The sequence below is a fragment of the Ensifer sp. VA4 genome (assembly GCF_055710065.1).
In genome coordinates this window covers 160956-385676 of sequence record NZ_JBVQPO010000005.1, presented here as the reverse complement: position 1 = coordinate 385676, position 224721 = coordinate 160956, and the positions used below count along the sequence as shown (strand labels likewise).

The following is a 224721-nucleotide window of genomic DNA, read 5'->3' as shown; positions in this document are numbered from 1 at the left end:
CCGGACGGTGCGTTCCGCGCCGACGACCAGTACGACACGGGCGGAGACGTCCCGGTCTATCGCGAAAGCATGGACAACGGCGTATCCTACGACACGCTCGACCAGTTCCCGGACTCGCGCGGCGACAATACCCGCGAATTCATCGTGCCCGAAGGCCACTACTTCATGATGGGCGACAACCGCGACAACTCGGCCGACAGCCGCTTCGACGTCGGCTTCGTGCCGGCCGAGAACCTGGTTGGCCGCGCCAGCATGATCTTCTTCTCGCTCGGCAACGACACCTCGTTCCGCGAAATCTGGAAGTGGCCGGCGAACCTGCGTTACGATCGTCTGTTCAAGGCGGTCGAATAATGAAGTCGCGGTCGCTGAGCGCGGAGGACCGGGCAAAGCTCGAGACCGTGATTGGCTATCAGTTCGCGGAGAAGGAGCGCCTGGACCGGGCGCTCACCCATTCCAGCGCCCGTAGCGCCAAGGGCTCCAACTATCAGCGCCTGGAGTTCCTGGGAGACCGGGTGCTGGGGCTCTGCGTTGCCGAGCTTCTGTTCCAGACGTTTCGCGACGCAAACGAAGGCGAGCTCTCGGTACGGCTGAACCAGCTCGTCAGCGCCGAAAGCTGCGCCAAGGTTGCCGACGATATGGAACTGCACCAGTTCATTCGCACCGGCTCCGACGTCAAGAAGATTACCGGCAAGGCGATGATGAATGTGCGGGCCGATGTGGTAGAGTCGCTCATCGCCGCCATCTATCTCGATGGCGGCCTTGAAGCTGCCCGCGGCTTCGTGCTGCGCCATTGGAAAGACAGGGCAGTCCGCGCCGACGGTGCCCGCCGCGATGCGAAGACCGAATTGCAGGAATGGGCGCATGCCAAGTTCGGCATCGCGCCGACTTACAGGACGGACGATCGTTCCGGCCCGGACCACGATCCCCGCTTCACGGTAACCGTGGAGATTTCGGGGATCGCGCCGGAGACCGGGATCGATAGGTCCAAGCGCGGCGCCGAGCAGGTGGCCGCGATGAAATTGCTGGAACGCGAAGGCGTGTGGCGGAAAAACCCCGCCGGAAATTGACGGAAAAAATGACGGATATGGATAAAGATACGGCCGCCGAGGGCGCGCCGACCCGCTCGGGTTTCGTGGCGCTGATCGGCGCGACCAACGCAGGCAAGTCGACTCTGGTCAACCGCCTCGTCGGTGCCAAGGTGTCGATCGTCAGCCACAAGGTCCAGACGACGCGCGCCATCGTGCGCGGCATCGCCATCCACGACAACGCCCAGATCGTCTTCATGGACACGCCCGGCATCTTCAAGCCGCGCCGCCGGCTCGACCGTGCCATGGTGACCACCGCCTGGGGCGGCGCCAAGGATGCGGACGTGATCATGTTCCTGATCGATAGCGAACGCGGCTTGAAGGGCGATGCGGAAACGATCCTCGAGGGGCTCAAGGAAGTGCACCAGCCGAAGATCCTCGTGCTGAACAAGATCGACCAGGTGCGCCCCGAAGACCTCTTGAAGCTGGCGGCCGCCGCCAACGAGACGATCAAGTTCGACCGCACCTTCATGATCTCGGCGCTCAACGGTTCCGGCTGCGACGACATGATGGACTATCTCGCGGCCGCTCTGCCCGAGGGCCCCTGGTATTATCCGGAAGATCAGATTTCCGATCTGCCGATGCGCCAGCTTGCAGCCGAAATCACCCGAGAAAAGCTGTTCCTGCGGCTGCACCAGGAGCTTCCCTATTCCTCGCATGTCGAAACCGAGAAGTGGGAAGAGCGCAAGGATGGCTCGGTGCGCATCGAACAGGTGATCTATGTCGAGCGCGAAAGCCAGAAGAAGATCGCGCTCGGCAAGGGTGGCGACGCGATCAAGGCGATCTCGACGGCATCGCGCAAGGAGATCTCCGAGATCCTCGAGCAGCCGGTGCACCTCTTCCTGTTCGTCAAGGTGCGCGAGAACTGGGGCGACGACCCCGAGCGCTTCCGCGAAATGGGCCTCGAATTTCCGCGATAGGCCTGGCCGCACTGGCCCGCTGCAATACGACGTTGGCGCCTGCACAGGACGGGCGCCGCATTGTGGCGGCATACGCCTGTCGAGATGCACGCAGGCTGCCGCGACAGTTCAGATCGGCGGCATAAGTCCTTAAATCGATTCCGAAGCAAGGCCTTGTACAGTGGCCGCCGAAAGCGAGATCACGCGCCTGAAATCCGCTTTCCCTCTGCATCGAGAACCGGCTCCCCGTCCTCCTTCGAGAACGGACCCTTGTGCGTATCAGGCAGAATGTCGAGCACCAGTTCGGACGGGCGGCAAAGCCGCGTGCCGATCGGCGTCACCACGAAGGGACGGTTGATGAGGATCGGATGCTCCATCATCGCGTCGAGCAGGCGATCGTCGCTGAGTGCGGGGTCGGCGAGCCCGAGTTCCCCATAAGGCGTGCCTTTCTCGCGGATCACGTCACGAACCGTCAGGCCGGCATCGGCGATCATCTTTTCGAGTTCCTGCCGCGATGGCGGCGCCTGCAGATACTCGACCACGGTCGGTTCTATGCCGGCGTTGCGGATTATCGCCATCGTATTGCGCGAGGTGCCACAGGCGGGATTGTGGTAGATCGTGACGTCCATGAGCTTGCCTCCTGCGAAGTCGAGACGGGCCGGCCGTTGCTGACGGGTCCGGACGATTGTTTTCGAAGTCATAGGATCGATGCCGGCGAGCGGCAAGCGGCGCGCTGGATAGTGCGACAGTTCTTTCAGCGGCCGGCGATCCGGCGCTTTCCCAGTGCCGGTCCAATCACCTCGATCCGGTTGGTCCAGATGTAGCCGGAAAACCCCGGCGGGACCAATTCCAGATCCTGCATCGTATCGATCCCGGCGGTGAAGTCGCCGCCGTGATAGGGGCCGAGCAGGATGATCTCGCTTCCGGCCGCTTTCATGCGTTCGGAGAAGCGATCGGGCCAACCCCACAGGAAGTGCGCATAGTTGCCGGGTACGACGACGAGAGTGTTCTTGCAGGCCTCCGGCATGAGACCCATCCAGCCGTAACCGAGATACCGGGTGAGGCACGCCATCGTCGACGTCCGGTCATAGCCGCGCGTGCCGTCCAGTTGCTTCAGCGTCTCACGCGTCGGCTCCTCGCCGCCATAGACTCCGAACACAGCCTCTCGCCATTGCGGCTGCGCTTCGATCAGCGTTGCAAGTGCCGCGCCTTCTTCGGCGCGCCGGCTCTTGAAGTTGATGAGGAACTTGCGGTCGGGCAGGGAAGTCAAGACCTCGTCCAGCGTCGGCATCTGGCCGACACCCTTGCCGCGGAAGGGGAACGTCTTGCCGCCATCGGCCGTATAGCCGTAGCCGATATCGAGACCCTTCAGCGTCGTCATCGGCGTCTCTTCGGTCACGCCCTTGGCTTCGGTCCGGCAATCGAGCGTCCAGTCGTGGAATACGGCGAATTGCTTGTCCGGCGTCAGATGCACGTCGAGTTCGACGACGTCAGCCCCGGCGTCGAAGGCCGCCTGCATCGAGGTGATCGTGTTTTCAAGATAGGGATGCCGCGGCGTGTCGATGATCGTTGCCGTGCAGGTGTCGTTGCCGACATTCGTTTTTGGATAGGTCTGATGGACGCCTCGGTGTGCGAGCAGGTTCGCCGCGCCCGGCGGCGGCGTGACAAACAGCGACGTGTTCATCAGCCAGACAATGGCGGCAAACAGCGCAATAGCGGCAAGGGCCTTCTTCATCCCGATTCTCCTCTTGAAGTCGGGATTACTCGATAATGTGGCGCAACGATGATCGTGCACGTATCGCGTGCGTGTCGCGGATTGCGAACAATGTGTCACCCGCGCGCGCGATTGACCCTTAGCCAGGCCCTGTGAGACGTAGCTATCGCTGATTTTTTGCGATCCGGAGAGAAGAAATGCCGCAGCTTGTCGAGGGGAAATGGGTCAAGGGCGACGTTGCGGCGAGCGAGATGAAGGGCGGCGCATTTCACCGGGAACCGACGCGCTTTCACCGCTGGATCACGCCAGACGGAAGCCCGGGCCCGAATGGCCAGCCGGCTCTGCCGGCCGAGGCTGGGCGCTACCGCCTGTTCGTTTCCTATCTCTGCCCCTGGGCCTCGCGCACGATCGCTTTCAGAAACCTCAAGGGATTGCAGCAGATCATCGGGCTTACGGTGGCCAACCCGGTTCTCGGCGAGGATGGCTGGACCTATGACGAGCCCGTCGATGCCGGCGAGCGCGTCGGCAAGATCCGCTTTCATCATGAACTCTATGTGGCGAGCGACCCGACCTATACCGGCAAGGTCTCTGTTCCGGTTCTCTGGGATATGCAGGAGGGGCGGATCGTCAACAACGAGTCCGCAGACATCATCCGTATCCTGAACGCAGCCTTCGATCACCTGACCGGCAACCGGCTCGATTTCTATCCGGAGGCGCTGCGCAGCGAGATCGATCGCTGGAACGGCCCGATCTACGAACGGGTCAACAACGGCGTCTACCGGTGCGGCTTTGCGAAGACGCAGGAAGCCTATGATGAGGCGGTGGCGAGCCTGTTCGGCATGCTCGACGGGCTTGATGCGCACCTTGCGGCCAACCGGTACCTCGCCGGCGAGTACCTGACCGAGGCCGACATCCGCCTGTTCGTCACCCTGGTGCGCTTCGATGCGGCCTATCACGGCGCCTTCAAATGCAACATCCGTCGGATCGAAGACTACCCGGCGTTGTCGAACTACTTGCGCGAAATCTATCAATGGCCGGGCATCCGCGAGAGCGTGCGCTTCGATCACATCAAGCGCGGTTACTACGGCATTGCCCACATCAATCCGACCCGTATTGTTGCCGCTGGCCCAATCCTGGACTTCGATCGCCCGCATGACCGTGCTCGCCTGGGGGGCCGAGGGATCATTGGTGGCTAGGCTGTTCCTCAGCAATTGCTAAGGAACCAAATCTATGAGGGGCCACAAAGAGCCCATTGCCAATCGATTGAAGCTTCCTAGATTAATGGAAGTTCTGATGGATAGGAGCCCGATGGCGGCTGGCCTGACGAATATCCGGCGACGCAAGCACGAGGAGCCTGACGCGCCCGCTGGATGCCGTGAGGCCACGCCCGAGCCGGTTCTCGCCGCTTCGGGACGCGCCGCGTCTGTTCCCAATGCGCGCCGGCGCATCTCCTCGAAGCCCCGAACGAGCCGACCCTTCGCATCTCTCATGCACCAGGACACGTCTGTAGGTCTGGTAGGGGTGGGATATGAATGCAGCATTGTTGACTTTGCTTCGTCGCCTAGTGCGCAACGGCAACCTGACGGTGACTTTTTCTTCCGGCGAACAGGTCATTCTGGGTGACGGCACCGGAAAACCGGCATCGATCCGCATCGTCGATGCAGAGGCGGAGAAAGCGATCGTCCGGGACCCGGGCCTTCGCTTCGGTGAGATGTACATGGACGGGCGCGTCGTCATCGAAAGAGGTGACATCTTCGACGTGCTTTCGATCGTCAAGGACAATGGGCTGGAGAATGCGGCAACCTTTGCGAACACGCTGACGGCCCTGCAGCATGTCTTGCGCCAGCAGGTGCGCAGCCGCATGCCTGTCAACCGCAACCGGCACAATGTTGCGCATCATTACGATCTCGACCGCAAGCTCTTCAACCTGTTCCTCGATGAGGATTGGCAATATTCCTGCGCCTATTTCCAGCCGCGGGGCATCTCGCTCGATGCGGCCCAGCTTGCCAAGAAACGGCATATCGCCGCGAAGCTTCTGCTGGAGCCGGGGCAGAAAGTGCTGGAAGTCGGTTCTGGCTGGGGCGGAATGGCCATGTACCTGGCCGAATCCTCCGGGGTGGAGGTCACCGGCATCACGCTCAGCGAGGAGCAGCTCAAGGTGTCCCGTGATCGCGCCGCCCGGCGCGGGCTTTCCGATCGCGTCCGCTTCGAACTGCAGGACTACCGCACCATGCAGGACCGGCAGTTCGATCGCATCGTCTCCGTTGGTATGTTCGAGCATGTCGGCATCGGCAATTACGGAAATTTCTTCAGCAAGATGAAGGAGTTGCTGAAGCCTGAAGGTGTCATGCTGCTGCATTCGATCGGCCAGGTCTACAAGCCCTGGGCAACCAATCCATGGATCGAGAAATACATCTTCCCCGGCGGTTACATTCCCGCTCTTTCCGAGGTTCTGCCATCGGTCGAGCGGATGCGGCTCCTGGTGAAGGATATCGAGATCCTGCCGATGCACTATGCCTGGACCTTGCGCGCCTGGCGGGAGCGGTTTGTCGCCCGCCGCGAAGAGGCGGTGCGGCTCTATGACGAACGCTTCTTCCGCATGTGGGAATTCTATCTGGCGGCTTCCGAAACGGCCTTCCTCTACGACAAGCACTTCGTCTTCCAGCTCCAGCTTTCGCCTTCTCTCGATGCCGTGCCGGTCTCCCGCGGTTACATCGAGGAGCGGGAGCGGCAATTGATCGAGTTCGAGAAACGCCGGCCGCCACTCGAACCGGTCAACAATTGGGATGAAGCGCCGCCGGAAGAACATATCGAGCCGGCTGCAATCGCGGTCTGATCCAAGGCCATCTCCGCGGCCCCACAGGGGGCCAGGGGTTCCGATCTTCTGTGGAGTTCCGGATTTCCTCCGAAGGCCTTCACTTGGCCTGGAAGCTCTGCGCCTTTATGGTCGCGAACCAAACGAACTGCCTGTTTCCCTGGATCGGCTGCGATCCAGGGACAAAACGTGCAGCGCTTCGAAGCGCTGCAGGAAAGACGGAACTCCCCATGGCCAGCCCCGCAAAACCTATCGCCGCCATCATCGCCAGCGAAATCAAGGCAACAGCTTCTCAGGTTACCGCCGCTGTCGAGTTGCTGGACGAGGGGGCAACGGTGCCGTTCATCGCGCGTTACCGCAAGGAAGTGACCGGCGGGCTCGACGATACGCAACTGCGTGTGCTGTCGGAGCGGCTGACCTACTTGCGCGAACTCGAGGCACGCCGGGCGTCGATCCTCGAATCGATCCGCGGGCAGGGCAAGCTGACCGACGAACTCGAAGCCAAGATCGCCGCCGTCGAAACCAAAGCCGAGCTCGAAGACATCTATCTGCCCTATAAGCCGAAGCGCCGCACCAAGGCGGAGATCGCCCGCGAGCGTGGCCTCGGACCGCTGGCCGAAGCGATCCTTGCCGATCGCTCCATGGCGCCGGCCGATCGCGCAACCGCCTTCCTGTCCGCCGAGGTCGTCGATGTGAAGGCGGCGCTCGATGGTGCCCGCGACATCATTGCCGAAGGCATGACCGAAAACGCCGACTTGCTTGGCCGCCTGCGCAACCACATGAAGGGCGCCGCCTTCCTGCGCGCAAAGGTGGTCGAGGGCAAACAGGAAGCCGGCGCCAAGTTCTCGGACTACTTCGACCACTCCGAGCGTTGGGCGACGACGCCCAGCCACCGGGCGCTGGCGATGCTGCGCGGTTGGAACGAGGAGGTGCTTTCCGTCGACATCGTCGTCGATCAGGACGATACCTCGCCGGTCAAGCCGGTCGAGCGCATGATCGCCGCCGCCTACAATGTCGGCGCTCATCTGCCGGGTGACAAATGGCTGGCCGAGATGATCGGCTGGACCTGGCGCGTGAAGCTCTCCATGTCGCTGTCGCTCGACCTGATGCGCGAACTGCGCGAGCGCGCCGAGGAGGAGGCGATCCACGTCTTTGCCCGCAACCTCAAGGACCTGCTGCTTGCCGCACCCGCGGGATCGCGGGCGACGATGGGGCTTGATCCGGGCATCCGCACCGGCGTCAAGGTCGCCGTGGTCGACGGCACCGGCAAACTCCTCGAAACGACGACCGTCTACCCGTTCCCGCCGAAAAACGACATTCGCGGAACGCAGGCCGAGCTCGCCTCGCTGATCCGCAAGCACAAGGTGGAACTGATCGCGATCGGCAACGGCACGGGTAGCCGCGAGACCGAAAAGCTGGTTGCCGACATGCTGCAGCAACTGCCTGCGCCGAAGCCGACCAAGGTCATCGTCTCCGAGGCCGGAGCATCGGTTTACTCGGCCTCCGAAACCGCCGCCCTGGAGTTCCCCGGCCTCGACGTTTCTCTGCGCGGTGCCGTTTCAATCGCCCGTCGCCTGCAGGATCCGCTGGCCGAACTCGTGAAGATCGAGCCGAAATCGATCGGCGTCGGCCAATACCAGCACGATGTCGACCAGTCGAAGCTCAGCCGCTCGCTCGATGCGGTGGTGGAAGATGCGGTGAATGCCGTCGGCGTCGACGTCAACACGGCGTCTGCCCCACTGCTCGCCCGTGTTTCCGGTCTCGGCAAGTCCTCGGCCGAGGCGATCGTGGCGCATCGCGACGCGACCGGGCCGTTTGAAAGCCGCAAGGAGCTGTTGAAGGTGCCGCGGCTCGGCGCGCGCACCTTCGAACAGTGCGCGGGCTTCCTGCGTATCCCGAACGGCAAGGAGCCGCTCGACGCCTCCTCGGTGCATCCGGAAGCCTATGGCGTTGCCAAGAAGATCGTTGCAGCCTGCGGCCGCGACGTGCGCGCGCTGATGGGCGACAGCGCTGCATTGAAGAAGCTCGATCCGAGGACCTTCGTGGACGAACGGTTCGGCCTGCCGACCGTCAAGGACATCCTGGCCGAACTTGAAAAGCCGGGCCGTGACCCGCGCCCGAGCTTTAAGACGGCGACCTTCGCCGAGGGTGTCGACGACATCAAGGACCTGAAGGTCGGCATGCAGCTCGAGGGCACCGTTACCAACGTTGCGGCCTTTGGCGCCTTCATCGATATCGGCGTGCACCAGGACGGGCTTGTTCACGTGTCGCAACTGGCGGACCGCTTCATCAAGGATCCGCACGAAGTGGTGAAAGCCGGAGACGTCGTGACCGTCCGCGTCACCGAGGTGGACGTTGCCCGCAAGCGCATCGGCTTGACGATGCGAAAGGACGGCGGCGCCGAGTCTGGCCGTGAGGCGCGTGGAAGTGCACCGAACGGCGGCAACCGCGGCGCGCCCGTGCGTCAGCAGAAGCCGCAAGCGCCATCGCAAGGCGCCTTTGGGGCGGCCTTGATGGAAGCGATGAAGCGCAAATAGCAGCGCCTCTATCGGGGCGCTCCGGCGCCCCGAGGGACAGTCTATAATTTAGATAATTGTAATAATATCGGCTTTCCGCCATACTCTCTTCATCGTGGCACGTGCATTTTGTGAGCAATGTGCCGATCGAGCAGCCGGATCGACGGCGGAAAAGGTCAGCGGAAACTCCTCCTCCGCCGGGCATCCGGTGAAAGGAGTTGCGTGATGGTACGCAAGGTGATCCGCGGCTTCGCGCTGGCCGCTCTTCTGGCGGCAGGTGTGACGGCGCGCCCGGTTCCGGCAGTTTCGCAAGCGCCCATAAATTGCGCTAACCGATCCGAGGTGATCGAGTTTCTGGCGCGACAATATCGAGAGAAACCAGCCGCGACGGCGCTCATCAATCCTCAGGCGATCATGGAAGTCTACGCAGCCGACAACGGCAGCTGGACACTGATCGTCACCGACGTCAACGGCCGCAGCTGCGTCATCCTTGCGGGCAAGAGTTGGGAAGCTCTGCCGCCGCTGCCGGTTCCAAAAGCATAGCCGGCCGCGCCGTACCGTGCGCGGCCTCTCGCCGGTTGGGACCCCTCAGAGGGGCCGGCCGATACTGGAATAGGCAAAGCCGTGCTTGGCGACCTCGTCCTGGCGGTAGATGTTCCTGAGGTCGACGAGCACAGGCTTCTTCATCGCCGCTTTCAGGCGGCGGAAGTCCAGCGCCCGAAACTCGTTCCATTCCGTAACGATCACCAGCGCATCGGCCTCGTTGGCCGCCTCGTAGGGATCGCCGGCGTAATCGATACCGTCGATGATCTTCTTGGCGTTCTCCATGCCTTCCGGGTCGTAGCCGACAATGTGGGCGCCGGCATCCTGCAGCGTCTGCACGATGGCGATCGCCGGGCTGTCGCGCATGTCGTCGGTGTTCGGCTTGAAGGTGAGGCCGAGGATCGCGATCTTGTGGCCGCGCACGTCGCCGCCGGCCGCCGCGATCACCTTGCGCCCCATCGCCCGCTTGCGGTTGTCGTTGATCGCAACCGTGGTCTCGACGAGGCGCACGGGCGCGTCATGGTCCTGGGCGGTCTTGACCAGGGCCAGCGTGTCCTTCGGGAAGCACGAGCCGCCGTAGCCGGGGCCGGCATGCAGGAACTTCGAGCCGATGCGGCCGTCGAGGCCGATGCCGCGGGCGACGTCCTGGACATTGGCGCCGACCTTTTCGCAGAGATCGGCCATCTCGTTGATGAAGGTGATCTTCATCGCCAGGAAGGCATTGCCGGCATACTTGATCAGCTCGGAGGTGCGGCGCGACGTGAAGACGAGCGGCGACTGGTTGAGATAGAGCGGCCGGTAAACCTCGGTCATGACGTCGCGCGCCCGCTCGTCATCGCCGGCAACGCCGATGACGATGCGGTCAGGCCGCTTGAAGTCCTCGATCGCCGCCCCCTCGCGCAGGAATTCCGGATTGGAGACGACGGCGAAATCGGCGCCGGGATTGGTCTCGCGAATGATGCGCTCGACCTCGTCGCCCGTGCCGACCGGAACGGTGGACTTGGTGACGATGACGGTGAAGCCCTGGAGATTGGCGGCGATCTCGCGGGCCGCCGCATACACATAGGACAGGTCCGCATGACCGTCGCCGCGGCGGGAAGGGGTGCCGACCGCGATGAAAATCACGTCGCTGTCGGCGACGGCGGCAACGAGATCGGTGGTGAACGACAGCCGGCCCGAGGCGACGTTGCTGGCGACCAGCTGGTCGAGGCCGGGTTCGAAGATCGGGATTCGCCCCTGCATCAGCGCGTCGATCTTGCTCTCATCCTTGTCGAGGCAAACGACGTCATGACCGAAATCCGCAAAACACACACCGGAAACGAGGCCCACATAGCCGGCGCCGATCATCGTGATTTTCATAGGCTCTTTCCTTCGTTGTCTGGCGAGCTCTTGTCGGTGAACGCGCAAACCCTGCCGGTTCGCACGTGCTTATGCCTGCGAGGCCGAGGATCCGGCTTTGCCGTCGACATTGTAGTATTCCTCATACCAGGCGGCAAAGCGCGCCACGCCTTCTTCCACCGGGATCGAGGGTTTGAAATCGGTCAATGCCTCGAGCAGATCGGGAGAGGCATAGGTGCGCGGCACGTCGCCCTGCTGCATCGGCAGCATGTTGCGCAGCGCCGGTTTGCCGACCGCCTTCTCGACCGTCTCGACGAAGGTCATCAGCTCGACCGGCTGGCCGCCGCCGACATTGACGACCCGGAACGGCCCCTGGCGCGACAGCGTGTCCTCGGCCCTCTCGGACGGCACGCGGTTTTCTTCCGCCGGCGCCACTTGCGAGAGCCGGAGAATGCCTTCGACGAGGTCGTCGATGTAGGTGAAGTCGCGGCTCATGCGGCCTTCGCCGTAGATGTCGATCGGCTGTCCCTTGTGAATGGCGTCGACGAACTTGAACAGCGCCATGTCGGGCCGGCCCCAGGGACCATAGACGGTGAAGAAGCGGAAGGCCGTGGTCGGAACCTTGTAGAGATGGGCATAGCTGTGCGCCATCAGCTCCATCGATTTCTTCGTGGCGGCATAGAGCGTCATCGGCTCATCGGCGCGATCGGTTTCCGCAAACGGGATCTTCTCGTTGGCGCCGTAGATCGACGACGTCGAGGCGAGCATCAGGTGCTTCGGGCCGAGTTCGCGCGCCAGTTCCAGGATGTTCCACGAACCGAAGAGGTTGGAATCGACATAGGCCTTGGGATTTTCGAGGCTGTAGCGCACGCCGGCCTGGGCCGCGAGGTGGATGATGACCTCGGGCTCGGCAATCTCCGCCGCATGGTTCAGCGCCGCGCGGTCTTCGAGCATGCCGACGACGGCCTTGAAGCCGTTCGATCGGGACAGGATTGCATGCCGGCGCTGCTTCAGCGTGACATCGTAATAGGGCGTCATGCCGTCGAAGCCGACCACGAAATGTCCTTCGTCGATCAATCGCTTGGCGAGATGAAAACCGATGAAGCCCGCGGTGCCGGTGATGAGGTAGCGCACGACCATGTCCCCAGATTGTGTTGTCAGGGCGTTCTTACGAAGAAAGCCGCGCAATGGAAAGTCGAAACCATCACTCCGATGGTCGGTCCAGCCCCTGTTGCAGCGCGGAGAGGACCGACATCGCGTGTCCCGCATATTGGCTGATCCGGCGCTCGTGGATGGCTTGGATCGGCAAGGCGTTCTATCAATAGGCCGGGGGCAGGCCGCCATTGGCAGCGCTCGCCATGGGCACGCCGGCGGCCGGCTCCGTCATCGGCGGTTCGGCCTGCAGTACCACGACACGCGAGTCGAGCGGCACGCGGCTGTAGAGATCGATGATATCGGGGTTGAAGAGACGGATGCAGCCGCTCGACACGGCCTTGCCGATCGACCAGGCCTCGGTCGTGCCGTGGATGCGGAACAGCGTGTCGCGGTTGCCCTGGAAGAGATAAAGCGCGCGCGGTCCAAGCGGGTTGCGCACACCCGGCTCCATCCCGCCGGCAAGCGGGCCGTAGCGCTCGGGCTCGCGCGCCACCATGTCCTGCGTCGGCGTCCAGCGCGGCCATTCGGCCTTGCGCGCAATGCGCGCCTCGCCCGCGAATTCCAGGCCGGCCTTGCCGACACCGATGCCGTAGCGCATCGCCATGCCGCCATCCTGGACGAGGTAGAGGAAGCGGTTCTGCGTATCGATCACGATCGTGCCCGGCGGCTCATGCGTCTGATAGGCGACCTGCTGGCGCAGATATCGCTTGTCGACCATGCTGATATCGATCGCGTCCAGCGGGAACTTTTCGTTGGGCAGCGGCCCGTACATCGCCACATAGTGTGGATCCGGTCCCTTCGGCTTGGCCGGCCCCGACGTGGTGACGCAACTGGCGAGCGTCGAGGTGGCGAGAAGAAGGGCGAAGAGCTGCGCCAGGCGGCCGGCGCTGTTCCGGGACACACACATAATGAAAATTTTGATCCTGCTGATTGTCATTTTGGGCGGGAGGCACGGCTTTTGCCGCTCTTCCGTTCTAATGTCAAAGACGGCGTCCGGGCGGCGACAGCATGTCGCAAATGAGGCAACCAATGAGTGTGACCGAAAGGCGACACTCGGCCGCGTCGCGCTTGTCCTCGCAACATAGCTTGATCCGCTTTCGACCGCGGGTGTATGCCATATCCATGCAATGGAGCGATCAGGCCATTATTCTCGGGATACGGCGGCACGGCGAAAGCTCGGCCATCGTGGAGGTTATGAGCGCCGCCCACGGCCGGCATCTCGGCATGGTGCGCTCCGGCCGCTCGCGCATCATGCAGCCGGTGCTGCAGCCGGGCAATTCGGTGGAAGTGACCTGGCGCGCCCGGCTTGACGAGCACATGGGCGAATTCCGCATCGAACCGGTGGAACTGCGTGCCGCCCGGCTGATGGAGACGGCGACCTCGGTCTATGGCATCCAGGCTCTCGGTGCGCTGCTGCGGCTCCTCCCGGAGCGTGACCCGCATCCGCATCTCTACGAGGCGCTGACCGTCATCGTCGATCATCTCGCCGATCCGGCCGATGCCGGAGAATTGTTCGTGCGCTTCGAGCTTGCGGTTCTCAACGACCTCGGATTCGGGCTCGATCTGACGGAATGTGTCGCGACCGGTGCGCGCACCGAACTGGTCTATGTCTCGCCGAAATCGGGCAGGGCGGTCTGCCGGGCGGCGGGGGAACGCTATGCCGACCGGATGTTGGCGCTGCCGGAGTTCCTTTCCGCGCAAACGCGCCGGGCGGCGGATCACGACAGCCTTGCCGCCGCCTTCCGCCTGACCGCCTTCTTCCTCAACCGCCATGTCTATGAGCCGCGCGGTCTCGACGTATCTTCCGCGCGCGACGGCTTCGTCCATGCGGCGCTCAAGGCGCTGAAATCCCATCCTTCGGCCGCCTGACTGAGCAGCCTGACCCAGGAGTATTAGATGTTCCAGGAGCTTTACCCCGGCATGCCCGTATCTGGAATCGGCGTGCTGCCCCTCGATCGTGTTGCCCGCGACGGGGGCCTCAAGGCGATGCAGGACCTCTTGAGCGGCGATCTGCCGGCTCCGCCGATGTCGGCGACGCTGAAGTTCGGCCTGACCGAGGTCGAGGAGGGCCGGGTGGTCTTCAAGGGATTGCCGACCGAGGAACATCTCAACCCGCTCGGCACGGTTCATGGCGGTTGGACGGCGACGATCATGGACTCCGCGCTCGGCTGCGCTGTCTTCACCACGGTTAAACCGGGTGAAGCCTATACGACCGTCGAGTTCAAGGTGAACCTCGTCCGGCCGTTGCTCCCCGGAATGGGGGAGGTCTTCTGCGAGGGGCGCATCGTGCATCGCGGCCGGACGATCGCGACATCGGAAGCCTGGCTTCGCGACGGCAACGGCAAGCTGCTGGCCCATGGTACTGAAACCTGCGCGATCTTCCCGATCGACAATCTGCGGCGTTAAAAGCAATTCCAGGAAAAGTGCGAAGCGGTTTTCCGTCCGGAATTGCGTCGCCAAAAACAACTCCGGAAACAAGAACGCCGCGCAGAGCTGCGCGGCGTTCGTTTGCGATCCGCAGTCCTGATCAGCCGATGCGGCCGCCACCCTGCTTGGTCACGGCGACGACTGCCGGGCGAACCGGCATGTCATCCTTAAAGTCGGGCCAGCGGGTTGCCGGCGTCTCGTAGGTGGCAAGGCCGGCGTCGCCCGGATGCTGGACCGAGAGGAAGAAGCTATCCGACGTCGGGTTGAAGCAGGGACCACACATTTCGGCACCAACCGGCACGCGGAAGAAGAGCTTCGACGTGCCGCGGGCGGCGCCGTCCGTGTCGATCGCCCAGATGCCGTCGGTGCGGCCGGTTTCCTTCTGGTTGTTGCCGTCGGTCGCCACCCAGAGGCGGCCGTCGGCGTCGATGGCGCAATTGTCGGGCATGCCGAACCAGCCGTTCTTGGTGGTGGCGGTCGAGAACGAAGCGCCGACCTCGGCAACACTTGGATCGCCGCACTTCAGCAGCACGTCCCAGCGGCTCTTCAGCGAAGCGAAGTCGCCGTCGGTCTCGGTGATCTCGACGATATGGCCGAAAGCGTTCTTGGCGCGCGGGTTGGCGGCGTCGACTTCTTCGGCCTTGCGCTTGGTATTGTTGGTCAGCATCACGTAGACCTTGCCCGTCTTCGGGTTCGGCTGCACGTCTTCCGGACGGTCCATCTTGGTGGCGCCGAGTGCATCGGAGGCAAGACGGGTGTTGATCAGCACGTCGGCCTGGGAGGCGAAGCCGTTGGCTTCGGTCAGCGGGCCCTCGCCGTGGACCAGCGGCATCCAGGTGACGGTGCCGTCTTCATCGAACTTGGCGACATAGAGCGTGCCTTCGTCGAAGAGATCCATGTTGGCGGCACGATCATCAGGGTTGAACGTGCCCTTGGTCACGAACTTGTAGACATAGTCGAAACGCTCGTCGTCGCCGGAATAGAGCACGACGCGGCCATCCTTGTTGACGATCGATTCGCAGCCTTCATGCTTGAAGCGGCCGAGTGCGGTGCGCTTCTTCGGCACCGAAGTCGGGTCCAGCGCGTCGACCTCGACGATCCAGCCGAAACGATTGGCTTCGTTCGGCTCCTTGGAGACGTCGAACCGGTCATAGAAGGAGGCCCATTCATACTGGCCGCCCGGGGCGCCCAGGCGCTTGAGTTGCTTGTATTCGGGATGATCCTCGGCAATCTCGCCGCCGAAATAGCCGTTGAAGTTTTCTTCGGCCATCATGTAGGTGCCCCAGGCGGTGACGCCGCCGGCGCAGTTGTTGATCGTGCCGAAGACTTGTCTGCCCGTCGGATCGGACTGCGTCTTCAGGCGGTCATGACCGGCGGCGGGGCCGGTGATCTGCATCTCGGTGTTGACGGTGATGCGGCGGTTGTGCTTGCCGTCGAGAACCGGCTGCCATTTGCCGTCGACCTTGCGGATCTCGATGATCGTGCCGCCATGGGCGGCCATCTCGATGTCGACCAGTTCCTTGGTATATTCGCCGAGAATGACCTTCTCTTCCTCGACTTCCTTGCCGTCCTTCGTCACCTTTTCCTTCACGACGCTGGCGAACGCCGGGAACATCAACTCGGCATTGGTGTACTCGTGGTTGACGACCAGGAGACCGTGGTCGGCGCTGCCGTCGAGCGGGATGAAGCCGACATAGTCGTTGTTGTAGCCGAACAGTTTTTCCTGGGCGGCGGCCGTCTGGTTCTTCGGGTCGAACTCCGGGCTGTCGGCGAAGATCTTGTCGCCCCAGCGCAGCAGGATATCGGCATCGTAGCCTTTGGCGACATGGTGCTTTTCATCAACGCCGGCTTCGATCTCGGTGAAGTCGAAACGCGAACCTTCTTCGGCGCGCGCTTCTTCGGCGGTCAGGAGAGCGAGCGGGCTGACGGTCGTCGAAATCGCGGCAACGGCAAGCGAGCCGCCGATAAACGAGCGGCGCGAGAAGCGGCGATGGATGATGTCGCCCATCGTCGGATTGGTGGAACAGTTGTGGCCGATGTCTTCCAGCTCTTCCCTGCGTTCCGTCAGCGTCTTGAATTCGGTCTCTTCCGTCTGGCCGAGATGCTTGTCCATGATCGGGTCTCCTGGTTGAACGATGGAAACCACCGCGTGCGACGGCGGTGCTCATCCGCCTGTATCAGTTGCTCGATGACAGTTCTGCGACATTTCCGTGAAGAGATTACAGCACTCGCCCCGTCTACGGCATGTTTCCTTAAACCGTCTTCGATTTAAGGAAACATGCGGCAATTCAGGTGCTACAGCGATCTTTGCGCGTCGGGCGGGACGCGCGGCGCTGTAGACATTTGGCGAGCGCGCAAAAGTTTGTATGGTTGCGCGCGGTTTGCATGTGCGACTGTCAGGGGAAACCATGTTCGAACTCTTTGATCTTTTTGCCGTTATCCTGGCGCTTGCTGCTTTGGTCGGCGGTCGCAGGACGGCCGAGCGGCTGGAGCGTGAACTCGCCACCTTGAGGGCGGAGGTCGCAAGCCTGAAGGCCTCGTCGCGCGATGGCGTTGAAGCCGAAGGCACGAGCGAAGAGTTTGCCGCTGCGCCCGAATTGCCGACGGAAACGGAGACGGTTGCCGCCGTCGGCCTGCCGGCAAGTGTGCACGAGGGTGAGCGGATCCTTGGCGACGCCGAGAAAGCGGCGGAAGGCATCGAGGGCGACGGGACGATCGCCGCCGGCACGGAAGCGCCGCAGCCGGTCATGGCCGCGCCCCGTAAAGCCGAAAGCCTGGAAAGCCGTCTCGGTGCGCGTTGGGCCGTCTGGGTCGGCGGCATCGCGCTGGCGCTCGGCGGCGTCTTCATGGTCAAATATTCGATCGATGCCGGCCTCCTGAGCCCGGCGGTTCGCCTCACGCTTGCCGCCCTGTTCGGCCTCCTGCTGGTGGCCGCGGGGGAGGTCATTCGCAGGCGCGCCGTGCCTGTCATCGCCAATGAGTTCCAGAACGCGATGATCCCCGGCATCCTGACGGCTGCCGGTGCCGTCACCCTCTTCGGCGTCGCCTATGCCGCCTACGACATCTACGGCTATATCGGCGCGGGCTCAGCATTCGTTCTCTTGGCCGCGATCTCGCTGGCGACCGTCGGTCTGTCGCTGCTGCATGGACAGGCGCTCGCCGGCCTCGGTCTGCTTGCCTCGCTCGCAACGCCGGCACTCGTCTCCAGCGACGAGCCGCGCCCCTGGGTGCTCTTCGGTTTCCTGTCAGTCGTCTGGGTGGCGACCCTCTTAGCCTCGCGGCTGCGGACCTGGACCGTAGTGCCAACTTTGGCCAATGCGGGCATCGGGCTTTGGGGGCTCGCCTATATCAGTGCGGTTTCGCCATTCGAACCGCTGCCGGTCGCTTTTGCGCTGCTGGTGATGATCGCGGGCACCTGTCTTATCTGGCCGGGGGCCACGGAAGCAGCGCCTGCGGCCGAGGTGCCTGACGGAGTGGCGCGACGCGGCGCCGTTGCCGGACCGTGGGAGCGGCTGTTTATCCCGCCGCATGCGGCAATTTCCATTTCCGCGGCCATCGCCGCCACGGTTCTGGCGCTCCTTCTCATCAGCCCGGCGGTGACCGCGGTCAAATATCCTGTGACGGAATTTGCCGTGGTCATTGCTGCGCTGGCAGCGCTCGGAGCGTGGCGGACGACGGCGGTCTATCCCGCCGTGCTTTCTGCGGTCGGCGCAGTCGCCGGCGTCTGGAGCCTGACGGCGCTGAGCGGCGTGCTCGCCTATCTCGATCCCTCGCTGGCCGATGCTCTCCCGACGGTCGTGCTGCCCGGGCGGACCGCCATGATCACCGCGATGCTGCTTGCGGCGCTGTTCGTGGTGCTCGGTGGCTTCGTGCTGTCGCGCCGCCTCGTCACGCATCCGCAATATTCGACCCTCTGGGCCGGCATTGCCGCGGGCGTTCCGATCGCGCTGACGGTCATGTCATTCCTGATGACCGGTAACTATGCCTTCGACCTGCCGCACGGCCTGTTCTCGCTCGTCCTCGGCGCCGTGCTGCTCGCGCTGGCGGACTGGCTTTACCGACATGACGGCGGGACCGAGGCACGCGACACGGCGGCTGGCCTGCTGGTCGCCGGTTCGTTCGCATTCTTCGTTCTTGCGCTTCATGCCTGGACGGACGGATTGGTCACGACGCTTGCGATTGCCGTGCTCGGTACGGCCTATGCGCTCGCGACGCGCATCCGCACCTGGCCGATGCTGCCCTGGATGACCGGCGCGGCGGCCGTCGTCGTTCTCGGACGCATCGCCTGGGAGCCGACGATCGTCGGTGCTGGCAATCTCGGCACCACGCCCGTCTTCAATGCGCTGTTGCCCGGCTACGGCATTCCCGCCGCGCTCCTCGCCGGTTCGGCCTACTTCCTCAGGTCCTGGCCGGATACGCGCGTGCGCAACCTCCTGCAGGCGCTGGCGAGCCTCTTCGTGCTGCTGACGCTCGCGATCCTGGTGCGCCATGCGATGAACGGCGGCGTGCTCGACAGCTCGGTACCGACGCTCGGCGAGCAGTCGATCTACACGCTGCTGGCGATCGGAGCGTCCGCCATCTTCATGAGCCTCGACATGAAGTCGCCGAGTCCCGTCTTCCGTTACTGCGGCATGGGCCTCGGCGTACTCTCGATGTTGTCGGTGCTGTCGGCGCATCTCCTCGGCCTCAATCCTTACTTCAGCGGCGAGCTCCTGGGCCGTATCCCGTTCTTCGACCTGCTGCTGATCGGCTATCTGTTGCCGGGGCTCGGCTATGCCGGGCTCGCCTGGTACGCGCGCGACAAGCGGCCTTTGCCCTATGTCATGGCGCTCGCGGTCAGCGGCGCGGTCCTTGCCTTCGCTTGGGCCAGCCTTACCGTGCGCCGCGCGTGGCAGGGGGAAAACATCGCGGATTGGAAGGATTTCCTGCAGGGAGAAACCTACACCTATTCTGTCGTCTGGCTGCTGCTCGGCGTGCTGCTGCTCGTGCTCGGTTCGCGCTTCCATGCCAAGAGCATCCGCATCGCTTCGGCCGTTCTCGTCTTCGTCGCCGTGTTGAAAGTGTTCCTGATCGACATGTCCAACCTCGAAGGTTTCCTGCGGGCACTGTCCTTCATCGGCCTTGGCGGGGTATTGATCGGCATCGGGCTTTTCTACCAGAAGATCCTGTCCGGTGTCGGCGCCGCATCGACGGCGCCGACGAACCCGACCGAACAGCAATAGGATGTCATGACACGCATTTCGAAACTCGCGGCCGCCTTCACGCCGCATGAGGAGCTCGCAGCGGTGCTGTTGCCGCATGCCTTTGCCGCCGATGACGGGTCGCATGATGCCGCCCATCTGATCCGCGTCTGGAAGAACGCCGCACGCATCCATGCGGAGGAGGGCGGGGATGCCCGGCCGCTTGCCGCAGCGGTGCTGCTGCATGATTGCGTTTCGGTCGAGAAGAACTCGCCGTTGCGCACTGAGGCATCGCGGCTGGCGGCGGAGAAGGCGACAGGCATCCTGCAAGGTCTCGGATGGGACGCGGCGGACACGGCCGCGGTGGCGCATGCCATTTTGACTCACAGCTTCTCCGCCAACATTCCGCCGGAGACGCTGGAGGCGAAGATCCTACAGGATGCCGACCGGCTGGATGCGATCGGCATGGTCGGTGCCGCCCGGTGTTTCTACATCGCCGGGCGCATGGGCAGCGGCCTCTATGATCCGCTCGATCCGCTGGCGGAGGCAAGGCCGCTCGATGACAAGGCCTTCGCCATCGACCATTTCGAAACCAAGCTTTTCCGGCTGGCCGATGGCTTCAAGACCGAAGCTGGCCGCCGATTGGCCATGGAGCGCGAGCAACGGCTGCGCGACGTGCTTGCCATGATGCTCGATGAAATTTAGAGCAAATCCAGGAAAAGTGTGAAACGGTTTTCCGTTCGGATTTGCGACTTTTCAGAAACTGGATCATTTCCCCGTTTCCTCGAAACAGAAAAATGATCTAGCCGTTTCAACGGATTATCGCGACCTGGTGAATCGGATCGTCAGGCGCTTGAATCAATTTTTGAAGATGAAGGAATTGCCCATGAAGGTGACCGGCCTCAACATTCATCCGCTGAAGAGCGGCCGCGCGATCGCCCGCGAGATGGTTACCGTCAATCTCGACGGTGTCGAGGGCGACCGGCGTTTCATGCTGATCGAGCCGGATGGGCGCTTCATTACGCAGCGCGAATTGCAGGCGCTGGCGAAGGTCGAAGCCAGCCACATCGATGGCGGCGTGCACCTGAAGATGGGTGGCAGCGAGATTGCGGTACGCTTTGATCCGGATCGCCGGCTCAACGTCCGGGTCTGGGGCAGCGAAGTCGATGCTGCCGTGTCGGACGATGCGACGGACGCGGTTCTGTCCGCATGGTTCGCCCGCCCGGTCAAGCTTGCCCACATGGACGCCTCGGCCGAGCGCCTGGTCGGTGCCGAATGGGCGGGTACGGCGGCACCGGTGGGCTTTGCCGATGGCTTCCCGATCCTGATCACGACGACAGGCTCGCTCGCTGATCTCAACCGGACGCTCACTGAAAAGGGTCAGGAACCCGTCGGCATGGATCGTTTCCGCACCAATATCCTCGTCGATTGCGACGAAGCCTGGGAGGAAGATTTCTGGGAAAGCGTCGAGATCGGCGGTATCCGGTTCGATCTCGTCAAGCCTTGCTCCCGTTGCATCATGACGACACAGGACCAACTCACCGGCGAGCGCATCGGCGGCAACCCGATCCAGGGGCTGGCCGAAAAGCGCATGTCGGCCGACCGGCGCGTGGCCGGCGTCCTCTTCGGCTGGAATGCGGTCCCGCGCAGCGAAGGCACCGTGAGGCTCGGCGACGAGGTCAAGGTCATCGGCCGGCGCAGCGAGCGCTGGCCGATGAAGGTGCGTGTTTCGGCATAGAGCGGGATGAGGAAAAATGCATGCGGTTTCCGGCCGCATTCCGCTCCAACTTTTCAGAGCCCCTCACGCCCAGGGCGTGATACCGAGTAGCTTGGCGCCGAGATCCGAGAGGCTGGCGGGGGGAGGCGTTGTGCTTCTCCCATTCACGCGGATTCCCGGGGATGGCTCGACCGGGTGATCGATCTGTTCCGCAGCCGTTTCCGCAGCGCCGGGTGAGGCGGGCATCAATTCCGGTGATCGCGGCGTCAATTTAATTGGCTTTTCTCTATTTTGACCGCCGCATAGGATGCCGCTCCTTCAATCGGAGATATTCCATGTCCGCTGTTTCCGGAGCATGTGCGCCGTCCAGTGCCAGCCGGGAGATGCCCTGGCTGATCATTGCGGCCGGCTCGATCGTTGCAATGCTCACCTTCGGCCCACGCTCGGCGATGGGCTTCTTCCAGTTGCCGATGCTCGCCGATACCGGCTGGGACCGGACGACCTTCGGCCTTGCCATGGCCGTGCAAAACCTCTGCTGGGGACTGGGGCAGCCGTTCTTCGGCGCGATTGCCGACCGCTTCGGCACCTGGCGGGTGCTGGCCATGTCGGGGCTTCTCTATGCTGCGGGCCTGTTCATCATGGCCTTCGCCAACGCGCCGATCTGGCTGCATATTGGCGGCGGTATCCTGGTAGGGCTGGGTATCGCTTCGGGTTCCTTCGGCATCGTCCTCTCCGCCTTCGCACGCAACGTTTCGCCCGACCAGCGGTCGCTCGCCTTCGGCATTGGCACGGCGGCGGGCTCGGCCGGCATGTTCCTGTTCGCGCCTTTGAGCCAGGGGCTGATCTCCGCCTATGGCTGGTCGGACAGTCTGGTCTATCTCGGCGTCCTCATGCTGCTGGTGCCGTTCTTCGCGCTTCCGCTGCGCGGCAATGCGTCCTCCGGTCGCCAGAGCGAGGCGCACTACAAGCAATCGATCGGCGAGGCGCTGAAGGAGGCGCTCGGCCACAGGAGCTACCTGCTCTTGGTTTCGGGCTTCTTCGTCTGTGGCTACCAGGTTGCCTTCATCACCGCGCATTTCCCGGCCTATATCGGCGATATCGGCATTGACGCGCGCTATGCGGTGATTGCCCTGGCGCTGATCGGCTTCTTCAATATCATCGGTTCGCTGTCTGCGGGTTTCATCGCCCAGCGCTACTCGAAGCCCTATTTCCTGGCGCTGATCTATCTCGCCCGCTCGGTGGCGGTGACTGCCTTCCTGCTGCTGCCGCAGACGCCGGTCTCCGTCATCGTCTTCGCGATCGTCATGGGCCTGCTCTGGCTGTCGACCGTGCCGCCGACCAACGCGCTCGTCGCCATCATGTTCGGCACCCGCCACCTCGGCCTGCTCGGCGGCATCGTCTTTCTCTCGCACCAGGTCGGCTCATTCCTGGGCGTGTGGATGGGCGGCTATCTCTACGACCGCTTCGGTTCCTATGATCCGGTGTGGTGGCTCGGCGTGGCGCTCGGCGTCTTCGCGGCGATCGTCCATTGGCCGATCGAGGAAAGGGGCGTGGCACGGCCGGCCACCGCCTGATCGCCTATCAAAATCGGGGGCGCTGCGAAAAGCAGCGCTCCATTCTTGAATTCTGTCACAAAACTTTCTAAATCAACCCATGCGGCTTTGCCGCTTTTGTTTTGGTTCAATTATGCTCAGTTTGAGCATAATTGAAAAGCCCGCCCGAAAAAAGGGGCGGAGAGGAGATCTCGATGACGCGCCTTGCACCCCGCACTGAGGTGGTAGCGAACCCGGTTCCTGTCAGCGCCGCGGAGCGTTTCGGTATCATCGAAAGACCCGAGCTTGCCTTCACGCCGGCAGTCGCGCGCGAGACCGAGCATCTCTACGACAAGGTGAAGGATTTCATCCCGGCGATCGAGTGGCCGGTCTATGCGCCCTACGTTCACGCCATCAACCGGCTGAAAAAGGAGCGCAATGCGGTCATTCTCGCACACAACTATCAGACGCCCGACATCTTCCACTGCGTCGCCGATATCGTCGGCGATTCGCTGCAGCTTGCGCGCGACGCCACAAAGGTCGATGCCGAGATCATCATTCAGTGCGGCGTGCACTTCATGGCGGAAACCTCGAAGTTGCTGAACCCGGAAAAGACGGTTCTGATCCCCGACGCCAAGGCCGGCTGTTCGCTGTCGGAATCGATCACCGGTGCCGACGTGCGCCTCTTGAAGCAGCGCTATCCGGGCGTTCCGGTCGTGACCTACGTCAACACATCGGCCGACGTGAAGGCCGAGACCGACATCTGCTGCACCTCGTCGAACGTGCTCGATGTCGTCGAGAGCCTGGAATCCGACACGGTGCTCTGCATCCCGGACGAATATCTGGCGATGAACGTCGCGCGCCAGACCAACAAGAAGATCCTGACCTGGAAGGGTCACTGCGAGGTGCATGAGCGCTTCACCGCCGCCGAACTGCTTGCCTACAAGGAAGCCAACCCGGGCATCGAGATCATCGGTCATCCGGAATGCCACCCGGATGTGATTGCCGTCTGCGACTTCGCCGGTTCGACGTCGGGCATGATCAACTATGTCAAGGACAACCGCCCGTCGAAGGTGCTGCTCGTCACCGAATGCTCGATGGCGTCGAACATCCAGGCCGAGGTCGAGGGCGTCGAATTCGTCAAGCCCTGCAACCTCTGTCCGCACATGAAGCGCATCACGCTGCCGAAGATCCTCGACAGCCTGCTCACCATGACGGAGGAGGTTCTCGTCGACCCCGTGATCGCCGATCGCGCCCGCCTGGCGGTCGAACGCATGGTGAATCTCAAGCAGTAACAATTTCTGCCGGGTGATGTTCATCCGGATGCAGGCATGCGCATTGGAGGAGAACGAACCATGCTGACCGACCATTTTCGCCCGCAATCCTTCAACGGGATTGACGATATCGTCATCGTCGGCGGCGGCTTGGCCGGGCTGTTCTGTGCGCTGAAGCTGAGCCCGAGGCCGGTAACGATCCTTGCTGCCGCACCGATCGGCCATGGCGCTTCCTCGGCCTGGGCGCAGGGCGGTATCGCCGCGGCCATGAGCCCCGGCGACACCTTCGAGAAGCATGTCGCCGACACGCTCACCGCCGGTGCCGGCATCGTCGACGAGAAGATGACGCGGATGATGGTGGCCGAAGGTCCGGCGCGCATTCACGATCTCCTGGAATATGGCGTGCCGTTCGATCGCGACCTCGAAGGCAAGTTGCTGCTCTCGCGCGAGGCGGCGCATTCCGAACGTCGCATCGTCCGGGTCAAAGGCGACATGGCCGGCAAGGCGATCATGGAGGCGTTGATTGCCGCGGTGCGCAAGACGCCTTCAATCCGTGTAATCGAGGGTTACGTCGTGGAGGAATTGGTTCGCGAGGGCCGGTTCATCTCGGGTGTCATCGCGCGACCGGACGCGGGACAGTCGAAGAAGCGCGTATCGTTCCCGGCGCGTGCCGTCGTGCTTTGCTCCGGCGGCGTCGGCCATCTCTATGCGGTAACGACCAATCCGTGGGAGGCCTGCGGACAGGGGGTCGGGATGGCGGCGCGTGCCGGCGCGATCATCGCCGATCCGGAATTCGTGCAGTTCCACCCGACTGCGATCAACATCGGCAAGGATCCGGCGCCGCTTGCGACCGAGGCGCTTCGTGGCGACGGCGCCCATCTCTTGAATGCGGCCGGCCATCGCTTCATGCTCGATATCCACCCGGACGGCGAGCTTGCGCCGCGCGACATCGTTTCGCGCGGGGTCTTCGCCGAGGTCCAGGCAGGACGCGGCGCCTTCCTCGATTGCACCAAGGCCGTGGGCAAACACTTCCCCGAGATGTTCCCGACGGTCTATGCCTCGTGCATGGCGGCTGGTATCGATCCGGTGACGCAGCCGATCCCGGTCGTGCCGGCGGTTCACTATCATATGGGTGGTGTTCTGACGGATGCCGAAGGCCGCACCTCGATCGACGGCCTCTGGGCCGCTGGCGAGGTGACCTCGACCGGGGTGCACGGCGCCAACCGCCTCGCCTCGAACTCTCTGCTCGAGGCCGTCGTCTTCGCCGCCCGCATTGCCGAGAACATCAAGGGCACGCTGCCAGCGCCGAAGCTCACCGAATGGGGTGACAATGCCGGCGAAAACGACGACCCGGTGACCGTCGAGGACAGCCCGCAACTCAAGGTCTTGCGCCAGCTCATGAGCGACTGCGTCGGCGTGATCCGCACCCGCGCGAGCCTGCTGAAGGCAATCCGGGAGATCGCGGTGCTCGAGCGCGAGAATACCCGCATGCGCTTCACCAACATCATCACGACCGCCAAGTTGATCACCGTCGGCGCGCTTCGTCGCACCGAAAGCCGTGGCGGCCACTTCCGCGCCGATTGCCCGTCGGAGCGGCCGGAATGGCGCCGCCGCACTTATTTGACGCTCGCCGACGCCAACCGCCTGACCCAGGAACTGGCGGAAACGGAAGCGGCGTGATCTGCAGCGCCTGCGCGTCCCTCTGACGCGCACAGGTCGCCGTAGCGCTTTGAATTGCTGCATGTCGCCTTGAACCGGCTAGGGTTAAAGGCAACCTGCAGCAGGCCGGCATCTGCCGGCCGCCCATTCGATTGAACATCAGGACCCGTGACAATGACCGCAGCCCTCCGCCCCGAACTGCCCGCACTGATGATCGAGGACCAGGTGCGCGCGGCGCTGACAGAGGATCTCGGCCGTGCCGGCGACATCACCACGCTGTCGACGATCGGGCCGGAACTGACGGCAACGGCCGGCATGAACGCCCGCGATCCGGGCGTCGTTGCCGGGCTGGATCTCGCCCGGGCGGCCTTCCGCCTGGTCGACCCGTCGATCTGCTTCGAAGCGCTGGTGGCGGACGGAGACCGAGTGGCGGCTGGAACAGCCATCGCCCGCATTTCCGGTCGTGCCCGCGGTCTGCTTTCAGCCGAGCGCGTCGGGCTGAACTTCCTCATGCATCTCTCGGGCATTGCCACTTACACGGCGAAGTTCGCTGACGAAATCGCCCATACCCGCGCGAAGATCTGTTGCACCCGCAAGACCATCCCGGGGCTGCGCGCGCTTGAAAAATATGCCGTGCGCCTCGGCGGCGGTTCCAACCATCGCTATGGTCTCGATGACGCGGTGCTGATCAAGGACAACCACATCGCCGTTTCCGGCGGCGTTGCCAGCGCCATTCACGCGGCGCGGACCTATTGCGGCCATCTCGTCAAGATCGAGATCGAGGTCGATGGTCTGGACCAGATGCGTGAGGCGCTGACCGCAGCTCCCGACGTGATCCTGCTCGACAATATGGGCCCGGAACTGCTGCGCGAAGCCGTCGCCGTCAACCGGGCGCACTGGCAACTTTCCGCCGACGCCTATGCGCTCGACCCCCGCCGCACCCGGCTCGAAGCCTCCGGCAACGTCAAGATCGATACGGTGCGCGCGATCGCCGAGAGCGGCGTCGATTATATCTCGACGTCAAAGATCACCATGGCTGCCCCGACGCTGGATGTTGGTCTCGACGTGGGGATTGAGCGGTAGTCCACCACCGTCGGTGGGGTCAGCGCTGCATGATGAACGGGCAGACGAAACGTTGGCCGACGGTGATCTGCGTGCCGCAATCATAGCGGCAGGTTCGGAACTGTCCGTTCGAATCCTGGCTGCTGAGGTTGCAGATCGTTGTCTGCGGCTGCGAGCCGCCGAGCTGATTCTTGAAATAGTCGGGCATCTTCGGCTTCTCGTCGATCCCCGATTGCGGCGGGCTGCCGAGCAGCGACGTCAGCAGGGTCAGTGCGAGTAGCATGGGCTTACCTCAGTCGAAAATTTCGCGTCGTTCTGGCGTGAGCGCGGGCGACGAGTTTTTCGCCTCCACCCACCGCACCAACCATATCACGATCCAGCAAATGTAGGTCGCATCTCGGGATGTTTTTAAGCGCAGCGCCGCTTTTCAGCGATTGATGGCCGGCATCAGCGCCCGCCAACCTTGAGGCCTGGGGCAGGGCGCTCGTCGAGGATCTGGCGACGGAAGCGGAAGAGCGCGGCCGGCCGGCCGCCGGTGGACGAAAGCGTCATGCCCGTCGGCTCCACCAGTTCTGCACCTTCGACCAGGCGGCGGAAGTTCTGCTTGTGCAGGTGGCGGCCGGAGATCGCCTCTACAGTCGCTTGCAGGTCGGTCAGCGTGAACTCCGGCGGCATCAGCTCGAAGACGACCGGTCGGTACTTGATCTTGCCGCGCAGTCTCGCGATCGCGGTTGCCACGATGCGCCTGTGGTCATGGCGCATCGCCTGTCCGGCGGTCAGAACCTCGTGGCCGTTGCCGTGGCCGTCGATGACAGCCTCGGGCACCAGCCCGGCCTCATAAAGCAGCTCGTAGCGCTCCAGCACACGCTCTTCATCCCAGGGGAAATCGTCGAGGCCGAAGGCGAGGCGGATGCGTGCCCGGCGTTGCGCAATCGGCCCCGCCCGCTCGTCGCCGGTGGCGCCGCTCTCCCAGCGGGCAAGCCCCGGCAGGATCGCTTGATCGAGGATTGGCGGGCGGCCCTGACGCCAATCTTCCCACGGCAGGTAGCCGTACCAGTCACGCCAGTGCGCGCCGGCTTCGGCTAGCCGCTCGGTGTTTTCGGCATCGGTCCTGGTCAGCGCCAGATAGCCGACCGAGACCATGTGTTTGCCTTCTTCGCCCGGTAGCCGCTGCCGGCCGCGGTCGCCGAAGGTGTAGAGCTGCTCGATGTAGCCGAGCTTCAGCGCTGTTCGCTTTTCGACGCGATCGCGCAGGCTCGTCTCGAATGTCCGGTGGAGCGCAGGGTCGAAAGGGCCGAAGGGCAGGCTGTCGCGCGCGTCGCCGTCCGCTTCGCTGACGGCGAGGATGCGCGGGCTGCGCTGGACGACGGCGACAATCGCCGCATTGAGGCCGATTTCAACGGTCGTCGGCTGCGTCTCAGTCGGCAACGGTTGCTCCCTCGACAAGAAGCGGCAGGACAAAGGGCGCGTTACCGTCCGCATCCGCACCGCGGCCGATCATGCGAACGGCGGCGATCAGCCGTCCGTTGCGCTCGAGCACCGCATCGCCGATTTCGATGAGCCGGCTGTTCGGGGTCGCGAAGGGCGAGGCTTGCCGCAGGCGCTGCACCAACTCTGCGTCGTCCTGGTCCGGTTCTGCTGCAAGCGCCGCGATGAGAGCGGCTGCGGGCGAGCGGGAAACGCCCATCCAGCAATGGACGAGCAGCGGGCGCGCGCGGTCCCATTCCTGGGCGAAGGTAATGATTTGCCGGACATGGTCTTCCTGCGGTGCCACCAGATCACCGGTGCCGGCGAAAGTGATGTCGTTCATGCCCAGTGTCAGGTGCCGCGCCTTGGTGATGATGCCCGGGCGATGAAAATCCTGGCCCTTGGCGACCAGGCTGATCATCTCCGTACAGCCGTGGCGGACGGCCATTTCGGCAATACGGGCGAGTGGGGAAACGACGATACTTGGCATGTCAGATGTCCGCTCGGGCCGGCAGGCGCTGCGCTTCCAGGACCTGGAACCGCTCCGTGAACAGCCGCTGCGCCTCGACTGCCGGCAAGGGATCGATCAGCAGCGTTTCACGGGTGATACCGCGCGGCTGGCCGAAGAACTTGCGCGCCTCCTCCACGGAAAAGCCGGCGAGCACCGTCGCTTCGAAATAGGCGGCGACATGATCTGCTTTCTTGATGCGATCCTTCAGCTCCTTGGAGCAGTGAGGCGGCAGGCCGAATCTGAGATGGATGGCACTTTCCAGGCGTTTCTCCACCGACTTATAGCCGCCGCCGACCACCGCCTTGAACGGCGAGATCATGTCGCCGATCACATATTCCGGCGCGTCGTGCAGAAGGGCCAGCAGGCAGTCGTCGGCGCTGCATTTGTAGCTGCGGCGAAAGATGTCCTCGACCATCAGGCTGTGCTGCGCCACCGAGAAGGCATGGTCGCCGGCGGTCTGGCCGTTCCAGCGCGCAACGCGCGCCAGCCCATGGGCGATATCGCTGATCTCGACGTCGAGCGGTGACGGATCGAGAAGGTCCAGCCGGCGGCCGGAGAGCATGCGTTGCCAGGCGCGGGTCGTCGTCACGCGCTTGCCTCGTCGGCGCTCGTCGGGAAGGTGAGCCCGGTCCATTCGGGCAGAACCATGGTCACTGCGACGTCGCCGGCAAGCAGCGGGATCCCATTCGCCATGGCCTCGCCGGCCTTGTCGATGCGCACGATCGCAAGCGCGGACCTGCCCTGGACGGTGCCCAATGCGCCGATCACCTTGTCATTCGCGGTGATCGTCGTTCCGGTCGGGGGGAGCGCCGTTTCCGCAGAAACGATCACGACCCGGCGGCGCGGCGTGCCGCGGTGCTGCATCCGCGACACCACTTCCTGGCCGACATAGCAGCCCTTCTTGAAGGATAGGCCGCCGTTCCTGTCCAGGAGAACGTCATGCGGAAAAGCATCCTGTGGGACATAGTCGGCGCCGGAGACCACAATGCCTGACGCAATGCGAAGCCGCTCGAGTTCTTCGACACTGGCGGTGTCGCCGGCTGCGTCCCCATAGCTGCGGAAAAGCGTTATCCCGGCCTTCTCGAACCGGTGATCCCGGTAGGCACCATCAGGTGCGGCTTCGTCAAATATCACAGTGACGGCGTCGGAAGTATTGATCGACAGCTCCACCGCCGAGCGAAGCTTGTACATCGTCAAACGCTTCAGCAGCGCCTCCGCCTGGTCGCGCGCGGTTTCCAGCCGAAGGCCGTCGCCATCGCGCGAAATCATGAAGTCGAACAGGATCTTGCCCTGTGGTGTCAAAAGCGCGCCGGGACGCGCTTCGTCGGGTGCCAGCGCGTCGAGGTCGGTGGTGATCAGTCCCTGGAGAAGATCTTCTGCGTCCTTGCCGGAGACGGCGACAATCGCGCGGTCGTCGAGGCGAACTCTGGGCATCGTTCGAATCCTGCTCGGTGGGGTGGGAACCCCGCTCTAACCTACTGCATGTTTCCTTTAATCGTAGCCGATTGAAGGACAAAAACATGCAGCACTTCAAAGTGCTACAGCGACCTTTGCGCGTCAGACAAGACGCGCGGCGCTGTAGAGCATTTCCGGCAAAAATGCGTAGCAGTTTTGCGTTCGGAAATGCGTAACAACAAAGACCGATCACGACAGCAATCCCGGTCGACTCGACCTGGTACCTTCGTGATCTCTTGGCGAAGAGGTAGGATGTTCGAAGAGGATCGGCAAGCGCGGTCGCCGGCGGTCAGTCGCCGGCGATGAAGAATTTCCACTTTCCGTCCGGCATGATGCCGACGCGGTAGAAGTTGTAGCTGCCGAACTCTTCCATGTCGGCAAAGTCCCCTGCGGTGACCAGGCGGAACAGGTCGACCTTTTCCGGTGCCGTCAGCGAGGAAAGCTTCTTTTCCGCGAAATAGGGCCAGACATAGGCCTCCTGCGGCGTGCCCTTGTCGACCAGCACGAAGCCGGTCGACAGCACGTCGAGCAGGATCGCCAGAATCTCGACGCCTTCCTGGTCGCCCGAGAGGCTCTTCAGGATCGCAACCGGGTCTTCGTCGCCGGTGACACCGGTGACCTGGGTCTGGTTCGGGCCCTTGCCGAGCAGCGGGCGCAGGCGCTCGATATCGCCGGAGGCAGCCGCCTCGACGATCAGTTCGCGCATCCGCGCTACCGGCGCAGGTATCTTGGAAACGTCGGTCAGGACCTCGACGGGCCCGGCGGTCTCGGGCTCCTCGGCCGTCGGGGCCTCGTCCTTTGTGACCGTCGCTGACTTGTTGATCAGCGGATCGGGCATCGGTATTTCGAGCGGAAGCTTTTCTTCCTCTTCCGGCCCTTCCGCGATGGGTTCGGCCACGGGCGGCGTCGCCTTCTGGTCGCCGGCAGCGGGCTGCTCGGTGGGAACGGGTTGCGGCGCGCCCTGCAATTCGCTGAGAGCAAAGGCGGGAGAGAACGCTGCCTGGGTGCTCAAGGCGACACCGGCCAAAAGCAGCGTAGCGAGGCGAACCGGAAGGGTCCGGTTTGCAAGATTCCGACTCATCGGGCAGTCCTGATATTACTGAAGCGTGCGCTGGGGCGAGAATTCACCGGCGAGCACGCGCTCGCGAAGCGAATTGAGCATCGCTTCGGCACCATCTTCGCCATGGAGCCGAACGGTTTCCCGCATGGCGAGCGCAATGGCCGCATCGGCGATGATTTCCGGCTCGATACCATCCGCCATGCCGTCCGCCCAGGCCTCGCTCTGGTGTTCCAGCGCAGCCTGCATTTTCTCGTGGACGATCATGTCATCGATGTCGGTCAGGCTTGGTTCCATCATTCGTTCCATGCGACTTCCATTGTGCAAGCGGTTCATTCTTTGGCCGTCCGGCTGAACTCCAACTGAACGACCGTGACGGACTCGCCACTTCTTACCACTCTCTTAACGAACTTAGCAGCCTTTTCCCGAAACGACACGGGGTCGTGAGAAAAGAGGTTAATTTATTGCTAATTTCCAAAGCGGGCGACGATTTCTGACGCAAGTGTTGCGCCTTCGGCACGGTATCGCTGCTCGGCGACGATCGCCGGTCCGGTGCAGGTGGTATAAACGGAGGCGAAGGTGCGATACCCACGGTTGAATGCGGCGGTCATCCTTTCGCGCCGCTTGACCTCGTCGGCCGTTTCCTTGTCGATCAATTCCTGCATCGAGCGGCGCCAGACGTCCTCGGGCTCCTTGACGCAAAGGTTCCTGAGATAATGGACGGAGCCAAGAATTTCGGAAAGTCGAATCAACCTCTGGTCGTAGGGCGTGGGTTTCTCTTCCACGACGACGGGAGCCGGGGTGGCGGCCTCGGTCGTTGCCGGTTCGTTCGACGTTGTTTTTTGCGCCGCCGCACCGGTGGCGGCTGTCAGCGCGAAACCGGCCAGGGCGAGCCGCGCAAGGATCGGGGCAGTGATCATGGCTTCATCAAGCCCGAATTGACGGCGGTTTCAAGGCCGCGGCCGGATTCCGTGCCGATGTTCGCGAGCCTTTCCACGCATTCGCGCACGCTGTCCGGGATCGGCAGGGCAAAGATTTCGGCGGGCGTGAACCAGCCAAGCCCGGCGGCATCGTCACTGGCAACGGCAACCGCATCGGCGCTCGCCTCCGCTCTGAAGACCGAAAGCAGGAAATGGCGCCCTTCCGATTCCTCGCCGGGGAGGTCGTAGGTTTCAAAGAGCACGGGATTGCGCGCTTTGATGCCGGTCTCTTCCCAAAGCTCGCGCAGTGCTGTTTCAGCCGGCGTCTCGCCGGGTTCCGCCCGTCCGCCGGGAAAGGCGTACATGTCGGCCGACGGCGGGTTGGCCCGCCTTACGAGCAGGTAACGGCCGCCGCGTTCGAGAATGACGGAGGAGGCGAGTTCGGGCTTGGTCGACATTGGGGAATCAAATTGCCTCAGTAACGTTGACCCATCCTACGTGAAGTGCCACATCCGTGTCATGTGCGGACGTTTTGCGCTGACGGCGACGCCGGAAGAACTCATGGAATTGTTCGGCCTGCTGGAAAGCGAGGACTTTCCGGCGCGATTCAACATAGCGCCTACACAGCCGATCATGGTCGTCGTCGCAGGCGAGCGCGCTGAGCCCGGCAGTAACCTTCCCGAGCGCAAGGCCGTTCTCGTGCGCTGGGGTTTCATGCCGGGCTGGGTCAAGGACCCGCGTGATTTTCCGTTGCTCATCAATGCCCGCGCCGAATCGGCGATCGAAAAGGCGTCGTTTCGCGCCGCCATGCGACACCGTCGCATCCTCGTTCCGGCCTCGGGTTTCTACGAATGGCGCAGGCCGCCAAAGGGCAGCCGCGAGCCGTCGCAGGCCTATTGGGTGCGGCCGCGAAAGGGCGGCATTGTCGCCTTCGCCGGCCTGATGGAAACCTGGTCGTCAGCCGACGGTTCCGAGGTCGACACTGCTGCGATCCTCACGACGGCAGCCAATGCCTCCATCCGCCAGATCCACGACCGCATGCCCGTCGTCATCCAGCCCGAGGATTTTGCCCGTTGGCTGGATTGCAAGACGCAGGAGCCGCGCGACGTCGCCGATCTCTTCGGGCCGGTAGCGGAGGATTATTTCGAGGCAATCCCTGTCTCCGACAAGGTCAACAAGGTCGCCAATACCGGCCCGGACATCCAGGACGCGGTGACACCCAGGACGATACTGGATGTCCAGCCTAAGGGCAAAAGCAAACCGGACATGCCCGACAGCGGGCAGATGTCGCTGTTTTGAACGAACAACCCAGGGGTTAGGCGGGCCGCTTGGTCAATTTGGTCGCCGACTTTCCCTTCGCTTGCAGTGCAGCGGCGAGCACGGCCTTCAAGCCGAGCGGACGGTACTGTTCGACGAGATTGGTTGGCTTGGCGATTTCTTTGGTCTTTGCGGCTTTCACTTGCACTCACTCCTTAGATCACGATGAATTTGGGTCGGATCGACCCAAATTCATAAACGTCATCGTTTCTAATAAGTTAGAGCGGGCTGCGGGCGGAAAACCGCACGCACTTTTCCTCATCCCGCTCTGCTTTCCCGAACCGGATACATTCCGTTTTCGTCTTTCGGCGCGAAAACGATGCTCCTCCCTGTTCTCCGGAGACAGGAACCCGTGGTGCAGAACCAACTACACCGCGAATCTGTTTTCCGCATGGCGCTCCCAGATAAGCCTAATCATGACAAATCCGTGGCCGCCGATTCCGTTTCGATAGCCGACTGTGCTTGCATGCGGCTGACCTCTTGACCGAAAACGGGTGACGCGCGATAAGTGAGCGCATGAAAACGGTTATCTGCATTATCTGCCGGAAGATTATTCGCTAGCGTCCCGCTGGCCTGGCCGTTTTCGTCTCCTAAAATCCAAGATGACAAACGCGCGGGCCTCCCGGGCGCGGTATTTCGACGGTTGTAAGCGTATTGGAGAATGGGAATGGGCGGAGCGCCGACATTGAAGCTGTACAACACGCTGACGCGGGAAAAGGTCGACTTCCGGCCGATCGATCCCGACAACGTCCGCATGTATGTCTGCGGCCCGACGGTCTATGACTATGCCCATATCGGCAATGCCCGGCCCGTGATCGTCTTCGACGTCTTGTTCCGGCTCCTGCGCCATGTCCATGGCGCCGAGCACGTCACCTATGTCCGCAACATCACCGACGTCGACGACAAGATCAATGCGCGTGCCCTGCGGGACTATCCGACGCTGCCGCTGAACGAAGCGATCCGACGCGTGACGGAGAAGACCGAAACCCAGTTCCTTGCGGATGCCAAGGCGCTCGGCTGCCTCGATCCGAACGTGCAGCCGCGGGCGACCGACAACATCGCGCAGATGATCGAGATCATCGAGAAGCTGATCGCCAAGGGGCACGCCTATCAGGCCGGCGGCGAGGTGCTGTTCGATACGAAGTCGATGGCCGACTATGGACAGCTTTCGAAGCGCAACCTCGACGAACAGCAGGCCGGCGCTCGCATCGCCGTGGAAGCGCACAAGAAGAACCCGGGCGACTTCGTGTTGTGGAAGCTTTCGACCGATAACGAGCCGGGCTGGGAAAGTCCTTGGGGCAGGGGCCGCCCGGGCTGGCATATCGAGTGCTCGGCCATGAGCGGACGCTATCTCGGCGAGGTCTTCGACATTCACGGCGGCGGGCTCGACCTGATCTTCCCGCACCATGAGAACGAAATCGCCCAGTCGCGTTGCGCCCACGGCACCGAGGTGATGGCGAATGTCTGGATGCACAACGGCTTCCTGCAGGTCGAAGGCCGCAAGATGTCGAAGTCGGAAGGCAACTTCGTCACCATCTACGAATTGCTGCACACCGAAAAGTTCGCCGGCCGCCAGTGGCCGGGCGAAGTGCTGAGGCTGGCCATGCTGATGACGCATTATCGCGAGCCGATCGATTTCTCGGTGAAGCGGCTGGAGGAAGCCGAACATCTGCTTTCCAAGTGGCCGGTGCCGGGCGATGCAACGGGGGAGGCTGATCCGGCGGTGGTTGCCGCACTTGCGGACGATCTCAACACCGTCGCTGCCGTTCAGGCGCTCCATGCTCTCGCCCAGAAGGCGGCGGCCGACCCCAAGCTGCTCGGCACCTTCGCCGCCAGCGCGGCCCTCATCGGCGTCGTGCCCGAGGCGGTCGAACTGGACGAAGCCGTGGTGCACGACATCGACAGCCGTGTCCGTGCGCGTCTGGAACTGCTGAAGGCGAAGAACTTCGCCGAGGCAGACAAGATCCGCGACGATCTCGTGGCGCAGGGAATCCAGCTCAAGGATGGCAAGGATCCGGCAACCGGCGAGCGTGTGACGACCTGGGATATCAAGCGGTGATCGCGAGCCCGGCGGCGCGTCGTGCCCGGTCGCATTGATCGGGATCGGACAGAGCTGTCCGGGGACGGCGGAAACGCGGAGAGCATGCATGAAAGAGGAGTTCGTGCGATGATCGACCATACGGGCATTCCGGTCGCGGATTTCGACCGGGCGCGGTCGTTCTACGACAAGGCCTTCGCTCCGCTCGGCGCCTCGCTGCTGATGATGGTGCCGGTGGAACATACCGGCGGCGTCAGGGTCGGCGGCTATGGCCGCGAACGGCCGGTCTTCTGGTTGCATGAGGTGGCTGCGACTGGCCCGGGCCGGCACTATGCGTTTTCGGCGCGGAGCCGCGCGGAAGTCGATGCCTTCTACGAAGCGGCGATGGCGGCCGGCGGGCGCGACAATGGCAAGCCGGGACTGAGGCCGCACTACCACCCCGACTACTACGGGGCCTTCGTGCTCGACCCCGACGGCAACAACATCGAAGCCGTCTGCCACGCGCCGAGCTGAGGAGGAGTTGCGATGAGTCTCGACAACAGGCCCTATTATACTGGCGGCTGCCAGTGCGGCGCGGTCCGTTTCCGTGTCGAGGGCAGGCTCGGCGACGCCTCCGTCTGCCATTGCCGCATGTGCCAGAAAGCGAGCGGCAACTTCTATATGCCGCTGGTTTCGGTTCGCGGTGCGCACGTCACCTGGACTCGCGGCGAGCCCAAGCGCTTTCAATCCTCCAACGCGGTACGGCGCGGTTTCTGCGGCGATTGCGGTACGCCGCTGACCTATGAGGCGCCGGACGGCATGGCCCTGGCGATTGCCGACTTCGACGAACCGCAGGGCATCGTGCCGACCATCCAATGGGGCATCGAGCACAAGTTGCCCTATGTCGATCACATATCGGAATTGCCCGGTGTTGCTACGATGGAAGATCCGGACGCGGTCGAATTCCTGACCGATCTCGTTTCCTACCAGCATCCCGACCACGACACTGAAACCTGGCCCCCGGAGGAAAGACGATGAGCGAAAACGTTCGAACAGGCGGCTGCCAGTGCGGCGCAGTCCGTTTCCGTATCCGCGGGCAACTCGGCCGTCCGTCGATCTGCCATTGCCGCATGTGCCAGAAGCAATTCGGCTCGTTCTTCTCCGCGCTGGTGACGGCGCCGAAAGATGGCGTCGAATGGGTGCGGGAAGAGCCGAGCTACTTCCAGTCCTCGGTCAACATCGATCGCGGCTTCTGTCCGAAATGCGGTACGCCGATGACCTACCGGCATCCCGGCGGCCTCGAGATCGCGATCGGCACCTTTGACGATCGCACCGATCTCGCGCCGAAAATCCAGGTCAACTACGCCTCGCGCCTTCCCTGGGTCGAGACGATCTTCGAGCAGCCGGTCCTGGAGGATCCGGACTTCTACGCGCGGCAGGAAAGCATCATCTCCTTCCAGCACCCGGACCATGAAACCGATCAATGGCATCCATCGGGAGCGTTCCGGTGACCATCTCCCGCATCTATACCGGTGGATGCCAGTGTGGCGCCGTCCGCTACCGCGCCGAGGGCACGCTCGCGGATCCGCATATCTGCCATTGCCGAATGTGTCAGAAGGCGGCCGGGAACTACTTCATGCCGCTGGCGAACGTCGCGCGTGACAGTTTCGACATCACCCGCGGCCAGCCGTCCTGGTTCCGCTCGTCGCATCTGGTCCGTCGCGGCTTCTGCAGCCACTGCGGCACGCCGTTGTTTTACGACATGCCGGATGCGGGTTTCATCAATATCACGCTCGGCTCGCTCGACGATCCGGATGATGTGTTGCCCGTCTATCAGGCCGGCGTCGAGTCCCGAGTCCTCTGGTTCTCGCGGCTCGCCGGGCTGCCGGAAAAAGAGACGGACGATGGCAGCGAGGTGTCCGCCACCCGCCATCTGATCATACTGGAAACGAATCGCCAGCACCCGGACTACGACACCGTGCATTGGCCGCTGACGAAAGACTGAAGATGACGACTGTGCTGCGTACGCTCTATCCGGAAATCGAACCCTATGCCTCGGGCCACCTCGATGTCGGCGACGGTCACGTGATCTATTGGGAAAAGGTCGGCACGCCAGGCGCCAAGCCCGCCGTCTTCTTGCATGGCGGCCCCGGCGGCACGATTTCTGCCAACCATCGCCGTCTGTTCGATCCGGCACTCTATGATGTGACCCTGTTCGACCAGCGCGGCTGCGGCAGGTCGACACCGCATGCGAAGATCGAGGCCAACACCACATGGCATCTCGTTGCCGACATCGAGCGGCTGCGCGCACAGGCCGGGGTCGACAAGTGGCTGGTCTTCGGCGGATCCTGGGGATCGACGCTTGCACTCGCCTATGCCGAGAAGCATCCGGAGCACGTTTCGGAACTCGTGCTGCGCGGCATCTATACGCTGACGAAAGCCGAACTCGACTGGTACTATCAATTCGGCGTCTCGGAAATGTTCCCGGACAAGTGGGAGCGGTTCGTCGCGCCCATCCCGCAAGCAGAGCGGCACGAGATGATGCACGCCTATCACCGTCGCCTGATGAGCGACGACAAGGCAACGCGCCTTGCGGCGGCAAAGGCCTGGAGCATCTGGGAGGGCGAGACGATTACGCTGCTGCCGGAACTATCGACCAGCGCTCCGTTCGAGGACGACGAGTATGCCGACGCCTTCGCGCGCATCGAAAACCACTTCTTCGTCAATGCCGGCTGGATGGAGGATGGCCAATTGTTGCGGGATGTTCACCGGCTTCACGGCATTCCCGGGGTTATCATCCATGGGCGCTACGACATGCCGTGCCCGGCGAAATATGCCTGGCAGTTGCATAGGGCCTGGCCCGGATCCGAATTGCATCTGATCGAGGGGGCAGGGCACGCCTATTCCGAGCCGGGCATTCTCGACCGGCTGATCCGCGCCACGGACAGATACGCATGCAAGACCGAGTAAGACCAAGCAAGAACCGAGCAGTTGGACGATTAGCCATGACCAGGGAACGCATCTACCTCTTCGACACGACGCTACGGGACGGGCAGCAGACGCCCGGCATCGACTTTTCGGTCGAGGACAAGATTGCGATTGCGAGCCTGCTCGACGGCTTCGGCATGGATTACATCGAGGGCGGCTATCCCGGTGCGAACCCGACCGACACCGAGTTCTTCACGAGCAAGCGCACGCAGAAGGCATCCTTCGTCGCCTTCGGCATGACCAAGCGCGCCGGCGTTTCGGCGTCCAATGATCCGGGCCTCGCGGCACTGCTTGCCGCCAAGAGCGACGCGATCTGTCTGGTCGCCAAGAGCTGGGACTACCATGTCGAGGTCGCACTCGGCTGTACGAACGAGGAAAACCTCGACAACATCCGCGCTTCTGTCGAGGCCGTGGTCGCCTCCGGCCGTGAGGCGATGGTCGACTGCGAGCATTTCTTCGATGGCTACAAGGCCAATCCGGCTTACGCGCTCGCCTGCGCGAAGACGGCTTTTGAAGCCGGCGCCCGCTGGGTCGTGCTCTGCGACACCAATGGCGGCACTCAGCCGCCGGAGGTGCGCGAGATCGTCACCGCGGTGATCGCGGCCGGCGTGCCCGGCGCCAATCTCGGCATCCACGCCCATAACGATACCGGCCAGGCGGTCGCCAATTCGCTGGCCGCGGTCGAGGCTGGCGTGCGCCAGATCCAGGGAACGCTGAACGGCATCGGCGAGCGCTGTGGCAACGCCAATCTCGTCACGCTGATCCCGACGCTTGCTCTCAAGGAGACCTATTCCAGCCGCTTCAAAACGGCGATCGATGCCGATCGCTTGCAGGAACTGACGAAGCTCGCCCATTCGTTCGACGAGCTATTGAACCGTTCGCCGGATCAGCAAGCCCCTTACGTGGGCGCATCCGCATTCGCCACCAAGGCCGGCATCCATGCCTCGGCGCTGCTCAAGGATCCGCGCACCTATGAGCATGTCGCGCCCGAGAGCATCGGCAACCTGCGCAAGGTCATGGTCTCGGACCAGGGCGGCAAGGCCAATTTCATCAATGCGTTGAAGCGCCGCGGCATCGTTGTGAGCAAGGACGACCCGAAGCTCGACAAGTTGATCGCCGTCGTCAAGGAGCGGGAGGCGACCGGCTACGCCTATGAGGGGGCGGACGCGAGTTTCGCGCTGCTCGCGAGCCGTATCCTCGGCACGGTGCCGGACTTCTTCCACGTCGAAAGCTTCCGTGTCATGGTCGAGCGCCGCTTCGATGCGAACGGCAATCTGAAGACCGTGTCGGAAGCGGTGGTAAAGGTGGTGGTCGATGGCGAGACGATGATGTCGGTCGCCGAAGGGCACGGGCCCGTCAACGCACTCGACCTCGCGCTGCGCAAGGACCTCGGCAAGTACCAGTCGGAGATCGCCGATCTCGAGCTCGCGGACTATAAGGTCCGTATCCTCAACGGCGGCACCGAGGCGATCACGCGCGTGCTGATCGAATCGACCGATGGAACCGGCGCGCGCTGGTGGACGGTGGGCGTCTCCGACAACATCATCGACGCATCCTTCCAGGCACTGATGGACAGCATCATCTTCAAGCTCCTGAAGAACCGGGACCATGTGGGCCTGATCGCTGCCGAATGACGTTGGCGGCGAGGTAGACCGGGTCCGCTCCCGGCGGGGTGATGAGTAAAACTCACCATCCCTTCAAGGAAATGAATTGGTGCATAACCGGACATTGGGGTAGGACCCATTCACGGGAGCTTGCGCCGGCTGGTAAGCCGCGCCTTCCCTACAGCGCCGCGCGTCCCGTCAGACAGGTCGCTGTCGCACTTTGTATTGCTGCATGTTTTGCCCTTAAGTCGGAGGCGATTTAGGGAGACGGGCAGCAGAGATCGGAGAGCGGCTCGTTCCACCAAGGCTCGCCGGCAAACGCACCAGGAAAAGATGTTATGGCCGAGCCGAACGCGAAAGTACCCGCCGAAAACACCGATTCCGCGAAAGGCTTTGCCTTCGCGCTGGCCGCCTATCTCCTTTGGGGCTTTCTGCCCTTCTTCATGAAGGCCGTCGCTCACATTCCGGCGCCGGAAGTGGTGGCACACCGGATCGTATGGTCGGTACCGCTTGCGGGCCTGGTTCTGCTCTGGCTCGGGCGCACGGATGACATCAAGGTGGCGCTGCGCTCGCCGCGCATGCTGCGCATGGCGGCGCTGACCGCCGTGCTGATCACCATCAACTGGGGCATCTATGTCTGGGCGATCGGTGCTGGCCGGGCGATTGAGACGGCGCTCGGCTACTACATCAACCCGCTGTTTTCGATCTTCCTCGGCGCGGTGCTGCTGAAGGAAAGGCCGAACCCGGCGCAGATGGTTGCGATTGCGCTCGCGGCCTCCGCGGTCGCCGTCCTTGCTTTCGATGCCGGTGGCCTGCCGTGGGTGTCGATCGGCCTATGCCTGTCCTGGGGCTTCTATGCCTTCTTCCGCAAGACGCTGCCTGTCGGTCCGAACCAGGGCTTCTTCCTGGAAGTCCTGCTGCTCAGCGTTCCGGCGCTCGGCTATATAATCTGGCTCGAGGCGACCGGGCAGGGCCATTTCGGAGATACCGGCACGGCCGATATTCTCTGGCTGATGTCCTGCGGTGTCGTTACCGCCATTCCATTGATGATCTATGCCAACGGTGCCAAGTTGCTGCGCCTGTCGACGATCGGCATCATGCAGTATATCGCCCCGACGATGATCTTCCTGATTGCCGTTTTCGTCTTCCATGAGCCCTTTGGCACGGCAAAGCTCATTGCCTTCGGCCTGATCTGGGCGGCGCTGGTGATCTATTCGGGCGCAATGCTGGCGGAAAGCCGGGCGCGCCGGGTGCTACAGGCAAGTCCCGCGGAGTAAGCTCGCAGTCGCTACAAATCAAAAGGCGCGTTGGTGGACCGCGCCTTTTTCGTTGTCGGTGCTTGCTGCCATCAAAGACGGGAGATGATCTCCGCCTCGCCCTCGCGGCCCTTGCCACCATTGGCAGCCGCCAGGATGGCCGGCACGATGTTAGCGGCATCGTCGACGACCAGTGGCTGCACGAGATGCGCCGTGTGCACGAAGCCTTCGTCACGCATGTGCTGCAGCAGGTCGAGCATCGGCCGCCAGAAATTGTTGATGTTGCCGAACACCATCGGCTTGCGGTGACGGCCGAGCTGCGCCCAGGTCATGATCTCGACGATCTCTTCCAGCGTGCCGATACCGCCCGGCAGCGCGACGAAAGCGTCGGCCCGCTCGAACATCGTATGCTTGCGCTCGTGCATGTCGGCGGTGACGATCAGCTCGTTGAGCTGGCCGAGCGAATGGCGAGTCGCTTCCTTGTCCATCAGGAATTCAGGGATGATCCCGGTGACTTCGCCGCCGCTCGAAAGGACGCCGCTGGCGACGGCTCCCATGATGCCGCGCGTGCCGCCACCATAAACGAGGCGGAGACCGTGATCGGCAATCGAGCGGCCAAGTGCGCGGCCGGCTTCCATATAGGCATTGTCGCGTCCGGGCTGTGAACCGCAATAGACGCAGATGGATCGAATCGTGGTGCTTTCGGTGCTCATGCCTCCAAAAGACATTGCACCGCAGAAAGGGTCAAGAAAAATGAGGGGAAAGCCGGTTTTCCGCCGTTTGCCGGGTGGCCGGCAGCTTGTATGGCGAATCAGGAATCGCTAGCAATTTCAGGGATTGATTGAAGAAATCGGACGGTTGCTTGCTGTTGCGCTATAATGCATGGCGTTAGCCCGCACCGCAGGCCGATGAGAGGGCATGCGCGGAGTTCCGCTCCGCTCCGTGTGGAGAGTGGCATGATAAAAAATAGGGCCGGCTGGGTGGCCATTACTGTCCTCGTGGCAGCAACAGCGTTGATGGTATTCGTGGTGCAGCCGAACCTGCGTGGTGACGCCAAGAAGACGGCGGAAGAGCCGTCGGTAGGCAATGCGACACAGTCGACCGAAACCGCTTCTGGCCCGCAAGCGACCGAAGGTACGGCGAAGCCGCTGGACAGCAAGGCCGGTGAGGCCGCCGACGCGACGGCAAACGCTGCGGCGACGAACGCAGCCGCCGAAAACTCTGCCGTCCCCGGGTTCGACGTGTTGCGTGTGGAGCCTGATGGATCGACCGTGATCGCTGGGCATGCGCAGCCTGGTTCGAAGCTTGAGATCCTGAGCGGCGACGCCGTTGTCGGCACCGCCGATGTCGGCGCGACGGGCGACTTCGCAGCGGTGTTCGACAAGCCGCTGCCGGCCGGCGACTATCAGTTGACGCTGCGCAGCACCGGTGAAGACGGCGCCGTGAAGACCTCCGAGGAAGTCGCGACCGTTTCGGTTCCCAAGGACCCTTCGGGGCAGCTTCTCGCCATGGTGTCCAAGCCGGGTGAGGCAAGCCGCCTGATCACGACGCCGGAAGCGGCCAAGGGTGAAACCGCGCAGACAACCGACGGCAAGTCGGCGGAAGTCGCATCGCAGACGCCGCTGGCAACCGGCGACGCGTCCTCGGCACCGGCAAAGGCGGTTGGCGTTCCCGGCCTGCAGGTGACTGCGGTCGAGATCGAAGGAAGCAAGATGTTCGTCGCGGGCAGCGCCAAGCCGCATGCTCTGGTGCGTGTCTATGCGGATGAAAAGCTGATCGGCGAAATCAAGGCCGACGACAAGGGCAATTTCGTTGTCGACGGCGAGGTCGAGTTGACCGTGGGCAGCCACATCATCCGCGCCGACATGCTGAACGAGGATGGCACCAAGGTCGCCATGCGCGCATCGGTTCCCTTTGATCGCCCCGCCGGCTCCCAGGTTGCCGCAGTCGCGCCGTCGGGCACGCCTTCGGCGACGGCCGGCCTTGATGGCGTGCGCGCCGAGGCCGGTAAGGCGCTGGCCCTCTTGAAGGGACTTTATGCCAACGGCAAGGTGCCGAGCGGCGAGCAGCTTGCCGCAGCGCGTTCCGCGACGGAAATTGCACTGAAGTCGCTGGCGGATTTCCGGCTTGCCGACAGTTCCGATCAGGCGCTGGCGGCAGCCGCGTCGCGGGCTTCCAAGGCGGCAGCCGACGCGCTGGCAGCCTTGAAGGCGGCGCCGCAGGATGCGCCAAGCGTTGCCTCGGCGCTTGCGAAGGTCGATGCGACCGTCGGACCGGTTCTGGCCGAGCGCGGCAGCGCGACGCCGGCCTCGGGCGGGCAAGCCCAGCTGAAGGACGCCCCTGCGCCGGGTGAGCTGGCGAAGGTCATGGGCGCAGGCAGCGCGGTGGCAGGCGACGCCTCGACGACGCCGGCGCAAGGGACGGAAGCCGCAGCCGCTGCCCCCCAGCAGGAAGGGCCGCAGACCGTCCAGCAGGAGCCGCTCAAGGAGAGCAAGTCCTCGGTGATCATCCGTCGCGGCGATACGCTGTGGCAGATTTCGCGGCGCGTCTATGGCGCGGGCTTGCGCTACACCACGATCTACCTTGCCAACCAGGACCAGATTGAAGACCCGGACCGCATTCGCCCGGGGCAGGTTTTCGGCGTGCCGGATAAGGCGTTGCCCGATGACGAATCCCGCGAGATTCATAGAAAGCACATGAAACACGAGCAATAGGCTGCCGATCGTCCGCCTGCACATTGCGGCGGCGGCGATGGATGCCTATCTCTCGATCCAGGGCGGCGCCTTCAACGAGGCGCCGCTTTTCATTGAACGGTGATGACGGCGTTGTTTGTCTCAGGCTATTGCCTCAATCGACCTCGATTTGAGGGCGAAGACGCGCAGCAAGTCAAAGTGCTACAGCGACCTTTGCGCGTCTGATAAGACGCGTGGCGTTGTAGAGGGAAAGTACGCTGCGGCAAGGCTCGTGAGGCTGTCGCGGCCGTCAAGCAGCGCGAAACGTAAGAGCGGATCAGAACGTGGCACCCCAGAAGAAAACTGTTTCGGCCGATACGAGCAATCCGCTGCAGACGATTGCCAATCTCTGGCCCTATATGTGGCCGAAGGACAGGGCCGACCTCAAGCTCCGGGTCATCTGGGCAACGGTCATTCTGATCATCGCCAAGGTCGTTCTGATCCTCGTTCCCTATTCCTTCAAATGGGCGACGGACGCGCTGAATGGCAAGCCGGACGTTATGGGCTTCCTGCCTGAAGTACTGACCGGCGCCGTCATGCTGGTGCTTGCCTACAATCTGGCACGCTTGCTGCAGGCAGGACTGAATCAGCTCCGCGACGCGCTGTTTGCAAGCGTCGGCCAGCACGCCGTCCGCCAGCTCGCCTACAAGACCTTCGTGCATATGCACCAGCTCTCCCTGCGCTTCCATCTGGAACGGCGCACCGGCGGGCTTTCGCGCATCATCGAGCGCGGCACGAAGGGCATCGAGACGATCGTCCGTTTCACCATCCTGAACACCTTGCCAACCCTTATCGAGTTCTTGCTGACGGCCGTGATCTTCTGGTGGGGCTACGGCTTCGGCTATCTCTTCGTCACCGCAGTCACCGTCTGGCTCTATATCTGGTTCACAGTCAAGGCGAGCGATTGGCGCATCGCCATTCGCCGCTCGATGAACGACAGCGATACCGACGCCAATACGAAGGCGATCGACTCGCTCCTGAACTTCGAAACGGTCAAGTATTTCGGCAACGAGGACATGGAGGCCCGGCGCTTCGACAAGTCGATGGAGCGCTATGAAAAGGCGGCAACGCAGGTCTGGACCTCGCTCGGCTGGCTCAATTTCGGCCAGGCGCTGATCTTCGGTGCCGGCACGGCGGTCATGATGATCATGTCGGCGCTTGCCGTTCAGCGCGGCGACCAGACGCTCGGCGATTTCGTCTTCGTCAACGCCATGCTGATCCAGCTCGCGATCCCGCTCAATTTCATCGGCTTCGTCTATCGCGAAATCCGCCAGGGCCTGACGGATATCGAGCATATGTTCGACCTGCTCGACGTGCAGGCGGAAGTGGTGGATCGCCCCGATGCCGCCGAGCTCGTCATCGGCAAGGGCGCCATCGCCTTCAAGGACGTGCACTTCGCCTATGATCCGGCGCGACCGATCCTCAAGGGCATCACCTTCGAGGTGCCCGCCGGCAAAACCGTTGCCGTCGTCGGCCCGTCGGGTGCCGGCAAGTCGACGCTCTCCCGGCTGCTTTATCGCTTCTACGACGTGCAGCAGGGGGCGATCACCGTCGACGGCCAGGATGTGCGGACGGTGACGCAGAAGAGCCTGCGCTCGGTCATCGGCATGGTGCCGCAGGATACCGTGCTCTTCAACGACACGATTGCCTATAACATCCGCTACGGCCGGGTTTCGGCCAGCGAGGCCGAGGTCGAAGCGGCGGCCGAGGCCGCCCAGATCGCCGGCTTCATCCGCACGCTGCCGGAAGGCTTCCATGCCATGGTGGGCGAGCGCGGCCTCAAGCTCTCCGGCGGCGAGAAGCAGCGCGTCGCGATTGCCCGCACAATCCTCAAGGCGCCGCCGATCCTGATCCTCGATGAGGCAACCTCGGCGCTGGACACCCGGACCGAGCAGGAAATTCAGTCGGCGCTCGATGTGGTCTCGCGCAATCGCACGACGCTGGTCATCGCGCACCGTCTTTCGACGGTGATCAACGCCGACGAGATCATCGTGCTGAAGGACGGCGTCATTGCCGAGCGCGGCACTCATGGCGAGTTGATCGGCCGCGATGGCCTCTATGCCTCGATGTGGAGCCGCCAGCGCGAAGCAACGCAGGCGGAAGAGCAGCTGAAGCGGGTGCGCGAAAGCGACGATCTCGGCATCGTCACGCGCGGCGAGCCGGCGGTCTGAGGATGTTTGCTGGTCGCGACGCATTTTGTCGCTCTGGGGCGGGTGGCGTTGCCCGCTGGGGCATTTCGCGGTAGTTCACGTTCCACGGAAAATCTGGAGTAGAGTTCATGAGCCTGGTCAATACGATCCGCAACACGCTCGTCCCGGTGCACAAGGAAGGCTATCGCTTCGTTGCGATCTTCTTCGTCGTGTCGCTGGTGCTTGGCTTCCTGTGGGAGCCATTGATGTGGATCGGCTTCGTGCTGACCGCCTGGTGTGCCTATTTCTTCCGGGATCCGGAGCGCATGACGCCGATCGACGACGATCTGGTGATCAGCCCGGCCGACGGCCGCGTTTCGTCGATCGCAACGGTCATGCCGCCGGAAGAGCTGAACCTCGGCTCGGAACCGATGCTCCGCATCTCGGTCTTCATGAATGTGTTCAATTGCCATGTGAACCGTGCACCGATGGCCGGCACGATCACCCGCGTCGCCTACCGCGCCGGCAAGTTCGTCAATGCCGAACTCGACAAGGCCAGCCACGAGAACGAGCGCAACGGCCTCGTAATCGACACGAAGCACGGCGCGATCGGCGTCGTCCAGATCGCCGGCCTCGTTGCCCGCCGCATCCTCTGCTGGAAATATGAAAACGGCTCGCTGGACGCCGGCGAACGCTTTGGCCTGATCCGCTTCGGCTCGCGCCTCGACGTCTTCCTGCCCGCGGGAGCCGAGCCGCGCGTCAGCGTCGGGCAGACTGCCGTAGCGGGTGAAACCGTGCTTGCCGAATTCGGTTCGGCCAAGGGCCCGGTCGTCAGCCGTCGCGCATAAGGAGTGCATATGGAAGGCCCTGAACAGGAAAAACCGGCCGAACCGCTGAAAGTCGGCGGTGACGCGAGCGGTTCAAATGACACCGGTCGCGGCCCTCGGCTGCGCGAGATACCGCTGCGCCTGATGATCCCGAACCTGATCACGGTACTGGCGATCTGTGCCGGTCTCTCGGGCATTCGGCTTGCCTTCGAAAACCGCATCGAGCTTGCCGTTGCCATGGTGTTGCTTGCGGCCTTTCTCGACGGCATCGACGGCCGCGTCGCGCGCCTCCTGAAGGCAACGTCGAACTTCGGCGGCCAGATGGACTCGCTCGCCGATATCATCAATTTCGGCGTTGCACCGGCGCTCGTGCTCTATGTCTTCATCCTGGATCAGGCCCGCTCGATCGGCTGGATCGCGGCGCTGGTTTACGCGATCGCCTGTGGCCTCAGGCTTGCGCGCTTCAACGTCATGGCCGAGCGCCAGTCCAAGGCGCCGTGGCAGTCGGAATATTTCGTCGGCGTGCCGGCGCCGGCCGGCGCCATGCTGGTCCTGCTTCCGGTTTATCTCGGCCTCCTGGGCCTGGCGCCGGAGCGCATCTTCGCGCTGATTGCATCGGGTTACACCGTGTTGATCGCCTTCCTGCTGGTCAGCCGCCTGCCGGTCTGGTCCGGCAAGTCGGAAAACAGCCGCGTGCGCCGCGATCTCGTCCTGCCGGCCATTCTCGGTGTCGTCTTCTATGTCGCGACGCTGATGACCTACACGTGGGAGACGATGGCGGTGACGGCGCTTGGCTACCTGATCACGCTGCCTTTCGGCGCGCGCTCCTGGCAGCGAAAATATGGCGGCGATTGGCCTGCCCACCCATCGACGGGCGGCGATGGCCTGCCCGGTGACAAGGACTGACTGAGGTTCAGCTCAGCTACAAAGGAAAAGGCCACCGTGGCGACACGGTGGCCTTTTCCGTTTGGGTAAATCCTCGAGGATTACTCCGGCATCCGGTAGTCGACGATCTTGTCTTCGCGGACGATGTAGAGCTTGCCGGTCTCGGTCTGCTGCGGACCGACGAGCGGCAGAAGCTTGGCGGCGACTTCCGAAGGATGCGGCACGGTCTCCGGATCCTCGCCGGGCATCGCCTGCGCGCGCATCGCCGTGCGGGTGGCGCCGGGATCGACGGAGAGGATGCGCAGCGGCAGGCGCTGCGTCTCGCCGGCCCAGGTGCGGGCAAGAGCCTCGACGGCCGCCTTCGACGCGGAGTAGGGGCCCCAGAAAGGTTTGCACTTGTGCGCGGCGCTGGACGACAGGATCAGCGCGCGGCCGGCATCCGACTTGATCAGCAGCGGCTCCAGTGAGCGGATCAGCCGCCAGGTGGCGGTAACGTTGATGTTCATAACCTTCTCGAACACCTTCGCCTCGACGTGGCCGATCGGCGAGATCGTGCCGAGGACGCCGGCATTGGCGACCATGATGTCAAGCTTGCCCCAGCGCTCGTTGATCGCGCCGCCGAGCTTGTCGATAGCTGCCATGTCGGCGAGGTCGAACGGAACCAGTGTCGCCGAGCCGCCCGCGGCCTTGATCGCGTCGTCGAGTTCTTCGAGCCCGCCGACGGTGCGCGCACAGGCGACGACGTGGGCACCGGCCTTGGCCAGTTCGAGAGCGGTGAAATAACCGATACCGCGCGATGCGCCGGTGACCACGGCCACCCGGCCTTTGAGATCGATCGTCATTTTATTGTCTGATTATCCGTTGCTGGCGAGAACCGAGAGTTTGCGGACATTGCTGGCGCCTTCCTGGTCGAGAAGGCGGGTCGGATAGTCCCCGGTGAAGTAGTGGTCGGTGAACTGTGGCGCCTTGGGATCGCGCTTTTCGCCGCCGACCGCCTCATAGAGGCCGTCGATCGACAGGAACTCGAGCGAGTCCGCGCCGATGTAGCGGCACATGGAGGCAAGGTCGGCATGCTGGTTGGCGAGAAGCTTGTCACGATCCGGCGTGTCGATGCCGTAGAAGTCCGGATGGAAGATCATGGGGCTCGCGACGCGGATATGCACTTCGCGCGCACCGGCGTCCCGCATCATCTGCACGATCTTCACCGACGTCGTGCCGCGCACGATCGAATCGTCGACCAGAACGACGCGCTTGCCGGCGATCATTGCGCGGTTGGCGGAGTGCTTGAGCTTGACGCCGAAGGCGCGGATCTGCTGCGTCGGCTCGATGAACGTTCGGCCGACATAGTGGTTGCGGATGATGCCGTATTCGAACGGAATGCCGCTCTGCTGGGCATAGCCGAGGGCAGCCGGCGTGCCGCCGTCCGGCACCGGAACGACCACGTCGGCCTCAATCGGCGATTCTTTCGCGAGGTTGATGCCCATGTTCTTGCGCGACACGTAGATGCTGCGGCCGCCGACGACCGAATCCGGCCGCGCGAAATAGACATATTCGAACAGGCAGAGCCGCTCGGGCTGCGTTATCTCGGGCTTGCGCGCATCGATGGTGATCGAGCCGTCAGGCTGGATCTCGCAGATGATCACTTCGCCATTCTCGACGTCGCGAACGTAAGTTGCGCCGATGATGTCGAGCGCGCAGGTCTCGGAGCAGAAGATCGGCTTGCCATCGAGCTCGCCCATGACGAGCGGGCGGATGCCGATCGGGTCGCGTGCTGCGATCAGCTTGGTGCGCGTCATCGCCAACATCGAATAGCCGCCTTCCATCTGGCGGATGGCGTCGATGAAGCGGTCGGAGGAGGAGGCCTGCTTGGAGCGGGCGATCAGATGCAGGACGACTTCGGTGTCGGAGGTCGACTGACAGATAGCGCCGTCGGCGATCAGTTGCCGGCGGAGGGTGAGGCCATTGGTGAAGTTGCCGTTATGGGCAATTGCGATGCCGCCGACTTCGAGCTCGGCAAAAAGCGGCTGGACGTTGCGCAGCGCCACTTCGCCTGTCGTCGAGTAGCGCGTGTGGCCGATCGATATGAAGCCCGGCAGCTTCGCCAGCGTCGCCGGATCGGTATAGTGGTCGCCGACGAGGCCCATACGCTTTTCGGTGTAGAACTGCTTGCCGTCGAAGGTGACGATGCCGGCCGCTTCCTGGCCGCGATGCTGGAGCGCATGCAGGCCGAGCGCCGTCAGCGCCGCCGCGTCCGAATGCCCCAATATGCCGAAGACGCCGCACTCTTCGTGTAGCGTATCGCCTTCGAGTTCATCGTGGATTTCCATGGATCTCAGATCGGTCATCACAGTCGCCTTTGCTCCGTACCGGTGCGCATATCGTGATCAGGCCCGCCGTCTTCAAGCGATCTTAGCTGAAAACGGCTGCAAGCGTTATTCCCCAAAAGGACAAAGCCCGCGGGGCGGGCTTTGTCGGCAAATCGTTCCTGTCTCAGCCGTTGGTGGCCGGTGCGTCGTCGGCAGGCGCCTGCTCGGGCGTCGTCGACGGCGCCTGGCCGGGGTTGGCCGCCGGCGCTTCGCCTTCACCTTCGCCGGTCGTGTCCTTGCCGCGCAGACGGTCGAGAATGGTGGCGTCGGCTTCTTCAGGCAGCAGCGCGATCAGCTTGTTGCCGAGATTGTCGAGCAGCGGCTTCGATTTCGCCTGGGTGACCCAGGTCGGCTGCTGCTGCGGAGCCACGAGCCAGTTGAAGAACAGCATGGCGACGACCACCAGAAGGATGCCGCGGGCGGCACCGAACAGGAAGCCAAGGGTGCGGTCGAGCGCGCCGATGCGGCTGTCGATGATGAAATCGGCAATCCGCATGGTGATGAAGGAAATGATGATCAGCGCGACCAGGAAGATCACCGCCGCCGATCCGATCAATGCGACGGTATCGCTGTTGGTGTACTGCTTGGCGTAGGGCAGAAGCTGCGGGTAGAGGAAATAGGCGGCTGCGGCCGCACCCACCCAGCTCGCGACCGAGAGCACTTCGCGCGAGAAGCCTCGAACCATGGCCAGGATTGCGGAAAACAGGGCGACGCCGAGAACGATACCGTCGAGAATTGTAATGGGCATTTTGTCCTTACTCCGGACCCGGTTCGTCCGGGTCTCCTCAAGCCTATCCGCCATCGGCCCTGCCTGATGTTACAGCGCCGCGCGTCTCATTAGACGCGCAAAGGTCGCTGTACCACTTTGATGTGCTGCATGTTTTTGTCCTTTGATCGGCTACGATCAAAGAACACATGCAGTAGGGCATTTGCAGCCTTTTCGCGGCCCCTACAGCGCCGCGCGTCCTTTCGGGCGCGCAAAGGTCGCTGTAGCACATAGACCTGCTGCCTAGTTTTGCCCCTAAATCGATTCCGATTTAGGGAACCATGCAGTAGGGGCGGTCTGCGGCATCCGCTTCCTCAGTCTGCCTCTTCCACCGGCCTCAGCGCGTTTCGCGATCCCGCGATGCGCGCCACCAGATCCGGCAAACTCTCCATTTCGCTCCATCGGCCATTGCCGTTTTTCGGCAATTCGGTGGAAGCGAATGGCAGCACCGCCTGCGAGAACCCGAGTTTCTCGGCTTCTTTAAGGCGTTGTGCGGTATGCGCAACCGGCCGGATGGCTCCCGACAAGCTGACTTCGCCGAAATAGACGCAATCTGCTGGAAGGGCAAGCCCGGCAAGCGACGAAACCAGTGCGGAAGCCACAGCTAGATCGGCGGCCGGCTCCGAAATGCGGTAACCGCCGGCGATATTGAGATAGACATCGTGCTGGCCGAGCCGAACGCCGCAATGGGCCTCGAGTACGGCGAGGATCATCGACAGCCGGGCGGAGTCCCAGCCGACGACGGCGCGCCGCGGCGTGCCGAGCGAAGTCGGCGCGACGAGGGCCTGGACTTCGACGAGAACAGGGCGCGTGCCTTCCATGCCGGCAAAGACAGCCGCGCCCGGCGATTTCTCGTTTCGCTCGCCGAGAAACAGCTCGGACGGATTGGCCACTTCGCGCAGGCCCTTGTCGGACATCTCGAAGACGCCGATCTCGTCGGTCGGGCCGAAGCGGTTCTTGACGGTGCGTAGAATGCGATAGTGGTGACCGCGGTCGCCTTCGAAATAGAGCACCGCATCGACCATGTGCTCGACGACGCGCGGGCCGGCGATCTGCCCCTCCTTGGTGACATGGCCGACGAGAACGACGGCGGTTCCCGTCTGCTTGGCAAAGCGGATCATCGCCTGCACGCCGGTCCGAACCTGGGTCACCGTGCCGGGCGCCGAATCGACGATGTCGCTCCAGAGCGTCTGGATCGAGTCGATGATGACGAGGTCCGGACGTTTGCCCTCGGCGAGCGTCGCGAGGATGTCCTCGACATTGGTCTCCGCGGCAAGCAGCACGTCGCTGTCAGCCGCACCCAGGCGCTGCGCACGCAGCCGCACCTGCGCCACCGCCTCTTCGCCGGAGACATAGATGACGCGGTGCTTGCGGCGCGATAGTGCTGCGGCCGCCTGCATCAGCACCGTCGATTTGCCGATCCCGGGATCGCCGCCGACGAGCAATGCCGAGCCGCGCACGAAACCGCCGCCGGTCACCCGGTCCAATTCCGAAATTCCGGTCTGGACGCGGGGTGCATCTTCGATATCGCCCGAAAGCGTGGTGAGCGCCACCGGGCGTCCCTTCTTCGGCGCGCGCGACGGACCGCCGCCGATGCCGGCCGTCGGATCCTCCTCGACGATAGTGTTCCACTCGCCGCAGCCTTCGCATTTGCCCGCCCAGCGGGTGTGGACGGTGCCACAGTTCTGGCAGATGAATTGTGTGCGGGCTTTCGCCATCGGCATCGACTTTCGAAATCTGGAGGGCCACCGGCGGCCGCGCGGGGCGATGCCGTCAGTGACAGGAGATTCACCTTTGTCGTCACATAATGCCGCGAAACGCGGAACAAAAGGTGAATTTTAGCGAAGGCCGCAAGGAATTTGCGGCAAAGCCGTGTCATACGGCGCCGACATAGTTCCTGATGTAGCGATGTCCGAGGCTGGTCAGCAGTTCGTAACCGATCGTACCGCCGGCGCGCGCAACGTCGTCAATGGCGATGTTGCGGCCGAAGAGCTCGATGTAATCGCCCGGGCGTGCTGCGCCCGCCGGAAGGTCGGTGACGTCGAACAGGCTGAGGTCCATGGTGACGCGACCCACATGCGGCACGCGCTTGCCGTGCAGGAAGCCGAATGCCCCTGATGGTGTTGCCTGCCGCAGAGTCACGCCGCCGCCGGAAACCGAGCGATGGTAGCCATCGGCGTAGCCGACCGCGACGGTGGCGATGCGGCTGTCCCTGTCGAAGCGGGCGGAGGCGCCGTAACTGGCCGTGCCTCCGGCGGCAACTTCGCGAATCTGGATGATCCTGGCTTCGGCGGTCACGACAGGCGTCATCGGGTTGACGGCATCGTTGACCGCCTCGCCGCCATAGACGGCAATGCCCGGTCGGGTGAGCTCGAAGTGATAGTCGGCGCCCAGGAAGACGCCGCCGGAGTTTGCAAGGCTGGCATCGACACCCTCGTACGCAGCGGTTGCCTCGCGGAAACGCGCGAGCTGGTAGGCGTTCAACGGATGCTGCGGTTCGTCGGCGCAGGCGAGGTGGCTCATGACCAAGACGGGCGAGAAGCTTGCGGGCCGCGCCGGGTCGTTGGCAAGCGCCACGGCGGCCTCGACCGAGAGGCCCAACCGGTTCATGCCGGTATCGACATGCAGGACACAGGGGTGATCACCGCGTTCGGAAAGCGCGGCCATGAACACCGCAAGCTGTTCCTCGGAATTGATGATGGGCACGAGATCATTGTCGAAAAAGAGCTCTTCGTTTCCCGGCCACATGCCGGCGAGAATGTAGATGCGGCCCTCCGGAACGAGTGGCCGCAGCTCGGCACCTTCCTCGGCATTGGCAACGAAAAAGTCGCGCGCGCCGGCCGCATAGAGGGTGGGGGCGGCGTGTTCGATGCCGAGCCCGTAGGCGTTCGCCTTCAAGACCGCTGCCGCCCGCGCCTTGCCGGAGAGGGCATTCATCGCCCGCCAATTGTCGGCAAGCGCACCGAGATCGATGGTGAGGCGGTTGGAGGCGGAAAGGAATTCGGGAGGAAGCATGCCGGACACTCTGCGTGGACGATACGAAGAGCAATACAGCCAACGGCCCATGGTCGCAAATGCTCGCCTGTCGCACGTCCACGCGGGCTGTGTCGGGAACCAAGCACTTTTGTGCAAGACGGGGTCGCCTCGGACCACTATGTTTCCCGCATGCAGACGATTTCGCAGCAACAGGCCATCGATGACACGCCGATTGAGGGCGCCGAACGCACGCGCTTCTGGCGGGATGCTCGTTTCATGGGGATGGAATGCCTGACGGCGACCTTCATCACCCACGAATTCGCGCCGCATGCGCACGAGACCTTCAGCATCGGTGCGATCGAGGCGGGTTCGCAGATCAGCAAGATCAAGGGCGAGCGCTCGGAAGCAGGACCTGGGTTCTTCTACCTGATCAATCCCGACGAGATCCACGACGGTCATCCCGGCGGCAGCGGCTATCGCTACCGCATGGTCTATCCGAGCGCCGAGCTTTTGGTGAACATCATCGAGGACGTGACCGGCCGCTCCTTCAAGGGAACGCCGTCCTTCTCGAAACGTGTGCTGCAGGATCCGGACCTCGCCTTGTCCTTTCATCACGCGCACCGAACGCTCGAGCTGGCGGGCGGTCAACTCGAGGCCGAAGAGAGAATGTTCGGCGTGCTTGCGGCGATGTTCGAGAGGCACGGCAGTACGATCATCACCCCGATCGAGACGCGCGAGCAGTCCGCCGTGCATCGGGTGCGAGACTATTTGGTCGAGAATTACGTTGAAGACGTCGGGCTCGAGGAGCTGGCCAAGGTCGCAGGGCTCAGCCGCGCGCACCTGATCCGTGCCTTCCGCAAGGAGTTTCACATCACTCCGCATGCCTTTTTGACCGACAAGCGCGTGCGTGCTGCCAAGACCTTGCTCAGGCATGGCTGGTCGGCGGTGGATGCGGCCTATCAGTGCGGCTTTGCCGATCAGGCGCATTTCAGTCGCCACTTCAAGGCGCGCACCGGGGTGACTCCGGGCGCCTTTCGCGCCGGCTAAAGCGGGATGAGGAAAGGTGCGTGCGGTTTTTCCGCCCGCATCCCGCTGTTACTCATGGGAGCAATCACTTTCGTTCAATACGGGAGCCGCTCCAGCCTTTAGACGTTCTCCGTTTCGCGCAAATGGAGCCAGCGACGTTGCAGGTAAGAAGTGCATTTCAAGAATTTCGCGCCGCGGCGATCGCGATGACGCCGCTGATCGTCGCCGTCATGCCGATCGGCTTGGTGTTCGGTGCAGTGGCGGCGGCCAAGGGGCTGACGCCGGCGGAGGTGACGCTGATGAGCGCGCTGGTCTTTGCCGGCGGGTCGCAATTCGTCGCCATGGATATCTGGACGCATCCGGCCTCCTGGGCTGCACTCGGTTTCTCGGCCCTGCTGGTCAACATCCGCCATGTGCTGATGAGCGCCTCGATCGGCAGCAAGCTCGACAGTTTCTCCGGGCCGGCGCGCTATGCCTCCATGCTGCTTCTCGCCGATGAAATCTGGGCCATGGCCGAGATGCGCGCGAGCAATGGCAAGCTGACGCCCGCCTGGTATGCCGGCCTGGCCGTGCCCTTCTACTGCGCCTGGGTGCTGACGAGCCTGACGGGCGCGATGCTTGGCGCCCTGCTCGGCGATCCGAAACTCATCGGTCTCGACTTCGCCTTCCCGGCCGTTTTCATCATATTGGTCATGGGCTTTTGGAAGGGGCGCGAAACGGGCGCCGTGCTGGCCGCAAGCGCTTGTGCGGCGGTGGTCACGCATCAGTTGCTGCCGGGGGTGTGGTATATCGCGGCCGGCGCCGCCGCCGGCGTCGTCGTGGCCGTGCTATCCGGCGGACGCAAGGAGGCCCACGCATGACCGTCGATCTCGACGCACTGCTTGCGATCCTGGCCATGGCAGTCGCGACTATCGCGACCCGCATCGGCGGCCTTATTCTGATCCGCTACGTGACGATCGGAGAAAACCAGAAGCGCGCCCTCGAAGCCATTCCGCCAGCGGTTCTGATGGCGGTCATCGCTCCGACGGCACTGGTCACCGGCCCCTCCGAAACGATTGCTGCTGCCGCGACGGCCGTTGCCGCAACCAGGTTGCCGCTCTTGGCATCCGTTGCCATCGGGGTGATTTTGGTGGCACTGTTGCGTCAGGTTCTGGGTGGTGCCTGGTAAAAGGTTGGACCGTCGCGCCTGGGCGGCTCACTATGAAGTGAGAGCGGGATGGGAAACCGCAAACATTTTTCCCATCCCGCTCCGGCCGCCCCCACGGAACTTTAGTGTTCTTCGTACTGGCTGAAGGAAGGATCGGCGAGGTCGGCGAAACGCGTGTATTCCGACTGGAATGCGAGCTTCACGGTACCGGTCGGTCCGTGGCGCTGCTTGGCGATGATCACATCGGCCGTGCCCTTCACCTGCTCCATCTTCATCTTCCACTCTTCGTACTTCGGGTCGAACTCGTCGCGCGGCTCCAGGTTCTTCACGTAGTATTCCTCACGGAACACGAAGAGCACCACGTCGGCGTCCTGCTCGATCGAGCCCGATTCACGAAGGTCGGAGAGCTGCGGGCGCTTGTCTTCGCGGCTTTCCACCTGACGGGAGAGCTGTGACAGCGCGATGATCGGAACGTTCAGTTCCTTGCCGAGCGCCTTGAGGCCCGTGGTGATCTGGGTGATTTCCTGCACGCGGTTGTCGCTGGATTTGCCCGATCCGGTCATGAGTTGGATATAGTCCACCACCAGGCAGTCGAGGCCACGCTGGCGCTTCAGGCGTCGAGCGCGGGCGGAAAGCTGGGCGATCGAGATACCACCGGTCTGGTCGATATAGAGCGGCACCTTCTGCATCATCTGCGAGCAGGCGACGAGCTTTTCGAAATCGGCCTCGGAAATGTCACCGCGGCGGATCTTCGACGAGGAGACCTCGGTCTGCTCGGAGATGATACGGGTGGCGAGCTGTTCGGACGACATTTCGAGCGAATAGAAGCCGACGACGCCGCCGTTCTTCGCCTTGAACGAACCATCCGCCTGGACTTCGGGCTCATAGGCGGCGGCGATGTTGTAGGCGATGTTGGTGGCAAGCGAGGTCTTGCCCATGCCCGGACGTCCGGCGAGCACGATCAAGTCCGAGCGCTGCAGGCCGCCCATGCGGGCATCGAGCGAATGGATGCCGGTGGAGATGCCGGAGAGGCTGCCGTCGCGTTCGAAGGCGGCACCGGCCATGTCGATCGCGAGCGCCACGGCGTCGTTGAACGACTGGAAGCCGCCGTCGTAGCGGCCAGTTTCGGCCAGTTCGAACAGGCGGCGCTCGGCGTCCTCGATCTGGCCCTGGGGCGGCATGTCGAGCGGCGCGTCATAGGCGATGTTGACCATGTCCTCGCCGATCGTGATCAGCGAACGGCGGAGCGCCAGGTCGTAGATCGCCCGGCCATAGTCTTCCGCATTGATGATCGACACGGCTTCGGCGGCAAGGCGTGCGAGGTACTGGGCAACCGTCAGGTCGCCCACCTTCTCGTCGGCCTTCAGGAAGGTCTTGATGGTGACCGGGTTCGCGGTCTTGCCCATGCGGATGATGTCGCCGGCGACCTCGAAGATCTTGCGGTGCAGCGGCTCGTAGAGATGCACCGGTTTCAGGAAGTCCGAGACGCGGTAAAAGGCGTCGTTGTTGACGAGGATCGCGCCGAGCAGAGCCTGTTCGGCCTCGAGGTTGTTCGGCGCCTCGCGATAGTGCTGGTCCACCTGATCGTTGCTGATAGGGGATAGCTTTCGCGCCGCGTCGTTCATGTCGTTTTATCTCTGCCTCTGTCTGGTGTGGAACCGGTTTGCGATCTGCCGCGAGCCGGGTCAAGTGCAGGCGGGACACACTCGCAAAGCGTCTCATCGCGGCCTGGCGCTTTTCCCGTTGTTCGACTGATCCACAGGCCGGGTTCACAAAAGCGTAGATTCTCGCCTTCCCACAAAGTTGGACGTTGACGAACGAATCACCCAACCGGGCTTCCGGAAGTGTAGCTCTCTCCCTGATCCGCACAATTCTCCATCTTGACCAGCGCGAGCTGCCGGTGAGCGAGACGCCGACGCTGGTGCGCCCGCTCGACGGCATGGAGAAGCAGGGTTTCATCGAGCGGCGGGAAGTTCCACGCTCAACACGGGCTGCGCCGCTTTGCTGAAATCAGCATCGTCGGCTTCGTCATCGTCTCCTTGATGAATATCTTCGTTTCCGACCTGCATTCGGCCATCGTCGTCCGCTTCATCAGCGGCATCGCCGCCGCACCGATGTCGACGCTCGGCTTCTCGGCGGTCGTGCGCGTCGACAAGGATGCGCCGGCCCCGGCGACTGGCCATGCCGTGCCTGTCGCTGCGCCGGGGTAGGCTGCCGTCTTACGTGAAGAGGCTTAGAAAGAAGGGCCCAGAAAAAAGCCCGGATCGATGACCCGGGCTTTCGCATGTCGAATGGCCGTTAGGCTTATTCTTCTTCGCCTTCGAATTCGGCTTCCGGGTTAAAGAAGTCTTCGGGCTTCAGAGCGTCTTCGTCGACGCCGTAGATGGCGTCGGCCGAGGTCAGGCTTTCGCCCTTGGCCTGGCGCTCGGCTTCTTCAGCCGAACGGGCAACGTTGACTTCAACCGAGATCTCGACTTCCGAGTGCAGGTGCAGCGTGACCTTGTGCAGGCCGATCGACTTGATCGGGTGGTTGAGGTCAACCTGGTTGCGGCCGACGTTGAAGCCTTCGGCAGCGAGCACTTCGATGATGTCGCGAGCGGCAACCGAACCGTAGAGCTGGCCGGTTTCGCCAGCGGAGCGGACGATGATGAAGGACTTGCCGTCGAGCTTTTCGGCAACCGCCTGGGCTTCCGACTTGCGCTCGAGGTTACGGGCTTCGAGCGTCGAACGCTCGGCTTCGAAACGGGCCTTGTTGGCAGCGTTGGCGCGCAGCGCCTTGCCGAGCGGCAGGAGGTAGTTGCGGGCAAAGCCGTCGCGAACCTTTACGGTGTCGCCCATCTGGCCGAGCTTGGCGATACGTTCGAGAAGAATGACTTCCATGTTGGTTTCCTTTCAGAGTTTCAGTTCGTTGGTCAGTTTTTTCCCACCGGCGTGACTGCGATGGTGCGTCGCGTATCGATCAGGCCGGACAGGAGGAAGAAGAATGCCGGGATCGTGAACACGAGCACCGACAGGTATGCGATCCACAGCACGGGTAGCCGCCAGGACTTGCCGCGCGTGCGGAAATGGAAGGAGGCGAAGCCGGCGAGCAGAAAGCCTGCGCCGAAGGTTCCGCAGATCAGCGCGCCGATCGTCGCGGGCGCGCCGCCGAGGAAGGTCATGACCAGGCCGCCGAGGAAGATGAAGATCGCGTTGCGGTGCATGCGCAGCGTCGAAGGGATATCCTCGCGCGGGCGCAACGACCGGCCCGACATCTGCACGATGCGGGTTGCGACGTAATAGGCGGTAAAGAGCATCAATACCCAGATCGCGCCCTGGACGAGCGGCAGGGCCAGCGTGAAGAGCGACTTGATCTGGGCCACGGCAGCGACGTCCGGATTGTAGCCCGGATCCTGCGCCTTCACCGCCTCAATGACGATATCGACCATGCGGTCGGAAATGTCGGAGCCATAGCCGACGATGAAGCCGACGATGATCATGCCGATGGTCACGAGGCCGGCGAGGTGGCTGAGGATATCGGACAGCGGATACCAGGCAAGTGCCTCGTCCGGGCCGCCGAGTTCGGAAGCCGGGCGGGCGAGATTGGCGAGGTGGCTGAGCCAGCCGGCGGGGATCAACGTGACGACGAGAATCAGCAGTGCGAAATGGGGCGAGACGAGCGCGGCGGCGGTGGCGCCGGCGCTGGCGATCGCAGCAATCGCCGCGGCATTGCCCCAGCCGAGGCCGGCAATCAGGATCGGGAGTGCGGAAGCGGCATAAAGGACGACGGCAAGAGACGGCTGCGTGTTCGCGCCCATCGACAAGAGGGCGGCGGTAAAGCCGGCGAGAATGCCGGTCAGCAGCGATGTCCTGTTCACATTCGTCACGTTCGCTGTCCTGCTTCGTGCAGTTAGGGGATGGCAAAGGCCCGGCCCCAGCATGGGATTTTGGCGCTTTCGCACCGGTTCCGATCCGCGCCCACCGCGGAAGGGAGGGATAAGGCGCTCACCTCGGGGGAGCGCCTTATCCCGGAGTCGGTTTCCGTCGAGTCAGGTGACCGACGGAGAGTCAGCCGTTCTTAGGAAACGACGTAGGGCAGCAGGCCGAGGAAGCGTGCACGCTTGATCGCCTGGGCGAGTTCGCGCTGCTTCTTCTGGGAAACGGCCGTGATGCGGGAAGGAACGATCTTGCCGCGCTCGGAAATGTAGCGCTGCAGCAGACGGATGTCCTTGTAGTCGATCCGCGGAGCGTTTGCGCCCGAGAAGGGGCAGGTCTTGCGGCGGCGGTGGAACGGGCGACGAACCGGAGCGGAAGAAACTTCAGCCATTGTCTTTATCTCCTAAAGCTTCTTGATTACGCGCGGTCTTCGCGCGGACGACGCGGACGGTCTTCACGGTCGCCACGGTCCGGACGCGGACCACGGTCGCCGAAGCCACGCTCCGGACGGTCGCCATCGCGGCGCGGACGGTCGTCGCGGTCGCGCTTCTGCATCATGGCAGACGGGCCTTCCTCGTGCTTCTCGACGGCGATCGTCATGTAGCGCAGGATGTCTTCGTTGATGCGCATCTGACGCTCGACTTCGTGAACGGCCGGTGCCGGAGCATCGATGTCCATGAGAACGTAGTGAGCCTTGCGGTTCTTCTTGATGCGGTAGGTGAGGGACTTCAGGCCCCAGTTCTCGACGCGACCGACCTTGCCGCCGTTCGCTTCGAGCACGCCCTTGTACTGCTCGACGAGAGCGTCGACCTGCTGCGGCGTGATGTCCTGGCGGGCCAGGAATACGTGTTCATAAAGAGCCATTGTGGCTTGCCTTTCTTGCGTTAATCAGCCCGGACCTCGGCGGCTAAGCCTCAACGACTGTTCTTATAGGCTCGCAAGAGCCGGCAAGAAAGTGTTGTATCGAGACGGTCGAGAGCGGAGACACGGGAGGCCGGAAAGACTTGCTATCCTAACGGCTCCCCTCGCGGGAAACCGGCCCTCCGTTCAGCCACCAGCCAGAAGACCAGGCATTTCGAACAGCGCGCTTATACGCATTTTTCCGCAGAAGGCAAGGCTCGCCGGATATTTTCACTCCAATCTGTTCTCTGCAGGACCGATGCCGATCAGATCGGCATCGGGTAGAGACGGTGCAGCCGCCGGATGCCGTTCATGACGTCCTGCGACAGAGTGAGATTGGCGGCACCGAGGTTGGTCTTCAACTGATCCATCGAGGTCGCGCCGATGATGACGGACGCCATGAACGGCCGCGTCAGGCAGAAGGCGATTGCCATCTGAGCGGGATCGATACCGTGCTCGCGTGCAAGCTGCACATAGCCGGCGACGGCCGGTTCCTGGTGCGGCGTGAAGCGGCCGCCGAGGTCGCCGTTGATCGAGAGGCGGGAGCCCGTCGGCCTGGCGCCGTCCAAATACTTGCCGCTGAGCAGTCCGGCTGCGAGCGGCGAATAGGCGAGCAGACCCACGTCCTCGTGATGCGACAGCTCGGAAAGATCGAGATCATAGGCGCGGTAGAGCAGATTGTATTCGTTCTGGACCGAGGCGACCCGTGGCAGGCCGTGGCGTTCGGCCATGTCGATGAACTTCATCGTGCCCCAGGCCGTTTCGTTGGAGAGGCCGATGGCGCGGACCTTGCCGGCCTTCACGAGATCGCCGAGCTTGTCGAGGATCGCCCTGAGATCGCTGGCAACATGCGCCTTGTCCTGCTTGGCCGGGTCGTAGGACCAGGCATTGCGGAAATGGTAGTGACCGCGGTTCGGCCAGTGGATCTGGTAAAGGTCGACATAGTCGGTCTTCAAACGTCGAAGGCTGGCGTCGATTGCCAGTTCGATGCCTTCCGGGGTCGTGGGGTCGCCATTGCGGATATAGGGGCGACCGGGGCCGGCGACCTTGGTCGCGAGCACGACGTCGTCGCGGCGGCCGCGCTTCGCCAGCCATTCGCCGATGAAACGCTCCGTATTGCCGTAGGTCTCGGGCGAGAGCGGAGTCGTTGGGTAGAGTTCAGCTGTATCGATGAAGTTGACGCCCTTGTCGAAGGCGTGATCCAGTTGCTCGTGCGCCTCGGCGATGGAGTTCTGCGAGCCCCAGGTCATGGTGCCCAGGCAGATTTCCGAGACCTTGATGCCGGTGCGGCCAAGCGTGTTGTAGCGCATCTAGATAAGTATCCTTGTGAAGGGCGGGCGCCGACCTGGGGAGGAAAGGGGCGCGCGCGCCGGGAATGGAGTGGCCGCCTTTGCCCTTGCGTCGGTTGCAGGGCAGAACGACATCGGGCGGCAAACTTACGCCTTGATTGTTGAAGATCAAGGGCAAAAGGCCCCGTCGGCCTCGTCCGTATGGGCCTCCAAGCTTGACTCGCCGTTCAGGAATGTGAATGGAGAGAAAGTCGGAGCGGGCTTGGGGAAAAGTATTTGCGATTTTCGCCCGCGCCCGCTCCAACTCATAAGAACCGATCACTATGATTTCGTGTCGAGCCGACCCGAAATCATAGCGATCTAGGGAAGGGACTATCCCATGAGCATTGCATTCACGTTTCCCGGCCAGGGCAGCCAGGCTGTCGGCATGGGCAAGGACCTGGCGGACGCCTTTCCGGAAGCTGCGGCCGTTTTTGCCGAAGTCGACGAGGCACTCGGCGAGAAGCTGTCCGAGATCATGTGGAACGGTCCCGAGGAAACGCTGACGCTGACCGCGAACGCGCAGCCCGCATTGATGGCCGTATCGATGGCCGTCATCCGGGTGCTCGAAGCCAAGGGCCTCGACATCAAGTCCAAGGTCTCCTTCGTCGCCGGTCATTCGCTGGGCGAATATTCGGCGCTCTGCGCCGCGGGCACGTTCTCGATCGCCGACACGGCGCGTCTCCTTCGCATCCGCGGCAACGCGATGCAGGCGGCCGTACCGGTCGGCAAGGGCGCGATGGCCGCGATCATCGGACTGGAACATGCCGATGTCGACGCCGTCTGCCGCGAAGCCTCTGCCCTTGGGGCCTGCCAGATCGCCAACGACAACGGCGGCGGCCAGCTGGTGATCTCCGGCGAGAAGGCTGCCGTCGAGAAGGCTGCGGCCCTGGCCTCCGAGAGGGGCGCAAGGCGCGCTTTGATGCTGCCGGTCTCCGCACCCTTCCATTCGAGCCTGATGGCGCCGGCCGCCGACGCGATGCGCGAGGCGCTGGCCAAGGTCGAGAAGCGCAATCCCGTCGTGCCGGTGATCGCCAACGTGCTGGCCGCACCTGTCAGCGATGCCGGCGAGATCGCCCGGCTGCTGGTGGAGCAGGTCACGGGCCAGGTCCGTTGGCGCGAGACGGTCGAGTGGTTTGCCGCCAACAATGTCACGACGCTTTATGAACTTGGTTCCGGCAAGGTCCTGACCGGGCTTGCCCGCCGGATCGACAAGACCGTCAACGGTATTGCCGTCAATACGCCTGCCGATATCGACACCGCACTTGCCGCCTTGCTCGCCTGAGCGATCGCGTAAGCGCTCCAGTTACAAGGAATCAATCAGATGTTCGATCTTTCCGGCCGCAAGGCTCTCGTTACCGGCGCATCCGGTGGTATCGGTGAAGAAATCGCCCGCATGCTGCACGCCCAGGGCGCAACCGTCGGCCTGCACGGCACGCGCGTCGAAAAGCTGGAAGCGCTTGCCAACGAACTCGGCGATCGCGTGCAGCTCTTCCCAGCGAACCTTTCCGACCGTGCCGAAGTCAAGGCGCTCGGCGAAAAGGCCGAGGCCGAACTCGGCGGCGTCGATATTCTCGTCAACAATGCCGGCATCACCAAGGACGGCCTCTTCGTGCGCATGAGCGATGAAGACTGGGACAGCGTTCTCGAAGTCAACCTGACCGCCGTCTTCCGCCTGACGCGCGAGCTCACCCATCCGATGATGCGGCGCCGCTTCGGCCGCATCGTCAACATCACCTCGATCGTCGGTGTCACCGGCAATCCGGGCCAGGCCAATTACTGTGCCTCCAAGGCCGGCATGATCGGCTTCTCGAAGTCCCTGGCGCAGGAGATCGCGACGCGCAACGTCACCGTCAACTGCGTCGCGCCCGGTTTCATCGAGAGCGCGATGACCGGCAAGCTGAACGACAAGCAGAAAGATGCGATCATGGGCGCGATCCCGATGAAGCGCATGGGCACCGGCGCGGAGATTGCGTCGGCCGTCGTCTACCTCGCGTCGAACGAGGCTGGCTACGTCACTGGCCAGACGATTCACGTCAATGGCGGCATGGCCATGATCTGATCCGGTTTCCGGGATGCGTCGCCCGTCGAGATTGTGCGACGGGCGATATTCAACGTCCCGGGATGCGCCTGCCAAATGCCTGAAATTCAATGTTGACCAAGCGAATGTCAGGCATTTTCGGACTTTGCGACAGACTTAAACCGTGTTAATCGGGCCATGACTGTTAGCAGTCGACCGGTCCCGCCAGGTGTCCGGCAGCCTTGGCTGCCCTGGGTTTGCCGCAGTTCCGGTTGGATGGATTGCCGGGTAGCCCGTCTTGGTCTATCAGGCTTGAATAAGAGTACCGGTGCCGGAACAGGCGCCCACAGAAACGAAGGTCGAGGAACTCCGACATGAGCGATATCGCAGAACGCGTAAAGAAAATTGTTATTGATCATCTTGGCGTCGACGCCGAAAAGGTCAGCGAAGGCGCAAGCTTCATCGATGACCTCGGCGCGGACTCGCTCGACACCGTCGAACTGGTCATGGCTTTCGAAGAAGAATTCGGCGTAGAAATCCCGGACGATGCCGCTGACTCGATCCTGACCGTCGGCGACGCCGTCAAGTTCATCGAAAAGGCCCAGGCCTAATATCCAAGCGGCTACGGCCGTAGACGGGCCGCCTAAAGCGGCCCGTTTCAGCCCAGGGAAGTGGGCTGTCCCGCCAGCGCGGGTTTCGATCAGCAAGCGTTTTCCCGCATTTTCCTCTGATCGTGAATAAGAACCTTAAAATGGATGCCCGGATCGGGTTCGTCACACGTGGTCCGATCCGGCTCTGAAATTGAAAAGTCAGGGTGGGTCGCGGACTATGAGACGTGTCGTTATCACCGGTACCGGCATGGTATCTCCCTTGGGTTGCGGAACTGAGGCGACGTGGGCGCGCCTTCTTGCCGGGCAGAATGCTGCGCGCAAGGTGACCGAATTCGAGGTCGAGGATCTTCCTGCCAAGATCGCCTGCCGCATTCCTTTCGGTGACGGTACCGACGCAACCTTCAACGCCGACGACTGGATGGAGCCGAAGGAGCAGCGCAAGGTTGATCCGTTCATCGTTTATGCGATGGCGGCCGCCGACATGGCGCTTGCCGACGCCGGCTGGAAGCCGGAGAGCAACGAGGACCAGATCGCGACCGGCGTCCTGATCGGTTCGGGTATCGGCGGTCTCGAAGGCATCGTCGAAGGCGGCTATACGTTGCGCGACAAGGGCCCCCGCCGCATTTCGCCGTTCTTCATTCCCGGCCGCCTCATCAACCTCGCCTCGGGCCAGGTGTCGATCCGCCACAAGCTGCGTGGCCCGAACCACTCGGTCGTCACCGCGTGCTCGACCGGCGCGCACGCCATCGGCGACGCGAGCCGTCTGATTGCACTCGGCGATGCCGACGTCATGGTTGCCGGCGGTGCGGAATCGCCGATCTGCCGGATCTCGCTCGCGGGCTTCGCCGCCTGCAAGGCCCTGTCGACCCAGCACAACGACAACCCTGAGAAGGCATCGCGTCCCTACGATGTCGATCGAGACGGCTTCGTCATGGGCGAGGGTGCCGGCGTCGTCATCCTCGAAGAGCTCGAGCACGCCAAGGCCCGCGGCGCGAAGATCTATGCGGAAGTCGTCGGTTACGGCCTTTCCGGCGACGCCTTCCACATCACTGCTCCGTCGGAAGACGGCGACGGCGCCTATCGCTGCATGCAGATGGCGCTGAAGCGCGCCGGCCTGACGGCCGCCGACGTCGACTATATCAACGCCCACGGCACTTCGACCATGGCGGACACGATCGAGCTCGCTGCCGTCGAGCGCCTGGTCGGCGAGCATGCGTCGAAGATCTCCATGTCCTCGACCAAGTCGGCGATCGGCCATCTGCTCGGCGCTGCCGGCGCTGTCGAAGCGATCTTCTCGGCACTCGCGATTCGCGACAATATCGCGCCGCCGACGCTCAACCTCGACAATCCGTCGGTGGAAACCAAGATCGACCTCGTGCCGCACGTCGCGCGCAAGCGCGAGATCAACGTGGCGCTGTCGAACTCCTTCGGCTTCGGCGGCACCAACGCGTCGCTGGTCCTGCGCCGCTATACGGGCGCCTGATCGGGCCCTGCCAATCATCGGATCGACCCAACAAGTCGGTCCGATGATCCTGCTTTTGCCGCATTGCTCGCTACAAGCATGATTTGGGAGGATGCAACGCCATCGCGGCGGTGCTTGCCGACCGCTATGTTCGCGCAAGGCATATCTGTCAGATTGCCATTTAACTATTGCCGGGAACAGGCCGCCCGCCCAGGGGTATCGGGAGCGCCACGTTCCGAACGGCTGCCAGTCTCCTTGAATCCATCCGATTTAAGGAGAAAACAGGCAGCTATTTAGAGTGTTACAGCGACCTGAACGCGTCCTGTAAGGCGTACGGTTCTGTAAAGTGTCGGCCGTCCATCGTCTTCTCTTGAATAGGCGGTGAACCGATACATTTCTGTGGTTCCTGGTGCCAAGGCACTGCGCCGCAGGTCTATTGTAATGAAGACTGCGGAACGCCGCCCGCCAGGTCGGCGCCGTTTATGAAATTGACTTAAGCCTGCCATGGTCCAGTCCGAAATTCGCACCGGGGCAGGAAGAGAATGAGGCTGCGAATTTCGGGTTCGGGATAATCGTGAGCGACTCAAACGATAACGGCGCGGCGCAATTCGGCCGCAATGAAAACGCGAGCAACGGGCCGATCATTCCGAAATCGGCCAACGAGGCGTTGCGCCCGGAAAAGGTGCCGCAGCCTCCGAAGCGGTCGCGCAAGGCGCGCAGCCAGGTGGTGATCTTCCTGAACTTCGTGATGACCATCATCGTCTTCGCGGCGCTTGCCGCGGCCGGCACGGTCTACTACGCCATGCATCAGTACGAGAAGCCGGGTCCGCTGCAGGCAAATCAGAACTTCATCGTCAGGAGCGGTGCCGGCATGAGCGAGATCGCCAGCGGTCTCGAGCGCAGCAACATCATTACCGACGCGCGCGTCTTCCGCTTTGTCTCGGAAGCCTATCTCGATAATGAGACGCTGAAGGCCGGCGAGTATGAAATCAAGGCCGGCTCGTCGATGCAGGACGTGATGCAGCTTCTGAAGTCGGGCAAATCGATCCTCTATTCCGTTTCTCTGCCCGAAGGTCTGACCGTCAAGCAGATGTTCCACAAGCTTTCCGACGATCCGGTTCTGGTTGGCGATCTGCCGAAGGAGCTTCCGCCGGAAGGCTCGCTGATGCCGGACACCTACAAGTTCACACGCGGCACCAAGCGCGGCGAGATCGTCCAGCAGATGGTTGCCGCCCAGAAGGCGCTGGTCGACCAGATCTGGGAGAAGCGTGATCCGAACCTGCCGGTGTCGACGGTCGAGGAACTCGTCACGCTTGCTTCGATCGTGGAAAAGGAAACCGGTCGCGCCGACGAACGGCCGCGGGTCGCCTCCGTTTTCATCAACCGGCTCGACAAGGGCATGCGCCTGCAGTCCGACCCGACGATCATCTACGGCATTTTCGGCGGCGACGGAAAGCCGGCGGACCGTCCGATCCTGAAGTCCGACATAGACAAGCAGACGCCCTACAACACCTATATCATAAAGGGCTTGCCGCCGACGCCGATCGCCAATCCGGGCCGTGCGGCGCTGGAGGCAGTCGCCAATCCGTCGCGTACACCGGAACTCTACTTCGTCGCGGACGGTTCGGGCGGCCATGTTTTCGCCGAGACTTTGGATGAGCACAACGCGAACGTAAGGCGTTGGCGCAAGGCGGAAGCCGAGAAGGCAGCGGAAGCCGCGAAGGCTGCCACGGATGCTGCAGTGGCTGAACCGGCAGCAGCGCAGCCGCAATAAACGCTGCATTGTGGACGGATAGATCACGGCGCGGATATCCCTTGCGGGATGCCGCGCCGTAGCCGTATTGCTTCTGCTGAAACACAACGGAGGTGACGATGCCGCTCCAATCGATGACCGGCTTTGCCCGAAGGGAAGGCAGCAGTGGCCGCCGCCGTTGGGCCTGGGAACTGCGCTCCGTCAATGGCAAGGGCCTTGATCTCAGGTTGCGCCTGCCGCAAGGGCTCGAGCGCTTCGAACCCGAAGTGCGCAAACTCGCGACAGATTATTTCTCACGTGGCAATCTCCAGATCGGGCTTTCCGTCAGTGGCGCGGAAGCAACCGTCGAGGCGGTGGTCAATCAGGGCGCGCTGACGGCGGTCTTGAACTTGCGCGAACAACTCGGCGATCTCGTCGATCCGGCGCCCTTGAAATTTGACACGCTTCTCTCAATCCGCGGGATTGTCGATTTTCGCGAACCGGAAGAAAGCGAAGAGGAGCGTGCCGCCCTCGATACGGACATCCTCGAAGGCCTGAGGCTCGCGCTTTCCGACCTCCGCGCCATGCGTGAGGAGGAGGGGACAGCGCTATGTCAGATCCTGCTGGCGCAGGTCGAAGGCATCGAGGCACTTACGGCGACCGTGGAGGCCGATCCGTCGCGCAGCGCCGCGGCGATCGCCGACCGGCTTGCCCAGCAGGTGGCTTTGGTGATGGACAACGGCTCCTCGCTCGACCGGGAACGCCTTTACGCCGAAGTGGCGCTGCTCGCCACCAAGGCTGACCTTCGGGAAGAGATCGACCGGCTTGGCTCCCACATCGCAGCGGCGCGGGAGCTGCTGGCGAAGGGTGGCCCCGTCGGCCGCAAGCTTGATTTCCTGGCACAGGAATTTAACCGAGAATCGAATACGATCTGTTCCAAGTCGAATGCGGCCGCCGTTTCGGCCGCCGGCATCGAACTCAAGGTCGTCATCGACCAGTTCCGTGAACAGGTCCAGAATCTGGAGTAAAGCATGACCCCGGCGACCCCTTCGCCCATCAAGATTGCCCGTCGTGGGCTGATGCTCGTCATCTCCTCGCCCTCGGGCGCCGGCAAGTCGACGATCGCGCGCAACCTCCTAGAAGCCGACCCGGAGATGAGCATCTCCGTCAGCGTGACGACGCGCCAGCGCCGTCCGAGCGAAATCGATGGCCGGCATTATCACTTCAAGTCGATCCGGGAATTCGAAGCGTTGCGGGCGACCGACTCGCTGCTCGAATGGGCGGAGGTGCACGGCAATTTCTATGGCACGCCACGCGATGCCGTCGAAGCGGCGATGGCCGCCGGCCGCGACATGCTCTTCGATATCGATTGGCAGGGCGCCCAGCAACTCCAGGAAAAGATGGCCGGCGACGTCGTGTCGATCTTCATCCTGCCGCCGTCGATGACCGAGCTGCAGTCACGCCTGCACCGTCGGGCCGAAGACAGCGAAGAGGTGATTGCGACACGGCTTGCCAACTCGCGCGCCGAGATCGAGCACTGGCGCGAGTACGATTACATCGTGCTCAACGACGACCTCGATCGCGCTTTCGCCTCCGTACGGGCGATCGTCGAGGCCGAACGGCTTCGTCGCGACCGACGCCCGGGCCTGTTCGATTTCGTCAATGGGCTTCTGACGGAAAATCCGTTCTAAGTCGATGGGATTGGCCGGTCCTGCCGGCCACAGTGCTCAGAGGCAGTTTGCCAGGCGGCAGAATTCTTCCACCGAAAGCGTCTCGGCCCGCCGCTGCGGGTCGATATCGGCCTTTGCCAGCAGGGTTTCGCCGCCAAGCGGCTTGAGGCTTTGCCGCAGCATTTTGCGGCGCTGGCCGAAGGCGGCATGCGTCACCTTCTCGAGTGCCGAAACGGAGCAGGGGATCGGGTTCTCCACGGGCTCCAGATGGACCACCGATGACGTCACCTTGGGCGGCGGCGTGAAAGCCTGTGGCGGCACGTCGAAAGCCATCCGCGCCCTGGTGCGCCAGCCGCAGAGCACCCCGAGGCGTCCGTAGTGATCGTCATCCGCTTCGGCGACGATCCTGAGGCCAACTTCCCGCTGGAACATCAGCGTCAACGATTGCCAGAATGGCGGCCAGCGTTCGGGCAATAGCCAGTTTACGAGCAATTGCGTGCCGACATTGTAGGGCAGGTTGGCGATGATCTTGACCGGCCCATCATCGGCAAGCGTCTCGAACGGTGTTTTCAGGGCGTCGCCTTCGATCACCTGCAACCGGTCCGGATAGTGCGCGCCGATTTCCGCAAGCGCCGGCACGCAGCGGGAGTCGCGCTCGATCGCGATGACTTTCTTGGCTCCGAGGGCCAGGATGGCGCGCGTCAGGCCGCCGGGACCGGGGCCGACTTCGATGACCGTCACGCCTTCGAGCGAACCGGCGGTCCGGGCAACCTTCTGCGTCAGGTTGAGGTCGAGCAGGAAGTTCTGGCCCAACGCCTTCCTGGCGTCGAGGCCGTGGCGCTGGATCACGTCGCGCAGCGGAGGAAGACCGTCGAGCGCGGCCATCAGCGGATATCTCCCGGGCTATTGTTCGCGAGCATCGCGGCAAGATCAAGTGCCGCCCTGAGGCTGTCGTCGCGGGCGACGCCCTTGCCGGCAAGGCTGAAGGCTGTGCCGTGGTCAGGCGACGTGCGGATGAAGGGAAGGCCGAGCGTGACATTGACGCTGTCGTCGAAGCCGAGCGCCTTGGCCGGGATCAGCGCCTGATCGTGATACATGCAGATTGCAACGTCGTAGGTCGCGCGCGCCCGATCATGGAACATCGTATCCGCCGGCAGGGGACCCACGGCATCGATCCCCTCGGCCCGCAGACGGTCGATCACGGGGCGGATGACGGCGTTATCCTCAAGGCCGAGCGCACCGTTTTCGCCGGCGTGAGGGTTGAGCCCAGCGATCGCGAGGCGCGGTCGCTCGAGCCCGAAACGGTTGCGCAGATCAGCCGCCGTAATCGCACAGGTGCGATAGATGAGATCCGGCGTTAACTGGCCCGGTACGTCTTTCAGGGGGATATGGATCGTGACCGGAACCGCACGCAGCTTCGGTCCGGCCAGCATCATGACCGGCAGAACGGCTTGTCCCGTCGCCTTCTCCGCGAGATCCGCCAGGTATTCGGTGTGGCCGGGAAAACGGAAACCGGCGTCGTAGAGAACCGCCTTGGCGATCGGGTTGGTCACGACAGCCGAAGCTTCGCCGGCGGTGACGATCCGCACCGCCGTATCGATCGCCTTGATGACGGCGCTGGCATTGGCCGTGTCGGGATCGCCCGCCGTAACCGGGGCTGGGCAGGTGACCGGCAGAATCGGCAGCGCCGCATCGAATACGGCAACGGCGCCGGCACAATCTGTTTCCCGCACGGGAACCGAATAGCCGAGCATCGCCGCTCGCGCGGCAAGCACCGAAGGATCGCCGATGAAAAGGAAAGGTGCCGTCGCGTGCTCGCGGCGGCCAAGCCAGGCGGAAAGGCTGATATCCGGCCCGATACCGGCCGGATCACCCATGGTCAGGGCGAGTGGCCCGCCGGTTGGTTCGCGCATGTTACCGCTGTGCTTACTTGTTGACGATCTGCGCTTTCTTGCGCAGTTCCTCAAGATACTTTTCGCTGTTCGGGTCTTCTCCGCCCGTTTTCTTCTTGCCGATATCCTCGGCGCGGAAGACGATTTCTGCGGCCGTGTCGTCGTTGACCTCACGCTTCTTGCAGATCGCCAGGTATTCGACGCCCTTTTCGGTTACGCGAGTTCCGGTCGTGCCGTTTTCGCCGGCCTTTTCGACCAGGGGCTTCCATTCGTCCGGCAATTGCTGGGCGAGCATACGACCGAGATTGCGGATCGAAACGTCGCGATAGTTGGCGGCAAACACCTTGGAGGTCTCGCAGCCCGGGAACTGCGACCGCGAGGCATTTGCCTCAGCCTGCCGCTTCGCCGTGATGGCGCCGCGCTTCTTTTCGGGAATGACGAAGATCACCTGCTGCAGGAAGTATTCGGTCGTCACCGGCTTGTTGCCGCCGCCTTCCATCATCCGCTTGACGAGATCGGCGCCCTGCAGCCGGCTCGAATTGCCGTAGCGGAAGTTGACCGCACGCGGCCAGCTCATCTGGACGGCGATATACTGCTTGAAATGCTCGACGCCGACGCCCGCCTGGTCGAGGATCTTGCCGAGCTGTTCTGGTGAAAGCTTGTTGCCTCCGGCAAAGCGGGCAAAGGCGGCATCGACCTCCTGCGTGCTCACCGATTGCCCGAGCCGGGCAATCTCGGCGCGCTTCAGCACTTCGTCGACAAGCTGCTTCTTGGCTTCGTCTGCTCCGCCCTTTTGACGCTGCAGGCGGATGAATGCGACACGTTTGGCAATATCGCCCGAGGTGATCACGGTGTTGTTGACCGTTACCTTGACCTGACTTGCAGCCTGCGCACCGGCACATGCCGCGATGCTCAGGGCCCCGGCCACAGCCAATACCGAAAGCGTCCTCGAGATCGACATTTTCCCGCCCATTACCTTTTCCTGTTTGCCGGACGATCACTGTCGTCGGGTCTTGTCCGCCTACCGGCGTTGCGCCGTTGCCTTATCTTGTCGGAGGAAATGCATAATACATGCGGCCAAACGATGACAAGACCGTTTGAGCAGCCCAAAATTGCGAGAGGGGGCGAACTTCGCGTTTCGCCCCCTCGTTCCAATGATCTTAATAGTAATCCAGCTCTTCGAACTTGGTGTCGCCGACATTGACGTCGCCGAGGGTACGGAAGCTGATCCTGGCACCGATCGACCAATCGTTCGCCAGCGTGCTGCTGGTATCGCGTTCCTGCTTGTAGACGATCGAGAACAGGGTGTCCTGATCGTCGTAGGTAATGCCGAAGCCGTTGCGCGAGATGACGTCCCGGTTGATGTCGTAGGTGATGGCACCAAAGACTGACCAATAGTCGTGGAACTTATAGGCGGCGGCCGTCTGGATTTCGTCCTGATCCACCTGCGAGCCATAAAGCGGCTGCGCTTCGATGCGCGTATAGGTCATCGCCGCCTGCCACGTCGTGCCGAGGTACCCGACGGTCGCATCGGCACGGCGCAGTGCCAGATCCTTTTCGTCGAGACGACCCGAGAGGCTCGCCATCAGGCCGGACGGCGCGTCGATGCCGAACATCGCGACATAGTCCGAGCGCTTCGTTTCCAGGCCGGATTCCGCGCCGACCTTCACCAGGTCGTCGGTTGCAAAGGAGTTCAGGCCTCCGAGATGGAAGGATTGGCCGACGATGCCGCGCAGGCCGTAGCCACTGTCGAAGGTACCGGTATAGCGGAAGCCGACATTGGCGCGCGTGCCACCTTCCACCCGGTCGAAGCCGGAGAACTTGTCGCGGTCGAAAAGGTTGGTCGCGTCGAACACGAAGCTCTGAGCGTCTTCGTTCGGCAGACCGCCAGCGTCCTGTTCGTCAGGGCGCGCGTAGAGCTGAGCGATCGGCTCGAGCACATGGCTGCTGTCCTCGCCGACGAAGAGGATCGGGTAGCGGGCTTCGAGACCGGCGGTCAACATGCGCCGCGTCGTGGCGTCGCTGGTGTTGTAGTCGCCGGTATAGAGCGGGCCAGGCGCGTCCATGTTCAGCCCGAGTGCATCGCCGCGTGCCGCCAGCAGCGGTGTGACGACGAGACCGCCGGGGGCGATGAACGTGCGTTTCCATTCAAGCTCGCCCGTCAGGCGATGGGTTGTGCCTTCCAGACCGCGGAAGCGATCGACGACGCCTGGGACGGCCTCGAAGTCCAGCCGATTGCGCTTGATGTTGGTGAGGTTGACGGTCGCCGAAAGTTCGCCGCCCAATATGGGCTGCGGCGCCTTGTAGGAGTAATCGAGCACCTGCGCCGCAGGCTGCTGGTTTTCCTTGATGCTGTTCGGATCCGCGTCCTGAATGTCGAAGTAGAAGGCGCGCAGGTCGAAGTAGTTTCGCTTGCCGAGTCCGGTCAGATAGGCCTGGTTGACATAGGTCGTTCCGTCGAAGTTCGACAGTTCGTAGGTCTTGGCGAAGTTGGCGTCCGACTGGACGAGGACGTTCCAGCCGAACGTCCAGCGTGGATTGATCTCGAACTCGGCCTTCGACGCGATCATGCCGCGATTGGTCTTCTCCGCGTCGACCGTGCCGGGCGTGAACTTGCTCTTGTCGAGCTGGCTGATGCCGGCAACGTTCAGCGTATGGAAGCCGTTGTGGAACCGCTGGCGGAACTCGCCCTCCAGCAGGAAGCCCTGTCGGGTCAGGCCCGTGACGGTTGCCGTCGCGTCCATATAGGGCGAGATCGCCCAGTAGTAGGGGACGCCGACGCCGACGCCGAGCTTCTGCGCCGAGCGGAACGTCGGGAACAGGAAGCCGCTCTTGCGCTTGACCGTATGGTCGGGCAGTTCCATCACCGGAATATAGGCGATCGGCTTGCCGAAGAGCTCGAAGCGGGCGTTCTCCAGGCGAATCGTCCGCGTGCGGCCGTTCTGAATGACGCGCTGCGCCTTGATATGCCACAGCGAGCGATGTTCCGGCTTGGTCGCGCAGGGTGTGCAGGCCGTGTAGACGGCCTCGTTCAGGATGAATTCCTCGCCGTTCCGGCGCTCGCCGCTCGTTGCGGCAAGCCGGGTCAGGTCGGTGGTTTCGATGCGCATCTGCTCAAGGAAACCGTTGCCGAAATCGTCGGTGACGTCCATCTTGTCAGCGTAGACGACATTGCCGCCCGGCTCGACGAACTGGATGTCCCCGGATGCATAGATGCGGCCATTCTTCTGGTCGTACTCGACCTGACGGGCCACCATCTTGTAGCCGCCGTAGTCGATCTGCACGTTGCCGCGCACGATCACCTTCTCGGCGTCCTTGTTGTAGACGAGCTCATTGGCGGACAGAAGCAGCTTGGCATCTTCCGGCATCTTCGGCCGCAGCGAATCGAGGCGGTCCGAAGCCTGCTGCGCCAGCGCAGGCGCACTCATTCCCATGGCAAGTGTCTGCAGCGCCACGCCTGCGAGCAGGGTAGCGTTGATCAGCGTCATGCGTTTGCGGTTCACTACCGCCACTAGCCATCCTCCTGATTTAAAAGAATCGTCGAGCCCAGCGCCATCGCTACAACAACTGGCAACCAGGCTGCAACGAAAGGAGGCACAATGCCGCTGCTCCCGAATGCTTTGACAAGCACGGTGACGACATAAAGCACGAAGCCTGAAAGGATGCCACCGAGAATTACGGAGCGAGATTGGTTGAACCGGCTAAATTTGAGCGACACGCAGGCGGCGATCAGCGTCATGGCGACGAGAAGCAGCGGCAGCGAGAGCATCGAGTGGAATTGGGTTTCCATGGCATTGGTTGAAAAACCGAAGGAGCGGGCCACTTCGATCTTGCCGGGCAGGTCAAAAAACTGAATGGAATCAGCCTTTGCAAGACGTTCCTGAACAAACTCAGCCTTCAGATTGGTGCTGAGTTGTGCTGTTTTTAGACGACGCGGCAGTTGTCCATTGCGCGTTTCCGTTACCTCGTTAAGAAGCCAGTAACCATCTTCGAGTTTCGCCGAAGCCGCATCCTGTCTCAGAATGATCGAGCCCTGTGGATCGAAGTGGATGACGGTGACGTTGAGGAGCGTCGTACCGTTGTCCTGAACCGAGCGCGCGCCGATGATCGTATCGGTCCCGTTGTGGATCTGTCGCAGCCACGGAATCGACCCCGCGTCGGAGGAACGCGAGGCACCCCATTCCGCCAGCAGTGCCTCCCCACGTTTCGTTCCCCACGCCGCCAGCGGGTTGAGCGCGATCACGGCGAGCATGCCGAAGAGGAAGGCGCCCAGCACGAACGGGCGCAGGAACTGCCAGACGGAGATACCTGCGGCGCGGGTCACGACCAGTTCATAGCGCCGGTTGAGGGAGATCAGCGCCGCCATCGCCGAAAACAGCGCCACAAACGGAATCGTCTGCTGCAGGATCAGCGGGATGCGAAGGGCGGTCATCAGCAGGGCGCCGGTGATCGAATAATGCGGCAGGTTCGCTAGGCGGCTTGCCTGCTCGCTGAAGTCGATGATGAAGATCAACGAGAAGATGCCGACGAGAAACCAGAAAGTGGTGACGACGTAGCGGATGAAGAAGTAGCGTCCGAGCGTGCCCATCATGATGGCTGCCCTCCCTCGGCGTCACGCCGCACCAGGCGCAGGCGTACCAGGAGATCCTGCAGCTTTTCCTGCCAGGTCATCGGGATGTCGAGGCGCTTGTTGCTCACGAGCTGGTGAATGCAGAGCGCGCCGGCTGCAAGTGGCACGATGTACATCAGCGGCACGAACCAGATGGAATCCTCGGCGCTGTTGCCGGCATAGAAGGTCATCCAGCGGATGAGCAGCGCCGTTCCGAGCGCGCTCACCATGGGATGGAGGCGCGCTTCCCGGTGGGAGCGCGCATCGCTGCTGAACACCAGTGCGATCAGGCCGAACAGCAGTGGGAAGGTCCACTCCGTCAGGCGGCGGTTGATCTCGGCGGTAAAGGCAAGCGGCTTGTTCTTGTAGACCTGATCGTTCGGATCGGGATTGAGCAGTCCGGCGAGGTCCCGGTCTTTCGCCCGGATCGTCGCCTCGCGCGTCGTCTTGGTCATGTCGGCAAGGTCGAAGGCATAGGAATCGAACTTGATGATCGAGACACTGCCGTCAGGCAATTTGCGTTGTACCTCGCCGTCCTTCATCACCAGCGCGGAGCTTTTTTCGTCGACCGCGCCTTCGCGGGCGTAATAGACGAGTTCGAAGGCGGGATTGCGCGAATCGGCAACGAAGATGCCCTGCAACACGCCGCCGCTTCGCCGCGCGCCGACCTGGACATAGAGTCCGTCGGCAACCTTGCGGAACGAGTTTTCCTGAACGACGGACGACAGCAGGTCGGCATTGGCGGTCGCCAGCATCTTGCGTACCGAAACGCGCGAATACGGCTCGACGAAATTGTCGACTGCGAAAGAAAGGACGCTCAGGCCCACTGCCAGGTAGATGACTGGCCGGATGATGGCCATGCGCGAGCTGCCGGCGGCGTTGAGCACCGTCAGTTCCGAATCGGTGTTCATCGTGGTGAGCGTCTGGGTGACGCCGATGACCAGTGCGAAGGGCAGGATGATCGGGATGACCGAAGGCAGGATGAGCGTTGCCAGCTTGGCGAAGGCCAGAACCGACTGGCCGCTGTCGGTGACCAGATTGACGTTGGCAAGCGCCTGCGTCGTCCACACGATGCCGAGCAATGGCAGGAGTGTCGCGAGGAACATGATCAAGGCACGCCGGAATATGTAGCGTTCGATCAGCTTCATGCCCGTGTCCGGTCCAAAATCCTGCTCATGTTTCTGTTCCGGCGGCGGCGTCAAGCCGGGTTTTGCCCGGTCCTAGCCGAAGCCTGGTTCTTGCCTGCTATTCGCGTCGCTCAAATTGTGAAGCAACAGGGATAATTTAAGGCGAAGAACCTCGGTTAACCGCATGTAAACATCCGGGGGCATCTTGCCAAGCGGTTGAAAAGCGAGAAGGGTGCCGGCCACAGCTTTGACGGTGGCGAATGTTGCGAATATTTTCCACTGTAACCGCCCGGTAACAGGGCGGATCGCCACAAGCCTCGCCGTGTCATCCCAACGCGTCGCGGCCACAATCACCTTGCCCTGACACCGGCTCTCGGAAGCTTCTTTCGATGCTCCGGATGCGTGCAGAGACAAGAAAGTAGCCGGAGTTTTTCAATGCCGATGAAGTTCGAGTTCACCTTTGCCAAGTCCCACCGGCCGACGGGCGGCGTCGCCGTGCTCCTCAAGACGTCGAGCGGCGGAGCTGCAGCCGGTGCCGATGTCGCCGATCCGCAAGACGTGGTGACAAAGGCGGCGAAGGTGAAGAAGTTCACTGCAAAGGCGTTCTCCAGTCTCGATATCGTTGCGCCGCATGGCTCGCCCGCAGACCGAATCATCGTGCTCGGGCTTGGAGAGGCGGAAGCGCTTACGGAACACGATTGGCTGAAGGCCGGCGGTGCCGTCGCCGCGAAGCTCGGTTCAGCCGACAAGATGACCGTCTTCATCGACGCGCCCGGGATCGACGTGACCGGCAAGGCGGCCGCCGATTTCGCGCTCGGCATGGAGATGAACGCCTACAGATTCGATGGCTACAAGACCAAGAAAGCCGACGACGAGGCCAAATTCTCCGGCAAGCCGGCCAAGGTGACGATCGTCACCGGCACCGTCATCGCCGCGAAGAAGGCCTTCGCCACCGCACAGGCGGTTGCCGAAGGCGTCTTCCTGGCGCGCGACCTGGTGAACGAGCCGGCGAACGTGCTGGGCCCGGTCGAGTTTGCCGCCAAGGCAAAGGACCTGGAGAAGCTCGGCGTCGAGGTGGAGATTCTCACCGAAAAGGAAATGAAGAAACTCGGCATGGGCGCGCTGCTGGGTGTGGCGCAGGGGTCTACCCGCCCGCCGCGGCTCGTCGTCATGCAGTGGAAGGGCGGCAAGTCCAAGGACCGCCCGCTCGCCTTCGTCGGCAAGGGCGTCGTCTTCGACAGCGGTGGCATCTCGATCAAGCCGGCCGCCGGCATGGAGGAGATGAAGGGTGACATGGGCGGCGCCGCCGCCGTCATCGGCCTCATGCATGTGCTTGCCGCACGCGAAGCGAAGGTCAATGCCATCGGCATCATCGGCCTTGTGGAAAACATGCCCGACGGCAGCGCGCAGCGCCCTGGCGACATCGTGACCTCGATGTCCGGCCAGACGATCGAGGTGATCAACACCGATGCCGAAGGCCGCCTCGTGCTGTGCGATGCGCTTTGGTACTGCAACGACCGCTTCAAGCCGCAGGCGATCATCGATCTCGCGACCTTGACCGGCGCCATCATGGTTGCGCTCGCAACGCACCACGCCGGCCTATTCTCGAACGATGACCGCCTGGCCGGCCAGTTGCTCGCCGCCGGCATCGCGACGCAGGAACGCCTGTGGCGCATGCCGCTCGGCAAGGAATACGACAAGATGATCGACAGCAAGTTCGCCGATATGAAGAACACCGGCGGCCGCCACGGCGGTGCGGTAACGGCGGCGCAGTTCCTGCAGCGTTTCGTCAAGGATACGCCCTGGGCGCATCTCGATATCGCCGGCACCGCCATGGGCACGCCGACGGACGAGGTCAACCAGTCCTGGGGCTCGGGTTTCGGCGTCCGGCTGCTCGATGAATTGGTGCGGGCGAGCTACGAATCCTGACTGGCCGCGACGGACGTGACGAAAGGCGGGAAGCAATCGGTATGACCGAAATCCTGTTCTATCACCTGACGGAATCGAAGCTCGAAGACGCGTTGCCGCCATTGCTCGACAAGAGCGTCGAGCGCGGCTGGCGGGTGGCCGTGCAGACGATCGACGCCGAGCGGCGCGACGCGCTCGACACGCATCTGTGGGTTTATCGCGACGAAAGCTTCCTGCCGCATGGCACGGATGCCGGCGACTTCGCTGCAGACCAGCCGATCCTGCTGGTGGCCGACGAAGGCAACGCGAATGCCGCGACGGTCCGCTTCGTCATTGACGGCGCCAGCCCGCCTGATGTTTCGACCTACGAGCGCGTCGTCTTCGTGTTCGATGGCTACGACCAGGATCAGCTCGAGGGCGCGCGCGCCCATTGGAAGCGGTTGAAGGGGGAGGGGCACAACCTCACCTATTGGCAACAGAACCGCGACGGCCGCTGGGAAAAGAAGGCTTGAGTTTACGACCCGTTGCGACGAAGAAGCCCGCAGCCGATGCCGCGGGCTTCGTGCTTCTGACGTGCTCAGAATATCAATCGTGGAACGCTTCGACGAACTTGCGCTTGCCGAGCATGAAGGCGTCGGCGACGTGGCGCAGCGGCGCCAGATCGACGTCCGACTTCCCGGCTCTGACGATCTCGGCGAAGCGCCGATAGAGCATCGGGTATTCCTGTTCCGGCTCGTGATGGACAAGCTTGCCATCGATGGCGAGCTTGGCGCCGCCTTCGGACAGCACCATCTCGCCTGCCGCCGTCCGGGCGACGATGTCCCAGCTCTGCTTGCCGGTCTGGCGCCAGTCGAACTCGGCGGAAACCGGCAATTTCTTCCCATCCGTGAAGGTGATGTTGGCAGCAATCGGCGCGTCCCGATTCTCGGGGAATTCGAGCACGGCCGAGGTCACGAACAGCGGAAGCGGCAGGATGTGGGTAATGATCGAAAGTGCGTTGATGCCCGGGTCGAAGACGCCGAGACCGCCCGCGGCCCAGATCCATTCCTGATTCGGGTGCCAGTGGCGCACGTCTTCCTTCCAGATGATCTGGACATCATTGATCGTCGTTGTCGCCAGAAAGGATTTTGCCGCTTCCACGGCGGGGGCGTAGCGGGAATGCCAGCTGGCAAACAGCGACAGCCCCTTCGATGCCGCCAGCGCTTCGAGGTCCGCGACTTCGCTGAGCGTGGCGCCCGGCGGCTTTTCCAGGAACACGTGCTTGCCCGCATCGAGCGCCGTGCGGGCCGCCTCGTAGCGATACTGCGGCGGCATGCAGAGCGACACGGCCTCGATCGCAGGCACGGCTTCGAGCATCGCCTCGATCGATTTGAAATTGTCGATGCCGTCGACCGTGCCATGCCGGCTGGCCGCAGCGATCAGGTGATAGTCGCCGTTTCTGGCGATCGCCGGCAGATGTTGGTCGCGAACGATCTTGCCGACGCCGACAAGAGCAATTTTGATGGGGGCCATTGGTGTTCCGCTCGATTTGTATGACTTATTGTCGGCTCTTGTAGCAGATTGCGCAAAGGGGGCAAGCGCCGCCGGTCCGCCGCCAGCATGTGCCATCAATGTCGTGGAAATCGACAGACTATCATTCCCTCTGAACGCCATCGCTCTAGCTCTACCAACGGACACGCCGTGTCGTCTCGCCAGCGGGGGCGGGTCAACAGGGTGATCTGACCGCCGCAAGAGGAGTGAACATGCAGTTGCAAATCCGTCGTGCAAGCCGTGTCGAACTCGACGTCATGATCGAATGGGCAGCGGGGGAAGGGTGGAATCCCGGTCTCGGCGACGCAGGCCCATTCTGGACGGCCGACCCGGACGGTTACTGGATCGCGAGTGGAGAGGAGGGGCCCATCGGAGCCATTTCACTGGTGCGATACAACCAAAGCTATGGCTTCCTCGGCTTCTTCATCACGCGACCGGACTTTCGTGGCCAGGGGATCGGCCGGCAATTGTGGCAGCAGGCGATGTCGTCCGCCGATGGGCGCATCGTCGGCCTCGACGGCGTGATCGCCCAGCAGGAGAATTATCGCCGGTCCGGCTTCGCTTACGCCCATGCGAACATCCGCTACGGCGGTGTGATCGACGTCGTCGAGCCGCCGGGTGCCGATCTCCTGGAGGTCGCGCCGATTCATATGTCGCTCCTCACCGAATATGACCGCCGTTTCGTCCCGGCCCGTCGTGAGGCCTTCCTTCGCGAATGGCTGAAGTCGAGCGATGGACGGCGCAGCGTCTTGCTGCTGCGCGATGGCGCGGTTGCGGCCTATGGGACGATTCGCGCCTGCCGTAACGGGTTCAAGATCGGGCCGCTCTTTTCCGATACGGAGACCGGCGCCGATCTGGTTTTTCGCAAGCTCGCCTCCGGCGTCAACGGCAGCGAGGTCTATCTCGACATCCCCGACCCGAATGCCTCGGCCAAGGCGCTTTGCGATCGCTACAATCTGCGGCCGGTGTTCGAAACGGCGCGCATGTATCGCGGGCCGGACCCAGGCCTGCCGCTTGCCCGGATCTATGGCATCACCACGTTTGAGCTCGGATGAACGACCGGCCGGCCCCATGTCAGCCGGCCATCGCCTCTTCGTATTCGGCGGAAAGCTCGAGCCATTGCTCTTCGGCGTGAACGAGTTTCGTTGCCGCGTCGGCGCGTTCCTTGGCCTTCTGTGCAGCTTTCGCAGGCGACTTTTCGTAGAGCGCCGGATCGGCCAGTTCCACATCAAGTGCCTGAATCAGTTTCTCCAGTTTCCCGGTCAAGGATTCGATTTCATTGATCTTCTTGCGAAGCGGTGCAAGCGAGGCGCGCTTGTCGGCATTGGCCTTGCGCTGGTCCGCCTTCGAAACGCTGTCTTCGGCGCTCGAAGGCTTGACCCCCTCGTCCTTCGCCTTGGTGCCGCCGACGATCAGGCTGCGATAATCCTCGAGGTCGCCGTCATAGCTCGCCACCGTTCCATCGCGCACCAGCCACAGCCGGTCGGCGGTCGCCTCGATCAGGTGTCGATCATGCGAGATCAGGATCACGGCACCGGAATAGTCGTTGAGTGCGGTGATCAGCGCGTTGCGGCTGTCGATGTCGAGGTGGTTGGTAGGCTCGTCGAGGATCAGGAGGTTCGGCGCATCGAAGGCGGCAAGGCCCATCAGCAGCCGCGCCTTTTCGCCGCCGGAGAGATCCTTGGCGGGTGTTTCCATCTTTTCCGTCGCAAGCCCCATCTGCGCCACGCGCGAGCGCACCTTGGCTTCCGGCGCATCCGGCATGCGCCGACGCACATGCTCGACCGCGCTCTGGGTCGGGATGAGGTCGTCCAACTGGTGCTGGGCGAAGAAGCCGACCTTGAGGTTCGGCGCGATCTTCAATTCACCTGCTTCGGGCGCGAGGCGGCCAGAGATGAACTTGGCGAAGGTGGACTTGCCGTTGCCGTTGGAGCCAAGCAGCGCGATGCGGTCGTCGGTGTCGATCCTGAGGTTCAGCCGCTTGAGGATCGGCTTGCCGGGCTCGTAGCCGACGGCGCCGCCGGTGACGGCGATGATCGGCGATGCTGCTTCCTTCTCTGGATCCGGGAAGGAGAAACCCTGGACATGGTCCTCGATGACGGCAGCCACGGTTCCCATGCGCTCCAGCGCCTTGATGCGGCTCTGCGCCTGGCGGGCCTTCGTCGCCTTGGCCCGGAACCGGTCGATGAAGCTCTGCAGATGCTTGCGGGCGGCGTCGTTTTTCGCCTTCGCCTTCATCTGCAATTCGTCGGCCTCGGCCTTCTGCCGCTCGAACTGATCGTAGGAGCCGCGATAGAAGGTGAGTTTCTTCTGGTCGAGGTGCACGATGGCGTTGACTGCGGTGTTCAGGAGATCGCGGTCGTGGCTGATGATGATGACCGTATGCGGATAGCGGCGGACATAGTCCTCCAGCCAGAGCGTGCCCTCGAGGTCGAGGTAGTTGGTCGGCTCGTCGAGCAGCAGCAGGTCGGGCTCGGAGAAAAGCACCGCGGCCAATGCCACGCGCATCCGCCAGCCGCCAGAGAAGGACGAGGCCGGCCGCTGCTGCGCCTCGTGGTCGAAGCCGAGGCCAGCGAGGATGCTGGCCGCCCGGGACTCGGCCGAGTGGGCGCCGATATCGGCAAGCCGCGTCTGGATCTCGGCGATGCGGTGCGGGTCCGTCGCGGTTTCCGCTTCGGCGATCAGTGCCGAGCGCTCCTTGTCAGCCTTGAGCACGATCTCGATCAGCGGTTCCTCGGTGCCGGGCGCTTCCTGCGCGACCTGGCCGATACGGGCATTCCTGGGCAGCGAGATGCTGCCGGCTTCGGAGGCAAAGTCGCCGGTGATGATGCGAAACAGCGTCGACTTGCCGGCACCGTTTCGGCCCACGAGCCCCGCCTTCGTGCCCGCCGGAAGCGTCACGGATGCATTTTCGATGAGGAGACGTCCCGCGATGCGGGCGGAAAGGCCGGAAATCTGGATCATTGCGGCCTTTTGCCCGGACTTGGCCGGGAAGGCAAGAGGCGCGGGTATGCAGCGTTTTCCTGCGGTGTCGGTCCGGGATTTCAAGAGGTCATTGTTATCGATTTTTGAACAACGCGTTCCGACAATCGATACTACACATCCTCATCGTGAGGGACCATCTCAATAGCGGAAGGGCGGGGAACGCTCTTCTGACCGCCTCGATCGACTGAACGCCATTGGCAAGGGCCCCGCGTTCCGAGGGACGACCGATCCGGCCACGGACATTTTAGATGAAACCTCGTTCGACCGAACGAGCCTCCCAGGAGTGAAGATCATGAAAACTGCAATCCAGACCGCTCTTTCCGCCGCTCTCGTTGCAACCGCCATCCTAGGTGGCGCCTCCGCTGCCTTGGCCGGCGGCAGCTACTACGAAGGCGTCAGCCCGACGCCACTCTATACCGAGCGCACGCCTGCCGTTACCGGCAAGTCGTCCTTTACCATCGGCAACTCTGAAGCCGGTTATGTCGACAGCACCAACACCGGTTCGGTGGTGAGCTACGGCGTCGCGCCGAAGAGCGTGCAGGGTGGCGAAGGCGAATATTATCAGGGCATCTCGCGCTGACCACGATGAAGAGGGGGGTGCGGGTTTCTGCCCGCACCCCTTTTCGAGGGATTTGATTGATCACCGCCGTGATCTTATGAAGCGTCCTCCCAAGCGCCCGGACGGGGTCAGCCCCGACTGCCCATCTCCACCAGGGAACAGATTGATGAAGAAGTCCATTGTCGCGATCCTCGTTGCGGCCGCCATGCTTGGTGGCGCCTCGGCCGCTGTGGCCGGCGGCAGCTACTATGAGGGCGTGAGCTCTACGCCGCTCTTTACCGGCCGTGCCCAGGCTTCCGCCGGCACCGGCGTCTCTGCGAGCACGACCAGCCGCGGCGACTACTACGCAGGTATCGAAGACCGATCCGTCGATGCGACGGCAACCGGTGCGATCGCCAGCAGCGACGCCAAGGCTTTTGGCCGGACCAACGAAAACAAGCAGTAAGTCACGCCAAACGGTTGACCGAACAGCCCGGTCCCGCCACGCGGGGCCGGGCTGTTGCGTTTTGGCGTTGCCAAATGAGGTACATTGCCATGACAGAAAAAGTCGAGGTCGTCGAGCGGCTCTTCGATCTCTATCACTGCGTTCATCGCCTGGTGAACGCGTCGATGTCGGAGGAAGGCGTTTCGCTCGCGCGCAGCAAGTTCCTGTTCTATCTCAACACGCTCGGACCCCGTCGCTGTGCGGATATCGCCGCGGCGCTCGGCTTTGCAGCGAGAACCGTCACCGAAGCGATCGACGGACTGGAACGAGACGGCATGGTCGTCCGTGAAGCGGATCCGGAGGATCGCCGTGCGAAGATCATATCGATTACCGATCGCGGCCGGCTGGCACTGGAAGCGGCGCTCCAGCCACGTCACCGCACGATCGACGAGTTGTTCTCGGCGCTCGATGACTGCGAGCGCGGCGAGCTCTTCCGCCTGCTCGGCTGTCTCCGGGAGAAGGCGACGGAGATCGACGAAAACCGCCAGCCGGTCGCCGCTTGACGTGTGGGCACCTAAGCGGCGTTCTGACAGTAGATCTTGCCGCGGTCGCGGCCGAGTGCCGCCGAATAACGCAGGATGCCGGCGCCATCCTGCGCTGCGGACAATGCCAGTTCCGCTTGGATCAGAAGATCGGCGCTGTTCGATGCCGGCTGCGCGACGGTGATGCCCGCCGCAAGCGAGAGCGTCTCGACGGTGTGCACGCGCCCGGGGAGGGTGACCTTCATTGCCTTTACGGATTGCAGGAGGCGCCGCGCAATGGCCTCGGCGTTCTCGGCGCTGACGTCCCGGCAGACAAAGGCGAAGTCCTGCTGGCCCACGCGGGCGACGAAGTCGTTTTTCTTGATCGACTTGCGAAACAGCGCCGACAGCCTGGCAAGCGCTTTGGCCGCGACCGTGCCGCCATGGTGCTCGGCCATCGCACGAAGCCCTTCCACGGAGACGAGAAGCAGAGCGACCGGCTGGTCGATCCGCTCCGTTTCGAGAATGGAGTCGAGCTTCGCTGAAAGTGCAAGCCGGTTCGGCAGGCCGGTGGCGGGGTCGCGGGTGAGCGACCGACCGCTTTCGGCCAGATCACCCTCCAGTTCGACGAAGCGTCGCGCGCCGTTTTCCAGAAGGTATTGCAGAGCGCTCTCTTCGTTCATCAATCGGCCAGCCGCTTCCCGCAGCCGTGCGGCTTCGTCGGCGACCCCCGTTAGGCCGGCGACGGGATCTGCTTCAAGCCGGCCGGCGAAGTGATCGAGTTCGGCCTTGAACGCTTGTTTCTGCACCAGCGCAAGCTTGAGCTTGCTGGCCATGTCGGCGAGGGCTTCCTGCGCTTCGGCCCTCGCCCGGTCCGCGGCGAGGGAAGCGTGGGAGACGAGGTGATGCTTGAGGCCCAGCGCGTCCAGCGAGTCCTGTAGCGGGTTGTGCCCGAGCGCGCCAAGCTCCCGGGAAAGCTGAGGCAGGCGACCGGACAGTGCTTCGTAGAAAAGCTCGTAATTGCGGGGCAGGGCAGCAACCCCATGCGCGGACATTGCGTGCGCCACCTTCAGAATGATTGCTGCTTGTCTCGCCTGCGATCGGCTGGCCTCCGCTGGAACTTGCCTGGTCATTCTGTCGGTCCTCAATGTCAGTAGGATGTGATGTCCGGATCGAGGGACACTATGAGAGACTGCATTTAAGGGAGTCTGAAGATTTCGCATTCCGCTCGTTCCCGCCCGGTATGGTTGCTGAATTCCATCTGCTCGCGGCGGGGCGCAACCGAGACTCGCATGCCAACTGACAGCTGTCAGCTTGGCAAAGTTTATACTTGACGCCTTTAGTCACCAATTATATTCGGCGCTGCTAAATCGGGCATCGAAGCCCGCGGACAAACAGCGACGGTCAAGGATGTCCCTCTCGTTCATTGCGGATCTGGCGAAATGGGGTGACCGTGCGGCGCTGGTCTTTTCCGGGCAACGGATCGTCACCTATCGGGAACTCGGCGAACGGGTCGCCCGCCAGGCGCTCGCCTTCGGCGGTTCACGCGGACTGGTGGTGATCGAGGCCGAGCTTTCCGAACATGCGATCATCGCTTACCTGGCGGCGCTGAGTGCGGGACATGCCGTGGCCCTGCAGGCTCCGAAGACCGGGGTGGCCCAATCCTGGGTCGATGCCTTCGAGCCCGATTACGGCTTTCGCCGCATCGATGGCCGCTGGCGCACGGAGTATCTGCGGCAAGATGGCAAGGCGCCGCATCCCGAGTTGGCGGTGATGCTCTCCACCTCCGGCACCACCGGTTGCGGCAAGGCCGTCCGCTTGTCCGGGGAAAACATCACGGCAAATGCCGCCTCCATTGCAGAATATCTCGGCCTGACGGCGGATGATCGCGGCTGCCTCATCCTGCCGCTTCACTACTCCTACGGTCTGTCGGTTCTGAACTCCCACCTGGCGGTTGGAGCAAGCCTCTATATTCCCGGTGGATCGGTCCTCGATGCCGGCTTTCTCGATGGTCTCGCCGCAAGCGGCAGCACAAACTTTGCAGGCGTGCCCTATTCCTACGAGTTGCTGGAGAAGGTGGGTTTCCGCGAACGGCGGTTCCCGCATTTGCGCTTCATGACCGTTGCCGGCGGTCGGTTGAGCCCGGAGATCATCCGTCTCTATGACGACCACCTTCGTGCCCAAGGCGCGTCCTTCTTTGCGATGTACGGCCAGACGGAGGCCACCGCGCGCATAGCCTTTGTGCCGCCGGCGGCACTTGCCGGCAACGAGGAGAGGATCGGCATAGCCATCCCCGGCGGGCACCTCTCGATCGAGAACGAGAACGGAGCGCCGATCGAAGGCGACGGTGTCGCCGGCGAACTCGTCTATCGCGGCCCGAACGTGATGATGGGCTACGCCACATCGCGCAAAGATCTCTGCCGTGGCGCCGAGCTTACCGAACTGCGCACCGGTGACCTCGCGATGCGCCATGCCGACGGCCTGTTCCAGATCGTCGGCCGCATGAAGCGGATTTCCAAGATTGCCGGCCTCAGGATCGCCCACGATGGGCTGGAAGCGGCGCTCGAAAGGCGTGGCATCGTGGCAGCCGTCGTCGGTGACGATGCCGGCCTTCATGCTTTCTACGCCGGCAGTCGTGATGCCGAGGAGATCAGACGGTTCCTCGCGCAAGCGAGCGGGCTGACGCTCGCGCATCTCAAGGCCACGCAGCTTGCCGAAATGCCGCGGCTTTCCAGCGGCAAGGTCGACTATAACGCACTCAAAATGACGGCCCGCCAGGCGGCAGCGACCGTCGACGACGACAACGGCGGCATCGAAGAGCTTTTTGCGCAGGTCTTCTATCCGAAGAGGGTGAAGCGCTCCGACAGTTTTGTGTCGCTGGGCGGCGATTCCTTGCGTTTCGTTCAGCTCTCGATCGGTCTGGAAAAGGCGCTGGGGCAAGTTCCCGACGCCTGGGAGACCTTGTCGATCGCCGAATTGTCGGCGCAGGAGCGCCGTGAGACCGCCACGCGACGGATCGGGATGGACCTGCTGATCCGCGCACTGGCGATTCTGCTCGTCGTCCTGCACCACGAGTTGCTTTGGCCCATCCCCGGCGGATCGGCAGCCATGGTCGTCCTCGCAGGCTTCAGCCTCGCCCGCTTCCAGATGGGGCCACTTCTGGCCGGAGATGGCCCGGCCATCCTGCGCCCGCTCGCCCAGGTGCTGGTGCCTTACTATCTGATCGTCGCTGCCTATGCGGTCACCTGGGGCGAGGTGCCCTGGGCCTCGGTCTTCCTCGTCGGCAATTTCGGTGTGGCCCTGCCGGAGGAACACGGCATGGTGCCGTATCTCTACTGGTTCATCGAAGCCTATTGCCAGATGATGCTCGTCTTTGTCGGGCTCTTCGCGATCCCGCAGTTCCGGCGCTTTGTCTCTGCAAGGCCCTTCGGTGCCGGCATGGCCCTGCTGTTTGCCGCTCTTGTCGCCAGGTTGACCCTGCCGCTCCTGTGGCCGATCGGCAATCGCCAGATCTTCACCCTGCCATGGATTTTCTATCTCGCCGTCATCGGCTGGTGCGCCGCGGTCGCCGAAACCGGCAAGCAGCGCCTGCTGCTGATGTTGTCCGGCGCCGGGGCGTTCCTGTTCTTCGGCCTATACGAGGGGGTCTGGATCGGGACGAAGATCAAATACCTGCTGCAAATCGCCGTCCTGGCAGCGCTGCTTTATCTTACGCGCGTCAGCGTGCCGCGCTGGGCGGCGCAGCTCGTCCTGCCTCTGTCGGCGGCGGGCTTCCACATCTACATCCTGCACCGCTTCGTTCCCGAGCTGCTGATGCTGCCGCTGCAACCGGCGTTGCCGCCGGTGGCGTTTTCGATCCTGTCGATCGTTGGCGGCATCGCGCTCGGCCTGGCCGCGTGGCTCGGCCAGCGTCAGCTTCTAAAGAAGCTTGCTGAGTGGCGGGAGCGCGAGCTCCGGCCGCTGCGATCGCTCGGCTTTGGGGCGCTGCGCTTTCCGCTACGCCCACTGTGACCCGTCAGTCCTGAGGAAGTGGGCCAGGTCCAGCGTCACGGACGGCTGGCCGAGTGCGGTCAGCGTCGCATGCGCCTGCCCACGGTGATGAGTCTGATGGTTGAAGAAGTGCCCGAGCGTCGGCGCCAGCTTCTGCGTGATAACCGTCGGGTTGGTGAGTGGCGTATAGGTGAGATCGGCGCTGAGGCGTTCCTCGCTCAAGCTGTCGATCCACGCAATGATGCGTTCGTCCTCGGCGTTGCGAGCGGTGGTGAGCGCCGGCAGATCGCCATGCAGGATCGTATCGAGCGCAGTGGGGGCATCACCCTCGCGCGTAAAGCGCTTCATCCACACCCGATCGGCGACAAGGATATGATTGAGGGTCGCCAGCAGCGAGCCGAAGAAGGCGCCGCGGTTTTCCCGCAGTTCGGCATCGGTCAATTCTGCCGCAGCGGCATAGATCAGGCGGTTCGCCCAGCGGTTATAGTCGGCGAACATGCGAAAGTGATCGAGCATTGGTATCTCCTTGAAGGGGCGGCGACGCTAACGCGAAACTGCATTTCTGTGGCTGATATCACTCATGAAATTTACTGATTTGATGACGCCGCCGATTTGTCGTTCAACGGGACGCCAACCGACCGGGAGTCTATATGTCGAGAAAACTCTATTCGCTTTGTGGGGCCGACAGGACGCGTCCCTTCTCGCCGCATGTGTGGAAGACGAAGATGTCGCTCGCGCACAAGGGGCTCGATTTTGACGTCGTGCCGATCGGCTTCACCGAAATCCCCGGCATCGAGAATGGAGCTACCACGCTGGTGCCGCTGTTGCGTGACGGGGAACGGCTGGTGAAGGACAGCTTCGACATCGCCCTCTACCTCGAAGAGACCTATCCGGACCGCCCGCCGCTTTTCGTCGGTGAGGGTGCGAAGGCCACCGCCCGTTTCGTGGAGGGTTGGTCGCAGACGACGCTGCATCCAGCCATCGCCCGGATCATTATCAAGGATATTCATGATAGCCTTGATCCCGTCGATCAGGCCTATTTCCGGCAAAGCCGCGAAAAGCGCTTCGGCACGTCGCTGGAAGCGGTCGCCGAAGGTGGCCCGGCTGCCCTTGCCACGTTCGCCGAAAAGCTCGAGCCGCTTCGCCACATGCTGAAGTTTCAGGATTTCCTGGGTGGCGCAGAACCGCTTTTCGCTGATTATATCGTCTTCGGGGCATTTCAGTGGGCGCGCATCGTCTCGCCGCAAAGCCTGCTTCAGCCAGGCGATCCCGTCACCGGCTGGTTCGAACGCTGCCTCGACCTGCATGGCGGCCTCGGACGGACTGTGACGGCTGCATGAAACCCGCTCGGCTCGAGCCGAATCATCGGCAGGCCCCCTTGTTTTGCGCGGGATTGGCGGCTAATGAACCGCCACTTCTCAAGAAACAAGGGATTTGAGCCAATGGCTATTGAACGTACCTTCTCGATGATCAAGCCGGACGCGACCAAGCGCAACCTTACCGGCGCCATCACCAAGATGCTCGAAGATGCCGGCCTGCGCGTAGTCGCCTCCAAGCGCGTCTGGATGAGCCGTCGCGAAGCCGAAGGCTTCTACGCCGTTCACAAGGAACGTCCGTTCTTCGGCGAACTGGTCGAGTTCATGTCCTCCGGCCCGACGGTCGTTCAGGTTCTCGAAGGCGAAAATGCAATCGCCAAGAACCGCGAAGTCATGGGCGCCACCAACCCGGCAAACGCTGCCGAAGGCACCATCCGCAAGGTTCACGCCCTGTCGATCGGCGAAAACTCGGTTCACGGTTCGGATGCCCCGGAAACTGCTGCTGAAGAAATCGCCTACTGGTTCTCGGGCACCGAGATCGTTGGCTGATTAAAAATCTCCAGTTTGAGCCGCAACGGCTTGAATTGACTTGGATTTGAACCGGAGCGGAAACGCTCCGGTTTTTTCATATGGGGCATTTCGCGGTCTCGAAATGTTCGGGAGTCTTGCCGTCGCGGAAGACTTCCGGATTCTTGTCGTAGGCGGGGCCCTCGACCAGTGCCTTGGCCGGCAGGATATCCTGGTCGATATCCGAGATGACTGTGGTCTCCAGTTTCTGCAGCGTTTCGCCGTCAGGTCCCTTCACTTCGATCGTCACCGCATAGGGTCTTTCCTTTTTCACGCAGGTCAAATCAGGACTTTCCAGCACCACCCTGTCGAGCTTTGGAAAGAGCTTGCGCGTCAGCGTGAACGGCTTGCCGCCCACCGGGTTCTCGAAGGTGGCGACGACGACGCTGCCCTCGGGCACGGGCTCTGTCTTCTGAAGCGTGATCGTGTAGACCGCGTAGGCAAGGCGGTAATTGAAGACGAACATCTTGCCCGTCAGCTTCAGCGGATCCGGTCCGGTCTCGCGCTGACAGCCGGTGGTGGCGAGTGTGATGGCAAGTGCTGCCAAGATCCCGATCATCCTTGTCATGGGCCTGCTTCTTCCCTGTTGCGATGGTAGTGGCGCTTGGCCTTGTTGCGATTGCCGCAGACCGCCATGTCGCACCAGGTCCGGCTGCGGTTGCGGCTGCGGTCGAGAAACAGCCAGCCGCAATTCGGGCAGATCTTCAGCCGGTCGGGCTCGGGGTTGGCGGCAAGGCTGAGTGCCGAATGCGCGGTCGCGGTGTCGAGCGGAAGCGCGCCGCCGTGCGGCACGGGACCGCGCAGAACCACCGCGATCGCCTCGAGCAAGTCGGCCAGGAACTCCGGCCGGCCATTTTTCGATATCTCCGCGCGGAAGTGCCTGTCGGTCGCTTCGCGCAGCCGCAGAAGGCCCGCGCGCCGTTCAGCCGCCACGGGCAGCAGCGGACCAAAGCGGGTGTTCTCCGCCCCGAAACGGTTGGCAGCTTCCGCAAAGGTATCGATCGCTGCAACGTCGGCGAAACGGTCGATCCGGCGCTCGGGATCGAAGCGCAGGACGATGGAATTGGCCACGTCCAGCGCCAAGGCGCCGCCGGCAAAACGATGGGCTGTCCAGGTGAAGGTCATACGAAAATCCTAACTGGCAAAAATGATTTTACCAGTTATATTGATCTTGTCACGCTCCGGATGCGCCATGCTCTATTTTCTGCAGCAACTCGCCAATGCCGTCCCTGTCGCCGCGCTTTATGCGGTGCTTGCCTTTGGCTATGCCATCGCTTTCGCCGTGACACGTCGAGCGGATCTTACCTATGGCGCGCTCTTTGCTTTCTCGGGCCAGATGTTCGTGCTGTTTGCGGATCTCGGCTGGAACCGGCTGTGGCTGGTGCTGCCGGCTGCGCTCGGCCTCGGCGCGGCTGCGGCCTTGAGTTTCGGCCTTGGCGCCGGGCTCGTCGCCGGGCGTTATGTCATGCGGCCGCTCGCCTTTTCGTCAGCCAACACCGTCGTCGTGGCCTCGCTCGGCTGCCTGCTGGTCCTGATGGAAACGGCGCGGCTCGCCTCTGAGACACGCAGCCTGTGGCTGCCGCCGTTCCTGAACGGGAACATCGTTTTCTGGGACGATCCGCGCTTTCCGGTGACGCTGACGGTCATCCAGCTCGGCAACACCGCGCTCATGGCCGCGCTCGTGGCAGCCGGGCACTGGTATCTCACGCATTCACGGGCAGGGCGGTTCTGGCGCGCGGTATCAGAGGATCGGGGTGCGGCGGCACTCTGCGGCGTCGATGCCGCGACCGTTTACATCGTCGCCTATGGCGCGGCATCGCTGATCGCTGCCTTCTGCGGCATTCTTGCAGCGTCCTACTACGGCAACATGGATTTCGGCACGGGGCTCACTTTCGGCGTCAAGGTGCTGTTCATCGCCGCGATCGGTGGCCAGGCCTCGCCGCTCTACGCCGCACTCGGTGCCGCCGGAGTCGGCTTGCTGGAAACGCTGTGGAGCGCCTATGGTCCGATCCTGTGGCGCGACTTTGCGATCTTCGGGTTTCTGGTGCTCGTGCTCGCGGTGACGCGCAAGGAGAAGATCATTCCCTGACTGGCGGATGGGCCACGGGTGTTCCGTGCCAGCGCGGCCTATTTCGTCGACCAGCGCTCCCGCGCCGTGTCGTCGGCATCCTTCGCGCTGACCCAGCCGCCGCTGGTGCCGTCGCCAAGGTGCTCCTTCTTCCAGAAGGGCGCCGAAGTCTTCAGGAAGTCCATGATGAAGTTGGCGCCGTCGAAGGCGGCCTGCCGGTGCCGCGAGGCGGTAACCACCAGCACGATGTTTTCGCCGGGCTTGACCTTGCCGTAGCGGTGGATGGCGGTCGCGGCCTGCAGCGAGAAACGCGCGGCTGCGTCGCGGCAGATGCGTTCGATTTCCGCCTCGGCCATGCCCGGATAATGTTCGAGCTCGAGGGCGGCGAGCGTGCCCGCTTCATCGCGGCAAAGCCCGGAAAAGGTGACGACGGCACCGATATCGGTCCGTCCCGCCGAGAGTTTCGCGACCTCGCCATTGAGGTCGAAGTCCTCGCGCTGAACGCGCACGGTCACCGGCGTGCGCATTGCCTCAACCACCCGTCATCGGTGGAAACAGGGCGATCTCCCGGGCGCCGGCGATCGGCTCGCGATGGTCGACATGTTCCTGGTTGATGGCCGCGCGGATGACGTTTTCATGTTCGAGCGCCGCCTCGTACTCCTCGCCGAGCGTCTTCAGATGGGTGAGGAGGTCGGCAATGGTGACGACGCCGGCGGGAACGTCCAGCGTCTCTTCGCCCTTGCCGATGCGCTCCCGCACCCAGGAGAAATAGACGAGATTGACGGTGCTCATTCGTTGACCACGTGCTTGAGGCCGGCGCGGAAATAGTCGTAGCCCGTGTAGAGCGTGATCCCGGCGGCGATCCACAGGAGCACGATACCCGCTTCCGTCGTATAGGGCAAAATCTTGTCGCCGGCGGGGCCTGCCAGCAGGAAGGCGATGGCGACCATCTGGATCGTCGTCTTCCACTTGGCGATGCGCGTCACGGGAACGCTGACCTTCAGCGCTGCCAGATATTCACGCAGGCCGGACACCAGGATTTCGCGGCAGAGGATGATGATCGCAGCCCAGATCGACCAGCCGGCAATCGTCTGATCGGCGGCGACGAGCAGCAGGATCGACGCGACCAGGAGCTTGTCCGCAATCGGGTCGAGCATGCGGCCGATGTTCGACGTCTGATTCCAGATGCGGGCGAGATAGCCGTCGAAGAAATCGGTGATCGATGCAACGATAAAGAGCGTGACCGCCGTCCAGCGTGCGAAATCCGAACTGTGCAGCCGACCCTCGATGAAGAAGCAGAGGACGATCAACGGCACGATCAGGATTCGGAAATAGGTGAGTAGGTTCGGGATGCTGTAGGCGACAGGCTTGGCCATGGATTCGTGTTCTCTGGTTCGTCAGGTACAGAATGACTTTGCTGGCCGGAGGTCAACAGGTCATCGTCGGCAACTGTCATATTTGCCCTATTGCATGTGAACGCCGGGTGAATTGTGACACCCGGTTTTCATTTCGCAGCATCGTCGTGGAAATGTTCATAGACCAGCCGGGCCACCGTTTCGGAGATGCCCGAGACGGCCATGAGGTCGCTGATGCCGGCGCGCGAGACGGCCTTGGCGGTGCCGAAATGCGTCAGCAGCGCACGCTTGCGCGTGGGCCCGATGCCGGCGATCTCATCGAGCGGGTTCTTGACCATCTCTTTCTTGCGGCGGGCGCGGTGCGAGCCGATGGCGAAACGGTGTGCTTCGTCGCGCAGCCGCTGGATGAAATAGAGCACAGGATCGCGCGGCGGCAGCGTGAAGCTGTCGCGGCCGAGCGCGAAGAAGCGCTCGCGTCCCGCGTCGCGGTCGACCCCCTTGGCGACGCCGATCGCCGTCACGCAATCCTCGACGTCGAGTTCTTTGAGAATGGCGCGCACGGCGGTCATCTGGCCCTGGCCGCCGTCGATGAGGATGACATCCGGCCAGGCGGGGAAGGCGCCATCATCGACAGCCTCGGCGCTCCTGTCCGGCTTGCCTTCCTCCTTCAGCAGTCGCGAGAACCGCCGGGTCATCACCTCGCGCATCATGCCGAAGTCGTCGCCGGGCGTGATGTCGGTCGATTTGATGTTGAACTTGCGGTATTGCCCTTTGACGAAGCCTTCCGGTCCCGCCACGACCATGCCGCCGACGGCATTGGTGCCCATGATGTGGGAGTTGTCGTAGATCTCGATACGGCGCGGCACGCGCTCAAGCTTGAAGGTTTCGGAGAAGCCCTCGAGCAGGCGCGATTGCGAGGCGGTTTCCGCCAGCTTGCGGCCATGGGCTTCGCGCGCATTGGCAAGCGCGTGGTCGACGAGATCCTTCTTCTCGCCGCGCTGCGGCACCTGGATCGCGACCTTGTATCCGGACTTCTCGCTGAGCGCTTGGCCCAGAAGTTCCTGTTCCTCCACGGCCTCACAGAGAAGGATCTGCCGGGGGCAGGGCTTGTCGTCGTAGAACTGGGCCAGGAACTGCGAAAGCACCTCGGCCGCCGGCAGCGACGGGTCGGCCTTCGGGAAATAGGCACGGTTGCCCCAGTTCTGCCCGGTGCGGAAGAAGAAGACCTGGATGCAGGATATGCCGCCCTCGTGGTGGATGGCAAAGACGTCCGCCTCCTCGACACCGGCGGGATTGATGCCCTGGTGGCTCTGCACGTGGCTCAGCGCCGCCAGCCGGTCGCGGTAAAGGGCCGCTCGCTCGAAGTCGAGGTTCTCCGATGCTTCGCTCATGGCGGCGGCGATGGTCGCCTTCACCGACTGGCTCTTGCCAGAGAGGAAGTCCTTGGCCTCGCGCACCAGCTCCGCATAGTCGGGATCGCTGATTTCACCGGTGCAGGGCGCCGAGCAGCGCTTGATCTGGTAGAGCAGGCAGGGCCGCGTCCGGGTCTCGAAGACGCTGTCTGTACAGGTTCTGAGCAGGAAGGCGCGCTGCAGCGAATTGATCGTGCGGCCGACCGCGCCGGCGGAGGCGAAGGGACCGAAATAGTCGCCCTTGCGGCTGCGCGCGCCGCGGTGCTTGTAGAGCGCCGGCGCGCGGCTGTCGCCCGTCACCAGAATATAGGGAAACGACTTGTCGTCGCGCAAAAGCACGTTGAAGCGCGGCCTGAGGCGCTTGATTAGGTTCGCTTCGAGAAGCAGCGCCTCGATCTCGGTGCGCGTCGTCACGAACTCCATGTTTGCCGTTTCGCGCACCATGCGCGCGATACGGTTGGAGTGGCCACGCCCCTGGGCATAGTTGTTGACGCGCTTCTTCAGGCTGCGCGCCTTGCCGACATAGAGAACGTCGCCGGCCTCGTTGAACATGCGATAGACGCCGGGCCCGTTCGGCAAGAGCTTGACGAAGGCCTGGATCAGTTCCGCGCCCTTCAATCCCTCTGTCTCGACGCGATTCTCGTTCCACTCGACAGGCGTGGCGGCGCTTTCGCTTTCCGCGACCTCGATCAGATCGTCGTCGTCTTCCGCCTCGGTGCCGTCATAGAGGATGCCGCCGTCTGTCGGCACGCGTCCGTTCATTCCACTATCTCCCTGATGTCGGGCGTTTCCCAGGCGAGGTGCTGGCCCCCGTCGAGGGCGATCATCTGTCCGGTAATCGATGGCGTGTCGAACAGGAAGCGGATCGTCCGTCCGAATTCGTCGAGCGTCGGCCCGCGTTTGAGAATCAGGGCTTCGACCTGTGCCTCAAAATCCTTCCGGTCCTGCCGCTCGTTCGGCAGCGTCGGCCCGGGGCCGATACCGTTGACGCGGATGCGCGGGGCGAGCGCCTGCGCCATCGTCCGGGTAGCCGTCCAAAGCGCCGACTTGGACAACATATAGGAATAAAAGCGCGGATTGGGAGCCCAGACGCGCTGGTCGATCACATTGACAATGAGCCCATTGGCGTCCGGCGGAAGCAATGCAGCGAAGTCGCGCGCCAACAGGGAAGGGGCCTTCACATGCAGGGCGAAGTGCTGATCCCAGATTGCTTCGTCGAAGGCGTCGAGGCTGTCCTTCTTGAACACCGAGGCATTGTTGACGAGCAGATCCAGCGGGCCAAGTGCCTCTGCGGCGCGTGCGATCAGCGTCGAAGTCTCGGCCGTATTGGTGAGATCGGCGCGAAGCGCGACGGCCTTCGTTTTACTTTTCGAGAGGGTCTCGGCCAGTGCTTCCGCTTCGGCAAATGAGGCGTCGGCGTGAATGGCGACCGAAAAGCCATGGGCCGCGAGGTCCTCAACTATAGCCTTGCCGATCCGCTTGGCGCCCCCGGTCACGAGGGCCGCCTTCCGTGCTTTCTTCACCGTTTCATCCCGCTATTTCGAATCCTCGCGTCAGCGGACGAAGATATAGGCAAGAAACGTGAGCCTGAAACACTCCCTGACAGTTCCTTGCCGAAAAATTAATGGAATTGGCGTAAATTGTATTATTTTGCAGTCTTATAGTATATCTTTCGTTAATCTTGAATTATGGTTAATAAATTCCGTGTGGCACCAAAGCAACATCAAATTTTGGGCGTGTTTGCGCCACCAAAATTTCACATTTTGGCTCTTGTGAATCCTCATTTGCTGGCCAATTTCAACTCAACCGGGCGGGTTAATTGAAAGTTGTCCGATGTTTCACTGTGGGACCCCAAGCCCAGGGGGCATCGGTACGAAAAGGAGAATATTTATGCGTACGCTCACCACCACCCTCATGGCTTCCGCTATGACCCTCATCGCCTTCCAGGCCGCCCAGGCTGCTGATGCGATCGACGAAGTTCCGGCTGCCCCGCAGGCCGAATACACCGAGCCGGCAGTGAAGAACTGGTCGGGTGCCTATGTCGGTGGTACCGCCGATTGGCACCATGGTCAGCATGACGCGACCGGCAGCAATACGGCAGCCGGCTTCGGCGGTGGTCTCTACGGCGGCTACAACGTGCAGAGCGGTCAGATCGTATACGGCGGTGAAGCCGATGTCGGCTACTCCGGCCAGGATTCGAGCAAGGGTAACCTGCGCATGAAGCAGGGCGTCAACGGCTCGTTGCGTGCTCGCGTCGGTGTCGATCTGAACCCGGTTCTGCTTTACGGCACCGCCGGTCTGGCCGTCGGTCAGGCCAAGGGCACCGTTGGTGGCGCTTCCGACAAGAACACCATGGTCGGCTGGACCGCAGGTGCCGGCGCGGAAACCTTCGTCACCGACAACATCACCGCACGCGTCGAGTACCGTTACACGGACTACGGCTCGAAGGACTTCAAGATGGGCGGCACCAACGTCTCCTCCGGCTACGACGAGCACAGTGTTCGCGTCGGTATGGGCGTGAAGTTCTGATCGGCTTCTGCCGGATCGTAAAAAGGCCGGGGAGACCCGGCCTTTTTCATGTCCCGTCTTCGTTTCAAGCTTTGAACTTGGAATAGTCGGGGAAGTGCTTTTCAAATTTTGCCGGCCAGTTCTTGAGCTTGGCGCGGCCCTTCTGCCATTCGCCGGCAAAGCGCAACTCGATGTAGCGCAGCATCGCCGCGAGGGCGAAATGGCCGGCATGGAGCTTGGCTCCGGTCTTCGGCAGGTTGGCGTTCAGATGGTCGAGGCTGCGTTCGACCTTTTCCCATTGCCGGTCGATCCAGGGCTGATGCACCTTTTCCGGCGGGTGAAAGCGTTTTTCGTAGACGATGGCAAGCAGGCTGTCGCAGATGCCGTCACACAGCGCTTCCAGCAGCTCGACATCGGTGCGCTTGCCGGCATTCTTCGGGTAGAGCTTGCCCTTGGTCTCCCGGTCGACGAAATGCATGATCGTACGGCTGTCATAGATTGCCCGACCATCGTTAAGGATGAGCGTCGGAATCTTGCCGAGCGGATTGTTGTCGATCAGTTCCGGCGGGTTGGCGTTGGTGTCGGTCAACACGCTTTCGGCCGAATACCCCGCATAATGTGCTGCCATGCGAACCTTGTTCGAATAGGGCGAGGCGGGCGAGTACAGTATCTTCATCGAACGTCTTTCTTCTGGTGCGGTGCAATTCCCGGCGCTGCGCCGGGAGTCGCGTAAAAACAAATATCTATGGAGCCGGAGGCAGCGAAACGCGGTCTTTCCTGCATGCCTGGCGATCGACCGCCGGGCAGGGTCGGAAATTCAGCGACTTGTCGAAGCAGACCCGAATTTCTTCGAGCCTGTTGCCTTCGCACGTAACCGCGACCGCATCTTTTGTCATGCCAGGGTTTTTGGTGACGAGCGCGCTTTCGATTGCGTTGACGGACAAATTCATCTGCTGCCGGGGAGGCGAGAGCTCCGGGGGCAGGGCAAGTTTATTCCAGGCCGCGCGCGTGACGGCGAAATAGTCTTCCTGGCTGAGGCCGGAACAGGTGCCGTGCTTGCGCCATTGATGGCCAATCAGCCCCATCGATGGGATCAGGTCGAGATATTGCTTGCCGAGAGAGGCGGGCACACGATCGGACTGTCGCGTCGGGCAGAAATCCGGATAGCCCTTTTCGTTCTGAGGCCAGAGGCCGTGCACGATCAGGCCGCGGTTGCTGCCGATCTCGCATTGGCTGGATTTTCCGTTGGGATCGTTGTCGCCACACCAGGTCGGCGACCAGGAGAGCGAAAGCACGTAGAAATCGAAGCCGCTGCCGACCGGTACCGCGGTGGTCGCTTTCGCGGACTGCGTTCCGGTCGCGGCCGGCGCCTTTTCGGCGTTTTGATCGCTACAGCCGACCAGGCTGGCCGCAACGAGAAGCGCCGGCAGAAGCCGGCGCGCATCCCGGATTGCTTTCATGGTTAGCGGAGCGAGGCGCAATGCGCGCCGTAGACATACCAGGGATCAAGCCCGCCGACGCAGAACTCGATGTTTCTGCCGACGCCGGCAAAGCCCCAGGGACGTTCGATGAGATAGTAGAGCGAACGCTGCTGGCCATCCGTCATGACGGCCGTGGCAAAGCAATATTCGCGCTCGACCAGATGCGTCTCGTCACGAAACTCATGCCGGTCGTGTCCCATATTGCGGATCTCCGCGATCGAGAGATCGGCGTGCAAGTAGTTCGCAGCCCGGTACTCGAAGCGTGAGGTGATGAAGCCAAGCACCGAGGCTTCGCTGCAAACCCCTGCGTCATAAGATTGGACCTGCCCGCTACCGATATAATCGGCTGCGGATGCGCCCGGCGCCGCAGCGCCGGCGAGGGAAAGCGAGATGAGAAGCGTTGCTGCGAGCGTGCGAGTCATGGGCGTCTCCCTATATCGTCACACGAGATTGCGGTGTGTCGCGCCCGTCCGTCAAGCCCCTCGGGTTGCCTGTTCTTCGCCGCGCAGCCAGAAGCAGCGTGCGGAGGCAAAGCGATCCTGCGCCAGCCGTGCTTTCAGGAACGGAAGCAGCAGGTCGAGCTCGCCTTTCAGCGTAAAGGGTGGGTTGACGATGATGAGACCAGAGCCCGAAAGGCCGGTGGTTTCGCGGTCGCTGCGGACCGACACTTCGGCGCAGAGCATCTTCGGAATCTCGAGTGCCTTCAGCGCTTCGTGGAAAGCCTTGATCGGCGCGCCCTGCTTCAATGGATACCAGAGGCAATAGATGCCGCCGGCAAAGCGCCTATAGGCGCGCGCGAGGCCATCAGCGAGGCGTTCGTATTCGCCTTCCTTTTCGAAAGGCGGATCGACGAGAATCAGCCCGCGCTTTTCCTTCGGTGGCAGGTGGGCGCCCAGCGCCAGCCAGCCGTCGAGCTCGGCGATGCGGCTCTGGAAGTCGCCGTCGAAAAGACGGTGCAGAGTCTCATAGTCGTCCGGGTGCAGTTCCATGGCCGATAGCCGGTCCTGCGGCCGGAAGAGCATGCGCGCCAGCTTCGGCGAGCCGGGATAAAGCGTCAGCTCGGTGCCGGGATTGAGCGTGCGGATGGACGAAAGATAAGGAGCCAGGATGGCGGCGATATCTGCGGGCAGATCACCGTCGAGCAGCCGGCCGATGCCGTCGCGCCATTCGCCGGTTTTCTGTGCCTCTTCGCTGGAGAGGTCGTAGAGCCCGGTGCCGGCATGGGTGTCGAGCACGCGAAACGCCTTCTCCTTCTGCTGGAGATAGGTGACAAGCCGCGCCAGCACCGCATGTTTCAGGACGTCGGCGAAATTGCCCGCGTGGTAGATGTGCCGATAGTTCATGAGCGCCGCCGATGGCCGTGATCAATTGTTTCGATGGGTCAACGATTGGCTCTTTGAGCCCGTTTGTCGATGCCATATAGAAAAGCCATGAACGTTGCGACCCCTATCAGAACAGAAAAATCGATCGGCCATTCGGTCTGTCCGCACGACTGTCCCTCCGCTTGCGCGCTGGAGGTCGACCTGACCGCCGAAGGGCGCATCGGCCGCGTGCGTGGCGCATCCGCCAACACCTATACCGCCGGCGTGATCTGCGCCAAGGTGGCGCGCTATTCCGAGCGCATCTACCATCCGGGCCGTCTCATGGTGCCGAAGCGCCGCAGGGGGGCCAAGGGCGAGGGCAACTGGCAGGAGGTGAGCTGGGAGGCGGCGCTCGACGAGATCGCCGAGCAGTTCATCCGCGCCGAACAGAAGCACGGGGCGGAGGCCGTCTGGCCGTATTTCTATGCCGGCACCATGGGCCAGGTGCAGCGCGACTCCATCGAGCGGCTGCGCCACGCCAAGCGCTATTCCGGTTTCTTCGGCTCGATCTGCACCAACATGGCCTGGACCGGCTTTACCATGGCGACCGGCGCCTTGCGCGGCCCCGACCCGCGCGAGATGGCGAGGGCTGATTGCGTTGTGATCTGGGGGACAAACGCGGTCGCGACCCAGGTCAACGTGATGACGCACGCGGTCAAGGCCCGCAAGGACCGCGGCGCCAAGATCGTCGTCATCGACATCTATGACAATCCGACGGTGAAGCAGGCGGACATGGGCCTGGTGCTGAAGCCCGGTACCGACGCAGCACTCGCCTGTGCGGTCATGCACATCGCCTTCCGCGACGGCTATGCCGACCGGGCCTATATGGCGGAATTCGCCGACGATCCGGCCGGGCTTGAGGCGCATCTCCAGTCGCGCGGGCCCGAATGGGCATCTGCCATCACCGGTCTGCCGGTCGAGGAAATCGAAGCCTTCGCCAAACTGGTCGGCACGACGCCCAGAACCTATTTCCGGCTCGGCTATGGCTTCACGCGCCAGCGCAATGGCTCGGTCGCGATCCATGCTGCGGCCTCCGTGGCAACGGTTCTCGGCTCCTGGAAGCACGAGGGCGGCGGGGCCTTCCACTCCAACAACGACATCTTCAAGCTCGACAAGCGCGAGCTGGTCGGTTCGGCCTTCCACGATCCGGACGTGCGCATGCTCGACCAGTCGCAGATCGGCCGGGTGCTGACCGGTGACGCCGAGGCACTGCGCCATCGCGGCCCGGTGACGGCGATGCTGATCCAGAACACCAATCCGGTGAACGTCGCGCCGGAGCAACGGCTGGTGAAGCGCGGTTTCCTGCGCGACGACCTGTTCGTCGCCGTGCACGAGCAGTTCATGACGGACACGGCTGATGTCGCCGATATCGTTCTGCCGGCCACCATGTTCCTCGAACATGACGATCTCTATCGCGGCGGCGGACACCAGCACATCCTGATCGGCCCGAAGGTGGTTGAGCCGCCATCGACCGTACGCACCAACCTCTTCGTGATCGAGGAACTGGCCAAGCGCCTGGGCGTCGCCGACCATGCCGGCTTCGGCCTGACGGAGCGTCAGCACATCGACCGGCTGCTTTCCAATTACGGCATCGGCTACGAGGAGATGAAGCAGGAGAAGTGGCTGGACTGTCAGCCCGCCTTCGAGGAAGCGCACTACCTCAAGGGGTTCCGCCATCCCGACGGCAAGTTCCGCTTCAGGGCGGACTGGACGGGAACACCCGCACCGAACCGGCCACCGAAGTCCATGGGCATTCAGGGGCCGCACGCCGCACTGCCGGATTTCCCCGACCATGTCGACCTGATCGAGGTCGCCGACGCCGAGCATCCTTTCCGCCTTGCGACTTCGCCGGCGCGCTCTTTCCTCAACTCGACCTTTGCCGAGACGCCGTCCTCAATCCAGAAGGAAGTGCGCCCGGAAGTGATGATCCATGCCGAGGACGCTGCAGCGCTCGGCATTGCCGATGGCGATGTCGTTCAGCTCGGCAACGAACGCGGAGAGGTTCGCCTGCACGCCAAGATTGGCGGCGGTACGCGTCGCGGCGTGGTGATCGCCGAGGGGCTGTGGCCGAACGGCGCCCATCTCGACGGCGAGGGGATCAACGTTCTGACCGGTGCCGATGCGGTGGCGCCCTATGGCGGTGCCGCTTTTCACGACAACAGGGTCTGGGTAAGGCTCGCGCCCTAGATCATCGCACGACGGTAACCCCGGAGGCCTCATGCTCTAGAATCAAAGTGCTAGAGCGGCTGGATTGCCCCGCCAACGAAGGATTTCGCATGAGTATGCATCACGATCCGCGCGTCAGGATCATCGGCCGCCGCACCCTGTGGGACGGGTTCATCCATCTCGAGGAGGTAACGCTCGAACAGGACATGTCGAATGGCGTGACCGCGACGCTGAAGCGAGAGGTGCACGATCACGGCAGTGCGGCGACGATCCTGCTCGTCGATACCAGGCGGCAGAGCGTGGTGCTGGTGCGGCAACTGCGCATTCCCGTCCTGCTGCAGGGCGGCCCGGCCTATATGATCGAGGCGGTGGCGGGGCTGCTGGATGACGATACCGCCGAAATCGCGATCGCCCGCGAGGCATTGGAAGAAACCGGCTACCATGTCGAGGGCGCCACCCATCTTTTCGATGCCTATATGAGCCCGGGCGCGATCACCGAGCGCACGAGCTTCTTCGTCGGCCGTATCGACGTTAGCGAGAAACGCGGCGACGGAGGCGGGCTTGCGCATGAGGGCGAGGACATCGAAGTTCTCGAAATACCGCTCGATGAGGCCCTGGCGATGATAGCCACCGGCGAGATCTGCGACGCCAAGACGATCATGCTGCTGCAATGGGCAAGGCTCAACCGCCATGAACTCATCGGCTAAATCATTGTTTTACGAGAACATAATTTATTACGGATATTTCACTTTTTGATCCGTATCGGCTGAGCTAAAGCGCTGATGTCTTCATCATTGACATGGGCGCCCCATGACATCCTCCCTTTCGCAAAGCCCCACCGACGACGAACAGCAAGCGGAGGGAGGCTGGCTCGCCTTCCTGCGCCGCAACCGTCGCTATCTTTCGGCTGCCGGTACGCTGTTCGTAATCGCCCTGTTCGGCGTCGCGATCTTTCACCTGACATCGGAAGTGCAGTACGACGAAGTCGTGCAGGCCTTGGCGGAGACGTCCTGGACGTCGGTCGCGGCAGCGGTATTCTGCACAGCCCTGAGCTTCCTGGCGCTGACCTTCTATGATGTCAGTGCGCTTGATTACGTCAGGCGGAAACTGCCCTATGCCGATGTGGCGCTGACGGCTGCTTGCGCCTATGCGGTCGGCAATACCGCGGGCTTTGGCGCATTGAGCGGTGGTGCAATCCGCTACCGGTCCTATTCCCGCCTCGGCGTCGAGCCGGAAAAGATTGCCCGGATCATCGCCTTTGTGACGCTCGCCTTCGGCCTAGGGCTTCTGACGGTGACCTGCCTCAGCCTGCTTGCGGTCGGCGAATATGTGGCGCCGATGACCGGGCTGGATCCCCTGCTACTGCGCCTGATCGCCGCCGCCGTCCTCGGTGGATTGTTCACCGTGTTCTTCCTTGCACGCGATGGACGCGAGGTCAGCCTCGGACGCATGACGCTGCGGCTGCCGGATTCGCGCACCGTCTCGCGCCAGTTCCTGGTGACGGCACTCGATCTCGCCGCTTCGGCGACTGTCCTCTACGTGCTCCTGCCGGTCGGCACCATCGGCTGGCCGGCCTTCCTCGCGGTCTATTCGCTCGCTGTCGGCGTCGGTGTTCTCAGCCATGTTCCCGCCGGCCTCGGCGTCTTCGAGACGATCATCATCGCGACGCTCAGTCACAACACCGATGTCGATGCCATTCTCGGCGCGCTGGTTCTCTATCGCGTGATCTATCACGTGCTGCCTCTCGTGATCGCGATTGCCGTCGTTATTGGCATCGAGCTCCGGCAGCTTTCCGGTCATCCGGTTGCCTCGAGCGTGCGGCGCATCGGCGGCCGTATGACGCCGTTGCTGCTTGCGACGCTCGGCATCGTGCTGGCGATCATGCTGGTGCTTTCGAGCGTGACGCCGACGCCGGACGAAAACCTGGCTTTTCTGGAAAGTCTGCTGCCCTTGCCGATCGTCGAGGGCGCCCATTTCCTCGCAAGCCTGCTCGGACTGGCGCTCGTCGTTGTCTCCCGTGGTCTTGCCCTGCGCCTTGATGGCGCCTGGTGGGCGTCCATCGCGATTGCGATGGCAGCGCTTCTGCTGTCGCTCATCAAGGCGGTCGCGGTGGTGGAGGCGGGCATGCTTGCCTTCTTCCTCCTGGGATTGATTGTCAGCCGGCGCCTGTTCGCCCGTCCGGCATCGCTCTTCGGCCAGGCGCTCACCATACCGTGGCTGACGGCGCTCGGGGTTATCTGCCTGGGCGGATTGATCGTGCTGCTCTTCGTCTACCGCGATGTCGAGTACAGCCATGAACTCTGGTGGCAGTTCGAATTCTCTGCCGAGGCTCCGCGTGGGCTTCGGGCACTCCTCGGCGTGACGATCGGTTCGAGCCTGCTTGCGATCTGGAGCCTGATGCGTCCGGCAACCGGGGCAGCGGAGCCCGCCTCTGATGATGCGATGGAGCGGGCTCTGGCGATCGTCGAGGCACAGGACATGTCCGACGCCAATCTGGTGCGCATGGGCGACAAGAGCATCCTGTTTTCCGCCGATGGGCGCGCTTTCATCATGTACGGCCAGCGCGCCCGTTCCTGGATCGCGCTTTTTGATCCCGTCGGCCCTATCGATGCCTGGCCGGAGCTGATCTGGCAGTTCATCGAAAAGGCGCGCGCCTCGGGGTGCCGGGCGGTTTTCTATCAGGTCGCTCCCGACGGCCTTGCCTACTATGCCGATGCGGGGCTGCGTGCCTTCCGGCTCGGCGAACTGGCGCGCGTCGACCTCACCCCCTTCGAAATGAAGGGCGGCAAGTGGGCAAACCTGCGCCAGCAGGTCAGCCGTGCCCAGCGTGACGGGCTCGAGTTCCAGGTCGTATCACCTGGAGAGGTCCCCGGGATCATGGATGACCTGACGGCGGTTTCCGATGCCTGGCTGGAACATCACAACGCCAAGGAAAAGGGTTTCTCGCTTGGTGCCTTCGATCCCGACTATCTGGCCCAGCAGCCGGTGGCGATCCTCACCTGCGAGGGACGCATCGTCGCCTTCGCCAACATCCTGGTGACGGGGTCCAAGGAGGAGGGGACCGTCGATCTGATGCGCTTTGCGCCGGATGCGCCGAAAGGGGTGATGGATTTCCTCTTCGCTCAGGTCATGGAATATCTGAAGGCGGAGGGCTATCGCACCTTCAATCTCGGCATGGCGCCGCTATCGGGCATGTCGACGCGCCAGATCGCGCCGGTGTGGGATCGAGCCGGCCGCACCTTCTTCGAACACGGCGAGCGCTTCTACAACTTCAAGGGCTTGCGTGCCTTCAAGTCGAAGTTTCATCCGCAGTGGCAACCGCGCTATCTTGTCGCCAGCGGCGGCATCAATCCGATCCTCGCCTTGATGGATGCGACGTTCCTGATCGGCGGCGGCCTCAAGGGAGTGGTGAAGAAATGATCCGTGTTGCGAACGCTTGGAAATGCCTCGCCTCGGCAGCGCTGCTGCTTTCGGCTTCCACTCTTCCCGCTTCCGCAGAAGACGCGCCGAAGAGCTACGATACCGGGATGATCCCCTCGCCGCACATCATGTTGCCCAAGGAAAAAGCGGCCGCACTGGTCGTGCTGCTTTCGGATGCCGGTGGCTGGACGGACAAGGAGCAGGCGATCGCCGATACGCTCACCGGCGACAAAACCGTCGTCATCGGCGTCGACCTCAAGGCCTATCTCGCCTCGCTTGCCAAGGACGACGGCGATTGCATCTACATGGTCTCCGATATCGAGTCGCTCAGCCAACAGGTGCAGCGCGCAGTCGGCACCGACGCCTATCAGTTGCCCATTGTCGCGGGCGTCGGCGCGGGCGGCGCGATGGCGCTTGCAATTGCCGCCCAGACTCCGCCGGCGACGATCGGCCAGACGCTGGCCGTCGACCCGGAAGCGGGGATCGCGCTCGAGAAGCAGCTCTGCACACCGGCTGATAAAGTGCGGAAGGATGGCCGGATGGTCTATGGGCTGACCGACGGCGCCTTACCGGACCCGGTCTCCATGGTCTTTTCTCCGGCAGCCTCCGCGGATGGCCGGGCACATGTGGCGGCACTCATCGCGAAACATCCGGATATCGAGCAGGAAGACAGCGATGACGACGCCTTCACGGCCTTGTCCGATCACCTCACCGATCTGATCGACAGCCAGCGCGATGCCGGCAACCCCTTTGGCCTGCCGCTGACCGTTCTCGACGCGAAGCCGACGCGCGATACGATGGCAGTGATCTACTCGGGCGACGGTGGCTGGCGCGACATCGACAAGGAGGTCGGCGACGTCCTCCAGCAGCAAGGCGTGCCCGTCGTCGGCTTCGATTCCTTGCATTATTTCTGGTCCGAGCGGGACCCGCAGGCGACTGCGGACGATCTTGCCAAGGTCATGACCTACTATCGTAAGCACTGGAACGTCCGCAATGTGCTCCTGATTGGCTATTCCTTCGGTGCCGACGTTTTGCCGCGAACCTTCAACCTGCTGCCATCAGGCGAGAAGGCCCATGTCCGCCAGGTGACGCTGATGGCGCTCTCGCACATGGTCGACTACAAGGTCTCGGTGCTCGGTTGGCTGGGCGCAGAGGGCGATGGCAAGGGCGGCGATCCGCTCGACGATATCAAGCGCATCGATCCCACGCTCGTGCAATGTATCTACGGCACGGACGAAGAGGACGATGCCTGCCCTGAATTGAAGGGTACCGGTGTCGATGTCATCGGCATCGATGGTGGCCACCACTTCGACGAGGATTATCCGGCACTGACGCGACGGGTGCTTGATGCGCTCGATCGAAGGCTGGCGTCGGCGAAGTAAACTGCTGTCGCTCACGACAGCCGCGGACTATCACGCCGCCGGTGAAATCAGCGTGCCCGTTGCCTCGCGAGCGCCATCGATCACCGCGCGGCCGCCTTCCATGCGCACCTTGCCCTCTGCCATCATTCGCAGCGCCATCGGATAGGTGCGGTGCTCGACGGTCAGCACCCGTGCAGCAAGGCTGTCGGACGTATCGCCGGGGAGAACCGGCACGACCGCCTGGGCGAGGATCGGGCCCTCGTCCATGCCTTCGGTGACGAAGTGCACGGTGCAGCCGGCGACCTTCATGCCGGCGTCGATCGCGCGCTGGTGCGTATGCAAGCCCGGAAACAGCGGCAGCAGCGAGGGATGGATGTTGAGAATCCGCCCTTCATGGCGCTGGATGAACGTCGCGGAGAGCAGCCGCATGTAGCCCGCCAGGCAGATGATGTCGGGCGAAAGGCGATCGAGTTCGGCAAGGATTGCCGCCTCGTGCGCGTCCTTGCTCTCGAAATCCTTGCGCTGGAAGCTCCTCGTCGGAATCCCGAGCGCCGCCGCCTTTGCGAGCCCGCCGGCATCCGCCTTGTCGGCGATGACGGCAACGATCTCGGCCGGGAAACCGGGTTCCGCCGCCGCCTTTGCGAGCGCCAGCATGTTGGAGCCGCCGCCCGAAATGAAGACGACGACCCGCTTCTTGCCTGACGTCACATCGCTCGTCATAGGGCGAGGCTGCCCTTGTAGATCGTGCCGGCAGCACCTTCGGCGCGCGCGACCATCCGGCCGAGGGTAAAGACGGTTTCGCCTTCGCCGGTCAGCACGGCCGAAACCTCTGCGGCCTTGTCGGCGGGAACGACGACGATCATGCCGACGCCGCAATTGAAGGTACGCAGCATTTCATTGGCAGCAACGCCGCCGGTTTGAGCGAGCCAGGAGAACACTTTCGGCGCCTTGATTGCATCGAGGTCGATTTCGGCCGCCAGGTGCTTCGGCAGCACGCGCGGAATGTTCTCCGGGAAGCCGCCGCCGGTGATGTGGGCGAGCGCCTTGATCGCGCCGGTCTCGCGGATTGCCTTCAGAAGCGGCTTCACATAGATGCGCGTCGGCGTCATCAACAGGTCGGCGAGCGTGCCTTCGCCGAACGGAGCAGGGGCGTCCCAGGCAAGGCCCGAGAGCGAAACGATCTTGCGTACCAGCGAATAGCCGTTGGAATGAACGCCCGACGAGGCGAGGCCGAGAATGACGTCGCCTTCGCCGATGTCGCCGGCGGGAAGCAACTGACCGCGTTCGGCGGCGCCGACGGCAAAGCCCGCAAGGTCATAGTCGCCGCCCGAATACATGCCCGGCATTTCCGCGGTCTCTCCGCCGATCAGCGCACAGCCCGCTTCCCGGCAGCCGCTGGCAATGCCGGCGACGATGGCCGCACCCTGATCCGGGTCGAGTTTGCCGGTGGCGAAGTAATCGAGGAAGAACAGCGGTTCGGCGCCCTGGACCACTAGGTCGTTGACGCACATGGCGACGAGGTCGATCCCGACGGTGTCATGCTTGTTGGCGTCGATGGCAATCTTGAGCTTGGTGCCGACGCCGTCATTGGCGGCAACCAGAACCGGGTCGGTAAAGCCCGCTGCCTTGAGATCGAAGAGGCCACCGAAGCCGCCGATCTCGCCGTCGGCACCAGGGCGCCTGGTCGAGCGCACATGCGGCTTGATCTTCTCGACCATCAGGTTACCGGCGTCGATATCCACGCCCGCGTCGCTATAGGTGAGGCCGTTCTTTCCCGACTGGCTCATGCTCGTTCTCCAAGGCTCGTCGTGCGACAGGTAATTTGCGGATGCGATTGGCACGGCAGGCAAGGGAGTGCAAGCCGAGAGCTGTCGTCAACGGCGTTTTTTCAACATTTTGCCCATATCCCACGATGGAAGCGAGCGAGTATGGCTCCAAACCACACGCTCCCGCCCGGTTGGACTTGACCGGCGCCCGCGCCGCCCCCTATCTCCTTTGAAGGATTGTGATACGCGATCGGTGCGCGCGGCGCGCTAGAGCGGGATGAGAAGAAGTGCGTGCGGCCTTCCGTCCGCGTCCCGCTCTCACTTATGAGAAACGATCACGATGATTTTGGGCCGATCCGACCTAAAATCATCGTGATCTAAAGGGAGCGTCATGGATATCAAGGTCAGCGGTTCCGGATTGCAGCGCCAGGTCATCTTCTGGCTGCTGGTGCTTGCCGCCTTCATTGCCTTCCTCATGGTTTTCAGCTCGATCCTGCTGCCGTTCCTTGCCGGCATGGCGCTTGCCTATTTCCTCGATCCGGTCGCCGACCGGCTCGAGCGGCTCGGCCTTAGCCGGCTGATGGCAACGGTCGTCATCCTGATCGGCTTCGTCGTCGTCTTCGTGCTTGCACTGATGATCATCATTCCCGTGATCGTCAGCCAGGCTTCGGATTTCATCGCGAACATCCCGGGCTACGCCGCCAAGCTGCAGTTGCTCGTCAACGAAGCGCAGACACGGCTCATTCCGGATTGGCTGGCGAGCCAGATGCCGTCGCTGAAGCAAAGTTCCGGCAAGCTGCTGGAACAGGGAGCCGCCTTCCTGGGCACGCTCTTCCAGCAGATCTGGAACTCCGGCGTGGCTTTGCTCGACGTCATCTCGCTGCTCGTCGTAACCCCCGTCGTCGCCTTCTACATTCTGCTCGACTGGGACCGGATGGTCGAGAAGGTCGATAGCTGGGTGCCGCGCGACCATGTGACGACGGTGCGCCAGATCGCCCGGGACATGAACACGACGATTGCCGGTTTCGTGCGCGGGCAGGGTTCGCTCTGCGTTATTCTCGGCCTTTACTATGGCATCGGCCTGTCGCTCGTCGGTCTCAATTTCGGCCTGCTGATCGGCCTATTCGCCGGCATGATCAGTTTCATTCCCTACGTCGGGTCCCTGGTCGGCCTCGTGCTCGCCGTCGGCGTCGCCCTGGTGCAGTTCTGGCCGGACTATCTCTGGATCGGCCTCTTGCTGGCAGTCTTCTTCAGCGGCCAGTTCATGGAGGGCAACATCCTCCAGCCGAAGCTGGTGGGCAAAAGCGTCGGCCTGCATCCGGTCTGGCTGATGTTTGCCCTGCTTGCTTTCGGCGCGCTCTTCGGCTTCGTCGGTCTGCTGGTGGCGGTGCCGGCGGCAGCGGCCATCGGCGTGCTTGTCCGCTTCGGCATCCAGCGGTACCTTGATAGCGACCTCTATCACGGGCACGGCAAGGCCGTGGAAAAGAAGGCGAAGAGCGACAAGGCCGCCTGATTGCCGACGATTGTCCCGAGTACAGCATGACAAAACGCCCATTCGAACAAATACCCCTGGCCTTCGGCCACGACCCGGCGACGGGCCGTGAGGATCTGCTCGTTTCCGACCGGCTGAGCGCGGCGATCGCCATCGTCGACCACTGGCCGGATTGGCCGTCACCGGTCGTCATCATCGCCGGGCCGGTTGGCTCTGGCAAATCGCATCTCGCCAGCATCTGGAAGGAACGGGCAGGAGCCGAGGTAATCCATCCGCTCGCCGGCTCCGATGCCGCGCTGATTGCCGCGGAGAAGCCTGTTCTCTTCGAGGACGCCGACCGGAGCAGCTTCGACGACACCACGCTGTTTCACGTCATCAACAACGTGCGCCAGCACGGCACCGGCCTCTTGATGACCACGCGGCTCTGGCCGATGTCCTGGCCGGTCACGCTGCCGGATCTGCGCTCGCGCCTGAAGGCGGCGACCGTCGTCGAGATCGGGGAGCCGGATGACGAGTTGCTGACGCAGGTGCTGATCAAGCTTTTTGCAGACCGCCAACTCTTCGTCGATGAGCGGCTCGTCGGCTACATCGTCCAGCGCATGGAGCGGTCGCTGGAAGCAGCGCAGACGATCGTCGAGCGGATCGATCATCTGGCGCTCTCGCGCGGTACGAAGCTCAGCCGAACGCTCGCCTCCGAAGTTCTTGAAGAACTGGGGAATCAACGGCGGTCCGATTGACTGTCACAGAACCGTCGTCAAACTGAGATAGCCGGTGCAACCGGAGCAATGGGATCGAATGAGCATGGATAACGCGGTATCGGCGGTGAACGAAAACCAGGCTGTGGCAGAGGATGTCGATCTGCTGACCAGCCCGCAGCGCTTCATCAACCGCGAATTCTCCTGGCTGCAGTTCAATCGTCGCGTGCTTGAAGAGACGCTGAACACGGCGCATCCGCTGCTGGAGCGCATTCGCTTCCTGTCGATCTCCGCCGCCAACCTCGACGAGTTCTTCATGGTGCGCGTCGCGGGCCTCGAAGGGCAGGTGCGCCAGGGCCTCGCCATGCGTTCGCCCGACGGCAAGACGCCGATCGAGCAGCTCGAAGACATTCTCAAGGAAATCGACAACCTGCAGATGGAGCAGCAGGCCTCGCTCGCCGTGCTGCAGCAGTATCTCGCCAAGGAGGACATCCTGATCGTGCGTCCAGCGTCGCTTTCGGCGCAGGATAAGAGCTGGCTCGCCAACGAATTCGATCAGTCGATCTTCCCGGTGCTGACGCCGCTCTCGATCGATCCGGCCCACCCGTTCCCGTTCATTCCGAACCTCGGCTTTTCGATGGGCCTGCAGCTCGTCAGCAAGACCGGCCGCGAGCCGATGACGGCGCTCCTGCGTTTGCCGGTGGCGCTCGATCGTTTCGTCCGGCTGCCCGACGTCAAGAACGTCATCCGCTACATCACGCTCGAGGACGTCGTCAGCCAGTTCATCGACCGGTTGTTCCCCGGCTACGAGGTGAAGGGTTCCGGTACGTTCCGCATCATTCGCGACAGTGATATCGAAGTGGAGGAAGAGGCCGAGGATCTGGTGCGCTTCTTCGAGACGGCGCTGAAGCGCCGTCGCCGCGGATCGGTGATCCGCATCGAGACCGATTCGGAGATGCCGGCATCATTGCGCCAGTTCGTCGTGCAGGAACTCGGCGTTCCGGAAAACCGCATCGCCGTTCTGCCGGGGCTGCTGGCGCTCAACACGCTCTCGGAAATCACCAAGGCGCCGCGCGATGACCTGCGCTTCGAGCCCTACAATCCGCGCTTTCCGGAGCGGGTGCGCGAACACGCCGGCGACTGCCTTGCGGCGATCCGCGAAAAGGACATGGTCGTCCACCACCCCTATGAATCCTTCGACGTCGTCGTGCAGTTCCTGCTGCAGGCGGCGCGCGATCCTGATGTCGTCGCCATCAAGCAGACGCTCTATCGCACGTCGAATGACAGCCCTATCGTGCGTGCGTTGATCGACGCCGCCGAGGCTGGCAAGTCGGTGACTGCTCTGGTCGAGCTCAAGGCTCGCTTCGACGAGGAAGCCAATATCCGCTGGGCGCGCGACCTGGAACGCGCCGGCGTGCAGGTCGTCTTCGGCTTCATCGAATTGAAGACCCACGCCAAGATGTCGATGGTCGTTCGGCGCGAGGAGGGCAAGCTCAGGACCTATTGCCACCTCGGCACCGGCAACTATCACCCGGTGACGGCGAAGATCTACACGGACCTGTCGTTCTTCACCTGCAATCCGGTGATCGCCCACGACATGGCGAACATCTTCAACTTCATCACCGGCTATGGCGAGCCGGAAGCGGGCATGAAACTGGCGGTCTCACCGCACACGCTGCGCCCGCGTATTCTCAAGCACATCGATGAAGAGATCGAGCACGCCAAGGCCGGGCGCCCGGCGGCGATCTGGATGAAGATGAACTCGCTCGTCGATCCGGAAATCATCGATGCACTCTACAAGGCGAGCCGCGCCGGCGCCGAGATCGACCTCGTGGTGCGCGGCATCTGCTGCCTGCGACCGCAGGTTCCGGGGCTCTCCGACAACATCCGCGTCAAGTCCATCGTCGGCCGTTTCCTCGAACATTCCCGCATATTCTGCTTTGGCAACGGTCATGGGCTTCCATCGGAAAATGCCCTTGTCTATATCGGCTCGGCGGATATGATGCCGCGCAATCTGGACCGGCGGGTCGAGACGCTCGTGCCTCTCATCAACCGGACTGTGCACGAACAGGTTCTGTCGCAGATCATGCTGGGCAATCTCATCGACAACCAGCAGAGCTACGAGATTCTTCCTGACGGCACCTCTCGCCGGATGGAAGTCGGCAAGGACGCCGAGCCTTTCAACGCACAGTACTATTTCATGACCAATCCCAGCCTCTCCGGCCGGGGCGAGGCCTTGAAGTCCAGCGCACCGAAGCTCATCGCCGGCTGGAAGAGCGGCTGGCACAAATAAACTGGAATTGCATGGTCGAATCTGAAGCGCAGGGGCGTCTGCCCGGCATCCGCCCGGTTTCTGTTATCGATATCGGTTCGAACTCCATTCGCCTTGTCGTCTACGAAGGCCTGAGCCGCTCGCCGGCCGTGCTGTTCAACGAAAAGGTGATGTGCGGTCTCGGCAAGGGTATCGATGCCACCGGTCGCATGGACGAAGAAAGCGTCGAGCGTGCGCTAAAGGCGCTGCATCGCTTTCACGCGCTCTCGAAGCAGGCGCGTGCGACATCGATGTACGTGCTCGCCACCGCGGCCGCGCGCGAGGCCAGCAACGGCCCGGCTTTCATCGAAAAGGCGGAGGCGATCCTTGGTCACAAGGTCCGCATCCTCACCGGCGAGGAGGAGGCCTACTATTCCGCGATGGGCATCGTCAGCGGCTATCACGATCCTGATGGCGTCGTCGGCGACCTTGGCGGCGGCTCCCTCGAACTCGTCGACGTCTCGGGCACGAAGATCGGCAAGGGCATCACCCTGCCGCTCGGCGGCATTCGTCTGTTCGAACACAGCAACGGCTCGTTGACCAAAGCGCGCACCTGGGTGCGCAAGTTCATGAAAAACTCGGCTGTCCTGAGGACCGGAACGAGACGCACCTTCTATGCCGTCGGCGGCACCTGGCGCTCGATCGCCAAGCTGCACATGGAGATCCGGGATTATCCGCTGCACATGATGCAGGGCTACGAGATTTCCTTCGACGAGGCGATGGCGCTCCTGCCGGAGGTGATCGAGCCGAAGAACATCAAGCCCGCGGCCTATTCGACGATCTCGAAGAGCCGGCGCAGCCTTTTGCCCTTCGGGGCGATCGCCATGCAGGAAGCGCTCTCGATCATGGAGCCGGAGCGGATTTCGTTCTCCGCGCTCGGCGTGCGCGAAGGCTATCTGTTCTCGCTGCTCAACGATCACGAGCGCGCCCAGGACCCGCTGCTGACGGCGGCGAACGAAATTGCCATTCTGCGGGCCCGCTCGCCGGAACACGCCCGCGAACTCGCGGACTGGACGGGCCGCATGGTGCCGTACTTCGGGATCGAGGAGACGGAAGAGGAAAGCCGTTATCGTCAGGCCGCCTGTCTGCTCGCCGATATCAGCTGGCGCGCGCACCCGGATTACCGCGGCCTGCAGGCGCTGAACATCATTGCTCATTCGACCTTCTCGGGGATCACCCATGCGGGCCGCGCCTATATCGCGCTTGCCAACTATTATCGCTTCGAAGGGCTGAACGACGACGGCGCCACGAACGCGCTCGCCGGCATCACCACGCCGCGCCTGCTGGAACTGGCGAAGCTGCTCGGCGGCCTGCTGCGTGTCGCCTATCTCTTCTCGGCATCGATGCCGGGGATCGCGCGGAACCTGACGTTCCGCAAGTCGTCTCAGCCGGACGCGGATCTCGAAATCGTCGTTCCTGCCGCCTATTCGGAATTTGCCGGTGAACGGCTGGACGGGCGCCTGCAGCAACTCGGCAAGCTTACCGGCAAGCGGCTCGCTTTCCACTTCGAAAGCTGAAACCTTCAAAATCCGGGTTCAAATAGAAGGGCGCGCGAGCTCTACAGCGCCGCGCGTCTTGTCGGACGCGCAAAGGTCGCTGTAGCAGTCTGATTTGCTGCATGTTTTTATCCTTAAATCGGCAAACGATTTAAGGAAAACATGCAGTGTTCGCGCGCCCTTGTCGCTTATTCGGCCTTCAGGAAATCGCCGACTTCGAGCAGCACGAACTCGTTGTCATCGGCCTTGTCGAGCGAGCGGCCGGCCGAGAAAGGCAGGTTGTTGTCGTTGCCGACGATGATGTGGGTCGCATCGACACGGTCGACGTTCTCGATGGTGACGAAGGGCATGTCATAGAAGCCTTCGCCTCCGCCCTGGCGCTTCTTGTTGTCCGGGTCGGCGATCTTCAGCAGGTCGATGTAGCCGATCTTGCGCACAGCCTTGCCGACATTGCTGTCATCGAAGGCGATCTTGTAGATGCGCTTGACCTTGGAGCCTGTCGCGAAGCAGTCCGGTTTGGGGGCCTTCGGATCGGCGCAGGCCTTGTCGACCGTACCGGCGCCGTTGTCGCGTTCGATCACCAGCGCGGTCCTGTCATCGAGCATGTTGAAATCGCCGATCGCCTCGCCGCCTTCCGCTAGCGGATAGAGCCAGCTACGGCCGGTCCAGGCTTTGCTTGCAACATCGAGTTCGATGATGCGCAGCGCCGGGCGACCATCGGCCTGCTCGACCGTTTCGCTGTCCGTCCAGAGCGGGCCTTCGAGCAGGCCGTAGAGCTTGCTGTTGTCATTGGAAAGGGCCATGCCCTCATAGCCGCCGGAGCGCTTCAGGTTGAAGGCAGGCGTCTTCTTCGACGGATCGGCCTGCAGCGTCAGCGTCGGATTGTCGGGCGACATGACCGGCTTGCCGTCGACCGTGGTCGGGATGACGTCCGTCAGCTTGCCGTCGAGATCGAACTTGAGGATGTAGGGCCCGAACTCCTCACCGACCCAGAAACCATCGGCAACCGGCTGGATCGATTCGACGTCGAAGTCGGCGCCGGTGAGATAACGCTTGTCGGAGCCTTCCATGACGATCGGGAAGGGCGCCTTCTTGTCCGGGTCGGTGAGGAACAGCGTCTTCAGCGCCTCGACCTTGCCGGCGTCCCAGTCCATCTTGATGTGGTGCAGCATCAGCATGGCATCAGTGGAGTTCAGCTTGTTGCCGAAGCCATTGTCAGAGAGGCTCCAGAAGGTGCCGTCTGCCATCACCTTGATGCCGGAGAAACCCTGCATCGGCTGGCCGTCGAAAGGCAACGAAAAGCCCGTCGGACGAACGCCGTCCTTACCCGGGACGGTGCCGAGCGCTCCTGCGCGTTTGCGGTCCGGGGTGGTGAACTTGCCCGAGGTCTTCAGATAGTCAGGAGCGTCCGCGGGGGCAGCGATGATCGTGTTCGCCGGCAGGATCGCGTGACCCTTCAAGGTGGCGGTGAAGGACTTTTCCTCGGCCGAAGCGGCCATCGTCATCAAAAGAGAAAGAGCCGCGGTGGCGAGAAGCGTTTTCGTCATGAAAGTCACCATGGGTTGGAGCCTCCTGCATGTCTCCTCGCCCTCGATTTCAGGACAAAGGCATGCAGCCATTCAAAGTGCTACAGCACCCTTTGCGCGTCCGATCGGACGCGCGGCGCTGTAGACGGCAACCCGATAGGCGGCTTTGATGACGGTTGGGTGATGCTTGCTTTACAGGCCGATGAAGCTTTGGTGACAGGCTCAGCCGGCGACGGTGAGTCTTGACCAGCGCCCGGGCGTGATGCCGTAGGCGCGCTTGAAATGGCGGGTGAAATGCGCCTGGTCGGCGAAGCCGGTCTCGAGAGCCGCGCCTGCGAGACTTTCGCCCGTGGCGATCATCTGCCGGGCGCGCTCCAGCCGCCGCATCAAGAGATAGCGGTGCGGGCTGGTGCCGAGAACCTTGCGAAATTGCCGGGCGAGCGTGAAGCGATCAAGTCCGCTGATCGCCTCGAGTTCCAGAGATCCGACGGGCCGTTCGAGATTGGCGCGAAGGAATTCCGTTGCCTCGAGAACGGCGCGCCTGTCAGCCTTTCCCGCCTTGATGTCCTTGGTGCCGGCATGCCGGGAGAGGCCCTCGGCAATCCGCACGAGGATATCGTCGAGCGCCAGTTCGTCAATGCCATTGTCGAGGTCCATCAAGGCTTCCCCGACTGCCTGACGCAAGGCCTCATCACCCACCACCGGCGCTGCGACGAAGGGCAGGGAGCGGCCCGTTTCGTCGAGCGCCGCAAGCAACTTTTCCGGCTGCAGATACATCATCCTGTAGCGTAGCCCCATCTCCGTTCCCGCCCCGCCATCGTGGACCTCGTCCGGGTGGAGGATGATGATACTTCCGGGTTTGCTGAAGCGGCTTTTGCCCCGGTACTGAAACGTCTGAACGCCACCCAGCGTCACGCCGATCGCATAGGTGTCGTGACGGTGCGGCTCGAAGAATTTCCCGTGCAGCCGCGCTTCGATGCGCTCGATGCCTTCGACCGCTGGAGCGACGCGGATGCCGTCGCCAGGTGTTCCGCACAATCGTTCAAGATCGATCGCGGCATCCTCCGATAATGCGTCTTCCGGCACGCCCTGTCGGGCTGAAATGGAGATGACCGTCATGTTCGATACCAAATTTGCGATCGTATTGCGCGAGGACCTGGCAACCTGGCAGAAGCTGAACGTCACCGCCTTCCTCGCCACCGGTATTGCCGGGCAGAAGCCCGATATCATCGGTGAAGATTATCGCGACGGCGCCGGCAACGTCTACAACGCCTTGAGCGTTCAGCCGATCATCGTACTTGCCGCAGATGGGAAGACGCTCGGCAACATTCAACACCGTGCGATCGAGAGGGACGTACGGGCGTCGATCTATGTCGACGCGATGTTCGCCACCGGCCACGACAGCGCCAACCGCGCGGTCTTCGCAGAGACCAGCCCGGATGATGCCGCCGTTGCCGGCATCGCCATTCATGCAGACAAGAAGCTGGTCGACAAGATCACCAAGGGCGCAAAACTGCACGGCTGATGCCGCTGCCGCCCGACGATGACTATTCCGCCGCACTGGGGGTGAGGGCAGGCGTCGAGCCTCCGACACGCAGCGCCAGCACGCCGAGCTTCTGCCCGCGTCCCTTGACGGCGTGCTCGCCGAGATCCTCGACGCGGACATAGTGCGGAAGACGCATCTTGCGGGCGAGATCGGTGGAGATCAGCACCTGGTGGCCGAGGGTCTTGCAGAAGCCTTCCAGCCGGGCAGTGGTGTTCACGGTGTCGCCGAAATAGGTGATCTTATGCCGATCGAGGCCGATTTCGGCCGCGACGATGGTGCCACCATGAAGCGCCGCGCGCAGGCGCGGGACTTCGCCGAACTCCTTCTGCCAACGGTGCGCATCCGCATCGATGATTTCCAGAATGTCGAAGACGCAATGGATGCAGGCTGCATTGTTGGTGGCCCGGTCGAAGGGCCAGGTGATCACGGCAGCGTCGCCGACATAGTCGTCGATCGACCCGCGATAGCGCAGCACGGGGTCGGCAATCGTCGCGAACAATTTGCCGAGATATTCCTGCATCCTGAGGTCGCCGTTGCGTTCGGCATAGGAGGTCGAGCCGGCGAGGTCGATGAACAGGAAGACGCGCTCCTCCTGGATCGGTCTGCGGTAACGCCCCGTCAGGAGGCTCAGGAACACGTCGCGGCCAAGAAGTTCGCGGACCCTGAGGATGAAGACGAGCGAGCCCGAGATCGTCAGCGCATAGAGCAGCACCGTCTTGGAGGGCATCATCGCCTCCATCCAGTAGACATCGCCGAAAGCGCCGCTTGTCTGCATGATCAGACCGGCGGCCGCGTAACCGACGTCAAGAAGCACGAAGTAGATCGCAAGCGAGGCGACGAAAAACATCGGGGTCGAGAAGGCGTGAATCCGTCGGTTGAGGCGTCTGAAAATGATGCGCCGCTCGAACGCAATGATCGGAATGCACATGAACAGCGCATAGGTCGCGCCGATCAGCGCGCCTGTGCCATAGGCAATCCAGGCGTAGACTGCCCCGGCGGCCGCAACCACCAGGAGCAGGAGCAGTCCTTCGAAAGTGGAGAAGCGCCAACGCATGCGGAAAGCCCCGGTATCGGAAGAAGCGGCATAGGTCTCAGCCGGCACGGTTTAACTGCGTCGGCTCCACGCCCTGTTACCTCGTTTGAGACGATGGTGATTCTGTTCCGCCGGGCTTTCAGCTAGAGCCGGATTCGGGCGGAAACTTGGCTCCGCCCTTGTAGGCTCAGCCGCCGAGCTCCACCGTCTCGATCTTCTTGTCGACGAAACGAAGAGCCACTTCGCCATTGATGAGCTTCAGCGCGGTTTCCCCGAAGAGCTCGCGCCGCCAGCCCTTGAGCGCGCCGACATCGGCCTTCTCGCCTTCGGCAGCGATCTTGTCGAGATCGTCGCTGTTGGCGATGATCTTCGCGGCCACGCCCTGCTTTTCGGCGATCAGCTTCAAAAGCACTTTCAGCATTTCGCCTGCGGCAGCGGCACCTTCTGGCGCATGGCTTTGACGCGGCAGTTTCGGCAGATCGGCCTTGGGGATCGCAAGCGCCTCGTTGACCGCTTCGATGACCGCAGTTCCGGCGCTGGAGCGTTCCCACCCCTTGGGGATGGTTCTGAGCCGTGCCAGCGCTTCCGCGTCCTTCGGCTGCTGCTGGGCGATCTCGTAGATGGCGTCGTCCTTCAGGATGCGGCCGCGCGGCACGTTGCGGGTGCGTGCCTCGCGTTCGCGCCAGGCGGCGACGGTCTTGAGGGTGGCGAGTTCGATCGGTTTCTTGACGCGCATCTTCAGACGCTGCCAGGCGTCGTCCGGATGCAGGTCGTAGGTGTCACGCGCCTCGAGGATCGCCATCTCCTCGGTCAGCCACAGCGAGCGCCCCTCGCGCTCCAGTTCGGCGGCCAGGTATTTGTAAATGTCGCGCAGATGCGTGACGTCGGCGAGCGCATAGTCGAGCTGCTTGTCCGTCAGCGGCCGGCGGCTCCAGTCGGTAAAGCGCGAAGACTTGTCGATCTGGGTGCCGGTGACGCGATTGACGAGTTGGTCATAGGAGACGCTGTCGCCGAACCCGCAAACCATGGCCGCGACCTGCGTATCGAAGATCGGATGCGGAATGAGGTTGCCGAGATGGAAAATGATCTCGATGTCCTGGCGCGCGGCGTGGAATACCTTGATGACCTCGGGATTGGCCATCAGCGCGAAGAAGGGCGAAAGATCGATGCCTTTGGCCATCGGATCGACGATGACGGCGAGATCCGGACTCGCCATCTGGATCAGGCAGAGCTCCGGCCAGAAGGTCGTCTCGCGCAGGAATTCAGTATCGATCGTAATATAATTTGAGCGGGCCAGCTGTTGGCACGCCGCCTCAAGGTCTGCGGTTGTTTCAATCATCAGATTTAAATCACTATGGCAAAAATGCGGCTGACATTTTCGTGTAGCCCGTCGCGCCATCTGTCACAATCGAAATCTCAGACGATCTTGAAATAACCCGTCATGCCGGTCTTCTGGTGCTCGATGATATGGCAATGGACGACCCAGTCGCCCGGATTGTCGGCCACCAGCGCCACTTCCGCCTGTTCGTCGGGCAAAAGCAGGATCGTATCGGTCGGCGGCGGCAGGAATGTCCGCTTGTTGGAATTGAGGATACGGAAGCTTAGGCCGTGCAGATGGATCGGATGCGCGTGCGGCGTCCGGTTGGCGACCTGCAGGACATAGCTCTTGCCGAGCTTCATCTCCTCGATCGGCGCGATCGGATCCGGCGTATCGCCTGGCCACGGCACCTTGTTGATTGCCCAGAACGTATAGCCGAGCGAGCCGCAGATCGAAGGCGCAGCCTTATGTTCGGCCGTTGCCGTCAGTTCGATCGGCACGTGGGTAGCAGTGGAAAGGTCCGCCTCGGAGATCGGATTGGCGGGCAGGGGGGCGACATCGCGGAGGTCGCGTTTCAGCGAAGAGCCGGCCGCACGGAAACGCGCGATGGTCCAAGGGTGCGATCCGCGGAAATTGCCGAGCACGGCCGTCTGGCCTTCTCCATCGGGCATGCGCAGGACAAGATCGACGCGCTGGCCGGGGCCGAAGTCGTAGCGATCGAGCGTGAAAGGCTTGTCGACCGGATTGCCGTCGAGCGCGATCACCATCGCCTCGGCGCCATCGATGCCGATCGTATAGATGCGCGTGACGTCGGTGGCGGCGATGCGCACGCGCACCAGCCCGCCGGCCGGCGCATCATAGGTCGGCTCCCGCTGCCAATTGGCAGTGCGCACCGTGCCGTAGGTGCCGCCACGCGCGGCGTCGCGCGGCTTGAACGGATCGATGAAGGCGCCACCTGCGCCAAGCCGCCAGTCGCGCAGATTGAGCACGATCTCGGCGTCGAACACCGGGTCCTCCGGATTCTCGACGACGATGACGCCGGTCAGGCCGGCGCCCATCTGCGTCAGGGTATTGCAGTGCGGGTGGTACCAGAAGGTGCCGGCATCCGGCGGCGTGATGAGATAGTCGAAGCGATCGCCCGGATAGACATAGGGCTGCGTCAACTCGGGCACGCCGTCCATGGCGTTGGCGATGCGAAGCCCGTGCCAGTGCACCGTCGTCGGCTCGTCCAGCCGGTTGAGGAGGCGTGCGGCGTAGGGCGCGCCCTTGCGCATGCGCAGGACCGGGGGCATGTCGCCGCTCTCGGCCTCTCCCAACCCATAGGTCATCACTCTCGGCGTGATGCCGTCGCTGGCGATCTGCGCCTTGGTAAACTGCGCCGTCAGGATCTGCGGATCGGGTGCGGTGCCGGCGCGTGCCGCCATGCCGGCCCCGAGCGCAAAGGCGCCTCCGAGGGCGGCGGAACCTTGAAGGAAGGTGCGGCGACTGATGGCGGGCATTCAGGCAATCTCGGCAACTGGTTAGATCACGTTAGAACGGGATACGGGCGGAAAACCGCAAACACTTTTCCTCATCCCGCTCTGGCGCCGGTTCTAAACCTGATCGCAGCATTCAGCAATTATCCGGACTGCGCGCATCTTGCCGCAGGGTCAGCCGTCCTTGCGCCTGTGATTGTTGCCAGCGGCGAGCTTGTTGAAGAAAGCCGAAGTGCGCAGGAGGTTGCGGAAGGGCATGGCACGCGCTTCTGCAGGCACCGGCCCGCGCGCCGTCATGCGCTGCAAGGTGTAGAGCATGAACAGGAAGAGGACGGCGGCCGTATAGATGAAGAGCGCCTGAGGCCCGAAGATGTCGAGCAGAAACGACGCAAAGAGCGGCCCAATGATCGCGCCGAGCGACCAGAAGAACAGCATGCCTGCCGAAACCAGTGCATGTTGGCCCTCCGCGGCATGGTCGTTGGCATGGGCCGAGCAGAGCGAATAGAGCGGCATCGCAAAGGCGCCGAAGAGGAAGATGCCGGCAAAGTTCAGCCACTCGTCGTTGCCAGCGCCGAAAGCCAGGAACAGGCCGGCCAGCAGTGAGCCGAAGGTGGCGATCAGGATGATCAGCCGGCGGTCGAGCCGGTCGGAATAGTGGCCGAGCGGATATTGCAGCACGACGCCGCCAATGATGCCGGCGCTCATGAAGGTGGCGATGGCCGTCACGGAGAGGCCGATGCCCTGGCCATAGATCGGGCCGAGCGAGCGAAAGGCGGCGTTGGTCAGGCCGACGACGATGCAGCCGATGGTCGCGAGCGGCGAGATGTTCCAGAGCGCTTTCACATCGAATCGGATGGCTTCCGGGGCCACGGGGCTCGACCGGTCGGCGAAGGAGATCGGGACCAGCGACAGCGTCAGAGCCATGGAGATGATGGCGAAGAGTTCGAAGCCTTCGATGCCGATTCCGGGGATGACATATTGCGCGGCGGTCACCGATCCGAGATCGACGAGGCGGTAGACCGAAAGCGTGCGCGCCCGGTTGGCATTGGTGACGCTGGCGTTCAGCCAGCTTTCGACAGTCGCGAACAGGCAGGCAAAACAGATGCCGGCAAGCAGTCGCATCAGGAACCACATCAGCGGATTGATCACGAGCACCATGGAGATCGCCGCGGCCGATGCGATCGCAGCCATTGCCGAGAAGGTGCGGATGTGGCCGATGGCGCGCAGGATGCGCGTGACATAGACGCAGCCGAGCGCGAAGCCGATATTGTAACCGGCGCCGATCACACCGATCAGGGATGTCGAAAATCCCTCTTCCAATGCACGAAGCGAGATGAAGGTGCCCTGCAGGCCATTGCCGCCGATGAGGATGCCTGCGGTAACGAGAAGGGGGATGAGCGGGCGAATCTGAGACATGGGGCAGGCGACATCCGGAAATCGGCCGCGACTCGAGGGGGCTTGCGGGCCTCAAATGTGTAGCCCCGCATTCTGCTGCCGGACAGCCCCGAATTGTGACGATTGCCATTCTTTTCGCGGCAATTCGGCAGGCTCTTGTTCGAGCACGGCCTTGGACTGGCCGTTTCCTTCGTCTACAACGCGCCTCCATCGGGGGCGGCAGCGGTCGCGCGGCTTGACAAAGGCTGCGCATCATGCGCTTTTCCGCCCGATTTTGACCATGTTGCCGCGCGCCGTGTCCCACGAGCCTGCGCGGCTCTTTGCAATTCCGGGATAAGACGATGCATCGTTACCGCAGCCACACCTGTGCCGCCCTCCGCAAATCGGACGTCGGCTCCACCGTTCGCCTCTCCGGCTGGGTCCACCGCGTCCGCGACCATGGCGGCGTGCTCTTCATCGACCTGCGCGACCATTACGGCATGACCCAGGTCGTCGCCGATCCGGATAGCCCGGCGTTCAAGATCGCAGAGACGGTGCGCGGCGAATGGGTGATCCGTATCGATGGCGTCGTCAAGGCGCGCACCGACGATACCGTCAACAAGGGCATGCCGACCGGCGAGATCGAGCTCTATGCCAAGGAGATCGAGGTTCTCTCGGCTGCCAAGGAACTGCCTCTGCCGGTGTTCGGCGAGCCTGAATACCCGGAAGACGTGCGCCTGAAGTATCGCTTCCTCGATCTGCGCCGCGATACGCTGCACAAGAACATCGTCAAGCGCACGCAGATCATTTCGTCGATGCGCCGCCACATGGGCGACGTCGGCTTCACAGAATACACGACCCCGATCCTGACCGCATCGTCGCCGGAAGGCGCGCGCGACTTCCTGGTGCCGTCGCGTATCCACCCGGGCAACTTCTACGCCCTGCCGCAGGCGCCGCAGCAGTACAAGCAGCTCTTGATGGTTGCCGGCTTCGACCGTTACTTCCAGATCGCACCGTGCTTCCGCGATGAAGACCCGCGCGCCGACCGCCTGCCCGGCGAGTTCTACCAGCTCGACCTGGAAATGAGCTTCGTCGAGCAGGAAGACGTCTGGTCGACCATGGAGCCGGTGATCCGCGAGATCTTCGTCGAGTTCGCCGAAGGCAAGCCGGTGACCGAGAAGTTCCCGCGCATCCCCTATGACACGGCGATCCGCAAATATGGTTCCGACAAGCCGGACCTGCGCAACCCGATCGAGATGCAGGCAGTCACCGAGCACTTCGCCGGCTCCGGCTTCAAGGTCTTCGCGAACATGATCGCGTCGAACCCGAAGGTCGAAGTCTGGGCGATTCCGGCCAAGACCGGTGGCTCGCGAGCCTTCTGCGACCGCATGAACGCCTGGGCCCAGAGCCAGGGCCAGCCGGGCCTCGGCTACATCTTCTGGCGCAAGGAAGGCGAAAAGCTCGAAGGCGCCGGTCCGCTCGCCAAGAACATCGGCGAAGAGCGCACGGATGCGATCCGCACCCAGCTCGGCCTCGACGACGGCGACGCCTGCTTCTTCGTCGCCGGCGATCCCTCGAAGTTCTACAAGTTTGCCGGCGAAGCCCGCACCCGCGCCGGCGAGGAACTCAACCTCGTCGATCGTGACCGCTACGAATTCTGCTGGATCGTCGACTTCCCGTTCTACGAATGGCTGGAAGACGAGAAGAAGATCGATTTCGCCCACAACCCCTTCTCGATGCCGCAGGGCGGGCTGGAAGCGCTCAACGGCGAAGACCCGCTGTCGATCAAGGCCTACCAGTACGACATGGTCTGCAACGGCTTCGAAATCGCCTCGGGCTCGATTCGTAACCAGCTTCCGGAAGTCATGGTCAAGGCGTTCGAACTGACCGGCAAGTCGCAGCAGGAAGTCGAAGAGCAGTTCGGCGGCCTCTACCGCGCCTTCCAATACGGCGCACCGCCGCATGGCGGCATGGCCTTCGGCATCGACCGCATCGTCATGCTCTTGGTCGGCGCCAAGAACCTGCGCGAGATCTCGCTGTTCCCGATGAACCAGCAGGCCGTCGATCTTTTGATGGGCGCGCCGTCGGCCGCAACTCCGGCACAGCTGCGCGAATTGGCGATCCGTCCGATCCCGCAGAAGAAGGACTAAGGTCCAATAGACTAACGAAATAAAGAAAGCCCGGCGACCGTCTCGCCGGGCTTTTTCGTTGTCTGCTTTGATTTCGCTTCAGCGCTTGCCGTAGACCGCGTCGCGAACATCGCGCGTGAACTGGCCCCACATGCCCTCGAAGGCCGTGTTCGTCATGGCGACAACGGTGATCTTCTCGACCGGATCGACGAACCAGTTGTGGCCGTAGGCGCCGCCCCACTGGATGGTGCCCTTCGATTGCGGCGTACCGGCGGTTGCGGCGTCGATGAGCACGGCCCAGCCATAGCCGAATCCCCAGCCGGAGCCCTGCGTCTCCGCCTGGGGACCAGTCTGGTCCTGCATCATCGTCTTCACCGTCTCTGCCGACAGGATCGGGTCTCCGCCCTTGCGGATGGTTTCGAGGAAGGTCAGCACATCCTTTGCCGTACCCGACATACCGGCGCCGCCGGAGGGGAACTGTTTGGCATCGAGGATACGCTCCGGCGAGAACGTCAGCTTGCCTTCCCCGATCTGTACCGCGACGCTGCCTTCCATGCGCTTCGGTTCGGGCGAGGCATCGAAATAGGTAGCGGTCAATCTCTCCGACGGTTCTGTCGAGAAGCCGGCGTCGGCGAGGGACAAGGGCGAGACGACAAGCTCGTCAACCGCCTTGTCGAGCGTCTTGCCGCTCGCCTTCTCTATAACGCCGCCGAGGACGTCGATCGCCACCGAATAGCGCCAGGTCTTGCCCGGTTCCGATACGAGCGGAACGCTCGCGATGCGCTTCAGGTTCTCGTCGAGCGTGATATCCGTAAGGTCGAGCCCGTCGGAAATGCCGGCCTTGGCATAGGCGCCTCCCGGCGGCTGGAAGAAGCCATATTCGAGCCCTGCCGTATGGTTGAGAAGGTGGCGGACGAGGATCGTCGCCGGCTTGCCGTCAAAGGTCGGCTTGAAGTCCGGGAGCCACTTGCTGACGGGGTCGTCAAGCGTGATACGCCCCTGTTCGACAAGGCGCATGGCCGCCGCGGTCACGAACGGTTTCGTGACCGACGCAAAGCGGAAGATGTCGTCCTCCTTCATTGCGCGACCGGCCTCCCGGTCGGCGAGTCCGGCCGCACGCGCATAGACAAGTTCCCCATCGCGGGCGACGAGGACCACCGTGCCGACGATACGCTTGTCGGCGATGGCATGATCGATCACCGGGTCGAGCCGTGCGCCGAGTGCAGCGTTCTGATCGTCGGCCACGGCGGGGGAGGCGACCAGTATAGCGAGCAGCGCCGCGCCTTTCAGGTGGAGACTCATTGGACAAATCCTTCTATAATCACAATGACCATTCCTGAATACGTCAGGACTTGAGATAATTCTAGAGTGATCATTGTGAAAAATAGTGAGGCTTTGGTATCATCCTCGCGCCGTCGCGGGCGACCACGCGCCTTCGATCGTGAGGTGGCTCTGGCGGCAGCCGGGGAAACCTTCTGGCGGCTCGGCTATGAAGGGGCGTCGATTGCCGATCTGACCGCCGCCATGGGGATTACGCCGCAGAGTCTCTATGCGGCCTTCACTTCGAAGGCCGACCTCTATCGGGAAGCGCTCGACCAGTACCGGAAAGAGGAGGGGGCTGCCGCGGGCCGAAATCTCGCCAGCGAAGGGCATGTGGTCGAGGTGATCGGCAAGATGCTGCGTGCCTCCGCCCATGAGTTCACGCGTCCAGGCAGACCGAAGGGCTGCATGATCTCAACCGCGGTATTGACCTGCGCCGTTGAGAACCAGGCGATCGCGAGGCATGTCAGGGCGCTGCGAAGCGAGACCCTGGCGCTGCTGGAGCATCGCTTCCGGCAGGGCGTTGTCGATGGGGAGTTGCGCGGCGATACGGATGTCGCGGGATTAGCGCGCTTCGTCGGCGCGATTCTTCAGGGCATGACGGTGCAGGCGCAGGACGGCGCCAGCGAAGCGGAACTCTTGCCGATCGCCGAACTGGCAATCGCCGAGGTCGCACGTCACCTGTCTGCTTCCCTCTGAAAGACCCGAGCGACCCTCAGTAGTCCATGCCGGGACCGGGCGGCGGCGCGGGTCCATTCTTCTTCGGTTTTTCCGCGACCATGGCCTCGGTCGTCACCAGGAGGCCGGCGATGGAAGCCGCATCCTGCAGCGCCGCACGCACCACCTTGACGGGATCGATGACGCCCATGCGGAAGAGGTCGCCATATTCGCCGGTCTGGGCATTCCAGCCGTGGGCGAAGTCATTTTTCTCCCGGAGCTTTCCGACGATCAGGGAGCCTTCTGCACCGGCATTTTCGGCAATCTGACGCACGGGCATCTCGACTGCCCGCCGAACGATCTCGACGCCGACGCGCTGATCGTCATTGCCGGCCTTGAGCCCGTCGAGCGCATGCACGACCCTGAGCAGCGCGACGCCGCCGCCGGGCAGAATGCCTTCCTCTACCGCGGCTCGCGTCGCATGCAGGGCGTCGTCGACGCGGTCCTTCTTCTCCTTCACTTCCACTTCGGTCGAGCCGCCAACCCGGATCACCGCAACGCCGCCGGCGAGTTTGGCGAGCCGTTCCTGCAGCTTTTCCCGATCGTAGTCGGACGTCGTTTCCTCGATCTGTGCCTTGATCTGGCTGACACGTCCGCCGATATCAGCCTTCGTTCCGGCGCCATCGACGATCGTGGTGTTTTCCTTTTCGACCATGACCCGCTTGGCGCGCCCGAGCGTGTCGAGCGTCACGTTTTCAAGCTTGATGCCGAGATCCTCGGAAATGACCGTACCGCCCGTCAGGATGGCGATGTCCTCGAGAATCGCCTTGCGCCGATCTCCGAAGCCGGGGGCTTTGACGGCCGCGATCTTGAGACCACCGCGCAGCTTGTTGACGACGAGCGTGGCAAGCGCTTCGCCCTCCACGTCCTCGGCGATGATCAGCAAGGGATGGCTCGCCTGGATCACGGATTCGAGGATCGGGATCATGGCCTGCAGATTGGAGAGCTTCTTTTCGTGGATGAGAATATACGGGTCTTCGAATTCGACGCGCATCTTCTCCTGGTCGGTAATGAAGTAGGGGGAAAGGTAGCCGCGGTCGAACTGCATACCCTCGACGATCTCAAGTTCGATCTCGGCGGTTTTGGCTTCCTCGACGGTGATCACGCCCTCATTGCCGACGCGCTCCATCGCCTTTGCCAGGTAGTTGCCGATTTCCTTGTCGCCGTTCGCCGAGATCGTGCCGACCTGGGCGATCTCCTCGTTGTTGGAGATCTTTCGGGCATGGGTCTTCAGTTGCGCGACGATCGCGTCGACGGCGAGATCGATACCGCGCTTGAGGTCCATCGGGTTCATGCCCGATGCGATCGCCTTGACGCCCTCCCGGACAATGGCTTGAGCAAGCACGGTGGCCGTCGTCGTTCCGTCACCGGCGACGTCGCTGGTGCGCGACGCAACTTCACGCAGCATCTGCGCGCCCATATTCTCGAATTTGTCTTCGAGTTCGATCTCCTTGGCAACCGAGACGCCGTCCTTGGTGACGCGCGGCGCGCCAAAAGCCTTGTCGATCACCACATTCCGCCCCTTCGGGCCGAGCGTCACCTTCACGGCATCGGCGAGGATATCGACACCACGCAGCATACGGTCGCGGGCATCGCTGCTGAACTTGACTTCCTTGGCTGCCATTGTTGACCTCCCTCAACACCAAACACGTACCCTCATGCTCCCGCCGCGCGTCGCGCCGGGGCAACCCTGCATGCAATCGAAAAGCTTCAGCGCGCCTCGCTGCCTGTTCGGCTACGTCGCGAAGTCCCGTTCCTCGTCATTGTCCGGCGTCAGAATATCGATCAATGCCGCAACCCGGCCAGCGGGCAGGTGGCGGCCTTCGCCAATCAGCGCCTCGTCGTTGTTGACCCAGGCGATGGCCTCTGCAAGTTCGCCCGCCGTCGCGCCGGTCGCCAGCAACTCGGCCATCAGCGTCTCGTCGACCGGGCCAAGGATAGCGGTAATATCCGCCTGCTTCAGTCCCATGGGCTCCTCCTTCCGTTTTATCGGTCAGGAATGCGGGGACCTCGGATCCCCGCCCAAAGTAAATAGGCCGGGGTCCGAAGGCATCAAGCGCTGATCATATCATGGAAGCCGAGCGGACAAAAAACCGCGGTGCCGTCATTCCGGCCGAAGCGCGTTGTCCAGGAAATACCATTGGTCGAGATGCGCTCGAACGATGGGCTCGATCGCGTCGTTCAGAAGCAGCATATCGTCCAGGAGGCGCGCATTTGCAGGATCTGAGGCTGGAAGCCGGATGGGCTCCAGCGCCTGGCATTCGAAGCGGAAACCATCGGTACGCAGGCCGTACCAGGGGCAGATCGTGGCACCTGTCATGCGTGCCAGGCGAACGGCAAGCGCGAGATTGCCTTCCTGATGCGGTTTGCGGTCGAAGAATGGTCCGCGGATCATGCCGCCAAAACCTTCGTCGCAGAACATGCTGACAACACCGCCGCTTTTCAGGACCTTGAGCGCCGGCCGAATCCCTTCAGCGCCCGGCGGGAGAAACCGCAAGCCGGCCCTGCTGCGGACTCGTTCGGCGATCCACGCCTTGGCCCGGCTTTTCGGGGGAACGTAGAAGGCATGAGCCTGAAGGTCGAAATGCCGCAGCGCGATCGGTCCCACTTCCCAATTGCCGAGATGGAGTCCAACAACGATGACCGGGCCCTCGTCCGCTGCCTTGCGGATGGGGGCGAGGCCGTCGGACCGGAGCCTGTTGCGGTGCCGTTGCAACCTGTTGAGGACGGAGAATTCGGTCATCAGGCGGCCCTGAGCCCGACAGTTTTCGAGAAACAGCGCCTCCTGTTCCTCGGCGTTCAGGTCGGGACGCAGATGCCGTATCGTCTCCCGGGCACGTCGCGAAGCAACCTTATGAAAGCGCGGAACGGCGAACAGCCCGAGTGTCGCACCCAAGCGCGAGCAAGCATCCATCGGCAGCAGTTTCATGCCGAAATGAGCAAGTAGGTCGATCAGGTTCCATAGGTTGTCGGTGACCCAATAGCGCCAAAAAGCCCGCCAGCGATCGCCGCCCGCCAGTGCGTCGGCAAGCCGGGGCGCGTCTTCTTCGGTGAAGCTCCAGGCTCTGCGCCTGGCAATCGGCTCGCGCAGGGGCGATTCATCCGGCGCCATGCGACGTGCTCTCCCGTTTGTGAAGGGTCACGGGAAGGCCACCCTTCGGCCGCAATGTCAAGCGGCAGATCGGTTCGACCGCATGGTGCTCTCGGACCCTGACCCGGAACTGCTGAGCGATGATCGCCAGGCACAGGATCGCTTCCGTCAGACCGAAATGCAGGCCGGGGCAGACGCGCGGGCCGCTTGCGAAGGGAATGAAGCTGTAGGGCGTCGGACGACGGCCCTCGGTGAACCGCTCCGGATGGAAATGGTGCGGGTCTTCGAAGAGGCTCGCGGTGCGGTGGAGGAGCCATGGCACGATCAGGACCAGCGAGCCCGGTTCGGCAGCGACGTCGCCGATCATGTCCGCCTCGCGCGTCTGTCGCGCCAGGATCGGAACCGGCGGGTAGAGGCGAAGCGTTTCCTCGATGACGGCCCGGCACCATTCGAACTGCGGCACGTCGTCGATCGTTGGCATTCGGTCGCCGCAGATCCTGGCAATCTCGTCGTGGACGGCCTTCTCGATCCAGCCCGCCTTGGAAAGCAGATACAAGGTCCAGGTCAGCGTGGCTGCTGTCGTCTCATGACCGGCCATGAAGATGGTCGCGGCCTCGTTGCGCAAGGCGACGAGGTCGAGCTTCAGCTCCGGATTTCGCTGCTGCCGCCGGATGAGCAGTTCGACCATGGAGTTGTGGTCACCGCGCCCGGCAAGATGATCCTCCACCACCTTGTCGATGGTCCCGTGGATGCGCTTGACCGAGCGGCGCAGGCTCGGGGTGCGCAGGACGGGGAGCCCGTCGTCGAAGCCGAGGAAATAGCCGATGTTGATGGAATCGACCAGCGACTGGTAACTGGTGAAGCCCTCGGTCACGGCGGTCGCACTGTCGTCGCCGAGTTGGTTGCCGAAGACGCTGCGCGCGATGATCTCGGCGGTCAGGCCCGCCATTTCGTGGAGCGCGTTGACCTCGGCCCCATCGGGCATCCGGTTCCAGCGCTCGACCAGTTCGCTGGTCGTCTTCTCCATGACGGGGCCGAAGGACGGGACCCTTTTGGCGTGGACGATGTCCGCTACCAACGGCCGTCGTTGCTTCCACGTGTCGCCGTCGGAAATGAACAACCCGTCCCCGAGCAGGAATTCGAGTGCCCGGCGCATCTGCGGGCTCTTGCGCTCGAAGTTCTCGTGCCGCTTGACGACCACCTGCCGGATCAAGTCGGGTGAGTTGACGACGATGATCTGCCGGCCGAGAATCCGGATCTGCGAGACGGTTTCGGTATAATCGCCGGCACGCCAGATCGACAGGAAATCCGTCCGCGCCTGGAGCAGGAGCCGCAGCGGCTTACCTGGTGGACCCGAATAGTAATCGGCGCGCACGGGGGCGAATTTCCCCTCTGCCAATTCTTCTCTAAAATTTACAGACTGCTGGAGCCAGGCGAGCATTTACGTCCGATCTGCCGAAATGTGAAGATGATATTCAGGCGTATACTTGTATATCGTAAATTAAGTCTGGGACGCTCCTGCTACGCCTTAGATGTACTCAAGTTCGTCAGAAGTCGGATTTTCAGTAGCGTGAGTATGGCATGCCCGATTTTGATGAAAAACGCCATCGCCCGGCCGCGAAATTTTCTTGATGCCATGAATAGCATGCTGAGAAAGTGACGATCGCTGCAACCGATGCGCGCTCCGCCAAGAGTACCGTGCCAGCCGAAAGCATGTCTGCAAGTAAAAGCGGCCCTTGACCTGTGGAGGGCCGATGCGTGCAAAATACAAATCTGCTTCAATGAAGGTGGATTGGAGGCTTCGCGGACCGTGTGGCAAATCGGAGGCTGCGGCGATCTTTGAATTGCAACATTGTATTTGTCCTTCAACCGGCTGCGATTGAAGGAAATATGCGGTAGCCGTGGTGCCAGTGAAGTGCGCGCGCCCGTACGGGCGCGCAACGCTTGTCGTAACGTCGCTTGTTCCGAGCGCGGCTGAGGCCGGGAACTGTTGCGAGGATCAGTCGTTCGCGGTCACCTTGACGCCGAGCACCGACGGAATGGTGTTCGGTGCGCCCATGGCGGCGCCCATGATCATCGGGAACGGAACCGGCTTTTCCGGTGCCGCGCTGATCGTCAGGCTCTTCGGGCCATCGAGATAGGCGTTCACGGCGGCGGATACCTGGTTCTGCAGTTCCGGCACGTTGAGCTGCGCCATCATGATCGGTACCAGGCCCTTCAGCGACTGAGCCATCTGCTCGCCGGAAACGCCTTGCTGCGAGCCGGCATAGTCGAGTGCCTTCTTGGTGATCGAGGCATCATCGAAGCGGATTTCGGCGCTGTTGAATGTCAGCTGCTGCATCAGGCCCATCATGGCGAGGCCCATGGCCTGGTTGGCCTCTTCCTTGTTCGGGTTGGCCTCGGCTGCCTTCATCGCCTCCTGCATCGACTTGACGAAGGCGAGCGTATAGCCCGAAAAGTCAAAGGCGAAGTTCAGCCGGCCGACATTCTTGAAGTCGAAGGCGTATTCTTCCAGGGCGACATTGCCGCTCTCGATCTCCCAGCTGCCCTTCATCGTCAGGGCGCCGTCAAGCGTGGTCAGGCCGAGCTTTTCGATTGCGTCCTTCGTCTTGGCATCCTCGACGGACGAAAGGTCCGCCTTGATGCCGGACGCCGTCGCGTCGAAGTCGAAGCCGGCATCGTTTTCCTGGCGGGCTAGGTTGGCTTCGGTGCTCTCCAGCGAGAAGACTTCCTTGCCCTTCGCACTCACGGTGATCGGCCCGGTGCTGGCGCTTTCGTAGAGGAGAATATCATTGATGGTGCCGCCGTTCGCGTTGGCGGGGATCGTCAGGCCCGAAATCAGGATATCCTTGACCGATAGGCTGCCCTCGTCCTGGCTTAGATTGACGTCGGGGAAGGATACGGTTTCTGCGTAGTATCCGCCGCCTTCGGTTTCTTCGACACCTTCGAAGGTCAGCTCGCCGATCTTCAGCGCGTCGCCCGGCTGGCTGGCGACCTTCAGCTGCACGCCGGACACCGTCACCTTGTCGCCGTCGACTTCGGCCTTGTCGTAGGTAAAGGATGTTCCGTTCGCGTTCGTCGCCGCGTCGAGCTTCTTCATCAGGTCAGCGCCGTCGAGCGCGAAGGCCGGGCCGGCGAGCGTGAGGAGCGCGGCGCTCGCCATCATCAGGCGGATCTTGCGCGTGTGCATCATAGTCGAGTTCCTTCGTAAAATCTTTGATTGTGTAGCTGTTTCGAAGATGAGGCGTGGCTAATCTGGTTTGTTTCCGCAGAGGGCGTCAACTGGGAGCGAACGGCAACATCCGATAGTTTTCGGCGGCCAGTTCGTGTCTTGCAATCCCCCTCACAATTCGTCCAAATCAACTGCAGCCGAAGCTATTACGAAACAGGGCGAAATTATATTCGCTTGGCCGAACCGCACATGTTCCCGGTCGGGCATGCTTTCCGGGATGTTACCAAGCGCTCGCCTCCGACGCATAGCCGCCCGACCGTTGCACGAACATTGCGCCGGAGCAAGCGGATCGCTTCGACCGCCAACAGTTGGCCGACAGGGGGTTCTCCACAATCGCATCCCCTGAAAACCTTGCTGTTCCGGGTTTGTTGCGTTAGCAAGGACCCATGGGACAAAGCCTTACTCCCCCGTCAGGCGGGGACGACAATATTCAGCCGGTTGACCTCAAGGCGGCGCTGGAAGAGCGTTATCTTGCCTATGCCTTGTCGACCATCATGCATCGCGCGCTTCCGGACGTCCGCGACGGATTGAAGCCCGTGCATCGCCGCATAATCCACGCGATGAGCGAAATGGGGCTCAGGCCCAATTCGTCGTTCAAGAAGTGCGCCCGTATCGTCGGCGACGTGATCGGTAAGTTCCACCCGCATGGCGACCAGTCGGTTTATGACGCCCTGGTTCGTTTGGCGCAGGATTTCTCGCAGCGCTATCCCGTTGTCGACGGGCAGGGCAATTTCGGCAACATCGACGGCGACAACGCCGCCGCCTACCGTTACACCGAAGCCAAGATGACCGAGGTCGCTGCCCTTCTTCTGGAAGGTATCGATCAGGACGCGGTGGATTTCCGTCCCACCTACAACGAGGAGGACCAGGAGCCGACCGTGCTTCCCGGGGCCTTCCCGAATCTGCTGGCAAATGGCGCCACCGGCATTGCGGTCGGCATGGCCACCTCGATCCCGCCGCACAACGCCCACGAACTGTGCGACGCGGCGCTGCACCTCATCCGCCATCCGGACGCGAGCGTCGAGGATCTGCTTTACGATCCGGCCAATCCGCAGAAGGGTGGCATTGAAGGCCCCGATTTCCCGACCGGCGGCGTGATCGTCGAAAGCCGCGAAAGCATGGCCGAGTCCTATCGCACGGGCCGTGGCGGTTTCCGTGTCCGCGCTCGCTGGGTGCAGGAGGATCTCGGCCGTGGCGGCTACCAGATCGTCGTCACCGAGATCCCCTATCAGGTCCAGAAGTCGCGGCTGATCGAAAAGATCGCCGAGCTCTTGGTCGCCCGCAAGCTGCCCCTGCTCGAAGACATCCGCGATGAATCCGCGGAAGACGTCCGCATCGTTCTCGTGCCGAAGAGCCGCTCGGTCGACGCCGGCATCCTGATGGAGTCGCTCTTCAAGCTGACCGAGCTCGAAAGCCGCATCTCGCTCAACATGAACGTGCTGTCCATGGGGCGCGTGCCGAAGGTCATGGCGCTCAACGAGGTGCTCTCGGAATGGCTGGCGCACCGTCGCGAGGTGCTGCAGCGCCGCTCCCGCCATCGCCTGTCGGCCATCGACCGCCGGCTGGAAATCCTTGGCGGCTATCTCGTCGCCTATCTGAACATCGACGAAGTCATTCGCATCATCCGCGAGGAAGACGAGCCGAAGCCGGTCATGATGGAGCGCTTCTCGCTCACCGATCTGCAGGCCGAGTCGATCCTCAACATGCGCCTGCGCGCCTTGCGCCGGCTCGAAGAGTTCGAGATTCGCACCGAATTCGACGCGCTTTCGAAGGAGAAGGCCGAAATCGAAGCGCTGCTCGCCTCGGCGGAGAAGCAGTGGCAGACCGTCGCCTGGGAGATCGGCGAGGTCAAAAAGAAGTTTGCCAAGGCCACCGAGATCGGCAAGCGTCGCAGCACCTTCGCCGATGCACCGGAGGCTGACGTCGAAGCGATCCAGCAGGCGATGATCGAGAAGGAACCGATCACCGTCGTCATCTCGGAAAAGGGCTGGATCCGGGCGTTGAAGGGTCACATCTCCGATACGTCCTCGCTCCAGTTCAAGGAGGGCGATGCGCTCAAGGTGGCGTTCCCGGCGCAGACGACCGACAAGATCCTCGTCTTCACGACGGGCGGCAAGGTCTACACGCTCGGCGGCGACAAGCTGCCTGGCGGTCGCGGCCACGGTGAGCCGCTGCGCATCATCGTCGACATGGAGAACGACCAGGACGTTCTGACCGCCTTCGTCCACGATTCGGCCCGCAAGCTCATCGTCTCGTCGGCTGCCGGCAACGGATTCGTCGTCACGGAAAGCGACATCGTCGCCAATACCCGCAAGGGCAAGCAGGTGATGAACGTCTCGATGCCCGACGAAACCAAGCTGGTCGTGCCGGTCAAGGGTGACCACGTTGCCGTCGTCGGCGAGAACCGCAAGATGCTCGTCTTCCCGCTCGTCCAGATCCCAGAAATGGCGCGCGGCAAGGGCGTCCGGCTGCAGCGCTACAAGGATGGCGGCATCTCCGACATCCGCTGCTTCACGATCGCCGAAGGGCTCGTCTGGGAAGACAGCGCCGGCCGCGTCTTTACCAAGACGAAGGATGAGCTGATCGAGTGGCAGGGCGATCGCGCGTCGGCAGGCCGCGTCGTTCCGAAGGGCTTCCCGCGCAGTGGAAAGTTCAGCGGCTGACCAGCAATTGCTGGCCGTGCGGCAGACGAAGCGCATGGCCGGTGTCCCGTTCCGGGGCACTGAATTTGTTCGTTAAGGTATTGGAAATACAGTTGAAACCGAGCGAGATGCGGCGCTTGTAAGTGCCGCACGTATCGTGGATCACTGGCCATCCAACAGGATGGTGCCAATGCCGAATGCCAACACTCTCGACGATATTCTCCTGGCGCTCGCCAGCCCGGTTCGCCGGCGGATCTTCGAGATCCTCTTTGCCGGTGAGGCGCGTGTCACCGACATCGCCTCGGCCGTTGCGGTGCGAGGCGAAGAACTGGAGAAGCACATCGTACTCCTTGAGGCAGCGGGTCTCGTCACGCGCTTGCGGCGTCGCGAAGGCGAATCCCTAAGCGGGAATCCGGCGCCATTGAGCGAGGCGGCCACCTGGATCAACACCAATCGTGAGTTGTGGGCGATGCGCGTGCAGATGCCCGAAACCCGACTGGCATCCGCCGCACCGGAACCGGTGCCGGAACGGACGCCGATTCGCGACCGCCGTGGCGAGGCTGACCAGAAGTCGCGCCGTCCGCGGCCGACCGGTCCTCGCCGCGACCATTGATCCGATATCGTTACTCGGCGCAGATCACTGCGGCTCTCAGCGCTCGGCTGCGCATCTGCCAGAGCGAATGGCCGATGAGCGCCAGGATCAGGATCGCGCCGCCCAGCAAGGTCTGCATCGTCGGGGTTTCGGCAAAGACCAGCCAGACCCAGATCGGCGCCAGGATCGTTTCGAGCAGGTAGAACATGCCCACTTCCGGCGCGGAGAGGTAACGCGGTCCCGTCGCCAGGCAGAAGAAGGCGAGCGGGATCATCACGAGGCCGTTGAAGAAGATGTAACCGGGCTCGGCGATCGAGAAGCCCGGAGGGGGTAGCATCAGCAGAGCGACCGCTGCCGGGAAGATCGCCGTCACCAACGGTACCAGCGCCATGTCGCGCTTGCTCGCGCGGCTGATCGTGATGGCACTGGCCAGGAGAAAGGCAGAGGACGCCGCCATCGCATCGCCGAAGAGATGGCCGCTTTCCAATCCGTCCTGGACGATCAATCCGACACCGAACACCATGACCAGCATCGTCACCAACGTGGCGTTCGATGGCCGTTCCCTCAGGAAGATCCAGGACAAGATGGCGGCAAACATCGAGGTGAAGGCGAGGATGAAGACCACATTCGCCGTCGAGGTGTTGAAGACGGCGAGCAGGAAGGTGCAGGAATTGATGCCGTAGAACAGCCCGACGGCAAGCCCGGTCTTGCCCGGCACGAGGGAGATCTTCCGGCCGAACATGCGGTTGATCACGAACCAGGCGCCGAGCGCGACGACGAACGTCGACAGGCTGCGCACCGCAAGCAGCGACCAGACGTCGCCACCGGCGGAGCGGATGAGCGGAATGTCGAAGGAGAGCGCGAGACCGCCGAGACCGGTGATGGCAAGGCCGCGCCGGTGCATCGCGGCATCGGAAGATGAACTCAATTTCTAACCCGTTTTCGTAGGTGCGGCTTCCACTGTGGCGTCTCCGCCTTCGTAGCGTTCCCAGCCACGGGCCATAAGGTGCTCTTGCGGCAAAAACTTTGTCTTATAGCCCATCTTCCGCGATCCCTTGACCCAATAGCCAAGATAGACATGGGGCAATCCGCGCTCTCTGGCGCGGCGAATGTGGTCGAGAATCATGAACGTGCCGAGCGAGCGGTCTTCTCGATCGGGATCGAAGAAGGAGTAGACCATCGAAAGCCCGTCGCCCATGCGATCTGTCAGCGCTGCCGCGATCAGCGGCCCGCGCGCTTTCTCGCTGACGCCGTCGCCTTCGACCCTAAGGCGATATTCGATGATCTTCGTGTGCACATGCGTATCCTCGACCATCATCGCGTAGTCGAGCACCGACATGTCCGACATGCCGCCCTTCTGGTGTCTGCGGTCGAGGTACCGACGGAAAAGATTGTACTGCTCGCTGGACGGCTCGGCCGGATACTCCGCCGAGGTCACATCCTGATTGGCGGCAAGCACCCGGCGCATGGAGCGGCTGGGCTTGAACTCGTTGGCGAGAATGCGCACCGAGATACAGGCGCGACAGGTCTCACAGGCCGGGCGGTAGGCGATGTTCTGCGAGCGGCGGAAGCCGCCCTGCGTCAGGAGATCGTTGAGTTCAGGCGCGCGCTCGCCCACCATGTGGGTGAAGACTTTTCGCTCCATCTCGTTCGGCAGGTAGGGGCAGGCTGCCGGCGCAGTGAGGTAGAATTGCGGAGACGGTGCGGTCTGTGTGTTCATCGAGTGCGGAGGTTACTCTTCACGCGGTTGCTCATGACAATAGCATGGCGGAAGAATGGAAAACGTCAACTCACTCGTTTGCAGCTTCCGCCTCCGCCAGCCAGTTATTTTAGCGTTGCCGACAATGGGCGCGCTTCCGGTCAGTACATGTCACGGCGGACCATGACGGTGCCAATCAGCAGGTCATGCAGCAGGCGGCTGCGATCGGTAAAGAGGCCGATCAGCAGGATCAGCGGCGTCAGCAGGGCGTTGGCGATCCAGAAGATGACGAGGTGGACGATGGCGGTCAGGAAATCCATCGGGCGTCCGTCGGTGCGGGCGACCGCCAATCCCATCATCCGCATGCCGGGGGAGGCCTGCTCCCGCCCGCCGACGGTCAGGCCGAAATAAAGCATTGCGACGATGGCAAAGAGCGCCGGGTACAGCATGAAGCCGAGGCCGAGCGTGAGGATGCCCAGGAAGAAGACGACGATCGCCGCCGGGATCCACAGAAGCGCGATGATGGCGTAATCCAGCAGGAACGCGAATATGCGCCGGGAGAGCACGCCCTGATAGGCGCGCCAATCATTGCTCGGCAGCCTCAGTTCTTCGTTGTGCATGGTCATCCGTTCAAGCCTCGCTTGGGTGCATGCAGAATATGGGACGGTGACGCCTGCAAAACAAGGATCGCGGGCCCCTGCCTAATTCCTTAGGTCGGAAACGATATCCGGACAAAATATCCGGCAACTCAAAATGCTGCGGCGACCCCCGCACGTCTGAAAAGACGCGAGGCGCCGCAGAACTTCGGGCCCAGGAACCCTGGACCTAGCGGCCCTTGGCGAGGATGCGAGCGACCTCGACGGCGAAATAGCTGAGGATGCCGTCGCAGCCGGCGCGCTTGAAGGCGAGCAGCGTTTCCAGCATTACCTTCTCGCCGTCGATCCAGCCGTTGGCGGCGGCGGCTTTTATTTGCGAATATTCGCCGGACACCTGGTAGGCGAAGACCGGCAGTCCGAAGGCCTCCTTCATCCGCCAGCAGATGTCGAGATAGGGGAGGCCCGGCTTTACCATCAACATGTCGGCGCCTTCCTCGACGTCGAGCGCGGCGTCGCGGATGGCTTCCGTGCCGTTGGCCGGATCGATGTAATAGGTCTTCTTGTCGCCCTTGAGCAGGCCCCCGGTGCCGATCGCTTCGCGATAGGGGCCGTAGAAGCCGGAGGCGAACTTCGTCGCATAGGACATGATGCCGACATTCTGATGTCCGGCGGCGTCAAGCGCCTGGCGGATCGCGCCGATCCGGCCATCCATCATGTCGGAGGGGGCGATGATGTCGGATCCGGCATCCGCCTGGGCGACCGCCGCCCTGGAGATCATCTCGACGGTTTCATCGTTGACGATCTCGCCGTTGCGCAGGATGCCGTCGTGGCCGTGGCTGGTGAAGGGATCGAGCGCGACGTCGGTGATGACGCCGATCTCGGGCACCGCCTTCTTGAATGCGCGCGTCGCCTCATTGATTAGGTTGTCGGCGGCCAGGCTGTTGGAGCCGGTCTCGTCGCGCAGCCGCATGTCGATGTTGGGGAAGGTGGCGATCGCCGGAATGCCGAGGTCGGCCGCCTCCTTGACGGCTTCCACCGCCTTGTCGACGCTCATGCGGTTGACGCCGGGCATGGCGTCGATCGGCTGGACGATGTTGCTGCCCGGCACAATGAAGATCGGCCAGATCAGATCATCGACGGTCAGGCGGTTTTCCTGCACCAGCCGCCGCGTCCAGTCGGCCTTGCGGTTGCGGCGCATGCGGCGGTGGCCGGTGATCCTGTCCACAAGATTTGTCCTGTCGTTCATCGCGCCGCGCCTTTCCGGTAAAATCGTCGTTAGTCAAGCGCTTTATCATGGGGCGGCGGCAATTGGGAACCGCGCGTCCGGCGAATAGGCTGCGGCATTTCTTCTCTTCAAATGACAACGGCAGGGGAGGGCACGCAGCGATCCCGCTGGCGGATGAGCAAGAGCCGCCCTATCTTGCCGGCCATGCTTCATGATTCTGCCCATGTGCCGAAACCATCGCTGACCGAGATCCTCTTCGGTTTCTTCCTGCGTCTGGTCGCTGCCTCGTGCATCTGGTTCGCACTCAACTACTGGGCCATGCTGATCGGCTTTTCCCATGGCGGCGCCGGTCGCTTCGATCTCTTGTCGCCCGAATGGCGTGCGGCTGCCACGGCGCTCGCCGTCGTCTATCCCGTTTCGGCGCTCGGCCTCTGGCTGCTCGTCTCCTGGGGGCCTGTCGTCTGGGTGGTCGCCGCGGCGATCGAGATCGCCATGTACGAGTTCTATCCGGCCAGTTTCGGCGCCCGTCCGCTGCTGCTCGTGCTGCATGCGGCGGTTGCCGTGACCTTCGTTCTTTTCCGGGCGGCGCTCCTCTATCAGCGCTGGCGGCAGGCCAGGCAGGTAAGGGTTGATTCACCCTGAGACAGGCTCGTCAAATGGCAAGCTCTTGTTAAGGCTGCGGTTTAAGTAGAATTTTAGACGTATTCGATAGGGTCTCACTCAAGGCGGGAAGACAAACAGACACCGCCAAACAAAACAGTGAGGCAGTCAAATGAACACCAAGATGAAGCCGCAGGCGGCTCAGCCCCGAGACCCTCAGGAAGAAACCATCCGTGGTCTCTACATGGAATCCCTTCACCTCGTCGAGCGCCTGCATCGCCGTCTGCTCGACGTCATCAAGGACGAGTTCGACCGCGAAGGTCGTAGCGACGTCAACGCCGTTCAGGCCCTGTTGCTCTTCAATATCGGCAATTCGGAACTGACCGCCGGCGAACTTCGCTCCCGCGGCTACTACCTCGGCTCGAACGTCTCCTACAACGTCAAGAAGCTGGTCGACCTCGGCCTGATCAACCACCAGCGCTCCCGTGTCGATCGCCGCTCGGTTCGCATCAGCCTGACGGAAGACGGCCAGGACATCGCCGAAACCGTCGCCAAGCTTTATGAGCGCCACATCGGCTCGATCCAGAAGGTCGGCGGTATCGGTTCGGACGAGTTCACCCAGATGAACAAGCTGCTGCAGCGCCTTGATCGCTTCTGGAACGACTCGATCATGTACCGTCTCTGATCCAGGCAAAACCTCCAGTTCAAGGGTCGGGCGCAATCCCTGCGTGTCCGACCTTTGCCATTTGTCGGCGGCGCGCTCTGTTGCCCAAAGGCCGCACCCCTTCGGCACGCCAATCCGGCGTTTGGCCGGTTTTCCAAGTGGAAAATATTAGAATATCAAAATGTTGCTGTCTGCAGCCTGCCTGCGGGCCTGTCCTTTGCGGTGAAAAGCAAATGGCGTGCCACGTCGTCGTTCAGCCTCGCCGAGACACGAATTGGCCATATTGCTGTGACAGCGACGACGACATGCGGTAGGTGCGGCCACGTGGTTTCTCGAGCGTGGATTCATTTCGCGTTTCGCCTGCCGGATGAGGGTTCTCACTCGCGGTATCGTGAAAACTTGTGAGGGCAGGGTGGCTCGTTGGTTGACCTTTGTTAACCACGATCGTGTTAGGGCTCCGGCAACATGCGTGCCAGCGCATAGGGCGCGTGCCAACGCATTGGGATGGTAGGAATATGTCGAAAAAGAATGGAATTGATGCATTCTCGCGCCGCGCCTTTCTGCGCTCGGCGGCAACCTTCGGTGCTGTGGCGGTCGCCGGTGCGGCAAGCGCACAGGATGCCCTGAACGAGATCATCAATTCGCCGCGCCGCGGTTCCTGGGATGACCAGTATGACGCGAAGGCATCGCGCACCGCGACGGCAGTCGTCTCGAACACGCCGGTCTTCGGCCCGGAAACGATCGCCCACGTGCAGCAGGCGATCTTCGACTACCAGAACATCGTTTCGCAAGGCGGCTGGCCGACGGTCCAGACCAGTGTCAAGCTCGAACTCGGCGTCACCGATCCGTCGGTGCAGCAGCTTCGCCAGCGTCTGATGGTTTCCGGTGACCTGCCGCAGTCGGCCGGGGTTTCCTCGTCCTTCGATTCCTACGTCGAAGGCGCGGTCAAGCGCTTCCAGGCGCGCCACGGCCTGCCGCCGGATGGCGTCATCGGCGAGTACACGCTGAAGGCGATCAACGTCGACGCCAACACCCGCCTCGGCCAGCTCCAGACCAACCTGGTGCGCCTGCAGTCGATGTCGGGCGATCTCGGCCGCCGCTACGTGATGGTCAACATTCCGGCCGCCTACATCGAAGCGGTGGAGAACGGCCGCGTGGCGCTGCGCCATACGGCGATCGTCGGCAAGATCGATCGCCAGTCGCCGATCCTCAATTCGAAGATCTACGAGGTCATCCTCAATCCCTATTGGACCGCGCCGCGCTCGATCATCCAGAAGGATATCATGCCGCTGATGCGCAAGGATCCGACCTATCTCGAGCGCAACTCCATCCGCCTGTTCGACGGCGCCGGCAACGAAGTGTCGCCGGAAACCGTCGACTGGAACGCCGAGAAGGCGCCGAACCTGATGTTCCGTCAGGACCCGGGCAAGATCAACGCGATGTCGTCGACGAAGATAAACTTCCACAACGAGCATCAGGTCTACATGCACGACACCCCGCAGCAGGGCCTGTTCAACAAGCTCATGCGCTTCGAATCGTCCGGTTGCGTGCGCGTCCAGAACGTGCGCGACCTCTCGACCTGGCTGCTCAAGGAAACCCCTGGCTGGTCGCGCCAGCAGATCGAGGCGACCATCAAGACCGGCGTCAACACGCCGATCACGCTCGCCGAGGAAGTTCCCGTTTTCTTCACCTACATCACGGCCTGGTCCGCCAAGGACGGAGTGGTGCAGTTCCGCGACGATATCTATCAGCGCGACGGCGCCACCGAACTGGCGCTTCAGACGCCCTATGGCGTCGAACAGTCCGCCGGTTCGGTCGACGACGACGCGCTGCCGCAATAAGCAAATTTGCGACACGAGATCGAAAAGCCGCGCTTCCCCTGGGAGCGCGGCTTTTTCGTGGGCGGAGCCCCGCGGTATTTCGGCGCGGCAGATGGGGGAAATGACGCAAACCGCACAGCAGATATTGCTCTCGCCGTGCGAGGAAGCTAAAGAACTGCCACCCTTGAGAGGAGCCTCGCGCCGATGCCTGAACAGACCAATGACGCCTTCTTCACCCGCTCTCTGGCCGACAGCGATCCGGATATCTTCGGTGCGATCGAGAAGGAGCTGGGTCGTCAGCGCCACGAGATCGAACTGATCGCCTCGGAGAACATCGTTTCCCGCGCCGTGCTCGAAGCCCAGGGCTCGATCATGACCAACAAATATGCCGAGGGCTATCCGGGCAAGCGCTATTACGGCGGCTGCCAGTTCGTCGATATCGCCGAGGAACTGGCGATCGAGCGCGCCAAGAAGCTCTTCGGCGTCAACTTCGCCAACGTTCAGCCGAACTCCGGTTCGCAGATGAACCAGGCCGTCTTCCTGGCGCTCCTGCAGCCAGGCGATACCTTCATGGGCCTCGACCTCAACTCGGGCGGTCACCTGACGCACGGTTCGCCGGTCAACATGTCCGGCAAGTGGTTCAACGTCGTCTCCTACGGCGTGCGTGAAGACGATCACCTGCTCGACATGGACGACGTCGCCGAGAAGGCACGCAAGCACAAGCCGAAGCTGATCATCGCCGGCGGCACGGCCTATTCGCGTGTCTGGGACTGGAAGCGCTTCCGTGAGATTGCCGACGAAATCGGCGCCTGGCTGATGGTCGACATGGCGCACATCGCCGGTCTCGTTGCCGGTGGCCAGCACCCGTCGCCGTTCCCGCATTGCCACGTCGCCACCACGACCACGCACAAGTCGCTGCGCGGCCCGCGCGGCGGCATGGTTCTGACCAACGACGAAGACATCGCCAAGAAGATCAACTCGGCCGTCTTCCCGGGCCTCCAGGGTGGCCCGCTGATGCACGTCATCGCCGCCAAGGCGGTTGCGCTCGGCGAAGCTCTGCAGCCCTCGTTCAAGGACTATGCAGCCCAGATCGTCAAGAACGCCCGCACGCTCGCCGAAACGCTCAAGGCCAATGGCCTCGACATCGTCTCCGGCGGCACCGACAACCACCTGATGCTCGTCGACCTGCGCAAGAAGAATGCGACCGGTAAGCGTGCAGAAGCCGCGCTCGGCCGCGCCTTCATCACCTGCAACAAGAACGGCATCCCGTTCGATCCCGAGAAGCCGTTCGTCACCTCGGGCGTCCGTCTCGGCACGCCGGCGGGTACGACTCGCGGCTTCAAGGAAGCCGAGTTCAAGGAAATCGGCGAACTGATCGTCGAGGTCCTCGATGGCCTGAAGGTCGCCAACTCCGACGAAGGCAATGCCGCCGTTGAAGCGGGCGTTCGCGACAAGGTCGTCAAGCTGACCGACCGTTTCCCGATGTACGGCTACATGTGATCGGTCGCCCATGCGCTGCCCCTACTGCGGTTCTGAAGACAGCCAGGTGAAGGATTCCCGTCCGGCAGAAGACGGGAACGCCATTCGCCGTCGCCGGATTTGTCCGGATTGCGGAGGTCGCTTCACGACCTTCGAGCGGGTGCAGTTGCGTGAGCTGATGATCATCAAGAAGACCGGTCGGAAGGTGCCTTTCGACCGGGACAAGCTCCTGCGGTCCTTCGAAATCGCGCTGAGGAAGCGCCCGGTCGACCGCGACCGCATCGAGCGGGCGGTCTCCGGCATCGTGCGGCGGCTCGAAAGCTCCGGCGAGACGGAGATTCCCTCCGAAGAAATCGGTTTGCAGGTGCTCGAGGCCCTCAAGAGCCTCGATGACGTTGCCTTCGTGCGTTACGCTTCGGTCTACCGCGATTTCTCGCATGCCGAGGATTTCGAGAAGGTCATCACCGAGATCAGCGCCAAGATCGCGCGCGATCCCGGCGAATAGAACACAGGCTGGATGGAGCCATGGCAGCGACCAACCGTGAAGACGAGAGGTTCATGGCCGCGGCGCTGAGGCTGGCCCGCCATCATCTCGGACAGACATCCACCAATCCCTCCGTCGCCTGCCTGATCGTCAAGGACGGCGTCATCCTCGGCCGCGCCGTGACGGCGCGAAGCGGCCGTCCGCATGCCGAAACCCAGGCGCTTGCTGAAGCCGGCGAGCGGGCAAGGGGAGCGACCGCCTATGTCACGCTGGAGCCCTGCTCGCACCACGGCAAGACGCCGCCTTGCGCGGACGCGCTCGTCGCATCCGGCGTTGCCCGCGTGGTGATCTCGATCCTCGATCCGGACAAGCGCGTCGCCGGACGCGGCGTCGTGCGCCTGCGCGACGCCGGCATCACCGTCGATATCGGCGTTCTCGCGGAAGAGGGGCAGCGGGCGCTCGAAGCCTATCTCATGCGCCAGGTGAGCCGCCGCCCCTATGTGACTCTCAAGCTTGCCGTTTCGGCCGACGGCATGATCGGCCGCAAAGGGGAGGGCCAGGTTCGCATCACCGGTCCCATCTCCCGCGGGCAGGTGCAGATGCTGAGGGCCGAGACGGATGCGATCCTGGTCGGGATCGGCACGGCGACGGCCGACGACCCCGAATTGACCGTACGGCTGCCAGGGCTCGAAAATCGCTCGCCGCTGCGCATCGTCCTCGACCGCCGGCTCGACCTCCCGCTTGCTTCGAAACTGGTGCGAACGGCGCCGGATGTCCCGGTGATCGTGGTCTCCAGTGATGGATCCGGCGACACGGATGCCGGCGACGGACGGGCCGCACGCAAGGCGGCCCTGGAGGCGGCCGGCGTCGAGGTGCTCGAAGCCGGTTCGATTGCCGACCTGCTGGCCGCCCTCGCTTCCCGCGGCCTCTCCTCCCTGATGGTCGAAGGCGGAGCCGTCGCGGCGCGCGCCTTTCTCGATGCGGATCTCGTCGACCGTATCCAGCTTTACACCGGCCCCGGGACGATTGGCGAAAACGGCATTGCATCCCCATTTGACCGTAGATCCGTGCCGACAGGCTTCCGGTGCGTCGCCGAGGCACGGTATGGCGACGATCTGTTCGAGGAATACGAAAGAGAGAACTGATGTTCACAGGCATTGTTACCGATATCGGCACTGTCGATGCCGTCACCCCGCTCAAGGAAGGCATCAAGCTGCGTGTTGCCACGAGCTATGATCCGAAAACCATCGACATGGGCGCCTCGATTGCCCATTCCGGCGTGTGCCTGACGGTGACCGCCCTGCCTGAAGCCGGCAGCAACGAGCGCTGGTTCGAGGTCGAGGCCTGGGAAGAGGCGTTGCGGCTGACGACGATTGCAGGCTGGACGAAGGGCACGCGGATCAACCTCGAGCGGTCGCTGAAGATCGGCGACGAGCTCGGCGGCCACCTGGTCTCCGGCCATGTCGACGACAAGGCGGAAATCCTGTCGGTGGAACCGGAGGGCGACGCGGTGCGCTTTCGTCTGCGGGCACCCGAGCATCTGGCAAGATTCGTGGCTCCGAAGGGCTCCGTCGCGCTCGACGGAACGTCGCTGACGGTCAACAAGGTCGATGGCGCCGAATTCGACGTGCTGCTTATCCGTCATTCGCTGGAGGTCACCACCTGGGGCGAGCGCAAGGCCGGTGATTTTGTGAACTTCGAGGTCGACACCATGGCGCGATATGCGGCGCGCCTGGCCGAGTTCCCGGCCCCCAAGCCGGCATGAGCGAAGTTTGAAGAAACTTGCGTCGGCGTCGCTAAGTTGATCCAGGTCCGCGTCTGGAACCTGGCCGTTTGATGGCGCCCAAGGGCGAGAAAACAACTAAAAATTGTTCATGTTCCAGCGTGCGCACGCGCCTGCTGCCGCTCGAACATGATCACGTGATTGCCGTGATAGGTCGTTCGCCAGAACTCCTGGAAGCCGTGCTTTTCCGCGACACGGATCGAGGCGTGATTGCCGATGTCGATGATGCAGGTTTTCCGGAGTGTCGGAAATTGCTGATCGGCCCATTTGAGTGCGGCACTGACGGCTTCCGTCGCAAGTCCCCGGCCATGCGCCTTGGGCGACAGCGCCCATCCGGTTTCCATCGTTCCCTCGAGTGACGGCGTGATCGCGCGGTGCACGTCGTGAAACCCGGCCTCGCCAAGAAACGTCCCTGTTTGCCGATCCTGAATGGCGAAGAAGCCGAAGCCGAAATAGTGCCACATGCCGACCTGGCGCAGGAAACGGGTCCAGGATTGTTCGCGCGTGAACGGTACCCCACCGACATAGCGGATCACCTCGGGATCGCCGAACAGGGCGACGTAGGAAGGGAAATCGTCACGGCGATAGGGGCGCAGGATAAGGCGATCTGTCTCGATGATAGGGACGCTATGCATGTTCGATCCTATGCTGTGGTGAACTCAGGCGCCGGGCTCGCCGTCCCAATAGTCGACGGTGCTTTCCGCGCGGCCGATGAAGCGGAAGCGCCGTCCGCCGTCGGGATCGCGCGTCTTGGCGAGAAACTTGCCGGAATCGGGATATTCGCAAATCTCGGTTGCCGCCATGGTGGAGATCGACAGGTATTTGAGCGGCACCGTGCCGGTGTTGATCAGGTGATGCGCCGTTTCCGGCCCGCCTGCCGGCGCGCCCAGGATATCGCCCGGGCCGACCGAATGGCGTTCGCTGCCGAAACGATAGGTGCCTTCACCTTCGAGGATGATGAACAGCTCTTCCTCGACGTGATGATTGTGGAAGGGGCAGCCGGATTTGCCTGGCGGCACCTCGCCGTAGCCGATGCCGAGATCCTTCAGGCCGAGCAGCGCGCCGAAGGAGGCGTCGCGGGATTCGAAAAAGCTGCCCTTCGTCCAGTGGTCGAGGTCGAGGCTCTTCGGGTTGACGATCGGTTTTCGCGTTTCCGTCATGTCTTCCTCCCTGGCGCCGTGCATTTCGCAAGAAGCATCGACGGTCCTTCCCTATCCGTGTCGCGCGATCGCGGGATCGTCAACCGAGAAGCGTTGAAATCTGATAAACGTCACGTTGGTTATGTCTCCGTATTGCAATCCTATGACGGTAGCTGCCGCGGAGCGCATGCGGATCACATTGGACCGCGCGTTTGCCATGTTGCCGCCTTGAGCGCTCCGCCAACGTCCTTCGAGGCTACTATTCTGGCCCCGTTCGGCGCGGCAAAAGGCCGTCCGCGGCGGAATTTGCTTGCCAATCGACGCGGAGCATGGTTTGACCGCCGCCTCAGTCGGTCGCATCCGGCGACGAACTCTCAAAGACAGGTGATCCATGGCAGAGACCACGGCAGCCCACATCCTGATTGTGGAAGCGCGCTTCTATGACGATATGGCCGATGCATTGCTCGACGGCGCCAAGCACGCGCTGGACGCAGCCGGGGCCACCTATGATATCGTGACGGTTCCGGGCGCGCTCGAAATCCCGGCTGCGATCGCCATGGCGCTTGACGGTGCCGACGAGGGCGGTACGGAATATGACGGCTTCGTCGCACTCGGCATGGTCATTCGCGGCGAGACCTATCATTTCGATATCGTCGCGAACGAATCTTCGCGGGCCATCATGGATCTCGCCGTGAGCGAAAGCCTCGCTATTGGCAATGGTATCCTGACGGTCGAGAATGACGACCAGGCTTGGGCACGCGCGCGCCGATCGGAAGGTGACAAGGGTGGCTTCGCCGCGCGCGCGGCGCTCACCATGATTGAATTGAAGAAGAAACTGGGCACGGAAAAGTGACGAAGACACCCTCGGATCAGCCGCTGAAGCAGGTCAACCAGCGCGGTGCAGCGCGCCTTGCCGCCGTGCAGGCGCTCTATCAGATGGACATTGGCGGTACCGGCGTGCTCGAAGTGGTTGCCGAGTACGAAGCCCATCGCCTCGGCCAGGACGTCGACGGCGATACCTATCTGAAGGCGGACGCTTCCTGGTTCCGCTCGATCGTCTCCGGCGTCGTGCGCGACCAGCGCAAGCTCGACCCGTTGATCGGCTCGGCGCTTCAGGACGACTGGGCACTGTCGCGGCTCGACTCTACCGTACGCGCCATCCTGCGCGCCGGCACCTTCGAGATGCTGGAGCGCAAGGATGTGCCCGTTCCGGTGATCGTTACCGAGTATGTTGAGATCGCCAAGGCCTTCTTCGAGGATGACGAGCCCAAGCTGGTCAACGCCGTTCTCGACCGCATCGCCAAGCAGGTTCGTAGCGAGTTCCGGAAGTAAAGAGTTATGGTTGCGGTTACTGCGGATGACATGGGGGCCACCCTTCGCGAAGCGCGCCGCAACGTTTTCCATCTGACCGCCGCCCAGGCCATTCTCGGTGTCGTCGGACCGATCTGCTTCTCCATCGGCGGTGTTGCCGGCTATCAGTTGCTGGTGGATGACAAGTCGCTGGCAACCGCGCCGCTTACCGCCTTTAACGTCGGCATGGCGCTCGGCGTCGTGCTGGTCGCGATGCTCTCGCGCCTGATCGGCCGCCGTTTTGCGTTCATGACCGGGACCGGCATTGCCGCCGCAGGTGCGGCGCTCGCCGCAATCGCGCTCTTCCGTGAAAGCTTCTGGCTCTTTGCCTTCGCTCTCGCGATGCTCGGCTCATCGAACGGCTTCACCCAGAAGCTGCGTTTTGCTGCCGCCGATGCTTCTCCGTCGTTCTACAAGCCCAAGGCGATCTCGCTGATCCTTGGCGGCGGCATCGTTTCTGCCGTGCTCGGCCCGCAGATCGTCATCTTTGCCGGTGACCTGTTCGCGCCCGTTGCCTTTGCCGGCGCTTTCGTCGTGCTGCTGCCGATCAGCCTGCTTGCGGCGTTCTTCTTCGCGCCGCTGCGGCTGCCCGAACCGAGCACGATGGTGAGAGATCACCACGACCACGCCGTGCGTCCTCTCGGCGCGATCGTGCGCAGCCAGCGCTTCGCCACCGGCATGGCCTGCGGCATCTCCAGCTACGCGTTGATGACCTTCATGATGACCGGTGCGCCGGTCGAGATGGTCGTGGGTTGCGGCTTTTCGACCGAGCTTGCGACGCTCGGCATCCAGTGGCACGTGCTGGCGATGTTCGCCCCGAGCTTCTTCACCGGCTTGCTGGTCAGCCGCTTCGGAGCCGAGCGTATCGTCGGCTGCGGGCTGTTGTTGTTGATGGCCTGCGCCACGGTCGCACATATGGGCATCGAGCTCTGGAACTTCTGGGGCGCCCTGGTGCTGCTCGGCCTTGGCTGGAACTTCGGCTTTATCGGCTCGACTGCGATCGTTGCGAGCAGCTACCGCCCGCAGGAGGCCGACAAGGTCCAGGCCTTCCACGACATCATCCTGTTCACCACGGTGGCGCTGTCGTCCTTTGCCTCGGGCAAGGTCCTGTCCGCCTATGGATGGGACATGCTGAACGCGGTCGTCTGGCCGGTTACCATCGTCTGCCTCGTGCTTCTGTTGCTGTTGAAGCGCGCTCCCCGGAACGCCGCCGCCTAATTCCTTTCCCCCGACATTCGAAGTCGCCGGAGCGCCTTGTCACTGGCGTTTTCCGGGGCTTGACGATCTCCCGTTGCAACCGCACTCTGGCCGCGCCGTGGCGGGCGCTGCTTGAGGAGGTGGCGCGTGATTCGCGGTTTTGAGGGGCCCGTGGCCGGGAGTGAGTCTGCGGGTTGTAACGGAGGGTAATGCGAAATGACCATTTTGTTGGGCGTTATCGCATGCGGGTTGCTCGCGGTGGCTTATGCCATCTGGGCAACACAGTCGGTGCTGGCCGCCGACCAGGGGAACGCCCGCATGCAAGAAATCGCAGGCTACATTCGTGAAGGGGCGCAGGCCTATCTCACGCGTCAGTACAAGACCATTGCCATCGTCGGCGTCGTCGTATTCATCGCCGCTTGGGTTCTTCTTTCCGCCGCCGCCGCGTTCGGTTTCCTGATTGGTGCGATCCTTTCGGGCGCTGCAGGCTTCATCGGCATGCATGTTTCGGTTCGGGCGAACGTCCGCACTGCCCAGGCGGCTTCCGTCAGCCTCGCCTCCGGCCTCGACATCGCTTTCAAGTCCGGCGCGATTACCGGCCTTCTCGTAGCGGGCCTGGCGCTTCTCGGCGTCTCCGTCTACTACGCCGTCCTCACCGCCGGTCTCGGGCATGAACCCGCCTCGCGCGAAGCCATCGACGCGCTGGTCGCGCTCGGCTTCGGTGCTTCGCTGATCTCCATCTTCGCCCGTCTCGGCGGAGGCATCTTCACCAAGGGTGCCGACGTCGGCGGCGACCTCGTCGGCAAGGTGGAAGCCGGCATCCCCGAGGATGATCCGCGCAATCCGGCGACGATTGCCGACAATGTCGGCGACAATGTCGGCGATTGCGCCGGCATGGCGGCCGACCTCTTCGAGACCTATGCCGTCTCGGTCGTCGCAACCATGGTGCTCGCGGCGATCTTCTTTGCCGGCACGCCGATGCTTGCGACCGTCATGGTCTACCCGCTGGCGATCTGCGCGGCCTGCATCATCACATCGATCGTCGGCACTTTCTTCGTGAAGCTCGGTGCCAACAACTCGATCATGGGTGCGCTCTACAAGGGCCTGATCGTTACCGGCGCATTGTCGATCTTCGGTCTCGGCGCCGCCACGTCGTTTACGATCGGATGGGGCTCGATCGGCACCGTCGCTGGCAAGGACGTCACCGGCTGGAACCTGTTCTTCTGCGGTATCCTCGGCCTGGTCGTGACGGCCCTGATCGTTGTCATCACCGAATACTATACCGGCACCAACAAGCGGCCGGTGAACTCGATCGCCCAGGCCTCTGTGACCGGGCATGGCACCAACGTGATCCAGGGCCTCGCCGTTTCGCTGGAATCGACGGCTCTGCCGGCGATCGTCATCGTCGGCGGCATCATTGCCACCTATCAGCTCGCCGGTCTCTTCGGCACGGGCATTGCCGTCACCGCCATGCTCGGCCTCGCCGGCATGATCGTGGCGCTTGATGCCTTCGGACCGGTAACCGACAACGCCGGCGGCATCGCGGAAATGTCACATCTGCCGCCGGAAGTGCGTAAGTCGACGGACGCGCTCGATGCCGTCGGCAACACCACCAAGGCCGTCACCAAGGGCTACGCGATCGGTTCGGCCGGTCTCGGCGCGCTGGTGCTGTTCGCGGCCTATTCGAACGACCTCAGCTACTTCGCCGCCAATGGCGACAAGTACCCGTACTTCGCCGATGTTGGGCAGATCTCCTTCGATCTCTCCAACCCCTACGTCGTTGCCGGATTGATCTTCGGCGGTCTGATCCCGTATCTCTTCGGCGGTATCGCGATGACGGCCGTCGGCCGGGCGGCCGGGTCCATCGTCGAGGAGGTTCGTCGGCAGTTCCGCGAAAAGCCCGGGATCATGGAAGGCAAGGAACGGCCGGACTATGGCCGCGCCGTCGACCTTCTGACGAAGGCGGCGATCCGCGAGATGGTCGTCCCCTCGCTGCTGCCGGTGCTTGCACCTGTCGTCGTCTATTTTGGCGTGCTGCTTCTGTCGGGCTCGAAGGCCTCGGCCTTTGCAGCGCTTGGCGCATCGCTTCTCGGTGTCATCGTCAATGGCCTCTTCGTGGCGATCTCGATGACCTCGGGCGGCGGCGCGTGGGACAATGCCAAGAAGAGCTTCGAGGATGGTTTCGTCGACAAGAACGGCGACCGTCATCTGAAGGGATCGGATGCGCACAAGGCATCCGTCACCGGCGACACGGTGGGCGACCCCTACAAGGATACGGCCGGTCCGGCGGTGAACCCGGCGATCAAGATCACCAACATCGTGGCGCTGCTGCTGTTGGCGGTCCTCGCCTGATCGAACCACTGAAACGAAAAAGGCCCGCGAAACTTGGTTCCGCGGGCCTTTTGCTTTGTGATGGTGAACTACTTGCTGCCGAAGTCCTTGAACAGGCTCTTTGCGGCAGCTTGTCCGGCGCCCGGTCCGCTCAAGAGCTGGCCGAGGAAGCTCGTTTCCTTGCCGCCGGTCGGCGTCGTGCGCGACAGCATATCGAAGACCTTGCCGTCCTTCAGCGTATAATGGGCGAGCTGGCTGACAGTGCCTTCCTTGTCGAAGTAGACGGCAAGGATCGACTGGTCGATCAACTGAGGCTTCATGAAGGCGACGGGACGCTTGCGGGTCTGGGAAATGTAGTAGAACACTTCGTTGTCGAAGGTCGCGGTCGTGGAGGGCGTGCCGAGCGACAGCAGCACTTGTTCGCGGCTGGAGCCAACCGGAACGAGATTTAGCGTTTCTTGGTCAACCACGTAACCCTGATGAAGGACTTCACCGACATTGGCGGACTGGCAGGCTGAAAGGGTGAGACCGGCGATGGTAGCTACGGCGGCCACGCGGCCGAGGGTTTTAAAGTTTTTTCTCAAATACCGCTTCGTCAACGACAGCTCCCCTTGGAGAAACGATGGCAGATCCGCCATTGCAATTCGTGCCTGCTTCGGTAAACCAGCTTCGGCTGTCATGCAACAACGGGATGGGCGCTTGCGCGCATTTCGAGAAAGCCAAGCCCGAGCTTTGTGATGATTTTTGGACTGTTCAAAAGAAAAAGCGGCAACACGGTAATTGTCGAACGGCAGTATGCGCTGCTGACGTCGGCCGCGCGCCAACCCTATCTCTATACCGACCTCGATGTGCCGGACACGGTCATGGGGCGTTTCGAGATGCTGTCGGCGATGCTGATCCTTTACTTCCGCCGCACACGCGCCTCCGCAAGGCCCGGGCAGGAAATCGCCCAGGAGATCATCGACGCTTTCTTCGAGGACGTCGACCATTCGATCCGCGAGCTTGGCGTGGGCGATGCCGGCGTTCCGAAGAAGATGAAGAGGCTGGCCGGCATGTATTATGGTCGCCTCGAATCCTATGCGGCCGCGTTGCAGGCAAAGGATGGGGCGGCCTTGGCGGCGGCCTTGAAGCGCAACTTCCACCCGGAAGGGGGCGATGCCGCGCCCGCGATGGAGGCGCTTGCAGCCTACCTGCTGACCGTGGAGGCGAAACTCGCCGACGTTGGCGAAGAGGTTGTCGAGACCGGTCAGTTGCAGATTCCGTCTGCTGGAGCTTAATAGCGGTTATAAAGAGATAACAGCGTCGCGAACCGGAAGACGGGCGACGGCTGCATTCGCGAACGGGCGGCATCGATCGCCCTGGCGAGGAAGGATCCGATCATGAAAGACGATGGCCAGCCGGCCTTCTCCTATCCGGTGAGGGTGGGACACATCTCGGCGAACGCTGTCAGCGTTAAGCTTTCCGCAAACGAGCGCGAGCGTGCTGCTCTCGCGAAACTCTGGGGCGTCAATGATGTACTGTCGCTCGGCGCAGAACTGCAGATTGCACGCTGGAAGAAGGATGGCATCAAGATCAAGGGCGATGTGACGGCCCGCATCGTGCAAAGCTGCGTGGTGACACTCGAGCCCGTCGAGGCCGATATCCATGAGCCGGTCGAAGTGATCCTGGTACCCGAGGGATCGCGGCTCGCCCGCCAGGCGAGCAACGACGGCGGCGAGATGATTCTCGATCCGGATGGTCCCGACATTCCCGACACCTTCACCGGCGACACGATCGATGCCGGCGTCGTCGTCAGCGAGCAGGTGGCACTCGCGATCGATCCCTATCCGCGCAAGCCTGGCGCCACTTTCGGCGCGCGCATCGAGAGCACGGAGGCGGACGACAAGAAACCGAACCCGTTTGCGGTTCTGAAGGACTGGAAAAAGGACTGAGGCTCTGAAAGCCTCCTCTACAATTCGGTTGTCACGCAAAGGAAAAGCAGTATTTTGGCCCCAAACCGGCCAAAAGAGCCGCGAAGCGATCTGCCGCGTGCTTGGCTCAAGCGTCAGAAGCAACAATATGTATCGTCATTGCGTCCCGGTGAGTGCGCCACGACGGCACGTGTTGTGTGGCAGAAATGAAGGATAAGACACGCGTGGTCAGAATTTCACTTGACGTGATGGGTGGCGACTATGGTCCCGAAGTCGTCATCCCGGGCGCCGCAAGGGCGCTCGAGCGTCATCCGGACATCAAGTTCGTGTTGTTCGGCATCGAAGCGCAATGCGCGGACCTCCTGGAAAAATATCCGAAGCTCAAGGCCAGCAGCACCTTCCATGACTGCGAGCTCGCCGTCGCGATGGACGAGAAGCCGAGTCAGGCGCTTCGCCGCGGCCGCGGAAAATCGAGCATGTGGAAGGCGATCGACGCGATCAACGCCGGCGAGGCGGACGTCGTCGTTTCGGCCGGCAACACCGGCGCGCTGATGGCGATGTCGGTCTTCTGTCTGCGCACGATGCAAGGGATCCAGCGTCCGGCGATCGCCGCCATCTGGCCGACGCTGAAGGGCGAAAGCATCGTGCTGGACGTCGGGGCGACGATCGGTGCGGATGCGCAGCAACTCATGGATTTCGCGCTGATGGGCGGCGCCATGGCACGGGCGCTTTTCGAGATCGAACGGCCGACGGTTGGTCTTCTCAATGTTGGTGTCGAGGAAATCAAGGGACAGGAGGAGGTCAAGGAAGCTGGCCGCCTGATCCGTGAAGCCAATATCGATGGCTTTGACTACTACGGCTTCGTCGAGGGTGATGACATCGGCCGCGGAACGGTCGATGTGGTCGTGACCGAAGGTTTTTCCGGCAACATCGCGCTGAAGGCCGCCGAAGGCACCGCGCGCCAGATTGCCGAATATCTGCGCGCTGCAATGTCGCGTACCCTGCTTGCCAAGATCGGCTACATCCTGGCGAAGGGCGCGTTCGATCGCCTGCGCGAGAAGATGGATCCCAGGAAGGTCAATGGCGGGGTATTCCTTGGCCTCAATGGCGTCGTGATCAAGAGCCATGGTGGTGCGGATGCCGAGGGTTTCGCAGCCGCCATCGATGTCGGCTACGACATGGTGAAGAATGGCCTGAAGTCGAAGATCGAGCTCGATCTGGCGAAGTACCATGGTGCGGAACCGCCCCAGGCCCTTTCCGCCGGCATGAATGATGAGGTTTGAATAGATGATCCGTTCCGTCGTTCGCGGCTTCGGCGCAGCCTTGCCGAAGCGCGTTGTTACCAACCAGGAGCTGGAATCCAAAGTCGATACGTCCGATGAGTGGATTGTACAGCGCACGGGCATCCGGCAGCGCTACATCGCCGGCGAGGGCGAGACCACCGCGTCTCTCGGCGAAGCCGCGGCCCGCGCGGCACTCGCCAATGCCGGGCTCACGCCTGATGATATCGACGTCATCATCCTGGCGACCTCGACACCGGACAACACCTTTCCGGCAACGGCCGTCAACATCCAGGATCGCCTTGGCATGCGCCATGGTGCGGCTTTCGACTTGCAGGCCGTCTGCTCCGGTTTCGTCTATGCAGTGACGACGGCCGACGCCTATATCCGCGGCGGGCTTGCCAAGCGCGTTCTGGTGATCGGCTCGGAGACGTTCTCGCGCATTCTCGACTGGACCGACCGGACGACCTGCGTGCTCTTCGGCGACGGCGCCGGTGCCATCATCCTGGAGGCTGAGGAGGGAGAGGGTACGAACGCCGACCGTGGCGTGCTGACGGCGAAGCTCCGCTCCGACGGTGCTCATCGCGACAAGCTTTATGTTGACGGTGGTCCCTCGACCACGGGCACGGTCGGCCATCTCAAGATGGAAGGCCGCGAAGTCTTCAAGCACGCGGTCGGAATGATCACCGACGTGATCGAGGCCGCTTTCGAGGCGACCGGAACGACCGCGGAAGATCTGGACTGGCTGGTGCCGCACCAAGCTAACCGACGCATTATCGACGGCTCCGCCAAGAAGCTCGGCATCCCTCTCGACAAGGTTGTGGTGACGGTCGATCTGCATGGCAACACGTCTGCTGCCTCCATTCCGCTGGCCTTGAACGCGGCGGCAAGCGACGGGCGGATCAAGAAGGGTGACCTCGTCCTGCTCGAGGCCATGGGGGGTGGCTTCACCTGGGGCTCCGTGCTCCTCCGCTGGTAAAGAAATTGCTTAAGCAACAGGCGCTTGACCGCAAAAGGTAAGGGCAATAGTCTTCGGACGCTGATCGGCGTACCAGACGTTGGTGGGGGAAGATGAGCGGAAAAACAGTAACACGGGCGGACTTGGCTGAGTCGGTTTTTCGCAAGGTAGGTCTGTCACGAACAGAGTCTGCCGAACTGGTGGAAACCGTCATTGACGAAATATGCAACGCAATCGTGCGTGGCGAGAGCGTGAAGCTGTCTTCTTTCGCGACTTTTCAGGTCCGCGACAAGAACGAGCGCATCGGGCGAAACCCGAAGACCGGCGAGGAAGTGCCGATCTCGCCGCGGCGCGTCATGACCTTCAAGGCGTCCAACGTGCTCAAGCAACGGGTGCTGAAGGCCCATCTTAGCCGCAGGGCCAAGCAGAAGCCGGTATCTCCCGTCGCGTGAAGTCACGGCGTCAGCCACAAATGTGGTTGAAAACCCATCCATAAGCCGTTGAAATGGACCTGATTCGTGCCATCATCGGTATGATGTCGGTTCATTGCTGCTTGCGAGCGTGAGTCGCGTGACATGGATTGGGAGCCACATGGAAAAGAGCCCGGACGCTTTCCGCACCATCAGCGAGGTCGCCGACGATCTCGATCTGCCGCAGCATGTTCTGCGCTTCTGGGAAACCCGTTTCCAGCAGATCAAGCCGATGAAGCGCGGCGGCGGTCGACGGTATTACCGACCCGAGGATGTCGATCTCCTGAAGGGTATCCGGCACCTCCTCTATGACCACGGCTACACCATCAAGGGCGTCCAGAAGCTCTTGAAGACCAACGGCAACAAGTTCGTTGCCGCCATTGCCAGCGGTGATCTCGCGACCGTCGAGGCGCTTGCGGCATCGAGCAACGAGGAGCCGGCGCCGCCCAAGGCCGGCGTTTCGGAGGAGGATCAGATCGTCGGCCGCGCCAAGGCACCGGCGAGCCGCCGCTTCTTCTCGTTCGGCGGCGGCAGCGACGACGTGCCGGAGATCTCTCTCGGCAAATCGTCGTCTGTCGGCAAGGAAGATCGCGCCCTGCTTCAGGAGGCGCTCTACGATCTCCTGGAATGCAAGCGCCTGCTCGACCAGGTGCGCTGAGGCCGTCCGCGACGCCTGCGAGGCGCGCTTGGTCGACAACGCGTAACGCTTTCATGGCTTTAAGGAAATTCAGCCGTGACGCAGGCGCGTGGCGCTTGCGCGGTTGTGGGCGCGTTGCTGCCAGCCGAACATTCCAGCCGGAGCGATCGGCGAACATTCGTTCGATCGTCGGTTTGGGAGATTGGTAGGCGCCCCGCATCCAATTGCCTCGGCGCTGGGCAAAGGGGCAACCCACTCATGCATTGACGTGAGCGACTGAGGGACGCCTTACTGGGCCCGCGTTTTGTCGCTCACCCTACAGGTGCCGCGTTTTAGTAGGACATACGGAAACCACCGGGGCTCGCTGCGGAAACATCCGGTTCGGGATAAGGGCCGGTCCACTGCGCGTAGGTTGTGTTGGTCGAGCCGGAAGTCGCGCATCCGGACAGGGTCAGGACGACGAGTGCGGTCACGGCCATCAAAGATTTAAGAGGCATGGTTTTCTCCTAGAAGGGGAGGCTCCAGGCCTCGAGGGGCCAGTACCAAACTGTCCCTCAAATCGGTTGTGATGGCAAGCTCACGTTGCGTTAGGGACAACGTTTCGAGCGACGCGATTTCAGGTTTGGTGAAGGTTCTATTGCGACGCACGCGCATCGATCTCGGGGCGATGGTGGAGAAAGGCAGACTGATTTTCTCATCGGTCCTTGGCCGGCCCGCTTTTCCACGCCGGACATTTCTTTTTCATGCCGAGTTCGAAATTCCCGCTTGCGCTCTAAGCGCTGGTTATATAGGGGTTTCCTCGGTTCGGAGCGTAGCGCAGCCCGGTAGCGCACTTGACTGGGGGTCAAGGGGTCGTGGGTTCGAATCCCGCCGCTCCGACCATTTTCTCAATCCTCGATCCCCCATAGAGCGATTGATCTGCTTTCCACCATTATTCTATCCGCGCTACTCCGCCGGCTGAAGGATTGCTGGCACGCGGCGTCTGATGACCGTCCTCTTATAGAGCGTCTCGGTTTGATCGAGCATCACATCGAGGGTGAAGCGTTGTTTCCGGCTCCGGGCGACGGCAGACAGCTTTTCGAAAGTCTCCGCTGCGGCTGCCTTGACCATCGTCTTCGCAAGTAACGACGTGTCGTCGCTGTTTGGCAGGATGAAGCCGTTTTGGCCGTCCTCGATGACCGTGCGGGCACCGCCGATATCGGTGGCGATGATCGGTTTGCCGGCGGCCGCCCCTTCCAGCATCACATAGGACATGGCTTCGTAGCGGCTCGGCATGACCAGAAGATCGAAAGCCGGTGCAGCCTGCGGTCCGGTGAAGGCCGAGGTCAGGTGCATGCGGTTCTGCAGTCCGCTTTCGGCGATCGCCTCGCGCAAGGTCCCTTCGAGTTCACCGGCGCCGACCATCACCAGATGGCTATTCTTCACCGAAGCGGCGACGCTCTTGAAGGCAGCGATGAGACGTTGCGGCGCCTTTTGCGCCGAAAGCCGGCCGATGAAGCCGAAGACAAAGGCATCCGGCGCGATCCCGAAGCTGGCGCGAATCGTTTGCGCCATCTCGCATGAGGGCGGGGCAACGCCGTTGACGATCACCGACGTCCGATCCTCGGGCATGTGCAGCGATAGGGCGTGACGGTATTCGTCTTCGGAAACGCAGATGAGCCGGTCGGTGAAGAAGCGGGCAAGGCCCCATTCTATCGTGCCATAGATCAGCCGGCCGCCGCGGCCGAGCCTGGGATCGAGGGTGCGAAAGGCGTGTGGGGTATAGAGGCGGGGAATGTGCGGACCGGGAAGCCGGATCCGGATCAGCGCACCGGCCTTGGAGCTGTGGCCATGGATGATGTCGAAGCCGCCGCCGCGAATGATGCGCCGCAGTTCGAGGAAGGAGGCGAGATCCCACGGACCCGGCGCCCGCTTCATGTTGACGGCGTGGACGGCGGGCAGGCCGACCGCCTTCAACTCGCGCACGAAACCTTCCTCGGCCCGCACCGGCGAATAGACTGCCTCCACATGATGCCCGCGTTGGTGCATGCCGCGGCAGAGGTCGAGAAAGTGTCGACCCGAGCCGCCACCGCTCGGTTCCAGAACCTGAAGGAGGCGCAAGGGGAGGGCCGGTCGCCGGCCCGGAACGAAGTGTTCCATGATCAGGAGCTCCAGCCGGCACGCGCTTGCCGGCGATGACGATATTCGAGAGCGGCACATCCCCAGATGATTCCGAGGAGCAGGTAGAAATGACGCCAGTGATCGGTGTCGATGACGTTGCCGACGCCGACATGGCCGAGGACGGCAACCCAGGCAATCATCAGGTAGGTTTGCCAGGGGCGGTTGAGCAGCAGGAAGCGGAAGCCGAGCGAAAGCGTCCAGATGATGAGCGTCACATAGCTGATGAAGCCGAGCCAGCCATAGGAGGTCAGCGACTTCAGCCAGACGTTGTGCTCGTCTTCGGGGAAGATCGTGCTGAAGACCATGGGGCCGATGCCGAGAGGCTTCTCCATCGACATCAGGAAGCCCAGGCGATGGCGGTCGAAACGGCCGAGATGCCCGCCGTCATAATCCTGCACGAGTTGCGATCGGCTGGAAAAGAGCGTTGCGACCTGCTCGGATTGAAGGGCGGCAAGAAGAGCGCCGACGACCAGGAGTGCGCCCACGAGCGCCAGGGCGAGGATCCTGAGACGAAAGAGGCCGCTGCGTTCCCTGAGCAGCATGACGAAGACGAAGGCGACGACGCAGAAGAGATTGAGCGCCCAGGCGGCACGCGAAAACGACAGGAAGACACCAAGGGCGAGGATCAGCAATGCGGCGATCTTCGGCGGCGCTTTCCGGATCGGCTGCGTCAGGATGCCGTGGATCAGATACATGGCCGGCACCGAGAGAAACGGCCCGAACACGTTGGGATCCTGAAAGGCGCCCTTGGCGCGACCGTAGAGCGTGAAGTTCTCCGCGCCCGGAACGGCGCCGAAATAGCCGAGGATGCCAAGCAGCGCGGTAATGATGGCCGCGACCGTCCACGCATTGAAGATCAGCCTCAGCCGCTCATGACGGTCTTCTATGATCGCAGCATAGAAGATCGACGACAGCGCAAGAAATCCGGAAACCGCCATGTACATCGGCCCCTTGCTCAGGTCGACCATGACCGTCAAGGACAGGATGCCGCCTACCATGAACAGCGTCAGAAGCGTGAGCAGGGGCGCGATGCTGCGTGAAATCTTGAGCCCGAAGAGCGCCCAGAGCCCGATGAGTGCGATGAGGAACAATTCGTAGGGCGCGGGCTCGAAGATGACGAAGCCGGAAAGAAACACGGCGAACGCCACCAGACCCGAGCCGAGCAGCGAGAGCGCTGCAAGCTGAGGACGTGCGATCGGAAACCGGCCTGTCTCGACGGTGCTCAATAGGCGTTCTCGGTGTTGAGGAGACGGAATGGCGTCAGGAACAGGATCCTGAGATCGAAGAGAAGCGACCAGTTTTCGATGTAGTAGAGGTCGAAGGCCGTGCGCAGGCGGATCTTCTCGTCATTGTCGATCTCGCCGCGCCAGCCATTGATCTGTGCCCAGCCGGTAACGCCGGGCTTGACGCGATGGCGCGCGAAATAGCCTTCGACGACGTCGGAATAGGTCCGGTTCTGGGTCTGCGCCAGCACGGCGTGCGGGCGCGGCCCCACGAGCGACAGTTCGCCTTTCAGCACGTTGAAAATCTGCGGCAACTCATCGATCGACGACTTGCGAATGAAGCGGCCGACCGGCGTTACGCGAGGATCGCCCCTGGTCACGGCGTTGCGTGCCGAGTGATCGCTCATATGCGTATACATCGAGCGGAACTTGTAGACCTCGATGGTCTCGTTGTTGAAGCCGTGCCGCTTCTGCTTGAAGATGATCGGGCCGGGAGAGGTGGCTTTGACGGCAATGGCGGCGCCCAGCATGATCGGCCACAGGAGCACCAGGGCGACTAGGCTGAAGAAGATGTCGAAGCCGCGCTTGGCGACTGAGTCCCAGTCGGCGATCGGTTTGTCGAAAATGTCGAGCATGGGCACGTCGCCGACATGGGAATAGCTGCGCGGACGGAAGCGCAGATTGTTGGCGTGGGCGGCGAGCCGGATGTCGACCGGCAGGATCCAGAGTTTCTTGAGGAGTTCGAGAATGCGCTTTTCGGCCGTCAGCGGCAGCGAGATGATCAGCATGTCGATGCGCGCCAGACGCGCGAATTCCACGAGTTCGTTGACCGTTCCCAGTTTCGGATAGCCGGCGATGACGTTGGGCGAGCGCCGCTCGTCGCGATCGTCGAAAATGCCGCAGATACGGATGTCGTTGTCGGGTTGATCCTCAAGCGTGCGGATCAGGTCCTTCGCCGGCTGGCCGCCGCCAACGACGACGGCGCGCCGTTCCATCGTGCCGTTGCGGGCCCAGTGACGGATGGAATAGGCGATGAAGGCGCGCTCGGCGAGGAGAAAGAGCGCGCCACCGACGAACCAGCCGCCGAACCAGACGCGGGAATACTGGTGGCCGGATTTCAGGAAGAAGAGGGCGATGGCGATGCCACCAAAGGCGACCGCCCAGGCCGCGAGAATACGCGGCATCACCCGCAGCCAGGCACGCAGTGCCGGAATCTGATAGGTGTCGGCAATCTGCATCGCGGCAACCGCCAGCGCCGAGCCCCCCACCAGGATCGCCAGATAGAGCGGCAAGTGGTCGAAGCCCGGTTGAACATAAAGTGCGTTGATTGCGTAGCCGATGGCAAAGAGCGCACTGAACTCGAACAGCCGCATCAGTCCCATGATCATGGCCGGCGAATAGGTGTCCGCCCGGAACTGTTCGGCGATTTGGCGCGCCAGCGGATTGAGCTCCGCGGTCGGCCCGTCGCTCGGCATCTCGCCGGGCGCCCGGGCGCGGATTTCCGAAATCTTCTTGCGAAGCACTTCCGGATCGAATGAACCCGGGTGATCAATCTTGTTCATGGCTGTCTTCCGGCGCTGAAGTCCTCCGCCCGGATAGCAGAAAGCCACTAAGAAACGCTTACGTTGTAGATGACACGCTATCCGTGGATGGCTGGTAACGGCACAATTCCCGATAGAGGTCCAGCATCTCGGACGACATGACCGAAGCGGCGAAGCGCGATTTGAACGTGTTCGGCTCAGGCATGACCCGCACTGCCCAGTCCCTTTCGCTGATCGAGCGCGCCATGATGGCGGCCAGCGATTGGACGTCGGCCGGTTCTGCAAGCGCACTGCTGTCGGGCCCAAGTATCTCCGGGATGCCGCCGACACGGCTGGCGATGACCGGTTTTCTCGCCGCGAGTGCTTCGAGGACGATATAGGGCATGGACTCGGCGCGGGAGGGAACGACGATATTGCGCGCCAGCGTAAATGCTTCGCGGGTCTTCATCGCCGGCTGCATCTTGATGCGGCGGCCGAGGCCCTGCTGCAGCATCAGTTCACCATATTCCTGCTGTTGCGGGCCGTCGCCGATCATCAAAGCCGAGAGGGGCCGTCCGACGAGGCGTTCGGTCCGAGCGAAGGCCTCCACAAACAAATCGGGACCCTTCAGGTCCCGCATCATGCCGATATAGAGAAAATCGGCCGCATCCGGCCGGGGGGAGATCACTTCGAACTCCCCGTCGTCTATGCCGTTGTAGATCAGTTCGTGCCGGACGTGTGGCGCCCCGACCTTGGTGAAATAGGTCTGGCGTTCGAAGTCGCAGACGAAAACGAGGGCATCCGCCAGCCGCTCCTGAATCCGTTCCAGCGGGAAGATGAGCCGGCCGATCAGGGAGCGGCGGCGATAGTGGAGGCTCCCTCCATGCGGTGAATAGAGGCGGGCTACGCGATACCTGTTGACCCGCAAGGCTGAACCGATGAGGCGGGCGATGGCGCCACCCTTGGCGCCGTGCCCATGCAACACATCCGGTCGCAAACTTCTGATTTCCTTGTAGCCGCGCCACAGCGCGGCAACATCCGACGGCCCGATTGAGCGGTGAATCGGCATGCGGACGAGGCCGAGCGCCAGATAGGGCCGGATCTCGTCGAACAGTGAATCCTCGTGGCTACCCCCGGTGGTGCTGTCACAGAGAATGCCGACCTCGTGGCCGGCGCGGGCATGCGCCTCGGCGAGATCGCGCACATGGCGGAAAATTCCGCCGACCGGCGACCTGAAGCAATGAATGATGCGCAGGGGACGCTGTGGCTGCATCGAGATCAGAACAGGCGTTCGCGGACGTAGATCGTATCGCCGGCGAGAACCGCGTCGGTGATCGGAACCCGGCCCGTGATGATGCGGCCGTTTATCCTCCGAGTAATGTCGGCATTGGATTGGTTGGCGCGCGGCGAGAAACCGCCAGCGACCGCAATCGCATTCTGCACGGTCATCCCAGGCACATAGGCATATTGTCCAGCTTGGCCGACTTCACCCATGATGAAGACCGAACGGTAGCGATCGACCTCGATCGTCACGTCGGGGTCGCGCAGGTACCCCTGGCGCAACTTGGCGGCGATCATGCCTTCGAGCTCGGGCAAAGTCTTGCCGCGCGAGGCGACCGTGCCGATCAGCGGGAAGGCGACATATCCGGCCTGATCGACCGTATAGGTGCCGCTGAGGCCCGCCTGTTCGAAGACGTTGATGCGCAGGCGATCGCCGCTGTCGAGGCGATAGGGTTGGATAGTAGCTTCGCTGAAAGCTTTCGGCGCCGGCTGATAGCTTGTGCAACCGCTGAGCAACATCGACAGCACTGCCGCCGTGATCGCGAGACCCGTCTTGATAGCTGCGGTTGACATGCGGTTCATAGGCTCCGGAAACGACCCACCTTTTCAGACGTTATCGAACCGTTAGGGTTAATAGGCGGTAAACTCGCGGTAGAATTTTTGCGATGTATCGCTGTGGCGGAGAGGGGGTTATCGTCCGGAAGTTGATCCTATTAACCCTTGCGTTACCATGTTCCTTTACCCTCCGGCAAAATTTGAAGGTTCGGAGCCAGTAGCATGTCGGGAAACGGCAGCGGTCAACAGGATGTGCATATCGACCTCGGCGGCCTGTTTCGCGCTGTCTGGGATCGGCGCGTCAAGGTGCTGCTCGCAACTGCCGGTGTGGCGGCACTCGCCTTCGGTGCCACGAAGATGATTGCGCCGGACTATCAGAGCGAAACTCGCGTACTCATTGAATCCCGTGAGCCGGAATTCAGCGGCCCGAACCAGGTGTCGCAGGCCGGGGCCGATCGCGTTTTCGACGAGTCCGGCATCTCGAGCCAGGTGCAGGTGCTCCGTTCCGCCGACCTCATCAAACAGGTTGCGCGCAACATGAAGCTCCATGAGCTCAAGGAATTCGATCCGTCGGCCGCGCCGTCGGCGCTTTCGGATCTTCTCGTCATGCTCGGCCTCAAGAAGAACCCCTTGGAAATGCCACCCGAGGAGAGGGTGCTCAAGGAATTCAACGACAAGCTCCAAGTCTATCAGGTCGAGAAGTCGCGCGTGATCGCGATCAGCTTCACCTCGAAGGATCGGCAGCTTGCGGCCGCGGTTCCGAACGAGATGGCGAAGGTCTACCTTGCGCTTCAAAGCGGCGCGAAGCTCGACACCAATTCCGAGGCCTCCCGCTGGCTCGAGCCGGAGATCGCCAATCTGCGCGAGAAGGTGCGGGATGCGGAGGCAAAAGTTGCCGCCTACCGCGCTTCGTCCGATCTGTTGCCGACGGGCGAGACGACAAATTTCGCAACACGGCAACTGACGGATATCTCGACCGAGCTGGCCCGCGTCCGCGGTGAACGTGCCAACGCGGAAGCGCGGGCTGCGGGCGTGCGCTCGGCGCTTGCGAGCGGCCGGGCACCGGACACGATCACCGATGTCGTCGGCTCGCAGATGATCCAGCGGCTCAAGGAGACCGAGGCAAACCTGCAGGCACAGGTCGCCGATCTCTCGACCACGTTGCTGGACGGTCATCCGCGCCTCAAGGCGCTGAAGTCGCAACTTGAAGGCATCCGCGGACAGATTCGCACGGAGACGCGCAGGATTCTGACGAGCCTCGAAAACGAGGCGAAGGTCGGTGAACTGCGTGAACAGCAACTCGTCCAGCAACTCAACGCGCTGAAGGCTCAGTCCGCGCAGGCCGGCGAGGAAGAGGTGGGCCTGCGCGCGCTCGAGCGCGAAGCGACTGCCCAGCGGCAACTGCTCGAGACCTATCTGGCGCGTTACCGGGAGGCGACGTCGCGCACGGTCGAGAACGCGACACCGGCCGATGCACGTGTGATTTCAAACGCGGTGGTCCCGACGAGCGCCAGTTTCCCGAAGGTGCTGCCGATCACGATCGTTGCCGCTCTCGCGACGTTCCTCTTGAGCTGCGTCGTGATCATGCTTGGCGAATTGTTCAGCGGCCGGGCGCTGCGGCCGGTCTCGGCAACCGGCGAGCGGCTGGCACCGGTTCGCCCAAGGCCAGCCTTGGCTGCAAGCGCCGCTGACATCCCGGTCGTTGCAGCGGGCACCTCGCCCGAGGTAGCGCCCATGGCCGATGGCGATGCTGTCGACCTGCTGCCCGCGGCGCCAGCGTCGGATACAGACGCGGACGCCGCGGAAGCAGCCGCCGAACCGGATTTCTCGATCGAAGCGGTGGCGGAGCATCTGCGCGCCACCGGCGTGCGCGTCGCGATTTCGGTATCGCCTGGCGGAGACGAAGGAGCGACCGCAACGGTGATGCTGGCACGCCTGCTGGCCGAGGATGGCGTGAAGGTGGTGCTGATCGACCTGACCGGCTCGGCCTGCCCGACGCGTCTGATGGCGCGCTCGACCCAGCTTCCCGGCATTACCAACCTGCTGGCGGGTGAGGTGCCCTTCACCGATACGATCCATGCCGACCGCTTCTCCGACGCCCACATCATCCCCCAGGGCGATGCCGACCCGCGGCAGGCGATGCGCGGCATCGAACGGTTGAAGATGATCATCGACGCCCTGACCAACGCCTATGATCTCGTTCTGGTCGAGTGTGGTCCGGCCGACGAGATGGCCGTCGAGAAGATTGCCGGACGCGATGGCGCAGAGATCATCCTCTCGGCACCGTCGGTCAGCGATGAACGCATCGTCGAGGTTCTGACCGGCTTTGGTGCGGCTGGCTATCGCGACATCGTCCTCATGACCGGGCAGGCAGAGACCGATCCGGACTATCCGGACCGAGATGCCGCGTGACGGACGACGGCGTGCCGACTGCGGGAAATCAACGCGGTCCGCACGGCGATGCTGTTTTCAGTCCCTCAGTCGGGGGCGCCTTGTGTATCGACTTTGCCTTGTCTGAACCGCCTCGCTCGCTGCAGGCGAGCGTAAACCGCCTTGTTCGACTTCGCTGCAGCCTTTGCCCGCACGACGAGGTGATGGCGCAGGACGGCAAGGCGCCCCCAAAACGTCACCGGTAATGCAATGTCACGCAACGGCGTTTCGATCGTGCACCAGGATCGCTTGTAGGGTTGGTCACCGACGCCGAAATCGAAGAGGCGCAGGCCTTGCGCCGAGAGGCGCTCGATCATCCGATAGAACAACAATTCACCCGGGCTTGCATCGCCCGCCAGCGCCTCGTCGATCGAGCCGAATTGGCAGATGACATGGTCGCCTTTCAGCGAAAGCCCGGCGATGGCAACCACCTGTCCGTCATGTTCACCCTTGAGCCGGATGGCGTTGAGCTGCATGAGTTGCGGGTCGCCGTCCTGACGGGAGGCAAGCGCATGGAAGAAGGCCTGTGTCTCGGCGTCCTGGAAGACATCGGGAAGGCCGAGTGTTGCAAATCGGGTCGCCTTCTGCCGGAAGAAGGTGTCGAGCAGCGCCTGCGTTTCGCCGGGAGTTCGGGCGATCACGTAGTCGTAGCCGCCCATTTCCGCCAACCGTCGCTCGGAGATGCGCATCTTCTTGCGGCGGCGCTTCGCATTGATCTGCGCCAGGGTGAGCTGGATGCTTCCGAGGAGGGGGAGCTGGAACGAAGAGTTGGGGTTTGCGACGCCAGGAAGTGTGGCGAAGGGGCTGACACCGCCACGCCACTCGCTTGGTATCCGTTCGATTATGAGGACATCGGCGAAGCCATGTAGCGCCCTTGTGATGTCGCGAGCCAAGGCCTGGGCCAGCGCCGGCGTGAACGCCGCCGAGATGTCGGCGGCAAAGAGCCCGGTGTTGAGGTTGCTGTGTTCCGTTCCGATCAGGCGGGCGGTTCGAAACAGGCGCCCGCGCCTGAGTTCCAGCGGCAGAATGAGGAAAAGCTCGCCATCGAACGCTACGCGCAGCAGCAAGAGATCGCTGCCGTGAGTTTCCGCCCAGGCGCGGCACCAGTCATAGGCGTGATGCAGCGAATTACCGGCGAGGCTGTCGAGTGCACGCCATTCGGACTCCAGCGGCTCCATGGTGCGATGGACCGAAATCGCGAAGCGGCCCGTGGCATCGGCCGGACCGACACGCAGGGATGCGCGCGGGCGACGGTCGCCGGAGCCTTCCATGGTGAGGTCGGAGTTCGTCATCGAGGGTGCCATCCGGTGCCTGTTGCCGAGCGATTGAACCTCAAGTCCGCTATGATCCGTTTAATGCGGCAACTCTCATGAACTGCATTCGAGAATAACCGGGGAATGCGGTTAGCAAAGCGTGAAACGAGCGGGCATCTCGCGACCCAACCGATCAATCGAGAAAACCTGTGGCCAGTGCCTTTGCCCATTCCAGCCGGTTGCGGCTGGCCGCGAGCCGGGACATCGCCATCCAATCATAGGGAACGTTGCGGAAGGTGACGCCCCACCCTGCGGCCGATTGCTCGATGATCGCGTAGCGCGCATCCGGAGAGCCCGCCTCGACCTTGTGCGGCATGGGCTGGTCGTCGTCATATCCGGGGCAACCGACGCTGCCGGGATTGATGACGAGGCGTCCGTCGGAGAGGCGGACGGCGCGTTGGATGTGGGTGTGACCGCAGAGGATCACCGGATACTCGATGCCGGCGGCCGGAGCCTCGATCGCTGAACGCGCCGCCATGTGGACGATGCCGCCAGCGCTCAGGGCCTCGAGCCAATAGGCCTCGTCGTTTTCCGGCGTCGCATGGCACAGGAAGAATGTGTTCTTGTAAACCAGCGTCGCGGGCAAAGTGGCGAGCCATTCGCGGTGTCGCGGCTGCAATTCGTCGTGAGCGGCGCGATCGGACAACCCCATGTGCGAGGGATCGACGGTCAGCAGATAGCGATCGTGATTGCCGCGGATCGACGGCATCGCCCGCTCGATCAGAATGTCGGCGGTGCGGGCGGCATTGAGCGGGCCGCTCAGGTGATCGCCAAGATTGACGATGTCGCGAATGCCCAGCGCATCGATGTCGGCGAGCACCGCTTCGAGCGCGAGATCGTTGCCGTGAATGTCGGAAATGACCGCAAGTCTCATCTATGACCCTCCGGTGGGTGCGGCGCCTACTGCATGTCTCCCTCGATTTAAGGACAAAGACATGCAGCAATTCAAAGTCGTACAGCGACCTTTGCGCGTCTGATAAGACGCGCGGCGCTGTAGGGGATCAGCGATCCTTGGCGGGCTTTTCCATCCATTTGATGATCAGCATGGCTGGCAATATCCAGAGCAAGCCGGTGAAGAAGAAATAGGCGAGATGCGCCCACCAGGGCGACGCGCCCAGCAGCAGCGAGGCGAAGGTGACGGCGGCAAGCGCATAAACGACGACGAGGATGATGATCAGAATTGTGCCGATCAGCTTTCTGAGGCGTACGGGCATTTCACATCTTTCAGGTGGCTTACAGGGGCAAGGAGGCCGCGACGGCATGCCGCAAAGGTTTCGGTCTTGTTTTGCATGCCGCTCTGGTGCAAATCAACGGCTTTCCGAGAGGTGCGACCGTTGATCCGTCCGGTCGCTCCGCCGACAACCCTGCAATACCAGAGGGAAAATGATGGCCGGCGTCGAATTGGCGACAGAACAGATGCTTCGAAACGAGATCGGCAGGACCGACCGTAACCGGCAGCAAATCCGCGGCTGGCTGGCGGTGGTGCTTTTCACGCTCTTTACGCTCGTGCTTGTCGGTGGTGCAACACGCCTTACGGAATCCGGCCTGTCGATCACCGAATGGAAGCCGATCCATGGCGTCATCCCGCCGCTTTCGGCCGAGGAATGGGAAGAAGAGTTCCAACTCTACCAGCGCATTCCGCAATATCAGCAGATGAACAACGGCATGACGGTCGACGAATTCAAGACGATCTTCTGGTGGGAATGGGCGCACCGGCTGCTGGCCCGTACCATCGGCTTGATCTTCGCCCTGCCGCTCGCGTTCTTCTGGTTGACCGGGCGGGTCGAGCGTAAGCTCCGGATGCCGCTTCTCGGCATCTTGGCGCTCGGCGGCTTTCAAGGCTTCATCGGATGGTGGATGGTTTCCTCCGGCCTCGCCGAGCGCACCGAGGTCAGCCAGTACCGGCTGGCAACGCACCTCGTCATCGCCTGTCTGATCTTCGCCTCTTGCATGTGGATCTTCCGCGGGCTCAGTTCACACTCCGACGACGCCGCGCCCACCGACCGTTCGCGCAAGATGGCGATGATCATCGCGATCTTCAGCCAGTTCCAGATCTATCTCGGCGCGCTCGTCGCCGGCCTCGATGCCGGCCTCAGCTACAATACCTGGCCGCTGATGGATGGCGCGCTCGTCCCGCAGGATCTGTTCCTGCAGCAGCCCTGGTGGATCAATCTCTTCGAGAACCCGAAGACGGTGCAGTTCGTTCACCGGATCGGCGCCTATGTGCTGTTCTCCTTCGCGCTGATGCACATGATCGCCTCATTGAGGGCTGCCCCGGAAACCACCCATGCACGGCGCTCGGTGCTTCTGTTCCTGCTCGTCTCGGTCCAGGCCGCCATCGGCATCGCCACGCTGGTGTTGCAGGTGCCGATCGGCTGGGGCGTGCTGCACCAGGGCGGCGCCCTCGTCGTGCTCGGCTTCGCCATCGCCCACTGGCGCGGCTTCTACGGCGAATATCCGCGGCCGACGGCGATCAAGTATCGCGACTGACGTTCCACCGAAGCGATGAAACAAAGGACCCCGGCGAGCGGCTCGCCGGGGTCCTTTGCGTTTCAAGTGAAGATTGCCGTTTAGGCCGACAGCATCAGGTCCATGTTCTGGACGGCCGCGCCCGAGGCGCCCTTGCCGAGATTATCGAGCAGGGCGACGAGGTTCACGTGATTGCCGCCGCTGGTGCCGAAGACGAAGAGCTTCATCGTGTCCTTGCCGGCAAGCTCGGTCGCGTCGATGCGTGCGAGCTTTTCGCTTTCCGCAAGCGGCACGACCTCGACGATCGACTGACCGGCATAGTGCTCGACCAGCGCCGCGTGCACCGTCTCCAGCGTCGCGCCGGCGGCAAGATCTTCGAGGTAGAGCGGGACCTGGACAATCATGCCCTGCGCGAACTTGCCGACCGAGGGGGCGAAAATCGGAGCCCGGTCGAGCAGGCCATGCATCTTCATCTCGGGCACGTGCTTGTGCTTGAGCGGCAGGCCGTAGAGGAAGTGCGGTGCGCTGATGTGGTCCGGATTGGCCTCGTCCTCCATCTGCGCGATCATCTGCTTGCCGCCGCCGGTATAACCGGAAACCGCGTTGACCGTGACCGGATAGCCGTCCGGGAGGATGCCGGCCTGGCGCAGCGGCCGGATCACGCCGATCGCGCCGGTCGGATAGCAGCCGGGATTGGCGACATGGCGGGCGTCGCGGATCTTCTCCGGCTGCGCCTTGTCCATTTCGGCAAAGCCATAGGCCCAGTCGGGCGCAATGCGGTGCGCGGTCGACGTGTCGATGATGCGCACCTTGTTGTTGCCGGCGACCATCGCAACCGCTTCGCGCGAGGCATCGTCCGGCAGGCAGAGGATGGCGATGTCGGCGTCGTTCAGGAGATCTTCGCGCATCGCGGCGTTGCGTCGTTCTGCTTCCGGTATGGAAAGCAGTTCCAGATCGCTACGGCCGGCCATGCGCGTGCGGATCTGCAGGCCCGTGGTGCCGTGTTCGCCATCGATGAAGATCTTCGGTTTCATGATTTTCCCGTTCTGCCAGTAGGTTAGAGGTCGTTCCGGAATCACTCTGGCATAGAATTGAATCATTTTCTCAACAGGCGGGCGGATCACCGCCAAGCCTGTCAGTTTCTATACAAGCAGCCGCCCTTCGTCGCAACGGCGGCGCTTGCCTTCAGCGCAGCGGCGCGCGCTCTGCGAGCTTTTCCGCATGCAGCCCCAGCATGTACATCGCGACGGTCGCGCCGGCGATCGCGGTGATATCGGCATGATCGTAGGCGGGCGCCACTTCCACGATGTCGCTGCCGACGACCGTCAACGCGCCGAGCTTGCGCAGCACCTAGAGGACCTTTGCGCTCGACGGGCCCCCGGCGACCGGCGTGCCGGTGCCGGGCGCATAGGCCGGGTCGAGGCAGTCGATGTCGAAGGTGAGATAGGCCTTCCGCTCGCCCACCTGCCGGATGATCGTCTCGGCGATCTCGGTCGCGCTCATTTCCTCGACGTCATAACCATAGAGGATACGAATGCCGCAATCTTCCGGCGCGTGGGTGCGGATGCCGATCTGGATCGAGGCGTCGGTGTCGATCAGGCCCTCGCGCGCGGCACGACCGACGAAGGAGCCGTGATCGATGCGGCCGCGCTCGTCCGGCCAGGTGTCCTGGTGGGCATCGAACTGCACGAGGGCGAGGGGGCCGTGGATGGCCGCATGCGCCTTCAGGATCGGGTAGGTGACGAAGTGGTCGCCGCCGAGCGTCTGCAGATAGGCGCCGCTCCTGAGAATCTTGGCGGCCTCGCGCTCGATCGTTGCCGGCGTCTTCGAATGGTTGCCGTAGTCGAGCAGGCAGTCGCCGTAGTCGATCGTGGCCATCTCCGAGAAGAGATCACGCTCGAAGGGGTATTGCGGATCGTTGTCGAAGATCGCCGAAGCGCGCCGGATCGCCTGTGGCCCAAAGCGAGCGCCGGGGCGGTTCGAGGTCGCGGCATCAAAAGGGATGCCCCAGACGACGGCATCGACGCCCTTCAACTGCTTCGAGTATTTGCGCCGCATGAAGGAGAGAATGCCGGCATGCGTCGGGTCGGATGCCGCTGATGTCAGTGAACGCGCCGTCAGCGCATGATCGATTGTCCTGTTGGCCATAGCCCGCCTCTGCTCCAGGGCGGGATAGGCGCACTCCGTGCACGCATCCCGCTCCAACGTGTGGTGGCGAGACGTTGGACAATCGCAGCCGGCAAGGCAAGGCCCCTGCCGGCCGAATCTTCCGCGATTACGAGGCCTTGGCCTCGTAAGTTGGAGCGAAGTCGCCAAGCGCCTTCGCTTCGGTGATGCGCGCGGCGACATCCTCCTCGATGATCGTTTCGAGCTGCGCGAAGCTGTCGATCACGTAATAGATCGGCTGCACGATATCGATGCGATAGGGCGTGCGCAGCACGGTCATCAGGTCGAACGGACGGAATTCGATGCCAGGGGTCTCCATGGCATTTCGTGTCTCGTTCGGCGAAGATACGATGCCGGCACCATAGCAGCGACGGCCCTTCGGCGTGTTGATCAGACCGAACTCGACCGTGAACCAAAAGATCCGGAACATGTGCCACGAATAGCCCTTGCCGAGCGACACAGCCTTTTCGCCGAAGCGACGGACGAAATTGGCGTAGCTCTGGTTGGTAAGCAGCGGGCAATGGCCGAAGACTTCGTGGAAGATATCGGGCTCTTCGATGTAGTCGATATGTTCGCGCCGCCGAATGAAGGTCGCCAGCGGAAACTTGCCCTGGGACAGGAGCTCGTAGAAGCGCGACGGCGGAATGAGGGCGGGAACGCCTTCCACACCGAAGCCGGTGGTCTCGGCCAACCGGCGGTTCACGTCCTTCAGCTGCGGCACGTGATCGGGGCCGAGGTTGAGCGTCCTTGCGCCTTCCAGATATTCGTCGCAAGCCTTGTCGGCCAGAAGCTTCATCTGCCGCTGATAGAGCTCGCCCCAGATCGCATCCTCTTCCGGGGTGTAGAGATAGGTGCCGTCAGGCTCGGGCAGCTTGGCGGTATAAGTGCTTTCCTTGGTCATGACGCCTCCTCGCTCGTCAGAACAACTTCTCCTGTTGCAATTGTATCGCGATTGGAGCGAGTATTTGTTTCACAGTTGCCAGGCTGTGGACTGTCTGCGGGAGAAAATTTCGATATGCCGTCCGATGTGAAAGAAAATCTTCAGCCATTGCGAAAGCTGTTGCGGCTGATTCAGGCCGATTGCGGCCAGTCTCTTTCGGAACTGGCGGAAAAGGCCGGCATGTCGCAAAGTTCGGCCTGGCGGCGCCTGCAGGAACTGGAAGGCGATGGTGTCATCCGCAAGCGCGTGGCGCTGCTCGATCCAGCAAAGCTCGATCTCAAACTCTGCATCATCGCCCACGTGACGCTCGAGGACCATCACGACGAAGCGATCGCGGCCTTCTCGGCGGTGGTGCGCGACCGGCCGGAAATCATGGAGTGCTACGCTCTGTCGGGCACGTTCGACTACATGCTGAAGATCCGCGCGGCCGACGTCGAAAGCTACGACGCCTTCATGACGCGGTATCTGATGCGCAATCCGCATGTGCGCACGGTCGTATCGAGTTTCGTATTGCGTGAACTCAAGTCGACGACCGAATTGCCGATCTGAAGCGGCTCAAAGAGAGCGCTGCACGGAGCCGCGTCGTTTAAGTGCGCTCGAATCCGTACTGCCGTTCGATCTTGCCGACCCGCATCTGATAATCCTCGTACCAGCGCTCGCGGCCCATCCGCTGGGCGGCAAGGTGGCGGACATTGCCTTTCCATGCCGTGATGCTCTCTTCGTCCACCCAGTAGGAATTGGTGATGCCGAAGCCATCGGCGCCGCGCACGCTTTCGAGGCCGAGAAAGCCGGGCTGTTCGCGCGCAAGCCTCTCCATCTCCGTGCCCATGTTGTCGTAGCCGTTGTCGCCGGCCGTGCGCCGTGAGGAGAAGGTGACGATGTAATAGGGAGGCGCTGGGGTCTTGGCGACGGGAGAGTTTGTCATTCGCTATGCCTCGGAAGGTCGACCTTGTGGGATGTTATGCCGGCGACGATAACTAAAAAAGGCGGAGCAAAGCCCCGCCTTTCCAGTGTCGCAGTTTGGAAGCGATTAACGCTTCGAGAACTGGAACGAACGACGTGCCTTCGCACGGCCGTACTTCTTGCGCTCGACCACACGGCTGTCGCGGGTGAGGAAGCCGCCGCGCTTCAGAACGGAGCGAAGGCCCGGTTCGAAGTAGGTCAGCGCCTTGGCAATGCCGTGGCGAACGGCACCGGCCTGGCCGGAGAGACCACCGCCAGCAACGGTCGCGTCGATGTCGAACTGGCCGTCACGGGCAGCAGCGACGATCGGCTGCTGCAGGATCATCTGCAGAACCGGACGGGCGAAGTAAGCCGAGTAGGGCTTGCCGTTGATGGTGATCTTGCCGGAGCCCGGCTTGACCCATACGCGGGCGACAGCGTCCTTACGCTTGCCGGTCGCGTAGGAGCGACCCTGGGCGTCGACCTTCTTGACGTGAACCGGAGCAGCCGGTTCCGCGGTCGCGGCGATGTCCTTGAGAGCGGAAAGGTCAGCCATTATCAGGCGCTCCTTGTGTTCTTGCTGTTCAGCTTGGCGACGTCGAGGACGGTCGGCTGCTGTGCTTCATGCGGGTGGTTGGCGCCTGCGTAAACGCGCAGGTTCTTCATCTGGCGACGGCCGAGCGGACCACGCGGAACCATGCGCTCGACGGCCTTCTCGATGACGCGCTCCGGGAAGCGGCCTTCGATGATCTGGCGAGCGGTGCGCTCCTTGATGCCGCCGGGGTAGCCGGTGTGCCAGTAGTACTTCTTGTCGGTGTACTTCTTGCCCGTCAGAACTGCCTTCTCGGCGTTGATGACGATGACATTGTCGCCGTCGTCAACATGCGGGGTGAAGGTAGCTTTGTGCTTGCCGCGCAGGCGGTTTGCGATGATGGAAGCGAGGCGACCGACAACGAGGCCTTCGGCGTCGATGATGATCCACTTCTTCTCCACCTCTGCAGGCTTCTGAACGAAGGTTGCCATATCAAAACTCTTTCTTTGGACCCAAGCGGCGAACCGCTGGGCGTTTCTTGTTGCTTGGTTTTGGCCGGTTTCCCGGACAAAAGAAGAAAGCGGCCCTTGAGGACCGCGATCTGCGGCAGCTTATACGCAAGTGCGAAACCAGCGTCAAGAACGTGAAACCAGCGCGTGTGAAATAAAGGCAAACAAAAACAATATGTTATATGTATGGTATTTTGATACCACAAATCAACGTGGCGGAATCGAATAGGTCGCCGTTGCATGCGCGACGAGATCGTCACCGCCGACCTTGACGACCGATGCGTCGAGGACGGCCAGCCGCTTGCCGAGTTTCAGGATCCGGCAGGTGCATTCGAGCGGTTCCGGTTCGGGCTTGCGCAGGAAATTGATGTTGAGATTGGTGGTGACCGCAAGCGCGACCGGTCCGATATGGGCGATCAGCGCAATATAGGCGGAAACGTCGGCAAGTGCGAAGAGGGTCGGGCCCGAGACGGTGCCGCCCGGGCGGATGTGCCGCTCGTTCGGATCGAGCCGCATCGTGGCAAAGCCAGGACCGACCGCCGTGACATGAAAGACCTTGCCGTCGGTATGGACCTGCGGAAAATCCGTGTCGAGAAATCGGTTGAGGTCGTCGACGCTCATGATCGGCTCGATGGTCATTCACTGCATCCTTCAACATATCTGCCGCCACCTGAAACCGACCGGCGGCCAGACGCAAGGCGGAAAAAGGTCTTAGACGGAATGCGCCGCTGTTTCTCCCGCCAGCTTGCACCGCACGCGCGTCCGGCGTACCACCAAGCCCGGGTTCACGTTTCAGGAGAAGATCATGGCCGACGTCGTATCGTTCAGGAAGGAAGAGTCGAACGGGATGCTGCTGCGCGAACGCTCCGGGCCGGTGCTGCGGCTGACGCTCAACAATCCGCCGGCCAACGTGCTTTCGATCGCCATGATGGAGGCCTTGCACGCGGAGTTCGACGCGGTCGCCACCTCCAGGGAAATCAGGGTCGTCGTGCTCGCCGCTTCGGGCAAGCTGTTTTCCGCCGGCCACGATCTCAAGGAAATGACCGCGCATCGCGAGGACGACGGCCGGGGCAGGGCGTTCTTCGAAAAGACGATCCGCCTGGCAGCCGACCTGATGCTGAAGATCAACCGGCTGCCGCAGGCGGTGATTGCCGAGATCGACGGGCTTGCGACGGCGGCCGGCTGCCAGCTTGTGGCCAGCTGCGACCTGGCGATCTGCACCGACAGCTCCACCTTCTGTACGCCCGGCGTCAATATCGGCCTCTTCTGCTCGACGCCGATGGTCGCGCTCACGCGCGCGGCACATCGCAAGCAGGCGATGGAGATGCTTTTGACCGGCGAGACCATCGACGCCTCGACCGCCAAGGATTTCGGCCTCGTCAACCGCATCGTGCCGCAGCAATATCTGCGCCAAGTCGTCGACAAATACGCCGCGGTGATCGCCTCGAAGTCGCCGCAGGCGCTGAAGATCGGCAAGGAGGCCTTCTATCGCCAGGCGGTGATGGACCTGCCGGATGCCTATGACTACGCCGTCGGCGTCATGGTCGAGAACATGCTGGCCCGCGACGCCGAGGACGGCATAGGTGCCTTCCTCGGCAAGCGCATGCCGGAATGGAAGGAAGACTGACGGTCAGGCGAGCTTCAAGAGCAGCGCGCCGAGTGCAATGACGCAGGCAGCGGCGATGCGCCAGACGCTGACCGGCTCCTTCAGGAACACGATCGAGATGACGACCGCAAAAAGGATCGACGCCTCGCGGAGCGCCGCGACGGTGGCGACCGGCGCCTTGGTCATCGCCCAGAGCGCCAGGCCGTAAGCGCCGATCGACCCGGCGCCGCCAATGAGCCCGCGCCACCAGTTCTTGTAGACGTGGCGGGCGACCGGCTTGATGCCGCGTCGGGCGAAGGCCCAGGTGAAGAGCAGCGCTGGCGGCAGCAGAGCCATCCACAGCGTGTAGGAAATCGCGTTGCCCGAGACGCGTGCGCCGATGCCGTCGACATAGGTGTAGCAGGCGATGACGCAGGCGTTGAGGAGGGCGAGCACGATCGCGTGTTTCCCGCCCTTTCGCGACTCGAAGGCGAGCGTCAATACGCCCGCCGAGATCGTCAGGATGCCCATCATCGTGCCGAACGAAAGCTGCTCGCCGATCAAGGCACCACTGGTGGCCGCGACGATCAAGGGCGCGGTACCGCGCATCAGCGGATAGACGAGGCCGATGTCGCCGGCGCGATAGGAGGCGGCGACAAGCTGGAAATAGGCGAACTGGAACAGCGCCGAAACCAGGATGTAGGGCCAGGCTTCCGGTTTCGGCAAGGGCAGGAAGGGGAGGAAGGGGATTGCCACGGCGGCGGCCCCGAGCGCGATCATTGCTGCGTCGAGCGATTTTTCTGAGCCTACCTTGACCAGGGCATTCCAGGTCGCGTGCAACAACGCCCCGAACAGGACGAGCGCAATGACTTCAACGGGCAAGATGGGACCTCGGAAACGATGTGGCAGGCTTTGTGAAGCTTGTCGCGCCGCTCGGCCGCAAAAGCAATCGGAAAATGTCGCGGCGGCGGTCGTCTTGAGCTCCACGCGGGAAGCATGGAGCGCGCAGTTGACTCGCCGGGCTCCGGCATCATTATACGGCCGTTTAATTACAATGGACCCGTATCCTTAAATGAACCACGACGCCTATCCGGACTACTATCTCGCCGACATTTTGCGCGAGACCAAGACGATTGCGCTGGTCGGTGCCTCGCCGAATGCCGAGCGGCCGAGCCATCGGGTCATGGCGTTCCTGTTGCGCAAGGGCTATCGGGTGATCCCGATCAATCCCGGTCACGTCGGCAAGACCATCCAGGGCCAGGCCGTTGTCGGCAGGCTCGCCGACGTCAAGGAGCCGATCGACATGGTCGATGTCTTCCGCGCGGCCTATGCCTTGCCGGCGCTCGTCGACGAGATCCTGGCGCTTGACCGATTGCCGAAGGTGATCTGGGGCCAGCTCTCCGTGCGCCACGATGGCGCAGCGGCAAAAGCGGAAGCTGCCGGGATCAAGGTGGTGATGGACCGCTGTCCGGCGATCGAGTATCCGCGGCTGATCGGCTGAGATAGGGCGACGGTTCGCACAACCGTCAGTTTCGCAAAAAATCCTCTTTGACCGCACACGTAGGCTCTGGAATAGTGCCGCCACCTCCGCGCTGGGCGCGGGGGATCGATTGCGGGTTACACACAGATTCAAGGTGATAGAGCGTCCTCGGCGCGCCGGCTGGCGCGGCGCTCGGGTCATGGGAGGTACGAAATGACGAAAGACAATCCTGGTTTCAACACGCTCGCAATCCACGCTGGAGCGCAGCCTGATCCGACCACGGGAGCGCGGGCGACGCCGATCTACCAGACGACAAGCTTCGTCTTCAACGACACCGACCATGCCGCGGCGCTTTTCGGTCTCCAGCAGTTCGGCAACATCTACACCCGCATCATGAACCCGACCCAGGCGGTGCTGGAAGAGCGCATTGCCGCGCTCGAAGGCGGCACGGCAGCGCTGGCAGTTGCCTCCGGCCATGCGGCACAGTTGCTCGTCTTCCACACGATCATGAGCCCGGGCGACAACTTCGTCGCGGCCAACCGGCTCTACGGCGGCTCGGTCAACCAGTTCGGCCACGCCTTCAAGTCCTTCGACTGGCAGGTGCGTTGGGCCGATCCGAGCGACCCGGCCTCCTTCGAGGCGAAGATCGATCGGCGCACCAAGGCGATCTTCATCGAAAGCCTCGCCAATCCCGGCGGCACCTTCGTCGATATTGCCGCGATCGCCGAGATTGCCCGCAGGCACGAATTGCCTCTGATCGTCGACAACACCATGGCGACGCCCTACCTGCTGCGGCCCCTGGAGCATGGCGCCGACATCGTCGTGCATTCGCTGACGAAGTTCATCGGCGGCCATGGCAATTCGATGGGCGGCGTCATCGTCGACGGCGGCACCTTCGACTGGTCGAAGTCCGGCAAGTATCCGATGCTTTCGGAGCCGCGTCCGGAATATGCCGGCGTCGTCCTGCACCAGACCTTCGGCAACATCGCCTTTGCGATTGCCGCCCGTGTCCTGGGCCTGCGCGATTTCGGCCCGGCAATCTCGCCGTTCAATGCCTTCATGCTCGTGACCGGTGCCGAGACCCTGCCTCTGCGCATGCAGCGCCATTGCGACAACGCGCTTGCGGTCGCCACGTGGCTGAAGACGCACGACAAGGTGTCGTGGGTGAGCTATGCCGGGCTTGAGGACGATCCCAACCACGTGCTTCAGCAGCGCTATTCGCCCAAGGGGGCTGGCGCCGTTTTCACCTTCGGTCTCAAGGGTGGCTACGAGGCTGGCAAGCGCTTCGTCGAGGGGCTGGAAATGTTCTCGCATCTCGCCAATATTGGCGACACGCGTTCGCTCGTCATTCACCCGGCCTCGACCACCCATCGGCAACTGACGCCCGAACAACAGGTGGCGGCCGGTGCCGGACCGGATGTCGTCCGTCTCTCGGTCGGCATCGAAGACGTCTCCGACATCATCGCCGATCTCGAGCAATCGCTGGCAAAGCTCTGAAACAGGAGGGGAGGCGACGCCTCCCCTGAAGGTGCCAAAATGACGAAAATGCAGAAATTCGATCTGTCTTCCGTCAAGGCGGAAACCGGTACGCCGGCCGCCGACCGGCTGATCTCCGGGGCGCCGCAATTCCGGACCTGGAACTTGGAGGAGGCCGAGGGCGGCCTCTATGCCGGGGTCTGGGAATCGACGCCGGGCAAATGGCGGATCGTCTATGAGGAGTGGGAATATTTCCACATCGTCTCCGGCTATTCGATCGTCACGCAGGATGGTGGCGAAGCGGCGCATCTGCGTGCCGGCGACAGCATGATCCTGCGTCCCGGTTTCGAAGGTACCTGGGAGGTCGTCGAGACCACGCGCAAGGATTACGTCATCCGCCTTTAAGCAGTGAAGCGCCGGAGATCGTCCTGGCTTCGGTGTTGGTCACCAGACCAGATCGAGGCGTTCGAGGCCGTGGAAATGGAACACATCCTTCACCTCGGGCTCGTTCTTCAACCGCATATTCGGCAGCCGCCGAAACAGGATCGGCAGCGATAGATTGAGCTCCAGCCGGGCGAGCGGCGCGCCGATGCAGAAATGCAGGCCGGCGCCGAAGGAGACATTGGCGCCTTCGTCACGCGTCGGCCGAAACACATTCGGGTCCGTGAACTTCTTCGGGTCGACATTCGCCGCCCCGAGCAGCAGGCCGATCTTGTCGCCCTTTCGAAGCGTGATGCCGTCGTCGAGTTCGACGTCCGTCAGGGCATAGCGCTGGAAAATATGCAGCGGTGCCGCAAGGCGCAGGCACTCCTCGATCGTCAGCGCCGTCGCCGCTTCCGTGGCAAACAGGTCCGTGGCCGAGAGCCCGGATTGCAGGATGGTTTTGACCGCATTGCCGATCTGGTGCACCGTCGCTTCGTGACCGGCATTGAGGAGCAGGGCGGTGGTCGAGACCAGTTCTGCCTCGGAAAGTCGCTCGCCATCCTTTTCCGAGGTGATCATGTGGATCAGCAGATCGTCGGCGGGGTCACGGCGTTTCTCGGCGATGATCTTTCTGAGGTAGGCGGCAAAGTCGGCGGATGCCTTGTTGGCGTCGAGTTCGGTCTCGTGGCTCGGGTTGAAGACATACATCCGGACCATGCGATGCGACCAGTCGAGAAGATCGGGCGCCGCCGCTACGGGAATGCCGAGCATACGGGCGATGATCGTCACAGGGATCGTTTCGGCATAGGTCTTGAGCAACTCGACTTCACCATTGCGCTCGAAACCGTCGATCAGGGCATGCGACAATTGCTCGATATCCGGTCTCAACTGTTCGATCTGCCGCGAGACGAAGGCCCGGTTGACGAGCGTGCGCAGGCGTGTGTGTGCCGGCGGTTCGAGCTCCAGCAGCGAATGCTCCTCAAGCGCGTCGAAATCTTTCAAATGCGGCTTCGGTGCCGGAAGGCCAAGTTCTTGGCGCGTCGCCACATGCAGGATCTGGCGGCCGAAACGCCGGTCGCGCAGCAGGGCGTTCACCTGGTCGTAGCCAGCGAAATACCATTGCTGCCGCTCGTCCCAGAAGAAGGCCGGGCATTGCGCGTGGATCTCGGCATAGGCGGCGAGTGGCTCTCGGTAGAAGGCGGGATTGCGCGCATCGATGGAAACGCGCCTTTGGGCTCCGTCAATGGTTATGGCAGGCATGCAACGGGCTCTTCGCAGGACTCGATTGACGTCCACTTCTACGGGAAACGAGGTTCGGCGGGCAAGCGGGGCAATCTCCCTGTGCAGGACTGAAGGTCAGCAACACCCGCCTGAGACAGACCGAAGGTGCGGCGGAACCCTGAGACGTCCGCACCTCAATCAGGCTCCATTCCGATGGAAAACGCATCCTGCTCGCAGCCGTCCGACTGATCAACATAGGCGCCGATGGATGCTCGCGCTACTTCTTGGAGACCAGTCTCGATCTGTTTGCCGCCGCAGTGCGGTTGCGAAACAACTTCCGCCTTCCACCCTTTTTCGGTGGCGCCGGGCGACCTATTTGCGCAATGATGCAGGCAGCAGGCAGGGAGCGGCATGGCAAAAAACCAGTCCAGTCTATCGGCGGGGATCGTGGCGGCGATCCGCAAGCGGCGCCCCACGGTCGTCCATCGCGAGACCGCGGTGAACCGCGGCGATATCGTCATCGCCTCCTACAACATCCACAAATGTGTCGGCACGGATGGGCGCTTCGATCCCGGGCGGACCGCCCATGTGATCGGCGAACTGGGTGCCGATATCGTTGCGCTTCAGGAGGCGGACCAGCGGTTCGGGGAGCGCGCCGGGCTTCTCGATCTCGACCACCTCCGCCGTGAATCCCATCTCGTTTCGGTGCCGATCTCCGGGTTTTCCGCGAAGGGGCATGGGTGGCACGGCAACGTGCTGCTGCTGCGCGAGGGGGCGGTTTCGGATGTGCGGCAACTGAAACTGCCGGGTGTCGAGCCGCGCGGTGCCCTCGTCGTCGATCTCGACCTGAAGGTCGGCCCATTGCGCATCATCGCCGCCCATCTCGGACTTCTCAGGCATTCCCGCGCTCAGCAGGCCGAGGCAATCCTGGAGGCGGCGGCCGATGCGAACGGCAGGCCGACCTTGCTGATCGGCGATCTCAACGAGTGGCGCATGGGCCGGCGTTCGTCGCTGTCGTTCCTCAGTCCGGTTTTCGATCCGTCGCATGCCACGGTCGCGAGCTTTCCGTCGCGGTTTCCCCTGCTTCCGCTCGATCGCGTGCTTGGCAATCCACACCACCTGGTAACCTCGGTCGCCGTGCATGACTCACCGCTTGCGCGGATCGCCTCGGACCATCTGCCGGTAAAGGCCTCGATCGCCTTGAAGGCTGCCCAGCAGGATCACCGAGACGGAAATCGGGTCGAAGCCGGTCGCGCGGGATCGGTCTGACGTCGGGCGCGAGGCGAACTTTCGATGTTGTCCTCCGTCCTGATTGCCGTCGCTATCATCGTCGGTGTGGTCGTTTCGGCCATCCTCTACATTTACGGCCGGTTCGGGCGGCGCCCGCATGGGCTGCCGTCGACCGCGTTCCCGGTGGCCGAGGCCGGAACCGAACTCGATCGGCATCTGGCGCCGCTTCTTTCAGCCCATCCAGCGGCAAATGGCGTGTCGCTCGTCTCCGACAATATCGAAGCCTTGGTGGTGCGCGCGCATGCGGCTAGGCGCGCCGGTCGAAGTCTCGATCTGCAGTATTACTATTGGAAGGATGACCTGACCGGCCTTCTGCTGGCTCGTGAGATCCTGGCAGCAGCCGACAAGGGCGTACGTGTCCGGCTGCTGCTCGACGACATCAATGCCGGCATTCACGATCGCATGTGCATCGCACTTGATGCCCACCCCAATATCGATGTGCGACTGTTCAACCCGAGCCGGGCGCGGACAGATCGCTTTCGTCGCGGCTTCGAAATGGCGATCCGTGCCTTCAGCGCCACCCGCCGTATGCACAACAAGCTGTGGGTGGCGGACGGCCGTGTCGCGATCGCCGGCGGGCGCAACATCGGCGACGCCTATTTCGACGCTGCCGAACTCTCCAACTTCCGCGACCTCGACGTCTGGATGGTGGGGCCGGTGCTGGAACAGGCGTCAACCATGTTCGACCGCTATTGGAACAGCGCCTCGGTTCTCCCGATCGCGGCGCTGCGCACACCACGCAAGCAATATCTACCGGCGCTCCGCGATGCCGTCGAAGGGCTTGCCCGGACGCCGGCAGGCCGGTTCTACATCGAACGCATCGACAGCGCGGCCAAGGAGGCCGACATCTATCACGGCTCGCGGCGCCTTCACTGGAGTTCGGAGATCCGCCTGGCATCGGATCCGCCGGAAAAGGCGCTGATGCAGCGGCGGCAGAACTGGTTGCTGCGTGAACTCTTCCCGCTGATAGAGGCGGCCGCGAGGGATCTCAGGATCATTTCACCTTATTTCATCCCCGGCGCTGCCGGGACGCGCGAGCTTGCCTCCATTGCGGCGCGCGGCGCGCGCGTCTCGGTGCTGACCAACTCTCTTGCTGCGACGGATGTCGCAGCCGTTCACGGCGGATACGTCAAGTATCGCCGCAAACTCGTGCGCGCCGGCGTGGAACTCTTCGAATTGAAGGAACAGGGCGATGTCGCCGAAGGACATCGCATGTCGTTGTTCGGCGCGCGCAATGCGAGCCTGCACAGCAAGGCTTTCGTCGTCGATGGCCGGCACGGCTTCGTCGGCTCGATGAACTTCGATCCGCGCTCCGCATCGCTCAACACGGAAATGGGCGTGGTGTTCGCCGATGAGGCTCTTGCAGGCGAACTCGCCGGCATGTTCGAAGAAGAGACCTCGCCGTCGATCAGCTACCGGCTCGGAATGGACGGTTCACGGCTTGTCTGGCGTGATCGCGCCAACGGTTGCGAGAGGCTGTTGCGGCACGAGCCGGATGCCAGCCTTGCAAGGCGCTTGATGGCCAACCTGATCCGCATTCTGCCGATCGAGTCTCAGCTCTGACGAAGCGGTGGCCCGGCTGCATGATTTGCCGTTCGTTTACCGAGGTCATCGAACCCTGTGCGAAACGCTCGATCGCGGCGGCCTGCATGGAGCTTATCGGCGAAAAGAGGCTCTATTGACAACCATGTGTGGAGGAGTTCCGGACTTCGCAGCAAAGGGGGGCGTTCGATTAAGGTTATCGAAGCTTCGCGACTTGAAGTGAAGGGTGTTGGCACTCTATGTAGGAGCAGAAGGTAAATCCCGTGATTCCCGGTTCGCAAAGGTTTTGCGAGCCCGATTGATGAAGGTTCGATATGAGAAATCCCGTTGATACCGCACTGGCACTGGTGCCGATGGTTGTTGAGCAGACCAACCGCGGTGAACGTTCCTACGATATCTTTTCGCGCCTTCTGAAGGAGCGCATCATCTTCGTCACCGGTCCGGTCGAAGATCAGATGGCGACGCTCGTCTGCGCCCAGCTCCTCTTCCTCGAAGCGGAAAACCCGAAGAAGGAAATCGCGCTCTACATCAATTCCCCGGGCGGCGTCGTCACCTCGGGTATGGCGATCTACGACACGATGCAGTTCATCAAGCCGGCGGTCTCGACGCTCTGCGTCGGCCAGGCAGCCTCCATGGGTTCTCTGCTCTTGGCGGCCGGCCATAAGGACATGCGTTTTGCGACGCCGAATGCGCGCATAATGGTTCACCAGCCCTCGGGCGGTTTCCAGGGCCAGGCCTCCGATATCGAGCGCCATGCCCGCGACATCCTCAAGATGAAGCGCCGCCTCAACGAGGTCTATGTCAAGCATTGCGGTCGGACTTACGAGGAAGTCGAACAGACGCTCGACCGCGACCATTTCATGAGCGCGGACGAGGCTCTGGACTGGGGTATCGTCGACAAGGTACTGACCTCGCGCGAAGAGATCGAAGGCGCCGAGCAGGCCTGATAACGCGCTTTTGTGTCGCGATAGATGTAATTGTGACACAATTGTAATGGCTCAAGGGCTTTATCGACCGGGTAAAGCCGTTAATATGGACCGTTAATGCTATGTTGGATTCTGAGGGCATAGTGTTCGGATGAGTTGGGAGAGTCGTTGCAGCCGTATCGGACGTGTCCGTGCCGATGCGGTAAGTACTCCCGGAAGCCCTGCATGAGGATAGGCTACAGGGCGAATTGAGTGGTCCGCGATACTTCTCTTGAAGTGTCCGGCGTGCTGGAAGGAAGTGGAAATGAGCAAGGTCAGCGGAAGCAACGGCGGTGACTCGAAGAATACGCTTTATTGTTCGTTCTGCGGCAAGAGCCAGCACGAAGTCCGTAAGCTGATTGCCGGACCGACCGTCTTCATCTGCGATGAATGCGTCGAACTGTGCATGGACATCATTCGCGAAGAGAACAAGACCTCGATGGTCAAGTCCCGCGACGGTGTGCCGACCCCTCAGGAAATCATCAAGGTTCTCGACGAATACGTCATCGGCCAGCAGCAGGCCAAGCGTATCCTGTCGGTCGCCGTTCACAACCACTACAAGCGCCTGGCGCATGCCGCCAAGGGCAGCGATGTCGAACTGGCGAAGTCGAACATCATGCTCGTCGGCCCGACCGGCTGCGGCAAGACCTATCTTGCCCAGACGCTCGCCCGCATCATCGACGTGCCGTTCACCATGGCGGACGCCACGACGCTGACCGAAGCCGGTTATGTCGGTGAAGACGTCGAAAACATCATCCTCAAGCTGCTCCAGGCTGCCGACTATAACGTCGAGCGCGCCCAGCGCGGCATCGTCTACATCGACGAAGTCGACAAGATTTCGCGCAAGTCCGACAACCCGTCGATCACCCGCGACGTTTCGGGCGAGGGCGTGCAGCAGGCGCTGCTGAAGATCATGGAAGGCACCGTTGCATCGGTACCGCCGCAGGGTGGCCGCAAGCATCCGCAGCAGGAATTCCTGCAGGTCGACACCACCAACATCCTGTTCATCTGCGGTGGCGCTTTTGCCGGCCTCGACAAGATCATCTCTGCTCGCGGCGAGAAGACCTCGATCGGCTTCGGTGCCACGGTTCGGGCGCCGGAAGACCGTCGCGTCGGCGAAGTGCTGCGCGAACTGGAGCCGGAAGATCTGGTCAAGTTCGGCCTGATCCCGGAATTCATTGGTCGTCTGCCGGTCCTGGCGACGCTCGAAGACCTCGACGAGGACGCACTGATCCAGATCCTCTCGGAGCCGAAGAATGCGCTCGTCAAGCAGTACCAGCGCCTGTTCGAGATGGAAGACGTGGAGCTCACCTTCCATGAAGACGCGCTGCGCGAGATTGCCCGCCGGGCGATCGTGCGCAAGACCGGTGCTCGCGGCCTTCGCTCGATCATGGAAAAGATCCTGCTCGACACCATGTTCGAGCTGCCGACGCTGGAAGGCGTGCGCGAAGTGGTCATCTCCGACGAGGTGGTCAAGGGTGCAGCGCGGCCGCTCTACATCTACTCTGAGCGGTCGGACGAAAAGACCAACGTTTCGGCCTGAGAAAAATGAATTATCGTTTGAGAAGCCCGCCTTGTGCGGGCTTTTTCATGTTCGTGCACTTAGCTGTTGAGACAAAGGGGCGGCAGCGCAGATTTCACAATTCGATTGTTGCTAAAGTGTCCCAAACAACGCAATGATGTGACGATTCAATGAAGGACCTTTGTCGTTGCGCGTCCTTGAGCCTCGTTCTCCGTCGCAAGGCCCGCAACAGAAATGATGCGTAGTCAGAAGGACCCGGCCACGGTTGGTGGGTGTCGCGTCAGCCTTGAAATGGACGCGGTCGCACTCCACTTTCATGTGGAAAATATGACAACCGGGAGTGCCTGCGGGGCTCCCGGGAACGGGCCCGAAATCGGGACGGAAAGGAAATGACATGACGAACAAAACGTCACCGGCGACTGAAAGCGCGACCTACCCGGTCCTGCCGCTCCGCGACATCGTAGTCTTCCCGCACATGATCGTGCCGCTCTTCGTCGGCCGTGAAAAGTCGATCCGTGCGCTTGAGGAAGTCATGGGTACCGACAAGCAGATCATGCTTGCCACCCAGATCAACGCCACCGACGACGATCCGGAACCGGCTGCGATCTATGACGTCGGCACCATCGCCAATGTCCTGCAATTGCTGAAGCTGCCCGACGGTACCGTCAAGGTGCTGGTCGAAGGCCGCGCGCGCGCCAAGATCGACGGCTACACGCCGCGCGAAGAATTTTATGAGGCTTCGGCGCATACGCTGAACGAGCCGGAAGAAGATCCGGTCGAGATCGAGGCGCTGAGCCGCTCGGTCGTTTCCGAGTTCGAAAGCTATGTGAAGCTCAACAAGAAGATCTCCCCCGAGGTCGTCGGCGTCGCCAGCCAGATCGAAGACTACTCGAAGCTTGCCGATACCGTCGCTTCGCATCTGTCGATCAAGATCGTCGAGAAGCAGGAAATGCTGGAGACCACCAGCGTGAAGATGCGCCTGGAAAAGGCGCTCGGCTTCATGGAAGGTGAGATCTCCGTCCTGCAGGTCGAAAAGCGCATCCGCTCGCGCGTCAAGCGCCAGATGGAGAAGACCCAGCGCGAATACTACCTCAACGAACAGATGAAGGCGATCCAGAAGGAACTCGGCGACGGCGAAGATGGCCGCGACGAGATGGCCGAGATCGAGGAACGCATCGCCAAGACGAAGCTCTCCAAGGAAGCGCGGGAAAAGGCCGATGCGGAACTCAAGAAGCTGCGCCAGATGAGCCCGATGTCCGCGGAAGCGACCGTGGTTCGCAACTATCTGGATTGGCTGCTCGGCCTGCCCTGGGGCAAGAAGTCGAAGATCAAGAGCGACCTGAACCATGCCGAGGACGTGCTCAACACGGATCACTTCGGTCTCGACAAGGTCAAGGAACGCATCGTCGAATATCTCGCCGTGCAGGCGCGTTCGTCGAAGATCAAGGGCCCGATCCTGTGCCTCGTCGGCCCTCCGGGCGTCGGCAAGACCTCGCTCGCCAAGTCGATCGCCAAGGCGACCGGCCGCGAATATGTGCGCATGGCGCTCGGCGGCGTTCGTGACGAAGCCGAGATCCGCGGTCACCGCCGTACCTATATCGGTTCGATGCCCGGCAAGATCGTCCAGTCGATGAAGAAGGCGAAGCGCTCCAATCCGCTGTTCCTGCTCGACGAGGTCGACAAGATGGGTCAGGATTTCCGTGGCGATCCGTCTTCGGCGCTGCTCGAGGTGCTGGATCCGGAACAGAACGCGACCTTCATGGACCACTACCTGGAAGTCGAATACGACCTGTCCAACGTGATGTTCATCACCACGGCCAACACTCTGAACATTCCGGCACCGTTGATGGACCGCATGGAAGTGATCCGCATCGCCGGCTATACCGAAGAGGAAAAGCTGGAGATTGCCAAGCGGCACCTGCTGCCGAAGGCGATCCGCGACCACGCGCTGCAGCCGAAGGAGTTCTCCGTGAGCGACGGGGCCCTGATGGCGGTCATCCAGACCTATACGCGGGAAGCCGGTGTCCGTAACTTCGAGCGCGAATTGATGAAGCTCGCCCGCAAGGCGGTGACCGAGATCATCAAGGGCAAGACCAAGACGGTCGAAGTCACGGCGGACAACATCAACGACTACCTGGGTGTGCCGCGCTTCCGTCACGGCGAAGCCGAACGCGACGATCAGATCGGCGTGGTCACGGGTCTTGCCTGGACAGAGGTCGGCGGCGAGCTGCTGACGATCGAAGGCGTCATGATGCCCGGCAAGGGCCGCATGACGGTCACCGGCAACCTGCGTGACGTGATGAAGGAATCGATTTCGGCGGCGGCGTCCTATGTCCGTTCGCGGGCGATCGACTTCGGCATCGAGCCTCCGCTGTTCGACAAGCGCGACATCCACGTGCACCTGCCGGAAGGCGCAACGCCGAAGGATGGTCCGTCGGCCGGTGTCGCCATGGCAACCGCGATCGTATCGATCATGACCGGCATCCCGATCTCCAAGGATGTGGCGATGACCGGCGAGATCACGCTGCGCGGCCGAGTGCTGCCGATCGGCGGTCTCAAGGAGAAGCTGCTCGCGGCTCTCCGGGGTGGCATCAAGAAGGTGCTGATCCCCGAAGAGAACGCCAAGGATCTCGCCGAGATCCCGGACAACGTGAAGAACGCGCTCGAAATCATCCCGGTTTCGCGGATGGGCGAAGTGCTCGAACACGCTCTGGTGCGCAGGCCGGAGCCGATCGACTGGGACCCGGCAAACGAGCCGGCGACCGTCGCAGCGGTTGATTCGCAGGACGAAGCAGGTTCTTCGATCGCCCACTAAAAAGTGCCAGGCAATGGGCGCCGCGCCCTCACGCGGCGCCCATTTTGCAGAAAAATTGGGAAGACCGGCCTTTGGCCGGTCTTTTTTGTTATAAAAGCACGCCGCAAGCCTTGCATTCCAAGGGATTAGGCGCAATTGGGAAAGGCAAGACGCGGGCGATGCGCAAGCCGCCGCGCCTTAAAACACAGTCGTTTCGAACCAATCTGAAAGGGGTGGAAACATGAACAAAAATGAGCTCGTGTCTGCCGTTGCTGAGAAGGCCGGACTTTCCAAGACCGACGCATCTTCTGCAGTTGATGCAGTTTTCGAGACCATCCAGGGCGAGCTGAAGAACGGCGGCGACATTCGCCTGGTCGGCTTCGGCAACTTCTCGGTTTCGCGCCGCGAAGCCTCGAAGGGCCGCAACCCGTCCACGGGTGCGGAAGTTGATATCCCGGCTCGCAACGTGCCGAAGTTCACGGCCGGCAAGGGCCTGAAGGACGCCGTCAACGGCTGATCAGATTTGCTTGGCGGCCGGACACGAGGCCGGCAGTCCAGGTATTCGAGGGTTCGGCGAAAGCCGGACCCTTTTGCATTTCAAGGGCGGCCCTTGCAGCCTCCCGCCATTTGCTCTACGGCTTGCCCATTCTCAGGGCGGGGTGAAAGTCCCCACCGGCGGTAAGGGCACTACAGCGCCGCGCGTCTTTCTAGGCGCGCTAAGGTCGCTGTAACACTATGCGGTGGCCCAAGCCCGCGAGCGCCTTTCTCCTGGAACAGGGGTAGGGGTCAGCAGATCCGGTGCAACTCCGGAGCCGACGGTCATAGTCCGGATGAAAGAGAATGGTCGTCGGTGCGAAGGGCAGGGCTGCCCGGCGTCGTGCCGTGCGCTCATGCGTCCTGATTTGTGTTTGTCCATTTTTCAGGATACATGACATGAATCAGACTTCCCTCGGTTTTTCCTCCTCGCGTGCCATGGCCGGAGCCGGCTTCATGGTGCTGGCCGGCATTGCCTTCGCCGGCCTCAACGTCGTCACCCAATGGCTGACGATGACGCTCGGCTTTCCCGCCGCCGCAACGGCCTTCTGGCAATACGCCTTCGCCTTCCTGTTTTCCCTGCCGTTCCTGCGTCGTGCGGGTCTTTCGGCGATGCGCACCGATTACCCTTGGCGCCACGTGGTGCGTGTGGCGCTCGCCGCCTTCGGCGTCGGGACCTGGGTCTCCGGCCTCGCTCACGTGCCGATCTGGCAGGCGATCGCCCTGGTCATGACCTCGCCCTTCTTCATCATCCTCGGCGCTCGCCTGTTTCTTGGCGAACGGGTCGGCCCGGCGCGCTGGACTGCGACGGCGGTCGGATTTGCCGGCGCCATGATCATTCTCGATCCCTGGTCGGCCAGCTTCACCTGGGCGGCCCTGCTGCCGATCGTCTCCGCGTTGCTCTGGGGCGCGTCGTCGCTCATCACGAAGAGCCTGACGAGCAGCGAGCATCCAGAGACGATCACCATCTGGCTGCTTGTCCTCCTGACCCCGATCAATGGCGTCATTGCGCTCGCGGCTGGTTTTGCGGTTCCGGACGGCGCGGCACTCGGCCTTCTCGTGCTCGCCGGGGTTCTGACCGTTTTTGCGCAGTATCTGCTGACACTGGCCTACACGGTCGCTGACGCAGCCTATGTGCAGCCCTTCGATGATCTGAAGCTGCCGCTCAATGTTTTCGCCGGCTGGCTGGTCTTCGGCTACGCGCCGACCGGCTATCTCTGGATCGGTGCCGTGCTGATCCTCGCAGCCTCGCTGTTCATCATGCGCAACGAGATCAGGCGCGAGCGGGAGACCGCCGCCGCCTGAGTGGTGCAAAACCGTTCGGCTGTCATTCGGCTGTCATCCCCGTCGCGCAGAAACCCCATGTTTTTCAGTAGTGTCCATGGGGGATTTTATGACCAATGCATCGCGCGTGGCGGTATTTGCCGCCGTCCTTCTCACTTCCGCGGCTTTTCCCGCGGCGGCCGAGCCCGTATTCAACCGGATTGCATCCTTCGCCGTTGCCGACAATCTGCCTGAGGGTGACGCGCGCAAGGCGCCGACGTCGGCCGAGATCATCGCGGCCAGCGAGGACGGCAATACGCTGATCTATTCGGACAGCCCGGGCAAGCGCGTCGGCCTGATCGACATCACCGATGCCAAGGCGCCGAAGGCTGCCGGCACGATCTCTTTCGATGGTGAGCCGACCTCCGTCACCGTTGCCGGCGCCAAGGCGCTCGTTGCGGTCAACACGCGCGAAAGCTTCGTCAAGCCCTCCGGTCTTCTCGCCGTGGTCGATCTCGCCTCCAAGAAAGTTGCGGCAACCTGTGACCTCGGCGGTCAGCCGGACTCGGTCGCCGTCAACAAGGATCGCACGCTTGCAGCGATTGCCATCGAAAACGAGCGTGACGAGGAAGTGAACGAAGGCAAGATCCCGCAGATGCCGGCTGGCGATCTGGTCATCCTGTCGCTGAAGGACGGTATCGCCGATTGCGGCTCGCTGAAGCGTGTGACGCTGACAGGTCTTGCCGAAATCGCTGGCGAGGATCCGGAGCCGGAATTCGTCTCCTTCAACGGCAAAGACGAGATTGCGCTGACGCTGCAGGAAAACAACCACATCGTCATCATCAACGGCAAGACCGCGACGGTGAAGACGCATTTCTCCGCCGGCACGGTTGACCTCAAGAACATCGACACCAAGCGCAACGGTGCGATTGCCTTCAAGGACGAACAGCCGGGCCGCAAGCGCGAGCCGGACGCCGTGAAGTGGCTCGACGACAACCGGATCGTCGTCGCCAACGAAGGCGATTACGAAGGCGGTTCACGTGGTTTCACGATCTTCGATACGACCGGCAAGGTCCTCTACGAATCGGGTGCGAGCTTCGAGCATGCCATTGCCGCGCTCGGCCACTATCCAGAGAAGCGCTCTTCTGCCAAGGGCGTCGAGCCCGAGGGCCTGGACGCGGCGAAGTTCGGTGACGACAACCTGTTCTTCCTGCTCTCGGAGCGTGCTTCGGTCGTTGGCATCTACAAGGACACGGGTGCGGAGCCTGAACTGCTGCAGTTGCTGCCGTCGGGCATCTCGCCGGAAGGTGCCGTCGCCATTCCGTCGCGCAATCTGCTTGCGACCGCAAATGAAGTCGACCTCGTCGAGGACGGCGGCGCGCGTTCGCACGTGATGATCTACGAGCGCGGTGAGGGCGAAGCTGCCTATCCGCAGATCCGCTCCGCCGAGAAGGACGGCCTGCCGATCGGCTTCGGCGCACTCTCCGGTCTCGCTGCCGTCTCGGACAAGCCGGGCTTCCTGCGTGCCGTCAACGACTCGGTCTTCTCGTCGCAGCCGACGATCTTCACGATCGACGCAACGCAGAAGCCGGCCCTCATCACCGAAACGCTCACGATCACCCGGGACGGCGCGCCGGCTCAGAAGCTCGACATCGAGGGTATCGCCAATGACGGGGAAGGGGGCTTCTGGCTCGCATCGGAGGGCAACTCCGACAAGCTCTACAATCACGCGATCTTCCACGTGAACAAGAAGGGCGAGATCAAGAAGGAAATTGCCCTGCCCGAGGCGCTGCGTGCCGGCGAAACCCGCTTCGGCTTCGAAGTATCACCGTCGTTGGAGAAGGTGACGACCAGACGCTGTGGATGGCTGTCCAACGCGAGTGGAAGGATGACGAGAAGGGCTTCGTCAAGCTCGTTTCCTATAAGCCGAAGAGCGAAGAGTGGGGTGCGGTGCGCTACCCGCTGGAAAAGGCCGGTGACGGCTGGGTCGGCCTCTCGGAAATCTCCGTGCATGGCGACTACGCCTATATCATCGAGCGCGACAACCTGATCGGCCAGGCAGCCAAGCTCAAGAAGATCTATCGTGTCGCGCTGACGGAACTGAAGCCGGCAGCACTCGGCGGCGAACTGCCCGTCGTCAAGAAGGAAGAGGTACGTGACCTCATTCCGGACCTGAAGGCGCTGAACGGCTACGTCGTCGACAAGGTCGAAGGCTTCACCGTCGACGCCGCCGGCAACGGCTACGTCGTCACCGACAACGACGGTGTCGACGACTCCTCCGGCGAAACCTTGTTCTTCTCCATTGGCGCCATCAACGCGATGTAAGCGTTGCGCCCGGAGAAAACGGAAGAGGCCGGGACATGACGTCCCGGCCTCTTTCAGTTTCGGCACTGTGTTACCCGATCGAGGAGCCGCGGTCAGCGGGCAATAGCGATCTGTGCTGCCTCTTCGGCTTCGTCCTTGCGCTTGCGGATCTCGTCCGTCCGGTCCACCAGCTTGCCGACGATGTCGTAGAGGGCGTCGAGTTCCTCGTCGTCGAGCGCCGAGAAGATTTCCTCGAGCAGCTGCTTGCGTGGATGTTCGGCAGCCTCGAGAACGATGCGGCCGGTTTCGGTAATCGAGACGATCTTGGCGCGCCGGTCTTCCGGGTCCGGCTTGCGCATGACCAGGCGGTCGCGTTCGAGACCGTCGATGGCTTCGGTGACCGTGCGCGGCGCGAAGTTCAGCGCGCAGGCGATATCGGTCGAGCGACAGGGACCGAGCTTGCTGAGGAAGAAGAGGAATTTGCTCCGTGCCAGCGATACGCCTTCTTCGGTCATCGATTCGTTCACCAGCCGGTGAACCCGATGGTAGAGCTCGAACAGTCTGTCGGAAACTTCGAATGTCTTCTTCATGATCGTCATTGGAATTTCATGAGGTGCCATGTGAAATGGCAGTAACATTAGTGATAGTTACAATTACCGCATTTGTCGACACAAACCTCCGAGACTTCACGGTAAGCGCCGGACAGGCAAAGAAACGGCCGCCGTTTCCGGCGGCCGTTTCTGTTGGTTCGTCAAGATTTTCGTATTCCGCACATCGGCTACGATCGCTCGTCCACTTCACGGTCGGTTGCGATGTGTCCGGCGCCCGCCCGCGAAAACCAGGCTCGGGCCTGCGCGATGGTTATGCCGCTCGGCGCGTCGAGCCGGCGGACGGCGCGTAGCCGTAGGCCTGAGTTTCTTCCAGCGTGAAGCGGGCGATCAGTTCGCGCAGGCGGCCAGCTTCCTGGGCAAGCGTGGCGCTTGCCGCATTGGCTTCCTCGACCATGGCGGCATTCTGCTGCGTCACCTGATCCATCTGGTTCACGGCCATGTTGACCTCCGACAGTCCGGCGGACTGCTCCTGCGCCGAGACGGCGATCGCATCCATATGCTGATTGATCGTGACGATGAAGCCTTCGATGGTGCGCAGAGCCTCGCCGGTTTCGCGCACGAGCCGGACACCACTTTCGACTTCGACGGCGGAGTTGCGGATCAGGTCCTTGATCTCTTTGGCCGCATTGGCCGAGCGCTGGGCAAGTTCGCGCACTTCCTGGGCGACGACGGCAAACCCCTTGCCGGCATCACCGGCGCGGGCCGCTTCGACGCCGGCATTCAGCGCCAGGAGGTTCGTCTGGAAGGCGATCTCGTCGATGACGCCGATGATGTTGGAGATCTGGCTCGACGAATGCTCGATCCGGCCCATGGCATCGACGGCGCCCGAGACGATCGCGCCGGACTTGCGGGCGCTTTCGTTTGCCTGGCTGGCGACGGCGCGGGCCTCGTTGGTGCGCTTCGACGAATTGCCGACATTGACGGTGATCTGGTCGAGGGCGGCGGCGGTCTCTTCCAGCGAAGCGGCCTGCTGCTCGGTCCGGCGCGACAGGTCGTCGGCGCTCTGGCTGACTTCGCGTGCACCGCTATCGATGCTGTCGGAGCTGGCCGAAACGGCGGCAAGCGTGTCGGCAAGCTGGGCGACGGCCTGGTTCAGGTCATGGCGGAGCTGCTCGAAGTCCGGTGCGAAGGGTTCGTTGAGCTGGAAGGCGAGATCGCCGGAGGCCAGGCGGCGCAGGCCGTTGGCCAGGCCGGCCGTCGCTTCCTGGAGGCGGTGCTGGGCCGCGGCTTCCGCTTCTTCGGTCAGACGCAGGCGATCGGCCTCGGCGCGTGCGCGCTGCGCCTCAGCATCCGCTTCGAGTTGCTGGTTGGTGATTGCCGCCTGACGGAAGACTTCGACGGCACGGGCCATCTCGCCGATTTCGTCGTTGCGGGCACCGTAGGGGATGTTGCTGTCCGTGTCGCCTTCCGCGAGGCGCGCCATCGAACGGGTGATGATCTGGATCGGGCGGGCGATACCGCGCACGGCATAGAGAATGGCGCCGATCACGATGATGGCAGCGACAGCGATGACGACCATTTCGATCATGCGGATCTGGTCATGCGTTGCCGAGCTTGCGGCAACCGCGGCATCGGCTCCGGCGACGTTGAGCGCGCGCACTTCCTTGATCGCCTCGTCGACCTTCTGCTCCGTTTCACGCATCTCGACCTTGAAGACGCTCTGCGCCTTCATGTTCTCGAGATTGTTGGAGAGCTTGACCATGCCATCGGCGATGGAGAGGTAGGCTTGGTAGGCAGTGTGTACTTTTTCCAGCGCTGCCTTGTCGGCGTCCGTCACCATCAGTGCCGCATAGTCATCGGCGAGCTTGTTGAAGCCTTCGACGGTCTGGCCGATGACTTTTTCCGCGGCCTTCTTCTCGAAGGGTGTCAGCGAGATCAGGTGGCGTGCAAACGCCATGCGCGTGTCGGAAAGCTGGGTTTCGAGCGCGCGGGAAAGCGAGACACGCGGCAGCCAGGTGGTGGCGATCTCGTTGTTGCGCTCGTTCATCATCTTGATGCCGCCGAGCGAGGAAACCGCAAGCGCCGCGACGATGACGGCGACCACGACGAAAAGGGCAATGAGCGTGTGTGAAATCTTGAGCCGTGACATAGGTTCCCCCCGGAAGGACTGCCGTCCATAATGCTGTACTTGATGAAGTCGTTCCGGCTCTTGATCGTCATGACGGAGCGGATGCCGAAGCAGGAATCATTCCGGTGCCCGGACGCGCTCGGAGCGCAGCCGGCGGAAACCTAGCGAACAAGATGTTACAAAAACCCTAATCGATTAAAGTGAGTATAATCTGATATTTGCAGGTACTCAGACGGTGCGGTTGATCGTTCGGTTTCGTCAATCCTCACGGGGATCTTCTGCATTGGTCTTGGCTTTACTTGGTTGGCCCAAAATGTGCTCGTCTATCACCGGCCAATCTCCCACGTGGATGAAGGGAGGCAGCTGATTGACGGGCACCGGCTCGCCGGGCATGGTCGGCCATGCCCTTCCGCTTCGTCCATACTGCAGATCTTCATCTCGATTCGCCCCTCCGCAGCCTCGCCCTCAGGAACGCCGACCTCGCGGAGATCGTGCGCGGCGCGTCCCGGCGCGCCTTCCTCAAGATCGTCGATCTCTGCATCGTCGAAAAGGTCGATGCGCTGCTGATCGCGGGCGATCTCTACGACGGCAGCCAGACGTCGATGAACACGGCGCTGTTTCTCGGGCGGGAGTTGCGCCGGCTGGATGAGGCGGGCATCCGGACATTCATCATCCGCGGCAACCACGACGCCCAGTCGCAGGTCACCAACGAGCTTACTTTGCCGCCGTCGGCGCATGTGTTCAAAGGCAAGGCAAAGGCCGTTCTCGCCAAGAGCCTGGCAAGCGGGCGGGACGTCTACGTGCACGGGGTAAGTTTCGCCAGTCCGCACGCGCCGGAAAGCCTGCTGCCGACCTTTCAGCCGCCGATGCCGGGCGCAGTCAACATCGGCATGCTGCATACCAGTCTTGCCGGCGCCGCTGGCCATGATCCCTATGCGCCCTGCAGTGCCGCCGACCTCGTGGCGCATGGTTTCGACTACTGGGCGCTCGGCCATATCCACCAACGCCAGATCCATGCAACAGGCCGTTTCGTCGTCATGCCCGGCATACCGCAGGGCCGCGACATCAACGAGGCCGGTGTGAAAAGCGTGACGCTGGTGGCGATCGATGACGACGGACGGACCGAGATTGCCGAGATGCCGATCGGGATTGCCAGTTTCGAGCGCCTGCCGGTCGATATCACAGGCCTCTCCGAGTGGCGCGATGTGCTCGATGCGGTCAGGCAGGCGCTTACGCGCGTTACTATGGATACGGCGGCAGAAAACGTGATTCTGCGCGTAACGCTGACAGGGGCGACGCCGCTGGCCTGGCGCCTTCGCCGTGACTCGGACCTGCTGCGCGCCGAGATCGACAACATCGCGGCCGGCATCGTCGGTTGCTGGATCGAGAAGCTGGAACTAGCCTGCGGCAGTCAGCTCGCGGAAAAGACGGGTGCAATGGTGGATCCGGTCGATGAACTTGGGGCTCTCGTCGAGGCCGACGTTCTGCCCGCCCACGCCTTTCGCCAGGAGATCCGGGCGGCTGTGGAAGATCTGCTGCAACAACTGCCTCCGGAACTGCGTCAAGCTTTGGCGCCTGACGAAGATGCGATCGAACGGCTCGCTTTCGAGGCCGGCGCATCGGGAGGTATGGAGGTGCTTGCCCATCTTCATGGCGGTAGCGCCGGCGAGGGCAGCCACTGATGCGGCTACGTGCGCTTGATCTCGTCCGCTATGGCAAATTCGCCGATCGCCGCCTCGACTTCGGTGAAAATGCGGCCGACGTGCCCGACCTGCACATCGTCTACGGTCCGAACGAAGCAGGCAAATCGACCCTTTTTTCTGGCTTCCTCGATCTGCTCTTCGGGATCGAGCACTCGAGCCCCTATGGGTTCCTGCATCCCTATCCGACGATGCGCGTCGGCGGCACACTCACGGCGGCCGATCGGACTCACCGCGTGTTCCGGGTCAAACGCAAGACGAACTCGCTGGTTGGCGCAGATGATCAGCCGCTGCCCGACAATCTCTTCTCCGGAGCGCTGGGCGCAATCGACCGCGATACCTATCAGACGATGTTTTCGCTCGATGACGAAAGCATCGAGAAGGGCGGCGAGGCGATCCTGAAGAGTGAGGGTGAGCTTGGATCACTCTTGTTCTCCGCAAGCTCGGGTCTGCCGGATAGCACGGCGATCCTTGCGGCCTTGCGTGGCCAGGCGGACGCCTTCTATCGGCCACAGGCGCGTAAGCATCAGCTTGCCGAGCTGAAGGCGCAGCTTGATGCTTTGAGGACGGAGCGAAACGCCCTCGATATCAATGCACGCGAATATGCGGCGCTACGCAAGACGCTCGCGCAAGCACGCGACCGTCACGAGGAGGCGATCACACGCCGGGCCGAGCTTCGGGTCGCGCGAGCTCGATTGAAGACAGAGATCGAGGCAATGCCGCATTTTGGCCGGCTGCGCGCGCTTCGCACGGAACTGGCGAGCGCGCCGGTGTTGCCGGTTCCGCCGGCTGAATGGGCAACCGAACTGCCGGCGCTGCGCCGCCAGGAGGCGGAGATCGAGGTCAGGCTCCGGCAGAACGAAAGCGAGATGAAGCATCGTCGCGATGCGCTGGAACAATTGCCGCTCGACAAGGAAGGGCTGTGCCTGGCCGAACGGCTGACGGCGCTGCAGGAGACAGCACTCGATGCGCGCTATGTTACGGCCGCGCGCGACATGCCGTCGCGATTGGAAGAACTGGCGAGGACGTCGACGGAGATCGCCGGCTGCCTGTTGCGGCTCGGTGAGCCGGCGGACCGCGACCCTGCCGAGCTGCTGCTGCCGGCAGGGGTTGGCGCACGGCTTCAGGATCTCGCCCGCCGGCACTCTGCCCTGGCCGAACGGTGCACGTCCGCCCGGCACGAAGTGCAGGCGGCCGCCGCCGAAAATCGGGTCGCCGAATGTGAACTGGCGCGAATTGATGGAGAAGGGGGGCTCGCGGATGCCTCGGGCCTTTCCGGGCGGCTGACGCTGCTGCGTCGCAGCGACTGTCTGCTGCGGAAACAGGCAGCCGCGCAGTCGCTGGATCGGCTGGAGGCGGAACTTGCCGACAAGCTGTTGCTGCTACAACCTTTTGCCGGAAACGCCGACGATCTGCTGGCGCTTGGCGTTCCGGCATCCGGAGCGCTTGAGACCTGGCGCAAGGCGGCCGCCACATTGGAGGAACGGCAAGCGCGCCTGTCCGATCGCATCGCCGGCGAGCAGGAACTGCTTGCGGGCGAGGAGGCGCGGCTGGACGCGCTGTCTGCCGTCGGCGGCACTCTGGACGATGTTTCGGCCGCGGCGCTGCGTCGCCATCGTGACGAGGCCTGGGAACGGCACAAGGACCAGCTCGTCCATGAAACGGCCGCCGTTTTCGAAGAGGCGATGGGCAGGGATGACGAGGTTACCGCGCTGCGCCTCGCCGAAACGGCGCGGCTCGCCGAGATGCGCGGCCTGTCTCTTTCGCTCGCCGAGCGGCGCGCCCGGCTCGCGGCGCTCCGTGAACAGCAGCAGCGATGCAGTGAGGAAGGGGTGGCCCAGGCGCAGGTTCTCGCAGCCGTCGCTACGTCGTGTGGTTTACCCAGCGTCACGAGCTTGCCGCAACTGGAAGGCTGGCTTGCCGTTCGGACTTCGGCGCTCGAGATCCGCGCGCAATTGCGTATGGCGCGCCTGGAATTTGAGCGGGCACATGCCGAGGAAACCGAAGCGATTCGCGCGCTCAGCGACGAGCTCGCCGGCATCGGCATAAGGGAAGAGTTGCCGGAGCGGCTCGACGATCTCCTGCTGATCGCCGAACGGGTCGTATCGCAGGCGCAAGCCGCAGCCGCCGCCCGCAACGCGGCCCGCGAGGCGGTGAAGCGCGACGCAGCGGTTCTTGACGGCCGCCGCGCGACCCTTGATCTTGCCGAGGCCGAGATGGCCGCCTGGCAGGAGCAGTGGAGTGCGCTTCTCGCCAAAAGCTGGCTCGCCGAACGCAGCGAACAGCTCGTGCCGGAACAGATTGGCGCGATGCTCGCCATCCTGCAGGACCTGGACAAGCTCGCACAGCGCAAGGCCGATCTCGAATATCGCATCGCCGGCATGCGCAAGGATCAGGCGGCTTTCGAGCGCGATATCGCCGACCTCGCGGGCGCATCCGCGACAGACGATATGTTCGCAACGTTTACGACGCTCAAGGCGCGTGCCGCTGAGGCGCAGCGGATTGCCGATCGTCAGGCGACCTTCCTGTCGGAACTGGCCAGACTGGAGGAAGAGCGGCGAGAAATCTGTGGTGCACGCGAGCTTCATGGCGCGCGCCGGCGTCTCGTTACGGAGTTCTTCGCGTGCGATACACTCGAGGAAGCCGGGCAGCAGTTCGAAATCGCGCGCGAGCAGGAGCGCCTGCGCCAACGTATCGCCGAATTGGAAGCGGATCTCGCAATCCGACTTGGTGTCGCCAGGAGCGAGGAGGCCGAGGCGTTGCTCGCTGAGTTCGATGACGCCGCGGTCCGGCTGGAACTGGCGCGGCTCGACGCGGCGCTCGAAGACAGCGACCGCGACGTCAGCGAATTGCACACGGATATGCGCGGCAAGGAGAAGGCGCTCGCCGATGTCGAAGGCGGGGATACGGTGGCCGAACTCGATCAGAAGCGGCGCACGCTGCTGCTTGACATCGAGAGCAGGGCGCTCGCCTATCTGCGGCTCCGGGCAGGCGTCATCGCGGCGGAAACGGCGCTTCGGCTTTTCCGCGAACGGCACCGCAGCGCGATGATGCGCCGGGCCTCCGAAACTTTCAGCCGCATCAGCGGCGGCGAATATTCCGGCCTGTCGGCGCAATCCGACAGGGGGCAGGAGTTTCTGATCGCCAACGCCGCCGGAGGCGGATCGAAACTTGCCAAGGATCTCTCCAAAGGCACCCGATTCCAACTGTACCTGGCGCTCAGAATCGCCGGCTATCACGAAATCGCGGCAGCACGCGAATCGCTGCCCTTCATCGCCGACGACATCATGGAGACCTTCGACGACGGGCGCGCCGGCCGCGCCTTCGAGCAGATGGCCGCCATGGCGCGGGTGGGCCAGGTGATCTATCTGACGCACCACGAACATCTTTGCGAGATCGCCCGTGCTTCCTGCCCGACTGTGACAATCCACAGGTTATGATAGGGTCGCGGGATAGGCGGTGCCCGTTCATCGTCACGCACTTTCGCTGAACGGAAGCGCCGCAAACGAAAACCCGGAGGAACGAGAGATGGAAATCATACCCGGTGGATCGAGACCTTCGATGCGCGCTCCGGCGGAGTATTTCACCGGCACCGTGCGGCAGGATCCGCTTATCGAAGCCGCGGATCCGGCGCGGGTCCGCGCCGTCAGCGTTACCTTCGAGCCGGGCGCCCGCACCGCCTGGCACACCCATCCGCTCGGCCAGACACTGATCGTGACTGCCGGCCGCGGCCTGGCGCAAAGCTGGGGCGGCCCGGTGCGCGAGATTCGTACCGGCGATGTCGTATGGTTCCCGCCGGGCGAGAAGCACTGGCATGGTGCCGCGCCCGAGACCGCAATGGTGCATCTCGCGATTCAGGAAGCGCTCGACGGCAAGGCTGTGGATTGGCTGGAGCATGTGACCGACGAGCAGTATCGCGGCGCGTAATTGCGCGGGACGGCCTATCCGGGGAAAAATTGGCGGCGTGTCGACACCTTGCTCGATCGTGATTGTCGAGGTCGTGATTCTTGCCCGCTCAAAGCGCAGTGCTCATCTCGAAAAGACTATGAAGGGCAGGCGCCACGGCGCACGAATACACAGCGATGCCGCAAATGTATGGATGTCGATCTTCGGGGAGAGTAATGGTGGGCGATGAGAGACTCGAACTCCCGACATCCTCGGTGTAAACGAGGCGCTCTACCAACTGAGCTAATCGCCCTTCCGCATCCGGACCGGATCAGTCCGCCGCGTCGGTGGCCGTGATCTAGGCGTAACCGAAAAAAACCGCAAGAGCATTTGTATCGTTTTTATGATTTTTTTTGTTGCAGGTCGCGCAACGCCCTGAATTGCCGGGGTTCGTGCTTGTGGACAAGAAAGCGGGTTCTTGGCCGTCCCGCGCGGCGGGGGAGGCGAGAGACGAAGATTCGCCTTCCGGCACCGTCGGACGGGATGGAAGAGGCGAGCGGAGTGGGGCTGTGGCTGCGTCGTGCACACGATCCAGCCTCCTGAACTTTGCCGTCACCCTGGCCTGTGGATCATTTTTCGTTCCGTCATGGATTTGTCTTCAAACACGCTTGACACCCAAATGCGAACCGCTTAGTTAGCCGCTCATCGAACGGGCAAGCCCGCTCGGTGCCGGGGCGGAAACGCCTCAACCAAGTCAAGATGATGCGGGTGTAGCTCAGTCGGTTAGAGTGCCGGCCTGTCACGCCGGAGGTCGCGGGTTCGAGCCCCGTCACTCGCGCCACTCTTGATCTGGTCCTGCCTGGGCATTCTCATGGATGGCCAATGGTGGTAATAATGATCGTTCGCGGTCATCATGCGCGGGTGTAGCTCAGTCGGTTAGAGTGCCGGCCTGTCACGCCGGAGGTCGCGGGTTCGAGCCCCGTCACTCGCGCCACTTTCCTTTTCTGGTTTCCCTGTTCTTGTGTCGTGCGACTGGTTTTGTGCGCTGCGGCAATCTGTCTCGCATGGCCGCTGTTCACGGTAAAGTCGGTGATGGCCCGTGATTCCGAGCTTTGTCGCGCCCACCCATTCGATCCTGTGTCGTGAACCGGTTTAAATGACCCTAGAAGGCTTGCGCGCAGGCGCGGGCTGCGCTAACCACTCTGGCGTTGCAACATATTTTTCGGCCTGCGAGATCTGTTGTTTTGGTGCTCTCCCATGCGCCCTCCCGCAGGCAGGGACGGATAACAATGACTGAACTTCTCGGTTCCTACGTTCCGATCGCGATTTTCATTGGAATCGCATTGGTGATCGGCCTGGCGCTTCTGATTGCTCCCTTCGCCGTCGCCTTCAAGGCTCCCGATTCGGAAAAGCTGTCGGCCTATGAGTGCGGCTTCAATGCGTTCGATGACGCCCGCATGAAGTTCGACATCCGCTTCTATCTCGTGTCGATCCTCTTCATCATCTTCGATCTTGAAGTCGCCTTCCTCTTCCCCTGGGCGGTTTCGTTCAATGATCTGGGCTGGTTCGGCTTCTGGTCGATGATGGTCTTCCTCGCTGTGTTGACGATCGGCTTTGTCTATGAATGGAAAAAGGGAGCGCTGGAATGGAACTAGTATCCAGCACCACGCTCGTTGCGCCCAAGCCGAAGGGGATCATCGATCCTTCCACCGGCAAGCCGATCGGCAGCAATGACGCATTCTTCGGCGAGATCAATAACGAGCTCGCCGACAAGGGTTTTCTCGTCACCTCGACGGACGAGCTCATCAACTGGGCCCGTACCGGCTCGCTGATGTGGATGACGTTCGGTCTCGCCTGCTGCGCGGTCGAGATGATGCAGATGTCGATGCCGCGCTACGATGCCGAGCGTTTCGGTTTTGCGCCGCGCGCCTCGCCGCGCCAGTCCGACGTCATGATCGTCGCCGGCACGCTGACCAACAAGATGGCGCCTGCGCTTCGCAAGGTCTATGACCAGATGCCGGAGCCGCGTTACGTCATCTCGATGGGCTCCTGCGCCAACGGCGGCGGCTACTATCACTATTCCTATTCGGTTGTTCGCGGCTGCGACCGCGTCGTTCCCGTCGACATCTACGTGCCAGGCTGTCCTCCCACGGCAGAAGCGCTGCTTTACGGCGTGCTGCTGCTGCAGAAGAAGATCCGCCGGACCGGCACGATCGAGCGCTAAGGGCAGGGGGTCTTTGATATGAGTGAAGCCCTGAACGAGCTTGCGTCCTACCTGCGCGAAACGCGCGGTGCGCTGATCTCCGACGCATCGTTGGCCTATGGCGAACTGACGCTGACGACGACTGCGGCGAACGTCATCGCGCTGCTCACTTTCCTGCGCGACGACGTGCAATGCGCCTTCGTCAACCTCGTCGATGTCTGCGGTGTCGACTGGCCGCAGCGGCCGGATCGCTTCGATGTCGTCTATCACTTGCTGTCGCCGCGCCAGAACCTGCGCGTGCGCGTCAAGGTCTCGACCGGCGAGAACGAGCCGGTGCCGTCGGCGACGCCAGTCTATCCTGGCGCCGATTGGTTCGAGCGCGAGGCCTACGACATGTACGGCATCCTCTTCACCGGCCATCCGGACCTGCGCCGCATCCTGACGGACTACGGGTTCGAAGGGTATCCGCTGCGCAAGGACTTTCCGGTCACCGGTTTCGTCGAGGTCCGTTACGACGACGAAGCCAAGCGCGTCGTCTACGAGCCCGTCGAGCTGAAGCAGGAATTCCGCAACTTCGACTTCCTCTCTCCCTGGGAAGGCACAGACTACGTGCTGCCCGGCGACGAGAAAGCGAAAGCACGGTGAGACTAAGTGGCCCGCGGTAGCCGCCAAGCGGCTGCCGTCCGGCCTGGAGCAATCGGTATGACCGAACATAACGTCCGCAACTTCAACATCAACTTTGGTCCGCAGCATCCGGCGGCGCACGGCGTTCTTCGTCTGGTGCTCGAGCTTGATGGCGAAATCGTCGAACGCGTTGATCCGCATATCGGCCTTCTGCATCGCGGCACCGAGAAGCTGATCGAGACCAAGACCTATCTGCAGGCCGTGCCCTATTTCGACCGCCTCGACTACGTGGCGCCGATGAACCAGGAGCACGCTTTCGCGCTCGCGGTCGAGAAGCTGACGGGCACGGAAGTTCCGATCCGCGGCCAGCTCATCCGCGTCCTCTATTCGGAAATCGGCCGCATCCTCTCGCACCTCCTGAACGTCACCACGCAGGCCATGGACGTCGGCGCGCTGACGCCGCCGCTCTGGGGCTTCGAAGAGCGCGAAAAGCTGATGGTGTTCTATGAGCGTGCCTGCGGCGCGCGCATGCACTCGGCCTATTTCCGTCCGGGCGGAGTCCACCAGGACCTGCCGCACGAGCTGGTCGAAGACATCGGCAAATGGATCGATCCGTTCCTGAAGACCGTCGACGATATCGACGAACTCTTGACCGGCAACCGCATCTTCAAGCAGCGCAACGTCGACATCGGCGTCGTCAAGCTCGATGACGCCTGGGCCTGGGGCTTCTCGGGCGTGATGGTGCGCGGCTCGGGCGCCGCCTGGGACCTGCGCCGCTCGCAGCCCTACGAGTGCTACTCAGATCTCGAATTCGATATCCCGATCGGCAAGAACGGCGACTGCTTCGACCGCTATCTGATCCGCATGATCGAGATGCGCCAGTCGGCGCGCATCATGCGCCAGTGCGTCGATCGCCTGCTCGGCGATGCCAAGGTCGGTCCGGTTTCGTCGCTCGACGGCAAGATCGTTCCGCCGAAGCGCGGCGAGATGAAGCGTTCGATGGAAGCGCTGATCCACCACTTCAAGCTTTACACCGAAGGCTATCACGTGCCCGCCGGCGAAGTTTACGCCGCCGTCGAAGCGCCGAAGGGCGAGTTCGGCGTCTATCTCGTCTCCGACGGCACCAACAAGCCCTATCGCTGCAAGATCCGTGCGCCGGGTTACGCACATCTCCAGGCGATGGATTTCCTCTGTCGGGGACACCAGCTTGCCGACGTTTCGGCCGTGCTGGGCTCCCTCGATATCGTGTTCGGTGAGGTAGACCGCTGATGCGTCTCGTGCCCCTGGCCACGCTTGCTCTTCTCGCTTTCGCATCGGCCGCTCCTGCGCAGGAGTCGGTCGACAGCGGCGCGACGTCGGGTGGCATGCGCGGGGGCTCGATGGCCGACCTCGTGGCCAAGGGCTACGAGATCAAGGCCGCGGTCGCCAATGGCGCGCGCTACATCGTATTTTTGCAGAAAGACCAGTCAGCCTATGCCTGCGAATTCGTCTCGGTGACGAAATCGCGGTGCGGTTCGATTAACTGATAAGGTGTCCACTAGAATGTCCGTTCGTCGACTAGCCGAAGACACCGTCCAGCCAGCGAGCTTTGCCTTCAGCAAGGAGAACGCCGCCTGGGCGAAGGAAACGATCAAGAAATACCCCAAGGGTCGTGAGCAGTCCGCCGTCATCCCGCTGTTGATGCGCGCTCAGGATCAGGACGGCTGGGTCACGAAAGCGGCCATCGAGTCGATCGCCGACATGCTCGGCATGGCCTATATCCGCGTGCTCGAAGTTGCGACCTTCTACACCCAGTTCCAGCTTAAGCCGGTCGGCACGCGCGCCCACGTCCAGGTTTGCGGCACGACGCCGTGCATGCTGCGTGGCGCGGAAGACCTGATCAAGGTCTGCAAGAGCAAGATCGCCCACGACCCCTTCACTCTCAACGAGAGCGGCACGCTCTCCTGGGAAGAAGTCGAATGTCAGGGCGCCTGCGTCAACGCGCCGATGGTCATGATCTTCAAGGATACTTTCGAAGACCTGACGCCGGAGAAGCTCGAGCAGATCATCGACCGTTTCGAGGCAGGCAAGGGTGCCGAAGTTACCCCCGGTCCGCAGATCGACCGCATCTATTCTGCGCCGGAAGGCGGCCTGACGACGCTGATGACGGCCGACCCGGCTCCGGCGAAGGCTGCGACCAGCGCGGCCAAGAAGGTCAGTGACGGGCCGGCCGTCTCCGTGCCGCCGTCGAATGCCGCCCGTGCCAAGACCGCTTCGGCCGTAACCGACGCTTCGCTGAAGACCCCGGCGACGGCAAAGGCGGAAGCCGCTGCCAACGCCAAGGTCGAAGGTGACACCGTCGACAAATCGAAGCCGGCCAAGGCTGCCGCCATTGCCGGCAAGCCTTCGCTGGAGGACAAGAACCGCCCAGCAGGCATCGAAAAGCCGGCGGCCGTCGACGACCTCAAGCTGATCTCCGGCGTTGGTCCGAAGATCGAGGGCACGCTCAACGAACTGGGCATCTACACCTACGCGCAAGTTGCTTCCTGGAAGAAGGCGGAGCGCGAGTGGGTCGACGGATACCTGAATTTCAAGGGCCGCATCGAACGCGACGACTGGGTCAAGCAGGCCAAGGCGCTCGCCAAGGGCGGCGAAGCCGAATACATCAAGGTCTTCGGCAAGAAGCCGCGGTAAAGAGGTGAATTATGCTCAGAGATGAAGACCGCATCTTTACCAACATCTACGGCCTCAAGGACAAGTCCCTGAAGGGCGCCATGGCGCGCGGCCACTGGGACGGCACCAAGCAGTTGCTCGAAAAGGGCCGTGACTGGATCGTCAACGAAGTTAAGGCCTCCGGCCTTCGCGGCCGTGGCGGCGCCGGCTTCCCGACCGGCCTCAAGTGGTCCTTCATGCCGAAGGAAAGTGATGGCCGTCCGCACTATCTCGTCGTCAACGCCGACGAGTCCGAGCCAGGCACCTGCAAGGACCGTGACATCATGCGTCACGATCCGCACACGCTGATCGAAGGCTGCGTCATCGCCAGCTTCGCCATGGGTGCGCATGTCGCCTACATCTATGTCCGCGGTGAATTCATCCGCGAGCGCGAGGCGCTGCAGGCGGCGATCGACGAGTGCTACGCCTACGGCCTGCTCGGCAAGAACAACAAGCTCGGCTACGACATCGACATTTACGTGCACCATGGTGCCGGCGCCTACATCTGTGGCGAAGAAACCGCGCTGCTCGAAAGCCTCGAAGGCAAGAAGGGCCAGCCGCGCCTGAAGCCGCCGTTCCCGGCCAACATGGGCCTCTATGGCTGCCCGACGACCGTCAACAACGTCGAGTCGATTGCGGTGACCCCCACGATCCTTCGCCGCGGCGCCGGCTGGTACACGGGCTTCGGCCGTCCGAACAACCACGGCACCAAGCTCTATTCGGTTTCCGGTCACGTCAACCGCCCGTGCACGGTCGAGGACGCGATGTCGATCCCGTTCCATGAGCTGATCGAAAAGCACTGTGGCGGCATTCGCGGCGGCTGGGACAACCTGCTCGCCGTCATCCCCGGTGGTTCGTCCGTCCCTTGCGTGCCTGGCGCGCAGATGAAGGACGCGATCATGGACTATGACGGCCTGCGCGAGCTCGGCTCGGGTCTCGGCACCGCTGCTGTCATCGTCATGGACAAGTCGACCGACATCATCAAGGCGATCTGGCGCCTCTCGGCCTTCTACAAGCACGAGAGCTGCGGCCAGTGCACGCCGTGCCGCGAAGGCACCGGCTGGATGATGCGCGTGATGGAACGCATGGTTCAGGGCCGCGCCCAGAAGCGCGAGATCGACATGCTGTTCGACGTCACCAAGCAGGTGGAAGGCCACACGATCTGCGCGCTCGGCGACGCGGCCGCCTGGCCGATCCAGGGTCTGATCAAGCACTTCCGTCCGGAAATGGAAAAGCGCATCGACGAATACACACGCAATGCCTCGCCGCATGGCGCGGTTCTGGAAGCGGCGGAGTAACGGACGATGGCCGGCGCGCGCGGAGAAGGACAGATGAAGGGGCAGGCCGAAACAGGCATTCCGTTCGCACGTCCGCTTGGCGGCGACCCGGCCGATCCGTTCGGCATGGCCGAGTGGATGAAGGGCCTGCCGCAGGTGCCGTTGCACCCGCTGATGGTTCACCCGGCTGCCGCGGTCGCGGCGGCGACCGCGATCGGCTTCGGCCTCACGAGCCACATTGCAGGCGCCATGTTCGGCGCGATGCAGGGTGCGGTCGAGGCGGCTCAGAAGCGGGCGGAACCCGCAGCGTCTGGCGCGACGGCCCCGGTTGTCGCAAAGACGGCGCAAGCCGAAGCGAAGCCGGAACCGGTCGCCAAGCCGTCCGTGGCCGCCAAGCGCGTTGCGGCGAAGCCGGTGGTTGATAAGGCCGCAGTCGAGAAGCCGGTTAAGGCTCGCGCGGCGCGGGCCAAGGCGAAGGCCGCTGACGACCTCAAGCGGATTTCCGGTATCGGCCCGAAGCTAGAGCAGGTGCTGAACGCGAAGGGTATCAGCGGTTTTGCCGACATCGCCGGCTGGAGCGAGGCGGACGTTGCCCGCTTCGATGACGAACTCGGTTTCGGCGGCCGGATCAAGCGGGATGACTGGGTTGGACAGGCCAAGGCGCTGAAAGGCGCGTGAGACAATAGGGGCGGGGACCTGTGACGGTCATCGCCCGCAAGCAGCAAGGCTGTGTTGGAATTGTCCGTCGCCGATGGGCCGATGGACGGAAGACAGGATTGAGTACGAAGATGGCAAAGCTGAAAGTCGACGGAAAAGAGATCGAGGTACCGGACCATTTCACGCTGCTTCAGGCGTGCGAAGAGGCTGGAGCCGAGGTTCCGCGCTTCTGTTTCCACGAGCGGCTTTCGGTCGCCGGCAACTGCCGCATGTGTCTGATCGAGGTGAAGGGAGGGCCGCCGAAGCCCGCCGCCTCCTGCGCCATGGGTGTGCGTGACCTTCGTCCGGGCCCGAACGGCGAAGCGCCGGAAGTCTTCACGACCACGCCTATGGTCAAGAAGGCCCGCGAAGGCGTGATGGAATTCCTGCTGATCAACCATCCGCTCGACTGCCCGATCTGTGACCAGGGCGGCGAATGCGACCTGCAGGACCAGGCGATGGCCTTCGGCATCGACAGTTCGCGCTACCAGGAAAACAAGCGCGCCGTCGAAGACAAGTACATCGGACCGCTCGTCAAGACCGTGATGAACCGCTGCATCCACTGCACGCGCTGCGTCCGCTTCACCACCGAAGTCGCCGGCATTGCCGAGCTTGGCCTGATCGGCCGCGGCGAAGACGCCGAAATCACCACCTATCTCGAACAGGCGATGACCTCCGAGCTGCAGGGCAACGTCGTGGACCTCTGCCCGGTCGGCGCACTGACCTCGAAGCCCTTTGCCTTTACCGCCCGCCCGTGGGAGCTGAACAAGACCGAATCCATCGACGTGATGGACGCGCTGGGTTCGGCGATCCGCGTCGACACCCGCGGCCGCGAAGTCATGCGCATCATGCCGCGCGTCAACGAAGACATCAATGAAGAGTGGATTTCCGACAAGAGCCGCTTCATCTGGGATGGCCTGAAGACGCAGCGTCTCGATCGTCCTTACGTCAAGAAGGATGGCCGCCTGCAGCCGGCGACCTGGGGCGAAGCCTTCCAGGCGATCAAGGCCGCGGTTGCCAAGACCTCCGGCGACAAGATCGGCGCCATTGCCGGCGACCTCGCTTCGGTCGAAGAAATGTACGCGCTGAAGCAACTGATCGCAGCCCTCGACTCCGAGAGCATTGACTGCCGCCAGGATGGTGCAGCACTCGACCCGTCGCTCGGCCGCGCCAGCTACATCTTCAACCCGACGATCGCCGGCATCGAAAGCGCTGATGCGCTGCTGATCATCGGCTCCAACCCGCGCTTCGAGGCTTCCGTCCTCAACGCCCGTATCCGCAAGCGCTACCGCATGGGCAATTTCCCGATCGCCGTGATCGGCGAGCCCGGTGAACTGCGCTACGAATACGAATATCTCGGCGCCGGCACCGAGACGCTGGCCGAGCTCGTATCCGGCAAGGGCAAGTTCGCCGCAACGCTGAAGAAGGCCCAGCGCCCGATGATCCTCATCGGCCAGGGCGCGATCGCAGGGGAGGGCGGTGCTGCCGTTCTCGCTGCTGCCGCCAAGCTTGCGGGCGCAGTCGGTGCAGTCACCGCCGAGTGGAACGGCTTTGCCGTCCTTCACACGGCCGCTTCCCGCGTCGGTGGTCTCGACCTCGGCTTCGTCCCGGGTGCGAACGGCAAGTCGGCCGCCGAAATGGTTACCGGTTCCGACGTTCTCTTCCTGCTCGGCGCTGATGAGATCGATCTTGCCGCGCGCAAGTCTGGCTTCACCGTCTATATCGGCTCGCACGGCGACAACGGCGCGCATGCCGCCGACGTCATCCTGCCGGGCGCAACCTACACCGAAAAGTCCGGCACCTGGGTCAACACAGAGGGTCGCGTTCAGGTCGGCAACCGCGCCGGCTTCGCTCCGGGCGACGCGCGCGAGGACTGGGCGATCATCCGCGCACTCTCCGACGTTCTCGGCAAGAAGCTGCCCTTTGATTCGCTTGGCGAATTGCGCTCGAAGCTCTATGCGGCCCACCCGCATTTCGCAGAAGTCGACGCGATCGCGACCGGTAACGGCGACGAAATTGCCGCACTCGGCCAAAAAGCCGGTGAGATGGGCAAATCCGTGTTTGCGTCTCCGGTCAAAGACTTCTATTTGACGAACCCGATAGCGCGCGCATCCGCCGTCATGGCCGAATGCTCGGCTTTGGCACGCAACAATTTCAAAGCTGCGGCGGAATGAGCGCGAGGGAATAGAGTATCATGGACGCTTTCGTTTCGACCTATGTCTGGCCCACGATCATCATGGTCGCCCAGTCGCTGCTGCTCCTGGTCGCGCTGCTGCTTTTCATCGCCTACATCCTGCTCGCCGACCGTAAGATCTGGGCGGCAGTTCAGCTACGCCGTGGTCCGAATGTGGTGGGCCCCTGGGGGCTTTTCCAGTCCTTCGCCGACCTTTTGAAGTTCGTCTTCAAGGAGCCGGTGATTCCGGCCGGCGCCAACAAGGCGATCTTCCTGCTCGCGCCGCTCGTCTCCGTGACGCTGGCGCTCGCCGCCTGGGCGGTCATCCCGCTCAACGCCGGATGGGTGATCGCGAACATCAACGTCGGCATCCTCTTCGTGTTCGCCATATCTTCTCTTGAAGTTTATGGCATCATCATGGGCGGCTGGGCGTCGAACTCCAAGTATCCGTTCCTCGGTGCGCTCCGCTCCGCGGCGCAGATGGTCTCCTACGAAGTCTCGATCGGCTTCGTCATCGTCACCGTGCTGCTCTGCGTCGGCTCGCTGAACCTGACGGACATCGTCAACGCCCAGACCGACGGCATCGGCACGCGCCTCGGCCTCCCGGCGTCCTTCCTCGACTGGCATTGGCTGGCGCTGTTCCCGATGTTCATCGTGTTCTTCATTTCGGCACTCGCCGAAACGAACCGTCCGCCCTTCGACCTGCCGGAAGCAGAATCGGAACTCGTCGCCGGCTTCATGGTCGAGTACGGCTCCACTCCGTACATGATGTTCATGCTCGGCGAATATGCCGCCATCTGCCTGATGTGCGCGCTGACGACGATCCTGTTCCTCGGCGGATGGCTGCCACCGGTCGACGTCTGGTTCCTGAATTGGGTTCCCGGCATCATCTGGTTTGTTCTGAAGGCGTCCTTCGTGTTCTTCATGTTCGCGATGGTGAAGGCCTTCGTGCCGCGCTACCGCTACGACCAGCTGATGCGCCTCGGCTGGAAGGTCTTCCTGCCGCTTTCTCTTGCAATGGTCGTGATCACTGCATTCGTTCTCAAGCTGACGGGAGCCGCATGACGATGGCTCACGTTTTGCAGTATACCGCCGGTCGCTCCCAGGCCGGCAATTCTGGAGGTAAATGATGGCCGGTCTTTCGCAAGCCGTCAGCTCGCTGTTCCTGAAGGAATTCGTCGGCGCGTTCTTTCTGTCGATGCGCTATTTCTTCAAGCCGAAGGCGACGTTGAACTATCCCTTCGAGAAAGGGCCGGTCAGCCCGCGCTTCCGCGGCGAGCATGCTCTGCGCCGTTATCCGAACGGTGAAGAGCGTTGCATCGCCTGCAAGCTGTGCGAGGCGATCTGTCCTGCACAGGCAATTACGATCGAAGCCGGTCCGCGCCGCAACGACGGCACACGCCGCACGGTGCGCTACGACATCGACATGGTGAAGTGCATCTATTGCGGTTTCTGCCAGGAAGCCTGTCCGGTCGATGCGATCGTCGAAGGCCCGAACTTCGAGTTCGCCACCGAGACGCGCGAAGAGCTTTACTACGACAAGGAAAAGCTGCTCGCCAACGGCGACCGTTGGGAGCGGGAAATCGCACGCAACATCGCAATGGACTCGCCCTATCGCTGAGGCCGGAGCGTAGCGCTGCCCCGGGGAGGGCGGTGCATGTGACAATAGGTTTGGGCAACGGCCGGACGCGTGTCCGGCTTTGCCTGTGGAGTGGAGCCGGAAGCGCTTCACGCCGTGCAAGACGAAAAAGGCACCGATCATGGGTCTGCAGGTTCTTTTTTTCTATCTCTTTGCCTTCATCGCGGTGGCGTCGGCATTTATGGTCATTGCGGCCAGGAACCCGGTTTATTCGGTTCTGTTCCTGATCCTGACCTTCTTTAACTCGGCGGGTCTGTTCCTGCTGACCGGCGCCGAATTCCTCGCGATGATCCTGCTGGTCGTCTATGTCGGTGCGGTCGCGGTGCTCTTCCTGTTCGTCGTCATGATGCTCGACATCGACTTCGCGGAGTTGCGTGCGGGCGTGCTCGAATATGCGCCGATCGGTGCGCTGATCGGCCTGATCCTCGCAGCCGAGCTCATCATCGTCGTCGGCGGCGCAACCTTCTCGCCGGAAGTCGCCAAGGCGATTTCGATGCCGATCCCGGCCGTCACGGAGCGGACGAACACGGCAGCCCTCGGCGACGTGCTCTACACCCACTACGTCTACTTCTTCCAGATCGCCGGCCTCGTGCTGCTCGTCGCCATGATCGGCGCGATCGTGCTGACCCTGCGCCATCGCGAAAACATCAAGCGCCAGAACATCCCGCAGCAGGTTGCCCGTACACCCGAGACCGCCGTTGAAGTGATCACGGTCAAGCCGGGCCAGGGCATCTAAGTCGGACGCGAGATCGAGGAACAAAAAATGGAAATCGGAATTTCCCACTATCTCACCGTCAGCGCCATCCTGTTCACGCTGGGCGTCTTCGGCATCTTCCTGAACCGGAAGAACGTCATCGTCATCCTGATGTCGGTCGAACTCATTCTTCTCGCGGTCAACATCAACATGGTTGCCTTCTCGTCGTTCCTGAACGACATCACGGGCCAGGTCTTCGCCCTGTTCATCCTGACCGTCGCGGCTGCGGAAGCGGCCATTGGACTTGCAATTCTCGTCGTCTTCTACCGCAACCGCGGCTCGATCGCCGTCGAAGACGTCAACATGATGAAGGGCTGATTGGGCTATGGATACCATCATCAAGGCTATCGTCTTCCTGCCTTTGATCGGCTTTCTGATCGCCGGCCTCTTCGGCACTTCGATCGGCGCCAAGGCCTCGGAATATGTCACCAGCGGGCTGATGCTGATTGCGCTCGCTCTGTCGTGGTATGTCTTCTTCGACGTCGCTTTGGGCGAGCAGGAGATGATCAAGGTGTCGGTGCTGCGCTGGATCCAATCCGGCAGCTTCGACGTCGAGTGGGGGTTTCGTGTCGATACGCTGACGGCGGTCATGTTCGTCGTGGTCAACACGGTGTCGACGTTGGTGCATATCTATTCGATCGGATACATGCACCACGATCCGCACCGTCCGCGCTTCTTTGCCTACCTGTCGCTTTTCACCTTCGCGATGCTCATGCTCATCACGTCGAACAACCTGGTGCAGATGTTCTTCGGCTGGGAAGGCGTGGGTCTGGCATCCTACCTGCTGATCGGCTTCTGGTATAAGAAGCCGTCGGCGAATGCCGCGGCGATCAAGGCCTTCATCGTCAACCGCGTCGGTGACTTCGGCTTCTCGCTCGGCATCTTCCTCGTCTTCGTGCTGTTCGGCTCGGTCAACTTCGAGACGATCTTCGCTGCCGCCCAGACCTATCTGCCGGCCGAGGGCGCTGCAGCAGGGGAGGCGGTTGTCACCCTGTTCGGCATGCACCTCGAAAAGGCTGACGCGATCACGGCTGCCTGCCTGCTGCTGTTCATGGGCGCCATGGGCAAGTCGGCACAATTCCTGCTGCACACCTGGCTTCCGGACGCGATGGAGGGCCCGACCCCGGTTTCGGCTCTTATCCATGCCGCAACCATGGTCACCGCCGGCGTCTTCCTCGTCGCCCGCATGTCGCCGCTCTTCGAACTGTCACCGGATGCACTGACCGTCGTCACGATCATCGGTGCGATCACGGCCTTCTTCGCAGCGACTGTCGGTCTCGTTCAGAACGACATCAAGCGCGTCATCGCCTACTCGACCTGTTCGCAGCTCGGCTACATGTTCGTGGCACTGGGCGTCGGCGCCTATGGCGCTGCCATCTTCCACCTATTCACGCACGCCTTCTTCAAGGCGCTGCTGTTCTTGGGGGCCGGTTCGGTCATCCACGCCGTCGATGGCGAGCAGGACATGCGTTATATGGGCGGCCTCAGGCCGCACATTAAAGTCACCTACTGGATGATGTTCATCGGCACGATCGCGCTGACCGGTGTGGGCATTCCGGGCGTTATCGGCACGGCGGGCTTCTACTCGAAGGATGCGATCATCGAGTCGACCTTTGCGTCGCACAGCGCTGTTTCCGGCTTCGCCTTCGCGCTGCTGGTGATCGCTGCACTGTTCACAAGCTTCTATTCGTGGCGCCTCACCTTCATGACATTCCACGGCAAGCCGCGTGCGTCGTCGGATGTCATGCATCACGTCCATGAATCGCCGCAGGTCATGCTGGTTCCACTCTATATTCTGGGCATCGGAGCACTTGCCGCTGGCTATTTCTTCCACGACCACTTCTTCGGCGAGGGCTATGCAGAGTTCTGGAAGGGTGCGCTTTTCACGTCTGCTGAAAACGAAATCCTCCATGAGTACCACCACGTTCCGCTGTGGGTTAAGTGGAGCCCGTTCTGCGCCATGGCGCTCGGCCTCTTCACGGCCTGGTACATGTATATCCGCCGGCCGGAACTGCCGAAGTACCTGGCGGAGCAGCATCGTGGCCTCTACCAGTTCCTGCTGAACAAGTGGTACTTCGACGAGCTTTACGATCTGCTGTTCGTACGCTCGGCCAAGTGGCTCGGCACATTCCTCTGGAAGGAAGGCGATGGCCGCGTGATCGACGGCTACGGCCCGAACGGCGTTGCCGCGCGCGTGCTGAATGTCACTGACCGCGTTGTCCGCCTGCAGACTGGTTACCTCTATCACTACGCGTTCGCGATGCTGATCGGCATTGCCGCGCTCGTTACTTGGATGATGTTCAGGAGTTCCTTCTGATGACCGATTGGCCCGTACTTTCCGCGGTCACCTTCATGCCGCTCGTCGGCGTCCTGCTTCTCTTGCTGACAAGGGAAGACAGCGCTTACGGCCGCCGGAACATCCTGAACGTATCGCTGCTGACGACGATCTTCACGCTCGCCGTGTCGGTCTATATCTGGTACCAGTTCGACGCCTCGAATCCGGGCTTCCAGATGATCGAAAAGCACGAGTGGCTCGGCACCGGCATTTCCTATCATCTCGGCGTCGACGGTATTTCGGTACTTTTCGTCGTGCTTTCGGCCTTCCTCATGCCCTTCTGCGTGCTTGCAAGCTGGTTGACGATCGAGAAGCGGCTCAAGGCATACATGATCGCCTTTCTCGTGCTGGAAACGTTCATGATCGGCGTCTTCGTGTCGCTCGATATCGTGCTCTTCTACGTATTCTTCGAAGCCGGCCTGATCCCGATGTTCATCATCATCGGTGTCTGGGGCGGTAAGGACCGCGTCTACGCCAGCTACAAGTTCTTCCTCTACACGCTGCTCGGCTCGGTGCTGATGCTGCTCGCGATCATGGCGATGTACTGGCAGGCCGGTACGACCGACATCCCGCAGCTGATCGCCTACAACTTCCCGCGCCAGATGCAGACCTGGCTTTGGCTCGCCTTCTTCGCCTCCTTCGCGGTGAAGATGCCGATGTGGCCGGTCCACACCTGGCTTCCGGACGCGCACGTTCAGGCGCCGACCGCTGGCTCGGTCATTCTGGCAGGCATCCTCCTGAAGCTCGGCGGTTACGGCTTCCTGCGCTTCTCGTTGCCGATGTTCCCGCTGGCATCGGACTATTTCGCGCCGTTCGTCTTCACGCTTTCCATCGTCGCCATCATCTACACCTCGCTGGTCGCGATGATGCAGACGGACATCAAGAAGCTGATCGCCTATTCGTCGGTTGCACATATGGGCTACGTGACGATGGGTATCTTCGCCGCCAACACCCAGGGCGTGCAGGGTGCGATCTTCCAGATGCTGTCGCACGGCATCGTCTCCGGCGCGCTCTTCCTCTGCGTCGGCGTCGTTTATGACCGTCTGCACACCCGCGAGATCGTGGCCTATGGCGGCCTGGTCAACAATATGCCGAAATACGCCGTCGCCTTCATGGTCTTCACCATGGCCAACGTCGGCCTTCCGGGAACCTCCGGCTTCGTCGGCGAAGTCCTGACCCTCGTCGGCGCGTTCCGTGCCAACACCTGGGTTGCGCTCTTCGCGACGTCGGGCGTCATCCTCTCGGCCGCCTATGCTCTCTGGCTCTATCGCCGGGTGATCTTCGGTGCGCTGGAAAAGGAAAGCCTGAAGGCGCTGCTCGACCTGTCACCGCGCGAAAAGGCCATTCTTTATCCGCTAGTGATCCTGACGATCTTCTTCGGCGTCTACCCGGCACCGATCTTCGATGCGACCGCGGCTTCCGTGGATCTGCTCGTCAACAACTACTCCGCAGCCCTGCAGGCAGCGCAAAACGTTGCGCTTTCGGTGCAATGACCACAGGACGTGATTGGACATGACTGCTGAAACCCTCCTTGCAAGCCTGCAACTCTCGATCCCCGAGTTGATCCTCGCGGTCGGCGCGATGGCGTTGCTGATGATCGGCGTATTTGCCGGCGAAAAGTCGGCTTCGACCGTCACCGGCCTCGCGGTTGCCGTTCTGATCATCGCCGGCCTCTGGCTCGTTCTGAAAACCGGTGAAGGCGAAGCCTATGGCGGCGCCTTCCTGTCGGATCCCTTCGCCAAGTTCATGAAGGTGCTTGCGTTGATCGGTTCGATCACGGCGATGGTGATGACCGTCGGTCACGCGCGTTCCGCCCAGATCGATCGCTTCGAGTTCCCGGTGCTTCTGGTGCTGGCGACGCTCGGCATGCTGCTGATGATCTCGGCCAACGACCTCATCTCGCTCTATCTCTCGCTGGAACTGCAGTCGCTTGCGCTCTATGTCGTCGCCGCCATCAACCGCGACAGTATCCGTTCGACCGAAGCCGGCCTCAAGTACTTCGTGCTCGGTGCGCTTTCTTCAGGCATGCTGCTCTATGGCATGTCGCTGATCTACGGCTTCACCGGTCATACCGGCTTTACCCAGATCGCCGCTGCGCTGACGGCGGAAGGCCGCTCGCTCGGCCTGATCTTCGGTCTCGTCTTCGTGCTCGCCGGTCTCGCTTTCAAGATCTCGGCCGTGCCGTTCCACATGTGGACGCCGGACGTCTACGAAGGCGCACCGACACCGGTCACCGCCTTCTTCGCGGCAGCGCCGAAGGTCGCCGCGATGGCGATCCTCGTGCGTCTCGTCATCAATGCCTTCGAGCCCGTGGTTGCCGACTGGCAGCAGATCATAGTCTTCATCTCGATCGCTTCGATGCTGCTGGGCGCCTTCGCGGCGATCGGCCAGAAGAACATCAAGCGCCTGATGGCCTATTCCTCGATCGGTCACATGGGTTACGCGCTGGTCGGCCTTGCTGCCGGCTCAATGGCGGGCGTTCGCGGCGTGCTGCTCTACATGCTCATCTACATGGTCATGACGCTCGGCACCTTCGCCTGCATCCTGGCGATGCGGCGCAAAGAAGGCGAAAACGTCGAGAACATCGACGATCTCGCCGGCCTGTCGCAGACGAACCCCTTCATGGCGACCGTACTAACAGTCCTGATGTTCTCGCTCGCCGGCATTCCGCCGATGGCAGGCTTCTTCGGGAAGTACTTCGTCTTCATGGCGGCGATCGAAGCGCAGCTCTATGCACTCGCCATCATCGGCGTGCTCGCATCCGTTGTCGGGGCCTACTATTACCTGCGCGTCATCAAGGTGATGTGGTTCGATGATGCCAAGGGCGAGTTTGCCCGTACGGCCGGCGAACTGAAGCTGGTGTTCGGCCTCTCGGGCCTGTTCGTCATCGGATACGTCCTGATCGGCGGTCCGCTTGGAAGCGCTGCCGAGGCCGCGGCGCGGACCTTCTTTTGATCGCCCTTGAAAGCGGTAGCCGGATATCGCCCGACGATTTCCGGCATGTCGCTCTCGATGCGGTCGGATCGACAAACAGCGAATGCCTGGCGCGTGCGCGCCAGGGCGACCCGGGCAATCTCTGGGTCACGGCTGTCAGGCAGACCGGCGGTCGCGGCCGCCGCGGCCGCGCCTGGTTTTCGGAACCAGGCAACCTCTATGCATCGCTTCTCCTGATCGATCCCGCACCAATCGAGCAACTGCATTCTCTGCCGCTCGCCGTTGCCGTCGCCGTGCACCGGGCAATCCGCCAGGTGATGCCGCCGGGTGCGGCACCGGTGGAGATCAAGTGGCCAAACGACATTCTCATCGACGGGAAAAAGACCTGCGGCATCCTGCTCGAAGGTGAGGCGCTTCCGGACGGGCGCCAGGCCCTGGTCATTGGCTGCGGCATCAATATTGCCGTCCAGCCCGACGAGGCCCTCTATCCCGTTACCTCGTTGAGGAAGGAAGGCGCTTCGGTTTCTCCGGACGAACTTTTCGCGCGGCTGTTCGTGACGATGGCGGAGACGCTGTCGCTATGGGAGCGCGGTGCGGGGATTGCAAAGACCATCGAGCAATGGCGGGCGGCCGCCCGCGGCATCGGTGAGACGATTACAGTGAACCTGCCGGACCGGTCGCTTTCGGGCCGCTTTGCCGGTATTGATGAGACCGGACGGTTGATGCTCGATACCGGGTCAGGCACGATGCAGGCGATTGCAGCCGGCGACGTATTTTTCGGATAATTTCTAGAACAAGGGCGCATTACAATATGGCGCAGGACGAAGAACTGGTGTTCTTGCCGCTTGGCGGCGTCGGCGAAATCGGCATGAACCTCGGCCTTTACGGCTACGGGCGGCCCGGAAACCGCCAGTGGATCATGGTCGATTGCGGCGTGACGTTCCCGGGGCCCGAGCTTCCCGGCGTCGAACTGGTTTTGCCCGACATCGGGTTTCTCGCCGAGGAACGGCGCAATCTCAAGGCGATCATTATCACCCACGCCCATGAGGACCATTATGGCGGCCTGAACGATTTGTGGCCAGGCCTCAACGTTCCGGTCTATGCCTCGCCGTTCACGGCAGGCATGCTGGAGGCCAAGCGCGATTTCGAAAAGAGCCGCGGCGAAATCCCGGTGACGATCTTCAAGCAGGGCGACCGCATCAATGTCGGCCCGTTCGAGATCGAAGCCGTCGGCGTCAACCATTCGATCCCCGAGCCGATGTCGCTGATCATCCGCACGCCGCTCGGCACCGTCGTTCATACCGGCGACTGGAAGATCGACCTGCATCCATCGCTCGGGCCCCTGACCGACGAAACGCGTTTCCGTCAGATCGGCGATGAAGGCGTGTTGGCGCTCATCTGCGATTCAACCAATGCCATGCGCGACGGCGTTTCGCCGTCGGAACAGGAAGTCTCCGAGAGCCTGTCGAAGATCATCGCCAACGCCGAGGGCCGGGTTGCGATCACCACCTTTTCGTCGAATGTCGGACGCATCCGCTCGATCGCCGAGGCCGCGGAAGAGGCGGGGCGGGATGTCCTCTTGCTCGGCAGCTCGATGCGCCGCGTCGTTGCCGTTGCTCAGGATCTCGGGTTGATGGAAGGCATCAAGCCGTTCCTCGCCGAAGACGAGTTCGGCTACGTGCCACGCGACAAGGTCGTGGTTATCCTGACCGGCAGCCAGGGCGAACCGCGGGCAGCGCTCGCCAAGATCGCGCGCGACGAGATGCGCAACGTTGCTTTCTCCGCCGGCGACACCGTAGTCTTCTCCTCACGCACGATCCCCGGCAACGAGAAGGCGATCAACGACATCAAGAATGGCCTGGTCGAACAGGGCATCCACATCATCACCGACAGTGAAGCCCTGGTGCACGTATCGGGTCACCCCCGCCGTACCGAACTGCAGCAGATGTATCAGTGGCTGCGCCCGCAGATACTTGTCCCGGTTCATGGCGAAGCTGCGCATCTGACGGCCCATGCCGAGCTCGGGCAGCAGTCGGGCATTGCCAGTGTTCCGCGCCTTCGGAATGGCGAAATGCTGCGCCTTGCCCCCGGCCCGGCCGAGGTCATCGACGAAGCGCCGCATGGCCGCATCTACAAGGACGGCAACCTCATCGGCGATTTTGAAGAAATGGGCATCGGCGAGCGCCGCAAGCTCTCTTTCGCCGGACACGTCGCCGTCAACGTCGTTCTCGACGGTCGCTACGATTTCCTCGGCGACCCGGATATCGTTGCGATCGGTCTCCCGGAGTTCGATGACGAGGGTGAAGACATGGAGGACACCCTCTATGACGCAATCCTCGGTGCGGTCGAGAGTATTCCGAGGGCAAAGCGCAAGGACCTGGCAATGTTGCAGGAGGCGGTTCGCCGGGCCGTTCGCAGCACAGCCAACCAGACCTGGGGCAAGAAGCCGATTGTAACGGTGTTTGTCACCAAAGTCTGATTGGCGGTCGTCCAGCGGCGATGTAAGCGGGACCGGTAAAGGACGTCATAGCGGGAGGATCGCAATGCTCGGAAGAGTGAACCATATCGCCATCGCCGTGCCGGATCTTGGCTCCGCCGTCGAAAGCTACCGCTCGACGCTCGGTGCATCCGTCACCGAGCCGCAGGCGTTGCCGGAACACGGCGTAACCGTCGTGTTCGTCACGCTGGCCAACACCAAGGTCGAGCTTCTGGAGCCGCTCGGCGAAGGCTCGCCGATCGCTGCCTTCCTGGCGAA

At 62.5% G+C, this 224721-nt stretch carries 206 protein-coding genes, 4 tRNA genes, 5 pseudogenes and 1 riboswitch (2 of these 216 running past the window's edge); of the genes and pseudogenes, 122 read left to right on the top strand and 93 right to left on the bottom strand.

Annotated features, from left to right (window positions below; translation table 11 throughout):
* The 3 genes in view from lepB to era are tightly spaced (at most 8 nt apart) and all read left to right on the top strand, a layout consistent with a single transcriptional unit that may run on beyond the window.
* On the top strand, positions 1-351 hold the 3' end of the coding sequence (gene lepB / locus AC0C6X_RS11250) for a signal peptidase I (RefSeq protein ID WP_173516001.1). It extends 393 nt beyond the left edge of the window; the window shows 351 of its 744 coding nt (coding positions 394-744); its start codon lies beyond the left edge, outside the window; its stop codon occupies positions 349-351.
* Complete coding sequence (gene rnc, locus AC0C6X_RS11245) at positions 351-1067, top strand: ribonuclease III (protein WP_173516002.1); 717 nt, start codon at positions 351-353, stop codon at positions 1065-1067. The genes lepB and rnc overlap by 1 nt, the downstream gene beginning before the upstream one ends.
* Positions 1068-1075: 8 nt before the next feature.
* A complete protein-coding gene (gene era, locus AC0C6X_RS11240) occupies positions 1076-2005 on the top strand; it encodes a GTPase Era (RefSeq protein WP_173516003.1) in 930 nt (309 codons plus the stop codon).
* A gap of 179 nt (positions 2006-2184) precedes the next feature.
* Here era and arsC read toward each other — a convergent pair whose 3' ends face one another.
* Both arsC and AC0C6X_RS11230 read right to left on the bottom strand, forming a co-directional pair.
* Entirely contained in the window at positions 2185-2613 is a 429-nt protein-coding gene (gene arsC, locus AC0C6X_RS11235) for an arsenate reductase (glutaredoxin) (RefSeq protein ID WP_173516004.1), read from the bottom strand.
* 125 nt (positions 2614-2738) lie between these two features.
* Positions 2739-3719, bottom strand: coding sequence for a glycerophosphodiester phosphodiesterase family protein (locus AC0C6X_RS11230; RefSeq protein ID WP_173516005.1), 981 nt, complete (start codon positions 3717-3719; stop codon positions 2739-2741).
* 176 nt (positions 3720-3895) lie between these two features.
* On the opposite strand from AC0C6X_RS11230, the gene AC0C6X_RS11225 reads away from it, so the two are divergent.
* The 4 genes from AC0C6X_RS11225 (at position 3896) to AC0C6X_RS11210 (ending at position 9572) form a co-directional block, all read left to right on the top strand.
* Complete coding sequence (locus AC0C6X_RS11225; RefSeq protein ID WP_472953110.1) at positions 3896-4894, top strand: glutathione S-transferase family protein; 999 nt, start codon at positions 3896-3898, stop codon at positions 4892-4894.
* Positions 4895-5226: 332 nt separating this feature from the next.
* Entirely contained in the window at positions 5227-6534 is a 1308-nt protein-coding gene (locus tag AC0C6X_RS11220) for an SAM-dependent methyltransferase (protein WP_173516007.1), read from the top strand.
* 209 nt (positions 6535-6743) lie between these two features.
* Positions 6744-9050 carry a Tex family protein gene (locus tag AC0C6X_RS11215; protein WP_173516008.1) on the top strand — a complete coding sequence of 769 codons (2307 nt, stop codon included), beginning with the start codon at positions 6744-6746 and terminating at the stop codon, positions 9048-9050.
* Positions 9051-9254: 204 nt separating this feature from the next.
* The gene (locus AC0C6X_RS11210; protein WP_173516009.1) at positions 9255-9572 is read left to right on the top strand and encodes a hypothetical protein; all 318 of its coding nucleotides are present in this window, start codon (positions 9255-9257) and stop codon (positions 9570-9572) included.
* 45 nt (positions 9573-9617) lie between these two features.
* Here the strand turns inward: AC0C6X_RS11210 and rkpK are convergent, their stop codons facing one another.
* The 4 genes and pseudogenes from rkpK to AC0C6X_RS11190 form a co-directional block, all read right to left on the bottom strand.
* The gene (gene rkpK, locus AC0C6X_RS11205; RefSeq protein ID WP_173516010.1) at positions 9618-10931 is read right to left on the bottom strand and encodes a UDP-glucose 6-dehydrogenase; all 1314 of its coding nucleotides are present in this window, start codon (positions 10929-10931) and stop codon (positions 9618-9620) included.
* A gap of 69 nt (positions 10932-11000) precedes the next feature.
* Positions 11001-12044: an NAD-dependent epimerase gene (locus tag AC0C6X_RS11200; RefSeq protein ID WP_173516011.1), complete on the bottom strand. Its 1044-nt coding sequence runs from the start codon at positions 12042-12044 to the stop codon at positions 11001-11003.
* Positions 12045-12114: 70 nt separating this feature from the next.
* A pseudogene (locus AC0C6X_RS11195) lies at positions 12115-12225 on the bottom strand (transcriptional regulator); the annotation flags it as partial.
* Between the two features lie 3 nt (positions 12226-12228).
* Positions 12229-12972, bottom strand: a complete 744-nt coding sequence (locus AC0C6X_RS11190) for a L,D-transpeptidase (protein ID WP_173516012.1) — start codon at positions 12970-12972, stop codon at positions 12229-12231.
* A 215-nt stretch (positions 12973-13187) separates the two neighbouring features.
* On the opposite strand from AC0C6X_RS11190, the gene recO reads away from it, so the two are divergent.
* Positions 13188-13934 (top strand): DNA repair protein RecO, encoded by a 747-nt coding sequence (gene recO, locus AC0C6X_RS11185; protein WP_173516013.1) that lies wholly within the window; start codon positions 13188-13190, stop codon positions 13932-13934.
* 27 nt (positions 13935-13961) lie between these two features.
* Positions 13962-14471, top strand: coding sequence for a PaaI family thioesterase (locus AC0C6X_RS11180; protein ID WP_472953105.1), 510 nt, complete (start codon positions 13962-13964; stop codon positions 14469-14471).
* Between the two features lie 121 nt (positions 14472-14592).
* Here AC0C6X_RS11180 and AC0C6X_RS11175 read toward each other — a convergent pair whose 3' ends face one another.
* Positions 14593-16605 carry a PhoX family protein gene (locus tag AC0C6X_RS11175; protein WP_472953102.1) on the bottom strand — a complete coding sequence of 671 codons (2013 nt, stop codon included), beginning with the start codon at positions 16603-16605 and terminating at the stop codon, positions 14593-14595.
* 295 nt (positions 16606-16900) lie between these two features.
* Here AC0C6X_RS11175 and AC0C6X_RS11170 point away from each other — a divergent pair, with 295 nt between their 5' ends.
* The 7 genes from AC0C6X_RS11170 (at position 16901) to nadC (ending at position 26937) form a co-directional block, all read left to right on the top strand.
* Positions 16901-19714, top strand: coding sequence for a DUF2339 domain-containing protein (locus AC0C6X_RS11170; RefSeq protein ID WP_472953100.1), 2814 nt, complete (start codon positions 16901-16903; stop codon positions 19712-19714).
* 6 nt (positions 19715-19720) lie between these two features.
* Positions 19721-20377: an HD domain-containing protein gene (locus AC0C6X_RS11165; protein WP_247957880.1), complete on the top strand. Its 657-nt coding sequence runs from the start codon at positions 19721-19723 to the stop codon at positions 20375-20377.
* Positions 20378-20558: 181 nt separating this feature from the next.
* The gene (locus AC0C6X_RS11160; RefSeq protein ID WP_472953098.1) at positions 20559-21410 is read left to right on the top strand and encodes an MOSC domain-containing protein; all 852 of its coding nucleotides are present in this window, start codon (positions 20559-20561) and stop codon (positions 21408-21410) included.
* A gap of 314 nt (positions 21411-21724) precedes the next feature.
* Positions 21725-22963, top strand: a complete 1239-nt coding sequence (locus tag AC0C6X_RS11155) for an MFS transporter (RefSeq protein WP_472953095.1) — start codon at positions 21725-21727, stop codon at positions 22961-22963.
* Between the two features lie 173 nt (positions 22964-23136).
* A complete protein-coding gene (gene nadA, locus AC0C6X_RS11150; RefSeq protein WP_173516020.1) occupies positions 23137-24216 on the top strand; it encodes a quinolinate synthase NadA in 1080 nt (359 codons plus the stop codon).
* A gap of 60 nt (positions 24217-24276) precedes the next feature.
* Positions 24277-25875: an L-aspartate oxidase gene (locus AC0C6X_RS11145; protein ID WP_173516021.1), complete on the top strand. Its 1599-nt coding sequence runs from the start codon at positions 24277-24279 to the stop codon at positions 25873-25875.
* Between the two features lie 153 nt (positions 25876-26028).
* Positions 26029-26937, top strand: a complete 909-nt coding sequence (gene nadC, locus AC0C6X_RS11140; RefSeq protein WP_472953092.1) for a carboxylating nicotinate-nucleotide diphosphorylase — start codon at positions 26029-26031, stop codon at positions 26935-26937.
* Between the two features lie 19 nt (positions 26938-26956).
* On the opposite strand, the gene AC0C6X_RS11135 is transcribed toward nadC, so the two are convergent.
* The 9 genes from AC0C6X_RS11135 to AC0C6X_RS11095 form a co-directional block, all read right to left on the bottom strand.
* Entirely contained in the window at positions 26957-27199 is a 243-nt protein-coding gene (locus tag AC0C6X_RS11135) for a hypothetical protein (protein WP_173516023.1), read from the bottom strand.
* A 164-nt stretch (positions 27200-27363) separates the two neighbouring features.
* Entirely contained in the window at positions 27364-28398 is a 1035-nt protein-coding gene (locus tag AC0C6X_RS11130; protein WP_173516024.1) for an NUDIX hydrolase, read from the bottom strand.
* Positions 28334-28873 carry a tyrosine phosphatase family protein gene (locus AC0C6X_RS11125; protein ID WP_173516025.1) on the bottom strand — a complete coding sequence of 180 codons (540 nt, stop codon included), beginning with the start codon at positions 28871-28873 and terminating at the stop codon, positions 28334-28336. Before AC0C6X_RS11125 ends, AC0C6X_RS11130 begins: the two co-directional genes overlap by 65 nt.
* Position 28874: 1 nt before the next feature.
* A complete protein-coding gene (locus tag AC0C6X_RS11120; RefSeq protein ID WP_173516026.1) occupies positions 28875-29483 on the bottom strand; it encodes a YfbR-like 5'-deoxynucleotidase in 609 nt (202 codons plus the stop codon).
* Positions 29480-30328, bottom strand: coding sequence for a CAF17-like 4Fe-4S cluster assembly/insertion protein YgfZ (ygfZ, locus tag AC0C6X_RS11115; RefSeq protein WP_247957875.1), 849 nt, complete (start codon positions 30326-30328; stop codon positions 29480-29482). The genes AC0C6X_RS11120 and ygfZ overlap by 4 nt, the downstream gene beginning before the upstream one ends.
* Before the next feature lie 310 nt (positions 30329-30638).
* A complete protein-coding gene (locus tag AC0C6X_RS11110; protein ID WP_173516028.1) occupies positions 30639-31430 on the bottom strand; it encodes a hypothetical protein in 792 nt (263 codons plus the stop codon).
* A 15-nt stretch (positions 31431-31445) separates the two neighbouring features.
* On the bottom strand, positions 31446-31715 hold the full coding sequence (locus AC0C6X_RS11105; RefSeq protein ID WP_093232155.1) for a hypothetical protein: 270 nt from the start codon (positions 31713-31715) through the stop codon (positions 31446-31448).
* Between the two features lie 158 nt (positions 31716-31873).
* On the bottom strand, positions 31874-32326 hold the full coding sequence (locus tag AC0C6X_RS11100; RefSeq protein WP_173516029.1) for a TIGR02301 family protein: 453 nt from the start codon (positions 32324-32326) through the stop codon (positions 31874-31876).
* Positions 32323-32784: an NUDIX hydrolase gene (locus AC0C6X_RS11095; protein ID WP_173516030.1), complete on the bottom strand. Its 462-nt coding sequence runs from the start codon at positions 32782-32784 to the stop codon at positions 32323-32325. The genes AC0C6X_RS11100 and AC0C6X_RS11095 overlap by 4 nt, the downstream gene beginning before the upstream one ends.
* Before the next feature lie 61 nt (positions 32785-32845).
* Between AC0C6X_RS11095 and AC0C6X_RS11090 the strand changes: the two genes are divergently transcribed.
* Complete coding sequence (locus AC0C6X_RS11090) at positions 32846-33625, top strand: SOS response-associated peptidase (RefSeq protein ID WP_173516031.1); 780 nt, start codon at positions 32846-32848, stop codon at positions 33623-33625.
* 16 nt (positions 33626-33641) lie between these two features.
* Here AC0C6X_RS11090 and AC0C6X_RS11085 read toward each other — a convergent pair whose 3' ends face one another.
* The gene (locus AC0C6X_RS11085) at positions 33642-33785 is read right to left on the bottom strand and encodes a hypothetical protein (RefSeq protein ID WP_173516032.1); all 144 of its coding nucleotides are present in this window, start codon (positions 33783-33785) and stop codon (positions 33642-33644) included.
* Between the two features lie 525 nt (positions 33786-34310).
* Here AC0C6X_RS11085 and cysS point away from each other — a divergent pair.
* The 8 genes from cysS to rarD all read left to right on the top strand — a co-directional run bounded on the left by cysS (position 34311) and on the right by rarD (position 41529).
* On the top strand, positions 34311-35702 hold the full coding sequence (cysS, locus tag AC0C6X_RS11080; RefSeq protein ID WP_173516033.1) for a cysteine--tRNA ligase: 1392 nt from the start codon (positions 34311-34313) through the stop codon (positions 35700-35702).
* A 108-nt stretch (positions 35703-35810) separates the two neighbouring features.
* On the top strand, positions 35811-36194 hold the full coding sequence (locus AC0C6X_RS11075; RefSeq protein WP_173516034.1) for a VOC family protein: 384 nt from the start codon (positions 35811-35813) through the stop codon (positions 36192-36194).
* 12 nt (positions 36195-36206) lie between these two features.
* Positions 36207-36698, top strand: a complete 492-nt coding sequence (locus AC0C6X_RS11070; protein ID WP_472953085.1) for a GFA family protein — start codon at positions 36207-36209, stop codon at positions 36696-36698.
* Positions 36695-37171: a GFA family protein gene (locus tag AC0C6X_RS11065; protein ID WP_173516036.1), complete on the top strand. Its 477-nt coding sequence runs from the start codon at positions 36695-36697 to the stop codon at positions 37169-37171. Before AC0C6X_RS11070 ends, AC0C6X_RS11065 begins: the two co-directional genes overlap by 4 nt.
* Positions 37144-37665, top strand: a complete 522-nt coding sequence (locus AC0C6X_RS11060; RefSeq protein WP_472953084.1) for a GFA family protein — start codon at positions 37144-37146, stop codon at positions 37663-37665. Before AC0C6X_RS11065 ends, AC0C6X_RS11060 begins: the two co-directional genes overlap by 28 nt.
* Before the next feature lie 2 nt (positions 37666-37667).
* Entirely contained in the window at positions 37668-38630 is a 963-nt protein-coding gene (pip, locus tag AC0C6X_RS11055; protein ID WP_472953082.1) for a prolyl aminopeptidase, read from the top strand.
* A gap of 35 nt (positions 38631-38665) precedes the next feature.
* The gene (gene cimA, locus AC0C6X_RS11050; protein WP_247957870.1) at positions 38666-40282 is read left to right on the top strand and encodes a citramalate synthase; all 1617 of its coding nucleotides are present in this window, start codon (positions 38666-38668) and stop codon (positions 40280-40282) included.
* Between the two features lie 308 nt (positions 40283-40590).
* A complete protein-coding gene (gene rarD / locus AC0C6X_RS11045; protein ID WP_472953080.1) occupies positions 40591-41529 on the top strand; it encodes an EamA family transporter RarD in 939 nt (312 codons plus the stop codon).
* Positions 41530-41600: 71 nt separating this feature from the next.
* Here rarD and AC0C6X_RS11040 read toward each other — a convergent pair whose 3' ends face one another.
* Positions 41601-42221, bottom strand: a complete 621-nt coding sequence (locus tag AC0C6X_RS11040; protein WP_472953078.1) for an LOG family protein — start codon at positions 42219-42221, stop codon at positions 41601-41603.
* A gap of 243 nt (positions 42222-42464) precedes the next feature.
* On the opposite strand from AC0C6X_RS11040, the gene AC0C6X_RS11035 reads away from it, so the two are divergent.
* From AC0C6X_RS11035 to pssA, 4 genes are all read left to right on the top strand, one after another.
* Positions 42465-44222: a LysM peptidoglycan-binding domain-containing protein gene (locus AC0C6X_RS11035; protein WP_472953076.1), complete on the top strand. Its 1758-nt coding sequence runs from the start codon at positions 42465-42467 to the stop codon at positions 44220-44222.
* A 302-nt stretch (positions 44223-44524) separates the two neighbouring features.
* Positions 44525-46411, top strand: a complete 1887-nt coding sequence (locus tag AC0C6X_RS11030) for an ABCB family ABC transporter ATP-binding protein/permease (protein ID WP_247957868.1) — start codon at positions 44525-44527, stop codon at positions 46409-46411.
* 107 nt (positions 46412-46518) lie between these two features.
* Positions 46519-47217, top strand: coding sequence for a phosphatidylserine decarboxylase (locus AC0C6X_RS11025; protein ID WP_247957867.1), 699 nt, complete (start codon positions 46519-46521; stop codon positions 47215-47217).
* A gap of 9 nt (positions 47218-47226) precedes the next feature.
* On the top strand, positions 47227-48102 hold the full coding sequence (gene pssA, locus AC0C6X_RS11020; RefSeq protein WP_472953072.1) for a CDP-diacylglycerol--serine O-phosphatidyltransferase: 876 nt from the start codon (positions 47227-47229) through the stop codon (positions 48100-48102).
* 80 nt (positions 48103-48182) lie between these two features.
* Here pssA and AC0C6X_RS11015 read toward each other — a convergent pair whose 3' ends face one another.
* The 5 genes from AC0C6X_RS11015 to alr all read right to left on the bottom strand — a co-directional run bounded on the left by AC0C6X_RS11015 (position 48183) and on the right by alr (position 54228).
* On the bottom strand, positions 48183-48923 hold the full coding sequence (locus AC0C6X_RS11015) for an SDR family NAD(P)-dependent oxidoreductase (protein ID WP_173516046.1): 741 nt from the start codon (positions 48921-48923) through the stop codon (positions 48183-48185).
* A gap of 12 nt (positions 48924-48935) precedes the next feature.
* The gene (gene purF / locus AC0C6X_RS11010; RefSeq protein WP_173516047.1) at positions 48936-50426 is read right to left on the bottom strand and encodes an amidophosphoribosyltransferase; all 1491 of its coding nucleotides are present in this window, start codon (positions 50424-50426) and stop codon (positions 48936-48938) included.
* A gap of 145 nt (positions 50427-50571) precedes the next feature.
* Positions 50572-51195, bottom strand: a complete 624-nt coding sequence (locus AC0C6X_RS11005) for a CvpA family protein (RefSeq protein ID WP_173516048.1) — start codon at positions 51193-51195, stop codon at positions 50572-50574.
* Between the two features lie 332 nt (positions 51196-51527).
* Complete coding sequence (gene radA / locus AC0C6X_RS11000) at positions 51528-52931, bottom strand: DNA repair protein RadA (RefSeq protein WP_247957864.1); 1404 nt, start codon at positions 52929-52931, stop codon at positions 51528-51530.
* A gap of 157 nt (positions 52932-53088) precedes the next feature.
* Positions 53089-54228, bottom strand: coding sequence for an alanine racemase (gene alr, locus AC0C6X_RS10995; RefSeq protein WP_247957863.1), 1140 nt, complete (start codon positions 54226-54228; stop codon positions 53089-53091).
* A gap of 150 nt (positions 54229-54378) precedes the next feature.
* Between alr and AC0C6X_RS10990 the strand changes: the two genes are divergently transcribed.
* From AC0C6X_RS10990 to AC0C6X_RS10980, 3 genes are all read left to right on the top strand, one after another.
* On the top strand, positions 54379-55236 hold the full coding sequence (locus AC0C6X_RS10990) for an AraC family transcriptional regulator (protein ID WP_173516051.1): 858 nt from the start codon (positions 54379-54381) through the stop codon (positions 55234-55236).
* Positions 55237-55421: 185 nt separating this feature from the next.
* Complete coding sequence (locus AC0C6X_RS10985; RefSeq protein ID WP_173516052.1) at positions 55422-56075, top strand: AzlC family ABC transporter permease; 654 nt, start codon at positions 55422-55424, stop codon at positions 56073-56075.
* Positions 56072-56383: an AzlD family protein gene (locus AC0C6X_RS10980; protein ID WP_247957862.1), complete on the top strand. Its 312-nt coding sequence runs from the start codon at positions 56072-56074 to the stop codon at positions 56381-56383. Before AC0C6X_RS10985 ends, AC0C6X_RS10980 begins: the two co-directional genes overlap by 4 nt.
* Before the next feature lie 101 nt (positions 56384-56484).
* Here the strand turns inward: AC0C6X_RS10980 and AC0C6X_RS10975 are convergent, their stop codons facing one another.
* Entirely contained in the window at positions 56485-57987 is a 1503-nt protein-coding gene (locus tag AC0C6X_RS10975) for a replicative DNA helicase (RefSeq protein ID WP_173516054.1), read from the bottom strand.
* A gap of 254 nt (positions 57988-58241) precedes the next feature.
* Here AC0C6X_RS10975 and AC0C6X_RS10970 point away from each other — a divergent pair.
* A pseudogene (locus AC0C6X_RS10970) lies at positions 58242-58331 on the top strand (MarR family transcriptional regulator); the annotation flags it as partial.
* Position 58332: 1 nt separating this feature from the next.
* A pseudogene (locus AC0C6X_RS10965) lies at positions 58333-58494 on the top strand (MFS transporter); the annotation flags it as partial.
* Between the two features lie 172 nt (positions 58495-58666).
* Here the strand turns inward: AC0C6X_RS10965 and rplI are convergent.
* The 5 genes from rplI to AC0C6X_RS10940 all read right to left on the bottom strand — a co-directional run bounded on the left by rplI (position 58667) and on the right by AC0C6X_RS10940 (position 62487).
* Positions 58667-59242: a 50S ribosomal protein L9 gene (gene rplI, locus AC0C6X_RS10960; protein WP_247957860.1), complete on the bottom strand. Its 576-nt coding sequence runs from the start codon at positions 59240-59242 to the stop codon at positions 58667-58669.
* A 32-nt stretch (positions 59243-59274) separates the two neighbouring features.
* The gene (locus AC0C6X_RS10955) at positions 59275-60228 is read right to left on the bottom strand and encodes a DUF2232 domain-containing protein (RefSeq protein ID WP_247957859.1); all 954 of its coding nucleotides are present in this window, start codon (positions 60226-60228) and stop codon (positions 59275-59277) included.
* A 191-nt stretch (positions 60229-60419) separates the two neighbouring features.
* Positions 60420-60668 carry a 30S ribosomal protein S18 gene (rpsR, locus tag AC0C6X_RS10950; protein ID WP_025426448.1) on the bottom strand — a complete coding sequence of 83 codons (249 nt, stop codon included), beginning with the start codon at positions 60666-60668 and terminating at the stop codon, positions 60420-60422.
* 26 nt (positions 60669-60694) lie between these two features.
* Positions 60695-61141 (bottom strand): 30S ribosomal protein S6, encoded by a 447-nt coding sequence (gene rpsF / locus AC0C6X_RS10945; RefSeq protein ID WP_173516058.1) that lies wholly within the window; start codon positions 61139-61141, stop codon positions 60695-60697.
* 302 nt (positions 61142-61443) lie between these two features.
* A complete protein-coding gene (locus AC0C6X_RS10940; protein ID WP_247957858.1) occupies positions 61444-62487 on the bottom strand; it encodes an aldo/keto reductase in 1044 nt (347 codons plus the stop codon).
* Positions 62488-62845: 358 nt separating this feature from the next.
* Here AC0C6X_RS10940 and fabD point away from each other — a divergent pair, with 358 nt between their 5' ends.
* From fabD to gmk, 7 genes are all read left to right on the top strand, one after another.
* The gene (fabD, locus tag AC0C6X_RS10935) at positions 62846-63790 is read left to right on the top strand and encodes an ACP S-malonyltransferase (RefSeq protein ID WP_472953062.1); all 945 of its coding nucleotides are present in this window, start codon (positions 62846-62848) and stop codon (positions 63788-63790) included.
* 39 nt (positions 63791-63829) lie between these two features.
* A complete protein-coding gene (gene fabG / locus AC0C6X_RS10930) occupies positions 63830-64567 on the top strand; it encodes a 3-oxoacyl-[acyl-carrier-protein] reductase (RefSeq protein ID WP_173516061.1) in 738 nt (245 codons plus the stop codon).
* Positions 64568-64899: 332 nt separating this feature from the next.
* The gene (locus AC0C6X_RS10925) at positions 64900-65136 is read left to right on the top strand and encodes an acyl carrier protein (RefSeq protein ID WP_003531676.1); all 237 of its coding nucleotides are present in this window, start codon (positions 64900-64902) and stop codon (positions 65134-65136) included.
* A 217-nt stretch (positions 65137-65353) separates the two neighbouring features.
* Positions 65354-66619, top strand: a complete 1266-nt coding sequence (gene fabF / locus AC0C6X_RS10920; RefSeq protein ID WP_247957856.1) for a beta-ketoacyl-ACP synthase II — start codon at positions 65354-65356, stop codon at positions 66617-66619.
* 553 nt (positions 66620-67172) lie between these two features.
* Entirely contained in the window at positions 67173-68372 is a 1200-nt protein-coding gene (mltG, locus tag AC0C6X_RS10915; RefSeq protein ID WP_173516063.1) for an endolytic transglycosylase MltG, read from the top strand.
* A gap of 98 nt (positions 68373-68470) precedes the next feature.
* Positions 68471-69358, top strand: a complete 888-nt coding sequence (locus AC0C6X_RS10910; RefSeq protein WP_173516064.1) for a YicC/YloC family endoribonuclease — start codon at positions 68471-68473, stop codon at positions 69356-69358.
* A gap of 3 nt (positions 69359-69361) precedes the next feature.
* Positions 69362-70021 carry a guanylate kinase gene (gene gmk / locus AC0C6X_RS10905; protein ID WP_173516065.1) on the top strand — a complete coding sequence of 220 codons (660 nt, stop codon included), beginning with the start codon at positions 69362-69364 and terminating at the stop codon, positions 70019-70021.
* 36 nt (positions 70022-70057) lie between these two features.
* Here the strand turns inward: gmk and rsmA are convergent, their stop codons facing one another.
* From rsmA to lptF, 6 genes are all read right to left on the bottom strand, one after another.
* Entirely contained in the window at positions 70058-70885 is an 828-nt protein-coding gene (rsmA, locus tag AC0C6X_RS10900) for a 16S rRNA (adenine(1518)-N(6)/adenine(1519)-N(6))-dimethyltransferase RsmA (protein ID WP_173516066.1), read from the bottom strand.
* Entirely contained in the window at positions 70885-71913 is a 1029-nt protein-coding gene (gene pdxA, locus AC0C6X_RS10895) for a 4-hydroxythreonine-4-phosphate dehydrogenase PdxA (RefSeq protein WP_173516067.1), read from the bottom strand. The genes rsmA and pdxA overlap by 1 nt, the downstream gene beginning before the upstream one ends.
* Before the next feature lie 13 nt (positions 71914-71926).
* On the bottom strand, positions 71927-72865 hold the full coding sequence (locus tag AC0C6X_RS10890) for a SurA N-terminal domain-containing protein (RefSeq protein WP_173516068.1): 939 nt from the start codon (positions 72863-72865) through the stop codon (positions 71927-71929).
* 187 nt (positions 72866-73052) lie between these two features.
* The gene (locus AC0C6X_RS10885; RefSeq protein ID WP_472953052.1) at positions 73053-75404 is read right to left on the bottom strand and encodes an LPS-assembly protein LptD; all 2352 of its coding nucleotides are present in this window, start codon (positions 75402-75404) and stop codon (positions 73053-73055) included.
* A complete protein-coding gene (lptG, locus tag AC0C6X_RS10880; protein WP_247958240.1) occupies positions 75404-76486 on the bottom strand; it encodes an LPS export ABC transporter permease LptG in 1083 nt (360 codons plus the stop codon). The genes AC0C6X_RS10885 and lptG overlap by 1 nt, the downstream gene beginning before the upstream one ends.
* A complete protein-coding gene (gene lptF / locus AC0C6X_RS10875) occupies positions 76480-77649 on the bottom strand; it encodes an LPS export ABC transporter permease LptF (protein WP_247957849.1) in 1170 nt (389 codons plus the stop codon). Before lptF ends, lptG begins: the two co-directional genes overlap by 7 nt.
* Before the next feature lie 414 nt (positions 77650-78063).
* Here lptF and AC0C6X_RS10870 point away from each other — a divergent pair, with 414 nt between their 5' ends.
* Positions 78064-79557, top strand: a complete 1494-nt coding sequence (locus AC0C6X_RS10870) for a leucyl aminopeptidase (RefSeq protein WP_472953050.1) — start codon at positions 78064-78066, stop codon at positions 79555-79557.
* Positions 79558-79598: 41 nt separating this feature from the next.
* Positions 79599-80048, top strand: a complete 450-nt coding sequence (locus AC0C6X_RS10865; RefSeq protein ID WP_472953048.1) for a DNA polymerase III subunit chi — start codon at positions 79599-79601, stop codon at positions 80046-80048.
* A gap of 73 nt (positions 80049-80121) precedes the next feature.
* Here the strand turns inward: AC0C6X_RS10865 and AC0C6X_RS10860 are convergent, their stop codons facing one another.
* The gene (locus AC0C6X_RS10860; RefSeq protein ID WP_173516073.1) at positions 80122-81048 is read right to left on the bottom strand and encodes a Gfo/Idh/MocA family protein; all 927 of its coding nucleotides are present in this window, start codon (positions 81046-81048) and stop codon (positions 80122-80124) included.
* Between the two features lie 230 nt (positions 81049-81278).
* Here AC0C6X_RS10860 and AC0C6X_RS10855 point away from each other — a divergent pair, with 230 nt between their 5' ends.
* Positions 81279-82121, top strand: coding sequence for a GNAT family N-acetyltransferase (locus AC0C6X_RS10855; protein WP_173516074.1), 843 nt, complete (start codon positions 81279-81281; stop codon positions 82119-82121).
* A gap of 19 nt (positions 82122-82140) precedes the next feature.
* Here the strand turns inward: AC0C6X_RS10855 and AC0C6X_RS10850 are convergent, their stop codons facing one another.
* Positions 82141-84030 carry an ABC-F family ATP-binding cassette domain-containing protein gene (locus AC0C6X_RS10850; RefSeq protein ID WP_247957846.1) on the bottom strand — a complete coding sequence of 630 codons (1890 nt, stop codon included), beginning with the start codon at positions 84028-84030 and terminating at the stop codon, positions 82141-82143.
* Positions 84031-84343: 313 nt separating this feature from the next.
* Here AC0C6X_RS10850 and AC0C6X_RS10845 point away from each other — a divergent pair, with 313 nt between their 5' ends.
* The 3 genes from AC0C6X_RS10845 (at position 84344) to AC0C6X_RS10835 (ending at position 85597) form a co-directional block, all read left to right on the top strand.
* Positions 84344-84631, top strand: coding sequence for a hypothetical protein (locus AC0C6X_RS10845; protein WP_472953043.1), 288 nt, complete (start codon positions 84344-84346; stop codon positions 84629-84631).
* 145 nt (positions 84632-84776) lie between these two features.
* Complete coding sequence (locus AC0C6X_RS10840) at positions 84777-85055, top strand: hypothetical protein (protein ID WP_472953041.1); 279 nt, start codon at positions 84777-84779, stop codon at positions 85053-85055.
* 89 nt (positions 85056-85144) lie between these two features.
* On the top strand, positions 85145-85597 hold the full coding sequence (locus tag AC0C6X_RS10835; RefSeq protein ID WP_472953038.1) for a MarR family winged helix-turn-helix transcriptional regulator: 453 nt from the start codon (positions 85145-85147) through the stop codon (positions 85595-85597).
* 11 nt (positions 85598-85608) lie between these two features.
* Here AC0C6X_RS10835 and AC0C6X_RS10830 read toward each other — a convergent pair whose 3' ends face one another.
* The gene (locus AC0C6X_RS10830; RefSeq protein ID WP_472953036.1) at positions 85609-86610 is read right to left on the bottom strand and encodes a GGDEF domain-containing protein; all 1002 of its coding nucleotides are present in this window, start codon (positions 86608-86610) and stop codon (positions 85609-85611) included.
* Positions 86611-86965: 355 nt separating this feature from the next.
* Between AC0C6X_RS10830 and AC0C6X_RS10825 the strand changes: the two genes are divergently transcribed.
* Entirely contained in the window at positions 86966-89566 is a 2601-nt protein-coding gene (locus tag AC0C6X_RS10825) for an AMP-binding protein (protein ID WP_173516079.1), read from the top strand.
* Here AC0C6X_RS10825 and AC0C6X_RS10820 read toward each other — a convergent pair.
* Complete coding sequence (locus AC0C6X_RS10820) at positions 89552-90061, bottom strand: DinB family protein (RefSeq protein WP_173516080.1); 510 nt, start codon at positions 90059-90061, stop codon at positions 89552-89554. The genes AC0C6X_RS10825 and AC0C6X_RS10820 overlap by 15 nt on opposite strands.
* Positions 90062-90195: 134 nt before the next feature.
* Between AC0C6X_RS10820 and AC0C6X_RS10815 the strand changes: the two genes are divergently transcribed.
* Positions 90196-90885 (top strand): glutathione S-transferase family protein, encoded by a 690-nt coding sequence (locus AC0C6X_RS10815; protein ID WP_247957843.1) that lies wholly within the window; start codon positions 90196-90198, stop codon positions 90883-90885.
* A gap of 102 nt (positions 90886-90987) precedes the next feature.
* A complete protein-coding gene (gene ndk, locus AC0C6X_RS10810; RefSeq protein WP_003531616.1) occupies positions 90988-91410 on the top strand; it encodes a nucleoside-diphosphate kinase in 423 nt (140 codons plus the stop codon).
* A 76-nt stretch (positions 91411-91486) separates the two neighbouring features.
* Here the strand turns inward: ndk and AC0C6X_RS10805 are convergent, their stop codons facing one another.
* Complete coding sequence (locus AC0C6X_RS10805) at positions 91487-91987, bottom strand: hypothetical protein (RefSeq protein WP_173518106.1); 501 nt, start codon at positions 91985-91987, stop codon at positions 91487-91489.
* A gap of 5 nt (positions 91988-91992) precedes the next feature.
* Positions 91993-92553, bottom strand: a complete 561-nt coding sequence (locus AC0C6X_RS10800) for a CGNR zinc finger domain-containing protein (protein ID WP_173516082.1) — start codon at positions 92551-92553, stop codon at positions 91993-91995.
* Between the two features lie 67 nt (positions 92554-92620).
* Between AC0C6X_RS10800 and AC0C6X_RS10795 the strand changes: the two genes are divergently transcribed.
* Entirely contained in the window at positions 92621-93517 is an 897-nt protein-coding gene (locus tag AC0C6X_RS10795; protein ID WP_173516083.1) for a branched-chain amino acid ABC transporter permease, read from the top strand.
* Positions 93518-93555: 38 nt separating this feature from the next.
* On the opposite strand, the gene AC0C6X_RS10790 is transcribed toward AC0C6X_RS10795, so the two are convergent.
* The 5 genes from AC0C6X_RS10790 to AC0C6X_RS10770 all read right to left on the bottom strand — a co-directional run bounded on the left by AC0C6X_RS10790 (position 93556) and on the right by AC0C6X_RS10770 (position 97786).
* Positions 93556-94023 carry a molybdenum cofactor biosynthesis protein MoaE gene (locus AC0C6X_RS10790; RefSeq protein WP_472953024.1) on the bottom strand — a complete coding sequence of 156 codons (468 nt, stop codon included), beginning with the start codon at positions 94021-94023 and terminating at the stop codon, positions 93556-93558.
* Positions 94024-94027: 4 nt separating this feature from the next.
* The gene (moaD, locus tag AC0C6X_RS10785; RefSeq protein ID WP_173516085.1) at positions 94028-94288 is read right to left on the bottom strand and encodes a molybdopterin converting factor subunit 1; all 261 of its coding nucleotides are present in this window, start codon (positions 94286-94288) and stop codon (positions 94028-94030) included.
* Positions 94285-94872 carry a CDP-diacylglycerol--glycerol-3-phosphate 3-phosphatidyltransferase gene (gene pgsA / locus AC0C6X_RS10780; RefSeq protein ID WP_173516086.1) on the bottom strand — a complete coding sequence of 196 codons (588 nt, stop codon included), beginning with the start codon at positions 94870-94872 and terminating at the stop codon, positions 94285-94287. Before pgsA ends, moaD begins: the two co-directional genes overlap by 4 nt.
* 128 nt (positions 94873-95000) lie before the next feature.
* Positions 95001-97025, bottom strand: a complete 2025-nt coding sequence (gene uvrC / locus AC0C6X_RS10775) for an excinuclease ABC subunit UvrC (protein ID WP_247957840.1) — start codon at positions 97023-97025, stop codon at positions 95001-95003.
* Positions 97022-97786: an SDR family oxidoreductase gene (locus AC0C6X_RS10770; protein WP_472953021.1), complete on the bottom strand. Its 765-nt coding sequence runs from the start codon at positions 97784-97786 to the stop codon at positions 97022-97024. Before AC0C6X_RS10770 ends, uvrC begins: the two co-directional genes overlap by 4 nt.
* A gap of 367 nt (positions 97787-98153) precedes the next feature.
* Between AC0C6X_RS10770 and AC0C6X_RS10765 the strand changes: the two genes are divergently transcribed.
* Entirely contained in the window at positions 98154-98792 is a 639-nt protein-coding gene (locus tag AC0C6X_RS10765) for an outer membrane protein (protein ID WP_173516089.1), read from the top strand.
* A gap of 64 nt (positions 98793-98856) precedes the next feature.
* On the opposite strand, the gene AC0C6X_RS10760 is transcribed toward AC0C6X_RS10765, so the two are convergent.
* The 4 genes from AC0C6X_RS10760 to AC0C6X_RS10745 form a co-directional block, all read right to left on the bottom strand.
* Entirely contained in the window at positions 98857-99447 is a 591-nt protein-coding gene (locus AC0C6X_RS10760) for a glutathione S-transferase (RefSeq protein WP_173516090.1), read from the bottom strand.
* Between the two features lie 67 nt (positions 99448-99514).
* Positions 99515-100231 (bottom strand): ribonuclease T2 family protein, encoded by a 717-nt coding sequence (locus AC0C6X_RS10755; RefSeq protein WP_472953018.1) that lies wholly within the window; start codon positions 100229-100231, stop codon positions 99515-99517.
* A gap of 2 nt (positions 100232-100233) precedes the next feature.
* Entirely contained in the window at positions 100234-100674 is a 441-nt protein-coding gene (locus tag AC0C6X_RS10750) for a hypothetical protein (RefSeq protein ID WP_472953015.1), read from the bottom strand.
* Positions 100675-100725: 51 nt separating this feature from the next.
* Positions 100726-101595 (bottom strand): 23S rRNA (adenine(2030)-N(6))-methyltransferase RlmJ, encoded by an 870-nt coding sequence (locus AC0C6X_RS10745; protein WP_472953013.1) that lies wholly within the window; start codon positions 101593-101595, stop codon positions 100726-100728.
* 69 nt (positions 101596-101664) lie between these two features.
* Between AC0C6X_RS10745 and AC0C6X_RS10740 the strand changes: the two genes are divergently transcribed.
* The 4 genes from AC0C6X_RS10740 to AC0C6X_RS10725 all read left to right on the top strand — a co-directional run bounded on the left by AC0C6X_RS10740 (position 101665) and on the right by AC0C6X_RS10725 (position 108581).
* Complete coding sequence (locus tag AC0C6X_RS10740) at positions 101665-103800, top strand: molybdopterin-containing oxidoreductase family protein (RefSeq protein WP_472953010.1); 2136 nt, start codon at positions 101665-101667, stop codon at positions 103798-103800.
* Positions 103801-103889: 89 nt separating this feature from the next.
* The gene (locus AC0C6X_RS10735; protein WP_472953007.1) at positions 103890-104486 is read left to right on the top strand and encodes an NUDIX domain-containing protein; all 597 of its coding nucleotides are present in this window, start codon (positions 103890-103892) and stop codon (positions 104484-104486) included.
* Positions 104487-104589: 103 nt separating this feature from the next.
* Positions 104590-107199, top strand: coding sequence for a bifunctional lysylphosphatidylglycerol flippase/synthetase MprF (gene mprF / locus AC0C6X_RS10730; RefSeq protein WP_472953005.1), 2610 nt, complete (start codon positions 104590-104592; stop codon positions 107197-107199).
* Positions 107196-108581, top strand: a complete 1386-nt coding sequence (locus AC0C6X_RS10725; protein WP_472953002.1) for a virulence factor family protein — start codon at positions 107196-107198, stop codon at positions 108579-108581. The genes mprF and AC0C6X_RS10725 overlap by 4 nt, the downstream gene beginning before the upstream one ends.
* A gap of 30 nt (positions 108582-108611) precedes the next feature.
* Here the strand turns inward: AC0C6X_RS10725 and purN are convergent, their stop codons facing one another.
* Positions 108612-109280 carry a phosphoribosylglycinamide formyltransferase gene (gene purN / locus AC0C6X_RS10720; RefSeq protein ID WP_247957833.1) on the bottom strand — a complete coding sequence of 223 codons (669 nt, stop codon included), beginning with the start codon at positions 109278-109280 and terminating at the stop codon, positions 108612-108614.
* Positions 109277-110347, bottom strand: a complete 1071-nt coding sequence (gene purM, locus AC0C6X_RS10715; protein WP_173516099.1) for a phosphoribosylformylglycinamidine cyclo-ligase — start codon at positions 110345-110347, stop codon at positions 109277-109279. Before purM ends, purN begins: the two co-directional genes overlap by 4 nt.
* A gap of 370 nt (positions 110348-110717) precedes the next feature.
* Between purM and AC0C6X_RS10710 the strand changes: the two genes are divergently transcribed.
* The 4 genes from AC0C6X_RS10710 (at position 110718) to ppx (ending at position 116341) form a co-directional block, all read left to right on the top strand.
* Positions 110718-111839, top strand: a complete 1122-nt coding sequence (locus AC0C6X_RS10710) for an AI-2E family transporter (RefSeq protein WP_247957832.1) — start codon at positions 110718-110720, stop codon at positions 111837-111839.
* 26 nt (positions 111840-111865) lie between these two features.
* A complete protein-coding gene (gene hdaA, locus AC0C6X_RS10705) occupies positions 111866-112555 on the top strand; it encodes a DnaA regulatory inactivator HdaA (RefSeq protein WP_173516101.1) in 690 nt (229 codons plus the stop codon).
* A 64-nt stretch (positions 112556-112619) separates the two neighbouring features.
* Positions 112620-114806 carry an RNA degradosome polyphosphate kinase gene (locus AC0C6X_RS10700; protein WP_247958239.1) on the top strand — a complete coding sequence of 729 codons (2187 nt, stop codon included), beginning with the start codon at positions 112620-112622 and terminating at the stop codon, positions 114804-114806.
* Between the two features lie 11 nt (positions 114807-114817).
* The gene (gene ppx, locus AC0C6X_RS10695; protein ID WP_173516102.1) at positions 114818-116341 is read left to right on the top strand and encodes an exopolyphosphatase; all 1524 of its coding nucleotides are present in this window, start codon (positions 114818-114820) and stop codon (positions 116339-116341) included.
* A gap of 167 nt (positions 116342-116508) precedes the next feature.
* Here ppx and AC0C6X_RS10690 read toward each other — a convergent pair whose 3' ends face one another.
* Together AC0C6X_RS10690 and AC0C6X_RS10685 are read right to left on the bottom strand one after the other, a co-directional pair.
* Positions 116509-117867: an esterase-like activity of phytase family protein gene (locus tag AC0C6X_RS10690; RefSeq protein WP_472952999.1), complete on the bottom strand. Its 1359-nt coding sequence runs from the start codon at positions 117865-117867 to the stop codon at positions 116509-116511.
* A gap of 201 nt (positions 117868-118068) precedes the next feature.
* Positions 118069-118965, bottom strand: coding sequence for an AraC family transcriptional regulator (locus AC0C6X_RS10685; RefSeq protein WP_472952996.1), 897 nt, complete (start codon positions 118963-118965; stop codon positions 118069-118071).
* On the opposite strand from AC0C6X_RS10685, the gene AC0C6X_RS10680 reads away from it, so the two are divergent.
* The gene (locus AC0C6X_RS10680; protein ID WP_472952994.1) at positions 118964-119371 is read left to right on the top strand and encodes a DUF2000 family protein; all 408 of its coding nucleotides are present in this window, start codon (positions 118964-118966) and stop codon (positions 119369-119371) included. The genes AC0C6X_RS10685 and AC0C6X_RS10680 overlap by 2 nt on opposite strands.
* A gap of 22 nt (positions 119372-119393) precedes the next feature.
* Here AC0C6X_RS10680 and AC0C6X_RS10675 read toward each other — a convergent pair whose 3' ends face one another.
* The 4 genes from AC0C6X_RS10675 to AC0C6X_RS10660 form a co-directional block, all read right to left on the bottom strand.
* Positions 119394-120446: an adenylate/guanylate cyclase domain-containing protein gene (locus AC0C6X_RS10675; RefSeq protein ID WP_173518108.1), complete on the bottom strand. Its 1053-nt coding sequence runs from the start codon at positions 120444-120446 to the stop codon at positions 119394-119396.
* Between the two features lie 166 nt (positions 120447-120612).
* Positions 120613-121764, bottom strand: a complete 1152-nt coding sequence (gene rnd / locus AC0C6X_RS10670) for a ribonuclease D (protein ID WP_173516106.1) — start codon at positions 121762-121764, stop codon at positions 120613-120615.
* Between the two features lie 77 nt (positions 121765-121841).
* The gene (locus tag AC0C6X_RS10665) at positions 121842-123242 is read right to left on the bottom strand and encodes a multicopper oxidase domain-containing protein (protein WP_472952992.1); all 1401 of its coding nucleotides are present in this window, start codon (positions 123240-123242) and stop codon (positions 121842-121844) included.
* A 150-nt stretch (positions 123243-123392) separates the two neighbouring features.
* Positions 123393-124634, bottom strand: a complete 1242-nt coding sequence (locus AC0C6X_RS10660; protein ID WP_173516108.1) for an MFS transporter — start codon at positions 124632-124634, stop codon at positions 123393-123395.
* 320 nt (positions 124635-124954) lie between these two features.
* Between AC0C6X_RS10660 and aspS the strand changes: the two genes are divergently transcribed.
* The gene (gene aspS, locus AC0C6X_RS10655; RefSeq protein WP_472952990.1) at positions 124955-126742 is read left to right on the top strand and encodes an aspartate--tRNA ligase; all 1788 of its coding nucleotides are present in this window, start codon (positions 124955-124957) and stop codon (positions 126740-126742) included.
* 78 nt (positions 126743-126820) lie between these two features.
* On the opposite strand, the gene AC0C6X_RS10650 is transcribed toward aspS, so the two are convergent.
* Positions 126821-128023, bottom strand: a complete 1203-nt coding sequence (locus AC0C6X_RS10650) for a serine hydrolase domain-containing protein (RefSeq protein ID WP_472952989.1) — start codon at positions 128021-128023, stop codon at positions 126821-126823.
* A gap of 66 nt (positions 128024-128089) precedes the next feature.
* Here AC0C6X_RS10650 and AC0C6X_RS10645 point away from each other — a divergent pair, with 66 nt between their 5' ends.
* Complete coding sequence (locus AC0C6X_RS10645) at positions 128090-128740, top strand: TetR/AcrR family transcriptional regulator (protein ID WP_173516111.1); 651 nt, start codon at positions 128090-128092, stop codon at positions 128738-128740.
* A 16-nt stretch (positions 128741-128756) separates the two neighbouring features.
* Here the strand turns inward: AC0C6X_RS10645 and groL are convergent, their stop codons facing one another.
* The 5 genes from groL to AC0C6X_RS10620 all read right to left on the bottom strand — a co-directional run bounded on the left by groL (position 128757) and on the right by AC0C6X_RS10620 (position 135042).
* Positions 128757-130382: a chaperonin GroEL gene (gene groL / locus AC0C6X_RS10640; protein WP_173516112.1), complete on the bottom strand. Its 1626-nt coding sequence runs from the start codon at positions 130380-130382 to the stop codon at positions 128757-128759.
* 111 nt (positions 130383-130493) lie between these two features.
* Positions 130494-130727, bottom strand: coding sequence for a hypothetical protein (locus AC0C6X_RS10635; RefSeq protein ID WP_173516113.1), 234 nt, complete (start codon positions 130725-130727; stop codon positions 130494-130496).
* Between the two features lie 135 nt (positions 130728-130862).
* A complete protein-coding gene (locus AC0C6X_RS10630) occupies positions 130863-131870 on the bottom strand; it encodes a lysophospholipid acyltransferase family protein (protein WP_173516114.1) in 1008 nt (335 codons plus the stop codon).
* Positions 131857-133224, bottom strand: a complete 1368-nt coding sequence (locus AC0C6X_RS10625) for a cytochrome P450 (RefSeq protein ID WP_312032979.1) — start codon at positions 133222-133224, stop codon at positions 131857-131859. The genes AC0C6X_RS10630 and AC0C6X_RS10625 overlap by 14 nt, the downstream gene beginning before the upstream one ends.
* A gap of 624 nt (positions 133225-133848) precedes the next feature.
* Positions 133849-135042, bottom strand: a complete 1194-nt coding sequence (locus AC0C6X_RS10620) for a hypothetical protein (protein WP_173516116.1) — start codon at positions 135040-135042, stop codon at positions 133849-133851.
* Positions 135043-135467: 425 nt separating this feature from the next.
* On the opposite strand from AC0C6X_RS10620, the gene parC reads away from it, so the two are divergent.
* Positions 135468-137744 carry a DNA topoisomerase IV subunit A gene (gene parC / locus AC0C6X_RS10615; RefSeq protein WP_173516117.1) on the top strand — a complete coding sequence of 759 codons (2277 nt, stop codon included), beginning with the start codon at positions 135468-135470 and terminating at the stop codon, positions 137742-137744.
* On the opposite strand, the gene AC0C6X_RS10610 is transcribed toward parC, so the two are convergent.
* The gene (locus AC0C6X_RS10610) at positions 137734-137889 is read right to left on the bottom strand and encodes a hypothetical protein (RefSeq protein ID WP_173516118.1); all 156 of its coding nucleotides are present in this window, start codon (positions 137887-137889) and stop codon (positions 137734-137736) included. The genes parC and AC0C6X_RS10610 overlap by 11 nt on opposite strands.
* A 24-nt stretch (positions 137890-137913) precedes the next feature.
* Between AC0C6X_RS10610 and AC0C6X_RS10605 the strand changes: the two genes are divergently transcribed.
* Positions 137914-138336 carry a helix-turn-helix domain-containing protein gene (locus AC0C6X_RS10605; RefSeq protein WP_376741624.1) on the top strand — a complete coding sequence of 141 codons (423 nt, stop codon included), beginning with the start codon at positions 137914-137916 and terminating at the stop codon, positions 138334-138336.
* A gap of 10 nt (positions 138337-138346) precedes the next feature.
* Here AC0C6X_RS10605 and AC0C6X_RS10600 read toward each other — a convergent pair whose 3' ends face one another.
* The 4 genes from AC0C6X_RS10600 to hemB all read right to left on the bottom strand — a co-directional run bounded on the left by AC0C6X_RS10600 (position 138347) and on the right by hemB (position 141856).
* Entirely contained in the window at positions 138347-139243 is an 897-nt protein-coding gene (locus AC0C6X_RS10600) for a DMT family transporter (RefSeq protein WP_472952982.1), read from the bottom strand.
* Positions 139244-139246: 3 nt separating this feature from the next.
* On the bottom strand, positions 139247-140035 hold the full coding sequence (locus tag AC0C6X_RS10595; RefSeq protein WP_247957822.1) for an arginyltransferase: 789 nt from the start codon (positions 140033-140035) through the stop codon (positions 139247-139249).
* Positions 140036-140175: 140 nt separating this feature from the next.
* On the bottom strand, positions 140176-140640 hold the full coding sequence (locus AC0C6X_RS10590; RefSeq protein ID WP_247957821.1) for an RDD family protein: 465 nt from the start codon (positions 140638-140640) through the stop codon (positions 140176-140178).
* Positions 140641-140839: 199 nt separating this feature from the next.
* Positions 140840-141856, bottom strand: a complete 1017-nt coding sequence (hemB, locus tag AC0C6X_RS10585; protein WP_247957820.1) for a porphobilinogen synthase — start codon at positions 141854-141856, stop codon at positions 140840-140842.
* Between the two features lie 183 nt (positions 141857-142039).
* On the opposite strand from hemB, the gene AC0C6X_RS10580 reads away from it, so the two are divergent.
* The 7 genes from AC0C6X_RS10580 (at position 142040) to AC0C6X_RS10550 (ending at position 148647) form a co-directional block, all read left to right on the top strand.
* Positions 142040-142477 (top strand): DUF6163 family protein, encoded by a 438-nt coding sequence (locus tag AC0C6X_RS10580; protein WP_472953156.1) that lies wholly within the window; start codon positions 142040-142042, stop codon positions 142475-142477.
* A 130-nt stretch (positions 142478-142607) separates the two neighbouring features.
* Positions 142608-143120: a transcriptional regulator LdtR gene (ldtR, locus tag AC0C6X_RS10575; protein WP_065777474.1), complete on the top strand. Its 513-nt coding sequence runs from the start codon at positions 142608-142610 to the stop codon at positions 143118-143120.
* Between the two features lie 494 nt (positions 143121-143614).
* Positions 143615-144940 carry a L,D-transpeptidase family protein gene (locus AC0C6X_RS10570; protein WP_173516124.1) on the top strand — a complete coding sequence of 442 codons (1326 nt, stop codon included), beginning with the start codon at positions 143615-143617 and terminating at the stop codon, positions 144938-144940.
* A gap of 183 nt (positions 144941-145123) precedes the next feature.
* The gene (gene glyA / locus AC0C6X_RS10565) at positions 145124-146419 is read left to right on the top strand and encodes a serine hydroxymethyltransferase (protein WP_173516125.1); all 1296 of its coding nucleotides are present in this window, start codon (positions 145124-145126) and stop codon (positions 146417-146419) included.
* Positions 146420-146429: 10 nt separating this feature from the next.
* Positions 146430-146903, top strand: coding sequence for a transcriptional regulator NrdR (nrdR, locus tag AC0C6X_RS10560; RefSeq protein ID WP_034803756.1), 474 nt, complete (start codon positions 146430-146432; stop codon positions 146901-146903).
* Between the two features lie 20 nt (positions 146904-146923).
* Positions 146924-148027 carry a bifunctional diaminohydroxyphosphoribosylaminopyrimidine deaminase/5-amino-6-(5-phosphoribosylamino)uracil reductase RibD gene (gene ribD / locus AC0C6X_RS10555; RefSeq protein ID WP_472952977.1) on the top strand — a complete coding sequence of 368 codons (1104 nt, stop codon included), beginning with the start codon at positions 146924-146926 and terminating at the stop codon, positions 148025-148027.
* Positions 148027-148647 (top strand): riboflavin synthase, encoded by a 621-nt coding sequence (locus AC0C6X_RS10550; protein ID WP_173516127.1) that lies wholly within the window; start codon positions 148027-148029, stop codon positions 148645-148647. The genes ribD and AC0C6X_RS10550 overlap by 1 nt, the downstream gene beginning before the upstream one ends.
* Positions 148648-148754: 107 nt before the next feature.
* Here the strand turns inward: AC0C6X_RS10550 and AC0C6X_RS10545 are convergent, their stop codons facing one another.
* Together AC0C6X_RS10545 and AC0C6X_RS10540 are read right to left on the bottom strand one after the other, a co-directional pair.
* Positions 148755-149300 carry a GNAT family N-acetyltransferase gene (locus AC0C6X_RS10545; protein WP_173516128.1) on the bottom strand — a complete coding sequence of 182 codons (546 nt, stop codon included), beginning with the start codon at positions 149298-149300 and terminating at the stop codon, positions 148755-148757.
* A 24-nt stretch (positions 149301-149324) separates the two neighbouring features.
* Complete coding sequence (locus tag AC0C6X_RS10540) at positions 149325-149825, bottom strand: cupin domain-containing protein (RefSeq protein WP_247957819.1); 501 nt, start codon at positions 149823-149825, stop codon at positions 149325-149327.
* 370 nt (positions 149826-150195) lie between these two features.
* On the opposite strand from AC0C6X_RS10540, the gene ribH reads away from it, so the two are divergent.
* The 4 genes from ribH (at position 150196) to AC0C6X_RS10520 (ending at position 154703) form a co-directional block, all read left to right on the top strand.
* Positions 150196-150657, top strand: coding sequence for a 6,7-dimethyl-8-ribityllumazine synthase (gene ribH / locus AC0C6X_RS10535; RefSeq protein ID WP_173516130.1), 462 nt, complete (start codon positions 150196-150198; stop codon positions 150655-150657).
* Positions 150654-151136 carry a transcription antitermination factor NusB gene (gene nusB / locus AC0C6X_RS10530; protein WP_173516131.1) on the top strand — a complete coding sequence of 161 codons (483 nt, stop codon included), beginning with the start codon at positions 150654-150656 and terminating at the stop codon, positions 151134-151136. The genes ribH and nusB overlap by 4 nt, the downstream gene beginning before the upstream one ends.
* 30 nt (positions 151137-151166) lie before the next feature.
* Positions 151167-152372, top strand: coding sequence for an MFS transporter (locus tag AC0C6X_RS10525; RefSeq protein WP_247958236.1), 1206 nt, complete (start codon positions 151167-151169; stop codon positions 152370-152372).
* 195 nt (positions 152373-152567) lie between these two features.
* On the top strand, positions 152568-154703 hold the full coding sequence (locus tag AC0C6X_RS10520; RefSeq protein ID WP_173516132.1) for a sodium-translocating pyrophosphatase: 2136 nt from the start codon (positions 152568-152570) through the stop codon (positions 154701-154703).
* A 68-nt stretch (positions 154704-154771) separates the two neighbouring features.
* Here AC0C6X_RS10520 and AC0C6X_RS10515 read toward each other — a convergent pair whose 3' ends face one another.
* Positions 154772-155281 (bottom strand): outer membrane protein assembly factor BamE, encoded by a 510-nt coding sequence (locus AC0C6X_RS10515; protein WP_173516133.1) that lies wholly within the window; start codon positions 155279-155281, stop codon positions 154772-154774.
* Between the two features lie 138 nt (positions 155282-155419).
* On the opposite strand from AC0C6X_RS10515, the gene AC0C6X_RS10510 reads away from it, so the two are divergent.
* The 6 genes from AC0C6X_RS10510 to AC0C6X_RS10485 all read left to right on the top strand — a co-directional run bounded on the left by AC0C6X_RS10510 (position 155420) and on the right by AC0C6X_RS10485 (position 159958).
* The gene (locus AC0C6X_RS10510; protein WP_472952975.1) at positions 155420-155959 is read left to right on the top strand and encodes a ubiquinol-cytochrome C chaperone family protein; all 540 of its coding nucleotides are present in this window, start codon (positions 155420-155422) and stop codon (positions 155957-155959) included.
* A 102-nt stretch (positions 155960-156061) separates the two neighbouring features.
* Positions 156062-156613, top strand: coding sequence for a YceD family protein (locus AC0C6X_RS10505; RefSeq protein ID WP_173516135.1), 552 nt, complete (start codon positions 156062-156064; stop codon positions 156611-156613).
* A gap of 203 nt (positions 156614-156816) precedes the next feature.
* Entirely contained in the window at positions 156817-157875 is a 1059-nt protein-coding gene (gene plsX, locus AC0C6X_RS10500) for a phosphate acyltransferase PlsX (RefSeq protein WP_173516136.1), read from the top strand.
* A gap of 4 nt (positions 157876-157879) precedes the next feature.
* Positions 157880-158851 carry a beta-ketoacyl-ACP synthase III gene (locus AC0C6X_RS10495; protein ID WP_173516137.1) on the top strand — a complete coding sequence of 324 codons (972 nt, stop codon included), beginning with the start codon at positions 157880-157882 and terminating at the stop codon, positions 158849-158851.
* 92 nt (positions 158852-158943) lie between these two features.
* Positions 158944-159282 (top strand): integration host factor subunit alpha, encoded by a 339-nt coding sequence (locus AC0C6X_RS10490; RefSeq protein ID WP_113536913.1) that lies wholly within the window; start codon positions 158944-158946, stop codon positions 159280-159282.
* 139 nt (positions 159283-159421) lie between these two features.
* Positions 159422-159958, top strand: a complete 537-nt coding sequence (locus tag AC0C6X_RS10485; RefSeq protein ID WP_057252555.1) for a MerR family transcriptional regulator — start codon at positions 159422-159424, stop codon at positions 159956-159958.
* A gap of 311 nt (positions 159959-160269) precedes the next feature.
* On the opposite strand, the gene AC0C6X_RS10480 is transcribed toward AC0C6X_RS10485, so the two are convergent.
* Positions 160270-160434, bottom strand: a complete 165-nt coding sequence (locus tag AC0C6X_RS10480; RefSeq protein WP_173516138.1) for a hypothetical protein — start codon at positions 160432-160434, stop codon at positions 160270-160272.
* A 308-nt stretch (positions 160435-160742) separates the two neighbouring features.
* Here AC0C6X_RS10480 and AC0C6X_RS10475 point away from each other — a divergent pair.
* Positions 160743-160819, top strand: a tRNA-Pro gene (locus AC0C6X_RS10475).
* A gap of 63 nt (positions 160820-160882) precedes the next feature.
* Here AC0C6X_RS10475 and AC0C6X_RS10470 read toward each other — a convergent pair.
* From AC0C6X_RS10470 to AC0C6X_RS10450, 5 genes are all read right to left on the bottom strand, one after another.
* A complete protein-coding gene (locus tag AC0C6X_RS10470) occupies positions 160883-162076 on the bottom strand; it encodes a glycosyltransferase (RefSeq protein WP_173516139.1) in 1194 nt (397 codons plus the stop codon).
* A gap of 2 nt (positions 162077-162078) precedes the next feature.
* On the bottom strand, positions 162079-163323 hold the full coding sequence (locus AC0C6X_RS10465; RefSeq protein ID WP_173516140.1) for an O-antigen ligase family protein: 1245 nt from the start codon (positions 163321-163323) through the stop codon (positions 162079-162081).
* Complete coding sequence (locus AC0C6X_RS10460; RefSeq protein ID WP_432704669.1) at positions 163320-164693, bottom strand: undecaprenyl-phosphate glucose phosphotransferase; 1374 nt, start codon at positions 164691-164693, stop codon at positions 163320-163322. The genes AC0C6X_RS10465 and AC0C6X_RS10460 overlap by 4 nt, the downstream gene beginning before the upstream one ends.
* A gap of 247 nt (positions 164694-164940) precedes the next feature.
* Positions 164941-166113 carry a glycosyltransferase family 4 protein gene (locus AC0C6X_RS10455; RefSeq protein ID WP_173516142.1) on the bottom strand — a complete coding sequence of 391 codons (1173 nt, stop codon included), beginning with the start codon at positions 166111-166113 and terminating at the stop codon, positions 164941-164943.
* Between the two features lie 5 nt (positions 166114-166118).
* Positions 166119-166694 (bottom strand): polysaccharide biosynthesis/export family protein, encoded by a 576-nt coding sequence (locus tag AC0C6X_RS10450; RefSeq protein WP_173516143.1) that lies wholly within the window; start codon positions 166692-166694, stop codon positions 166119-166121.
* Between the two features lie 204 nt (positions 166695-166898).
* Between AC0C6X_RS10450 and AC0C6X_RS10445 the strand changes: the two genes are divergently transcribed.
* Positions 166899-169088: a GumC family protein gene (locus AC0C6X_RS10445; RefSeq protein ID WP_472952974.1), complete on the top strand. Its 2190-nt coding sequence runs from the start codon at positions 166899-166901 to the stop codon at positions 169086-169088.
* A gap of 65 nt (positions 169089-169153) precedes the next feature.
* Here the strand turns inward: AC0C6X_RS10445 and AC0C6X_RS10440 are convergent, their stop codons facing one another.
* The 3 genes from AC0C6X_RS10440 to AC0C6X_RS10430 all read right to left on the bottom strand — a co-directional run bounded on the left by AC0C6X_RS10440 (position 169154) and on the right by AC0C6X_RS10430 (position 171633).
* Positions 169154-170398 (bottom strand): GNAT family N-acetyltransferase, encoded by a 1245-nt coding sequence (locus AC0C6X_RS10440; RefSeq protein WP_472952973.1) that lies wholly within the window; start codon positions 170396-170398, stop codon positions 169154-169156.
* A 154-nt stretch (positions 170399-170552) separates the two neighbouring features.
* On the bottom strand, positions 170553-171293 hold the full coding sequence (locus tag AC0C6X_RS10435; RefSeq protein ID WP_173516146.1) for a metallophosphoesterase family protein: 741 nt from the start codon (positions 171291-171293) through the stop codon (positions 170553-170555).
* 127 nt (positions 171294-171420) lie between these two features.
* Positions 171421-171633: a DUF2842 domain-containing protein gene (locus AC0C6X_RS10430; RefSeq protein ID WP_173516147.1), complete on the bottom strand. Its 213-nt coding sequence runs from the start codon at positions 171631-171633 to the stop codon at positions 171421-171423.
* 172 nt (positions 171634-171805) lie between these two features.
* Here AC0C6X_RS10430 and AC0C6X_RS10425 point away from each other — a divergent pair, with 172 nt between their 5' ends.
* A complete protein-coding gene (locus AC0C6X_RS10425) occupies positions 171806-172909 on the top strand; it encodes a COX15/CtaA family protein (protein ID WP_173516148.1) in 1104 nt (367 codons plus the stop codon).
* A gap of 80 nt (positions 172910-172989) precedes the next feature.
* Here AC0C6X_RS10425 and argC read toward each other — a convergent pair whose 3' ends face one another.
* The 3 genes and pseudogenes from argC to AC0C6X_RS10410 form a co-directional block, all read right to left on the bottom strand.
* A complete protein-coding gene (argC, locus tag AC0C6X_RS10420; RefSeq protein WP_472952971.1) occupies positions 172990-173922 on the bottom strand; it encodes an N-acetyl-gamma-glutamyl-phosphate reductase in 933 nt (310 codons plus the stop codon).
* Between the two features lie 151 nt (positions 173923-174073).
* Positions 174074-175036 (bottom strand): annotated as a pseudogene (gene speB / locus AC0C6X_RS10415) (agmatinase).
* A 127-nt stretch (positions 175037-175163) separates the two neighbouring features.
* A complete protein-coding gene (locus tag AC0C6X_RS10410; protein ID WP_173516151.1) occupies positions 175164-175955 on the bottom strand; it encodes a phenylalanine 4-monooxygenase in 792 nt (263 codons plus the stop codon).
* A 114-nt stretch (positions 175956-176069) separates the two neighbouring features.
* Here AC0C6X_RS10410 and AC0C6X_RS10405 point away from each other — a divergent pair, with 114 nt between their 5' ends.
* A complete protein-coding gene (locus tag AC0C6X_RS10405; RefSeq protein ID WP_247957776.1) occupies positions 176070-176543 on the top strand; it encodes an Lrp/AsnC family transcriptional regulator in 474 nt (157 codons plus the stop codon).
* 37 nt (positions 176544-176580) lie between these two features.
* On the opposite strand, the gene AC0C6X_RS10400 is transcribed toward AC0C6X_RS10405, so the two are convergent.
* The 4 genes from AC0C6X_RS10400 to AC0C6X_RS10385 all read right to left on the bottom strand — a co-directional run bounded on the left by AC0C6X_RS10400 (position 176581) and on the right by AC0C6X_RS10385 (position 178616).
* Positions 176581-176919: an antibiotic biosynthesis monooxygenase family protein gene (locus AC0C6X_RS10400; RefSeq protein WP_472952969.1), complete on the bottom strand. Its 339-nt coding sequence runs from the start codon at positions 176917-176919 to the stop codon at positions 176581-176583.
* Positions 176920-177024: 105 nt separating this feature from the next.
* A complete protein-coding gene (gene rpsI, locus AC0C6X_RS10395) occupies positions 177025-177492 on the bottom strand; it encodes a 30S ribosomal protein S9 (RefSeq protein ID WP_472952967.1) in 468 nt (155 codons plus the stop codon).
* 2 nt (positions 177493-177494) lie between these two features.
* A complete protein-coding gene (gene rplM / locus AC0C6X_RS10390) occupies positions 177495-177959 on the bottom strand; it encodes a 50S ribosomal protein L13 (protein WP_173516155.1) in 465 nt (154 codons plus the stop codon).
* A gap of 225 nt (positions 177960-178184) precedes the next feature.
* Positions 178185-178616, bottom strand: a complete 432-nt coding sequence (locus AC0C6X_RS10385) for a PaaI family thioesterase (protein ID WP_173516156.1) — start codon at positions 178614-178616, stop codon at positions 178185-178187.
* A 166-nt stretch (positions 178617-178782) separates the two neighbouring features.
* Here AC0C6X_RS10385 and AC0C6X_RS10380 point away from each other — a divergent pair, with 166 nt between their 5' ends.
* Positions 178783-179604 carry an enoyl-CoA hydratase gene (locus AC0C6X_RS10380; RefSeq protein WP_472952965.1) on the top strand — a complete coding sequence of 274 codons (822 nt, stop codon included), beginning with the start codon at positions 178783-178785 and terminating at the stop codon, positions 179602-179604.
* Between the two features lie 3 nt (positions 179605-179607).
* On the opposite strand, the gene AC0C6X_RS10375 is transcribed toward AC0C6X_RS10380, so the two are convergent.
* Entirely contained in the window at positions 179608-180444 is an 837-nt protein-coding gene (locus AC0C6X_RS10375) for a DMT family transporter (RefSeq protein WP_173516158.1), read from the bottom strand.
* A gap of 190 nt (positions 180445-180634) precedes the next feature.
* On the opposite strand from AC0C6X_RS10375, the gene AC0C6X_RS10370 reads away from it, so the two are divergent.
* From AC0C6X_RS10370 to AC0C6X_RS10360, 3 genes are all read left to right on the top strand, one after another.
* A complete protein-coding gene (locus tag AC0C6X_RS10370; RefSeq protein ID WP_173516159.1) occupies positions 180635-181063 on the top strand; it encodes a CoA-binding protein in 429 nt (142 codons plus the stop codon).
* A 192-nt stretch (positions 181064-181255) separates the two neighbouring features.
* The gene (locus tag AC0C6X_RS10365) at positions 181256-182539 is read left to right on the top strand and encodes an O-acetylhomoserine aminocarboxypropyltransferase (protein WP_173516160.1); all 1284 of its coding nucleotides are present in this window, start codon (positions 181256-181258) and stop codon (positions 182537-182539) included.
* Between the two features lie 39 nt (positions 182540-182578).
* Positions 182579-182923, top strand: a complete 345-nt coding sequence (locus tag AC0C6X_RS10360; RefSeq protein ID WP_247957774.1) for a cupin domain-containing protein — start codon at positions 182579-182581, stop codon at positions 182921-182923.
* Between the two features lie 39 nt (positions 182924-182962).
* Here the strand turns inward: AC0C6X_RS10360 and AC0C6X_RS10355 are convergent, their stop codons facing one another.
* Complete coding sequence (locus AC0C6X_RS10355; RefSeq protein ID WP_472952964.1) at positions 182963-184201, bottom strand: cytochrome P450; 1239 nt, start codon at positions 184199-184201, stop codon at positions 182963-182965.
* 372 nt (positions 184202-184573) lie between these two features.
* Here AC0C6X_RS10355 and AC0C6X_RS10350 point away from each other — a divergent pair, with 372 nt between their 5' ends.
* The 8 genes and pseudogenes from AC0C6X_RS10350 (at position 184574) to AC0C6X_RS10315 (ending at position 196397) form a co-directional block, all read left to right on the top strand.
* The gene (locus tag AC0C6X_RS10350; RefSeq protein ID WP_247957772.1) at positions 184574-185431 is read left to right on the top strand and encodes an endonuclease/exonuclease/phosphatase family protein; all 858 of its coding nucleotides are present in this window, start codon (positions 184574-184576) and stop codon (positions 185429-185431) included.
* 24 nt (positions 185432-185455) lie between these two features.
* Positions 185456-187015, top strand: coding sequence for a phospholipase D-like domain-containing protein (locus AC0C6X_RS10345; protein WP_472952963.1), 1560 nt, complete (start codon positions 185456-185458; stop codon positions 187013-187015).
* A gap of 293 nt (positions 187016-187308) precedes the next feature.
* Positions 187309-187941 carry an ATP-dependent Clp protease proteolytic subunit gene (locus AC0C6X_RS10340; RefSeq protein WP_173516165.1) on the top strand — a complete coding sequence of 211 codons (633 nt, stop codon included), beginning with the start codon at positions 187309-187311 and terminating at the stop codon, positions 187939-187941.
* Between the two features lie 283 nt (positions 187942-188224).
* Positions 188225-189502 carry an ATP-dependent Clp protease ATP-binding subunit ClpX gene (gene clpX / locus AC0C6X_RS10335; RefSeq protein ID WP_077961578.1) on the top strand — a complete coding sequence of 426 codons (1278 nt, stop codon included), beginning with the start codon at positions 188225-188227 and terminating at the stop codon, positions 189500-189502.
* Between the two features lie 373 nt (positions 189503-189875).
* Positions 189876-192296 carry an endopeptidase La gene (gene lon, locus AC0C6X_RS10330; RefSeq protein ID WP_472952961.1) on the top strand — a complete coding sequence of 807 codons (2421 nt, stop codon included), beginning with the start codon at positions 189876-189878 and terminating at the stop codon, positions 192294-192296.
* A gap of 220 nt (positions 192297-192516) precedes the next feature.
* Positions 192517-192792, top strand: coding sequence for a DNA-binding protein HupB (gene hupB / locus AC0C6X_RS10325; protein WP_065777403.1), 276 nt, complete (start codon positions 192517-192519; stop codon positions 192790-192792).
* Positions 192793-192916: 124 nt separating this feature from the next.
* Positions 192917-193121, top strand: a riboswitch (FMN riboswitch).
* A gap of 87 nt (positions 193122-193208) precedes the next feature.
* A complete protein-coding gene (locus AC0C6X_RS10320) occupies positions 193209-194114 on the top strand; it encodes a DMT family transporter (RefSeq protein WP_472952959.1) in 906 nt (301 codons plus the stop codon).
* A gap of 88 nt (positions 194115-194202) precedes the next feature.
* A pseudogene (locus AC0C6X_RS10315) lies at positions 194203-196397 on the top strand (esterase-like activity of phytase family protein).
* 92 nt (positions 196398-196489) lie between these two features.
* Here the strand turns inward: AC0C6X_RS10315 and AC0C6X_RS10310 are convergent.
* A complete protein-coding gene (locus AC0C6X_RS10310) occupies positions 196490-196966 on the bottom strand; it encodes a MarR family winged helix-turn-helix transcriptional regulator (RefSeq protein ID WP_247958233.1) in 477 nt (158 codons plus the stop codon).
* A 271-nt stretch (positions 196967-197237) separates the two neighbouring features.
* Positions 197238-199076 (bottom strand): methyl-accepting chemotaxis protein, encoded by a 1839-nt coding sequence (locus AC0C6X_RS10305; RefSeq protein ID WP_472952957.1) that lies wholly within the window; start codon positions 199074-199076, stop codon positions 197238-197240.
* 380 nt (positions 199077-199456) lie between these two features.
* Here AC0C6X_RS10305 and AC0C6X_RS10300 point away from each other — a divergent pair, with 380 nt between their 5' ends.
* From AC0C6X_RS10300 to AC0C6X_RS10290, 3 genes are all read left to right on the top strand, one after another.
* A complete protein-coding gene (locus AC0C6X_RS10300) occupies positions 199457-200737 on the top strand; it encodes a metallophosphoesterase family protein (RefSeq protein ID WP_472952955.1) in 1281 nt (426 codons plus the stop codon).
* Entirely contained in the window at positions 200737-204195 is a 3459-nt protein-coding gene (locus AC0C6X_RS10295) for an AAA family ATPase (protein ID WP_472952953.1), read from the top strand. The genes AC0C6X_RS10300 and AC0C6X_RS10295 overlap by 1 nt, the downstream gene beginning before the upstream one ends.
* An 88-nt stretch (positions 204196-204283) precedes the next feature.
* On the top strand, positions 204284-204682 hold the full coding sequence (locus AC0C6X_RS10290; RefSeq protein WP_173516172.1) for a (R)-mandelonitrile lyase: 399 nt from the start codon (positions 204284-204286) through the stop codon (positions 204680-204682).
* Between the two features lie 195 nt (positions 204683-204877).
* Here AC0C6X_RS10290 and AC0C6X_RS10285 read toward each other — a convergent pair.
* Positions 204878-204953: transfer RNA gene (locus tag AC0C6X_RS10285), tRNA-Val, on the bottom strand.
* A 451-nt stretch (positions 204954-205404) separates the two neighbouring features.
* Here AC0C6X_RS10285 and AC0C6X_RS10280 point away from each other — a divergent pair.
* From AC0C6X_RS10280 to mce, 21 genes are all read left to right on the top strand, one after another.
* Positions 205405-205481 (top strand) — tRNA-Asp (locus AC0C6X_RS10280).
* Positions 205482-205557: 76 nt separating this feature from the next.
* Positions 205558-205634: transfer RNA gene (locus tag AC0C6X_RS10275), tRNA-Asp, on the top strand.
* A 295-nt stretch (positions 205635-205929) separates the two neighbouring features.
* A complete protein-coding gene (locus tag AC0C6X_RS10270; protein ID WP_173516173.1) occupies positions 205930-206295 on the top strand; it encodes an NADH-quinone oxidoreductase subunit A in 366 nt (121 codons plus the stop codon).
* Positions 206286-206864 (top strand): NuoB/complex I 20 kDa subunit family protein, encoded by a 579-nt coding sequence (locus AC0C6X_RS10265; RefSeq protein WP_173516174.1) that lies wholly within the window; start codon positions 206286-206288, stop codon positions 206862-206864. Before AC0C6X_RS10270 ends, AC0C6X_RS10265 begins: the two co-directional genes overlap by 10 nt.
* Positions 206865-206882: 18 nt before the next feature.
* Complete coding sequence (locus AC0C6X_RS10260) at positions 206883-207488, top strand: NADH-quinone oxidoreductase subunit C (RefSeq protein ID WP_173516175.1); 606 nt, start codon at positions 206883-206885, stop codon at positions 207486-207488.
* A gap of 57 nt (positions 207489-207545) precedes the next feature.
* On the top strand, positions 207546-208736 hold the full coding sequence (locus tag AC0C6X_RS10255; protein ID WP_173516176.1) for an NADH-quinone oxidoreductase subunit D: 1191 nt from the start codon (positions 207546-207548) through the stop codon (positions 208734-208736).
* Entirely contained in the window at positions 208736-208993 is a 258-nt protein-coding gene (locus AC0C6X_RS10250; protein ID WP_173516177.1) for a hypothetical protein, read from the top strand. The genes AC0C6X_RS10255 and AC0C6X_RS10250 overlap by 1 nt, the downstream gene beginning before the upstream one ends.
* Before the next feature lie 16 nt (positions 208994-209009).
* Complete coding sequence (locus AC0C6X_RS10245; protein ID WP_472952950.1) at positions 209010-210140, top strand: NADH-quinone oxidoreductase subunit E; 1131 nt, start codon at positions 209010-209012, stop codon at positions 210138-210140.
* Positions 210141-210151: 11 nt separating this feature from the next.
* Positions 210152-211456 carry an NADH-quinone oxidoreductase subunit NuoF gene (gene nuoF / locus AC0C6X_RS10240; RefSeq protein WP_472952948.1) on the top strand — a complete coding sequence of 435 codons (1305 nt, stop codon included), beginning with the start codon at positions 210152-210154 and terminating at the stop codon, positions 211454-211456.
* A gap of 6 nt (positions 211457-211462) precedes the next feature.
* Positions 211463-212113 (top strand): NADH:ubiquinone oxidoreductase, encoded by a 651-nt coding sequence (locus tag AC0C6X_RS10235; RefSeq protein ID WP_173516180.1) that lies wholly within the window; start codon positions 211463-211465, stop codon positions 212111-212113.
* 110 nt (positions 212114-212223) lie between these two features.
* On the top strand, positions 212224-214305 hold the full coding sequence (nuoG, locus tag AC0C6X_RS10230) for an NADH-quinone oxidoreductase subunit NuoG (RefSeq protein WP_472952945.1): 2082 nt from the start codon (positions 212224-212226) through the stop codon (positions 214303-214305).
* A 20-nt stretch (positions 214306-214325) separates the two neighbouring features.
* Positions 214326-215369, top strand: a complete 1044-nt coding sequence (gene nuoH / locus AC0C6X_RS10225; RefSeq protein ID WP_173516182.1) for an NADH-quinone oxidoreductase subunit NuoH — start codon at positions 214326-214328, stop codon at positions 215367-215369.
* A 64-nt stretch (positions 215370-215433) separates the two neighbouring features.
* Positions 215434-215925 carry an NADH-quinone oxidoreductase subunit NuoI gene (gene nuoI / locus AC0C6X_RS10220; protein WP_173516183.1) on the top strand — a complete coding sequence of 164 codons (492 nt, stop codon included), beginning with the start codon at positions 215434-215436 and terminating at the stop codon, positions 215923-215925.
* Between the two features lie 139 nt (positions 215926-216064).
* Complete coding sequence (locus AC0C6X_RS10215; protein WP_173516184.1) at positions 216065-216679, top strand: NADH-quinone oxidoreductase subunit J; 615 nt, start codon at positions 216065-216067, stop codon at positions 216677-216679.
* Between the two features lie 27 nt (positions 216680-216706).
* Entirely contained in the window at positions 216707-217015 is a 309-nt protein-coding gene (nuoK, locus tag AC0C6X_RS10210; protein ID WP_025426592.1) for an NADH-quinone oxidoreductase subunit NuoK, read from the top strand.
* Positions 217016-217022: 7 nt separating this feature from the next.
* Positions 217023-219014, top strand: coding sequence for an NADH-quinone oxidoreductase subunit L (gene nuoL / locus AC0C6X_RS10205; protein ID WP_472952941.1), 1992 nt, complete (start codon positions 217023-217025; stop codon positions 219012-219014).
* The gene (locus tag AC0C6X_RS10200) at positions 219014-220525 is read left to right on the top strand and encodes an NADH-quinone oxidoreductase subunit M (RefSeq protein WP_173516186.1); all 1512 of its coding nucleotides are present in this window, start codon (positions 219014-219016) and stop codon (positions 220523-220525) included. The genes nuoL and AC0C6X_RS10200 overlap by 1 nt, the downstream gene beginning before the upstream one ends.
* A 19-nt stretch (positions 220526-220544) precedes the next feature.
* Entirely contained in the window at positions 220545-221987 is a 1443-nt protein-coding gene (gene nuoN, locus AC0C6X_RS10195) for an NADH-quinone oxidoreductase subunit NuoN (protein WP_472952939.1), read from the top strand.
* Complete coding sequence (locus AC0C6X_RS10190) at positions 221987-222751, top strand: biotin--[acetyl-CoA-carboxylase] ligase (RefSeq protein ID WP_472953154.1); 765 nt, start codon at positions 221987-221989, stop codon at positions 222749-222751. Before nuoN ends, AC0C6X_RS10190 begins: the two co-directional genes overlap by 1 nt.
* Before the next feature lie 26 nt (positions 222752-222777).
* Positions 222778-224445 carry a ribonuclease J gene (locus tag AC0C6X_RS10185; protein WP_247957757.1) on the top strand — a complete coding sequence of 556 codons (1668 nt, stop codon included), beginning with the start codon at positions 222778-222780 and terminating at the stop codon, positions 224443-224445.
* 64 nt (positions 224446-224509) lie between these two features.
* Positions 224510-224721: the 5' portion of a methylmalonyl-CoA epimerase gene (gene mce / locus AC0C6X_RS10180; RefSeq protein WP_173516189.1), read on the top strand. The gene runs 193 nt beyond the window's last position; only the first 212 of its 405 coding nucleotides appear in the window; its start codon is at positions 224510-224512; its stop codon lies beyond the right edge, outside the window.

Bases quoted from the DNA above. Each gene is read 5' to 3' on its own strand.
- rnc (WP_173516002.1), top strand. From the start codon at position 351: ATGAAGTCGCGGTCGCTGAGCGCGGAGGACCGGGCAAAGCTCGAGACC.
- era (WP_173516003.1), top strand. From the start codon at position 1,076: ATGACGGATATGGATAAAGATACGGCCGCCGAGGGCGCGCCGACCCGC.
- arsC (WP_173516004.1), bottom strand. From the start codon at position 2,613: ATGGACGTCACGATCTACCACAATCCCGCCTGTGGCACCTCGCGCAAT.
- AC0C6X_RS11230 (WP_173516005.1), bottom strand. From the start codon at position 3,719: ATGAAGAAGGCCCTTGCCGCTATTGCGCTGTTTGCCGCCATTGTCTGG.
- AC0C6X_RS11225 (WP_472953110.1), top strand. From the start codon at position 3,896: ATGCCGCAGCTTGTCGAGGGGAAATGGGTCAAGGGCGACGTTGCGGCG.
- AC0C6X_RS11220 (WP_173516007.1), top strand. From the start codon at position 5,227: ATGAATGCAGCATTGTTGACTTTGCTTCGTCGCCTAGTGCGCAACGGC.
- AC0C6X_RS11215 (WP_173516008.1), top strand. From the start codon at position 6,744: ATGGCCAGCCCCGCAAAACCTATCGCCGCCATCATCGCCAGCGAAATC.
- AC0C6X_RS11210 (WP_173516009.1), top strand. From the start codon at position 9,255: ATGGTACGCAAGGTGATCCGCGGCTTCGCGCTGGCCGCTCTTCTGGCG.
- rkpK (WP_173516010.1), bottom strand. From the start codon at position 10,931: ATGAAAATCACGATGATCGGCGCCGGCTATGTGGGCCTCGTTTCCGGT.
- AC0C6X_RS11190 (WP_173516012.1), bottom strand. From the start codon at position 12,972: ATGTGTGTGTCCCGGAACAGCGCCGGCCGCCTGGCGCAGCTCTTCGCC.
- recO (WP_173516013.1), top strand. From the start codon at position 13,188: ATGCAATGGAGCGATCAGGCCATTATTCTCGGGATACGGCGGCACGGC.
- AC0C6X_RS11180 (WP_472953105.1), top strand. From the start codon at position 13,962: ATGTTCCAGGAGCTTTACCCCGGCATGCCCGTATCTGGAATCGGCGTG.
- AC0C6X_RS11175 (WP_472953102.1), bottom strand. From the start codon at position 16,605: ATGGACAAGCATCTCGGCCAGACGGAAGAGACCGAATTCAAGACGCTG.
- AC0C6X_RS11170 (WP_472953100.1), top strand. From the start codon at position 16,901: ATGTTCGAACTCTTTGATCTTTTTGCCGTTATCCTGGCGCTTGCTGCT.
- AC0C6X_RS11165 (WP_247957880.1), top strand. From the start codon at position 19,721: ATGACACGCATTTCGAAACTCGCGGCCGCCTTCACGCCGCATGAGGAG.
- AC0C6X_RS11160 (WP_472953098.1), top strand. From the start codon at position 20,559: ATGAAGGTGACCGGCCTCAACATTCATCCGCTGAAGAGCGGCCGCGCG.
- AC0C6X_RS11155 (WP_472953095.1), top strand. From the start codon at position 21,725: ATGTCCGCTGTTTCCGGAGCATGTGCGCCGTCCAGTGCCAGCCGGGAG.
- nadA (WP_173516020.1), top strand. From the start codon at position 23,137: ATGACGCGCCTTGCACCCCGCACTGAGGTGGTAGCGAACCCGGTTCCT.
- AC0C6X_RS11145 (WP_173516021.1), top strand. From the start codon at position 24,277: ATGCTGACCGACCATTTTCGCCCGCAATCCTTCAACGGGATTGACGAT.
- nadC (WP_472953092.1), top strand. From the start codon at position 26,029: ATGACCGCAGCCCTCCGCCCCGAACTGCCCGCACTGATGATCGAGGAC.
- AC0C6X_RS11135 (WP_173516023.1), bottom strand. From the start codon at position 27,199: ATGCTACTCGCACTGACCCTGCTGACGTCGCTGCTCGGCAGCCCGCCG.
- AC0C6X_RS11130 (WP_173516024.1), bottom strand. From the start codon at position 28,398: ATGCGGACGGTAACGCGCCCTTTGTCCTGCCGCTTCTTGTCGAGGGAG.
- AC0C6X_RS11125 (WP_173516025.1), bottom strand. From the start codon at position 28,873: ATGCCAAGTATCGTCGTTTCCCCACTCGCCCGTATTGCCGAAATGGCC.
- ygfZ (WP_247957875.1), bottom strand. From the start codon at position 30,328: ATGCCCAGAGTTCGCCTCGACGACCGCGCGATTGTCGCCGTCTCCGGC.
- AC0C6X_RS11110 (WP_173516028.1), bottom strand. From the start codon at position 31,430: ATGAGTCGGAATCTTGCAAACCGGACCCTTCCGGTTCGCCTCGCTACG.
- AC0C6X_RS11105 (WP_093232155.1), bottom strand. From the start codon at position 31,715: ATGGAACGAATGATGGAACCAAGCCTGACCGACATCGATGACATGATC.
- AC0C6X_RS11100 (WP_173516029.1), bottom strand. From the start codon at position 32,326: ATGATCACTGCCCCGATCCTTGCGCGGCTCGCCCTGGCCGGTTTCGCG.
- AC0C6X_RS11095 (WP_173516030.1), bottom strand. From the start codon at position 32,784: ATGTCGACCAAGCCCGAACTCGCCTCCTCCGTCATTCTCGAACGCGGC.
- AC0C6X_RS11090 (WP_173516031.1), top strand. From the start codon at position 32,846: ATGTGCGGACGTTTTGCGCTGACGGCGACGCCGGAAGAACTCATGGAA.
- cysS (WP_173516033.1), top strand. From the start codon at position 34,311: ATGGGCGGAGCGCCGACATTGAAGCTGTACAACACGCTGACGCGGGAA.
- AC0C6X_RS11075 (WP_173516034.1), top strand. From the start codon at position 35,811: ATGATCGACCATACGGGCATTCCGGTCGCGGATTTCGACCGGGCGCGG.
- AC0C6X_RS11070 (WP_472953085.1), top strand. From the start codon at position 36,207: ATGAGTCTCGACAACAGGCCCTATTATACTGGCGGCTGCCAGTGCGGC.
- AC0C6X_RS11065 (WP_173516036.1), top strand. From the start codon at position 36,695: ATGAGCGAAAACGTTCGAACAGGCGGCTGCCAGTGCGGCGCAGTCCGT.
- AC0C6X_RS11060 (WP_472953084.1), top strand. From the start codon at position 37,144: ATGGCATCCATCGGGAGCGTTCCGGTGACCATCTCCCGCATCTATACC.
- pip (WP_472953082.1), top strand. From the start codon at position 37,668: ATGACGACTGTGCTGCGTACGCTCTATCCGGAAATCGAACCCTATGCC.
- cimA (WP_247957870.1), top strand. From the start codon at position 38,666: ATGACCAGGGAACGCATCTACCTCTTCGACACGACGCTACGGGACGGG.
- rarD (WP_472953080.1), top strand. From the start codon at position 40,591: ATGGCCGAGCCGAACGCGAAAGTACCCGCCGAAAACACCGATTCCGCG.
- AC0C6X_RS11040 (WP_472953078.1), bottom strand. From the start codon at position 42,221: ATGAGCACCGAAAGCACCACGATTCGATCCATCTGCGTCTATTGCGGT.
- AC0C6X_RS11035 (WP_472953076.1), top strand. From the start codon at position 42,465: ATGATAAAAAATAGGGCCGGCTGGGTGGCCATTACTGTCCTCGTGGCA.
- AC0C6X_RS11025 (WP_247957867.1), top strand. From the start codon at position 46,519: ATGAGCCTGGTCAATACGATCCGCAACACGCTCGTCCCGGTGCACAAG.
- pssA (WP_472953072.1), top strand. From the start codon at position 47,227: ATGGAAGGCCCTGAACAGGAAAAACCGGCCGAACCGCTGAAAGTCGGC.
- AC0C6X_RS11015 (WP_173516046.1), bottom strand. From the start codon at position 48,923: ATGACGATCGATCTCAAAGGCCGGGTGGCCGTGGTCACCGGCGCATCG.
- purF (WP_173516047.1), bottom strand. From the start codon at position 50,426: ATGACCGATCTGAGATCCATGGAAATCCACGATGAACTCGAAGGCGAT.
- AC0C6X_RS11005 (WP_173516048.1), bottom strand. From the start codon at position 51,195: ATGCCCATTACAATTCTCGACGGTATCGTTCTCGGCGTCGCCCTGTTT.
- radA (WP_247957864.1), bottom strand. From the start codon at position 52,931: ATGGCGAAAGCCCGCACACAATTCATCTGCCAGAACTGTGGCACCGTC.
- alr (WP_247957863.1), bottom strand. From the start codon at position 54,228: ATGCTTCCTCCCGAATTCCTTTCCGCCTCCAACCGCCTCACCATCGAT.
- AC0C6X_RS10990 (WP_173516051.1), top strand. From the start codon at position 54,379: ATGCAGACGATTTCGCAGCAACAGGCCATCGATGACACGCCGATTGAG.
- AC0C6X_RS10985 (WP_173516052.1), top strand. From the start codon at position 55,422: ATGACGCCGCTGATCGTCGCCGTCATGCCGATCGGCTTGGTGTTCGGT.
- AC0C6X_RS10980 (WP_247957862.1), top strand. From the start codon at position 56,072: ATGACCGTCGATCTCGACGCACTGCTTGCGATCCTGGCCATGGCAGTC.
- AC0C6X_RS10975 (WP_173516054.1), bottom strand. From the start codon at position 57,987: ATGAACGACGCGGCGCGAAAGCTATCCCCTATCAGCAACGATCAGGTG.
- rplI (WP_247957860.1), bottom strand. From the start codon at position 59,242: ATGGAAGTCATTCTTCTCGAACGTATCGCCAAGCTCGGCCAGATGGGC.
- rpsR (WP_025426448.1), bottom strand. From the start codon at position 60,668: ATGGCTGAAGTTTCTTCCGCTCCGGTTCGTCGCCCGTTCCACCGCCGC.
- rpsF (WP_173516058.1), bottom strand. From the start codon at position 61,141: ATGGCTCTTTATGAACACGTATTCCTGGCCCGCCAGGACATCACGCCG.
- AC0C6X_RS10940 (WP_247957858.1), bottom strand. From the start codon at position 62,487: ATGCGCTACAACACGCTTGGCCGCACCGGCATCAAGGTCTCGGAAATC.
- fabD (WP_472953062.1), top strand. From the start codon at position 62,846: ATGAGCATTGCATTCACGTTTCCCGGCCAGGGCAGCCAGGCTGTCGGC.
- fabG (WP_173516061.1), top strand. From the start codon at position 63,830: ATGTTCGATCTTTCCGGCCGCAAGGCTCTCGTTACCGGCGCATCCGGT.
- AC0C6X_RS10925 (WP_003531676.1), top strand. From the start codon at position 64,900: ATGAGCGATATCGCAGAACGCGTAAAGAAAATTGTTATTGATCATCTT.
- fabF (WP_247957856.1), top strand. From the start codon at position 65,354: ATGAGACGTGTCGTTATCACCGGTACCGGCATGGTATCTCCCTTGGGT.
- AC0C6X_RS10910 (WP_173516064.1), top strand. From the start codon at position 68,471: ATGCCGCTCCAATCGATGACCGGCTTTGCCCGAAGGGAAGGCAGCAGT.
- gmk (WP_173516065.1), top strand. From the start codon at position 69,362: ATGACCCCGGCGACCCCTTCGCCCATCAAGATTGCCCGTCGTGGGCTG.
- rsmA (WP_173516066.1), bottom strand. From the start codon at position 70,885: ATGGCCGCGCTCGACGGTCTTCCTCCGCTGCGCGACGTGATCCAGCGC.
- pdxA (WP_173516067.1), bottom strand. From the start codon at position 71,913: ATGCGCGAACCAACCGGCGGGCCACTCGCCCTGACCATGGGTGATCCG.
- AC0C6X_RS10890 (WP_173516068.1), bottom strand. From the start codon at position 72,865: ATGGGCGGGAAAATGTCGATCTCGAGGACGCTTTCGGTATTGGCTGTG.
- lptF (WP_247957849.1), bottom strand. From the start codon at position 77,649: ATGAAGCTGATCGAACGCTACATATTCCGGCGTGCCTTGATCATGTTC.
- AC0C6X_RS10870 (WP_472953050.1), top strand. From the start codon at position 78,064: ATGCCGATGAAGTTCGAGTTCACCTTTGCCAAGTCCCACCGGCCGACG.
- AC0C6X_RS10865 (WP_472953048.1), top strand. From the start codon at position 79,599: ATGACCGAAATCCTGTTCTATCACCTGACGGAATCGAAGCTCGAAGAC.
- AC0C6X_RS10860 (WP_173516073.1), bottom strand. From the start codon at position 81,048: ATGGCCCCCATCAAAATTGCTCTTGTCGGCGTCGGCAAGATCGTTCGC.
- AC0C6X_RS10855 (WP_173516074.1), top strand. From the start codon at position 81,279: ATGCAGTTGCAAATCCGTCGTGCAAGCCGTGTCGAACTCGACGTCATG.
- AC0C6X_RS10850 (WP_247957846.1), bottom strand. From the start codon at position 84,030: ATGATCCAGATTTCCGGCCTTTCCGCCCGCATCGCGGGACGTCTCCTC.
- AC0C6X_RS10845 (WP_472953043.1), top strand. From the start codon at position 84,344: ATGAAAACTGCAATCCAGACCGCTCTTTCCGCCGCTCTCGTTGCAACC.
- AC0C6X_RS10840 (WP_472953041.1), top strand. From the start codon at position 84,777: ATGAAGAAGTCCATTGTCGCGATCCTCGTTGCGGCCGCCATGCTTGGT.
- AC0C6X_RS10835 (WP_472953038.1), top strand. From the start codon at position 85,145: ATGACAGAAAAAGTCGAGGTCGTCGAGCGGCTCTTCGATCTCTATCAC.
- AC0C6X_RS10830 (WP_472953036.1), bottom strand. From the start codon at position 86,610: ATGTCCGCGCATGGGGTTGCTGCCCTGCCCCGCAATTACGAGCTTTTC.
- AC0C6X_RS10825 (WP_173516079.1), top strand. From the start codon at position 86,966: ATGTCCCTCTCGTTCATTGCGGATCTGGCGAAATGGGGTGACCGTGCG.
- AC0C6X_RS10820 (WP_173516080.1), bottom strand. From the start codon at position 90,061: ATGCTCGATCACTTTCGCATGTTCGCCGACTATAACCGCTGGGCGAAC.
- AC0C6X_RS10815 (WP_247957843.1), top strand. From the start codon at position 90,196: ATGTCGAGAAAACTCTATTCGCTTTGTGGGGCCGACAGGACGCGTCCC.
- ndk (WP_003531616.1), top strand. From the start codon at position 90,988: ATGGCTATTGAACGTACCTTCTCGATGATCAAGCCGGACGCGACCAAG.
- AC0C6X_RS10805 (WP_173518106.1), bottom strand. From the start codon at position 91,987: ATGATCGGGATCTTGGCAGCACTTGCCATCACACTCGCCACCACCGGC.
- AC0C6X_RS10800 (WP_173516082.1), bottom strand. From the start codon at position 92,553: ATGACCTTCACCTGGACAGCCCATCGTTTTGCCGGCGGCGCCTTGGCG.
- AC0C6X_RS10795 (WP_173516083.1), top strand. From the start codon at position 92,621: ATGCTCTATTTTCTGCAGCAACTCGCCAATGCCGTCCCTGTCGCCGCG.
- AC0C6X_RS10790 (WP_472953024.1), bottom strand. From the start codon at position 94,023: ATGCGCACGCCGGTGACCGTGCGCGTTCAGCGCGAGGACTTCGACCTC.
- moaD (WP_173516085.1), bottom strand. From the start codon at position 94,288: ATGAGCACCGTCAATCTCGTCTATTTCTCCTGGGTGCGGGAGCGCATC.
- pgsA (WP_173516086.1), bottom strand. From the start codon at position 94,872: ATGGCCAAGCCTGTCGCCTACAGCATCCCGAACCTACTCACCTATTTC.
- uvrC (WP_247957840.1), bottom strand. From the start codon at position 97,025: ATGAACGGACGCGTGCCGACAGACGGCGGCATCCTCTATGACGGCACC.
- AC0C6X_RS10765 (WP_173516089.1), top strand. From the start codon at position 98,154: ATGCGTACGCTCACCACCACCCTCATGGCTTCCGCTATGACCCTCATC.
- AC0C6X_RS10760 (WP_173516090.1), bottom strand. From the start codon at position 99,447: ATGAAGATACTGTACTCGCCCGCCTCGCCCTATTCGAACAAGGTTCGC.
- AC0C6X_RS10755 (WP_472953018.1), bottom strand. From the start codon at position 100,231: ATGAAAGCAATCCGGGATGCGCGCCGGCTTCTGCCGGCGCTTCTCGTT.
- AC0C6X_RS10750 (WP_472953015.1), bottom strand. From the start codon at position 100,674: ATGACTCGCACGCTCGCAGCAACGCTTCTCATCTCGCTTTCCCTCGCC.
- AC0C6X_RS10745 (WP_472953013.1), bottom strand. From the start codon at position 101,595: ATGAACTATCGGCACATCTACCACGCGGGCAATTTCGCCGACGTCCTG.
- AC0C6X_RS10740 (WP_472953010.1), top strand. From the start codon at position 101,665: ATGCCATATAGAAAAGCCATGAACGTTGCGACCCCTATCAGAACAGAA.
- AC0C6X_RS10735 (WP_472953007.1), top strand. From the start codon at position 103,890: ATGAGTATGCATCACGATCCGCGCGTCAGGATCATCGGCCGCCGCACC.
- mprF (WP_472953005.1), top strand. From the start codon at position 104,590: ATGACATCCTCCCTTTCGCAAAGCCCCACCGACGACGAACAGCAAGCG.
- AC0C6X_RS10725 (WP_472953002.1), top strand. From the start codon at position 107,196: ATGATCCGTGTTGCGAACGCTTGGAAATGCCTCGCCTCGGCAGCGCTG.
- purN (WP_247957833.1), bottom strand. From the start codon at position 109,280: ATGACGAGCGATGTGACGTCAGGCAAGAAGCGGGTCGTCGTCTTCATT.
- purM (WP_173516099.1), bottom strand. From the start codon at position 110,347: ATGAGCCAGTCGGGAAAGAACGGCCTCACCTATAGCGACGCGGGCGTG.
- AC0C6X_RS10710 (WP_247957832.1), top strand. From the start codon at position 110,718: ATGGATATCAAGGTCAGCGGTTCCGGATTGCAGCGCCAGGTCATCTTC.
- hdaA (WP_173516101.1), top strand. From the start codon at position 111,866: ATGACAAAACGCCCATTCGAACAAATACCCCTGGCCTTCGGCCACGAC.
- AC0C6X_RS10700 (WP_247958239.1), top strand. From the start codon at position 112,620: ATGGATAACGCGGTATCGGCGGTGAACGAAAACCAGGCTGTGGCAGAG.
- ppx (WP_173516102.1), top strand. From the start codon at position 114,818: ATGGTCGAATCTGAAGCGCAGGGGCGTCTGCCCGGCATCCGCCCGGTT.
- AC0C6X_RS10690 (WP_472952999.1), bottom strand. From the start codon at position 117,867: ATGACGAAAACGCTTCTCGCCACCGCGGCTCTTTCTCTTTTGATGACG.
- AC0C6X_RS10680 (WP_472952994.1), top strand. From the start codon at position 118,964: ATGTTCGATACCAAATTTGCGATCGTATTGCGCGAGGACCTGGCAACC.
- AC0C6X_RS10685 (WP_472952996.1), bottom strand. From the start codon at position 118,965: ATGACGGTCATCTCCATTTCAGCCCGACAGGGCGTGCCGGAAGACGCA.
- AC0C6X_RS10675 (WP_173518108.1), bottom strand. From the start codon at position 120,446: ATGCGTTGGCGCTTCTCCACTTTCGAAGGACTGCTCCTGCTCCTGGTG.
- rnd (WP_173516106.1), bottom strand. From the start codon at position 121,764: ATGATTGAAACAACCGCAGACCTTGAGGCGGCGTGCCAACAGCTGGCC.
- AC0C6X_RS10665 (WP_472952992.1), bottom strand. From the start codon at position 123,242: ATGCCCGCCATCAGTCGCCGCACCTTCCTTCAAGGTTCCGCCGCCCTC.
- AC0C6X_RS10660 (WP_173516108.1), bottom strand. From the start codon at position 124,634: ATGTCTCAGATTCGCCCGCTCATCCCCCTTCTCGTTACCGCAGGCATC.
- aspS (WP_472952990.1), top strand. From the start codon at position 124,955: ATGCATCGTTACCGCAGCCACACCTGTGCCGCCCTCCGCAAATCGGAC.
- AC0C6X_RS10650 (WP_472952989.1), bottom strand. From the start codon at position 128,023: ATGAGTCTCCACCTGAAAGGCGCGGCGCTGCTCGCTATACTGGTCGCC.
- groL (WP_173516112.1), bottom strand. From the start codon at position 130,382: ATGGCAGCCAAGGAAGTCAAGTTCAGCAGCGATGCCCGCGACCGTATG.
- AC0C6X_RS10635 (WP_173516113.1), bottom strand. From the start codon at position 130,727: ATGGGACTGAAGCAGGCGGATATTACCGCTATCCTTGGCCCGGTCGAC.
- AC0C6X_RS10630 (WP_173516114.1), bottom strand. From the start codon at position 131,870: ATGGCGCCGGATGAATCGCCCCTGCGCGAGCCGATTGCCAGGCGCAGA.
- AC0C6X_RS10620 (WP_173516116.1), bottom strand. From the start codon at position 135,042: ATGATGCACACGCGCAAGATCCGCCTGATGATGGCGAGCGCCGCGCTC.
- parC (WP_173516117.1), top strand. From the start codon at position 135,468: ATGGGACAAAGCCTTACTCCCCCGTCAGGCGGGGACGACAATATTCAG.
- AC0C6X_RS10605 (WP_376741624.1), top strand. From the start codon at position 137,914: ATGCCGAATGCCAACACTCTCGACGATATTCTCCTGGCGCTCGCCAGC.
- AC0C6X_RS10595 (WP_247957822.1), bottom strand. From the start codon at position 140,035: ATGAACACACAGACCGCACCGTCTCCGCAATTCTACCTCACTGCGCCG.
- AC0C6X_RS10590 (WP_247957821.1), bottom strand. From the start codon at position 140,640: ATGACCATGCACAACGAAGAACTGAGGCTGCCGAGCAATGATTGGCGC.
- hemB (WP_247957820.1), bottom strand. From the start codon at position 141,856: ATGAACGACAGGACAAATCTTGTGGACAGGATCACCGGCCACCGCCGC.
- AC0C6X_RS10580 (WP_472953156.1), top strand. From the start codon at position 142,040: ATGCTTCATGATTCTGCCCATGTGCCGAAACCATCGCTGACCGAGATC.
- ldtR (WP_065777474.1), top strand. From the start codon at position 142,608: ATGAACACCAAGATGAAGCCGCAGGCGGCTCAGCCCCGAGACCCTCAG.
- AC0C6X_RS10570 (WP_173516124.1), top strand. From the start codon at position 143,615: ATGTCGAAAAAGAATGGAATTGATGCATTCTCGCGCCGCGCCTTTCTG.
- glyA (WP_173516125.1), top strand. From the start codon at position 145,124: ATGCCTGAACAGACCAATGACGCCTTCTTCACCCGCTCTCTGGCCGAC.
- nrdR (WP_034803756.1), top strand. From the start codon at position 146,430: ATGCGCTGCCCCTACTGCGGTTCTGAAGACAGCCAGGTGAAGGATTCC.
- ribD (WP_472952977.1), top strand. From the start codon at position 146,924: ATGGCAGCGACCAACCGTGAAGACGAGAGGTTCATGGCCGCGGCGCTG.
- AC0C6X_RS10550 (WP_173516127.1), top strand. From the start codon at position 148,027: ATGTTCACAGGCATTGTTACCGATATCGGCACTGTCGATGCCGTCACC.
- AC0C6X_RS10545 (WP_173516128.1), bottom strand. From the start codon at position 149,300: ATGCATAGCGTCCCTATCATCGAGACAGATCGCCTTATCCTGCGCCCC.
- AC0C6X_RS10540 (WP_247957819.1), bottom strand. From the start codon at position 149,825: ATGACGGAAACGCGAAAACCGATCGTCAACCCGAAGAGCCTCGACCTC.
- ribH (WP_173516130.1), top strand. From the start codon at position 150,196: ATGGCAGAGACCACGGCAGCCCACATCCTGATTGTGGAAGCGCGCTTC.
- AC0C6X_RS10525 (WP_247958236.1), top strand. From the start codon at position 151,167: ATGGGGGCCACCCTTCGCGAAGCGCGCCGCAACGTTTTCCATCTGACC.
- AC0C6X_RS10520 (WP_173516132.1), top strand. From the start codon at position 152,568: ATGACCATTTTGTTGGGCGTTATCGCATGCGGGTTGCTCGCGGTGGCT.
- AC0C6X_RS10510 (WP_472952975.1), top strand. From the start codon at position 155,420: ATGATTTTTGGACTGTTCAAAAGAAAAAGCGGCAACACGGTAATTGTC.
- AC0C6X_RS10505 (WP_173516135.1), top strand. From the start codon at position 156,062: ATGAAAGACGATGGCCAGCCGGCCTTCTCCTATCCGGTGAGGGTGGGA.
- AC0C6X_RS10495 (WP_173516137.1), top strand. From the start codon at position 157,880: ATGATCCGTTCCGTCGTTCGCGGCTTCGGCGCAGCCTTGCCGAAGCGC.
- AC0C6X_RS10490 (WP_113536913.1), top strand. From the start codon at position 158,944: ATGAGCGGAAAAACAGTAACACGGGCGGACTTGGCTGAGTCGGTTTTT.
- AC0C6X_RS10485 (WP_057252555.1), top strand. From the start codon at position 159,422: ATGGAAAAGAGCCCGGACGCTTTCCGCACCATCAGCGAGGTCGCCGAC.
- AC0C6X_RS10480 (WP_173516138.1), bottom strand. From the start codon at position 160,434: ATGCCTCTTAAATCTTTGATGGCCGTGACCGCACTCGTCGTCCTGACC.
- AC0C6X_RS10470 (WP_173516139.1), bottom strand. From the start codon at position 162,076: ATGGAACACTTCGTTCCGGGCCGGCGACCGGCCCTCCCCTTGCGCCTC.
- AC0C6X_RS10460 (WP_432704669.1), bottom strand. From the start codon at position 164,693: ATGCGGCTGTTCGAGTTCAGTGCGCTCTTTGCCATCGGCTACGCAATC.
- AC0C6X_RS10455 (WP_173516142.1), bottom strand. From the start codon at position 166,113: ATGCAGCCACAGCGTCCCCTGCGCATCATTCATTGCTTCAGGTCGCCG.
- AC0C6X_RS10450 (WP_173516143.1), bottom strand. From the start codon at position 166,694: ATGTCAACCGCAGCTATCAAGACGGGTCTCGCGATCACGGCGGCAGTG.
- AC0C6X_RS10445 (WP_472952974.1), top strand. From the start codon at position 166,899: ATGTCGGGAAACGGCAGCGGTCAACAGGATGTGCATATCGACCTCGGC.
- AC0C6X_RS10440 (WP_472952973.1), bottom strand. From the start codon at position 170,398: ATGACGAACTCCGACCTCACCATGGAAGGCTCCGGCGACCGTCGCCCG.
- AC0C6X_RS10435 (WP_173516146.1), bottom strand. From the start codon at position 171,293: ATGAGACTTGCGGTCATTTCCGACATTCACGGCAACGATCTCGCGCTC.
- AC0C6X_RS10430 (WP_173516147.1), bottom strand. From the start codon at position 171,633: ATGCCCGTACGCCTCAGAAAGCTGATCGGCACAATTCTGATCATCATC.
- AC0C6X_RS10425 (WP_173516148.1), top strand. From the start codon at position 171,806: ATGGCCGGCGTCGAATTGGCGACAGAACAGATGCTTCGAAACGAGATC.
- argC (WP_472952971.1), bottom strand. From the start codon at position 173,922: ATGAAACCGAAGATCTTCATCGATGGCGAACACGGCACCACGGGCCTG.
- AC0C6X_RS10410 (WP_173516151.1), bottom strand. From the start codon at position 175,955: ATGACCAAGGAAAGCACTTATACCGCCAAGCTGCCCGAGCCTGACGGC.
- AC0C6X_RS10405 (WP_247957776.1), top strand. From the start codon at position 176,070: ATGCCGTCCGATGTGAAAGAAAATCTTCAGCCATTGCGAAAGCTGTTG.
- AC0C6X_RS10400 (WP_472952969.1), bottom strand. From the start codon at position 176,919: ATGACAAACTCTCCCGTCGCCAAGACCCCAGCGCCTCCCTATTACATC.
- rpsI (WP_472952967.1), bottom strand. From the start codon at position 177,492: ATGGCTGACCTTTCCGCTCTCAAGGACATCGCCGCGACCGCGGAACCG.
- rplM (WP_173516155.1), bottom strand. From the start codon at position 177,959: ATGGCAACCTTCGTTCAGAAGCCTGCAGAGGTGGAGAAGAAGTGGATC.
- AC0C6X_RS10385 (WP_173516156.1), bottom strand. From the start codon at position 178,616: ATGACCATCGAGCCGATCATGAGCGTCGACGACCTCAACCGATTTCTC.
- AC0C6X_RS10380 (WP_472952965.1), top strand. From the start codon at position 178,783: ATGGCCGACGTCGTATCGTTCAGGAAGGAAGAGTCGAACGGGATGCTG.
- AC0C6X_RS10370 (WP_173516159.1), top strand. From the start codon at position 180,635: ATGAACCACGACGCCTATCCGGACTACTATCTCGCCGACATTTTGCGC.
- AC0C6X_RS10365 (WP_173516160.1), top strand. From the start codon at position 181,256: ATGACGAAAGACAATCCTGGTTTCAACACGCTCGCAATCCACGCTGGA.
- AC0C6X_RS10360 (WP_247957774.1), top strand. From the start codon at position 182,579: ATGACGAAAATGCAGAAATTCGATCTGTCTTCCGTCAAGGCGGAAACC.
- AC0C6X_RS10355 (WP_472952964.1), bottom strand. From the start codon at position 184,201: ATGCCTGCCATAACCATTGACGGAGCCCAAAGGCGCGTTTCCATCGAT.
- AC0C6X_RS10350 (WP_247957772.1), top strand. From the start codon at position 184,574: ATGGCAAAAAACCAGTCCAGTCTATCGGCGGGGATCGTGGCGGCGATC.
- AC0C6X_RS10345 (WP_472952963.1), top strand. From the start codon at position 185,456: ATGTTGTCCTCCGTCCTGATTGCCGTCGCTATCATCGTCGGTGTGGTC.
- AC0C6X_RS10340 (WP_173516165.1), top strand. From the start codon at position 187,309: ATGAGAAATCCCGTTGATACCGCACTGGCACTGGTGCCGATGGTTGTT.
- clpX (WP_077961578.1), top strand. From the start codon at position 188,225: ATGAGCAAGGTCAGCGGAAGCAACGGCGGTGACTCGAAGAATACGCTT.
- lon (WP_472952961.1), top strand. From the start codon at position 189,876: ATGACGAACAAAACGTCACCGGCGACTGAAAGCGCGACCTACCCGGTC.
- hupB (WP_065777403.1), top strand. From the start codon at position 192,517: ATGAACAAAAATGAGCTCGTGTCTGCCGTTGCTGAGAAGGCCGGACTT.
- AC0C6X_RS10320 (WP_472952959.1), top strand. From the start codon at position 193,209: ATGAATCAGACTTCCCTCGGTTTTTCCTCCTCGCGTGCCATGGCCGGA.
- AC0C6X_RS10310 (WP_247958233.1), bottom strand. From the start codon at position 196,966: ATGAAGAAGACATTCGAAGTTTCCGACAGACTGTTCGAGCTCTACCAT.
- AC0C6X_RS10305 (WP_472952957.1), bottom strand. From the start codon at position 199,076: ATGTCACGGCTCAAGATTTCACACACGCTCATTGCCCTTTTCGTCGTG.
- AC0C6X_RS10300 (WP_472952955.1), top strand. From the start codon at position 199,457: ATGCCCTTCCGCTTCGTCCATACTGCAGATCTTCATCTCGATTCGCCC.
- AC0C6X_RS10295 (WP_472952953.1), top strand. From the start codon at position 200,737: ATGCGGCTACGTGCGCTTGATCTCGTCCGCTATGGCAAATTCGCCGAT.
- AC0C6X_RS10290 (WP_173516172.1), top strand. From the start codon at position 204,284: ATGGAAATCATACCCGGTGGATCGAGACCTTCGATGCGCGCTCCGGCG.
- AC0C6X_RS10270 (WP_173516173.1), top strand. From the start codon at position 205,930: ATGACTGAACTTCTCGGTTCCTACGTTCCGATCGCGATTTTCATTGGA.
- AC0C6X_RS10265 (WP_173516174.1), top strand. From the start codon at position 206,286: ATGGAACTAGTATCCAGCACCACGCTCGTTGCGCCCAAGCCGAAGGGG.
- AC0C6X_RS10260 (WP_173516175.1), top strand. From the start codon at position 206,883: ATGAGTGAAGCCCTGAACGAGCTTGCGTCCTACCTGCGCGAAACGCGC.
- AC0C6X_RS10255 (WP_173516176.1), top strand. From the start codon at position 207,546: ATGACCGAACATAACGTCCGCAACTTCAACATCAACTTTGGTCCGCAG.
- AC0C6X_RS10250 (WP_173516177.1), top strand. From the start codon at position 208,736: ATGCGTCTCGTGCCCCTGGCCACGCTTGCTCTTCTCGCTTTCGCATCG.
- AC0C6X_RS10245 (WP_472952950.1), top strand. From the start codon at position 209,010: ATGTCCGTTCGTCGACTAGCCGAAGACACCGTCCAGCCAGCGAGCTTT.
- nuoF (WP_472952948.1), top strand. From the start codon at position 210,152: ATGCTCAGAGATGAAGACCGCATCTTTACCAACATCTACGGCCTCAAG.
- AC0C6X_RS10235 (WP_173516180.1), top strand. From the start codon at position 211,463: ATGGCCGGCGCGCGCGGAGAAGGACAGATGAAGGGGCAGGCCGAAACA.
- nuoG (WP_472952945.1), top strand. From the start codon at position 212,224: ATGGCAAAGCTGAAAGTCGACGGAAAAGAGATCGAGGTACCGGACCAT.
- nuoH (WP_173516182.1), top strand. From the start codon at position 214,326: ATGGACGCTTTCGTTTCGACCTATGTCTGGCCCACGATCATCATGGTC.
- nuoI (WP_173516183.1), top strand. From the start codon at position 215,434: ATGGCCGGTCTTTCGCAAGCCGTCAGCTCGCTGTTCCTGAAGGAATTC.
- AC0C6X_RS10215 (WP_173516184.1), top strand. From the start codon at position 216,065: ATGGGTCTGCAGGTTCTTTTTTTCTATCTCTTTGCCTTCATCGCGGTG.
- nuoK (WP_025426592.1), top strand. From the start codon at position 216,707: ATGGAAATCGGAATTTCCCACTATCTCACCGTCAGCGCCATCCTGTTC.
- nuoL (WP_472952941.1), top strand. From the start codon at position 217,023: ATGGATACCATCATCAAGGCTATCGTCTTCCTGCCTTTGATCGGCTTT.
- AC0C6X_RS10200 (WP_173516186.1), top strand. From the start codon at position 219,014: ATGACCGATTGGCCCGTACTTTCCGCGGTCACCTTCATGCCGCTCGTC.
- nuoN (WP_472952939.1), top strand. From the start codon at position 220,545: ATGACTGCTGAAACCCTCCTTGCAAGCCTGCAACTCTCGATCCCCGAG.
- AC0C6X_RS10185 (WP_247957757.1), top strand. From the start codon at position 222,778: ATGGCGCAGGACGAAGAACTGGTGTTCTTGCCGCTTGGCGGCGTCGGC.